185 protein-coding genes, 3 tRNA genes, 1 other RNA gene and 1 pseudogene (1 of these 190 running past the window's edge) are annotated in these 219,019 nt (G+C 58.5%); 90 read left to right on the forward strand and 100 right to left on the reverse strand.

Annotated elements, in window-relative coordinates; genetic code table 11:
- The 3 genes in view from CKW16_RS17220 to CKW16_RS17230 are tightly spaced (at most 60 nt apart) and all read left to right on the forward strand, a layout consistent with a single transcriptional unit that may run on beyond the window.
- Positions 1 to 126 carry the 3' portion of a DUF3565 domain-containing protein gene (locus CKW16_RS17220; protein ID WP_095129562.1) on the forward strand. Its footprint begins 213 nt before the window's first position, so 126 of the gene's 339 nt are visible here — the last part of the coding sequence; its start codon lies beyond the left edge, outside the window; the stop codon is at positions 124 to 126.
- A 60-nt stretch (positions 127 to 186) separates the two neighbouring features.
- Positions 187 to 2,286, forward strand: a complete 2,100-nt coding sequence (gene pta, locus CKW16_RS17225) for a phosphate acetyltransferase (RefSeq protein ID WP_095129433.1) — start codon at positions 187 to 189, stop codon at positions 2,284 to 2,286.
- Complete coding sequence (locus CKW16_RS17230) at positions 2,287 to 3,195, forward strand: acyltransferase (RefSeq protein ID WP_095129434.1); 909 nt, start codon at positions 2,287 to 2,289, stop codon at positions 3,193 to 3,195.
- 168 nt (positions 3,196 to 3,363) lie between these two features.
- On the opposite strand, the gene cysN is transcribed toward CKW16_RS17230, so the two are convergent.
- The 3 genes from cysN to CKW16_RS17250 all read right to left on the reverse strand — a co-directional run bounded on the left by cysN (position 3,364) and on the right by CKW16_RS17250 (position 7,083).
- Positions 3,364 to 5,262, reverse strand: a complete 1,899-nt coding sequence (gene cysN, locus CKW16_RS17240) for a sulfate adenylyltransferase subunit CysN (protein ID WP_095129436.1) — start codon at positions 5,260 to 5,262, stop codon at positions 3,364 to 3,366.
- A 9-nt stretch (positions 5,263 to 5,271) separates the two neighbouring features.
- Positions 5,272 to 6,189: a sulfate adenylyltransferase subunit CysD gene (cysD, locus tag CKW16_RS17245; RefSeq protein WP_008008639.1), complete on the reverse strand. Its 918-nt coding sequence runs from the start codon at positions 6,187 to 6,189 to the stop codon at positions 5,272 to 5,274.
- 135 nt (positions 6,190 to 6,324) lie between these two features.
- Positions 6,325 to 7,083 carry a Nif3-like dinuclear metal center hexameric protein gene (locus tag CKW16_RS17250; protein WP_095129437.1) on the reverse strand — a complete coding sequence of 253 codons (759 nt, stop codon included), beginning with the start codon at positions 7,081 to 7,083 and terminating at the stop codon, positions 6,325 to 6,327.
- A 102-nt stretch (positions 7,084 to 7,185) separates the two neighbouring features.
- Here CKW16_RS17250 and algW point away from each other — a divergent pair, with 102 nt between their 5' ends.
- The 3 genes from algW to CKW16_RS17265 all read left to right on the forward strand — a co-directional run bounded on the left by algW (position 7,186) and on the right by CKW16_RS17265 (position 11,295).
- On the forward strand, positions 7,186 to 8,346 hold the full coding sequence (algW, locus tag CKW16_RS17255; RefSeq protein WP_095129438.1) for a Do family serine endopeptidase AlgW: 1,161 nt from the start codon (positions 7,186 to 7,188) through the stop codon (positions 8,344 to 8,346).
- A gap of 110 nt (positions 8,347 to 8,456) precedes the next feature.
- Positions 8,457 to 10,562: a TonB-dependent siderophore receptor gene (locus CKW16_RS17260; RefSeq protein WP_095129439.1), complete on the forward strand. Its 2,106-nt coding sequence runs from the start codon at positions 8,457 to 8,459 to the stop codon at positions 10,560 to 10,562.
- Between the two features lie 13 nt (positions 10,563 to 10,575).
- Positions 10,576 to 11,295, forward strand: coding sequence for a DUF4198 domain-containing protein (locus CKW16_RS17265; protein WP_095129440.1), 720 nt, complete (start codon positions 10,576 to 10,578; stop codon positions 11,293 to 11,295).
- A 115-nt stretch (positions 11,296 to 11,410) separates the two neighbouring features.
- On the opposite strand, the gene hisC is transcribed toward CKW16_RS17265, so the two are convergent.
- The 10 genes from hisC to CKW16_RS17315 form a co-directional block, all read right to left on the reverse strand.
- Positions 11,411 to 12,463, reverse strand: a complete 1,053-nt coding sequence (hisC, locus tag CKW16_RS17270; RefSeq protein WP_095129441.1) for a histidinol-phosphate transaminase — start codon at positions 12,461 to 12,463, stop codon at positions 11,411 to 11,413.
- A gap of 2 nt (positions 12,464 to 12,465) precedes the next feature.
- Positions 12,466 to 13,791: a histidinol dehydrogenase gene (gene hisD, locus CKW16_RS17275; RefSeq protein ID WP_056742965.1), complete on the reverse strand. Its 1,326-nt coding sequence runs from the start codon at positions 13,789 to 13,791 to the stop codon at positions 12,466 to 12,468.
- A 124-nt stretch (positions 13,792 to 13,915) separates the two neighbouring features.
- The gene (hisG, locus tag CKW16_RS17280; protein ID WP_007901570.1) at positions 13,916 to 14,551 is read right to left on the reverse strand and encodes an ATP phosphoribosyltransferase; all 636 of its coding nucleotides are present in this window, start codon (positions 14,549 to 14,551) and stop codon (positions 13,916 to 13,918) included.
- 128 nt (positions 14,552 to 14,679) lie between these two features.
- Complete coding sequence (gene murA, locus CKW16_RS17285; protein WP_046052892.1) at positions 14,680 to 15,945, reverse strand: UDP-N-acetylglucosamine 1-carboxyvinyltransferase; 1,266 nt, start codon at positions 15,943 to 15,945, stop codon at positions 14,680 to 14,682.
- A 22-nt stretch (positions 15,946 to 15,967) separates the two neighbouring features.
- On the reverse strand, positions 15,968 to 16,207 hold the full coding sequence (locus tag CKW16_RS17290) for a BolA family protein (RefSeq protein WP_007912386.1): 240 nt from the start codon (positions 16,205 to 16,207) through the stop codon (positions 15,968 to 15,970).
- Positions 16,208 to 16,320: 113 nt separating this feature from the next.
- Positions 16,321 to 16,626 carry a lipid asymmetry maintenance protein MlaB gene (locus tag CKW16_RS17295; protein WP_095129442.1) on the reverse strand — a complete coding sequence of 102 codons (306 nt, stop codon included), beginning with the start codon at positions 16,624 to 16,626 and terminating at the stop codon, positions 16,321 to 16,323.
- Positions 16,623 to 17,279, reverse strand: a complete 657-nt coding sequence (locus tag CKW16_RS17300; protein WP_095129443.1) for a phospholipid-binding protein MlaC — start codon at positions 17,277 to 17,279, stop codon at positions 16,623 to 16,625. The genes CKW16_RS17295 and CKW16_RS17300 overlap by 4 nt, the downstream gene beginning before the upstream one ends.
- Positions 17,280 to 17,290: 11 nt before the next feature.
- The gene (mlaD, locus tag CKW16_RS17305; protein WP_046045861.1) at positions 17,291 to 17,758 is read right to left on the reverse strand and encodes an outer membrane lipid asymmetry maintenance protein MlaD; all 468 of its coding nucleotides are present in this window, start codon (positions 17,756 to 17,758) and stop codon (positions 17,291 to 17,293) included.
- A complete protein-coding gene (mlaE, locus tag CKW16_RS17310; protein WP_008150745.1) occupies positions 17,758 to 18,555 on the reverse strand; it encodes a lipid asymmetry maintenance ABC transporter permease subunit MlaE in 798 nt (265 codons plus the stop codon). Before mlaE ends, mlaD begins: the two co-directional genes overlap by 1 nt.
- Entirely contained in the window at positions 18,555 to 19,364 is an 810-nt protein-coding gene (locus tag CKW16_RS17315) for an ATP-binding cassette domain-containing protein (RefSeq protein ID WP_046045860.1), read from the reverse strand. The genes mlaE and CKW16_RS17315 overlap by 1 nt, the downstream gene beginning before the upstream one ends.
- Before the next feature lie 276 nt (positions 19,365 to 19,640).
- On the opposite strand from CKW16_RS17315, the gene CKW16_RS17320 reads away from it, so the two are divergent.
- The 10 genes from CKW16_RS17320 to CKW16_RS17365 all read left to right on the forward strand — a co-directional run bounded on the left by CKW16_RS17320 (position 19,641) and on the right by CKW16_RS17365 (position 26,668).
- Positions 19,641 to 20,615: a KpsF/GutQ family sugar-phosphate isomerase gene (locus CKW16_RS17320; RefSeq protein WP_008150750.1), complete on the forward strand. Its 975-nt coding sequence runs from the start codon at positions 19,641 to 19,643 to the stop codon at positions 20,613 to 20,615.
- Entirely contained in the window at positions 20,615 to 21,139 is a 525-nt protein-coding gene (locus tag CKW16_RS17325; RefSeq protein ID WP_033057989.1) for an HAD family hydrolase, read from the forward strand. Before CKW16_RS17320 ends, CKW16_RS17325 begins: the two co-directional genes overlap by 1 nt.
- 7 nt (positions 21,140 to 21,146) lie before the next feature.
- The gene (gene lptC / locus CKW16_RS17330) at positions 21,147 to 21,719 is read left to right on the forward strand and encodes an LPS export ABC transporter periplasmic protein LptC (protein WP_095129444.1); all 573 of its coding nucleotides are present in this window, start codon (positions 21,147 to 21,149) and stop codon (positions 21,717 to 21,719) included.
- Positions 21,706 to 22,254, forward strand: a complete 549-nt coding sequence (gene lptA, locus CKW16_RS17335; protein ID WP_095129445.1) for a lipopolysaccharide transport periplasmic protein LptA — start codon at positions 21,706 to 21,708, stop codon at positions 22,252 to 22,254. Before lptC ends, lptA begins: the two co-directional genes overlap by 14 nt.
- Complete coding sequence (gene lptB, locus CKW16_RS17340) at positions 22,254 to 22,979, forward strand: LPS export ABC transporter ATP-binding protein (RefSeq protein WP_017336541.1); 726 nt, start codon at positions 22,254 to 22,256, stop codon at positions 22,977 to 22,979. Before lptA ends, lptB begins: the two co-directional genes overlap by 1 nt.
- Before the next feature lie 184 nt (positions 22,980 to 23,163).
- Complete coding sequence (locus CKW16_RS17345; protein ID WP_095129446.1) at positions 23,164 to 24,657, forward strand: RNA polymerase factor sigma-54; 1,494 nt, start codon at positions 23,164 to 23,166, stop codon at positions 24,655 to 24,657.
- Between the two features lie 74 nt (positions 24,658 to 24,731).
- Positions 24,732 to 25,040 carry a ribosome hibernation-promoting factor, HPF/YfiA family gene (gene hpf, locus CKW16_RS17350; protein ID WP_007941242.1) on the forward strand — a complete coding sequence of 103 codons (309 nt, stop codon included), beginning with the start codon at positions 24,732 to 24,734 and terminating at the stop codon, positions 25,038 to 25,040.
- A 12-nt stretch (positions 25,041 to 25,052) separates the two neighbouring features.
- Entirely contained in the window at positions 25,053 to 25,517 is a 465-nt protein-coding gene (gene ptsN / locus CKW16_RS17355) for a PTS IIA-like nitrogen regulatory protein PtsN (RefSeq protein ID WP_056742951.1), read from the forward strand.
- 2 nt (positions 25,518 to 25,519) lie between these two features.
- Positions 25,520 to 26,377, forward strand: coding sequence for an RNase adapter RapZ (rapZ, locus tag CKW16_RS17360; RefSeq protein ID WP_033058000.1), 858 nt, complete (start codon positions 25,520 to 25,522; stop codon positions 26,375 to 26,377).
- 15 nt (positions 26,378 to 26,392) lie between these two features.
- The gene (locus tag CKW16_RS17365) at positions 26,393 to 26,668 is read left to right on the forward strand and encodes an HPr family phosphocarrier protein (RefSeq protein WP_033058002.1); all 276 of its coding nucleotides are present in this window, start codon (positions 26,393 to 26,395) and stop codon (positions 26,666 to 26,668) included.
- Positions 26,669 to 26,842: 174 nt separating this feature from the next.
- Here CKW16_RS17365 and CKW16_RS17370 read toward each other — a convergent pair whose 3' ends face one another.
- The 6 genes from CKW16_RS17370 to pmbA all read right to left on the reverse strand — a co-directional run bounded on the left by CKW16_RS17370 (position 26,843) and on the right by pmbA (position 32,082).
- The gene (locus tag CKW16_RS17370; protein ID WP_095129447.1) at positions 26,843 to 27,736 is read right to left on the reverse strand and encodes a ZIP family metal transporter; all 894 of its coding nucleotides are present in this window, start codon (positions 27,734 to 27,736) and stop codon (positions 26,843 to 26,845) included.
- Positions 27,737 to 27,766: 30 nt separating this feature from the next.
- Positions 27,767 to 28,378 carry a superoxide dismutase gene (locus tag CKW16_RS17375; protein ID WP_095129448.1) on the reverse strand — a complete coding sequence of 204 codons (612 nt, stop codon included), beginning with the start codon at positions 28,376 to 28,378 and terminating at the stop codon, positions 27,767 to 27,769.
- A gap of 1 nt (position 28,379) precedes the next feature.
- Positions 28,380 to 28,808: a hypothetical protein gene (locus tag CKW16_RS17380; protein WP_056742946.1), complete on the reverse strand. Its 429-nt coding sequence runs from the start codon at positions 28,806 to 28,808 to the stop codon at positions 28,380 to 28,382.
- Between the two features lie 27 nt (positions 28,809 to 28,835).
- Positions 28,836 to 30,212 (reverse strand): aspartate ammonia-lyase, encoded by a 1,377-nt coding sequence (locus CKW16_RS17385; protein ID WP_095129449.1) that lies wholly within the window; start codon positions 30,210 to 30,212, stop codon positions 28,836 to 28,838.
- Complete coding sequence (locus CKW16_RS17390; protein ID WP_095129450.1) at positions 30,193 to 30,600, reverse strand: FagA protein; 408 nt, start codon at positions 30,598 to 30,600, stop codon at positions 30,193 to 30,195. Before CKW16_RS17390 ends, CKW16_RS17385 begins: the two co-directional genes overlap by 20 nt.
- 135 nt (positions 30,601 to 30,735) lie before the next feature.
- Positions 30,736 to 32,082 carry a metalloprotease PmbA gene (gene pmbA / locus CKW16_RS17395; RefSeq protein ID WP_008148871.1) on the reverse strand — a complete coding sequence of 449 codons (1,347 nt, stop codon included), beginning with the start codon at positions 32,080 to 32,082 and terminating at the stop codon, positions 30,736 to 30,738.
- A gap of 108 nt (positions 32,083 to 32,190) precedes the next feature.
- Between pmbA and yjgA the strand changes: the two genes are divergently transcribed.
- The gene (yjgA, locus tag CKW16_RS17400; RefSeq protein ID WP_074873785.1) at positions 32,191 to 32,715 is read left to right on the forward strand and encodes a ribosome biogenesis factor YjgA; all 525 of its coding nucleotides are present in this window, start codon (positions 32,191 to 32,193) and stop codon (positions 32,713 to 32,715) included.
- Positions 32,716 to 32,775: 60 nt separating this feature from the next.
- Here yjgA and tldD read toward each other — a convergent pair whose 3' ends face one another.
- The 8 genes from tldD to mreB all read right to left on the reverse strand — a co-directional run bounded on the left by tldD (position 32,776) and on the right by mreB (position 44,005).
- Positions 32,776 to 34,218 carry a metalloprotease TldD gene (gene tldD / locus CKW16_RS17405; RefSeq protein WP_095129451.1) on the reverse strand — a complete coding sequence of 481 codons (1,443 nt, stop codon included), beginning with the start codon at positions 34,216 to 34,218 and terminating at the stop codon, positions 32,776 to 32,778.
- Between the two features lie 18 nt (positions 34,219 to 34,236).
- Positions 34,237 to 35,085 (reverse strand): carbon-nitrogen hydrolase family protein, encoded by an 849-nt coding sequence (locus CKW16_RS17410; RefSeq protein ID WP_095129452.1) that lies wholly within the window; start codon positions 35,083 to 35,085, stop codon positions 34,237 to 34,239.
- A gap of 89 nt (positions 35,086 to 35,174) precedes the next feature.
- The gene (locus tag CKW16_RS17415; RefSeq protein ID WP_095129453.1) at positions 35,175 to 38,978 is read right to left on the reverse strand and encodes a YhdP family protein; all 3,804 of its coding nucleotides are present in this window, start codon (positions 38,976 to 38,978) and stop codon (positions 35,175 to 35,177) included.
- A 75-nt stretch (positions 38,979 to 39,053) separates the two neighbouring features.
- Positions 39,054 to 40,511, reverse strand: coding sequence for a ribonuclease G (gene rng, locus CKW16_RS17420; protein WP_033058026.1), 1,458 nt, complete (start codon positions 40,509 to 40,511; stop codon positions 39,054 to 39,056).
- 57 nt (positions 40,512 to 40,568) lie between these two features.
- Positions 40,569 to 41,165, reverse strand: a complete 597-nt coding sequence (locus CKW16_RS17425; RefSeq protein WP_095129454.1) for a nucleoside triphosphate pyrophosphatase — start codon at positions 41,163 to 41,165, stop codon at positions 40,569 to 40,571.
- Positions 41,166 to 41,209: 44 nt separating this feature from the next.
- Complete coding sequence (mreD, locus tag CKW16_RS17430; protein ID WP_008148886.1) at positions 41,210 to 41,701, reverse strand: rod shape-determining protein MreD; 492 nt, start codon at positions 41,699 to 41,701, stop codon at positions 41,210 to 41,212.
- Complete coding sequence (mreC, locus tag CKW16_RS17435; protein WP_095129455.1) at positions 41,701 to 42,825, reverse strand: rod shape-determining protein MreC; 1,125 nt, start codon at positions 42,823 to 42,825, stop codon at positions 41,701 to 41,703. The genes mreD and mreC overlap by 1 nt, the downstream gene beginning before the upstream one ends.
- 142 nt (positions 42,826 to 42,967) lie before the next feature.
- Positions 42,968 to 44,005, reverse strand: a complete 1,038-nt coding sequence (gene mreB, locus CKW16_RS17440; RefSeq protein WP_002555108.1) for a rod shape-determining protein MreB — start codon at positions 44,003 to 44,005, stop codon at positions 42,968 to 42,970.
- Positions 44,006 to 44,219: 214 nt separating this feature from the next.
- Between mreB and gatC the strand changes: the two genes are divergently transcribed.
- The 6 genes from gatC to CKW16_RS17470 all read left to right on the forward strand — a co-directional run bounded on the left by gatC (position 44,220) and on the right by CKW16_RS17470 (position 49,444).
- The gene (gatC, locus tag CKW16_RS17445; protein ID WP_095129456.1) at positions 44,220 to 44,507 is read left to right on the forward strand and encodes an Asp-tRNA(Asn)/Glu-tRNA(Gln) amidotransferase subunit GatC; all 288 of its coding nucleotides are present in this window, start codon (positions 44,220 to 44,222) and stop codon (positions 44,505 to 44,507) included.
- 16 nt (positions 44,508 to 44,523) lie between these two features.
- Positions 44,524 to 45,975 carry an Asp-tRNA(Asn)/Glu-tRNA(Gln) amidotransferase subunit GatA gene (gene gatA / locus CKW16_RS17450; protein WP_095129457.1) on the forward strand — a complete coding sequence of 484 codons (1,452 nt, stop codon included), beginning with the start codon at positions 44,524 to 44,526 and terminating at the stop codon, positions 45,973 to 45,975.
- Between the two features lie 10 nt (positions 45,976 to 45,985).
- The gene (gatB, locus tag CKW16_RS17455; RefSeq protein ID WP_095129458.1) at positions 45,986 to 47,431 is read left to right on the forward strand and encodes an Asp-tRNA(Asn)/Glu-tRNA(Gln) amidotransferase subunit GatB; all 1,446 of its coding nucleotides are present in this window, start codon (positions 45,986 to 45,988) and stop codon (positions 47,429 to 47,431) included.
- Positions 47,432 to 47,580: 149 nt separating this feature from the next.
- Positions 47,581 to 47,955, forward strand: a complete 375-nt coding sequence (locus tag CKW16_RS17460) for a septal ring lytic transglycosylase RlpA family protein (protein ID WP_095129459.1) — start codon at positions 47,581 to 47,583, stop codon at positions 47,953 to 47,955.
- Positions 47,956 to 48,005: 50 nt separating this feature from the next.
- Positions 48,006 to 49,067 carry a calcium/sodium antiporter gene (locus CKW16_RS17465; RefSeq protein WP_095129460.1) on the forward strand — a complete coding sequence of 354 codons (1,062 nt, stop codon included), beginning with the start codon at positions 48,006 to 48,008 and terminating at the stop codon, positions 49,065 to 49,067.
- Positions 49,064 to 49,444: a carboxymuconolactone decarboxylase family protein gene (locus CKW16_RS17470; RefSeq protein WP_095129461.1), complete on the forward strand. Its 381-nt coding sequence runs from the start codon at positions 49,064 to 49,066 to the stop codon at positions 49,442 to 49,444. The genes CKW16_RS17465 and CKW16_RS17470 overlap by 4 nt, the downstream gene beginning before the upstream one ends.
- 147 nt (positions 49,445 to 49,591) lie before the next feature.
- Here CKW16_RS17470 and CKW16_RS17475 read toward each other — a convergent pair whose 3' ends face one another.
- The 5 genes from CKW16_RS17475 to kdgD all read right to left on the reverse strand — a co-directional run bounded on the left by CKW16_RS17475 (position 49,592) and on the right by kdgD (position 56,144).
- Positions 49,592 to 50,533, reverse strand: coding sequence for an AEC family transporter (locus tag CKW16_RS17475; protein WP_095129462.1), 942 nt, complete (start codon positions 50,531 to 50,533; stop codon positions 49,592 to 49,594).
- A gap of 167 nt (positions 50,534 to 50,700) precedes the next feature.
- Entirely contained in the window at positions 50,701 to 52,254 is a 1,554-nt protein-coding gene (gene garD / locus CKW16_RS17480; protein WP_046045834.1) for a galactarate dehydratase, read from the reverse strand.
- 11 nt (positions 52,255 to 52,265) lie between these two features.
- Positions 52,266 to 53,633 carry an MFS transporter gene (locus CKW16_RS17485; RefSeq protein ID WP_010463380.1) on the reverse strand — a complete coding sequence of 456 codons (1,368 nt, stop codon included), beginning with the start codon at positions 53,631 to 53,633 and terminating at the stop codon, positions 52,266 to 52,268.
- 79 nt (positions 53,634 to 53,712) lie between these two features.
- Entirely contained in the window at positions 53,713 to 55,158 is a 1,446-nt protein-coding gene (locus tag CKW16_RS17490) for an aldehyde dehydrogenase family protein (RefSeq protein ID WP_095129463.1), read from the reverse strand.
- 74 nt (positions 55,159 to 55,232) lie between these two features.
- Entirely contained in the window at positions 55,233 to 56,144 is a 912-nt protein-coding gene (gene kdgD / locus CKW16_RS17495; RefSeq protein ID WP_008148911.1) for a 5-dehydro-4-deoxyglucarate dehydratase, read from the reverse strand.
- A 238-nt stretch (positions 56,145 to 56,382) separates the two neighbouring features.
- On the opposite strand from kdgD, the gene CKW16_RS17500 reads away from it, so the two are divergent.
- Positions 56,383 to 57,699, forward strand: coding sequence for a phospholipase (locus CKW16_RS17500; RefSeq protein WP_095129464.1), 1,317 nt, complete (start codon positions 56,383 to 56,385; stop codon positions 57,697 to 57,699).
- Between the two features lie 14 nt (positions 57,700 to 57,713).
- Entirely contained in the window at positions 57,714 to 57,905 is a 192-nt protein-coding gene (locus CKW16_RS17505; RefSeq protein WP_095129465.1) for a hypothetical protein, read from the forward strand.
- Positions 57,906 to 58,033: 128 nt separating this feature from the next.
- Here the strand turns inward: CKW16_RS17505 and CKW16_RS17510 are convergent, their stop codons facing one another.
- From CKW16_RS17510 to CKW16_RS17525, 4 genes are all read right to left on the reverse strand, one after another.
- Positions 58,034 to 58,783 carry a FadR/GntR family transcriptional regulator gene (locus tag CKW16_RS17510; protein WP_046045828.1) on the reverse strand — a complete coding sequence of 250 codons (750 nt, stop codon included), beginning with the start codon at positions 58,781 to 58,783 and terminating at the stop codon, positions 58,034 to 58,036.
- A gap of 97 nt (positions 58,784 to 58,880) precedes the next feature.
- Positions 58,881 to 60,608 (reverse strand): ABC transporter ATP-binding protein/permease, encoded by a 1,728-nt coding sequence (locus CKW16_RS17515; RefSeq protein ID WP_095129466.1) that lies wholly within the window; start codon positions 60,606 to 60,608, stop codon positions 58,881 to 58,883.
- A gap of 97 nt (positions 60,609 to 60,705) precedes the next feature.
- Positions 60,706 to 61,272: a response regulator transcription factor gene (locus CKW16_RS17520; RefSeq protein ID WP_008148925.1), complete on the reverse strand. Its 567-nt coding sequence runs from the start codon at positions 61,270 to 61,272 to the stop codon at positions 60,706 to 60,708.
- Positions 61,265 to 62,527, reverse strand: coding sequence for an ATP-binding protein (locus CKW16_RS17525; protein WP_095129467.1), 1,263 nt, complete (start codon positions 62,525 to 62,527; stop codon positions 61,265 to 61,267). Before CKW16_RS17525 ends, CKW16_RS17520 begins: the two co-directional genes overlap by 8 nt.
- Positions 62,528 to 62,871: 344 nt before the next feature.
- Between CKW16_RS17525 and CKW16_RS17530 the strand changes: the two genes are divergently transcribed.
- The 9 genes from CKW16_RS17530 (at position 62,872) to CKW16_RS17570 (ending at position 75,074) form a co-directional block, all read left to right on the forward strand.
- Positions 62,872 to 63,588, forward strand: a complete 717-nt coding sequence (locus tag CKW16_RS17530) for an SIMPL domain-containing protein (RefSeq protein ID WP_095129468.1) — start codon at positions 62,872 to 62,874, stop codon at positions 63,586 to 63,588.
- Positions 63,589 to 64,284: 696 nt separating this feature from the next.
- On the forward strand, positions 64,285 to 65,910 hold the full coding sequence (locus tag CKW16_RS17535) for an ABC transporter substrate-binding protein (RefSeq protein WP_095129469.1): 1,626 nt from the start codon (positions 64,285 to 64,287) through the stop codon (positions 65,908 to 65,910).
- 308 nt (positions 65,911 to 66,218) lie between these two features.
- The gene (locus CKW16_RS17540; RefSeq protein ID WP_095129470.1) at positions 66,219 to 67,820 is read left to right on the forward strand and encodes an ABC transporter substrate-binding protein; all 1,602 of its coding nucleotides are present in this window, start codon (positions 66,219 to 66,221) and stop codon (positions 67,818 to 67,820) included.
- A gap of 175 nt (positions 67,821 to 67,995) precedes the next feature.
- A complete protein-coding gene (locus tag CKW16_RS17545; RefSeq protein WP_095129471.1) occupies positions 67,996 to 69,432 on the forward strand; it encodes an OprD family porin in 1,437 nt (478 codons plus the stop codon).
- Between the two features lie 79 nt (positions 69,433 to 69,511).
- Positions 69,512 to 71,107, forward strand: a complete 1,596-nt coding sequence (locus CKW16_RS17550) for an ABC transporter substrate-binding protein (RefSeq protein WP_095129472.1) — start codon at positions 69,512 to 69,514, stop codon at positions 71,105 to 71,107.
- Between the two features lie 72 nt (positions 71,108 to 71,179).
- On the forward strand, positions 71,180 to 72,190 hold the full coding sequence (locus tag CKW16_RS17555; RefSeq protein WP_095129473.1) for an ABC transporter permease subunit: 1,011 nt from the start codon (positions 71,180 to 71,182) through the stop codon (positions 72,188 to 72,190).
- A gap of 13 nt (positions 72,191 to 72,203) precedes the next feature.
- Positions 72,204 to 73,115 (forward strand): ABC transporter permease subunit, encoded by a 912-nt coding sequence (locus CKW16_RS17560; RefSeq protein WP_095129563.1) that lies wholly within the window; start codon positions 72,204 to 72,206, stop codon positions 73,113 to 73,115.
- 10 nt (positions 73,116 to 73,125) lie between these two features.
- A complete protein-coding gene (locus CKW16_RS17565) occupies positions 73,126 to 74,094 on the forward strand; it encodes an ABC transporter ATP-binding protein (protein WP_095129474.1) in 969 nt (322 codons plus the stop codon).
- On the forward strand, positions 74,094 to 75,074 hold the full coding sequence (locus tag CKW16_RS17570; RefSeq protein ID WP_095129475.1) for a peptide ABC transporter ATP-binding protein: 981 nt from the start codon (positions 74,094 to 74,096) through the stop codon (positions 75,072 to 75,074). The genes CKW16_RS17565 and CKW16_RS17570 overlap by 1 nt, the downstream gene beginning before the upstream one ends.
- Positions 75,075 to 75,180: 106 nt before the next feature.
- Here the strand turns inward: CKW16_RS17570 and CKW16_RS17575 are convergent, their stop codons facing one another.
- The 3 genes from CKW16_RS17575 to CKW16_RS17585 all read right to left on the reverse strand — a co-directional run bounded on the left by CKW16_RS17575 (position 75,181) and on the right by CKW16_RS17585 (position 78,651).
- Positions 75,181 to 75,426 (reverse strand): hypothetical protein, encoded by a 246-nt coding sequence (locus CKW16_RS17575; RefSeq protein ID WP_095129476.1) that lies wholly within the window; start codon positions 75,424 to 75,426, stop codon positions 75,181 to 75,183.
- A 155-nt stretch (positions 75,427 to 75,581) separates the two neighbouring features.
- Positions 75,582 to 76,820: an MFS transporter gene (locus CKW16_RS17580; protein ID WP_095129477.1), complete on the reverse strand. Its 1,239-nt coding sequence runs from the start codon at positions 76,818 to 76,820 to the stop codon at positions 75,582 to 75,584.
- 247 nt (positions 76,821 to 77,067) lie between these two features.
- Complete coding sequence (locus tag CKW16_RS17585; protein ID WP_095129478.1) at positions 77,068 to 78,651, reverse strand: peptide chain release factor 3; 1,584 nt, start codon at positions 78,649 to 78,651, stop codon at positions 77,068 to 77,070.
- Between the two features lie 488 nt (positions 78,652 to 79,139).
- Between CKW16_RS17585 and CKW16_RS17590 the strand changes: the two genes are divergently transcribed.
- The 5 genes from CKW16_RS17590 (at position 79,140) to CKW16_RS17610 (ending at position 84,213) form a co-directional block, all read left to right on the forward strand.
- Entirely contained in the window at positions 79,140 to 79,856 is a 717-nt protein-coding gene (locus CKW16_RS17590) for an ABC transporter permease (protein WP_095129479.1), read from the forward strand.
- 20 nt (positions 79,857 to 79,876) lie between these two features.
- Entirely contained in the window at positions 79,877 to 80,770 is an 894-nt protein-coding gene (locus CKW16_RS17595) for a glycine betaine ABC transporter substrate-binding protein (RefSeq protein ID WP_095129480.1), read from the forward strand.
- 12 nt (positions 80,771 to 80,782) lie between these two features.
- A complete protein-coding gene (locus CKW16_RS17600; RefSeq protein WP_008148960.1) occupies positions 80,783 to 81,436 on the forward strand; it encodes an ABC transporter permease in 654 nt (217 codons plus the stop codon).
- Positions 81,433 to 82,590 (forward strand): betaine/proline/choline family ABC transporter ATP-binding protein, encoded by a 1,158-nt coding sequence (locus CKW16_RS17605; protein ID WP_095129481.1) that lies wholly within the window; start codon positions 81,433 to 81,435, stop codon positions 82,588 to 82,590. The genes CKW16_RS17600 and CKW16_RS17605 overlap by 4 nt, the downstream gene beginning before the upstream one ends.
- A 459-nt stretch (positions 82,591 to 83,049) precedes the next feature.
- The gene (locus tag CKW16_RS17610; RefSeq protein ID WP_076028674.1) at positions 83,050 to 84,213 is read left to right on the forward strand and encodes a type III PLP-dependent enzyme; all 1,164 of its coding nucleotides are present in this window, start codon (positions 83,050 to 83,052) and stop codon (positions 84,211 to 84,213) included.
- Positions 84,214 to 84,350: 137 nt separating this feature from the next.
- On the opposite strand, the gene CKW16_RS17615 is transcribed toward CKW16_RS17610, so the two are convergent.
- The gene (locus CKW16_RS17615) at positions 84,351 to 85,229 is read right to left on the reverse strand and encodes a tetratricopeptide repeat protein (RefSeq protein ID WP_095129482.1); all 879 of its coding nucleotides are present in this window, start codon (positions 85,227 to 85,229) and stop codon (positions 84,351 to 84,353) included.
- On the reverse strand, positions 85,226 to 85,906 hold the full coding sequence (locus CKW16_RS17620) for a Fe2+-dependent dioxygenase (RefSeq protein WP_095129483.1): 681 nt from the start codon (positions 85,904 to 85,906) through the stop codon (positions 85,226 to 85,228). The genes CKW16_RS17615 and CKW16_RS17620 overlap by 4 nt, the downstream gene beginning before the upstream one ends.
- 207 nt (positions 85,907 to 86,113) lie before the next feature.
- On the opposite strand from CKW16_RS17620, the gene CKW16_RS17625 reads away from it, so the two are divergent.
- Both CKW16_RS17625 and CKW16_RS17630 read left to right on the forward strand, forming a co-directional pair.
- A complete protein-coding gene (locus CKW16_RS17625) occupies positions 86,114 to 88,375 on the forward strand; it encodes a TonB-dependent siderophore receptor (RefSeq protein ID WP_095129484.1) in 2,262 nt (753 codons plus the stop codon).
- 232 nt (positions 88,376 to 88,607) lie between these two features.
- Positions 88,608 to 91,136: a sulfite reductase flavoprotein subunit alpha gene (locus CKW16_RS17630; RefSeq protein WP_095129564.1), complete on the forward strand. Its 2,529-nt coding sequence runs from the start codon at positions 88,608 to 88,610 to the stop codon at positions 91,134 to 91,136.
- A 136-nt stretch (positions 91,137 to 91,272) separates the two neighbouring features.
- On the opposite strand, the gene CKW16_RS17635 is transcribed toward CKW16_RS17630, so the two are convergent.
- From CKW16_RS17635 to ptsP, 4 genes are all read right to left on the reverse strand, one after another.
- Positions 91,273 to 92,814, reverse strand: coding sequence for an alkaline phosphatase (locus CKW16_RS17635; protein ID WP_095129485.1), 1,542 nt, complete (start codon positions 92,812 to 92,814; stop codon positions 91,273 to 91,275).
- A 165-nt stretch (positions 92,815 to 92,979) separates the two neighbouring features.
- Positions 92,980 to 94,719: a PTS fructose-like transporter subunit IIB gene (locus CKW16_RS17640; RefSeq protein ID WP_095129486.1), complete on the reverse strand. Its 1,740-nt coding sequence runs from the start codon at positions 94,717 to 94,719 to the stop codon at positions 92,980 to 92,982.
- An 11-nt stretch (positions 94,720 to 94,730) separates the two neighbouring features.
- Positions 94,731 to 95,672, reverse strand: coding sequence for a 1-phosphofructokinase (pfkB, locus tag CKW16_RS17645; RefSeq protein WP_095129487.1), 942 nt, complete (start codon positions 95,670 to 95,672; stop codon positions 94,731 to 94,733).
- Positions 95,672 to 98,533: a phosphoenolpyruvate--protein phosphotransferase gene (gene ptsP, locus CKW16_RS17650; RefSeq protein ID WP_095129488.1), complete on the reverse strand. Its 2,862-nt coding sequence runs from the start codon at positions 98,531 to 98,533 to the stop codon at positions 95,672 to 95,674. Before ptsP ends, pfkB begins: the two co-directional genes overlap by 1 nt.
- Before the next feature lie 301 nt (positions 98,534 to 98,834).
- Here ptsP and cra point away from each other — a divergent pair, with 301 nt between their 5' ends.
- Both cra and CKW16_RS17660 read left to right on the forward strand, forming a co-directional pair.
- Complete coding sequence (cra, locus tag CKW16_RS17655; RefSeq protein WP_095129489.1) at positions 98,835 to 99,830, forward strand: catabolite repressor/activator; 996 nt, start codon at positions 98,835 to 98,837, stop codon at positions 99,828 to 99,830.
- A 3-nt stretch (positions 99,831 to 99,833) separates the two neighbouring features.
- Positions 99,834 to 100,610, forward strand: a complete 777-nt coding sequence (locus tag CKW16_RS17660; protein ID WP_095129490.1) for a TatD family hydrolase — start codon at positions 99,834 to 99,836, stop codon at positions 100,608 to 100,610.
- A 125-nt stretch (positions 100,611 to 100,735) separates the two neighbouring features.
- Here the strand turns inward: CKW16_RS17660 and CKW16_RS17665 are convergent, their stop codons facing one another.
- The 4 genes from CKW16_RS17665 to CKW16_RS17680 form a co-directional block, all read right to left on the reverse strand.
- Complete coding sequence (locus CKW16_RS17665; RefSeq protein ID WP_095129491.1) at positions 100,736 to 102,766, reverse strand: methyl-accepting chemotaxis protein; 2,031 nt, start codon at positions 102,764 to 102,766, stop codon at positions 100,736 to 100,738.
- Between the two features lie 286 nt (positions 102,767 to 103,052).
- Positions 103,053 to 103,889, reverse strand: a complete 837-nt coding sequence (ampE, locus tag CKW16_RS17670; RefSeq protein ID WP_095129492.1) for a regulatory signaling modulator protein AmpE — start codon at positions 103,887 to 103,889, stop codon at positions 103,053 to 103,055.
- A 2-nt stretch (positions 103,890 to 103,891) separates the two neighbouring features.
- Positions 103,892 to 104,461, reverse strand: a complete 570-nt coding sequence (ampD, locus tag CKW16_RS17675; protein WP_095129493.1) for a 1,6-anhydro-N-acetylmuramyl-L-alanine amidase AmpD — start codon at positions 104,459 to 104,461, stop codon at positions 103,892 to 103,894.
- Positions 104,462 to 104,525: 64 nt separating this feature from the next.
- A complete protein-coding gene (locus CKW16_RS17680) occupies positions 104,526 to 106,736 on the reverse strand; it encodes a DUF1631 domain-containing protein (RefSeq protein WP_095129494.1) in 2,211 nt (736 codons plus the stop codon).
- Positions 106,737 to 107,018: 282 nt separating this feature from the next.
- Here CKW16_RS17680 and nadC point away from each other — a divergent pair, with 282 nt between their 5' ends.
- Positions 107,019 to 107,867: a carboxylating nicotinate-nucleotide diphosphorylase gene (nadC, locus tag CKW16_RS17685; RefSeq protein ID WP_095129495.1), complete on the forward strand. Its 849-nt coding sequence runs from the start codon at positions 107,019 to 107,021 to the stop codon at positions 107,865 to 107,867.
- 49 nt (positions 107,868 to 107,916) lie between these two features.
- Here nadC and CKW16_RS17690 read toward each other — a convergent pair whose 3' ends face one another.
- Positions 107,917 to 108,222: a DUF6388 family protein gene (locus tag CKW16_RS17690; RefSeq protein WP_046046051.1), complete on the reverse strand. Its 306-nt coding sequence runs from the start codon at positions 108,220 to 108,222 to the stop codon at positions 107,917 to 107,919.
- Positions 108,223 to 108,539: 317 nt separating this feature from the next.
- Here CKW16_RS17690 and CKW16_RS17695 point away from each other — a divergent pair, with 317 nt between their 5' ends.
- A complete protein-coding gene (locus CKW16_RS17695) occupies positions 108,540 to 109,091 on the forward strand; it encodes a hypothetical protein (protein ID WP_095129496.1) in 552 nt (183 codons plus the stop codon).
- A gap of 8 nt (positions 109,092 to 109,099) precedes the next feature.
- Here the strand turns inward: CKW16_RS17695 and CKW16_RS17700 are convergent.
- The 16 genes from CKW16_RS17700 to rlmE form a co-directional block, all read right to left on the reverse strand.
- Positions 109,100 to 109,172: transfer RNA gene (locus tag CKW16_RS17700), tRNA-Thr, on the reverse strand.
- A gap of 136 nt (positions 109,173 to 109,308) precedes the next feature.
- Positions 109,309 to 111,414 (reverse strand): polyribonucleotide nucleotidyltransferase, encoded by a 2,106-nt coding sequence (gene pnp, locus CKW16_RS17705; RefSeq protein WP_095129497.1) that lies wholly within the window; start codon positions 111,412 to 111,414, stop codon positions 109,309 to 109,311.
- Between the two features lie 197 nt (positions 111,415 to 111,611).
- Complete coding sequence (gene rpsO, locus CKW16_RS17710; RefSeq protein ID WP_003177875.1) at positions 111,612 to 111,881, reverse strand: 30S ribosomal protein S15; 270 nt, start codon at positions 111,879 to 111,881, stop codon at positions 111,612 to 111,614.
- Positions 111,882 to 111,998: 117 nt separating this feature from the next.
- Positions 111,999 to 112,916 carry a tRNA pseudouridine(55) synthase TruB gene (gene truB / locus CKW16_RS17715; protein ID WP_008149014.1) on the reverse strand — a complete coding sequence of 306 codons (918 nt, stop codon included), beginning with the start codon at positions 112,914 to 112,916 and terminating at the stop codon, positions 111,999 to 112,001.
- A 3-nt stretch (positions 112,917 to 112,919) separates the two neighbouring features.
- The gene (rbfA, locus tag CKW16_RS17720; RefSeq protein ID WP_008149016.1) at positions 112,920 to 113,321 is read right to left on the reverse strand and encodes a 30S ribosome-binding factor RbfA; all 402 of its coding nucleotides are present in this window, start codon (positions 113,319 to 113,321) and stop codon (positions 112,920 to 112,922) included.
- A gap of 159 nt (positions 113,322 to 113,480) precedes the next feature.
- Entirely contained in the window at positions 113,481 to 116,009 is a 2,529-nt protein-coding gene (gene infB / locus CKW16_RS17725) for a translation initiation factor IF-2 (protein ID WP_095129498.1), read from the reverse strand.
- 27 nt (positions 116,010 to 116,036) lie between these two features.
- Positions 116,037 to 117,518 (reverse strand): transcription termination factor NusA, encoded by a 1,482-nt coding sequence (nusA, locus tag CKW16_RS17730; protein WP_095129499.1) that lies wholly within the window; start codon positions 117,516 to 117,518, stop codon positions 116,037 to 116,039.
- Positions 117,519 to 117,565: 47 nt separating this feature from the next.
- The gene (gene rimP, locus CKW16_RS17735) at positions 117,566 to 118,024 is read right to left on the reverse strand and encodes a ribosome maturation factor RimP (RefSeq protein ID WP_010463487.1); all 459 of its coding nucleotides are present in this window, start codon (positions 118,022 to 118,024) and stop codon (positions 117,566 to 117,568) included.
- A 138-nt stretch (positions 118,025 to 118,162) separates the two neighbouring features.
- A tRNA-Met gene (locus CKW16_RS17740) sits at positions 118,163 to 118,239 on the reverse strand.
- A 96-nt stretch (positions 118,240 to 118,335) separates the two neighbouring features.
- Positions 118,336 to 118,421, reverse strand: a tRNA-Leu gene (locus CKW16_RS17745).
- 22 nt (positions 118,422 to 118,443) lie between these two features.
- Positions 118,444 to 118,827 carry a preprotein translocase subunit SecG gene (secG, locus tag CKW16_RS17750; RefSeq protein ID WP_060541200.1) on the reverse strand — a complete coding sequence of 128 codons (384 nt, stop codon included), beginning with the start codon at positions 118,825 to 118,827 and terminating at the stop codon, positions 118,444 to 118,446.
- Between the two features lie 4 nt (positions 118,828 to 118,831).
- Positions 118,832 to 119,587, reverse strand: a complete 756-nt coding sequence (tpiA, locus tag CKW16_RS17755) for a triose-phosphate isomerase (RefSeq protein ID WP_095129500.1) — start codon at positions 119,585 to 119,587, stop codon at positions 118,832 to 118,834.
- Between the two features lie 66 nt (positions 119,588 to 119,653).
- Positions 119,654 to 120,991 carry a phosphoglucosamine mutase gene (gene glmM, locus CKW16_RS17760; protein WP_095129501.1) on the reverse strand — a complete coding sequence of 446 codons (1,338 nt, stop codon included), beginning with the start codon at positions 120,989 to 120,991 and terminating at the stop codon, positions 119,654 to 119,656.
- Positions 120,992 to 121,007: 16 nt separating this feature from the next.
- Entirely contained in the window at positions 121,008 to 121,859 is an 852-nt protein-coding gene (folP, locus tag CKW16_RS17765; protein ID WP_008149024.1) for a dihydropteroate synthase, read from the reverse strand.
- 8 nt (positions 121,860 to 121,867) lie between these two features.
- Positions 121,868 to 123,778: an ATP-dependent zinc metalloprotease FtsH gene (gene ftsH / locus CKW16_RS17770; protein ID WP_033053619.1), complete on the reverse strand. Its 1,911-nt coding sequence runs from the start codon at positions 123,776 to 123,778 to the stop codon at positions 121,868 to 121,870.
- Between the two features lie 202 nt (positions 123,779 to 123,980).
- Entirely contained in the window at positions 123,981 to 124,610 is a 630-nt protein-coding gene (rlmE, locus tag CKW16_RS17775; RefSeq protein WP_007900501.1) for a 23S rRNA (uridine(2552)-2'-O)-methyltransferase RlmE, read from the reverse strand.
- Positions 124,611 to 124,711: 101 nt separating this feature from the next.
- Here rlmE and CKW16_RS17780 point away from each other — a divergent pair, with 101 nt between their 5' ends.
- Positions 124,712 to 125,020: a YhbY family RNA-binding protein gene (locus CKW16_RS17780; protein ID WP_008005472.1), complete on the forward strand. Its 309-nt coding sequence runs from the start codon at positions 124,712 to 124,714 to the stop codon at positions 125,018 to 125,020.
- Between the two features lie 9 nt (positions 125,021 to 125,029).
- Here CKW16_RS17780 and CKW16_RS17785 read toward each other — a convergent pair whose 3' ends face one another.
- From CKW16_RS17785 to grpE, 8 genes are all read right to left on the reverse strand, one after another.
- Positions 125,030 to 125,434, reverse strand: coding sequence for an MFS transporter (locus CKW16_RS17785; protein WP_095129502.1), 405 nt, complete (start codon positions 125,432 to 125,434; stop codon positions 125,030 to 125,032).
- Between the two features lie 28 nt (positions 125,435 to 125,462).
- Complete coding sequence (gene greA, locus CKW16_RS17790; RefSeq protein WP_046045786.1) at positions 125,463 to 125,939, reverse strand: transcription elongation factor GreA; 477 nt, start codon at positions 125,937 to 125,939, stop codon at positions 125,463 to 125,465.
- The gene (carB, locus tag CKW16_RS17795; RefSeq protein WP_095129503.1) at positions 125,936 to 129,157 is read right to left on the reverse strand and encodes a carbamoyl-phosphate synthase large subunit; all 3,222 of its coding nucleotides are present in this window, start codon (positions 129,155 to 129,157) and stop codon (positions 125,936 to 125,938) included. The genes greA and carB overlap by 4 nt, the downstream gene beginning before the upstream one ends.
- 118 nt (positions 129,158 to 129,275) lie before the next feature.
- Positions 129,276 to 130,412, reverse strand: coding sequence for a glutamine-hydrolyzing carbamoyl-phosphate synthase small subunit (carA, locus tag CKW16_RS17800; RefSeq protein ID WP_095129504.1), 1,137 nt, complete (start codon positions 130,410 to 130,412; stop codon positions 129,276 to 129,278).
- A 259-nt stretch (positions 130,413 to 130,671) separates the two neighbouring features.
- Entirely contained in the window at positions 130,672 to 131,478 is an 807-nt protein-coding gene (gene dapB, locus CKW16_RS17805; protein ID WP_095129505.1) for a 4-hydroxy-tetrahydrodipicolinate reductase, read from the reverse strand.
- A gap of 9 nt (positions 131,479 to 131,487) precedes the next feature.
- Positions 131,488 to 132,612: a molecular chaperone DnaJ gene (dnaJ, locus tag CKW16_RS17810; RefSeq protein WP_008149037.1), complete on the reverse strand. Its 1,125-nt coding sequence runs from the start codon at positions 132,610 to 132,612 to the stop codon at positions 131,488 to 131,490.
- A gap of 297 nt (positions 132,613 to 132,909) precedes the next feature.
- Positions 132,910 to 134,826 (reverse strand): molecular chaperone DnaK, encoded by a 1,917-nt coding sequence (gene dnaK / locus CKW16_RS17815; RefSeq protein WP_008149038.1) that lies wholly within the window; start codon positions 134,824 to 134,826, stop codon positions 132,910 to 132,912.
- Positions 134,827 to 134,928: 102 nt separating this feature from the next.
- Complete coding sequence (grpE, locus tag CKW16_RS17820) at positions 134,929 to 135,495, reverse strand: nucleotide exchange factor GrpE (protein WP_033058135.1); 567 nt, start codon at positions 135,493 to 135,495, stop codon at positions 134,929 to 134,931.
- Between the two features lie 241 nt (positions 135,496 to 135,736).
- Between grpE and recN the strand changes: the two genes are divergently transcribed.
- Positions 135,737 to 137,410, forward strand: coding sequence for a DNA repair protein RecN (gene recN / locus CKW16_RS17825; protein WP_095129506.1), 1,674 nt, complete (start codon positions 135,737 to 135,739; stop codon positions 137,408 to 137,410).
- Between the two features lie 75 nt (positions 137,411 to 137,485).
- On the opposite strand, the gene fur is transcribed toward recN, so the two are convergent.
- On the reverse strand, positions 137,486 to 137,890 hold the full coding sequence (gene fur / locus CKW16_RS17830; RefSeq protein ID WP_003197684.1) for a ferric iron uptake transcriptional regulator: 405 nt from the start codon (positions 137,888 to 137,890) through the stop codon (positions 137,486 to 137,488).
- Positions 137,891 to 137,987: 97 nt separating this feature from the next.
- Between fur and CKW16_RS17835 the strand changes: the two genes are divergently transcribed.
- Positions 137,988 to 138,515, forward strand: coding sequence for an outer membrane protein assembly factor BamE (locus tag CKW16_RS17835; protein ID WP_095129507.1), 528 nt, complete (start codon positions 137,988 to 137,990; stop codon positions 138,513 to 138,515).
- Between the two features lie 61 nt (positions 138,516 to 138,576).
- Here the strand turns inward: CKW16_RS17835 and CKW16_RS17840 are convergent, their stop codons facing one another.
- From CKW16_RS17840 to CKW16_RS17850, 3 genes are read right to left on the reverse strand one after another with little or no spacing between them, the layout of a single operon-like run.
- Complete coding sequence (locus tag CKW16_RS17840; RefSeq protein WP_095129508.1) at positions 138,577 to 138,891, reverse strand: RnfH family protein; 315 nt, start codon at positions 138,889 to 138,891, stop codon at positions 138,577 to 138,579.
- Positions 138,884 to 139,318 carry a type II toxin-antitoxin system RatA family toxin gene (locus CKW16_RS17845; protein WP_095129509.1) on the reverse strand — a complete coding sequence of 145 codons (435 nt, stop codon included), beginning with the start codon at positions 139,316 to 139,318 and terminating at the stop codon, positions 138,884 to 138,886. Before CKW16_RS17845 ends, CKW16_RS17840 begins: the two co-directional genes overlap by 8 nt.
- A gap of 7 nt (positions 139,319 to 139,325) precedes the next feature.
- On the reverse strand, positions 139,326 to 140,729 hold the full coding sequence (locus tag CKW16_RS17850; RefSeq protein WP_095129510.1) for a sodium-dependent transporter: 1,404 nt from the start codon (positions 140,727 to 140,729) through the stop codon (positions 139,326 to 139,328).
- A gap of 118 nt (positions 140,730 to 140,847) precedes the next feature.
- On the opposite strand from CKW16_RS17850, the gene smpB reads away from it, so the two are divergent.
- Positions 140,848 to 141,330 (forward strand): SsrA-binding protein SmpB, encoded by a 483-nt coding sequence (gene smpB / locus CKW16_RS17855; RefSeq protein ID WP_008149046.1) that lies wholly within the window; start codon positions 140,848 to 140,850, stop codon positions 141,328 to 141,330.
- Positions 141,331 to 141,473: 143 nt separating this feature from the next.
- Here smpB and CKW16_RS17860 read toward each other — a convergent pair whose 3' ends face one another.
- Positions 141,474 to 142,241, reverse strand: coding sequence for a GntR family transcriptional regulator (locus tag CKW16_RS17860; RefSeq protein ID WP_008149047.1), 768 nt, complete (start codon positions 142,239 to 142,241; stop codon positions 141,474 to 141,476).
- Between the two features lie 262 nt (positions 142,242 to 142,503).
- Here CKW16_RS17860 and CKW16_RS17865 point away from each other — a divergent pair, with 262 nt between their 5' ends.
- From CKW16_RS17865 to CKW16_RS17980, 24 genes are all read left to right on the forward strand, one after another.
- Complete coding sequence (locus CKW16_RS17865; RefSeq protein WP_095129511.1) at positions 142,504 to 144,198, forward strand: lactate permease LctP family transporter; 1,695 nt, start codon at positions 142,504 to 142,506, stop codon at positions 144,196 to 144,198.
- Positions 144,199 to 144,349: 151 nt separating this feature from the next.
- A complete protein-coding gene (locus tag CKW16_RS17870) occupies positions 144,350 to 145,174 on the forward strand; it encodes a (Fe-S)-binding protein (protein WP_095129512.1) in 825 nt (274 codons plus the stop codon).
- Complete coding sequence (locus CKW16_RS17875) at positions 145,171 to 146,625, forward strand: LutB/LldF family L-lactate oxidation iron-sulfur protein (protein ID WP_056741052.1); 1,455 nt, start codon at positions 145,171 to 145,173, stop codon at positions 146,623 to 146,625. The genes CKW16_RS17870 and CKW16_RS17875 overlap by 4 nt, the downstream gene beginning before the upstream one ends.
- The gene (locus CKW16_RS17880; protein ID WP_095129513.1) at positions 146,625 to 147,296 is read left to right on the forward strand and encodes a lactate utilization protein C; all 672 of its coding nucleotides are present in this window, start codon (positions 146,625 to 146,627) and stop codon (positions 147,294 to 147,296) included. The genes CKW16_RS17875 and CKW16_RS17880 overlap by 1 nt, the downstream gene beginning before the upstream one ends.
- On the forward strand, positions 147,293 to 150,133 hold the full coding sequence (locus CKW16_RS17885; RefSeq protein ID WP_095129514.1) for an FAD-binding and (Fe-S)-binding domain-containing protein: 2,841 nt from the start codon (positions 147,293 to 147,295) through the stop codon (positions 150,131 to 150,133). The genes CKW16_RS17880 and CKW16_RS17885 overlap by 4 nt, the downstream gene beginning before the upstream one ends.
- A gap of 98 nt (positions 150,134 to 150,231) precedes the next feature.
- Positions 150,232 to 150,504, forward strand: a complete 273-nt coding sequence (locus CKW16_RS17890) for a hypothetical protein (protein ID WP_095129515.1) — start codon at positions 150,232 to 150,234, stop codon at positions 150,502 to 150,504.
- A gap of 327 nt (positions 150,505 to 150,831) precedes the next feature.
- Positions 150,832 to 151,110 (forward strand): hypothetical protein, encoded by a 279-nt coding sequence (locus CKW16_RS17895; RefSeq protein WP_095129516.1) that lies wholly within the window; start codon positions 150,832 to 150,834, stop codon positions 151,108 to 151,110.
- Between the two features lie 95 nt (positions 151,111 to 151,205).
- Positions 151,206 to 151,599, forward strand: a transfer-messenger RNA (tmRNA) gene (gene ssrA / locus CKW16_RS17900).
- A 167-nt stretch (positions 151,600 to 151,766) separates the two neighbouring features.
- The gene (locus CKW16_RS17905; protein ID WP_095129517.1) at positions 151,767 to 153,002 is read left to right on the forward strand and encodes a tyrosine-type recombinase/integrase; all 1,236 of its coding nucleotides are present in this window, start codon (positions 151,767 to 151,769) and stop codon (positions 153,000 to 153,002) included.
- Positions 153,003 to 153,282: 280 nt separating this feature from the next.
- On the forward strand, positions 153,283 to 154,122 hold the full coding sequence (locus CKW16_RS32615; RefSeq protein WP_256580516.1) for a hypothetical protein: 840 nt from the start codon (positions 153,283 to 153,285) through the stop codon (positions 154,120 to 154,122).
- Positions 154,123 to 154,214: 92 nt separating this feature from the next.
- On the forward strand, positions 154,215 to 154,535 hold the full coding sequence (locus CKW16_RS17915) for an AlpA family transcriptional regulator (protein WP_095129518.1): 321 nt from the start codon (positions 154,215 to 154,217) through the stop codon (positions 154,533 to 154,535).
- Positions 154,532 to 155,140 (forward strand): hypothetical protein, encoded by a 609-nt coding sequence (locus tag CKW16_RS17920; protein WP_095129519.1) that lies wholly within the window; start codon positions 154,532 to 154,534, stop codon positions 155,138 to 155,140. Before CKW16_RS17915 ends, CKW16_RS17920 begins: the two co-directional genes overlap by 4 nt.
- Entirely contained in the window at positions 155,137 to 155,442 is a 306-nt protein-coding gene (locus CKW16_RS17925) for a hypothetical protein (protein WP_095129520.1), read from the forward strand. The genes CKW16_RS17920 and CKW16_RS17925 overlap by 4 nt, the downstream gene beginning before the upstream one ends.
- Before the next feature lie 376 nt (positions 155,443 to 155,818).
- A complete protein-coding gene (locus CKW16_RS32330; RefSeq protein WP_164486047.1) occupies positions 155,819 to 155,977 on the forward strand; it encodes a hypothetical protein in 159 nt (52 codons plus the stop codon).
- The gene (locus CKW16_RS17930; RefSeq protein WP_095129521.1) at positions 155,974 to 156,258 is read left to right on the forward strand and encodes a hypothetical protein; all 285 of its coding nucleotides are present in this window, start codon (positions 155,974 to 155,976) and stop codon (positions 156,256 to 156,258) included. The genes CKW16_RS32330 and CKW16_RS17930 overlap by 4 nt, the downstream gene beginning before the upstream one ends.
- On the forward strand, positions 156,255 to 156,527 hold the full coding sequence (locus CKW16_RS17935; protein ID WP_095129522.1) for a DUF3077 domain-containing protein: 273 nt from the start codon (positions 156,255 to 156,257) through the stop codon (positions 156,525 to 156,527). The genes CKW16_RS17930 and CKW16_RS17935 overlap by 4 nt, the downstream gene beginning before the upstream one ends.
- Positions 156,524 to 159,430, forward strand: coding sequence for a DUF927 domain-containing protein (locus CKW16_RS17940; RefSeq protein WP_095129523.1), 2,907 nt, complete (start codon positions 156,524 to 156,526; stop codon positions 159,428 to 159,430). Before CKW16_RS17935 ends, CKW16_RS17940 begins: the two co-directional genes overlap by 4 nt.
- A 92-nt stretch (positions 159,431 to 159,522) precedes the next feature.
- Positions 159,523 to 160,467, forward strand: a complete 945-nt coding sequence (locus tag CKW16_RS17945; protein ID WP_095129524.1) for a chromosome segregation protein SMC — start codon at positions 159,523 to 159,525, stop codon at positions 160,465 to 160,467.
- Between the two features lie 219 nt (positions 160,468 to 160,686).
- Entirely contained in the window at positions 160,687 to 161,052 is a 366-nt protein-coding gene (locus CKW16_RS17955) for a histone-like nucleoid-structuring protein, MvaT/MvaU family (RefSeq protein WP_095129526.1), read from the forward strand.
- 321 nt (positions 161,053 to 161,373) lie between these two features.
- A complete protein-coding gene (locus CKW16_RS17960) occupies positions 161,374 to 162,009 on the forward strand; it encodes a hypothetical protein (RefSeq protein ID WP_095129527.1) in 636 nt (211 codons plus the stop codon).
- A gap of 268 nt (positions 162,010 to 162,277) precedes the next feature.
- Positions 162,278 to 163,030: a trypsin-like peptidase domain-containing protein gene (locus tag CKW16_RS17965; RefSeq protein WP_141232747.1), complete on the forward strand. Its 753-nt coding sequence runs from the start codon at positions 162,278 to 162,280 to the stop codon at positions 163,028 to 163,030.
- Positions 163,031 to 163,289: 259 nt separating this feature from the next.
- Positions 163,290 to 163,826 carry a hypothetical protein gene (locus CKW16_RS17970; protein ID WP_176471568.1) on the forward strand — a complete coding sequence of 179 codons (537 nt, stop codon included), beginning with the start codon at positions 163,290 to 163,292 and terminating at the stop codon, positions 163,824 to 163,826.
- Between the two features lie 23 nt (positions 163,827 to 163,849).
- Positions 163,850 to 164,722, forward strand: coding sequence for a hypothetical protein (locus tag CKW16_RS17975; RefSeq protein WP_095129529.1), 873 nt, complete (start codon positions 163,850 to 163,852; stop codon positions 164,720 to 164,722).
- A gap of 84 nt (positions 164,723 to 164,806) precedes the next feature.
- The gene (locus CKW16_RS17980) at positions 164,807 to 165,217 is read left to right on the forward strand and encodes an N-acetyltransferase (protein ID WP_176471569.1); all 411 of its coding nucleotides are present in this window, start codon (positions 164,807 to 164,809) and stop codon (positions 165,215 to 165,217) included.
- Between the two features lie 148 nt (positions 165,218 to 165,365).
- On the opposite strand, the gene CKW16_RS17985 is transcribed toward CKW16_RS17980, so the two are convergent.
- Together CKW16_RS17985 and CKW16_RS17990 are read right to left on the reverse strand one after the other, a co-directional pair.
- Complete coding sequence (locus CKW16_RS17985) at positions 165,366 to 165,758, reverse strand: hypothetical protein (RefSeq protein WP_095129566.1); 393 nt, start codon at positions 165,756 to 165,758, stop codon at positions 165,366 to 165,368.
- Positions 165,739 to 166,872, reverse strand: a complete 1,134-nt coding sequence (locus tag CKW16_RS17990; protein WP_095129531.1) for a polymorphic toxin type 44 domain-containing protein — start codon at positions 166,870 to 166,872, stop codon at positions 165,739 to 165,741. The genes CKW16_RS17985 and CKW16_RS17990 overlap by 20 nt, the downstream gene beginning before the upstream one ends.
- An 818-nt stretch (positions 166,873 to 167,690) precedes the next feature.
- Between CKW16_RS17990 and CKW16_RS17995 the strand changes: the two genes are divergently transcribed.
- The 5 genes and pseudogenes from CKW16_RS17995 to rimJ all read left to right on the forward strand — a co-directional run bounded on the left by CKW16_RS17995 (position 167,691) and on the right by rimJ (position 172,407).
- Positions 167,691 to 168,716, forward strand: coding sequence for a restriction endonuclease (locus CKW16_RS17995; RefSeq protein ID WP_141232748.1), 1,026 nt, complete (start codon positions 167,691 to 167,693; stop codon positions 168,714 to 168,716).
- Positions 168,717 to 168,967: 251 nt separating this feature from the next.
- Positions 168,968 to 169,069: pseudogene (locus CKW16_RS18000) on the forward strand (hydrolase); the annotation flags it as partial.
- Positions 169,070 to 169,151: 82 nt separating this feature from the next.
- Positions 169,152 to 170,075 (forward strand): hypothetical protein, encoded by a 924-nt coding sequence (locus tag CKW16_RS18005; RefSeq protein ID WP_095129533.1) that lies wholly within the window; start codon positions 169,152 to 169,154, stop codon positions 170,073 to 170,075.
- A gap of 127 nt (positions 170,076 to 170,202) precedes the next feature.
- Positions 170,203 to 171,609, forward strand: coding sequence for a DUF2252 domain-containing protein (locus tag CKW16_RS18010; RefSeq protein WP_095129534.1), 1,407 nt, complete (start codon positions 170,203 to 170,205; stop codon positions 171,607 to 171,609).
- Positions 171,610 to 171,819: 210 nt separating this feature from the next.
- Positions 171,820 to 172,407, forward strand: coding sequence for a ribosomal protein S5-alanine N-acetyltransferase (rimJ, locus tag CKW16_RS18015; RefSeq protein ID WP_095129535.1), 588 nt, complete (start codon positions 171,820 to 171,822; stop codon positions 172,405 to 172,407).
- Between the two features lie 40 nt (positions 172,408 to 172,447).
- Here the strand turns inward: rimJ and CKW16_RS18020 are convergent, their stop codons facing one another.
- A complete protein-coding gene (locus CKW16_RS18020) occupies positions 172,448 to 173,305 on the reverse strand; it encodes a phosphatase PAP2 family protein (protein WP_095129536.1) in 858 nt (285 codons plus the stop codon).
- Between the two features lie 26 nt (positions 173,306 to 173,331).
- Positions 173,332 to 174,003 (reverse strand): histidine phosphatase family protein, encoded by a 672-nt coding sequence (locus CKW16_RS18025; protein ID WP_095129537.1) that lies wholly within the window; start codon positions 174,001 to 174,003, stop codon positions 173,332 to 173,334.
- Between the two features lie 260 nt (positions 174,004 to 174,263).
- Between CKW16_RS18025 and CKW16_RS18030 the strand changes: the two genes are divergently transcribed.
- The 6 genes from CKW16_RS18030 to CKW16_RS18050 all read left to right on the forward strand — a co-directional run bounded on the left by CKW16_RS18030 (position 174,264) and on the right by CKW16_RS18050 (position 190,928).
- The gene (locus CKW16_RS18030) at positions 174,264 to 176,183 is read left to right on the forward strand and encodes a methyl-accepting chemotaxis protein (protein ID WP_095129538.1); all 1,920 of its coding nucleotides are present in this window, start codon (positions 174,264 to 174,266) and stop codon (positions 176,181 to 176,183) included.
- A gap of 192 nt (positions 176,184 to 176,375) precedes the next feature.
- Positions 176,376 to 179,696, forward strand: coding sequence for a Tc toxin subunit A (locus CKW16_RS18035; RefSeq protein ID WP_176471570.1), 3,321 nt, complete (start codon positions 176,376 to 176,378; stop codon positions 179,694 to 179,696).
- A 26-nt stretch (positions 179,697 to 179,722) separates the two neighbouring features.
- Positions 179,723 to 183,613 carry a neuraminidase-like domain-containing protein gene (locus CKW16_RS18040; protein WP_095129540.1) on the forward strand — a complete coding sequence of 1,297 codons (3,891 nt, stop codon included), beginning with the start codon at positions 179,723 to 179,725 and terminating at the stop codon, positions 183,611 to 183,613.
- On the forward strand, positions 183,610 to 187,704 hold the full coding sequence (locus tag CKW16_RS18045) for a SpvB/TcaC N-terminal domain-containing protein (protein ID WP_371918036.1): 4,095 nt from the start codon (positions 183,610 to 183,612) through the stop codon (positions 187,702 to 187,704). The genes CKW16_RS18040 and CKW16_RS18045 overlap by 4 nt, the downstream gene beginning before the upstream one ends.
- A 78-nt stretch (positions 187,705 to 187,782) precedes the next feature.
- Entirely contained in the window at positions 187,783 to 188,151 is a 369-nt protein-coding gene (locus CKW16_RS32885; protein WP_371918037.1) for a hypothetical protein, read from the forward strand.
- Positions 188,148 to 190,928: an RHS repeat-associated core domain-containing protein gene (locus CKW16_RS18050; protein ID WP_095129541.1), complete on the forward strand. Its 2,781-nt coding sequence runs from the start codon at positions 188,148 to 188,150 to the stop codon at positions 190,926 to 190,928. The genes CKW16_RS32885 and CKW16_RS18050 overlap by 4 nt, the downstream gene beginning before the upstream one ends.
- 12 nt (positions 190,929 to 190,940) lie before the next feature.
- On the opposite strand, the gene CKW16_RS18055 is transcribed toward CKW16_RS18050, so the two are convergent.
- The 8 genes from CKW16_RS18055 to CKW16_RS18090 all read right to left on the reverse strand — a co-directional run bounded on the left by CKW16_RS18055 (position 190,941) and on the right by CKW16_RS18090 (position 199,635).
- Positions 190,941 to 191,309 (reverse strand): glyoxalase superfamily protein, encoded by a 369-nt coding sequence (locus CKW16_RS18055; RefSeq protein WP_046045762.1) that lies wholly within the window; start codon positions 191,307 to 191,309, stop codon positions 190,941 to 190,943.
- Positions 191,310 to 191,429: 120 nt separating this feature from the next.
- Positions 191,430 to 192,887 (reverse strand): amidohydrolase family protein, encoded by a 1,458-nt coding sequence (locus CKW16_RS18060; protein WP_095129542.1) that lies wholly within the window; start codon positions 192,885 to 192,887, stop codon positions 191,430 to 191,432.
- A gap of 1 nt (position 192,888) precedes the next feature.
- The gene (locus tag CKW16_RS18065) at positions 192,889 to 193,749 is read right to left on the reverse strand and encodes a MurR/RpiR family transcriptional regulator (RefSeq protein ID WP_095129543.1); all 861 of its coding nucleotides are present in this window, start codon (positions 193,747 to 193,749) and stop codon (positions 192,889 to 192,891) included.
- 15 nt (positions 193,750 to 193,764) lie between these two features.
- Positions 193,765 to 195,114, reverse strand: a complete 1,350-nt coding sequence (locus CKW16_RS18070; RefSeq protein WP_095129544.1) for a gluconate:H+ symporter — start codon at positions 195,112 to 195,114, stop codon at positions 193,765 to 193,767.
- A 311-nt stretch (positions 195,115 to 195,425) separates the two neighbouring features.
- A complete protein-coding gene (locus CKW16_RS18075; protein WP_095129545.1) occupies positions 195,426 to 196,871 on the reverse strand; it encodes a SulP family inorganic anion transporter in 1,446 nt (481 codons plus the stop codon).
- A gap of 207 nt (positions 196,872 to 197,078) precedes the next feature.
- A complete protein-coding gene (locus CKW16_RS18080) occupies positions 197,079 to 197,972 on the reverse strand; it encodes an NAD-dependent epimerase/dehydratase family protein (protein WP_095129546.1) in 894 nt (297 codons plus the stop codon).
- A 103-nt stretch (positions 197,973 to 198,075) separates the two neighbouring features.
- Positions 198,076 to 198,987 carry a LysR family transcriptional regulator gene (locus CKW16_RS18085; RefSeq protein ID WP_095129547.1) on the reverse strand — a complete coding sequence of 304 codons (912 nt, stop codon included), beginning with the start codon at positions 198,985 to 198,987 and terminating at the stop codon, positions 198,076 to 198,078.
- A 57-nt stretch (positions 198,988 to 199,044) separates the two neighbouring features.
- Positions 199,045 to 199,635 (reverse strand): NAD(P)H-dependent oxidoreductase, encoded by a 591-nt coding sequence (locus CKW16_RS18090; protein WP_095129548.1) that lies wholly within the window; start codon positions 199,633 to 199,635, stop codon positions 199,045 to 199,047.
- 160 nt (positions 199,636 to 199,795) lie between these two features.
- Between CKW16_RS18090 and CKW16_RS18095 the strand changes: the two genes are divergently transcribed.
- Positions 199,796 to 200,110 (forward strand): putative quinol monooxygenase, encoded by a 315-nt coding sequence (locus tag CKW16_RS18095; protein WP_095129549.1) that lies wholly within the window; start codon positions 199,796 to 199,798, stop codon positions 200,108 to 200,110.
- Here CKW16_RS18095 and CKW16_RS18100 read toward each other — a convergent pair.
- Complete coding sequence (locus CKW16_RS18100) at positions 200,100 to 200,864, reverse strand: sulfite exporter TauE/SafE family protein (RefSeq protein ID WP_095129550.1); 765 nt, start codon at positions 200,862 to 200,864, stop codon at positions 200,100 to 200,102. The genes CKW16_RS18095 and CKW16_RS18100 overlap by 11 nt on opposite strands.
- A 202-nt stretch (positions 200,865 to 201,066) precedes the next feature.
- Here CKW16_RS18100 and CKW16_RS18105 point away from each other — a divergent pair, with 202 nt between their 5' ends.
- The 4 genes from CKW16_RS18105 (at position 201,067) to CKW16_RS18120 (ending at position 203,444) form a co-directional block, all read left to right on the forward strand.
- Positions 201,067 to 201,951 carry a LysR substrate-binding domain-containing protein gene (locus tag CKW16_RS18105; RefSeq protein ID WP_095129551.1) on the forward strand — a complete coding sequence of 295 codons (885 nt, stop codon included), beginning with the start codon at positions 201,067 to 201,069 and terminating at the stop codon, positions 201,949 to 201,951.
- A gap of 45 nt (positions 201,952 to 201,996) precedes the next feature.
- Positions 201,997 to 202,572, forward strand: a complete 576-nt coding sequence (locus CKW16_RS18110; protein ID WP_095129552.1) for an NAD(P)H-dependent oxidoreductase — start codon at positions 201,997 to 201,999, stop codon at positions 202,570 to 202,572.
- Positions 202,573 to 202,618: 46 nt separating this feature from the next.
- Positions 202,619 to 202,990, forward strand: coding sequence for a MerR family transcriptional regulator (locus CKW16_RS18115; protein ID WP_095129553.1), 372 nt, complete (start codon positions 202,619 to 202,621; stop codon positions 202,988 to 202,990).
- A gap of 109 nt (positions 202,991 to 203,099) precedes the next feature.
- The gene (locus CKW16_RS18120; protein ID WP_007946320.1) at positions 203,100 to 203,444 is read left to right on the forward strand and encodes a cupin domain-containing protein; all 345 of its coding nucleotides are present in this window, start codon (positions 203,100 to 203,102) and stop codon (positions 203,442 to 203,444) included.
- Between the two features lie 98 nt (positions 203,445 to 203,542).
- On the opposite strand, the gene mmsB is transcribed toward CKW16_RS18120, so the two are convergent.
- Both mmsB and CKW16_RS18130 read right to left on the reverse strand, forming a co-directional pair.
- Entirely contained in the window at positions 203,543 to 204,430 is an 888-nt protein-coding gene (gene mmsB, locus CKW16_RS18125; protein ID WP_033058213.1) for a 3-hydroxyisobutyrate dehydrogenase, read from the reverse strand.
- A gap of 10 nt (positions 204,431 to 204,440) precedes the next feature.
- Positions 204,441 to 205,967: a CoA-acylating methylmalonate-semialdehyde dehydrogenase gene (locus CKW16_RS18130; RefSeq protein ID WP_046055588.1), complete on the reverse strand. Its 1,527-nt coding sequence runs from the start codon at positions 205,965 to 205,967 to the stop codon at positions 204,441 to 204,443.
- 163 nt (positions 205,968 to 206,130) lie between these two features.
- Between CKW16_RS18130 and CKW16_RS18135 the strand changes: the two genes are divergently transcribed.
- Positions 206,131 to 207,078: a LysR family transcriptional regulator gene (locus tag CKW16_RS18135; RefSeq protein ID WP_095129554.1), complete on the forward strand. Its 948-nt coding sequence runs from the start codon at positions 206,131 to 206,133 to the stop codon at positions 207,076 to 207,078.
- On the opposite strand, the gene CKW16_RS18140 is transcribed toward CKW16_RS18135, so the two are convergent.
- The 6 genes from CKW16_RS18140 to recC all read right to left on the reverse strand — a co-directional run bounded on the left by CKW16_RS18140 (position 207,075) and on the right by recC (position 218,784).
- Complete coding sequence (locus CKW16_RS18140; RefSeq protein WP_095129555.1) at positions 207,075 to 207,578, reverse strand: OmpA family protein; 504 nt, start codon at positions 207,576 to 207,578, stop codon at positions 207,075 to 207,077. The genes CKW16_RS18135 and CKW16_RS18140 overlap by 4 nt on opposite strands.
- 5 nt (positions 207,579 to 207,583) lie before the next feature.
- The gene (locus tag CKW16_RS18145; protein WP_095129556.1) at positions 207,584 to 208,852 is read right to left on the reverse strand and encodes a diguanylate cyclase domain-containing protein; all 1,269 of its coding nucleotides are present in this window, start codon (positions 208,850 to 208,852) and stop codon (positions 207,584 to 207,586) included.
- Positions 208,849 to 209,424, reverse strand: coding sequence for a YfiR family protein (locus CKW16_RS18150; protein WP_095129557.1), 576 nt, complete (start codon positions 209,422 to 209,424; stop codon positions 208,849 to 208,851). Before CKW16_RS18150 ends, CKW16_RS18145 begins: the two co-directional genes overlap by 4 nt.
- A 119-nt stretch (positions 209,425 to 209,543) precedes the next feature.
- The gene (gene recD, locus CKW16_RS18155) at positions 209,544 to 211,652 is read right to left on the reverse strand and encodes an exodeoxyribonuclease V subunit alpha (protein ID WP_095129558.1); all 2,109 of its coding nucleotides are present in this window, start codon (positions 211,650 to 211,652) and stop codon (positions 209,544 to 209,546) included.
- Positions 211,649 to 215,335 carry an exodeoxyribonuclease V subunit beta gene (gene recB / locus CKW16_RS18160; RefSeq protein ID WP_095129559.1) on the reverse strand — a complete coding sequence of 1,229 codons (3,687 nt, stop codon included), beginning with the start codon at positions 215,333 to 215,335 and terminating at the stop codon, positions 211,649 to 211,651. Before recB ends, recD begins: the two co-directional genes overlap by 4 nt.
- Positions 215,335 to 218,784, reverse strand: coding sequence for an exodeoxyribonuclease V subunit gamma (gene recC / locus CKW16_RS18165; protein ID WP_095129560.1), 3,450 nt, complete (start codon positions 218,782 to 218,784; stop codon positions 215,335 to 215,337). The genes recB and recC overlap by 1 nt, the downstream gene beginning before the upstream one ends.
- Between the last annotated feature and the right edge of the window lie 235 nt (positions 218,785 to 219,019).

Raw genomic sequence — 219,019 nt, forward strand, 5'->3', positions numbered from 1 at the left:
CACCAGCCACCGTGGCAATCACGCGCCTGGGTCCTGGACCCCGCGCAACGTATTGAAAAAATAGGCCAGCCCTTTGATTGCGGTTGGTGCGCACAAGGCTCGGTTAGCGCTAACCTTGGCGACTGAATTTCGGTAGAAGGCCAGTCATAGGCGTTCACCATTGCCATGCACCTTTAGAGAATTCGCATGCAAACTTTTTTTATCGCGCCCACCGATTTTGGTGTGGGTCTGACCTCCATCAGCCTCGGGCTGGTGCGTACTCTTGAGCGGGCCGGCCTCAAGGTCGGTTTTTTCAAACCGATTGCCCAGCCGCACCCAGGCGACACCGGGCCTGAACGGTCCACCGAACTGGTGGCGCGCACTCACGGCTTGAAACCGCCTCAGCCGCTCGGTCTGGCCCATGTCGAGCGCATGCTCGGCGATGGTCAGCTGGACGAGTTGCTCGAAGAAATCATCACCCTCTATCAACAGGCTGCTGTCGGCAAAGACGTGCTGATCGTAGAAGGCATGGTCCCGACCCGCAGCGCCAGCTACGCCGCGCGGGTCAATCTGCATTTGGCGAAAAGCCTCGACGCCGAAGTGATCCTGGTCTCGGCACCGGAAAACGAAGTGTTGACCGAACTGTCCGGCCGAGTGGAATTGCAGGCGCAATTGTTCGGCGGCCCGAAAGACCCGAAAGTCCTCGGCGTGATCCTCAACAAGGTCAAAACCGAGGAGAGCATGGAGGCCTTCGCCTCACGCTTGAAAGAGCATTCGCCATTGCTGCGCAGTGGCGATTTCCGTCTGCTGGGTTGCATCCCGTTCCAGCCGGAATTGAACGCCCCGCGCACCCGCGACGTCGCCGATCTGATGGGCGCGCAAATTCTCAATGCCGGTGACTACGAAACCCGGCGCATGACCAAAATCATCATCTGCGCCCGCACCATGCGCAACACCGTGGAGCTGCTCAAGCCCGGCGTGTTGGTGGTAACGCCCGGTGATCGCGACGACATCATCCTCGCCGTCAGCCTCGCCGCCATGAACGGCGTGCCGCTGGCCGGCCTGTTGCTGACCAGCGACACCCTGCCCGACCCGCGCATCATGGACCTCTGTCGTGGCGCGTTGCAGGCTGGCCTGCCGGTGTTGTCTGTGAGCACCGGTTCCTACGACACCGCTAACCAGTTGAACGGTTTGAACAAGGAAATCCCGATCGACGACCGCGAGCGTGCGGAGATCATCACCGACTTCGTCGCCAGCCACCTCGACGCCAAGTGGCTGCACCAACGCTGCGGCACGCCTCGGGAAATGCGCCTGTCGCCCGCGGTGTTCCGTTATCAATTGATCCAGCGTGCCCAGGCTGCCAACAAACGCATCGTCCTGCCTGAAGGCAGCGAGCCGTTGACGGTGCAAGCCGCGGCGATCTGTCAGGCACGCGGCATTGCACGCTGCGTGTTGCTGGCGAAACCGGCGGATGTTGAAGCCGTCGCTCGCGCCCAAGGCATCGAGTTGCCGCCGGGGCTGGAGATTCTTGACCCGGACCTGATTCGCGAGCGCTACGTCGAGCCGATGGTTGCCCTGCGCAAAACCAAAAGCCTCAACGCGCCGATGGCCGAGCAGCAACTGGAAGACACCGTGGTGATCGGCACCATGATGCTGGCGCTGGATGAAGTGGACGGCCTCGTGTCCGGCGTCATTCACTCCACCGCCAACACCATCCGCCCGGCCCTGCAGCTGATTAAAACGGCGCCGGGCTGCACGCTGGTGTCGTCGGTGTTCTTCATGCTGTTTCCCGAAGAGGTTCTGGTCTACGGCGACTGCGTGATGAACCCGCACCCGAGCGCCAGCGAACTGGCCGAGATCGCGCTGCAAAGCGCCGACTCGGCAGCTGCCTTCGGCATCACCCCGCGCGTGGCAATGATCAGCTACTCCAGCGGTGAATCGGCCAGCGGCGAAGAAGTCGAGAAGGTGCGCGAAGCGACGTTGCTCGCCCATGAACAACAGAACTCGCTGCTGATCGACGGTCCGTTGCAATACGACGCCGCCGCCAACGAAACCGTCGCCCGACAACTGGCACCGAACAGCCAGGTCGCCGGTCGCGCCACAGTGTTCGTGTTCCCCGACCTGAACACCGGCAACACCACCCACAAAGCGGTGCAGCGCAGCGCCGACTGCGTCAGCCTCGGGCCGATGCTGCAAGGCCTGCGCAAACCGGTGAACGACCTGCCGCGCGGCGCGCAAGTCGACGACATCGTCTACACCATCGCGTTGACCGCGATTCAAGCTGCCAACCGACCTTTGGATCTTTAAATGCTGGATTCCCTACCTGCACCGCTGCGAGGCGTGATTGCCTCGCTGCTGTTGGCGCTGAACACGATTGCCTGCTGCACACCGCTGTTCATCGTGGCGATCTTCAAACTGCTATTGCCCTTCCCCGCCGCCCAGCGTTTTACCGATTGGCTGATGAGCCACATCCACGAAGCCTGGATCAGCAACAACAAAGCGTGGATGGATTTGCTCGGCCACACACGCTGGAAACTCAGCGGCCTGGAAGGCCTGGACTATCAGCACTCGTATTTGATTACCAGCAACCACCAGAGCTGGGTCGACATCATGGTGTTGCAATACGTGCTGAACCGGAAGATTCGCCCGCTGAAGTTCTTCCTCAAACAGGAACTGATCTGGGTCCCGGTGATTGGTCTGGCGTGGTGGGCGCTCGGCTTTCCGTTCATGAAGCGCTATTCCAAGGCCTACCTGGAGAAGCACCCGGAGAAGAAAGGCAAAGACCTGGAAACCACCCGCAAGACCTGCGACAAGTTCCGCCATAACCCGGTGGGGATTTTCAACTTCGTCGAAGGCACGCGCTTCACCGAAGGCAAGCATGCCCAGCAGAAATCGCCGTTCAAGCATCTGCTCAAACCGAAGGCTGGCGGCATTGCGTTTGTGCTGGATGCCATGGGTGAGCAACTGGAAGCCATCGTCAACGTGACCATTCACTACCCGGCCGGGCGTCCCGGTTACTGGGATTTGCTCTGTGGGAACGTGAAGGACGTGGTGGTGCACTTTCAGGAACTGAAGATTCCGCCGCAGTTCATCGGCAAGAACTACGACCAAGACGGCGAGTATCGATTGCAGTTTCAGGGCTGGATCAACCAGTTGTGGCAGGACAAGGATGCGTTGCTGGGGCAGATGCATCGCGAGTATCCAGCCAAACACTGATCTCCTGTGGGAGCGGGCTTGCTCGCGAAAGCGGTGTGTCAGACGACATCAATGTTGAATGTCAGTCAGCTTTCGCGAGCAAGCCCGCTCCCACATTTGGAAAACACCAGACACAAAAAAACCCGCCGATGATCACTCATCGGCGGGTTTTTTATTAACGGCTAACGCTTAGATCGCGCCACGCTTGCGCAGCAGTTCCAGCACTTGCTTGACGCTTTCTTCCAGCGACAGCGACTGGGTATCGACCACGAGGTCGGCGTCCAGCGGCACATCGTACGGGAAGGAGTCGCCCGGGATGTTATCCCCGGCCGCCGCGTACAGGCCTTGTGGGTCACGCTCGGCACAGACCGTCGGAGATGCCTGGACGTAGACCGTCAGCAGACGCTCCTTGCCGATCAGCTCCCTGGCTTGCTCACGACCTTCGGCACTCGGCGCAACGAAGGCTGCCAGTGTCAGCAGACCCGCCTCGTTGAACTGACGCGCAACGTGCGCCGCACGACGCCAGTTCTCGGTACGCCCGGCGCGATCCTGTGGCAGACCTTTGTTCAGGTCGTGACGCAGGTTCTGGCCATCGAGTACAAACACCGCGCGGCCCATGTCGAACAGCTTGCGTTCAACCGCGTAAGCCAGGGTGCTTTTGCCGGCGCCCGACAAGCCGCTGAACAACACGGTGGCCGGTTGCTGGCCAAAGCGCTGAGCGCGTTCTTCGGTGGCGACGTGCGCCAGTTTGCCGTGATGCGTGCTGGTGCCATGGCTCAACGGCTGGGCGATGATCATGCCGGCCGCCACGGTGCCATTGGTCAAACGATCGATGACGATGAACGAACCGGTGGTGCGGTTACTCGCGTAACCGTCCAGCGCGATGGCCGCGTCGAGACTGATCTTGACCCGACCGATTTCGTTCAAGTGCAACGAACTGGCCGGACCTTCTTCCAGGGTGTTCACGTCAACGCGGTTGACGATGCTGGTGATCGAACCCGGCACGTAGGTGGTCGCGCGCTTGATGTCGTATTTCTTGCCCGGCAGCATCGGTTCTTCGGCCATCCACACCAGCATGGCGTCGAACGCGTCAGTCACTTGCGGCTGGTTGTCGGCGTGCACCAGCAAGTCGCCGCGAGAGATGTCGATCTCGTCTTCCATGGTCAGCGTCACCGCCTGACCAGGACCGGCGTGCTCCAGCTCACCTTCGAAGGTGACGATGGATTTCACGCGGCTGCTCTTGCCCGATGGCAGCACTACGACTTCGTCGCCCTTGTGCACGACACCGCTGGCCAGCGTACCGGCGAAACCACGGAAGTTCAGGTTCGGACGGTTGACGTACTGCACCGGGAAACGCAAGTCGGTGTAGTTGCGGTCGCTGGCGATCTCGACGGTTTCAAGAATTTCCATCAGCGACTGGCCGGTGTACCACGGCGAGCGCTCGGACTTGTTCACCACGTTGTCGCCTTTCAGCGCCGACATCGGCACGAAGGCCATGGTGGTCGGCTTGAACGCGATGCCTTCGGCGAACTTCAGGTAATCGGCCTTGATCGACTCGAAGACTGTTTCGTCGAAGCCGTTGAGGTCCATCTTGTTGATGGCGACAACGATGTGTTTGATGCCCAGCAACGAGGCGATGAAGCTGTGGCGACGGGTCTGGGTCTGCACGCCGTAACGGGCATCGACCAGGATGATCGCCAGGTCACAGGTGGATGCACCGGTGGCCATGTTGCGGGTGTACTGCTCATGGCCAGGTGTGTCGGCGATGATGAATTTGCGCTTGGCGGTAGAGAAGTAGCGGTAAGCGACATCGATGGTGATGCCCTGCTCACGCTCGGCCTGCAGGCCGTCGACCAGCAATGCCAGGTCAATGTCATCGCCGGTGGTGCCGACTTTTTTCGAGTCGCGGGTAATGGCTTCCAGGTGATCTTCGTAGATCATTTTGGAGTCGTGCAGCAGGCGCCCGATCAGGGTGCTCTTGCCGTCGTCGACGTTGCCACAGGTAAGAAAGCGCAGCATTTCCTTGCGTTCGTGCTGGCCCAGATAGGCGAGGATGTCCTCGCTGATCAAATCAGATGCGTGCGACATGACAACCCCTTAGAAATAACCCTGACGTTTCTTTTCTTCCATCGAGCCTGCGCCATCGTGATCGATGACCCGGCCCTGGCGTTCGGAAGTTCGCGTCAGGAGCATTTCCTGAATGATGTCGGTCAGGCTGGTAGCCTCGGACTCGACCGCACCGGTCAACGGGTAGTCACCCAGTGTGCGGAAACGGACCTTCTTCTTGACGATGCGCGCCTTGTCTTCATCGCTCAGGTGATTGAGCAGGCGTTCGTCGTCGATCATGATCCAGGTGCCATTCATCTCGATAACGTCGCGCTCGGCGGCGAAATACAGCGGCACAATCGGAATGCCTTCGAGGTAGATGTACTGCCAGATGTCCAGTTCGGTCCAGTTCGACAATGGGAAAACACGGATCGATTCGCCCTTGTTAACCTTGCCGTTGTAGACGTTCCACAACTCGGGACGCTGGTTTTTCGGGTCCCAGCGGTGCTTGGTATCGCGGAAGGAATACACGCGCTCTTTGGCACGGGACTTCTCTTCGTCACGACGGGCACCACCAAAAGCGGCATCGAAACCGTACTTGTCGAGGGCCTGCTTGAGGCCTTCGGTTTTCATGATATCGGTGTGCTTGGCGCTGCCGTGGGTGAGCGGGTTAATACCCTGCGCAACACCCTCGGGATTCACGTGCACCAGCAGGTCAAGGCCGAGTTCTTCGACCATGCGGTCGCGGAACGCGTACATTTCCTTGAACTTCCACTGGGTGTCGACGTGCATCACCGGGAACGGCAGTTTGCCCGGGAAGAATGCCTTGCGCGCAAGGTGCAGCATCACGGCGGAGTCTTTACCGACGGAGTACAGCATCACCGGGTTATCGAACTCGGCGGCGACCTCGCGGATGATGTGGATGCTTTCGGCCTCCAGCTGTTTCAGATGCGTCAGTTTGTCGACCATGGCTACTCACGAAAACGATCTTATGGACGGCCAGCGGGCCGTGTTCGAGCGGGGAATCCTAGCACAGCGACCTCTTCTAATCAGGACGCCGACTAGATCGAAAGGGTATATGAATATACCCCCGCGTTTGGGCAGTCAGATGGGGTTCGGGCAATCAATGAAGATGTGTTCAAGGGCAAAACGCCGCGCCAGATAATCCCCGAGTGCCTGCACGCCATAGCGTTCGGTGGCGTGATGGCCGGCGGCGATGAAGCTGATGTTGTTTTCCCGGGCGCTGTGGAAGGTCTGCTCGGACGCCTCACCGCTGAGGTACAAGTCGACGCCAGCCAATACGGCCTGATCGATGTAACCCTGACCGCCACCGGTGCACCAGCCAACGCGCCGGATCATCTCGCTGCCTTCAATCAGTAACGGCTCGCGCCCCATGACTTCTTGTACGCGACGGGCAAAATCGCGGGGCGTCACTGGCTCGTTCAATGAACCAACCAGGCCGACAACTTTGAGATTGTCCGGGTCCAACGGGCCCTCCACGGTGATATCGAGCTGACGTGCCAGCTGCACGTTATTGCCGACTTCGGGGTGCAGATCCAGCGGCAGATGGTAGGACAACAGGCTGATATCGTGCTTGAGCAGGGTTTTCAACCGACGCTGCTTCATGCCGGTGATGCACGGATTCTCGCCTTTCCAGAAATAGCCGTGATGCACCAGTACCAGATCGGCGCTGGCTTCCACAGCGGCGTCGAGCAACGCCTGGCTGGCGGTGACGCCACTGACGATGCGCATGACCTGTGGCCGGCCTTCGACCTGCAACCCGTTGGGGCAGTAATCGGCAATCTTGGCACTGTTAAGGTAACGGTCGGCTTCTTCGACCAGGGTGCTCAGGGCGACGGCCATAAAAGACTCCTAAATATCCCGTTCAGAGGCACGCTTCGCCTCGTATAATGCGCGACATTATGGGCGGTCTCATACCGCCTGCAACCTCTCAGGACGTGCTTAATGCTCAAGGCGCTGCGTTTTTCTGGCTGGCCGCTGTTGGCCGGCGTGCTTATCGCTCTATTGATTATGCAGCGTTACCCGGAATGGGTCGGGCTACCGAACCTGGACGTCAATCTGCAACAAGCCCCGCAAACCCTCGGTCTGCAGCAGGGCCCGGTGTCCTATGCCGACGCGGTGACCACGGCCGCGCCGTCGGTGGTCAACCTGTACACCACCAAAGTGGTCAATAAACCCAGCCATCCGCTGTTCGAAGATCCGCAGTTCCGCCGCTTCTTCGGCGACAACTCGCCCAAGCAGAAGCGCATGGAGTCGAGCCTCGGTTCAGGCGTGATCATGAGCCCGGAAGGTTACCTGCTGACCAACAACCATGTGACCAGCGGTGCCGACCAGATCGTGGTGGCGCTCAAGGACGGTCGTGAAACCCTGGCCCGAGTGATCGGTAGCGACCCGGAAACCGACCTCGCGGTCCTGAAGATCGACTTGAAGAATCTTCCATCGATCACTGTCGGGCGTTCCGACAACATCCGCATCGGCGACGTAGCTCTGGCCATCGGCAACCCGTTCGGTGTCGGCCAGACCGTGACCATGGGCATCATCAGCGCCACCGGGCGCAATCAGCTGGGCTTGAACAACTACGAAGACTTCATTCAGACCGACGCTGCGATCAACCCCGGCAACTCCGGCGGTGCGCTGGTGGATGCCAACGGCAACCTGACCGGCATTAACACGGCGATCTTCTCCAAGTCCGGCGGTTCGCAGGGCATCGGTTTCGCAATCCCGGTGAAACTGGCCATGGAAGTGATGAAGTCGATTATCGAACACGGCCAGGTGATTCGCGGCTGGCTCGGTATCGAAGTGCAACCGTTGAGCCAGGAACTGGCGGAATCGTTTGGTCTGTCGGGACGCCCGGGCATTGTGGTCGCGGGGATTTTCCGTGACGGTCCGGCGCAGAAGGCCGGCCTGCAACTGGGTGACGTGATCCTCAGCATCGACGGCGAACCGGCCGGCGATGGTCGTCGTTCGATGAACCAGGTCGCGCGGATCAAACCGACCGACAAGGTCACCATTCAGGTGATGCGCAACGGTAAAGAACTCAAGCTCACGGCAGAAATCGGTCTGCGTCCGCCACCCGCGCCGATCAAGGAAAAAGAAGGAGAGTAAGCCGGTAGGAGCTGCGCCCTCAGCCGCTCCATAACTCCGAAGCCGTTAACAGCAGACATTCTCATTGGTCATGTTATATTGTTTCAATATCACTATTGGAACAACATAACATGTCGTCTCGAACAATGGCTTCCCTCGCAGGCCTGGCCCTCGGTTTGCTGGGGGATCCGGTCTTCGCCGAAGAATCGCAAACCGTTGAACTGGACGCCATCAGCGTCACCTCCGAGTACGAATCCCCCACCGGCCCGGTCAAGGGTTACCGCGCCACGCGCTCTTCCAGCGCAACCAAGACCGACACGGCCATTCGCGATATCCCGCAATCGATCAGTGTGATTCCCGTCAGTGTGCTCAAGGATCTGGGCAGCACCAGCGTCGAACGCGCGCTGGATTTTGCCGGTGGCGTGTCGAAGCAGAACAACTTCGGCGGCCTGACGCTTTACGAATACAGCGTGCGCGGCTTCACCACTTCGGAGTTCTACAAGGACGGTTTCAGCGCCAACCGTGGCTATCCAAGCACGCCGGACGTGGCCAACATCGAACGCATCGAAGTGCTCAAAGGACCGGCCGCCAGCCTCTATGGTCGTGGCGATCCGGGCGGAACGGTGAACATCGTTACCAAGAAACCCCAGCCCGAAGCCTTCACCACACTGCAAACCAGCGCCGGCAGCTGGGATCGCTATCGTACCGCCGTGGACGTCAACACGCCGCTGGATGATGACGGCAACGTTCTGTCCCGGGTGAACCTGGCCGTCGAGGACAACCACAGCTTCCGCGATCATGTCGACAGCCAGCGTGTGTTCGTTGCGCCTTCCTTCAGCTGGCAACTGAACCCGGACACCCTCCTGTTGGTGGAGAGCGAATTCGTTCGCCACAGCTCGACATTCGATCGAGGTATCGTCGCGCCGAACAATAAATGGAGCGGCGTCTCCCGTTCGACCTTCCTTGGCGAACCCAACGACGGCAACATCGACAACCACAACAATCTGCTGCAAGCCGCCCTCGAACATCAGCTCAACGACCGCTGGAAACTGCGCCTCGCCAGTCATTACAAGGAAGGCAAACTCTGGGGCTTCGCGTCCGAAAATCGTCCATTGAACGCCGATGGCCATACCGTCAACCGTCGCTATCGCGAGCGCGATACCAACTGGCATGACAGCATCACCCAACTCGAACTGCGCGGTTTGTTCGACATCGGCAGTTGGCAACACGAACTGCTGATCGGCAGCGAATACGAGAATTTCCGCAAGAACGAACGGGTCACGACCATTGCCGGCGGCCCGTATGCCATCGATATCTATCGGCCGATTTACGGCCAGCCGAAACCCAATGGCGCACGCTCCGGGACCGACTTCTTCGAGCACGTCGAAAGCCAGGCACTGAACCTTCAAGACCAGATCGTTTTCACCGACAAACTGCGCGGCATGATCGGTGCGCGCTTCGAACACTTTGAACAAAGCATCGACGATCACAGCCGCAACGCGACCAGCCGCCAGCGCCACGATGCCCTGACCCAGCGAGCTGGCCTGCTCTACCAACTGACGCCCGAAGTGGGGTTATTCGCCAACGCCTCCACCTCGTTCAAGCCGAACAACGGGCTGGACGCCGCCGGCAAATCCTTCGATCCGGAAGAAGGTGTCGGTTATGAAGTCGGGATCAAGAGCGAGCTGTTCGACGACCGCTTGAGCACCACCCTCGCCGCCTTCCATATCGAAAAGAAAAACGTCCTGGCGCTCGATCCGAGCACCGATTCCAGCCGCGCCATGGGCAAGGCCCGCAGCCAGGGTGTCGACCTGCAAGTCACTGGGCAAGTGACCGACGCCGTGCGAGTGATCGGCGCTTTCGCTTACATCGACGCCGAAGTCACCCAAGGCGACAAGGTCATTCCCACCGGCAGCCGAATTCTCGGCGTGGCCAAACGCAGCGGCAGTGTGTTGGGTGTTTATGAATTTCAGGATGGCCATTTGCGTGGTTCTGACCTTGGTGCAGCGTTCACCTATGTCGGCGATCGCTCGGGTGAAGCCGGCAGCGATTTCGAACTGCCGGCCTACCACACCGTCGACCTGCTGGCCCATTACAAGGCCAGCGAAAACGTCACCGTAGGCCTGAACCTGAACAACCTTTTCGACGAGAAATACTTCGAGCGCTCCTACAGCAACTACTGGGTCAACCCCGGCGAGCCGCGCAATTTCACCGTCAGCCTGACACTCAACCTGTAAAAGGACGTCCACCATGCAACACCTGAAATCCCTGGCTCTACTCAGTCTGCTGTGTGCCAGCCAAGTTTCGGCCCACGGTCTCTGGACCGAAGAGCGTCGCGGCAACATCGAAGTCATCTACGGCCACGGCGCCGAAGACAACGCCTTCAAGGCGCAGAAGATCAGTGGCGCATGGGCTTATGACGTCGGCGGCAAAATGATCCCGGTGAATGTGCAACGGCTGGCCGACCACGCCCGCCTGCAGCCGTTGAAACCGCCGGCGGTGATGGCCGTGGCGCTGAACAACGGCATGTGGTCACAGACCGCGGATAAAAAATGGATCAACGAAGGACGCAGCAAAGTACCGGGGGCCATTGAGTCGACCCAGACCTTCAAGTACAGCCTGGCGATATACCAGCCGGGGGCGAAACTGCCGAAGCTCGATCAGATGAAATTGCTGATTCTGCCGGAGGTTGATCCGCTCACCGTTGGGCCGGGCAAATCGTTGCCGATTCGAGTGCTATTGGACGGTAAGCCGGCGGCGGGTGTGAAGCTGATGGGCGACTATCGCAGCGCGCCGAATACGTTAAGCACCGAGACAGATGCAGAGGGTCGGGCGCAAGTATTGGTGCGTAATGAAGGATTGAATGTGATTGCGGCGCAGATGGAGATTCCGCTGAAGGACAACCCGGATGTGGCGACACGCGGGCTGTTCACGTCGCTGACCTTCCTGGGCGAACCACATCACGAGTAACCCACAAAACCTTGTGGGAGTGAGCCTGCTCGCGATTGGCCGTAACATTCAGCATCTATGTTGAATGTCAGACCGCTATCGCGAGCAGGCTCGCTCCCACAGGTTCAGTGTTGGATCAGAGGTCGCCGAGGCCGTCGATCAGCGCCTGATTCTGCTCCGGCGTGCCAATCGAGATCCGCAGGAATTGGGCAATCCGTTCCTGCTTGAAGTGCCGAACGATCACGCCTTGCTCACGCAACTTCGCCGCCAGCCCTGCCGCATCGTGTTTCGGATGACGGGCGAAGATGAAGTTCGCCGCCGACGGCAACACTTCAAAGCCCTTCGCTTCCAATTGCGTAACGACCCATTCACGATTCTCGATGACCAACCGGCAGGTCTTGTCGAAGTACTCACGATCTTCGAACGCTGCGGCTGCACCGACATTCGCCAGACGATCCAGCGGATAGGAGTTGAAGCTGTTCTTGATCCGCTCCAGCGCCTCGATCAAATCCGGATGCCCCACCGCCAGACCCACCCGCAGGCCAGCCAGTGAACGGGACTTGGACAAGGTCTGAGTCACCAGCAGGTTCGGATAACGGTCCACCAGGCTGATCGCCGTCTCGCCGCCGAAGTCGATGTAAGCCTCATCCACCACGACCACCGAATCCGGGCTGGCCTTGAGGATTTGCTCCACGGCATCCAGCGCCAACAGGCAGCCCGTCGGTGCGTTCGGGTTAGGGAAGATGATCCCGCCGTTCGGCTTGGCGTAGTCCGCCGGGTTGATCTGGAACTGCTCGTCCAGCGGCACCGCGTCGAAGGCAATGCCGTACAAACCGCAGTAAACCGGGTAGAAGCTGTAGCTGATGTCCGGGAACAGGACCGGATTATCATGTTGCAGCAAACCGTGAAAGATGTGCGCCAGGACTTCATCGGAACCGTTGCCGAGGAACACTTGGTTGCTTTGCACGCCGTAATACGAGGCCACGGCGTTCTTCAGCAGATCGCTGTTGGGGTCCGGGTACAGACGTAAATTGTCATTCAGTTCGGTCTGCATCGCCGCCAAGGCTTTTGGCGAGGGACCGTATGGGTTTTCGTTGGTGTTGAGCTTCACCAGTTTCGCCAGTTTCGGCTGCTCGCCCGGTACGTAAGGCACCAGATTCTTGACGAAGGGACTCCAGAATTTACTCATGCTCAGTTGCCCTTCTTGTCGTCAACGATGCGATATTCGGCGCTGCGGGCGTGAGCGGTCAGCGACTCGCCACGGGCCAGCACGGAAGCGGTTTTGCCCAGTTCCGACGCACCCTGCTCGGAGCAGAAGATGATCGACGAACGCTTCTGGAAGTCGTACACACCCAGCGGCGAGGAGAAGCGTGCGGTGCCGGAGGTTGGCAACACGTGGTTCGGACCGGCGCAGTAGTCGCCCAAGGCTTCGGAGGTGTGACGGCCCATGAAGATCGCGCCAGCGTGGCGAATCTTCGGCAGCCAGGCCTGCGGATCAGCAACGGACAACTCAAGGTGTTCCGGCGCAATGCGGTTGGCCACTTCGATGGCTTGGTCCATGTCGCGGACCTTGATCAGCGCACCACGGCCATTGATCGACGTTTCGATGATCTCGGCTCGTTCCATGGTCGGCAGCAGTTTGGCGATGCTGGCGGCGACCTTGTCGAGGAACTCGGCGTCCGGGCTGACCAGAATCGCCTGGGCGTCTTCGTCGTGCTCGGCCTGGGAGAACAGGTCCATGGCGATCCAGTCCGGATCAGTCTGGCCGTCGCAGACCACGAGGATTTCGGATGGGCCGGCGATCATGTCGATGCCGACCTGGCCGAACACGTGGCGCTTGGCGGTGGCGACATAGATGTTGCCCGGACCGACCACCTTGTCGACCTTCGGCACGCTTTCGGTGCCATAGGCCAGTGCGGCGACCGCTTGAGCGCCGCCGATGGTGAACACGCGGTCGACGCCGGCGATGCACGCTGCGGCCAACACCAGCTCGTTGATTTCACCACGAGGTGTCGGCACCACCATGACCACTTCGGTCACGCCGGCCACCTTGGCCGGAATCGCATTCATCAGCACCGAGGACGGGTACGACGCCTTGCCACCCGGTACGTACAGACCGGCGCGATCCAGCGGCGTGACCTTCTGGCCCAGCACGGTGCCGTCGGCTTCGGTGTAGCTCCAGGAATCCTGCTTCTGTTTCTCGTGGTAGCTGCGTACTCGGGACGCAGCTTTTTCCAGCGCTTCACGCTGAGGAACGGTGATTCGGGTCAGGGCCAGTTCCAGGCGCTCACGAGGCAGGATCAGGTCCGCCATGGACGCAACCTGCAGGCCGTCGAACTTCTGGGTGAATTCCACCAGCGCCGCATCGCCACGCTCGCGCACGGCCTTGATGATGTCCAGCACCCGCTGATTGACCGAGTCGTCAGACACACTTTCCCAGCTCAGCAGATGATCCAGATGATGTGCGAAATCCGGGTCAGCAGCGTTGAGTCGGCGAATTGCAGTCGGTGCGGTCATAGCGAGAGCCTCATAGGAATGGCAAAAACTCAGGTACCCGAAGCTACCATCGATCCGCTTGGGCACCTGAGAATTCTGGCTATGAGGCGGATAGACGGGCGCGACTTAACGTCGCGCAGGTGAATCAGCCGCGGTGTCGAGACTCCACTGCCTTGCGCAGGGTGTCGATCAACGCCTGGATACGGGCGTGCTGCATTTTCATTGAAGCTTTGTTCACGATCAGCCGGGAGCTGATGTCGGCAATGAAATCCTGGGGTTCCAGACCATTGGCGCGCAGGGTGTTGCCGGTGTCGACCACGTCGATGATCTTGTCTGCCAGACCGATCAGCGGCGCCAGTTCCATCGAGCCATAGAGCTTGATGATGTCGACCTGACGGCCCTGCTCGGCGTAGTAGCGCTTGGCGACGTTGACGAACTTGGTCGCCACACGCAGGCGGCCCTTGGGCTCGACATCGCCGACACGGCCAGCGGTCATCAGCTTGCAGAGGGCAATTCGCAGGTCCAATGGCTCGTACAAACCCTGGCCGCCATATTCCATCAGCACATCTTTACCGGCGACGCCCAGGTCAGCGGCACCATGCTCGACGTAAGTCGGCACATCGGTGGCGCGCACGATCAGCAGACGTACATCGGCCTGAGTCGTGGGGATGATCAGCTTGCGGCTCTTGTCCGGATTCTCGGTCGGCACGATGCCCGCTTCAGCCAGAAGCGGCAGGGTGTCGTCAAGGATGCGGCCCTTGGACAGTGCGATGGTCAACATGGGAAACGTCAGTCCTTATCAAGGTACTCATGCCCGGTCGCAAATGGCGCCGGACACACATCGAGCCGGTAACCGGCTCGACTTGAAACGAAATCAACGGGCGCGTCCCTGCGCCCATGCAGCAGAAACTAGCCCGGTACGCGGCGGATCTTCGCGCCGAGCATCTGCAGTTTCTCTTCGATGCACTCGTAACCACGGTCGATGTGGTAGATGCGGTCGATCAAGGTGTCACCTTCAGCGATCAACGCCGAGATCACCAGGCTGGCCGAAGCACGCAGGTCGGTGGCCATGACTGGCGCGCCCTTGAGTTTTTCGATGCCGGTAACGATGGCAGTGTTGCCTTCGACCTGGATGTGAGCGCCCATGCGGTGCAGTTCGTAAACGTGCATGAAGCGGTTTTCGAAGATCGTCTCGATCACGGCACCGGTGCCTTCGGCAATGGCGTTGAGCGAGATGAACTGCGCTTGCATGTCGGTCGGGAACGCCGGGTACGGAGCGGTGCGCACGTTAACGGCTTTTGGCCGCTTGCCGTGCATGTTCAGCTCGATCCAGTCTTCACCGCAGGTGATTTCGGCACCCGATTCCTTGAGTTTCTCAAGAACGGCTTCGAGGATGGTCGGATCGGTGTCCTTGACCTTCACACGACCGCCGGTCACGGCAGCAGCGACCAGGTAGGTGCCGGTTTCGATACGGTCAGGCATCACTTTGTAAGTGGTCGGGTGCAGACGCTCAACGCCATCGATGGTGATGGTGTCGGTGCCGGCGCCAGTGATCTTGGCACCCATGGCGATCAGGAAGTTCGCCAGGTCGATGACTTCAGGTTCGCGAGCGGCGTTTGCCAGAACGCTGCGACCCTTGGCCAGAGCGGCCGCCATCATGATGTTTTCGGTACCGGTCACACTGACGGTGTCGAAGAAGAAGTGCGCACCGCGCAGGCCACCTTCAGGCGCCTTGGCCTTGATGTAGCCGCCTTCGACGTCAATGACCGCGCCCATGGCTTCAAGGCCACGGATGTGCAGATCAACCGGACGCGAACCGATGGCGCAACCGCCAGGCAGTGCGACTTCAGCCTCACCGAAACGGGCAACCATCGGGCCCAGCACCAGGATCGACGCACGCATGGTTTTCACCAGTTCGTACGGAGCGATCAGGGTCTTGATGGTGCGCGGGTCGATTTCGACGCTGAGTTTCTCGTCGATCACTGGCTCGATGCCCATACGACCGAACAGCTCGATCATGGTGGTGATGTCGTGCAGGTGCGGCAGATTGGCCACGGTCACCGGGCCATCACACAGCAAGGTTGCAGCCAGGATCGGCAGGGCAGAGTTCTTTGCCCCGGAGATGCGGATTTCGCCATCAAGACGAACGCCACCGGTAATTATCAATTTATCCATAAGAATCTCGACGCCCTTGGGCTCAGGTGCGCTCGGCCCAGGCCGCGCTGCTGAAAAATTTCATAGTGACCGCATGGATGCTGCCATCGGTGATCCATGGGTTCAAATGGGCATAGATCTGCTGCTGACGCTTCACCGGGCTCAACGCCGCCAGTTCATCGCTAATCACGTTCAGCTGAAAGTTGCAGCCTTCGCCCTCGACTTCTACTAGGGTTCCGGGCAGCTTTCCTTCAAGGAAGCTCTTCACTTCTACGGCCTGCATGCTCAACCTCAATCGGCGCCCTGTGCGCGCGGGTCGGACATCATACAAAAAAGCCCCGCGCCTGCGAACCCCGCGAAGCAGGACTCTGACGGGGGGCTTCTTCATAGATGCGGTTAGGGATGCGCCAACAGCTCGGTCATTTCGCTGACCTGAGCGATTTCGCGCATGTCTTCTGGCATCCCGCGGATGCTCAGCGCCTTGCCGGCCGCCTCTGCATCGCGCATGAAGCACAGCAGCAGCGACAAGCCGACACTGCTGGACTTCAACACTGCCGAGCAATCGACCACCAGTGCAGCGGCCTTGCTGGAGTTGATCAGCGCCTGCCCCTGCTTGCGCAAACCGGGGCCCGTGCGGTAATCCAGCATGCCACTAAGCGTCAGCTCGCCGGATTCGCTCATGCGAATGGCCGAAACACTCATTGAGCTTGCGTCTCGGGGGTTTGCTTCTGACTGGCTTCCTTGGCTTTGGCGACTTCCCCGGCCCAACCATTGATGGTCTTGTCCAGATCGTTGCCATTGCGCTGCATCGCATCAGCGAACTGATCACGGAACAGCTTGCCGATGTTAATGCCGTTGATGATCACGTTGCGCAGTTTCCACTCGCCATTGATCTTTTCGAGTGTGTAAGACACAGGATAGATCGCGCCGTTGCTGCCCTTGACCGTCATGGCGACGCTTGTACGGTCTCCCGACTCATCCTTGGCAGGGTCGACGACGATCCCCTGATTGTTGTACTCGAGCAAAGCGTTGCCATAGAACTGGAACAGACCTTTTTTGAAGTTTTCTTCAAAGGTCTTCATTTGCGCAGGTGTGGCTTTGCGCGAGTATTTGACCGTCATGATGCTCTTGGAAATGCCCTCGGCATCCACAACAGGTCCGACGATGGTGTTCAGCGCCGTATAAAAGTCTTGCGGGTCTTGCTTGTACTTCTCTTTATTGGCCGACAGATCGGCAAGTAACCGATTGGTGGTGTCTTGCACGATATCGTGCGCTGAGGGCGCTGCCACGGCGTTAGCCATCAACGGCAGGGCCGCGAGTAATACCAACAGGCCACGTCGCAAGTTAGAGATCATTCAAAAGCTCCTCATTTGGCGTCTTTACTAACGGTATTGAGCAGAAATTTACCGATCAGGTCTTCGAGTACCAGCGACGACTGCGTGTCGTGGATGGTTCCACCATCCTTGAGCAAGCCTTCTTCGCCGCCCACGCTGAGACCGATGTACTTCTCGCCCAACAGGCCAGCGGTCAGGATAGATGCAGTGGAGTCAGTCGGCAGGTTATCTACGCGTTTTTCCAGCTGCATGGTCACTCGACCGGTGAAACTGTCGCGATCCAGATCGATCGCCGTGACCTTGCCGATGGTCACACCGGCCATGGTCACTTTAGCTCTGACAGTCAAACCGGCGATATTGTCGAAATACGCATAAAGTTTATAAGTGTCGGTGGTTGCGCTCGGGGACAGGCCACTCACCCGCAACGCCAGCAACAGCAAAGCCAGGATGCCAGCCAGCAAGAAAAGGCCGACACCGATTTCCAGGGTGCGGTTTTGCATCAGAAATCTCCAAACATCAAGGCGGTCAGAATAAAGTCCAGGCCGAGTACAGCCAAAGAGGCATACACCACGGTCTTGGTAGTGGCACGACTGATCCCCTCGGAAGTGGGCTCGCAGTCATAGCCTTGGAATACGGCGATCCAGGTCACGACAAAAGCGAAAACAATGCTTTTGATGATGCCGTTGAGCACATCGTCTGCAAAGGTCACGCTGTTCTGCATGTTGGACCAGTAGGAACCTTCATAGACACCCAGCCAGTCGACAGCCACCCACGAACCACCCCAGATGCCCACCACGCTGAAAATCATCGCCAGCACCGGCAGGGAAATGAAGCCGGCCCACAGGCGCGGGGCAATGATGTACTTGAGCGGGTCGACACCAATCATTTCCAGACTGGACAACTGCTCGGTGGACTTCATGTTGCCGATTTCGGCAGTCAATGCCGAACCGGCGCGCCCGGCGAACAGCAATGCCGTGACCACGGGCCCCAGTTCGCGCAACAGCGTTAGCGCAACCATCTGGCCGACCGCCTGCTCCGAACCATAGCTGGATAGAATATTGAAACCTTGCAGCGCCAGCACCATGCCGATGAATACCCCGGAGACCACGATGATCACCAGGGACATTACGCCCACCGAATGCAGCTGCTTGATCAGCAAGCCAAAACCGCCACCAATGCCGCCACGGCCAAGCAAGGCATGAAACAGGAATATTGCCGAACGACCGAACACCCCCAGCACGTCAATGCCAGAGTGGCCGAACCGGCGAACCCGTTCTATCAGTGAAATCTTGCGCATCAACGCTTCCCCAGAAGATCTGCGCGGTAATCCGTCGCTGGAAAGTGATAGGCGACCGGACCGTCAGGCTCGCCTGTCATGAATTGACGGATGCGTGGTTCCTGCGAGTTCATCAGTTCCTCGGGAGTGCCCTGCCCCAACACCTGGCCTTCGCCGACGACATAGATGTAATCGGCGATGCTCGCGGTCTCGGCCAGGTCGTGGGAGACCACGATACTGGTGATGCCCAGCGCATCGTTGAGCAGGCGGATCAGGCGCACCAGCACACCCATGGCGATGGGGTCCTGGCCGACAAAGGGCTCGTCATACATGAGGATTTGCGGATCGAGGGCAATCGCCCGGGCCAGAGCGACACGACGTTTCATGCCGCCGGACAACTCGTCAGGCATCAGGTCGATGGCGCCACGCAAGCCCACTGCCTGCAATTTGAGCAGGACAATGTCCCGGATCATTTCTTCCGGCAGTTCGGTATGAACGCGTAGCGGAAAGGCGACGTTCTCGAACACATCGAGATCGGTGAACAGTGCACCACTCTGAAACAGCACGCCCATGTGCTTTCGCGCATCGAACAGATCACTGCGCGACAGTTTCGGCAGGTTCTGTCCATTGACCCAGACTTCGCCTTTGGTGGGCCGCAACTGTGCGCCCATCAACCGCAACAGCGTAGTCTTGCCACACCCGGAAGGCCCCATGATGCCGGTGACCTTGCCGCGCGGGATACGTATATCGACGTTATTGAAAATGCTGCGCGTTCCGCGCTTGAAGGTCAGTCCCTTCAGCTCGACCGCGTAGGCTTTATCGGCACTCATCTAAACTCCTTGCGATGCAGCCTCTCACTCGGACGCCTGACTTTCTGGCGAAAGTACATACCTCCCGGGCAGGCCGAACTGGCGGCGAACTATATCACTGCAAAGGCCTAGCGCCCAAGGCCCAAGCCGGGCCATGTTCAGTAACATGACAGGGTAAAAGCTTCTATTTAGGGGTATTCGGTAACAGGGAATGACAAAGCGCGACGAACTTGCGTGAGGGTTTCGATCATTACCGTTATAATCGCCGCCTTTTCATCAGGCTATACGATTTCTGACATGAGCCAATCCAGCGACCTGATTCAATCAGCACAACGCACCATCCGCCTCGAACTGGAAGCCGTACAAGGCTTGTTGCCCCGTATCGACGCAGATTTCGTACGCGCTTGCGAGATGATTCTGGCCAGCAAAGGGCGCGTGGTCGTGGTCGGCATGGGCAAATCGGGGCACATCGGCAACAAGATCGCCGCCACCCTGGCCAGCACCGGCACCACGGCTTTTTTCGTGCACCCGGCCGAAGCCAGCCACGGCGACATGGGCATGATCACCCGCGACGACATCATCCTGGCGCTGTCGAACTCCGGCTCCACCAATGAAATCGTCACCCTGCTGCCGCTGATCAAACGCCTGGGCATTCAATTGATCAGCATGACCGGCAACCCTGATTCACCGCTGGCGAAGGCTGCCGAGGTCAACCTTAACGTGCACGTCGAGCACGAAGCCTGTCCGCTCAACCTGGCACCGACCTCGTCGACCACTGCCGCGCTGGTCATGGGCGACGCCCTGGCCGTTGCGCTGCTGGAAGCCCGCGGTTTTACCGCTGAAGATTTCGCCTTTTCCCACCCCGGCGGCGCGCTTGGCCGACGCCTGCTGCTGAAAGTGGAAACCGTCATGCACGCCGGCGCAGAACTGCCCCAGGTGCAACGTGGCACGCTACTCAAGGACGCCTTGATGGAAATGACCCGCAAGGGTCTGGGCATGACCGCTATAGTGGAGGCCGACGGCAAACTGGCCGGGATCTTCACCGACGGCGACTTGCGCCGCACCCTTGACCGGACCATCGACATCCACCATACGACCATCGACGAGGTCATGACCGTCCACGGCAAGACCGCCCGGGCCGATATGCTGGCAGCCGAAGCCCTGAAAATCATGGAAGACCATCGAATCAACGCACTGGTAGTGGTGGACAAGGAGGACCGTCCGATCGGCGCCTTCAACCTGTCCGACCTGCTGCGTGCAGGAGTAATGTAATGAGCACCGACCTGCTGCAACGCGGCAAGAACATCAAACTGGCGGTTTTTGACGTCGATGGCGTACTGACCGACGGACGCCTGTACTTCCTCGAAGACGGCAGCGAATTCAAGACGTTCAACACCCTCGACGGCCAAGGCATCAAGATGTTGATGGCAGCCGGCGTGCAGACCGCTATCATCAGCGGCCGCAAGACCCCGGTGGTCGAACGACGAGCGAAGAACCTCGGTATTCCACACGTGTACCAGGGGCGCGAAGACAAACTGGTGGTGCTCGACGAGCTTCTTGCCCAACTCAACCTAAGCTATGAGCAAGTCGCCTATCTCGGCGACGACCTGCCGGACCTGCCGGTGATTCGCCGCGTCGGCCTGGGCATGGCGGTGGCAAACGCTGCCAGTTTCGTCCGTGAACACGCCCACGGCATCACCCAGGCCCGCGGTGGCGAGGGTGCCGCCCGCGAATTCTGCGAATTGATCCTGCGCGCCCAGGGCCGCCTCGATGCGGCTAACGCCGCGTACCTGTGAGCCAACTATGCTGAGCAAAAAGATTCGCAAATTCCTGGTGTTCGGTTGCATCGCAGCGATATTCGCGGCGGTCGGTTACTGGAACATCAGCCCGGAACGCTTCCTCGATCAGCCGGTGGCAAAGATCGATGAAACCGCGATCGACTATTACGCGATCAACGCCCACAGCGTGCAATACCTGCCGGACGGCAAACTGCAATACGAAATGACGTCCGACAAGGTTGAACACCTGAAAGCCACCGAAGTGACGCTGTTGACCAATCCCGACCTGAACCTGTTTCGCGGCACCGAGTTTCCGTGGCATGTCCAGAGCGAGCACGGCGAAGTGAATCCCGACGGCACTCAGGTCGAACTGATTGACTCGGTGCGCATCACGCGCTTCGACGAGAAAAACCGCAAGACCCTGATTACCACCACCCGCATGACAGTGTTCCCGCAGCAGCAATATGCGCAGACCGAGCAACCCGTTAGAATCGACGGCGCTGGTGGTGTGTCGACTGGCAAGGGAATGAAAGCGTATTTGAAAGAAAGCAGGATACACCTGCTATCTAACGTAAGAGGACAGTATGAGGCTCGTTAAAACCCTCCCTATTTTGCTCGGTCTGAGCGCAGCACTGGGAAGCGTGAGCGCCTGGGCTCTGCCGAACGATCAAGAGCAGCCTATCCGTATCCAGGCCGACGACGCCCAACTGGACGACAAGAATGGTGTTGCCACCTATAAAGGTGACGTGATCATTACCCAGGGCTCGATGATTGTTAAAGGCAATACTGTGACCATCACCCGCACCCCGGCCGGCGACATCGACGTGGTGACTTCGGTGGGCAATCTGGCCTACTTCGAGCAGATGCAGACGGCTGGCGACACCAAGCCTGTTCAGGGCTACGGAGTGACCATCCAGTACCACGCCTCGCAAAACCGCGTCGTATTGATCGATCGCGCCAAAGTCATCGACAAGGACAACAACGTCACCCAAGGCGAGAAAATCGTCTACGACACGGTCAAAAAGCTTGCGAGCGCCGGTCGCGCTACGGGCAACAAGGTCACCGAGTCGCGTCCGCGCATCGACATGGTGATCCAGCCGAAGCCGAAAACCGACGAGAAAAAGGCCCAGTAATGGCAACTCTGAAAGCTCAGCATCTGGCCAAGAGCTACAAGAGCCGCCAGGTCGTGCGTGACGTCAGCCTGTCGATCGACAGCGGTCAGATCGTCGGCCTGCTGGGTCCCAACGGCGCCGGCAAGACCACCTGCTTTTACATGATTGTCGGTCTGGTACAAGCCGATCAGGGCCGCGTACTGATTGACGACCTGGATGTCAGCCACCAGCCTATGCACGGTCGTGCGAAGGCCGGTATCGGCTATCTTCCGCAGGAAGCATCGATCTTCCGTAAACTCTCGGTGGCCGACAACATCATGGCGATCCTCGAGACCCGCAAGGAACTCGACAAGGCCGATCGTCGCAAAGAGCTGGAAAGCCTGCTGCAGGAATTCCACATCAGCCACATCCGCGACAACCTCGGGATGAGCCTGTCCGGTGGTGAACGCCGCCGTGTGGAAATCGCCCGGGCACTGGCTACCAACCCGAAATTCATCCTGCTCGACGAACCGTTCGCCGGCGTGGACCCGATTTCGGTGGGCGATATCAAACAGATCATCTATCACCTCAAGGCCAAGGGCATTGGCGTGCTGATCACTGACCACAACGTCCGTGAAACCCTGGATATCTGCGAAACCGCCTACATCGTCAACGATGGCCAGCTGATCGCCGAAGGTGACTCTGCCACCATCCTGGCCAACGACCTGGTCAAGGAAGTGTATCTGGGCCATGAGTTCCGCCTGTAAGCACTGAGGTGTCTGGCTGGTTGCCCGGGCGCTTGTCTCGATAAAAAATCAACATTTTTTTATTGTTACAGCGCTCTAGGCAAACGCTGCAGTTTCGGGCATATAATTTGCTTATGTTTGGCGCTCCGGCGCCCTGTAGTGGATGGCGCATGTGCGCCGGCGAATAAGGTGTTAAGCCCCTGCCATGAAACCATCGCTAGTCTTGAGAATGGGCCAGCAGCTGACGATGACACCGCAGCTGCAACAGGCCATCCGCCTGCTCCAATTGTCGACCCTGGACCTGCAACAGGAAATCCAGGAGGCCCTGGAGTCCAATCCGATGCTCGAACGCCAGGAAGAAGGCGACGACTTCGATAACGCCGACCCCTTGGCCGACAAAGCCGAACAGCAACCTAACGTCGACATTCAGGAACCCTCCTACCAGGAAACCGCCCCGACGGTTGATAACCTTGAGGAAGGTGACTGGAACGAGCGCATCCCCAACGAACTGCCCGTCGATACCGCGTGGGAAGACGTCTACCAGACCAGCGCCAGCAGCCTGCCGAGCAACGATGATGACGAGTGGGACTTCACCACCCGGACATCGGCCGGCGAAAGCCTGCAAAGCCACCTGCTGTGGCAACTGAATCTGGCACCGATGTCCGACACTGATCGCCTGATCGCCGTGACCCTGATCGACTGCATCAACAATCAGGGCTACCTGGACGAAACCCTCGAGGAGATTCTCGAAGCCTTCGACCCGGAACTGGACATCGAACTGGACGAAATCGAAGCCGTCCTGCACCGCATCCAGCAATTCGAACCCGCTGGCATCGGCGCCCGCAACCTGGGCGAATGCCTGCTGCTGCAATTGCGCCAGTTGACCGCCAAGACGCCTTGGCTGGTCGAGGCCAAACGCCTGGTCACCGATTACATCGACCTGCTCGGCAGCCGCGATTACAACCAGCTGATGCGTCGCATGAAGCTCAAGGAAGACGAACTGCGCCAAGTGATTGAACTGGTGCAGAGCCTCAACCCGCGCCCAGGCTCGCAAATCGAGTCCAGCGAAGCCGAATACGTCGTTCCCGACGTGATCGTACGCAAGGACAACGAGCGCTGGCTGGTGGAGCTGAACCAGGAATCCGTGCCACGACTGCGGGTCAACGCTCAATACGCCGGTTTCGTGCGCCGCGCCGACACCAGCGCCGACAACACCTTCATGCGCAATCAGTTGCAAGAGGCCCGCTGGTTCATCAAGAGCCTGCAAAGCCGCAACGAAACCCTGATGAAAGTAGCCACTCAGATCGTCGAGCATCAGCGCGGTTTTCTTGAATACGGCGACGAAGCCATGAAACCGCTGGTCCTGCATGACATCGCCGAAGCGGTGGGCATGCACGAGTCGACGATTTCACGGGTGACCACGCAGAAATTCATGCATACCCCCCGGGGCATATATGAACTGAAATACTTTTTCTCCAGCCACGTCAGCACCTCCGAGGGCGGTGAATGCTCGTCCACGGCGATCCGCGCGATCATCAAAAAACTGGTTGCCGCGGAAAATCAGAAAAAGCCGTTGAGTGACAGCAAGATCGCTGGTTTACTGGAGGCACAAGGCATTCAGGTGGCTCGCCGCACCGTCGCCAAGTACCGCGAATCCCTCGGGATCGCGCCTTCGAGCGAACGTAAGCGGTTGATGTAGAGCCACGCCACAGCGTTCCAGTGGCAGGCATTTCTGCCTGCCGCTTTATGCACTGGCAACGAAGGAGAAGCTGTATGCAAGTCAACATCAGTGGACACCAACTGGAAGTGACCGAACCTCTTCGCACCTACATCGGCGAAAAACTCGAACGATTAGAGAGGCATTTCGACAAGATCACCAATGTGCAAGTCACGATGACGGTCGAAAAGCTCAAGCAGAAAATCGAAGCCACGCTGCATATTCCCGGCAATGAAGTGGTCGCAAACGCGGAGCATACCGATATGTACGCGGCGATCGACGCACTGACCGACAAGCTGGATAAACAACTCAAAAAGCATAAGGAAAAGACCCAAAGCCTCCTCCAGGGCGCGACCGGTCGTTAACACTCCCAACCCATGATCCGACTTGAAAGCATCCTGACCCCCGGCCGTTCCCTCGTGAACGTGCCGGGCGGCAGTAAAAAGAAAGCCCTCGAGCAAATTGCCAACCTTATCCACAAAGAAGTGCCGGATCTGGAGATGCAAGATGTCTTCGAGGCTCTGATTGCCCGTGAAAAACTCGGTTCAACCGGTTTTGGCAACGGCATTGCCATTCCCCACTGCCGCCTGAAGGGCTGTACCTCGCCCATCAGCGCCCTGATGCACCTTGATGCACCCATTGATTTCGACGCCATCGACGGTGCCCCGGTTGACCTGCTGTTCGTTCTGCTGGTCCCGGAAGCCGCTACCGATGCGCACCTGGAGTTACTGCGCCAGATCGCCAGCATGCTCGACCGCAAGGAAGTGCGCGAAAAACTGCGCAGCGCCCCGAGCAATGAAGCCTTGTATCAGGTTGTCCTGGACGAGCAAAACGGTCATTAATCATGCGCTTGATCATCGTCAGTGGCCGCTCCGGCTCAGGTAAAAGTACCGCACTCGATGTTCTCGAGGACAACGGCTACTACTGCATCGACAACCTGCCCGCCGGCCTGCTGCCGGAACTGGCCGAACGCGCGTTGATTCACACTGAGCTGGCGCAACCGCTAGTTGCCGTATCCATCGATGCGCGTAACTTGCCGAGTCATTTGTCGCGGTTTCCCGAACTGCTGGAAGAAGTGCGCAGCCGGCATATCCAGTGTGATGTGCTTTATCTGGACGCCGACGAAGAAACCTTGCTCAAACGTTTCTCGGAAACCCGCCGTCGTCACCCGCTAAGCAATGCCAATCGCTCGCTGGCCGAGGCCATCAACGATGAGACCGCCCTGCTCGGCCCCATTGCCGACCTCGCCGATCTCAAAGTAAACACCACCAACCTGAACCTGTATCAGCTGCGAGATACCATCAAGCTGCGCCTGCTGAACCAGCCGGAACCCGGTACGGCGTTCCTGGTGGAGTCTTTCGGCTTCAAGCGTGGCATGCCGGTGGACGCTGATCTGGTGTTCGACGTGCGCTGCCTGCCGAACCCTTACTGGAAGCCGGAGTTGCGCGATCAATCCGGGCTCGACCAACCGGTTGCCGAGTACCTGGCGGCACAGCCGGACGTCGAAGAGATGTTCCAGGACATCTCCACCTACTTGCTCAAGTGGCTACCACGCTTTGCCGCCAGCAACCGCGCTTATGTCACCATTGCCATTGGCTGCACCGGCGGCCATCACCGCTCCGTCTACCTGACCGAACGTCTGGGCCAGGCCCTGCAAAAATCCCTGAAGAACGTCCAGGTTCGCCACCGCGACCTCAGCTAAAGGATTCACACCGCGATGCCTGCTCTGGAAATTGAAATCATCAACAAGCTGGGCCTGCATGCCCGCGCTTCTGCAAAATTCGTTGGCGTCGCCGGTGAGTTCAAGGATTGCACGATCAGAGTAGGACGCACGCCGGAATCCACGGTCGACGGAAAAAGCATCATGGCAATGATGATGCTCGCTGCGGGCAAGGGCACCAAAATCCACCTGAGTACCGAAGGTGAACAGGCTGATGAGGCGCTGCAGGCATTGGTGAATTTGATCAATGACTACTTCGGCGAAGGCGAATAACGCCTCGCCCTGTAGCAGCTGCCGAAGGCTTCGTTCGGTTCGGGCCGCGTTCGGACGTAGCAGTCGTAAAACCTGCTCACGCGGTCTACCTGACATACCGCGGAGCCCAATTTTACGACTGCTGCGCAGCCGAACGCAGGCTTCGCCAGCTGCTACAAAGTCCGTGCTCAGCCGTTAAGCCAACGCCGTATCCATCACCATCATCAAGCAAAACCCGATCAGCAACCCAAGGCTTGCAAGCTTGTCGTGACCATTGCGGCGCGACTCGGGGATGACTTCATGGGTGACCACCAGCAACATTGCCCCGGCCGCCAGTGCCAACCCCAAGGGCAACAACAATTCGGCCAAGCTCACTAGCCAGGCACACAACAACGCGAAGACCGGCTCGACCAGACCTGACGCAGCACCCATCAGGAACGCCTTGACCCGCGACATCCCTGCCCCGGCCAGTACCAACGCGATCACCAGACCTTCCGGTACATCCTGCAAGGCGATGCCCATGGCCAGGCTATCGGCGTCGGGCATGCCACCCCCCGCCGACACACCGACCGCCATGCCTTCAGGGATGTTGTGGGCAATAATCGCAAACACAAACAACCAGATTCGCGGCGGGATGACCGGTCGCTCCAGCGTGCCTACGAGCATTTCCGGCGACGCACCCGACACCTTGCGATCAACCAGGAACAATCCAAACGCACCCAGCATGATGCCGAAACTGATCAGTCCGCTGGCCGCCCAAGGCGTCAGCCCCAGGTTTTCAGCGGCAGAGATCCCCGGAACGATCAACGAAAACGCTGTCGCCGCGAGCATCACCCCGGCCCCGAAGCCGAGCAGCGTATCGCTGACCGTTTGGGGCATCCGTCGAATCACCAGCACGGGCACCGCGCCCAAGGCAGTGCCCAAAGCGCAGATCGCCCCGCCTTGCAGCGCGCGCAGCAGTTTCGGCTCGAGGTCCAGCCACGCCAAGCCTTGGGCAACCAATAACGTCATGCCTGCCAGCAGTAACAGCGATCCGAATGCGTAACGAAACATTCGTCCACTTCCGATCGCCAGTGTTTCAGTGCCCATAGCCAGCCTTGGATTGTTTTTGCAGAAGTCTTAAACCAGTGCAGCCTGATAGCGCGTAGCGACTTCAGGCCAATTGATCACGCTGTAGAACGCGTTGATGTATTCCGGGCGGCGGTTCTGGTATTGCAGGTAATACGCGTGCTCCCAGACATCCAGGCCGAGGATTGGCGTATTGCCGTTCATCAATGGACTGTCCTGATTACCGCTGCTTTCAACGACCAGCGTCTTTTGCGGCGTCACACTGAGCCACGCCCAGCCGCTGCCGAAACGAGTCAGCGCGGCTTTGGTGAAGGCTTCCTTGAAACTGCTCAGGCCGCCCAGCTGCTCATCGATCGCCTCAGCCAAAGAGCCTTCAGGATTGCCGCCGCCGTTGGGCGCCATCACTTCCCAGAACAGCGAATGGTTGGCATGCCCGCCGCCCTGATTGATCACCGCTGCGCGCAGCTTCTCCGGCAGTTGCTTGACAGCTGACACCAGTTTCTCCACCGGCCACTCGGCAAACTCGGTGCCCTCCACCGCAGCGTTGAGGTTGTTGATGTAAGTCTGGTGGTGCTTGGTGTAGTGGATTTCCATGGTCTGCGCATCGATGTGCGGTTCCAGGGCGTCGTAGGCGTAGGGCAAGGCAGGCAAGGTAAAAGCCATTTCAATGAACTCCATGATGTAGGGGCGCAGGCGAGGCGGCATCGATGTGCAGCAGACGATGGGTGCGCGGATATTCGCCGTGTTCGCTGATGAAATTCAGCAGCTCGACGTAGGTCTTGCTGCTCTGGCGCAACGCTGCTTCACGCAGGGCGGGCGCCAGTCGTGGGTCCTGCATGGTCTGCAACAACCGCTGATGGATGGCGCACAGGTACTCGGCGCTCTCCTCCGGCTGGTTCAGACGCAAATGCAGATCCGCCAGGTTGTGGTGGGAAATCACGCAGGCCGCCACCGCTTCGTCGGCATCCGCCCAGCGCTCGAACAACACCTGGGCCAGGGCCAATGCCTGCAAGTAAGCCTCGCGGGCATCAACGTATTCGCCCAGCATGAAACAACGATTTGCCCGTTCGATCGTGCGTTTCCAGTGTTCCATGGTGAGCCTCCAAAGCGGTTGCGGTGGTTACACGCCGCCTGCGGTGAGTTTTTCCGGGTCCAGCAAGACCTCAAGCTGGCTGCGTGTCAGGTCGGTATGTTCCAGAGCGACATCGATCACCGGACGACCCTGTTGATAGGCCTTCTTGGCGATCTCCGCGGCTTTTTGGTAACCAATGATCGGGTTGAGTGCGGTGACCAGGATCGGGTTACGCGACAGCGCTTCCTTCAGCCTGGCTTCGTTCACCTTGAAGCTGGCGATGGCCTTTTCACCCAGCAGATGGCTGGAGTTGGCCAGCAACTCGATGCTGCTCAGCAGGTTCTGGGCGATGATCGGCAGCATCACATTCAGCTCGAAATTGCCCGACTGACCGGCGATGGTGATGACCGTGTCATTGCCGATGACCTGAGCGGCGACCATGGCGGTCGCTTCCGGGATCACCGGGTTGACCTTGCCAGGCATGATCGAAGAACCCGGCTGCAAAGCTTCGAGCTCGATTTCACCAAGACCGGCCAGCGGGCCGGAGTTCATCCAGCGCAGGTCGTTGGCGATTTTCATCAGCGAAACGGCCGTGGCCTTGAGCTGGCCGGAAACACTGACCGCAGTGTCCTGAGAGCCGATCAGCGCAAACAGATCCTCGCCCGGCTTGAATTGCACTTGGGTCAGCTTGCTCAGTTGCTCACTGAAACGCGCTGCGAATTGCGGATGAGCGTTGATTCCGGTGCCCACTGCCGTGCCGCCCTGAGCCAGGGATTGCAGGCTCGGCAGCAGATCCTGCAGATGATCGATGTTGGCCTTGAGCTGCTGCGCCCAACCGTTGAGCACCTGGCTCATGCGTACCGGCATGGCGTCCATCAAGTGAGTGCGACCGGTTTTGACGTGGTGATGAACCTCTTCGGCCTTGCGCTCGATCACCTGAACCAGACGCACCAGCGCCGGCAACAATTGCTCGTGCAACGCCAACGCAGCACTGACGTGGAGGGTGGTCGGGATAATGTCGTTGCTGCTTTGGCCGCAATTGACGTGATCGTTGGGGTTCACCGGCTCTCCGAGCAGGCGGCTGGCCAGGGTGGCGATCACTTCGTTGGCGTTCATGTTCGAACTGGTACCGGAACCGGTCTGGAAGATATCCACCGGAAAATGCTGCATGAAGTCGCTTTGGAGCAGACCCAGCGCCGCATCGACAATGGCTGTGCCCTGGGATTCGCTGATTTGCTTGAGCTCGACGTTGGCTCGGGCAGCGGCGGCCTTGGCCAGGATCAGCGCGCGAATGAACTGCACGGGCATCGGCTTGCCGCTGATGGGGAAGTTATCCACCGCACGTTGGGTTTGCGCGCCATAGAGCGCATCCACTGGGACCTGAAGTTCGCCCATGCTGTCGCGTTCAATGCGTGTCTTGGTCATCTGTAAATCCTTGCACCAGTTCTATGAGAGGAATCGAGGGCTGCAACTCGCAGGTCGCCAGTTGCCAGGTGTAGCTTTGCCAGCGCTTGAGGCGGCATTTGCACAGAGAGAGGCGTTCCAGATCGCGCAACGGCCGCCAGGCCTGGTCCAGACAAAAGGTGCGCCAGTGCCAGGGCAGCGCGACATCGGCGGCGGTGTCGAGCAACAGACGGAAAGAAGTTTCGGCAATGGTCCAGGGAGAGGTTGCCGTGCAGCAGGCGAGATACCGACCTTCGGCCAGGTAATGTTCGATCAGGCGAGGCTCATCAGGGTCCATCGCGCAACGGATCTGGCGACTCATCCAGCGCCAGCTTTCGAGGTAAGGCTGCTCGTGCAAGGCAGAACTCATGATCCGGGCTCATTCGGTAATGAGATTTATTATTAGATGATAATGAGAACCAAAACAACCCCGAGAAAATCAGCACACAAAAAAGGCGCGTCACCCAACGATGGGTGACGCGCCTTTTTGCGTAACGGGTAAGCGTTAGCTGCCAGCTACCGTCATCCGCTCGATCAGCACCGAACCTGTACGAATGTTGCTGCGCAGTTCCAGGTCATTACCGACCGCAACGATCTGTTTGAACATGTCACGCATGTTGCCGGCGATGGTCACTTCCTGAACCGCAAACTGGATTTCGCCATTCTCGACCCAGTAACCCGCCGCGCCACGGGAGTAATCGCCCGTAACCATGTTCAGGCCCTGGCCCATCAATTCAGTCACCAGCAGGCCGCGGCCCATGCGGCGCAGCAAGGCTGCCTGGTCTTCATCGCCATGGGTGACGAACAGGTTGTGCACTCCACCAGCATTGGCGGTGCTCGGCATCCCGAGTTTACGGCCCGAGTACGTGCCGAGAATGTACGAGACCAACTCGCCTTTTTCGACGAACGGTTTGGCGTAAGTTGCCAGACCATCGCCATCGAACGCCGAACTGCCCAGCGCGCGCATCAGGTGCGGACGCTCATCGATGGTCAGCCATTCCGGGAACAGTTTCTGCCCCAGCGTGCCTTCAAGGAACGAGGATTTGCGATACAGACTGCCGCCGGAAATTGCCGAGAGGAAACTGCCGAACAAACCACCGGCCAGTTCCGCGGAAAACAGCACCGGCACTTCGCAGGTCGGCACCGGGCGCGCGCCCAGACGGCTCGCCGCCCGTTGCGCGGCACGTTGGCCGATGCTCTCCGGAGAGGCCAGCAAATTGCCCTGACGGTTCACGTCATACCAGTAATCGCGCTGCATCTGGCCGTCGGCCTCGGCGATCATCACGCAGCTCAGGCTGTGCCGGGTCGACGCGTAACCGCCGATAAAACCGTGGCTGTTGCCGTAAACACGGCAGCCCTGATGGGTGCTGAGGGTGGTGCCGTCGGCGTTCTTGATCCGGCTGTCGGTGGCAAACGCCGCCGCTTCACAGGCCAGGGCCTGCTCGATGGCTTGCTCCGGGGTGATGTCCCATTCGTGGAACAGGTCGAAGTCCTGCAGATCCTTGGCCATCAGCGCCGCATCCGCCAGGCCCGAAGCTTCGTCTTCGGAGGTGTGTTTGGCGATGGCCAGCGCCGCAGCGACGGTTTCGCGAATCGCCTCCGGACCGCTGGCGGACGTGCTGGCCGAGCCCTTGCGCTGGCCAACGTACAAGGTGATGCCGAAGCCCTGATCGCGGTTGAATTCGACGGTTTCGACTTCACGCTGACGCACCGAGGTCGACAGGCCCTGCTCCAGGGACACCGCCACTTCACAGGCACTGGCACCCTGGCGCTTGGCTTCAGCGATGATCTGCTCGACTTGTTCTTGCAGTGCCGGCAACGCTTGTGGGCCGACGCTTTCAACTGCACTCATGCTGTTCTCCACTCAAATTCTGCTTTCGGCTGGGGCCTTCGAGCGACCGGGCCGGACAAGCGGCCCCCGACTGGTTATCATGGCGGCGTTTCTTTGCGGACGGCCACCATGGTTGATTCTTACGACGACTCCCTCGATACGGGAGAAAAAAGCAAATCCCAGGTTAAACGCGAGCTTCATGCTCTGGTTGACCTTGGCGAGCGCCTTACAACGCTCAAGCCTGACTTGCTGGCAAAACTGCCGTTGACCGACGCCATGCGTCGGGCCCTGGCCGATGCGCCCAAGCACACCGCGAATATCGCGCGTAAACGGCACCTTATGTTCATCGGCAAACTGATGCGCGATCAGGACACTGACGCCATTCTGACTCTGCTCGATCAACTCGATGCCTCCACTCGGCAGTACAACGAACGTTTCCATGGCCTGGAACGCTGGCGCGATCGCTTGATCGCGGGCGACGATGCGGTCCTGGAGAAATTCGTGGTCGACTTCCCGGAGGCTGATCGTCAGCAATTGCGCTCCCTGATCCGTCAGGCCCAGCACGAACTGGCGACCAACAAGCCACCGGCATCGAGCCGTAAAATCTTCAAGTACATCCGTGAGCTGGACGAGACTCAACGCGGTTTGCGTTAAGTCCCTTCTCGGGTGAGCCGCTACGCGGTTCACCCAAAGCTTCACTTTTTCAAGAACCCCTCAAGATCCTGTGCCACCCACAGTGATCGCATCGATTTTCAGCGTTGGCTGGCCGACACCCACCGGCACCGACTGCCCATCCTTGCCACACGTCCCCACGCCGCTGTCCAGCGCCAGATCGTTACCGACCATCGACACCTTGCTCATGGCTTCCGGCCCGTTGCCGATCAACGTCGCGCCTTTGACCGGGGCAGTGATTTTGCCGTCTTCGATCAGGTACGCCTCGCTGGTGGAGAACACGAATTTGCCGCTGGTGATGTCCACCTGACCGCCGCCGAGGTTGGCGCAGTAGATGCCTCGCTTCACCGAGGCGATGATTTCTGCCGGGTCACTTTCGCCTGCCAGCATGTAGGTGTTGGTCATGCGCGGCATTGGCAGGTGCGCATAGGATTCGCGACGACCGTTACCGGTACGGGCCACGCCCATCAGACGGGCGTTGAGTTTGTCCTGCATGTAGCCTTTGAGTACGCCGTTTTCGATCAGCGTCGTGCACTCGGTCGGGGTGCCTTCATCATCGACGCTCAGGGAACCGCGACGCCCGGCCAGTGTGCCGTCATCGACGATGGTGCAGAGCTTGGACGCAACCATCTCGCCCATGCGCCCGCTATAGGCGGAACTGCCCTTGCGGTTGAAGTCGCCTTCCAGACCGTGGCCGACCGCTTCGTGCAGCAACACACCGGACCAGCCCGAGCCCAATACCACCGGCAACGTACCGGCCGGCGCAGGAATGGCTTCCAGATTCACCAACGCCTGACGCAGCGCTTCACGGGCGTAGCTCATGGCGCGGTCATCGCTGAGGAAATAACGGTAATCGGTACGACCGCCACCGCCATGACCGCCGCGCTCACGGCGACCGTTCTGCTCGACGATCACGCTGACGTTAAAGCGCACCAATGGCCGTACATCGGCGGCCAGGCCGCCGTCGGTGGAAGCCACGAGGATTCGCTCCCAGACGCCAGCCATGCTCACGGTGACTTGCTGGATACGCGTGTCGAGGGCGCGAGTCGCGACGTCGATGCGTTTGAGCAGTTCGACCTTCTCGGCACGGGTCATCACTTCGAGCGGGTTGTCCGGCCCGTACAACTGGGCGACATCCTGGGTCGTGAACGCTTGCACTGTGCCGTTCTGACCGGCGCGGGAGATCGAACGCGCCGCACGGGCTGCGGCGCCGAGGGCTTCGAGGGTAATGGCATTGCTGTAGGCAAAACCGGTTTTCTCACCCGATTGCGCGCGCACACCGACACCTTGGTCGAGATTGAAGCTGCCTTCCTTGACGATCCCGTCCTCCAGCGCCCAGGACTCGGAAATCTGCCCCTGGAAATACAGGTCGGCAGCATCGATACCGGGGCCGGCCAGATCGCCGAGCACACCTTGCAGGCTCTCGATTGTTACGCCGCCGGGCGCCAGGAGGTGTTCACTGACTGAGGACAACAACTCGCTCATATGCTTTACGCCTTAAATTCATCGTTCTGAGGCAGGTCGCCGGGCGCCCTGCGAGAAAAAGCGCCGGTGACTGGACACCGGCATCCGCGCCCTGATGGACGCCTGTTCGCTGCTATCGCGTTCGGCCAGCAGCACGGCCTCGCCTTGATCCTGTTGCGCCAGCACACGCCCCCATGGGTCGATAATCGCGGAATGGCCATAGGTCTCCCGCGGCCCCGGATGCGTCCCACCCTGGGCAGCCGCGAGCACATAACATTGAGTTTCGATGGCCCGCGCACGAATCAATACATCCCAATGCGCCGCGCCGGTCACCGCGGTAAAGGCCGACGGCGCGGTAATCAATTCGGCCCCGGCAGCGCGTAATTCACTGTACAGCTCCGGGAAGCGCAGGTCGTAACACACCGTCAGCCCGACTCGACCGACGGGCGTGTCCGCCACGACTACCCCACTGCCATAAGCATAGTCATCGGATTCGCGATAACGCCCGCGATTGTCCGCCACATCGACGTCGAAAAGGTGCAACTTGTCATACCGTGCAACGGTTTCGCCGCGGTCATCCACCAGCAGCGAGCAGGCATGCACTTTGGCCGTCGGTTGATCCACCGGCGGCAACGGCAACGTGCCGGCCACTATCCATAACTTGAGGTCGCGGGCGGTCTGTTTCAACCATGGCAGGATCGGGCCTTCGCCCATTGCCTCGGCGCGGCCGATGTCGGCAATGTCGCGACGGCCCATGGCGGCGAAGTTTTCCGGCAGTACGGCAAGCTGCGCACCACTGGCCGCCGCTTGCTCGAGCAGCCGACGGGCCTGGGCCAGATTGGCCAGCACATCGCTCTGGCTGACCATTTGAATCACCGCTACAGACATGGCCTTTCCCTAATCTGGAATCAACACATACAGGGGACTTACGGTCATGCTACTCCATCGGCCCGAGACGTGGCTTTTCAAAAAGAAAGTCAAAACGGCTTGTCGTAGGTGATTTTCGGCTCTTTCCACGGCCCCTTGACGGTGTATTGGACGCTGGCGAAACGCGACACACGGTCACCGATCAGCTTGTCGATCAGGAACAGCGCGCCGCCGATAGCCGGTGCACCGACGATCAGCGCGGCAATCGGCAGGTTGTTGGTCACTGGCAAAGTCACCAGCAACTTGGCGTCGATCTGGTCACCCACCAGGTTCAGAGTGCCGTTGAGCTCAACATTGCTCGACGGGCCGGTCATCCGGATCGGCTCCTTGGTCACGTAAACGCCGTTGGTCGCGACCAACAAACCCTTGACCCGGTCATAACTCAAGCCTTTGCCGAACAGGTCGGAGAAGTCCAGACGCAGCCGGCGGCCGATGGAGTTGAAGTTCAGCAAGCCAAACACTCGCAACGCTTGGGCGCTGCCCTCAACTTCAACAAACTGGCCTTTACTCAGCGAAGCATCGAGGGTTCCAGAGAAGCGCTTGCTGGCCAGCCAGGCCGGCGAACCGGGCCAGCTACCATCGACATCCATATGAAAATCTTCGCTGGTGACACTCGGCGCAAAGCCCCAGCCTTTCAGCACATCGGCGAGGTTCTTGCCACTGATCCGGCCCTTGTACCAACTGCTGCTGGAACCGGGCGTGCCTTCCCAACCGCCGCTGCCCTGCAGAAGAATGCCCTTGAGGCCCAGATCCAGCGTATTAAACGCAATGCCCTTGGCGATCGGACGGACTTTCAGATACCAGGCTCCGACGAGGTCTTTGCCCTGGAACAGCTGATTGATGGTGATATCCAGTGCCGGGATCTTTGTCGGATCCACCGAGGCCAGCGGATCTGGCGAGTTTTCGTCGGCCAGTACCGTCGGGTCTGGCGCCGGCAAACGCACGTATTGCAGATTGATCGCAATTGGCGCGGCTTTCGCATCGGGGATGCTGGCACCGCCCTTGACCTGCTGACTGTCGAGTTGCAGGGCCCACGCGGCAGGTTTTCGATTCAACTGTACGGAAGCCTGATCGAGCGTAGTGCCGACACCGCTGAGCTTGCCAATCTTGAAATCCGCACCGCTGAGCAACTGTTTGGCGTTGCCGCCCGGATCCTGGCCGGCGTACTTGTCTACCAGGTCTTTCCAGGGGCGGACATCCAGTTCCGACAGCACACCGCGCACCCGCAGGCCTTTGGCGCCGGGTAGCACGGCATTACCGCCCCCCAGGAACAACTCGCCACGACCGTCGGCAAAATTGCCGGGCGGTGCCGCAAACGTGAAGTTAGCCAGCTCACCGTAATTGACCCAGTAACGCCGCTCCGCCCCCTGCAGGGTCATGCGGAACGTGGTGTCACGGCCGACGTCGGCCGCCATGCCGAACGGCGCCGGTAAATCGATTGTTACGCCCTTGAGGTTAGAGCTGACCATCAATTGACTGTCGGCCCCATCAAGGTTCAGTTGCAGCTGATAAGGGATCACACCGGACACTGGCAACGGCTGAGTAACACTCAGCCAGTCAGTCAGTTTCTTGACCTCGACCTGGCCGGAGCCGACGACGCGAGTCTTGAGGTTGCCGGGGCTGCCATCGGCGAAAATCTGTGCGGTAACCGGTTTATCAAAGGCGCGCGCGGTGATGTTTTGCCCGCTCAAACCCTTGGTGCTGTCGAAACGAAAATCGCCCTTGAGCTGAGTCAGCTCCAGGGTTGGCTCGGCCATTTTCAAACGGGCCTTGGCGGTCTTGAAGTCGACGAGGATCTTCGGCTGCTCGCCTTTGACCAATGGAATGTCCAGCTTCAGTTTGCCCCGCAGATCGCCCTCGCCTTCCCAACCGGCAAAGGTGGCTGCGGTGCCGATCGGCGCTTCCTGGAGAATCTTCAGGCCATCGCCCAACCCGCCGGCGAATCCGCCGTCGAGGAACAGATGGACGTTTTGCCCCGCTGGCGCACGGGGAATATTGACGTAAATGTCGCTGACCTGGGTATTGAGCAACTGCCCCTTGCTGGCCAGGATCCGCACACCGCTGTCTTCAACAAACACGTCACCCGTGACTTTGCTGACATGTGGCCAGCCTGGCTGAAAGGCCAGTTCGGCATCGTGAACCTTGAAGAACAGGCTGATGCTGCGGGCAGTCTCGGCGGCACCGTGGTTCAGCGACCCCTGGTACTGGAAGAAGCCTTCGTCCACCGCACCTTTGAGAATTGCCGTACGCAGCCATTCATCCAGCCCCGGGCTGAGCAGTGTAGGCAAGTACTTGGCGGTGTAACGACCGTCGCCGTCCACCAGACCAACCCGCAGGTCCATGTAGTCTTCCTGGGTGTGGTCGAAATGCAGGCGGATCAGGAAGTCGCCGGCAATCTTGCCCTCCTCGCCCAGCACCTTCAGGTACGGCGCGATCAAGGTGAAGGCTTCTTTATCGAGTTTCCAGGTCAGTCGGGCATTGGCCTGAATGTACTGCCATGGCTTGGCGAAGATCGGGTCCAGGTGCAGGGAAAAATCCTTGCTGTCCATGCGCAGCTCGCCACCGCCTAGATCTCCGCTGATGCTGCCACTGACATTTCGAGCCGCCGGAGCACCGTGATAGGCATCGAAGCCGACCCGATCCAGATTGGCGGCAAAGCTGAACTTGCTGTCGTCGGTAGCATTGGGCCGGAAGTCGATCAGCACGTTGCGCAGGCCACCGGTCACTTTGAGTCGCTCGACGGCCGTAGCGACGCCTTCGGGCAGCGGCCCCAACGCATTCAGTATCGGAGTGATCGGGGTAAGATCGAGGCGGTCGGCTTGCAGATGCCAAAGCTCTTCAGTCTTGTCGGTCGCCGCGTTTTGTTTGAATTGCAGATGCGATTCCCAACGGGTCTCGCCAAGGCTCATGGCCAGTGAATCCAGAGTTACCAGTACGCCTTCGGAGCTGCGCTGGAAATAGCCATTGAGCGCAAGATTGTTGATCTGGATCGGCTTGCGCTCGGCGTACGCGCCCTTGAGTTGCGGCGCGTTCAAGCGAATCGCAGCACTTTGCAGGGCGCCCTTGTTCCAGTTCACCCAAAGCTCGCCGCCGGCCTTGAACTCGGAAAAATTCCATTGTTGGGTCACGCGCTCAGGCAACCATTTCGACCAGTCGCTTTGCGGCAGGCTCAAATACGCGTCGGCCTCGCCGTCTTTCCATTCGCTGGCGCGCAGACGGGTACGCAGACTGATGGCCACCGGTTGTCCGTCGGGCAGGGTCAAACGGGCGTCGAGTCGCTGGCGGGAGACGCCGGTTTTCAGATTCAGACCGACGTAAGTCAGGGTCAGCGGCTGCTCTTGCAGTGGCTGCAAAGTGACTTGGCTATCGAGTACCGACAGTTGCTGAACCATCTGCATGCGATTGAGCAATTGCTCAGGATCCAGCGGCTGATCCTGCTGCACCGGCAAACCTTCCAGCGCCCAATGGCCGTCCTCGCCTTCCTTGAGGCTGATCTTCAGGCCGCTGAGTTCCAGGTGAGCGATGCGCACTTCACGAGCCATCAAGCTGGCCCACAGATCCGGCACCGCGCGCACCTGATCCAGACGCAGGGCATTGGCGCCCTCGCCGACCATCACGTCGTGAGCCAGCATAATCGGAGCAAAGCCGCTCCAGTTACCTTCCAGTTCGCCGATGTTCAGCGGCATGCCCAAGGCAGCGCTGGCTTTGGCTTCGACTTCGGCACGGTACTCGGCCACCAGCGGCGTCAGCTCTCGGCCGAGGCTGACGTATAACGCCATCAACACCAATACCAACGCACATAGCCCCAGACCCCAGCGGGTCAGTGCGGCCAAAATGCGTGTCAGACGTTCCATGTCAGTTGGCTCCCATGGCAAAAATACTGCAAAAAGCTGAGGCCAGCCGTTCTAACAGGGTTGAAATACAGCGATTCAGAGCAGCACCACGTCGTATTGTTCCTGGGAATACATGGTTTCCACCTGGAACCGGATGGTGCGTCCGATAAAACCTTCGAGCTCGGCGACATTGCCCGATTCTTCATCGAGCAAACGGTCGACCACTTTCTGGTTTGCCAATACACGATAGCCTTCCGCCTGATAGGCGCGAGCTTCTCGGAGGATTTCGCGGAAAATCTCGTAGCAAACGGTTTCCGGCGTCTTGAGCTTGCCGCGGCCCTGGCAGCTGCTGCACGGCTCGCACAGCACTTGTTCGAGACTTTCACGGGTGCGCTTGCGAGTCATCTGCACCAGGCCCAACTCGGTGATGCCGATGATGTTGGTCTTGGCGTGATCGCGTTCCAGTTGCTTCTCGAGCGTGCGCAGCACCTGACGCTGGTGCTCTTCATCTTCCATGTCGATGAAGTCGATGATGATGATCCCGCCCAGGTTGCGCAGGCGCAGCTGACGAGCGATGGCGGTCGCGGCTTCGAGGTTGGTCTTGAAGATGGTTTCTTCGAGGTTGCGATGACCGACGAACGCCCCGGTGTTGACGTCGATGGTGCTCATGGCTTCCGCCGGATCGACCACCAGGTAACCGCCGGACTTCAGCGGGACTTTGCGCTCCAGCGCTTTCTGGATTTCGTCTTCGACGCCGTACAGGTCGAAGATCGGCCGTTCGCCAGGGTAATGCTCAAGACGATCGGCGATTTCCGGCATCAGTTCGGCGACGAACTGCGTGGTTTTCTGGAAGGTTTCCCGGGAGTCGATGCGGATCTTCTCGATCTTCGGACTCACCAGATCACGCAAGGTGCGCAGCGCCAGGCCGAGGTCTTCGTAGATCACACTCGGCGCGCTGATGGTTTTGATCTGCTCGTTGATCTGATCCCAGAGACGACGCAGGTAGCGGATGTCCATGAGGATTTCATCGGCACCGGCACCTTCGGCAGCGGTACGCAGGATGAAACCACCGGCCTCTTGGATGCCTTCTTTGGCCACGCAATCGGTGACCACTTGCTTGAGTCGTTCGCGCTCGGCTTCGTCTTCGATCTTCAACGAAATGCCGACGTGTGCCGTGCGCGGCATGTACACCAGATAACGCGATGGGATCGACAACTGAGTCGTCAGGCGTGCGCCTTTAGAGCCGATCGGGTCCTTGGTGACTTGCACCACCAGGCTCTGACCCTCGTGAACCAGAGCGCTGATGCTCTCGACCGCAGGGCCTTCGCGCAGGGAAATTTCCGAGGCATGAATGAATGCGGCGCGGTCCAGTCCGATGTCGACGAATGCCGCCTGCATGCCGGGCAATACCCGCACGACCTTGCCTTTATAGATGTTGCCGACGATCCCGCGCTTTTGCGTGCGCTCGACGTGGACCTCTTGCAGAACACCGTTTTCAACCACCGCCACGCGCGATTCCATCGGCGTGATGTTGATCAGGATCTCTTCACTCATGGCAGGGTCTCGTTCAGGCATGTTCACGATAATGGCCGCATCTTGTCAGTACGACGCTCAACGCGCGTTAAGGGTTTGCCAACAGGGTATGCCGAAATGGCCAAGCAGCTCAGCGGTTTCGCACAGAGGTAACCCGACCACCGCCGAGTAACTGCCATTGAGCCCGGCGACAAACACCGCGCCGAGCCCTTGAATGCCGTAGCCGCCGGCCTTGTCTTGCGGCTCGCCGCTGGCCCAGTAAGCCACCGCTTCATCACGACCGATGTTGCGAAAACGCACCAGACTGCGCACCACCCGAGACTCGCAACGCTCACCCTCTCGCACCGCGATCGCTGTCAGGACTTCATGTTCACACCCGGACAACATCATAAGCATGGCGCACGCCTCGGCTTCATCAACCGGCTTGCCGAGAATTTTTCCGTCCAGCACCACGGCGGTGTCGGCGCCCAGCACGCAAAAATCTGCGTCGGACACGACAGTCCCGCGCCCGGCCTCGGCTTTGCCGCGCGCCAGGCGCTCAACATAGGCCGATGGGGATTCATCTTCTAAAGGGGTTTCATCGATGTCCGCGCTGATGGCGGAGAACGGCACGCCGATCTGCGTGAGCAGTTCACGCCGACGCGGCGAGCCTGAGGCGAGGTACAGCTGTTTCATCAAGACATCTCCCTTGTCGAGGTGCGGGCAAATGCCTGACCGAATTAATTGATTTTGTAGCGTCGACGCAAACCGCGCAAACCGTAGCTGATCCATGGCCAGAGCAATGCGCTGACCAATGCCGGCAAGACCAGCGCCAGCGTCGGCTGACGATTGCCGGTCAGGGCGCTGAGCCATAGTTGAACAAGCTGCGCGAGGCCGAAGATCACCAGGATCACCAGGCTCTGTTGCCACATCGGGAACATGCGCAGGCGTTGTTGCAACGCCAGCACCAGGTATGTGATCAGCGTCAGGATCAACGCGTTCTGACCCAGCAGCGTGCCATAGAGCACGTCTTCGGCCAGGCCCAGGCACCAGGCGGTGACCATCCCGACTTTCTGCGGCATGGCTAACGCCCAGAATGCCAGCAGCAAGGCCAGCCACAGTGGACGGAGGATTTCCATGAATTGCGGCAGCGGCGAAACGCTGAGCAGCATGCCGATGGCGAACGTCAGCCAGACCATCCAGCCGTTTCGGGAGGCAGTAGCACCAACCATTATTCTCGTCCCCCAGTGGTAGCCGGCGCAGAGACAGGCGGTTTGGCAGCAGGCTTCACGGCAGCGGGCGGCTTGCTGGCGGCAGGTTTCACAGCAGCAGGATGAGTTGCCGCAGGTTTGGGCGGGGTTGTGGCAGCAGGGGCAGCTGGGGCAGTCGTCGGCGCAACCGGCGTCACTGGCGCAGCAACAGCAGCCGGGACGATGGCAGGTTTCGGCACGGTCGCTGGAATGATCGGTCCACCACCGTGCTGGTCCAAAGCCTCTTGAGCCTGGGCAGCTTCGTTGGCGCGCTCTTCGGCTGTGCGGCCGTCGGTGAACACCAGCAGCAGGTAACGGCTGCGGTTCAAGGCGGCGGTCGGTACGGCACGCACAATAGCGAACGGCTGACCGGAATCGTGAATCACTTCCTTGACCGTCGCCACCGGGTAACCCGCCGGGAACCGCTGACCCAGACCGGAGCTGACCAGCAGATCGCCTTCTTTAATGTCGGCGGTATCGGCCACGTGACGCAGCTCCAGGCGTTCCGGGTTACCGGTGCCGCTGGCAATCGCCCGCAGACCGTTGCGGTTCACCTGCACCGGAATGCTGTGAGTGGTGTCGGTCAGCAACAGCACACGAGAGGTGTACGGCATCAACTCGACCACCTGCCCCATCAGGCCGCGGGCATCGAGCACCGGCTGACCGAGGACCACACCGTCGCGCTCACCTTTATTGATGATGATGCGATGGGTGAAGGGATTGGGGTCCATGCCGATCAGCTCGGCCACTTCGACCTTCTCGTTGACCAGCGCGGAGGAGTTGAGCAACTCGCGCAGCCGAACGTTCTGCTCGGTGAGGGCGGCAAGCTTTTGCATGCGCCCCTGCAACAGCAGGTTTTCGGTTTTGAGTTTTTCGTTTTCGGCGACGAGCTCGGTACGGCTGCCAAATTGGCTGGCCACACCCTGCCATAGCCGCTGTGGCAGGTCGGTGATCCAGTAAGACTGCATCAGCACCAGCGACATTTGGCTACGCACTGGCTTGAGCAGTGTGAAGCGGGCATCGACCACCATCAGCGCGACCGATAGCACGACCAGCACCAACAAGCGCACGCCCAGTGAAGGCCCTTTGGTGAAAAGCGGTTTAATAAGCCGCTCCTCCCAGGCAAATGTTCTCTTTATTCATACGGCATCAAACCGGCCTGGATGCAGACTGACAGAAGATAAACGCCAACAGGCAGCACTGCAAAGTGCTGCCTGCGCGCCAACAGCATAGATGCGTCGGGCGAGATCACTCGCTCGACAGCAGGTCCATGGTGTGTTTATCCATCATTTCCAACGCACGGCCACCGCCGCGAGCAACGCAGGTCAGCGGGTCTTCGGCAACGATTACCGGCAGACCGGTTTCCTGGGCCAGCAACTTGTCGAGATCACGCAGCAAGGCGCCACCACCGGTCAGTACCAGACCACGCTCGGCGATATCGGAAGCCAGTTCCGGAGGCGATTGCTCCAGCGCACTTTTCACAGCTTGAACGATGGTTGCCAGGGACTCTTGCAGAGCTTCCAGCACTTCATTGGAGTTCAGGGTGAATGCGCGTGGAACGCCTTCGGCCAGGTTACGGCCGCGAACGTCGACTTCGCGAACTTCGCCGCCCGGGTAGGCAGTACCGATTTCCTGCTTGATGCGCTCGGCAGTGGATTCGCCGATCAGGCTGCCGTAGTTGCGACGCACGTAAGTGATGATCGCTTCGTCGAAGCGGTCGCCGCCAACCCGTACGGACTCGGCGTAAACCACACCGTTCAGGGAGATCAGCGCGATTTCAGTGGTACCGCCACCGATATCGACAACCATCGAGCCGCGAGCTTCTTCAACCGGCAAGCCGGCACCGATCGCAGCAGCCATTGGCTCTTCGATCAGGAACACTTCACGGGCACCGGCACCGAGAGCCGACTCACGGATGGCACGACGCTCAACCTGGGTGGATTTGCACGGAACGCAGATCAACACGCGAGGGCTAGGCTGCAGGAAGCTGTTTTCGTGAACCTTGTTGATAAAGTACTGCAGCATCTTTTCGCAAACGCTGAAGTCGGCGATCACACCGTCCTTCATCGGACGAATGGCAGCAATGTTGCCCGGCGTACGGCCGAGCATGCGCTTGGCCTCGGTGCCGACAGCAACGACACTTTTCTGGTTACCGTGTGTCCGAATAGCCACAACCGATGGCTCATTCAGGACGATACCGCGCTCGCGCACGTAAATAAGGGTGTTGGCAGTGCCCAGGTCAATGGAAAGATCGCTGGAAAACATGCCACGCAGTTTCTTGAACATGGGAAAGGGACCCTAGGCAACGCGTGGGTAAAAAAGTGCGGCAAACTCTAACAACGACAGGGATTTTGGGCAAGGCGCCAATATGTTAAATTGGCCGCTTTTCTGTGCACCAACCCCCACAATCGCGGCCTTATGACCGTAGAAATGCGGTAGTGTTCCGACAATCTAACACACGGATAGCATCCGTTCTGTTTTCCTTCCACTGGAGAATCCCATGACGCTTGAACGCTCCGACGTGGAAAAAATCGCTCATCTGGCCTGTCTTGGCCTTAATGAAGCCGATCTTCCACACATCACTTCGGCCCTGAACAGCATTCTGGGACTGGTCGACGAAATGCAGGCGGTCAATACCGACGGTATCGAGCCGCTCGCCCACCCACTGGAAGCCAGCCAGCGCCTGCGTGCAGACGTCGTGACCGAGACCAATCATCGCGAGGCCTATCAGTCCATCGCACCAGCGGTCGAAAACGGCCTGTACCTGGTTCCGAAAGTCATCGACTAAAGGGAAAGAGCCTGCAATGCATCAATTGACTCTGGCCGAGATCGCCCGCGGTCTCGCCGATAAAAAGTTTTCTTCCGAAGAGCTGACCAAAACCCTGCTGGCGCGTATCGCCCAGCTCGACCCTCAGCTCAACAGTTTCATTAGCCTCACCGAAGACCTGGCGCTCCAGCAGGCGAAAGCCGCTGACGCACGCCGGGCCAATGGTGAGAGCGGCGCCCTGCTCGGTGCGCCGATCGCCCACAAAGACCTGTTCTGCACCCAGGGCATTCGCACCAGCTGCGGCTCGAAGATGCTCGACAACTTTAAAGCACCGTACGACGCCACCGTGGTCGCCAAGCTGGCCGCCGCTGGTGCCGTGACGCTGGGCAAGACCAACATGGACGAATTCGCCATGGGGTCGGCCAACGAGTCGAGCTACTACGGCGCGGTGAAAAACCCGTGGAACCTGGAACACGTGCCCGGCGGTTCGTCCGGTGGTTCGGCTGCGGCCGTTGCCGCTCGTCTGTTGCCGGCCGCCACCGCGACCGACACCGGCGGCTCGATCCGCCAGCCGGCCGCGTTTACCAACCTGACCGGCCTGAAACCGACGTACGGTCGCGTTTCGCGCTGGGGCATGATCGCCTACGCCTCCAGCCTCGATCAGGGCGGCCCTCTGGCCCGCACCGCCGAAGACTGCGCGATCCTGCTGCAAGGCATGGCCGGTTTCGACCCGCAAGACTCCACCAGCATCGACGAGCCCGTGCCTGATTACAGCGCCGGCCTCAACGGTTCGCTGCAAGGCCTGCGCATCGGCGTCCCTAAAGAGTATTTCAGCGCCGGTCTCGACCCGCGCATTGCCGACCTGGTTATGGCCAGTGTCGAAGAGCTGAAAAAGCTCGGCGCCGTGATCAAGGAAATCAGCCTGCCGAACATGCAGCACGCGATTCCTGCGTACTACGTGATTGCCCCGGCGGAAGCCTCTTCCAACCTGTCGCGTTTCGACGGCGTGCGTTTCGGCTATCGCTGCGAAGCCCCGAAAAACCTGGAAGACCTGTACAAGCGTTCCCGTGGTGAAGGTTTCGGCGCGGAAGTGCAGCGCCGGATCATGGTCGGCGCCTACGCGCTGTCGGCCGGTTATTACGACGCTTACTACCTGAAGGCGCAGAAGATTCGCCGCCTGGTGAAGAACGACTTCATGGCTGCCTTCAATGAGGTCGACATCATCCTCGGCCCAACCACGCCGAACCCGGCCTGGAAGCTTGGCGCCAAGAGCAGCGACCCGGTCGCTGCGTACCTCGAAGACGTCTACACCATTACCGCCAACCTCGCCGGTCTGCCGGGCTTGTCCATGCCAGCCGGTTTTGTCGACGGCCTGCCGGTCGGCGTGCAATTGCTCGCCCCGTATTTCCAGGAAGGTCGCCTGTTGAACGTTGCCCACCAGTATCAGCTCAACACTGACTGGCACACCCGCACCCCAACCGGCTTCTGAGGAGAAACACATGCAATGGGAAGTCGTGATCGGGCTGGAGATTCACACCCAGCTCACCACCCGGTCGAAAATCTTTTCCGGTAGCTCCACCACTTTCGGTTCCGAGCCGAACACCCAGGCCAGCCTGGTTGACCTCGGTATGCCTGGCGTATTGCCGGTGCTGAACCAGGAAGCGGTGCGCATGGCAGTGATGTTCGGTCTGGCGATTGACGCCGAGATCGGCCAGCACAACGTGTTCGCCCGTAAAAACTATTTCTACCCGGACCTGCCCAAGGGCTACCAGATCAGCCAGATGGAATTGCCGATCGTTGGCAAAGGCCACCTGGACATCGCGCTAGAAGACGGCACGGTCAAACGCGTCGGCATCACCCGCGCGCACCTGGAAGAAGACGCCGGTAAAAGCCTGCACGAAGAATTCAGCGGCGCCACCGGCATCGACCTGAACCGTGCCGGCACGCCGCTGCTGGAAATCGTTTCCGAGCCGGACATGCGCAGCGCCAAGGAAGCCGTGGCTTACGTCAAGGCTGTCCACGCGATGGTGCGTTACCTTGGCATTTGCGACGGCAACATGGCTGAAGGTTCGCTGCGTTGCGACTGCAACGTGTCGATTCGTCCGAAAGGCCAGGTTGAATTCGGCACGCGCTGCGAGATCAAGAACGTCAACTCGTTCCGTTTCATCGAGAAGGCGATCAACACCGAAGTGCAACGTCAGATCGAACTGATCGAGGACGGCGGCAGGGTGATCCAGCAGACCCGTCTGTACGATCCGAACAAGGACGAAACCCGTCCGATGCGCAGCAAAGAGGAAGCCAACGACTACCGTTACTTCCCCGATCCGGACCTGCTGCCGGTGGTCATCGAAGACTCGTTCCTCGACGACGTGCGCGCCACCCTGCCGGAACTGCCACCGCAGAAACGCGAGCGCTTCCAGGCGCAGTTCGGTCTGTCGGTCTACGACGCCAGCGTCCTGGCTACCAGCCGCGAGCAAGCCGATTACTTCGAGAAAGTCGTGAGCATCGGCGGCGACGCCAAGCTGGCGGCCAACTGGGTGATGGTTGAATTGGGCAGTCTGTTGAACAAACAGGGCCTGGACATCGACCAGTCGCCGGTCTCGGCAGAGCAACTGGGCGGCATGCTGCTGCGCATCACCGACAACACCATCTCCGGCAAAATCGCCAAAGTGGTGTTTGAAGCCATGGCCAACGGCGAAGGCAGCGCGGACGAGATCATCGACAAGCGCGGCTTGAAGCAAGTGACCGACACCGGTGCGATCTCGGCTGTGTTGGACGAAATGCTCGCGGCCAATGCCGAACAAGTTGAACAGTACCGCGCGGCAGACGAAGCCAAACGCGGCAAGATGTTCGGCTTCTTCGTCGGCCAGGCCATGAAAGCCTCCAAAGGCAAGGCCAACCCGCAACAGGTTAACGAACTGCTCAAAAGCAAGCTCGAAGGCTGATGAGAATGGAGCCAGCACTCAAAACTGGCTCTGATCCTTGTGGGAGCGGGCTTGCTCGCGAATGCGGTGTATCAGTCAACATTGATGTTGGATGTGATGCCCTCTTCGCGAGCAAGCCCGCTCCCACATTTGTATGTGGAAACCTTCGAATGAAACGTCTGCTCAGTGCCTGCGCCCTGCTCTCTCTGCTGGCCGGTTGCGCCAGCACCGATGCCATCGATCCACACGGCTACGACAAGACCGGCGTAGCTTCGTATTACGGCGCCAAGCACCATGGCAAACGCACCGCCAGTGGCGAGCGTTTCAACAAGAATTCCCTGACCGCCGCCCATCGCCAGTTACCGTTCGGCACCCGGGTGAAGATTACCAACCTGAATAACGACAGGTCCTGCGTGGTGCGCATCAACGACCGCGGGCCATACTCTCGTGGACGCCTGATCGACGTGTCACGTGAAGCGGCCGAACAGTTGGGCATGCTGCGCAGTGGCACCGCGAAGGTTCGCGTGCAAGCCCTCGACGACTGATAGACGGAGCGCCAACCATTTTCGGACTTGCCGATATACCCCTGATCAGCGTGATTGAATTGCTCAGCGGTTTGCTGTTGCTGATCGCCGGCGCTGAGTTGATGGTGCGCGCCGCCGTGCGCCTCGCCGCGCGCCTGCATGTACGACCGCTGATTATCGGCCTGACCATCGTCGCCCTCGGCAGCAGCGCACCGCAGATGGCGGTCAGCCTGCAAGCGACCTTGGCGCAGAACGCCGACATCGCCGTCGGCAGCGTGATCGGCAGTAGCATCTTCAACATCCTCGTCACCCTCGGACTCTCGGCGCTGATCATCCCGCTGCGGGTTTCACGGCAACTGGTGCGCCTGGATATTCCGCTGATGATCGGCGCCAGCCTGCTGGTGTTCGTATTGGCGTGGAACGAAGAACTGACCCGCGTCGATGGCGTGCTGCTGCTGGCGGCACTGGTGCTGTATCTGGGCCTGCTGCTGCGCCAGTCACGACACTCGGTCCGTCCACAATCGACCACCCACGAAGTCCCGCAAGTGCCATGGATCAGCAGTCTGCTGATGATCGTCGTGGGTTTGGCGATGCTGGTCTACGCCGGGCACTTGCTGTTGGGCGCGGCGGTTTCGGTCGCGACCGATCTGGGATTGTCGGAGCGGATCATCGGCCTGACCATCGTCGCCGTCAGCACCTCCCTGCCGGAACTGGCCACGTCGTTGATCGCCGCCTTGCGCGGTCAGCGCGACATCGCCGTGGGCAACGTGATCGGCAGCAACCTGTTCAACCTCTTGGGCGTGCTGGGCTTCACCGCGTTGATCGCGCCATCGCCGCTGTCGGTGTCGCCCAACGCCCTGGATTTCGACTTGCCGGTGATGCTCGGCGTCGCGGTGTTGTGCCTGCCGGTGTTCTATTCCGGTTACCGGGTGACCCGCGCCGAAGGTCTGCTGTTTTTGGGTTTGTATCTGGCTTACGGTCTGCACGTGGTGTCGTTCACCACCGGCATGCCGCTGGCCGGCAAGCTTGAACACCTGATGCTGTTTTTTGTCCTGCCGGCGCTGATGGCGTTTTTGCTGTTCACGTCGCTGCGCGCCTGGCGTCGCCAACACCACAATAAGGAATTGCCATGACCGATAATAAAAAGCCTGGCGTTGAAGTCCGCCGCCAAGTGATGGGCGACGCCTTCGTCGACCGCGCGCTGGGCAATGCCACCGAGTTCACGCAACCGCTGCAGGATTTTGTCAACGAGCACGCCTGGGGCGGCGTCTGGAACCGCGAAGGTTTGCCATTGAAAACCCGCAGCCTGATCACCCTCGCCGCCCTGACCGCGTTGAAGTGCCCGCAGGAATTGAAAGGTCACGTGCGCGGTGCGCTGAACAATGGCTGCACCGTGGAAGAGATTCGTGAAGCGCTGCTGCATTGCGCGGTGTATGCCGGTGTACCGGCGGCCATCGATGCGTTTCGGGCGGCGCAGGAAGTGATCGATACCTACCAGAAGCCGGAATAAGTCGCCAAGAACTGCAGCGACTGTTCGGCCGTCTTCGCGAGCAAGCCCGCTCCCACATTAATCGCATTCTTTCTGGAGGAACTCGGTCAAATGTGGGAGCGGGCTTGCTCGCGAAGAGGCCCGACAAAACACAGCAAATCCTGAAGGCTAAATCCACCCGCCCCACTGCAACAGAAAGATCCCGATGTTGGTGGTGACCGCCGCCATCAACGTGGTGATCACGATGATCGCCGCCGCCAGTTCATGATTGCCATTGGCCTGACGGGCCATGACAAAACTGGCCGCGGCGGTCGGGCTGCCGAAGTACAGGAACAGAATCCCCAACTCCGCACCACGAAAGCCCCAGAGCCACGCCCCCAGCGTCGCCAGCACAGGCAGGCCGATCATCTTCACCAGGCTTGAGCTCAGCGCCATGTTGCCGCTTTTGCGCAGTGCCGCCAGCGACAGCGTGCCCCCGATACAGATCAACGCCAACGGCAAGGTGGTTTGCGCCAGGTATTGGCCGGACTTCTCAAGCCATCCCGGCAAGCCGATCTGGAAGTAGGCAAACGGCGCCGCCGCAAACACGCTGATAATCAGCGGATTGACCATCACGCTTTTGCAGATGCTCCAGGGGTCGGACTTGATCACCGGGCTGTACACCGCCAGCACAATGGTCGAGAGCGTGTTGTAGAACAGGATCACCAACGCCGCGAGAATCGCCCCGAGGGATATCCCGTAGTCGCCGTACATGCTCGCCGCCAGTGCGAGCCCGATGACCCCATTGTTGCCGCGAAATGCGCCTTGGGTGTAAATCCCCCGGTCTTCCCGCGGGCACTTCCAGATTGCCCAGCCCCAGGCGATGGCAAAACACACCAGCGTCGCCAGCGAGAAATAGATCAGCAGCGCCGGTTGCAACGCGGCGTGCAGGTCGGCATGCAGGATGCCCAGAAACAACAGCGCCGGCATGGTGACGTTGAACACCAGGGCCGATGCAGTGTGGATGAAATTGTCGTTGATCCAGTCGATGCGTTTGAGCAGCGCACCCAGAAACAGCATGGCAAACACCGGCGCGGTGATGTTCAGGGTTTCGAGGAAGATAGCCAGCATGCCGGGGATAACCTTGGGTGAGCGTCGTTAGGGGGCTAATGATAAGCCACTTTCACCCGGATCGTTCCCACGCTCTGCGTGGGAATGCCTCTTGTGACGCTCTGCGTCACGCTTTGGGACGCAGAGCGTCCCTGGCTGCGTTCCCACGCAGAGCGTGGGAACGATCATTACGTGATCGGCGCCGGGTTGAACAGGGTGATGTCGTTATGCAGCTTGTGCTTCTCTGCCCACGTCTGCTTCTTGCCGCTGGCCACATCCAGGTAGTAGTGGAACAACTCCCAGCCGAGGTCTTCAATCGAGGCCCGCCCGGTCGCAATCCGTCCGGCATCGATGTCGATCAGGTCTGGCCAGCGCTGCGCCAGCTCGGTCCGGGTCGACACCTTCACCACCGGTGCCATCGCCAAACCGTAAGGTGTGCCACGCCCGGTAGTGAACACATGCAGGTTCATCCCCGCCGCCAATTGCAACGTCCCACAGACAAAATCACTGGCCGGGGTTGCACAGAAGATCAGCCCTTTGCGCTTGAAGCGCTCGCCCGGGCCAAGCACGCCGTTGATCGCGCTGCTGCCGGATTTGACGATCGAGCCCAAGGACTTCTCGACAATGTTCGACAACCCGCCCTTCTTGTTGCCCGGTGTGGTGTTGGCACTGCGATCCGCTTCGCCCTTGGCCAGGTAACGGTCGTACCAGTCCATTTCCCGAACCAGTTCCTGAGCAACTTCCTCAGTCTCTGCACGGGAAGTCAGCAGGTAAATCGCATCGCGCACTTCGGTGACTTCGGAAAACATCACCGTCGCACCCGCGCGCAATAACAGGTCCGAGGCATAACCCAGCGCCGGGTTGGCAGTGATACCGGAAAACGCATCGCTACCGCCGCACTGCATGCCGAGAATCAGCTCGGACGCCGGCACGGTTTCCCGGCGACGTTGATCGAGCTTCTTCAAACGGGTTTCGGCCAGCGCCATGATCTGCTCGATCATCTCGGTGAAACCGTGACTCGAATCCTGCAAGCGGTACAACCACGGATCGCTCAAATCCACCGAGCTGTCGTTCTCGTGCATCACCTGCCCGGCCTGCAATTTCTCGCAGCCCAGGCTGATCACCAAGGCTTCGCCACCCAGGTTCGGGTTACGCGCCAGGTTGCGCACGGTACGGATCGGGATGTACGCGTCAGTCGCGGTAATCGCCACGCCGCAGCCGTAGCTGTGGGTCAGCGCGACCACGTCATCAACGTGCGGATACTTGGGCAGCAACTCGTCCTTGATGCGCTTGACCGCATGGTCCAGCACGCCGGTGACGCACTGAACCGTCGTGGTGATCCCGAGAATGTTGCGCGTACCAACGGTGCCGTCGGCGTTGCGATAACCCTCGAACGTGAAGCCTTCCAGCGGTGCCTGCGCCGCCGGCACTTCGGTGGACAGCGGCAAGCTGTCCAGCGGTGGCGCGGTGGGCATGCGCAGTTGATCTTCCTTGACCCAGCTGCCGCGCGGAATCGGCTGCAACGCGTAGCCAATGGTCTGGCCGTAACGAATCACCTGGCCACCCACGGGAATGTCTTCCAGGGTGACCTTGTGGCTCTGTGGCACGAAATCCACGGTGACCAGGCCGTCCGGAAACTCGGTACCGGCCGGCACGCCCTGGTCATTGACCACGATCACTACGTTGTCCCGCTCGTGCAGGCGGATGTAGCGCGGCGAGTCGGAATGTTCAATCAACTGCATGACGCCGCTCCTCAGGAATGCGCTTGAGACAATTTGTTATTGGTTTCAGGACCGCTGACTGGCGGCTCCTTGAGTACCACACGTTTGATCGGACCGACGATCACCAGGTAGCTGAACACCGCGACCAGGGCGTTGCAACCGACAAACACCAGCGCCCATTTGAACGAACCGGTGGAGCTGATGATGTAGCCGATGACAATCGGGGTGGTGATCGAAGCGATGTTGCCGAAGGTGTTGAACAAGCCACCGCTGAGACCGGCAATCTGTTTTGGCGAGGTGTCAGACACCACGGCCCAACCCAGCGCACCCACGCCTTTACCGAAGAATGCCAGGGCCATGAAGCCGACGACCATCCATTCAACGTCCACGTAGTTACAGGCCACGATGCTGCTGGAGACCAGCAAACCAGCAATGATCGGCGCCTTGCGGGCGAAGGTCAGGGAATGGCCCTTGCGCAGCAGGTAGTCGGAAATCACGCCGCCGAGCACGCCACCAATGAAGCCGCAGATCGCCGGCAACGAGGCGATGAAACCGGCCTTGAGGATGGTCATGCCGCGCTCTTGCACCAGGTACACCGGGAACCAGGTCAGGAAGAAGTAGGTGATGCCGTTGATGCAGTATTGGCCCAGATACACACCGAGCATCATGCGGTTGGTCAGCAACTGGCGGATGTAGTCCCACTTCGGACCGTCTCCCTTTTTGCCTTTGCCTTTGTCCTGGTCCATGTCGACCATGCCGCCGTTGTCGGCGATGTGCTTGAACTCGGCGTCATTGATCATCGGATGCTGACGCGGGCTGTAGATCACCTTCAGCCAGATCCCAGAGAAGATGATGCCGATCACGCCCATGACGATGAACACGTGCTGCCAGCCGAAGCTGTAAACGATCCAACCCATCAGCGGCGCAAACAGCACCGTGGCGAAGTATTGCGCCGAGTTGAAAATCGCAGACGCCGTACCGCGTTCAGCGGTCGGAAACCAGGCCGCCACAATGCGTGCGTTACCGGGGAAGGATGGCGCTTCGGCCAGACCCACCAGGAAGCGCAGCATGAACAGCGCAACCACCGCCGTGGACATGCCGAACTCACCGACATAGCCCTGCAGCACGGTGAACAACGACCAGGTAAAGATGCTGAGCGCGTAGATTTTTTTCGAGCCGAAACGGTCCAGCAACCAGCCACCGGGAATTTGCCCGGCCACGTAGGCCCAACCGAATGCAGAGAAGATATAACCGAGGGTGACCGCGTCGATGCCGAGGTCTTTTTGCAGGCTGGAGCCTGCGATGGCGATGGTAGCCCGGTCGGCATAGTTGATCGTGGTCACCAGAAAAAGCATGAGCAAAATCAAATAGCGGACGTGGGTCGGCTTGGTCGCTTGCATGTAGATGTACTCCCACTGATTATTTTTATGCGCGGGTGAAACTGTTGCGGTATCGATGCCGATACCGCGGTGTTTCCTGTCAGGAGCCGATGTAGCTAGTCTTCACGACCGTGTAAAACTCTTGCGCGTAGCGACCTTGCTCGCGGGACCCATAGGATGAACCTTTACGCCCACCGAATGGAACGTGGTAATCCACGCCCGCCGTCGGCAAGTTGACCATTACCATCCCGGCCTGGGAGTGGCGTTTGAAGTGGTTGGCGTACTTCAACGACGTGGTGGCGATGCCCGCCGACAGACCGAATTCGGTGTCGTTGGCCATGGCCAGCGCGGCCTCGTAATCCGCGACGCGAACCACGTTGGCCACCGGGCCGAAGATCTCTTCGCGGCTGATACGCATCGCGGCTTCGCTGTCGGCAAACAGGGTTGGCGCGAGGTAATAGCCTTCGGTATCGCAGGTCACCAGACCACCGCCGCTGACCAGACGTGCACCTTCGGACTGGCCGATGTCGATGTACTTCATGTCCTGTTCAAGCTGCGCTTGCGAGACGACCGGGCCGATGTCGGTGCCGGCTTTCAACGCGTGACCGACCTTGATCGACTTCATGCGCTCAGCCACGGCTTCAACGAACTTGTCGTGAATCCCGGCGGTAACGATGAAGCGGCTCGAGGCCGTGCAACGCTGGCCGGTGGAGTAGAACGCGCTCTGTACCGACAGCTCGACCGCTTGCTTGAGGTCGGCGTCGTCGAGAATGATCTGCGGGTTCTTGCCACCCATTTCCAACTGAACCTTGGCCTGGCGCGACACGCAGTTGACTGCGATCTGACGACCGACACCCACGGAACCGGTGAAGCTGATGCCGTCGACTTTCGGGCTCTGCACCAGCGCATCGCCAACCACACGACCGCTGCCCATCACCAGGTTGAACACGCCGGCGGGGAAGCCTGCGCGGGAGATGATTTCGGCCAGCGCCCAGGCGCAACCTGGCACCAGATCGGCCGGTTTCAGCACGACGCAGTTGCCGTAGGCCAGGGCCGGGGCGATTTTCCACGCAGGGATCGCGATCGGGAAGTTCCATGGTGTGATCAGACCGACCACGCCCAGCGCTTCGCGAGTCACTTCGACGTTCACACCCGGACGTACCGACGGCAGATAGTCGCCGGACAGACGCAGGCATTCACCGGCGAAGAACTTGAAGATGTTACCGGCGCGAGTCACTTCGCCGATGGCTTCGGGCAGGGTCTTGCCCTCTTCCCGAGCCAGCAAGGTGCCTAGCTCTTCGCGGCGGGCGAGGATTTCAGTGCCTACTTTATCCAGGGAATCGTGACGTGCCTGAATGCCCGACGTGGACCAGGCCGGGAACGCGGCGCGAGCGGCGTCGATGGCGGCGTGGACCTGAGCCAGATCGGCTTTGGCGTATTCGCCGATGGTATCGGTCAGTTCGGACGGGTTGATGTTATTGGAGTAATCGCTACCCGCAACCCATTCACCGTTGATGTAGTTATTAAAACGCTTTGCATTTGCCACGGGCTTTCCCCTAAAAAAGAAGTCCTCACACAAAAGGCCGCTGAATACTCAGCGGCCTTGTTTAATCGGATGTGTTACTGCGCACCTTGCTTGTCGATCAGCGCGGCCAGAGCTTCGTACTCTTCTGGCAGCAGATCGGTCAGCGGCGCACGCACAGGACCTGCGTCATAGCCGACAATTTTTGCCCCGGCCTTGACGATGCTCACCGCGTAGCCCGCTTTGCGGTTACGGATGTCCAGGTACGGCAGGAAGAAGTCGTCGATGATCTTGCCGACGGTGGCGTGATCTTCGCGGGCAATGGCGTGGTAGAAATCCATCGCGGTTTTCGGGATGAAGTTGAACACCGCCGAGGAATAAACCGGCACGCCCAGTGCCTTGTAGGCTGCGGCGTAGACTTCGGCGGTCGGCAAACCGCCCAGGTAGCTGAAGCGATCACCGAGGCGGCGACGGATCGACACCATCAACTCGATATCGCCCAGGCCATCCTTGTAGCCGATCAGGTTCGGGCAGCGCTCGGCCAGACGTTCCAGCAGCGGCGCGGTCAGGCGGCAGACGTTACGGTTGTAAACCACCACGCCGATTTTTACCGATTTGCACACGGCTTCAACGTGGGCGGCAACGCCGTCCTGGCTGGCTTCGGTCAGGTAGTGCGGCAGCAGCAACAGGCCTTTGGCGCCCAGACGCTCGGCTTCCTGTGCGTATTCGATGGCTTGACGAGTCGAACCGCCAACGCCGGCCAGAATCGGCACGCTGGTTTCGCAGGTGTCGACGGCAGTCTTGATGATTTCCGAATACTCGCTGGCCGCCAGAGAGAAGAACTCACCGGTGCCGCCCGCGGCGAACAATGCCGAGGCGCCGTATGGGGCCAGCCATTCGAGACGTTTGATGTAGCCCGCGCGATGGAAGTCGCCCTGAGCATTGAAATCGGTAACCGGGAAAGACAACAGACCGGAAGAGAGGATGGACTTCAGTTCTTGTGGATTCATTATTCGAACACCCTGGATAGCGACGTATGTGTGTGAGGAAACCGTTCAGCCTTCGCCGAAGTTGTAGGTCATCGTACAACTTAAATAATAACCGTCAACTGCATTTCATCGCCAACCGCAGAATTTGAGTCGGAAAAGTATTTTCTTGACGTAGGAAATTTCTCATCTATGATCCAGATAACTGTATATACATACAGTTATTTTTTGATCGTATCGACGACATATCAAGGAGATAGAAATGTCAGGTCTACACGCACAACCGAAGGAAAAACCGAAACAGGTCATCGCCGAACTGGATGATCTTTTTACCGAGCATGGCATCCCTCTCATCGGGGAAAACCGACACGTGGTCTTGCAGATTGCTGATCATCACAACCCTACGACTCCCCTTCCTGCACCTCTGCCCACAGCCTCCGACAAAGCCCTGAAAGGCAAGCCACAGCTGAGGTTCGAGGGTGGTGAACACACCGCCATCGGCGACAGCACCCTGCTGCGTTTCGTCAAGGATGCACCGGCTATCCCCGCTTCACAGGTGGAGCTGCATTTGCCCAATGGGCTGGCGCTGACCTATGGCCAGGTCATTGCGCTGGGGGGTGATTTCTATGGAATTCCCGATCAACCGATCAGCGAAGGCGCGACAGGCGCCGACCGAATCCAGCGGTTTACCAATGCCTTCAACTCGCTGGCCGTGCTGCCTGCTGCTAACGCTGAGGCCAAGCTGATCCTCGGCGTGATGCAAAAGGAAATCGCCGCAATCAAGCAGGCGATCAAGGACGGTAAACAACCTCACGAGGCTTATGACGCCCTCGGTGATACGTTGTCGGAAGAGTGGAACAAGATCACCGGCGGCGGCAGTGTCGTCTCGGCGCTGTTTCCATTTGGCCGCTACCTGAAACTGGCCGCCAACAATGCCGATCACTTCGCCGAATGGGCGCTGCTGGCCTATATCGCCGGGCACACCGCGGCGGTGCAACAAGCGGTGCTGGCCCACGCCAGTGGCGATGAAAAGCAGCTGGAGCTGGCCTATGCGATGAACGCTTTTGCCGATCACTACCTGACCGACCTGTTTTCCGCCGGCCACCTGCGAGTGCCGCGCAAGCAATTGGCAGCGGTGGTCACGCCGAGCGATCTGGGTTCGTTGATCACGCGTTTCATGCACGACGAAGACAGCAAGTTCGGTCTCAACGTGCGCAATGGCAACGGCGATCAATGGCGCGCGTATGGGGACAAACGCTACTTCGATGCCATCGACAGCGCCAATCGCACCCAGGTGAATCAAGCGGTTCAGGTGTCTGCGGATGAAGTGTTCGCGGCTTATCTCAGTGGAATCGCCCCGTCGGCCGGCAGCTTTGCTGCGTTGAAAAAACTGCCTGATCTTCAAGCAGTGCTGAACCCGACGGGTAATTTCTCGCCGCTGTTCAAGGTCGAGGGCAACAAGGTGCTGCGACGTAAGGATGTTAACAACCTGAACGACACCGCCACCGTGGATGACTGGTGGGGCTGGAGCACTTATTTGCTGCTCAAGGATTACAAACCCACTGGCAACGTTGCCTGATAAGGAGATCGATGATGACTATCAAATTGAAACTGGAACTGGCTTCTGGCCAATCGCTGAAAGGTGCGCCGTTGGAGTTGTTGGCCAAGGGGGTGGTGATTGCGCGGGCGGTGGTGGATGAGCATGGGTATGTGGCGTTTGATGCCAAACGGGGGGCTGCTGATTTTGCGGTGCGGGTGGATCGTTCGATTCTGACGACTGGCTGAACCACTCACCTGATCGTTCCCACGCTCCCGCGTGGGAATGCCTCTTGTGACGCTCTGCGTCACGCTTTGGGACGCCGAGCGTCCCGGGCTGCATTCCCACGCAGAGCGTGGGAACGATCTATACCTTCTTACCCGCGCTGCGCCTCAGCTTCTTCATGCGCATGACGCAGCCGCTCGCGGCTATTGGTCAAATGCAACCGCATCGCCGCCCGCGCCGCATCCGAATCCTGACGCGCAATCGCGTCGTAAATCTCTTCGTGCTCTCGGCTCAGGCGATTCATGTAGTGCTGTTGGTCGTCATGGGCAAGGCGCGCGGAATTGAGGCGCGTACGCGGAATGATGCTCGTGCCCAGGTGGGTCATGATGTCGGTGAAATAGCGGTTGCCCGTCGCCAGGGCGATTTGCAGGTGGAACTGGAAGTCGGACGCCACGGCATCGCTGGCATGGGAAACACTTTCATTCAACGCATCCAGCGCAGCTCGCATCAATGCCAACTGCTCGGGGCTGCGGCGTTGCGCGGCAAGACCGGCGGACTCCACTTCGAGGCTGATGCGCAATTCCAGAATCGCCAGCACATCACGCAACGTGACCACAGTCGCCGGGTCGATGCGGAAACCGCTCGGGCTCGGGGTGTCGAGCACGAAGGTGCCGATGCCGTGGCGGGTTTCAACCTGCCCCGCCGCCTGCAAACGGGAAATCGCTTCGCGCACCACGGTGCGGCTGACGCCATGGGCATCCATGATCGCCGACTCGGTGGGCAACTTGTCGCCACGTTTGAGGTGACCGTCGCGGATCTGCTCGGACAGCACCGTCACCAGTTCCTGAGCGAGGCTGCGGCGCTTGCGAGGGAGGCGTGGTGCGTCGATCGGGTTTTCCATGGTGAACGTCTTTCTCGAAAGTTGCGGCTGAAACCGCATCATAGCTCAACGCGGTTGTACGATCACCGTCGGCGAACGCCGGCCCCTGTTGTGGTGTTTATGCGGTCACGGTTTGATCCACCAAATGCCCATTCTCGATACGAACATGCCGTGGATGGAAGCGCTTCAGGCTGCTGCGATGCCCGACGCTGACGATGCTCAAGCCCGGAATCTCATCGATCAAGGTCTGATACAGCAACGCTTCGTCCTCCTCGTCCATCGCCGAGGTCGCTTCGTCCATGTACAGCCATTGCGGTGCGTAAAGCAGCGCACGAGCGAAGGCCAGACGTTGCTGCTCACCCGGCGACAACATGCGCTGCCAGTGATTGGCTTCGTCCAGACGGGCAACGAGGTGCGGCAAACGGCAGGCTTCCAGCACATGAACGTAGCGCTCGTGCGGATACGTATCGCCAGACTGTGGATAACTCAGCGCTTCACGCAGGCTGCCAATCGGCAGATAGGGTTTTTGCGGCAGGAACAGATAACGCCCCGTCGGCAGACGAATACTGCCGTGGCCAGCCGGCCAAAGGTGCCCCATCGCTCGAAACAACGTGGATTTACCGCTGCCGGAGCGACCGCTGAGCATGACGCGTTCACCCTCCTCCACGGTCATGTCGGCGTTGCTCAGCAGGTGACGACCGTCGGCCAGATCGAGGCCAAGGTTATGCACCTTCAACGCCGAGCCATGGTTTTGCACATCAATCGCCGGCGCACGCTCTTCGTTGTCGGTCATGGCCTGGCGGAAACTCAGCAGACGATCACAGGTGGCGCGCCATTCGGCAAGGTCCTGGTACGCCGTGATGAACCAACTGAAGTTGTCCTGGACGTTAGCGAACGCCGAGTTGATTTGCATCAGCTCACCCAGTTCGATCTTGCCAGTGAAGTAACGCGGCGCGGCGACCATGAACGGGAAGATCACGGCGATCTGCTCATAACCGGAAGTAAAGAAAGTCAGGCGCTTGGACACTTTCATGATGTCCCAGAAGTTGTGCCAGACCATCCCGAAACGGCTGCTCAAGCGGCGGTTCTCATTAGGCTCGCCGTTGTACAGCGCAATGCTTTCGGCATTCTCGCGAACCCGCACCATGGAGAAACGCAGATCGGCTTCGAAGCGTTGCTGGTTGTTGTTGAGGCCGATCAGGCGACGGCCAATCAAATGCGTCAGCCAACTGGCGACGGCGGCGTAAACCAGCGCGCACCAGAACATGTAACCGGGAATCGTGAAACCAAACACTTCGATACTGCCGGACACGCCCCACAAAATGATCGAGAACGATACGAGGCTGACGATGTTGCGAATCAACCCGAGCCCCAGGCCCAGCGTGCTGGTGGTGAATTTATTGAGGTCTTCGGAAATCCGCTGGTCCGGGTTATCGGTGTAGCCGCCCTGCTCCAGCTGGTAGTAATTCTTGTTGTCGAGCCAACGGGCAAAATGCTTCTCGGTGAGCCAGGCCCGCCAGCGGATGGTCAGCATCTGGGTCAGGTAGAGCCGATACACCGCGCCAAGAATGGCCACCGCCGCAATGCCGCAGAAATACAGGATCAACTGCCAGAAGGCCGCTTCGTCCTTTTTTTGCAGGGCGTTGTAGAAGTCCTTGTACCAACTGTTGACCCATACCGAAATCGCCACGCTGAACAACGACAGCGCGATCACGGCGATCAGCAACGTCCAGGCCTTGCTCTTCTCTTCGCTGCGCCAGTAAGGCGTGGTCATCGCCCAGACTTTGCGAAAAAACTGCCCGCGCACAGCATCATTGACCGCGGAATACTCAGCGTTCTGATTCATGGATAAGGCTCGATAAAGAAAAGAACACACTCGAACCGATCATAGATGATCGGTTCGGTTTGTCGCGAGGAGCGGCCCGCATTCGTTCAGCGCAAGTTCAGCGACGAACGGGACGCTTCTGCAGTTTGCGCTGCAGCGTGCGGCGGTGCATGCCCAGGGCGCGGGCAGTGGCGGAGATGTTGCCTTCGTGTTCGGTCAGCACGCGCTGGATGTGCTCCCACTGCAGGCGATCCACCGACATCGGGTTCTCCGGCACCAGTGTGTCGAGGTCGGCATGCTCGGAGAGCAGCGCGGCCAGCACGTCATCGGCGTCCGCCGGTTTGCACAGGTAATTGCAGGCGCCGCGCTTGATCGCCTCGACGGCGGTGGCAATGCTCGAGTAACCGGTGAGGATCACCACGCGCATTTCCGGGTCCAACTCAAGCAGTTTGGGCAACAGCACCAGGCCGGAATCGCCGTCCATTTTCAGGTCCAGCGCGGCGTAGTCCGGCAGGTCGGCCTGAGCGATGGTCAGGCCTTCTTCGGCGGAACCGGCGGTGCTGACGCGAAAGCCGCGGCGGGCCATGGCACGGGCCATCACCCGAGTAAATGTTGCGTCGTCGTCTACCAGCAGCAAATGCGGCAGTTCTTCGCCTTCGCCTTCGACTTGGATCTCGTCACTCATGTTCGTCTCCTCGGGCGACACGGGGCAGGCGCAGCTCGGTAAGCGTGCCACCTTCCTCATGACTGTAGAGTTTCACTGAGCCGCCGGCGCGTGTCACGCTGGCCTTGCTCAAAAACAGGCCCAGGCCGAAACCTTTGCCCTTGGTGGTAAAAAACGGTTTGCCGATCTGCTCGGCGATGGCCAGCGGCACACCGGCGCCGTGGTCGCGAATGCTGATGGTCAAGTCCTCGGCATTCCAGTCCAGCGTCACTTGCAGCCCTTCGGGGCAAGCGTCGGCGGCGTTGTTGAGCAAATTCAGCAGTGCCTGGGTCAGGTCTGGCGGCGGCGCCATGCGCGGCACGGTGCCTTGGCCCAAGCGCTGGAAGCGGTAACTGGCTTCCGGGCGCATCAGGTGCCAACGGTTCAGGGCTTCATCGAGCCAATCGGTGACGTCCTGCATTTCCACCGCCAATCGACGATTGGCCTCGGCGGCGCGCACCAATTGCTGCAAGGTTTCCTTGCAGAGTTTGACCTGATCCTGCAGCACGCTCAGGTCGTCCTGCAACATCGGGTCGTGATGGTCCTGACGCATTTCCTTGAGCAACACGCTCATGGTCGCCAGCGGCGTGCCCAGTTCATGGGCAGCACCAGCGGCCTGGGTGGCGACGGCCAGCAGTTGCTGATCGCGCAGGCCCTCTTCGCGACGGATGGCACGCAGTTCTTCCTGACGGCGCAGCTCTTCGGCCATGCGTGCGGCGAAGAAGGTGATGACCGCCGCGGCCAGGGCGAAACTCAGCCACATCCCGTAAACCTGCAGGTTTTCCCGAGCGATCGGGAAGGTTTGCAGCGGATAGAAGCGCGCCAGCAGCAGGGTGTACATCGTCAACGCGATACCGGACAGAATCACCGAATAACGCCACGGCAACGTCACCGCAGCGATGGTCAGCGGCACCAGGTAATAAGAGACGAAGGGGTTGGTCGACCCGCCGGAGAAATACAGCAAGGCACTGTGGATAAACAGGTCACAGGCCAGTTGCACGGCGTATTCGAGTTCGGTAACCGGCCATGAGGTGCGCAGGCGAATCGCCGTGAACGCGCACAGCAACATCGAGCAACCGAGGGTCGCGGCCAGTTGGAACCAAGGCAGCGGCAGCAAGTCGAGCCAGTAGGCCAGGCCCACGGAACCGGCCTGAGCGGCCAACACCAATGTACGGATGAACGTCAGCCGCCAGAGATTCTGGCGAGTAGCGGAAGTGATTTGAACGGGGGCGAGCATGAGCTCTCCTGATGAGCGCTCCAGGCGGATCGCACGGAGTATAACCAAGCACGGGGGCTGGCAGGCAAAAGTGCGGCAAACGGCCACAGGCGGGGACGTTACTCGGCGCCTGCCAGATCGCCATCGCGGGCAAGCCTTGCTCCTACAGGTTTGCGTCGTGCACACATCTTCTGCACATCCGTCACCTGTAGGAGCAAGGCTTGCCCGCGATTGGCTGGGAAGCAGCCACCTGCGATCGATCTGTATAGAAGTTGTAACTGTGCGAACCGGATCATAAAAGCTAGAGTCTGATGGTTTCACGCAGGCTCGGACCTTAACCCCTGCGCAACGTCCAAGGAGTTTTCATGCACAGTTTCAGCCGCAGCGCCGCCCTTCTTGCCCTTAGCGTTGGCACCGTCGCCAGCCTCCCGGCCCTGGCTGCCGACGAACTTCATTACAACCAGATCGCCCTGCGCGCCGAAGTCAGTCAAGAAGTCGCCCGCGACCTGATGATCGTGACCCTCTACACCGAAGAACAAAACACCGACCCGGCCAAACTCGCCGCCGACGTCAGCACCACCATGAACAAAGCGCTGGCCCAGGCCAAACAGGTCAAGGAAGTCACCCTGCGCCAGGGCAGCCGCAACAGCTACCCGATCTACGACACCAAGGGCCAGAAAATCACCGGCTGGCGCGAACGCGCCGAACTGCGCCTGGAAAGCTCCGACTTCGCGGCACTGTCGAAACTGACCGGCGAACTGCTCACCGACCTGAAAATGGGCGGCATGGACTTCGCCATCGCCACACCAACCCGCAAGGCCAGCGAAGATGCGCTGCTTAAAGAAGCCGTGACGGCTTTCAAGGCCCGTGCGCAATTGGCGACCGATGCATTGGGTGGCAAGGGTTACAAAATCGTTAACCTGAACTTGAACAGCAACGGTTATCCACAACCGTACATGCGTGGGCCGATGATGATGAAAGCGGCGAGTATGGACGGTGCGCCGGTTACGCCGGAAGTTGAAGCTGGTACGAGCCAGGTCAGCATGACGGCGGATGGTTCGATTGAAGTGTTGATGCCTTGATTCGATAACCCGTACACAAAAACGGCGATCACCGAAGTGAACGCCGTTTTTTATTGCCAGGCCAAAACCCACGTAGTTCCTCGTTAAACATTCAAAAGCGGAACGCGGAGCGTCCCTGGCTGCATTCCCACGCGGAGCGTGGGAACGATCAATTGGGGGGCAGCAGAAAGAGATTGGTCGGCTGTCAGGCCGCCACCGTGGGCAAGCAGCAAAGGTTGCACCCCCCGGTGCTACCAACACGCCCACGCAGCCGCCACCAAATCCCAAAGCCAAGCATCACCCACAGATGTCCACTGACAAACAGTAACGGAACAATCTGCCCCTCCAGACACAACAACCCTTTAAACAACAAACACCTACCTACCAAACCAGAACTCAATCTCATTCACGCCCGCCCTCCCCGTTCACCCCCCTCAATGACGGGTATAAATAAGTAACACCGCGCTCCAATCGGGTGCGCAAAACGTCCAGATCGCCCCGCGCAGGTGCGCCATATGCACTGAAAAAAACCTGCGCAAACGGTCAAATGCGCGTGAATTTATACAAATGCGACATTAAGGTACGTTCGTGCCACTGTTTAAGGCCCGTAGCCGCTCTGGATCTTGCATTGGGTATGGCCCCTGCATAAGTATCCGCAGGAACGACTCACGAGGTCGTCCTCTAATTCCAAAAATGACAACAAATCATGAGGCCACCATGCTTAAACACGCGGTCATTCCGTTTTTAGTCGGCGCAGGCTTGTTAGCTAGCGCACCTTTCGCCCAAGCGGCGACTAACCTGGTGTTTTGCTCCGAAGGGAGCCCGGCCGGTTTTGATCCTGGTCAGTACACCACCGGAACCGACTTCGACGCCTCTGCAGAAACCATGTTCAACCGTCTGACTCAGTTCGAGCGCGGCGGCACCGCCGTTATTCCTGGTCTGGCGACCAAGTGGGACATCTCCGATGATGGCCTGACTTACACCTTCCACCTGCGTGAAGGCGTCAAGTTCCACACCACCCCGTACTTCAAGCCGACTCGTGAGTTCAACGCCGACGACGTGCTGTTCACCTTTAATCGCATGATTAACAAGGATGATCCGTTCCGTAAGGCGTACCCAACCGAATTCCCGTACTTCACCGACATGGGGATGGACACCAACATCACCAAGATCGATAAAGTCGACGACAAAACTGTCAAGTTCACCCTGAAAGAAGTCGACGCCGCGTTCATCCAGAACATGGCCATGAGTTTCGCTTCCGTTCAGTCCGCCGAGTACGCCGCCCAGCTGCTGAAAGAAGGCAAAGCCGCCGACATCAACCAGAAGCCGGTCGGCACTGGCCCGTTCGTGTTCAAGAGCTACCAGAAAGACTCCAACATCCGCTACACAGGGAACAAGGACTACTGGAAGCCTGACGACGTCAAGATCGACAACCTGATCTTCGCCATCACCACCGACCCGTCGGTGCGTATCCAGAAGCTGAAGAAGAACGAGTGCCAGATCACTCTGTTCCCACGTCCAGCCGACCTGAAGGCGCTGCAAGCAGACAAGACTCTGAAAGTGCCTGACCAGGCTGGTTTCAACCTGGGTTACATCGCCTACAACGTGATGGACAAGATCAAGGGCAGCGATCAGCCGAACCCGATGGCCCAACTGAAAGTGCGTCAGGCACTGGACATGGCCGTCAACAAGCAGCAGATCATCGACTCGGTTTACCAGGGTGCAGGCCAACTGGCCGTCAACGCCATGCCGCCGACCCAGTGGTCTTACGACACCACCATCAAAGATGCGCCGTACAACCCTGAGAAAGCCAAAGAGCTGCTCAAGGAAGCCGGCGTCAAGGAAGGCACCGAGATCAACCTGTGGGCGATGCCGGTGCAGCGTCCGTACAACCCGAACGCCAAGCTGATGGCTGAAATGCTGCAGTCCGACTGGGCCAAGGTCGGTATCAAGGCCAAGATCGTGACCTACGAGTGGGGCGAGTACATCAAGCGCTCCAAAGGCGGCGAAAACGGCGCGATGCTGATTGGCTGGAGCGGCGACAACGGTGACCCGGACAACTGGCTGAACGTGCTGTTCGGCTGCGACTCCCTGCAAGGCAACAACTTCTCCAAGTGGTGCGACAAGAAGTTTGACGGCATCGTGAAAGAAGCCAAGCGCACGACCGATCAGTCCAAGCGCACCGAACTGTACAAACAGGCGCAACACGTCCTCAAAGATGCCGTTCCAATGACACCTATCGCTCACTCGACGGTGTTCCAACCCATGCGCGACAACGTGCAGGATTTCAAGATCAGCCCGTTTGGCTTGAACTCCTTCTACGGCGTCAGCGTCAGCAAATAAGGTTTTGTAGCGGCGACGCTTTTAACGTCGCCGCTGCTTTATCTGCCGAGAAAGTAGGAAACCACCTACATCCAATTCCGCTGAGTATTACAGCAGCGGCGTCGGACGCGTTGCCATTTCCTACGAGTCTTTAGGACTCTACGCATTTACTGCCAGACCCACGGCTCCTACCGTCGGGATCTGACCAGTTCGTGCGTGGGCTCTCGGTTTTTGCTGCCTGTCATGGCTTGAGATCAATGATGCCTCCACGTCCCCGGACGGGACGGCGATTCATTGAAAACACTTAGAGAAAGAGAAAAGGGAGCGTCATGCGCCATACCTTGGTTTTATCCGCATTGCTGGGCACCGGCCTGTTGGCCGCCACTTCCATCAGCCAGGCCGCCAACAACAGCCTGGTGTTCTGCTCCGAAGGCAGCCCGGCGGGCTTCGACACCGCGCAGTACACGACCGCGACCGACAATGACGCCGCCGAGCCGTTGTACAACCGACTGGCAGAGTTCGAAAAAGGCGCCACCAACGTCGTACCTGGCCTGGCCACTCGCTGGGATATTTCAGAAGACGGCCTCAAGTACACTTTTCACCTGCGCGAAGGGGTGAAATTTCACACAACCAAATACTTCACGCCGACTCGTGATTTCAACGCCGATGACGTGCTGTTCACGTTCAATCGCATGCTCGATCCGCAGCAACCATTCCGTAAGGCTTATCCGACCGAGTTCCCGTATTTCAATGGGATGAGCCTGAACAAGAACATCGCCAAGGTCGAGAAGACCGGGCCGCTGACCGTGGTCATGACGCTCAACAGCGTGGACGCCGCGTTCATCCAGAACATCGCCATGAGCTTCGCCGCCATCCTGTCCGCCGAATACGCCGACAAACTGCTGGCCGAAGGCAAGCCGAGCGACATCAACCAGAAGCCGATCGGCACCGGGCCGTTCGTGTTCAAGAGCTACCAGAAAGATTCCAACATCCGTTACACCGGCAACCAGCAGTACTGGGACCCGAGCCGGGTCAAGCTTGAAAACCTGATTTTCGCCATCAACACCGATGCCTCGGTGCGCGTGCAGAAGCTCAAGGCCAACGAGTGCCAGATCACCCTGCACCCACGCCCTGCCGACGTGACCGCACTGAAGAACGACCCGACACTCAAGCTCATCGAAAAGCCCGGTTTCAACCTTGGCTACATCGCCTACAACGTGCGCCACAAGCCTTTCGACCAGCTCGAAGTGCGCCAGGCGCTGGACATGGCGGTGAACAAGCAAGGCATTCTCAACGCGGTGTACCAAGGCGCCGGGCAACTTGCGCAAAACGCCATGCCACCGACCCAATGGTCCTACGACGAGACCATCAAAGACGCCGCCTACAACCCGGAAAAAGCCAAGGAATTGCTCAAGGCTGCCGGCGTGAAGGAAGGCACCGAAATTACGCTGTGGGCGATGCCCGTTCAGCGCCCTTACAACCCTAACGCCAAGTTGATGGCCGAGATGCTCCAGGCGGACTGGGCAAAAATCGGTCTCAACGTGAAGATCGTCAGCTACGAATGGGGCGAGTACATCAAGCGCACCAAGAATGGCGAGCACGACGTCAGCCTGATCGGCTGGACCGGTGACAACGGGGACCCGGACAACTGGCTCGGCACGCTTTACAGCTGCGACGCCATTGGCGGCAACAACTACTCCATGTGGTGTGATCCGGCTTACGACAAGCTGATCAAGCAGGCCAAAGTCGTTACCGACCGCGACCAGCGCACCGTGCTCTACAAACAGGCGCAGCAGTACCTCAAGCAGCAGGTGCCGATTACGCCAGTCGCCCACTCGACGGTTAACCAGCCGTTGAGCGCCAAAATCGAAGGATTCAAGGTGAGTCCTTTCGGTCGTAACGTGTTCTCGGGCGTCAGCATAGAAAAATAACCGATTAGCCAAAAACGCTGGGGGCGCATTGCGCCCTCACGCAAGCGTATTGCCGTAATTCGTCAATCCGGCCTACAGCAAACGTTTGCGATGCCTTGTATATGTTCGAAACCAAATAGCCGGATCACCAAAAAAGACCGGCATTAAAAAAAAAGAAAGAAAGGAGCTTCACCCCATGAAACTGAGTAGCACCGCGTTATTGGCCTTGGCCATCAGCAGCGTAACCGCCTCGGCGTACGCAGAAACCCAAAGCCAGGCGTACACCCCGGTTACCGTGAAACAGAAAAGTGCTCAGAGTGAAGCCACTGGCTTTGTCGAAGGCCAATCGATCACAGGGAGCACGCGTAACTGGTATGCCAACGAGCAACTGAAACGTGGCGCCAAGTTCAGCTACCAAAAAAACGGTTCACCGACCCCAACTGATCGTCGTATCAACTGGGTCCAGGGCACCATCATCAAGTACAACTCGGGTTTCACTGAAGGCACTGTTGGTTTCAGCACCGAAGTAGCTGCCTACAATGCTATTGCCCTGGACCGTGATCGCAAAGACCTGGCGTCCGCAAACGGCGGTGCTCCAGAGCCAGGTCGTGGTGGCCGCGGCAACAACCGTACGCTGACCGAAAATGGCGGCGACGCAGTAGACCAGTGGAGCAAACTGGGCCTGGCCAACGTCAAGGCCCGAGTCTCCAACACCACCCTGACCGCCGGCCGCCAGAACTTCAGCAGCCCACAGGTCGACGTCATCGGTAACCGTCCTCTGCCGTCGAGTTTCGAAGGTGTGAGCCTGCACAGCGAAGAGCTGGAAAACCTGTCCTTTGACATCGGTACCTTCGACCGCAACTCTCCTCGTACGGAACAAAGCCAGCGCAAGTTCCGCTCCGAATACGGTAACGGCGAGGCCGAAGCCGACCACATCTACACTGCGGGTCTCACTTACCAGCCATTCGCCAGCCTGACCACCAGCCTCTGGGGCACTCAGGCTGAAGACCTGTGGGACCAGTACTACTTCGGCGCCAGCCACGTGCTGGGTGACAGTTCGGTACTGAGCCTGACCACCGGCCTGAACTACTACAAAACAGTCGACTCGGGTTCGGCCAAACTGGGTGAAATCGATAACGACACTTACTCCCTGTCGCTTGGCCTGACCCACCAGGCCCACAGCCTGACCTTCTCGTACCAGGAAGTGAACGGTAACGAATACTTCGACTACCTGCACGAAACCAACGGCATCTACCTGGCCAACTCCCTGCTGTCGGACTTCAACGGCCCGAACGAGAAGTCCTTCCAGATCGCCTACGGTCTGAACATGGCCGAATACGGCGTGCCAGGCCTGAAATTCAACATCTACCAGGCTCGCGGCTGGGGTATCGACGGTACTCACTACAACGGCAACAAAGGCGTGGCCGACAAAGGTTACGACGGCATCCAGATTCAAGATGGCGAACACCATTACGAATACGGCATCGGTGCCTCGTACGCCGTGCAGAGCGGCCCACTCAAGGCCACCGCTATCCGCGCGACCTACACCGCTCACCGCGCCAGTGAAAACCAGGCTGATGGCAGCATCAACGAGTTCCGTCTCGTGACCACCATCCCGTTCAACATTCTGTAAAAACGCACGCCTGCGGCTGACTCATGACGAGTCGGCCGTTTGGTTTTCTTCAGTTCAACCGATTGCAGAGGGTTCTTTGATGAAAATGCTTCCCCTACGTGCGGCCATCGCGGCCGCGTTGCTGAGTGTCGCTGTTGGCGTCTCGGCCAAACCCCTGGTGGTCTGCACCGAAGCCAGTCCGGAAGGCTTCGATATGGTCCAGTACACAACTGCAGTCACAGCCGATGCGGTGGCCGAAACCATCTTCAATCGTCTGGCGGACTTCAAGCCCGGCACCACTGAAGTGATTCCGGCACTGGCCGATTCCTGGGACATCAGCGAAGACGGTCTGACCTACACGTTCCACCTGCGCAAAGGCGTCAAGTTCCACACCACTGAATACTTCAAGCCGACCCGCGACATGAACGCCGACGACGTGGTCTGGAGCTTCCAGCGTCAGCTGGACCCGAATCACCCGTGGCACAAACTGTCGAGCGTGGGCTTCCCGTACTTTGAAAGCATGGGCTTCAAGGAACTGCTCAAAAGTGTCAAGAAGATCGACGACAACACGGTCACCTTCACCCTGACCCGCCGCGAAGCGCCGTTCCTGGCCGACATCGCCATGGCCTTCTCCTCGATCTACTCCGCCGAGTATGCCGACCAGCTGCTCAAGGCCAACAAGACCGGCGACCTGAACAGCAAGCCTGTCGGTACCGGCCCGTTTGTTTTCCAGCGTTACAACAAAGACGCTCAAGTCCGCTTCAAGGCCAACCCGGATTACTTCCGTGGCAAGCCACCGGCTGATTCGCTGATCCTGGCCATCGCCACCGACAACAACGTGCGCCTGCAAAAACTGAAAGCCAACGAGTGCCAGATTGCGCTGTATCCCAAGCCAGATGACATCCCGAGCATCAAGAAAGACGCCAAACTGAGTGTCGATGAACTGAACGCGATGACCGTCTCGTACATCGCCATGAACACCTCGCACAAGTACATGAGCGATGTGCGCGTACGTAAAGCCATCGATATCGCCTTCGACAAGGCCGCATACGTCAACGCGCTGTTCGGCAAAGGCAATGCGACCGTGGCGGTCAATCCGTACCCGGACACCCTGCTGGGCTACAACCACGACCTGAAGAATCCGCCGCGTGATCTGGACAAGGCTCGCGCCTTGCTCAAGGAAGCCGGCGTACCGGAAGGCACTACGTTTACCCTGTTCACCCGTAACGGCGGCGGTCCAACCAACCCGAACCCGATGCTCGGCGCACAGATGATGCAGGCTGACCTGGCCAAGGTCGGGATCACGATCGATATTCGCGTCATGGAATGGGGCGAAATGCTCAAGCGCGCGAAAAACGGCGAGCACGACATGGTTTCTGCCGGATGGGCGGGCGATAACGGCGACCCGGATAACTTCCTGACGCCTATGCTCAGTTGCGAGGCCGCCAAAAACGGCGAAAACTACGCACGTTGGTGCAACGAGAAGTTCCAGACGCTGATCGATGAAGCCAGGGCTAAAGTTAACCCGGCGGAACGCGCAGCGCTCTATGAGCAAGCCCAGGAGATTTTCAATCAGGACCAGCCATGGATCAGCATGGCGCACACCCGTATGTTCACCGCGATGCGTAACAACGTAGAGGGCTATCACATTAGCCCGCTCACCACTAATAACTTCGCCACCACCCAGGTGAAGTAGATAAGAAACTACCGGCATTCCTGACCCAGGAATGCCGGGCACGCCTAACCGGCTGATGAGGTACACCACAAGATGTTTAGTTTTATTGCCCGCCGATTGGGGTTATTGATCCCCACGTTCTTCGGCATCACCTTGCTGACTTTCGCGTTGATTCGCATGATTCCAGGCGACCCCGTGGAAGTAATGATGGGCGAACGTCGAGTCGACCCCGAAATGCATGCTCAGGCAATGGAGCGCCTGGGGCTGAACAAACCTCTGTATGCCCAATACCTGGATTACGTTGGCAAACTGGCCCACGGCGACCTTGGTGAATCCCTGCGTACCCGTGAAAGCGTCTGGACCGAGTTCAGTTCTCTATTCCCCGCGACCCTGGAACTGTCCATGGCCGCCCTGCTGTTCGCCGGCATCCTGGGCCTGCTGGCCGGGGTGATCGCGGCACTCAAGCGAGGATCCCTGTTCGACCATGGGGTGATGGGCATCTCCCTGGCGGGATACTCGATGCCGATCTTCTGGTGGGGCCTGATCCTGATCATGTTCTTCTCGGTGTCCCTGGGCTGGACCCCGGTGTCCGGGCGGATCGATCTGCTCTATGACATCGAGCCGCGCACCGGTTTCATGCTCATCGACACGCTGCTGGCCGATGACGTCGGTGCGTTCTTCGATGCCCTGCATCACCTGATCCTGCCGGCCATTGTGCTCGGCACCATTCCGCTGGCGGTGATCGCGCGGATGACCCGTTCTTCGATGCTCGAAGTACTGCGTGAAGACTACATCCGTACCGCCCGCGCCAAAGGCCTGTCGCCGTCGCGCGTGGTATTCGTTCACGGCCTGCGTAACGCGCTGATTCCGGTACTGACCGTGGTTGGCCTGCAAGTCGGCACATTGCTGGCCGGTGCGGTCCTGACCGAAACCATCTTCTCCTGGCCCGGCATCGGCAAATGGCTGATCGAAGCCATTGGCGCACGGGACTATCCCGTGGTGCAAAACGGCATCCTGTTAATCGCCTGCCTGGTGATTCTGGTCAACTTCGTGGTGGACATCCTCTACGGCTTTGCCAACCCACGCATTCGTCACCAGCGCTGAGATCATTATGACCATGACCACTTCAATTCCAGCGGTAGCAGTCGATCAAAGCCTGCTGTATCCGTCTCCATACAAAGAATTCTGGCAAGCGTTCTCCAAGAACAAAGGCGCCGTCGCCGGCCTGATGTTCATGCTGCTGGTGATTTTCTGCGCCCTGTTCGCCCCTTGGGTGGCACCGCATAACCCGAGCGAGCAGTACCGCGACTTCCTGCTGACCCCACCGTCCTGGCTGGAAGGTGGGCAAATCCAGTTCCTGCTCGGCACCGATGAACTGGGTCGCGACCTGCTGTCGCGGCTGATCCACGGTTCGCGCCTGTCCCTGCTGATCGGCTTGTCGTCGGTGGTGATGTCGCTGATTCCGGGCATCCTTTTGGGTCTGTTCGCCGGGTTCTTCCCGCGCTTGCTCGGCCCGACCATCATGCGACTGATGGACATCATGCTGGCCCTGCCGTCCCTGCTGCTGGCAGTGGCGATTGTCGCCATCCTCGGCCCTGGCCTGATCAACACCATTATTGCCATCGCCGTGGTTTCGTTGCCGTCCTATGTTCGTCTGACCCGCGCCGCGGTGATGGGCGAACTGAACCGCGACTACGTGACCGCCGCGCGCCTGGCCGGTGCCAATCTGCCACGCCTGATGTTCGTCACCGTGCTGCCTAACTGCATGGCGCCGCTGATCGTTCAGGCCACCTTGAGTTTCTCCTCGGCGATCCTCGATGCCGCCGCACTGGGCTTCCTCGGCCTTGGCGTACAACCGCCAACTCCTGAGTGGGGCACCATGCTGGCTTCGGCTCGCGATTACATCGAACGCGCCTGGTGGGTCGTCAGTCTGCCTGGTTTGACCATTTTGCTCAGCGTGCTGGCAATCAACTTGATGGGCGACGGCCTGCGCGATGCGCTGGACCCGAAACTCAAGAACGCCGCCTGAGGAGATTCAAATGTCACTGTTAGAAATCAAGAATCTCAACGTTCGCTTCGGCGACAAGAACGCCGTTCCGGTGGTCGACGGTCTCGACATTACCGTGGACAAGGGCGAAGTGCTGGCCATCGTTGGCGAATCGGGTTCCGGCAAGTCCGTGACCATGATGGCGCTGATGGGTCTGATCGAACACCCGGGGATCGTCACCGCCGACGCCCTGAATTTCGACGGCAAGAACATGCTCAAGCTGAGCAACCGTCAGCGTCGGCAGATTGTCGGCAAAGACCTGGCCATGGTCTTCCAGGACCCGATGACCGCGCTGAACCCGAGCTACACCGTCGGTTTCCAGATCGAAGAAGTGCTGCGCCTGCACCTGAAAATGTCCGGCAAGCAAGCGCGCGCACGCGCCATCGAACTGCTGGAAAAAGTTGAAATCCCGGGCGCCGCCAGCCGTATGAATGCTTACCCGCATCAACTGTCCGGCGGCATGAGCCAGCGTGTTGCGATCGCCATGGCGATTGCCGGCGAACCGAAACTGCTGATCGCCGACGAACCGACCACGGCACTGGACGTAACGATTCAGGCGCAGATCATGGACCTGCTGTTGGCCCTGCAGAAAGAGCAGAACATGGGCCTGGTGCTGATCACTCACGACCTCGCGGTCGTGGCCGAAACCGCTCAGCGCGTGTGCGTGATGTACGCCGGCCAAGCGGTCGAAGTGGGTCAGGTGCCTCAGCTGTTCGACATTCCGGCGCACCCGTACAGCGAAGCGCTGCTCAAGGCGATTCCGGAACACAGCCTGGGCGCCACCCGCCTGGCCACGCTGCCGGGCATTGTTCCCGGTCGCTACGACCGTCCGCAAGGCTGCCTGTTGTCGCCGCGCTGCCCCTACGTGCAGGACAACTGCCGTACCCAGCGTCCAACCCTTGACCCGAAAAGCAACAGCCTCGCCCGCTGCTTCTACCCGCTGAATCAGGAGGTGGCGTAATGGCCGTCGTACTTACCGCCCGCGACCTGACCCGTCACTACGAAGTGTCCCGCGGCCTGTTCAAGGGCCATGCGACCGTACGTGCGCTTAACGGTGTGTCGTTCGAACTGGAAGCCGGCAAGACCCTCGCTGTCGTCGGCGAATCGGGCTGCGGCAAATCCACCCTGGCCCGTGCCCTGACGCTGATCGAAGAGCCATCCTCCGGCTCCTTGAAAATCGCCGGGCAGGAAGTCACCGGTGCCGACAAGGCTCAGCGCAAGCAACTGCGCAAAGACGTGCAGATGGTGTTCCAGAGCCCTTACGCGTCGTTGAACCCACGGCAAAAAGTCGGTGATCAGCTCGGCGAGCCGCTGCTGATCAACACCAACCTTTCCGCCGCCGAACGTCGCGAGAAAGTCCAGGCGATGATGAAGCAGGTGGGCTTGCGTCCCGAGCACTACCAGCGTTATCCGCACATGTTCTCCGGCGGTCAGCGCCAGCGGATCGCCCTGGCCCGCGCGATGATGTTGCAGCCTAAAGTGCTGGTCGCGGATGAACCGACCTCGGCGCTGGACGTGTCCATTCAGGCGCAGGTGCTGAACCTGTTCATGGATTTGCAGCAAGAGTTCAACACCGCTTACGTATTCATCTCCCACAACCTCGCGGTGGTGCAACACGTCGCCGATGACGTGATGGTGATGTACCTCGGTCGCCCGGTGGAAATGGGGCCGAAGAACGACATCTACGAGCGTCCTCTGCACCCGTACACCCAGGCGCTGCTGTCGGCCACCCCGACCATTCACCCGGACCCGAACAAGCCGAAAATCAAGATCGTCGGCGAATTGCCCAACCCGCTGAACCCGCCGTCCGGCTGCGCGTTCCACAAGCGCTGCCCGTACGCGACCGAGCGCTGCAGCACGGAAGAACCGCTCCTGCGCCTGGTCGACACCCGCCAAGTGGCTTGCCACTACGCCGAGCAGTTTCTCGACGGCGCGGCATAAAAAAACGCGCCTGTGTCACTGAGGCGCGCTTTTTCAGAGTTAACCGAACCTCTTCTTCCCGGGCTGCGCATCAGACCGGGAGGAGGGGTTTTCTTTTGTCAGTGATTTAAGCCCCTTCTGCCTCATCGCTGTCCGGTTCGTCGGTGGTCGAGTCGTCATCGTCCGCGCTGCCGCCCTGCCCCTGATCACCGGGCTCCGATTCGGATTTGGCGATCATCAACTCACCATGCCCGACCTGCCCGCTCGAAGCTTGGGTTTCGTGATCCTCGCACTCGGCCCAGACCGCTGAACTGCCGAGGGCCAGCATTACCAATACTTTCAACATCAATAAAACGCGTAGCAACCTGTTCATAGCCGATTCCATCCATTTGTAGGTGAAACTGCGGTGCCTCTCTGGCGCTGAATAGAATCTAGTTCCGATTGATTCGATTCTCCAGATAGGACGCTAACGAATGGACGGAATGCCCTTGGTGGGGAGATTGGTTTTGAATAACGTCTATAACCGGATCAACTAAGTGAAGCAGGCTCGCCGCGCGCTGAAGGAAGTACCCTTTGCTGCACTGGCAAACGAGTCGCTTGATAAATCAACGGTATAGCCAAGACCGCCAGAGCCGCGCTGGCGAGCCAGACGCTATGCCCACCGAAATGACCATAGAGCTGGCCTCCAAGCGCAGGCGAAAGCAGGGCACTTGCACTCCAGCACATGAAAAAAAGACCAAAGTAATGCCCACTTTTTCCTCCTTGCGCATGCTGCATGACCAGCACGTTCAGGGGCTGCATGAAAAGAGCTTCGCCAAGCGTCCAAATCACGGTCGACAGGCAGACATAAAGCACCCCGGAACCCAAGGGCAACATCCCGAGCCCGCAGGCCAAGAACAGGCTCCCTGCCAGCAGTTGCCGACGCGCGCCCCATTGCTCACTCCAATGAGATAACGGTATTTGCAGCACCACCACCAGCACCGCATTGAGTGCAAATTGCCACCCAATGACTTCAGTGCTCAACCGGTAGTACTCGAGCAAATAGTTGCCCAGCATGCTGTAGACCGGGTCAAAGGCCAGGCCGAGCACGACAGAAGCCGCTAACAACCACAGGAATGGTTTATCTCGATACGGTACGCATGAACCTGAAGCAATTTCAGGCACCACATCCGGTATCAGAACCGGCCGATGAAATGTCGTCCGGACAAACCACAACAACGCCAACAGCGTCATGGCCGCACTGACAAAAAACACCCAGCGAAAATCAGTCTGCGCCAGGACCCCACCCACCACCCCGGCGACCGCCATACCCAGGTTTCTGGCAACACGACTCAATGACTGCGCACGAGCACGCTGCGCAACCTGGCAATACTCCATGATCAATCGCTGATGAAGGGTACGAATCGCCCCATCCAGTACACCGCTGAACAGCAGCAACCCAGCCAGCAAAGGCACGTCAGTAACGAGCCCCAACAAAACCAATACCCATGCCGAGACAAAAAACAATGCGGCAGTGAGCCGTGCCGTGGAGAAATGATCACTGAGCAGTCCGCCGACCATTGACCCGATCAGCAAACCGGCCCCGTATCCGGATAACAACCAGCCAACGGTTTCAATCGCTAGCCCCAGTTCCTGGCGCAGGTACAACGCCATGAACAGCTTGACCATGGTGCTCAAGCGATTGATGAACAACAGCGCCGCCAGCACCCAGGCCATTACGCAGAAGTAGCCGTCCAGCCGCAGCAGGTGAGTGAGCCGACTGGTCATTCCATTGATCCCTTGTGCTCCTGCTCGTGGAAAGTGCTGCTTGTGAAGTGTCCCCTGAACGTTAGACGTCAATGATTTCGTTGTCGCGGGTAAAAGTCCCTAGAACAGAAAAACAGAGACAAGCTACGAAATCAGGAAAAAAGACCTACAGAAAAACCTTACTCAGCAATCGATGCGAGCTCGCTCAATGAGCAAAAAAAAGCCCACTGTTGTTCACAGTGGGCTTTTGGCTTTCGCAACTCAACGCTTAGTGATGCTCACGCGTAGCACGGAATTTCACGTCCGGCCAACGCTCTTCCATCAGCGCCAGGTTGACCCGCGTCGGGGCCAGGTAGGTCAGGTGACCGCCGCCGTCGATGGCGAGGTTTTCCACAGCCTTGATCTGGAATTCTTCGAGCTTCTTCTTATCGCTGCAATCGATCCAGCGCGCGGAATAAACGGTAATCGACTCATAGGAGCACTCGACCTTGTATTCCTCTTTCAAACGGCTGGCGACCACATCGAACTGCAGCACACCGACGGCGCCGAGAATGATGTCGTTGCTGCGCGTCGGGAAGAACACTTGGGTCGCGCCCTCTTCCGCCAATTGCTGCAAGCCCTGACGCAGTTGCTTGGATTTCAGCGGATCACGCAGGCGCACGCGACGGAACAGTTCCGGGGCAAAGTGCGGGATACCGGTGAAGCCCAGGACTTCGCCTTCGGTGAAAGTGTCGCCGATCTGGATGGTGCCGTGGTTGTGCAGGCCGATGATGTCGCCGGCAAACGCTTCTTCCAGTTGCTCACGCTCGGAGGAGAAGAAGGTCAGCGCATCGCCGATCCGCACGTCCTTGCCGGTGCGCACGTGGCGCATCTTCATGCCTTTTTCGTACTTGCCGGAGCAGATACGCATGAAGGCGATACGGTCGCGGTGTTTCGGGTCCATGTTCGCCTGGATCTTGAACACGAAGCCGGCGAATTTCTCTTCAACCGGCTCCACGGTGCGCTCGTTGGCGACACGGGCCAGCGGTTTCGGCGCCCAGTTGACCACGGCGTCGAGCACGTGATCGACACCGAAGTTGCCCAGTGCGGTACCGAAAAACACCGGCGTCAGTTGGCCGTCGAGGAATTCCTGTTGATTGAATTCGTGACAGGCGCCCTGCACCAGTTCCAGCTGATCGACGAAGCGATCGTACTCATCGCCCAAGTGCGCGCGGGCTTCATCGGAGTCGAGTTTCTCGATGATTTTCACATCGGTGCGCTCGTGGCCGTGGCCAGCTGTGTACACGATGATGTAGTCGTCGGCGAGGTGATAAACGCCCTTGAAATCGCGGTAGCAACCGATCGGCCAGGTGATCGGCGCTGCCTTGATCTTCAGGACCGCTTCGATTTCGTCGAGCAGTTCGATCGGGTCGCGGATGTCACGGTCGAGTTTGTTGATGAAGCTGACGATCGGCGTGTCACGCAGACGGCAGACGTCCATCAGCGCGATGGTGCGTGGCTCTACACCCTTACCGCCATCGAGGACCATCAAGGCCGAGTCCACCGCCGTCAGGGTGCGGTAGGTATCTTCGGAGAAGTCTTCGTGGCCCGGGGTGTCGAGCAGGTTGATCATGTGATCGCGATACGGGAATTGCATGACCGACGTGGTAATGGAAATACCCCGTTGTTTTTCCATTTCCATCCAGTCGGAGGTGGCATGGCGGTCGGACTTGCGAGATTTCACCGTGCCAGCAATCGCAATCGCCTTGCCCATCAGCAAGAGCTTCTCGGTGATGGTGGTTTTACCGGCATCGGGGTGGGAAATAATGGCGAAAGTGCGGCGTTTCGCGACTTCGGCGGCCTGTTTGGTCATGGGAAATCGCCTGGCAGGTGATTCAAAAAAGGGCGGCGAGTATAGCGCAAACCGAGCGTCACGGACCACCGTTCGCCCGTAGCAGCTGTCGAGCCTGCGAGGCTGCGTCCGGCGGCGCAGCCGTCGTAAAACCAGACTGTGCGGTGTATCTGGCAGACCGCGCGTCCCGACTCAACGACGACTTCGTCGCCGAACGCAGCCTCGCAGGCTCGGCAGCTGCTACATGGGCAAAACGAGATGCGGGGTGGCTAATTGCTGCTAATTATGGAACCTTTTAAAAGGTGCAGACGTCCACTCCCCTGTTACAGCACTCGTACCAGGGGCTGAAAAATCAGCAAGTTGGCCTGACGAGGCTGCGCTTATGGCTCGATCTCATGCGGTTTTATCAGCATGAAGAGCTGCTTCTCGCGAACGTTGATAATCCCGGCAGCCAGGAATGGCATTGCCACTCGGGACTGCGTTCGCCGACAAAGAAAAGGAGTCTGCCTGTGGCTATTCGCTATGGCAAAGGGCTGATAGGAGGTGCGGTTGTCGTCGCCCTTCTGGCCCTGCTGGTCCACTGGATTGGCATCAACACGATCGAACATTACCGCGACGATTTGTTGTTTTACCTGCAAGCCCATTTGATTCTCGTCCTCGCTTCCATGCTGGCCGCCCTCGTTGTGGGCATACCCGCCGGTATCTTTCTCAGCCGCCCGACCATGGTGGGCCGCGCTGAACGCTTCATGCAGATCTTCAACATCGGCAACACCGTGCCGCCTCTTGCCGTACTGGCCATCGCCCTGGGTATTCTCGGCATCGGCAGCGGCCCCGCGATTTTCGCCCTGTTCCTCGCCTCGCTGTTGCCGATCGTGCGCAACACCTATGAAGGCCTGAAAAACGTTCAGGGTTCGCTCAAGGAAGCGGCCGTCGGCATCGGCATGACACCGGCTCAGGTGCTGTGGCGGGTCGAACTGCCGAACGCCGTGCCGATCATCATCGGTGGCGTGCGCGTCGCGCTGGCGATCAACGTCGGTACCGCACCGCTGGCGTTCCTGATCGGCGCCAACAGTCTGGGCAGCCTGATTTTCCCCGGCATCGCCCTGAACAATCAGCCGCAACTGCTGCTCGGCGCGGCCTGCACCGCCCTGCTGGCCTTGCTGCTCGACGGTCTGGTGACACTCGCCAGCCGCCTCTGGCTCGAACGCGGCCTCCGCCCGTCTTAAGCCTCGGCAAAGGAATTTTTATGAAGACATTAAGCTTTTTAACAGGCTGCGTTCTGCTGTTCGCAGGATTTGCCCAAGCCGCTGAAAAACCGGTGATCCGCATCGGCGCCCGGGTGTTCACCGAACAAACCCTGTTGGCGGAAATCACCTCCCAATACCTGCGCACCAAGGGTTACGACACCCAAGTGACCGGCGGCCTGGGCAGCAACCTGGCCCGCAGCGCCCACGAAAGTGGTCAGCTGGATTTGATGTGGGAATACACCGGTGTGTCGCTGGTGGCTTACAACCATGTCACCGACAAGCTCGACAGCGCTCAGTCCTACGCCAAGGTGAAAGAACTCGACGCGAAAAAAGGCCTGATCTGGCTCACCCCGTCGAAATTCAGCAACACCTACGCCCTGGCCCTGCCGGAAAACACCGCGAAGGCGTATCCGCAGATCAACACCATCAGCGAGCTGAACACGGTGATGCAGGCTGAGGCGAAGACCAATCACCTCGTCGCCCTGGACACCGAGTTCGCCAACCGCTCCGACGGTCTGGACGGCATGGTCGACCTCTACGGCATGAACCTGACCCGCAAAAACATTCGCCAGATGGACGCCGGGCTGGTCTACACCGCCCTGCGCAATGGTCAGGTGTTTGCCGGTCTGGTCTACACCATGGACGGTCGCTTGAACGCCTTCAAGCTGAAACTGCTGGAAGACGACAAACATTACTTCCCGGACTACACCGCTGCGCCAGTGGTGCGTCAGGTTTACCTCGACGCCCATCCGAAACTCGCCGAAGAACTCAAGCCGCTGGCCGAACTGTTCGACGACGCGACCATGCGCCAGCTCAATGCGCGGGTCGATGTCGATCACGAAAGCCCTTCATCCGTTGCCGCCGATTTCCTGCGCCAGCACCCCATCAAATAAGGAGGAAAAGACATGGAATTTCTGAACGCCTTTTCCCATCTCGACTGGCCGCTGGTCCTGCAACTGACCGGACAGCACATCACCCTGGTCGGCATTGCTGTGACGCTGGCGATTCTGGTCGGCGTGCCGCTGGGCATCCTGATGACGCGCTTCCCGACCCTCGCCGGCCCGTTGCAAGCCAGCGCCACGGTGCTGCTGACCGTGCCGTCGATTGCCCTGTTCGGCCTGCTGCTGCCGTTCTACTCCAAATTCGGTCAGGGCCTGGGCCCGATGCCGGCGATCACGGCGGTGTTTTTGTACTCGCTGCTGCCGATCATGCGTAACACCTACCTCGCCCTGACCGGCGTCGATCCAGGCATTCGCGAAGCCGCCCGCGGCATCGGCATGACCTTCGGCCAGCGCCTGCGCATGGTCGAACTGCCGATCGCGGTGCCAGTGATCCTCGCCGGTGTGCGCACCGCCGTGGTCATGAACATTGGTGTCATGACCATCGCCGCCACCATCGGCGCCGGCGGCCTCGGTGTACTCATTCTCGCTTCAATCAGCCGCAGCGACATGTCGATGCTGATCGTCGGCGCCGTGCTGGTCAGTCTCCTGGCCATCTTCGCCGACCTGCTTCTGCAATGGCTGCAACGCACGCTGACTCCAAAAGGACTCCTGAAATGATCGAACTTCAAAACCTCAGCAAGACCTTCCAAAGCAACGGCAAAGATGTGAAAGCCGTGGACTCGGTAAGCCTGACCGTCAATGAAGGCGAGATCTGTGTGTTCCTCGGGCCATCGGGCTGCGGCAAAAGCACCACGCTGAAAATGATCAATCGCCTGATCAAGCCGACCTCCGGCAAGATCCTGATCAACGGCGAAGACACCACCGACCTCGACGCCGTGACCCTGCGCCGCAACATCGGTTATGTGATCCAGCAGATCGGTCTGTTCCCGAACATGACCATCGAGGAGAACATCACCATCGTTCCGCGCCTGCTGGGCTGGGACAAACAGAAATGCCACGATCGCGCCCGCGAATTGATGAGCATGATCAAGCTTGAGCCCAAGCAGTACCTGAATCGCTACCCGCGTGAATTGTCCGGTGGCCAGCAGCAGCGGATCGGCGTGATTCGTGCCTTGGCAGCGGATGCGCCGCTGTTGTTGATGGACGAACCGTTCGGCGCGGTCGACCCGATCAACCGCGAGATGATCCAGAACGAGTTCTTCGAAATGCAACGCGCGCTGAACAAGACCGTGATCATGGTCAGCCACGACATCGACGAAGCCATCAAGCTGGGCGACAAGATCGCAATCTTCCGCGCTGGCAAACTGCTGCAGATCGATCACCCGGACACGCTGCTGGCGCACCCGGCGGATGACTTTGTCAGCAACTTCGTCGGCCAGGACAGCACCCTCAAGCGCCTGTTGCTGGTGAAAGCCGAAGACGCGGCGGACAACGCGCCGTCGGTGAGCCCGGAAACGCCAGTGGCTGAAGCCCTGGAGTTGATGGACGAACTGGACCGTCGCTACGTGGTGGTCACTTGCGCCGACAATAAAGCACTGGGCTACGTACGACGTCGCGACCTGCACCGTCAGACCGGCACCTGCGCGCAATACCTGCGCGAGTTCAACGCCACTGCGGTGTACGACGAGCATTTGCGCATCCTGCTGTCGCGCATGTACGAGTTCAACCGCTCGTGGTTGCCGGTGATGGATGCGGAGCGAGTGTTCCTTGGGGAGGTAACACAGGAATCGATTGCCGAGTACCTGAGCTCCGGCAAGTCCCGTGGCGGCAAGACCAGCATTGTTTCTCCAGCTGAAACTGCGCTGGCCTGATCTGACGCCATCGCGAGCAAGCCCGCTCCCACATTTGATCGGCGTTGTCTGGATGAACGCGGATTAATGTGGGAGCGGGCTTGCTCGCGAAGGGGGGTACCACAATTCCCGCCTGACACACCTCAAATATCCCTGCTCAGGGAACATCACACTGTCATGCAGGTCGGTTACATCAGTAGCTGTCCGGGACCGCACGACGGATGTGTGTAAAAACGCGACATTTTTTGTTGATCTCAAGCCCCTCACGCCCTAAAGTTCGCGCCGAACGTCCATGCTGGAAACGATCCATCCGGCTCAAGTACTGACGACGAGACAGCAAGGCCAAGGGAAAGCACCGCTTCCCATGGCCTTTTTGCTTTCGGCGACATGCCTTGGGAAGTAGGCGAACCAAAGTGGGGATACGGAGGACGTTCATTTGCACCCATTGATTAATCTAGTTTGCCAGTAGGAGTTCCCAGCATGTCGATCAACGTCGAAGACTATTTCGCGCGCGATACCTTCAACAAAATGAAGGCCTTCGCCGACAAACAAGAAACCCCGTTCGTGGTGATCGACACCGCGATGATCAGCCAGGCCTATGACGACCTGCGCGCCGGTTTCGAATTCGCCAAGGTCTACTACGCGGTCAAGGCCAACCCGGCCGTCGAAATCATCGACCTGCTCAAAGAGAAAGGCTCGAACTTCGACATCGCTTCGATCTACGAGCTCGATAAAGTAATGAACCAGGGCGTCGGCCCGGATCGCATCAGCTACGGCAACACCATCAAGAAATCCAAGGACATTCGCTACTTCTACGAGAAGGGCGTGCGTCTGTATGCCACCGACTCCGAAGCCGACCTGCGCAACATCGCCAAGGCTGCACCGGGTTCGAAAGTCTACGTGCGCATCCTCACCGAAGGCTCGACCACTGCTGACTGGCCTCTGTCGCGCAAATTCGGCTGCCAGACCGACATGGCCATGGACCTGCTGATCCTCGCTCGCGACCTGGGCCTGGTGCCGTACGGCATCTCGTTCCACGTCGGCTCGCAACAGCGCGACATCAGCGTCTGGGACGCGGCGATCGCCAAGGTCAAAGTGATCTTCGAGCGTCTGAAAGAAGAAGACGGCATCGTCCTCAAGCTGATCAACATGGGCGGTGGCTTCCCGGCCAACTACATCACCCGCACCAACAGCCTGGAAACTTACGCCGAAGAAATCATCCGTTTCCTCAAGGAAGACTTCGGTGACGACCTGCCGGAAATCATCCTGGAACCAGGCCGCTCGTTGATTGCCAACGCCGGCATCCTGGTCAGTGAAGTGGTGCTGGTCGCCCGTAAATCCCGTACCGCGGTAGAGCGATGGGTGTACACGGATGTGGGCAAATTCTCCGGCCTGATCGAAACCATGGACGAAGCCATCAAGTTCCCGATCTGGACCGAGAAGAAAGGCGAGATGGAAGAAGTGGTCATCGCCGGCCCAACCTGCGATAGCGCCGACATCATGTACGAAAACTACAAGTACGGCCTGCCGCTGAACCTGGCGATTGGTGATCGTTTGTACTGGTTGTCGACCGGTGCGTACACCACCAGCTACAGCGCCGTTGAGTTCAATGGCTTCCCGCCGCTGAAATCGTTCTACGTGTAAGCGCTACGTGGAGAAATGAAAAAGCCCATGACGTGTCATGGGCTTTTTTTTGTCTGAACTTTCTACCGCGAAAAGCAGTTGATCGTTTCCACGCTCTGAGTCGTAACGATCACACTGACGGCTTATCCTATTCAACTCTAGTGGCGGGGCAACGGTAATGGATCATCAGTGCTCAAACTGTCTGCCCACGCCTGCACAATTTCATGGTCAATCACCCTTCCAGCATCAACGTCCGCCAAAGCCTCATGAGTAAGTCGACTTTGCTCTGCGCCCAGTTGCATTGTCTTTTGACGGTACTCAATCGCCAAGGCGCGAATTCGCAGATCGGTTGCGCTCATCAGCGCCTTGCTCGCCACCCGCAAGAAATTCAGGTTCCCCCCGGCCAGTGCTTTGTGCAGCCAACGTAGCGCTTCATCGATCTTGCCTTCATCCGCCAGCACGGCGGCGTAACTGAACTGCCCGCGAAAATCCCCGCCGAGCGCCGAGCGTCGATACCAGTCACGCGCAGCTTGCGGATCTGCCGGACACACTCGCCCGTCTTCCAGATAACGCCCCAGCAGGTTCATTGATTTCGCATGGCCCAGCTCAGCCGCCTGGCGATACAGGTTAAGTGCTTGCAACTGATCCTCAGTCACTCCGCGCCCGGTGGCCAACAGGTTGGCGTAGTTGTACATCGCCCAATCCAGACCACTTTCAGCTGCAACGCGATAATGCGCGGCGGCAACTGACACATCGGCAATACAACCCCAGCCATGCTCATGGCAACGACCGAGCATGTTGCGCGCCATCAAGTGCCCTCCCCCGGCGGCAATCTCAAACCAGCGCACGGCCAGCGGCTGATCCTGCTCGATGCCCTGCCCATCCAGCAGAATCTGCCCGAGCAAGGCCTGAGCATCCAGCACGCCTTCGCGGGCAGCGATCAGAATCGCCTGGGCGGCACGTGCCGGGCTTTCATCGAGCATGGCTTTGAGCTGATCACCGTCGAGGATTTCCTCGCGGCGCAGTTGATAACTCATACCTCGACCCAGCGACGCAACAGGTTGTGATAAGTGCCGGTGAGGCGAATCAGCGAAGGGTGGTCGGGCATGTCCTGGGTCAGCTGCTGGATCGCTCCGTCCATCTCGAACAACAAGGCGCGCTGGCTGTCTTCGCGCACGAGGCTTTGGGTCCAGAAGAACGAGGCGTAGCGAGTGCCGCGCGTCACGGCGTTGACCTTGTGCAGGCTGGTGCCGGGGTACAGAACCATGTCGCCGGCCGGCAACTTCACCCGTTGGGTGCCGTAGGTGTCCTGGATTTCCAGTTCGCCGCCGTCGTAATCCTCAGGTTCACTGAAGAACAGCGTTGCCGAGAGGTCGGTGCGCACCCGCTCGATGCTGCCCTTGGGCTGGCGCACGGCGTTGTCGATGTGAAAGTCGAAACTGCCGCCGGCCGTGTAGCAGTTCAGTAACGGAGGAAAGACCTTGTGTGGCAACGCGGCTGACATGAACAGCGGATTTTTCCACAGCCGTTCCAGCATCGCCGCGCCGACTTCCTTGGCCAGCGGATGACCTTCCGGCAGCTGCAGATTGTGCTTGGCTTTGGCCGACTGGTAGCCGGCGGTGATCTTGCCGTCCGCCCAATCTGCCTGCTCCAGGGCCTCGCGGATGCGCTGCACTTCTTCTTTCGCGAACACGCCGGGAATGTGCAGCAGCATGGGGATGACACCTGAAGACAAAGAGGCGGCAATGGTATTGATTCTTATTGCCTGTGTAAAACCCCCACGACGAACGAGACGCCAAAAACCGTAAGGGTAAATTGTAAAGAATGTAAATTTGTCGCGAATAGTAACGTTTCGCAATTGATACAAATACCTGTTTACCCTATATTCCGCGGCCTCAAATCCTTGGGGAGGGGAATTCTCATGTCACGCCAACAATTACAATTACCGGTCAGTTCACCGCGTTTGCTCGCGTCTGCAATTGGCGTGGCGATCACTGCCAGCTCTGCGGGCCATATGGCTTTCGCGGCTGAACAGACCGAGGAAAAAGCACCTAGCAATGTGATTTCGCTGGGCGCTACCGCTATCAACGGCGAAGCTCAGGATGAGACCTCCTACAAGACCGATACCTCGGCCAACAAGAAGTACACCGCGCCACTGCGTGAGACGCCGAAAAGCGTCACCGTGATTCCGCAACAAGTGATTCGCGACACGGGCGCCACCAGTCTGGTCGACGCGCTACGCACCACCCCGGGCATCACCTTCGGTGCCGGTGAAGGTGGCAACCCGGCCGGCGATCGTCCGATCATTCGCGGCTTCAACGCCGAAAGCGACACGTTCGTCGACGGCATGCGCGATCCGGCGTCCCAGAGCCGCGAGATCTTCAACGTAGAATCGATCGAAGTCAGCAAGGGCCCGGGCTCAGCCTTCACCGGCGCCGGTTCCACCGGGGGCAGCCTGAACCTGGTGAGCAAGACCGCCAAGCTCGGCAATGCCTACAACGGCGGCTTCACCTGGGGCTCGGACCAGACCAAGCGCACCACCCTCGACCTGAACCAGCAGATGACCGACACCTCGGCCTTCCGTCTGAACCTGATGAAGCACGAAGCCAACGTCGCCGGCCGTGATACCGTGGACGTCAGCCGCTGGGGCGTGGCGCCATCCTTCGCCTTCGGCCTGGGCACCGATACCCGCTTGACCGTCGGTTACTACCACGTCGAAACCGACGACATGCCCGACTACGGCATCCCGTTGACCTTGAGCCCCAACCGCAGCAAGTACAACGTCGATAAACCTGTGAATGTCGATCGCGACAACTTCTACGGCCTCACCGGTCGCGACTTTCGCGAGACCACCAATGACAGCGGCACCATCAAGATCGAACACGATCTGAATGATGACCTGACCGTCTCGAACAGCTTCCGCATGTCGCGCTCCACGCTCGATTACATCGTCACCAACCCGGACGACAGCAAGGGCAACGCGGCGCTTGGCAGCGTGTATCGCGGCGCGAAAAGCCGTAACTCGACGTCCAGCGGCTGGATCAACCAGACCGACCTGAGTGCCAAGTTCAACACCGGCGCCATCGAGCACAGCCTGGTCACCGGCCTTGAGTTTTCCTATCAAGACACCCACAACCGCCCGTACATCCTGACCTCGACCGCCAGCGGGACCCGGTGCAACCGCGCCCTGTTCAACTCCGGCGACTGCACCAGCCTGCAGAATCCGACGCCTGGGGATAACTGGAACGGCTCGATCACCGACAGCGCCGCGTTCACCGACACCGACACCAAAACCGCTGCGGCCTACGTGTTCGACACGCTGAAGTTCAATGAGCAATGGTCTCTGAACCTGGGCTTGCGTTATGACAACTACGAGGTCGAATCCAGCGGCTTCGCCAACGCTAGCAGCACAGCTCCAGCGGGCAGTTTCTCCCGTCAGAACACCAGCGACCTGGTGAACTACCAGATCGGCGTGGTCTACAACGTGTTGCCTAACGGCAGCATTTACGCGGCCTACTCCACCTCCAGCAACCCGTCCGGTGAAACCAGCGGCAACGGTGGCCTGGAACTGGCGGCGAACAACAGTGACCTGGACCCGGAAAAGAATCGCAACTACGAGATCGGTACCAAGTGGGACTTCTTCGGTGACGATCTGTCGCTGACCGCCGCGCTGTTCCGTACCGAGAAAACCAACGCGCGGATCAACGATCCTGACGGCGGCACCACTCAAGTGCTGGACGGCGAACAGCAGGTCAATGGCCTGGAACTGAGCTACGCCGGCAAACTGACCCGTAACTGGAGGGTCTTCGGCGGCTACACCTACATGGAAAGCGAAGTGGTCAAAACCACCCTCGCCGCCGATGAAGGCAACCACATGCCAAGTACTCCACGGAACAACTTCACGTTCTGGTCGACCTACGACCTGGTACCAGACAAGTTGACCGTCGGCGCCGGCGCCACCTTCGTCGACTCGCAGTTCGGCAACGTCGCCAACTCGGTGGAGATCCCGTCCTACTGGCGCTACGACGCCATGGCCAGCTACGCCCTGACCAAGAACGTCGACCTGCAACTCAACGTACAGAACCTGACCGACAAGCGTTACTTCGACCAGATACTGCAGAACCACTACGCCCACGTGGCGGCGGGTCGTACCGCCCTGCTGAGCGCCAACTTCCACTTCTGACTGTAGGAGCACAGCTTGCTCGCGATGACGGTGTGTCAGCCGACATCATTGGTGAATGTGCCGCTGTCATCGCGAGCAAGCTTTGCTCCTACAGGGATTGCGGTGGACATCAAGGCCTGGCCCCGTTCATTGAATTGAACGGGGCTTTTGTGCGTAAGAAAGAATGTTTCTCGACAACCCACGGCATAATGCGCGCCGTGATCATTATTTTCGAACGAACAAGGCGAGCAACGTGTTGAAGAAAACCCTGTTCCAGTTGCACTGGTTTTTCGGCATCAGCGCCGGACTGGTCCTGGCCCTGATGGGCATCACCGGGGCGACGGTATCGTTTCAGGATGAAATCCTGCGCGCGCTGAACCCTTCTGTGTTGCAGGTCGAGAAGCAGGTCGCCGGCGTCCTGCCTCCCGCCGAACTGGTGGAAAAAATCGAGGGCGCCTCGGGCAAGAAAGTCTCGATGCTCTGGGTCGAGACCGACAGCGGTAACGCCGCACGCGTGATCTTTACTCCGCCACCGGGCGAGCGCCGTGGGCAGATGCGCTACTTCGACCCGTACACCGCCGAGTTCATGGGCGACGCCACCGGCCAGGATTTCTTCGGCCTGATGCTGCAACTGCACCGCTTCCTCGCCATGGGCGATAGCGGTCGGCAGATCACCGGCGCGTGTACGCTGATTCTGGTGTTCTTCTGCCTGTCCGGTCTTTACCTGCGCTGGCCGCGTCAATGGAAAAGCTGGCGCGCCTGGCTGACCCTTGACTGGAAGAAAAAAGGCCGCAGCTTCAACTGGGATTTGCACTCCGTCGCCGGTACCTGGTGCCTGGTGTTTTACCTCCTGGCAGCGCTCACCGGGTTGTCCTGGTCCTATGAGTGGTACAACAAGGGCCTGACCCGATTGCTTTCCGACTCACCGCAGAACGAGCGCGTCCGCAGCGGTCGCGGCCCTGCGCCAAGCGGCCCGGCGCCCACCGCCGATTACGCCGCGATGTGGAGCAGCATCTACAGCGCCGCCGGCCCGGCACTGAGTGCCTACAACATCCGCATGCCGCCCGTGGCCGGGCAGCCGACCACCGTGTTCTACCTGTTGAACACCTCACCTCACGACCGCGCGCTGAACCGGATCACGCTGGACCCGGCGACCGGCATCGTCGCGCGGCATGATCGCTACAGCGACAAGAGCCTCAAGGCGCAGTTGCTGACCAGCATCTACGCGCTGCACGTCGGCAGCTATTTCGGCATTGTCGGGCGGATCATCCTGACGATCAGCGCGCTGACGATGCCGCTGTTTTTCGTCACTGGCTGGTTGTTGTACCTCGATCGTCGACGCAAGAAAAAGCAAATCAAGGATGCCCGCAAAGGCCTCGCACAACCGGGTAGCGACGCGCCTGCGTGGTTGATCGGCTTCGCCAGCCAGAGCGGCTTTGCCGAGCAATTGGCGTGGCAGACCGCCGGGCAATTGCAGGCTGCTGGCCTGCCGGTGAAGGTTCAGCCGCTGGCGGACGTCAGCGAACAAGACTTGCGTGATTCCAGCAATGCATTGTTCGTGGTCAGCACCTTCGGCGACGGTGAAGCACCGGACAGCGCCCGGGGGTTTGAGCGCAAAGTGCTGGCCCGGACGTTGAGCCTGGAAAGCCTGAACTACGCCGTGCTTGGGCTTGGCGATCGACAGTATCAGCACTTTTGCGGCTTCGCTCGACGCTTGCACACATGGCTGGGCGAGCGCGGCGGCAAGACCCTGTTCGCCCCGGTGGAGGTCGACAGCGGCGACCCTTACGCCTTGCGTCACTGGCAGCAGCAACTGGGTCTGCTGACCGGACAGGCGCCCGTGGACACCTGGCAAGCGCCAAGCTATGACAACTGGAACCTGACCCGCCGTGAGTTGCTCAACCCTGACAGCAGCGGTTCGGGCGTTTACCTGCTCGGCCTCACCGCCCCCACCACCAGCAGCTGGCTGGCCGGTGACCTGGTGGAAGTGTTGCCGCGCAATTGTCCGTGGGCGATCGAACATTTCCTCGATGGCCTGGGCATTGACGGTCGGGCCACGGTTGCGCTCGCTGGCCTGTCGCAACCGCTGGAGCAAGCCCTCGCCAGTCGACAACTGCCGGAAAACAGAGCTCACCTGGTCGGCCTGCATGCCCAGGCGCTGGTGGATGCGCTGGTGCCCCTGGCAATGCGCGAATACTCCATCGCCTCGATCGCCGCCGATGGCGTACTCGAACTGATCGTGCGTCAGGAACGGCATCCTGACGGCAGCCTGGGCGTCGGCTCCGGCTGGTTGACCGAGCATGCCCCTGTGGGCGGCACCATCAGCCTGCGCGTACGACGCAACAGCGGTTTCCACCTGCCGGTCGAACCGGCACCGATGATCCTGCTGGGCAACGGCACCGGCCTGGCCGGGCTGCGCAGCTTGCTCAAGGCGCGGATCGCCGATGGGCAGCAGCGTCATTGGTTGTTGTTCGGCGAACGCAATCGCGAGCATGACTATCTGTGTCGCGATGAGCTGGAAGAATGGTTGATTTCGGGGGATCTGGAGCGGCTGGACCTGGCGTTTTCCCGAGACCAGGCCGAGAAGATTTATGTGCAGGATCGACTGCGCGAGTCGGCGGACGAGCTGAAAAAATGGCTGGCCGAGGGTGCGGTCATTTACATCTGCGGCAGCTTGCAAGGGATGGCTTCAGGCGTGGATCACGTGCTCAACGAAATACTCGGAATTGCAGAGGTCGACCGCTTGATAGAGCAAGGCCGATATCGGCGTGACGTCTACTGAACCACCATGCCTGATCGTTCCCACGCTCTGCGTGGGAATGCCTCAACGGACGCTCCGCGTTCGGCTCTGGATGGGACGCGGAGCGTCCCGGGCTGCATTCCCACGCAGAGCGTGGGAACGATCATGTGCAGGTATCTCAGACCGGTTGTAACTGCTGCTCAAACACCCCCACCCCATCCAGATCCCGCAACACCACACTCATCTCCCCCGTCTGCCCATCAATATTCACCTCACCAAAAAACTGAAACCCGGCAAACGGTGAGGTGTTCTGTGCCGGTGGTGCTTTCTCGAACACCACTTCCGGACCAAAGGTCTTATCCAGCGAGTCAGGCCCGAAGCTCCCCGCATTCAAAGGCCCGGCGACAAACTCCCAGAACGGTTCGAAATCCTGAAACGCCGCACGGTCCGGGTGGTAATGGTGCGCGGCGCAGTAATGCACATCCGCCGTAAGCCAGACAAAATTGCGCACCTGTTGCTCCCGCAGAAAACCCAACAATTCGGCGATTTCCAGTTCACGTCCCTGGGCCGGTCCCGGATCGCCATTGGCCACGGCTTCCCAACGCATCACACCGGGACTGACTTCACCATCCGATACGCCGAGGCCGATCGGCATATCAGCAGCGATGACTTTCCACTGGGCCTTGGAGGCCTTCAACTCACGTTTGAGCCAGTCCAGTTGTTCACGGCCAAGGAACGGTTTAGCGGCACCCAGGTTGTCGTCGTTGGCCCCGCGATAGCTGCGCATATCGAGCACGAACACATCGAGCAATGGACCGTAACCGAGCTTGCGATAAATCCGCCCGCCGCCATCGGCGCTCTGCAATCGCATCGGTGCGTATTCGAGCCAGGCCTGACGCGCGCGGCCGACCAGGCTGTGGATATCTTTGCTCTTGTAGCGATCATCCAACGGCTTGCCCGGCGACCAGTTGTTCACCACTTCATGGTCGTCCCATTGCCAGATCTGCGGAACCTCGGCGTTGAAGCGGCGGATGTTTTCGTCCATCAGGTTGTAGCGGTAATTGCCGCGATAATCGTCGAGGGTTTCGGCCACTTTGCTCTTGGCTTCAGTGGTGATGTTGCGCCACACGCGGCCGCTCTCTGTGGTGAGCTGCGCAGGTACGGGGCCGTCAGCGTAGATGGTGTCGCCGCTGTTGATAAAAAAATCTGGCAGGCGCAATCGCATGGCTTCGTAGATGCGCATGCCGCCGATGTCCGGGTTGATGCCGAAGCCCTGGCCGGCGGTGTCGCCGCTCCAGACGAAACGGATGTCGCGACGGGTTTGCGGCACGCTGCGCAGATGGCCGAACCAGGGCTCGCTGGCGACGCCGCTCTGGGCGTCTTCGAAGTGCACGCGGTAGAAAATCGCCTGGTCGGCGGGCAGGCCAGTGAGTTCGACGCGGGCAGTGAAATCGGTATTGGAATCGGTCAATGGCGAGACAAAACGACGAGGGTTGCTGAACAGGCTGCGGGTGTCCCACTCCACAACCATTCGCGCAGGGCGATCGCACCGGCTCCAGATCATCGCCCGGTCGCCCAGCACGTCGCCGGACTGCACGCCATCGGTGAGTTGCGGACGATCCTTGACCGAAGCAATCACCGCCGGCGCCAGGCCTGGCAACAACAGCCCGGCGCCGACGGCTTGTATGACACGACGGCGGCCGAGGTCGAATTCGCTCATGGTGTTCTCCCTGAAAAGGAAAAACTAAAACATGGCCGTGTGAAACGGCTGTGACACGCCCCTTGTAGGAGCCGAGCTTGCTCGCGATGGCGGTTTACCATTCACCGAAATGGTGGTTGATACACCGCCATCGCGAGCAAGCTCGGCTCCTACAGAGGTTTGGTGTCAGGCGCTGACGGGTTCTATGGCCAACTCAACGACTTCCGGCCGCTTGAGCACCGCATACGCCACCGCCGTCAGCAGACTCCCGGCCACAATCGCCAGCAGATACAACAGCGCATGGTTGATCGCATTCGGGATCGCCAGCACGAACAACCCGCCGTGCGGCGCCATCAGTTTGCAGCCGAAATACATCGACAACGCACCGGTCAGCGCACCACCGGCAATGCTCGCCGGGATTACCCGCAGCGGGTCTTTCGCGGCAAACGGAATCGCGCCTTCGGAGATAAAGCACAGCCCCAATACCAATGCCGCTTTACCGGCCTCGCGTTCGGTCTGAGCAAACTTGCGCCGCGCGATAAACGTAGCGATGCCCAAACCAATCGGCGGCACCATGCCGGCCGCCATGGTCGCGGCCATCGGTGCATAACTTTGCGACGCCAGCAGCCCTACCGAGAACGCATACGCGGCTTTGTTGATCGGCCCGCCAAGGTCGACGCACATCATCCCGCCCAGCAATACACCGAGCAGAATCGCGTTGGTGGTGCCCATGCTGTCGAGGAAATGCGTGAGGGCTTCGAGCATCCCGGCCACCGGTTTGCCGACCACATAGATCATCACCAGACCGGTGAACAAACTCGCCAGCAACGGGATGATCAGAATCGGTTTCAGCGCCTCAAGACTTTGCGGCAAGCGCGCATAACGGTTGATCGCCTGCGCCGCGTAACCGGCGATGAAGCCGGCAATGATCCCGCCGATAAAACCGGCGCCCAGGGTGCTTGCCAGCAGACCACCAATCATCCCCGGCGCCAGGCCCGGACGGTCGGCGATCGAGTAGGCGATGTAACCCGCCAGCAGCGGCACCATCAGCTTGAACGCGGTCTCGCCGCCGATCTGCATCAGCGCCGCCGCGAGGGTGCCTTCCTCCTTGAATGCGGTGATACCAAAGACGAACGACAAGGCGATCATCAGACCGCCCGCCACCACCATCGGCAGCATGAACGACACGCCGGTCAGCAGGTGTTTGTAGACGCCACTTTTCTCTTGCTTGGCCGGGCCTTTGGCGCCGGTCGATGCGGTTTCCTGCGTGCCTTCGGCCAACGCTTTATTCAGCGTCGCCTCGGCTTGTTTGAGGGCGATGCCGGTGCCGCAACGGTAAATCTTCTTGCCGGCAAAACGATCGGTGGCGACTTCGATATCGCAGGCCAGCAGCACTACGTCCGCATCGGCAATGGCTGCTGCACTCAACGGGTTGCGCGCACCCACCGAGCCCTGGGTTTCCACTTGCAGGTCGTAGCCCAGACGTTTGGCCGCTTGCTGCAGGGCTTCAGCGGCCATGAAGGTGTGAGCGACGCCGGTCGGGCACGCGGTAATCGCGACCAGACGCGGCGCGTTTTTTACGAGGGCGGCAGGCTCGGCCGCGGCGTCGGGGGCGACGTAAATCTGAGCCTCTTCAGCACCGCGACGCAGCACCGCTTCAACATCTTGCAGGGCTTGCGCCGGGGTACTCTGGAACACCCGCTTGCCGACGAATCGCGACATATCCACTGGCGCGCTGGTCACCAGCAACACCCATTCGGCCGCCTCGATCGTGGCCGCCGATAGTTGACGTTCCGGGTGCGCCGCATCGTTGACTTCGACACTGGTGCTCCAGCCCTGACGCTGGGCCGCCGCATCAAGCAAACGGGCGCACAGCACACTGGTGACCATGCCGTTCGGGCAGGCCGTAACAATGGCTAACTTCATGACAAACCCTCTTATTGTTCTGTCAGGGGGCGCACGCGCACACCCTGTTCGAGCCGCGCCAACTGCGTGGCGTCGCCAATACCGAAACCGATCTGGGTGACCGCCATCGCGGCAATCGCCGTGGCGGTGCGCAAGGTCTGTTCAGGCGTGTCGGCGCTGAGCAGACCGTGGAGCATGCCGGCCAGTAACGAATCACCTGCGCCCACGGTGCTGACGACACTGACCTGGGGCGGCGTGGCATGCATCGCCGAGCCGACACTGAACCAGTTCACACCATCGGCGCCGTCGGAGATCACCACGTGCTCGATGCCTTGAGCGTGCAAGCGGCTCGCAGCTTGCGCTTGCGCAGCCACCGAAACCACTTCACAACCCAGCGCGTCGGCCAGCTCTTCGGTATTCGGCTTGATCAGCCACGGGCCAGCCTTGAGCGCCGCCCGCAAGGCTTCACCGCTGGTGTCCAGCGCCACGTTCAAACCGAGATTGTTCAAACGCACAATCAACGCCTGCAACCATTGCGGGCTGATGCCTTGGGGCAGGCTGCCGGCAACGACGACTGCGTCATGACCGGGTGCAATCTGATCAAGTCGATCAAGCAATGCCTGCTGCGCGGCTTCACTCACCAAGGGTCCGGGACCGTTGATGTCGGTGATGCGTCCATCGCTTTCCGCCAGTTTGATGTTGCTGCGCGTCTCACCCGGAACACGGATGAATGCGTCGACAAAACCGCGTTTGGCGAACAGGGTTTCGAACGCTTGAAGGTTGTCTTCCCCGAGGAAACCGCTGACCGTGAGCTGATGCCCGAGGTCCGCCAGCACTTGTGCCACGTTCACGCCTTTACCGGCGGCATGGGTGTGCATCTCGTCGCTACGGTTGACTTGGCCGGGGACAAGTAGCGGCAACTGGACGGTGAGGTCCAGCGCCGGGTTGAGAGTCAGTGTCAGGATCTTGGCCATTACAGGGCCTCCACTAATGCGCGCACTTCATTTGCGCTGCCCACGGCCAGGGCCTGTTGGGCAAGGATTTGGGTCTGGGCCAGGCTGAGTTCGCGAACCCGCGCCTTGACCTCGGCAATGCTGCGACCTGAGACACTGAGCTCATCCACACCCAGACCGACCAGCACCGGCACCGCCAGCGGATCGGCCGCCAACTCGCCGCACACGCCGACCCACTTGCCGTTGGCATGCGCCGCGCGCACGGTGATGTCGATCAGTTGCAGCACCGCCGGGTGCAAGCCGTCAGCCTGGGCCGACAAGGTCGGATGACCACGGTCGATGGCCAGGGTGTATTGGGTCAGGTCATTGGTGCCGACACTGAAGAAGTCGACCTCTTTGGCCAGCACCGGCGCCAGCAATGCAGCCGACGGCACTTCAATCATGATCCCCAGTTGCAGGTCGGCAACCGGAATTTCCAGACGCAGACGTTCGGTCATGTCCCGCGCCTGGCGCCATTCGTCGACGCTGCCGACCATGGGAAACATGATCCGCAATGGACGGTTGTCCGCCGCACGCAGCAACGCGCGCAATTGCGCTTCCATGATGTGCGGACGTTGCAGGGTCAGGCGAATACCGCGCACGCCGAGGAACGGGTTTTCTTCTTTGGCGATCGGCCAATACGGCAGCGGCTTGTCGCCACCGACATCGAGCGTACGTACCACCAGCGGCCGACCGGCCAGGCCATCGAGGACGCGACGGTATTCGACTTCCTGGGTCGCCTCGTCCGGCGCTTGCGAGTGGGCCATGAAAATCAGTTCGGTGCGCAGCAGGCCAATGCCTTCGGCGCCCTGCTCCACCGCGCTGGTCACGCCAGCGCTTTCGCCGATGTTGGCGAACACTTCGACCGCATGACCGTCGGTGGTCAGCGCCGGTTGATGGCGCTGTTCGGCGGCCGCTTTCAGACGTTGCTCGCGGGTGTCGCGTTCTTCGGTGGCGCGCTGCAAGGTCGCCGCGTCGGCGTCCACGTGCAGGCGGCCGCGCTGACCATCAATCAGCAACGGCGTGCCCGGCGCCAGCAGCAACACGGCCGGACCGGCGCCGACCAGCGCCGGAATCCCGAGGGCTCGGGCGACAATCGCACTGTGCGCGGTAGCACCGCCACGGGCGGTGAGGATGCCGGCGACGCGCGCCGGATCAAGGCGGGCGACATCGGATGGACCGACTTCATCCATCACCAGAATGTACGGTTGCTCAGGCTCGCTCGGCGTTTCGACGCCACTCATTTGCGCCAGCACTCGACGGCCGATATCACGCAAGTCGGCGGCGCGCTCGGCGAGCAAGGCGTCCTGCAGCGATTCCTGTTGTTTGGCTGCTGCTTCAATCACCGCCATCCACGCCGCTTCGGCGCTTTCGCCCTGCTTGAGACGGGTGTCGACTTCATCGGTCAATTCCGGATCGTCGAGCATTTCCTGGTGGGTGATGAAAATCTCGCGAATGGCCTTGGACTTGCTGCGTTCGATCAAACCTTCGATGTCGCGACGCACGTCCGCCAACGCCTGCTGGAGACGCTCGCGTTCGATGGCGGCAGACTCACCGCGCAGCGGGTATTCAATGGTTTGCAGCACTTGAATGTGCGCCGGGCCGATGGCGATGCCCGGTGCGGCGGCGATGGCCTGAACCAGGCTGCCGGAGGCTGGCGCGAGGATTACCTCGGCCACATCGGCGATCACTTCGCGCTGTTGGCTCACGGCTGGCAGCGGCTCGACTTCTTCACCGAGGCCTTCTTCGATGGCGGCCAGCAAGGCTGGCAAGGCATCGGCGGCGATGCTCGGTTCGGCGACAAATTCCAGCACCTGACCGCGACGGGCGCCGAGGCTGAGCAGTTTGCTCAAGCTCTTCACCGACACCGCGCTGTCCTGGCCATCGACGATGCGTACGCGGATTTCACCTTCAAAACTTTTCGCCAGTTGCGCGAGGATCTTCGCCGGACGCGCGTGCAAGCCGTGGGCATTCGCCAGGGCGATGCGAGCGCTGGGCCAATCGGCCGGCAGCTCACCGCCCAGGACTTCGAGGACTTTACGGCTGCTGGTGGCGCGGCCCAATTCGTGGCCGCGACCCTCGATCAGCAACGCACAAAGGCGTTCGAGCAAGGCCTGATGGGCTTCACCAAGGCTGGCCAGGCAGAACAGACCGCTGAGCGGCTGGCCGAGGTAGCGCATGGGTTTGTCCGGCGTGACGAACGCCAGGCCCGGCCGCTTGACCGTTTGCTCGCTGTGCAACCACCACAGACCATCGCCCAGCGGCAGCGCGTCGACTTGTTGCAACACGGCCGAGAAACCGTTGCTCACGCAGTCGGCCTGACGCAGCAAACGCGCACCGCGCCAGACCAGCTCTTCGAAGTCATCGGCGGACACACCGAGGCCGATCATCTGTGCATCCAGCGCCAGTTCTTGCGGTGCGCCTTGCAGCAGCTTCAACAAAGCTTCGGCGGAACTGGCGCGGCGCAGGGCCTGACCCAGGTCGGTTTCGCCGAGGGCGCGGGTCAGCAGTTGCAACAGGCGCAGGTGTTCGTCGGATTTGGCCGCAATACCAATCGCCAGATAGACCATCTGACCGTCGCCCCAGTCCACGCCTTCAGGGAACTGCATCAGCCGCACGCCGGTGGAAAACACCAGATCGCGGGTTTCCGGCGTACCGTGGGGGATGGCAATACCTTGACCGAGAAAGGTCGAGCCCTGGGCTTCACGCGCCTGCAACCCGGCGAGATAACCCTCGGCGACCAGGCCATCGGTGACCAGATGCTGGGCCAGCAAATGCAACGCTGCGGACTTATCCACAGCCGACTGGCCCATGGATATCTGCTCTATGGTGAGCTCGAGCATGCTTTCTCCTTTTTGGCGTCTTGTGACGCCAGGTATTGTTTTGAATGATTCAGCTTAGGCTCTTAGGCACACCTTTTCAGGGGCAGTTTTGGCGGTTTCGCGGCAGAACCGACAAAGGAGCCTGTAACGTAGAAAATACGCTTGCTGAAACGTTTAATCTAGAATGATTGGCACGTTACTCGATAATGTCTCATCCTTGAAGTCCAATTGTCGGATGCGTCGCGACGATGGTCGTCTGCCTTAATCGGGTAGGATTGGCGAAAATGTCGAGGCAAGCTCGAAAAAACAAGGAAAACCCGGGTTGAAACTCAGTGATATCGCCCAGTTGGCCGGTGTGTCCGTTACCACCGCCAGCTACGTCATCAATGGCAAGGCAGAACAACAACGTATCAGCAGTGCCACCGTCGAGCGCGTGCGCGCGGTCGTCGAACAACATGGCTTTACGCCCAATCCCCAGGCTGCCGGGCTGCGCAGTCGGCATACCCGCACCCTGGGTTTCATTCTGCCGGACCTGGAAAACCCCAGTTACGCGCGAATCGCCAAACTGCTGGAACAAGGCGCCCGTGCTCGCGGCTATCAGCTGCTGATCGCCAGTTCCGACGATGCGCCGGACAGCGAACGGCAATTGCTCAAACTGTTCCGGGCCCGGCGTTGCGATGCGTTGATCGTTGCCAGTTGCCTGCCGGCCGGCGATGACAGCTATCGCCAATTGCAGGCCAAGGGCATTCCGATCATCGCGATCGACCGGGTTATGGAGCCTGAGCATTTCTGTTCGGTGATCAGCGATGACCGCGAGGCCAGCCTGCAACTGACCCGCAGTCTACTGGAGCCGCTGCCCAAACAGATTGCACTGATCGGCGCACGCCCCGAACTGAGCATCAGCCAGGAGCGGGCGGGCGGTTTCAAAGATGCATTGGACGGGTTCAAAGGCGAAGTGCTGATCGAACACGGCGAGTCGTTCAGCCGTGAGTGCGGCAAACAGTTGATGGAAGAACTGCTACAGCGTCTGGGCCATTTGCCGGATGCGCTGGTCACCACGTCCTACGTGCTGCTTCAGGGCGTATTCGATGCCTTGCACGACTTCCCGCTCAAAACCCGCCCGCTGCGACTCGGCACGTTCGGCGACACGCAGCTGCTGGATTTCCTGCCGCTGCCGGTCAACGCCATGGCCCAGCAGCATCAGCTTATCGCCGACAAAGCGCTGGAACTGGCCCTGGCCGCCATCGAGCAATCGGATTACCAACCCGGCGTGCAGGCCATCGCGCGGACCTTCAAGCAGCGTATTCGCCAGGACTGAACCGTGGAGCTGATCGACAGCCACACTCATCTGGATTTTCCGGACTTCGACGAGGATCGCACGGCGTTGTTGGCCGAGAGCCGCGCCCTCGGGGTACGGCGGATGGTGGTGCTGGGGGTTTATCAGGGCAATTGGCAGCGCGTCTGGGATCTGGTGCATAGCGATCCCGACCTGTATGCGGCGCTCGGTTTGCATCCGGTGTATCTGGATGATCATCGCCCTGAAGATTTACACGAACTGGGTGATTGGCTGACCCGGTTGGCGGGTCATCGGCAGTTGTGCGCGGTGGGCGAGATCGGTCTGGATTACTTTATCGAAACCCTGGACCGTGAACGCCAACAGGCGTTGTTCGACGCGCAACTGCAACTGGCAGCGGACTTCAATCTTCCCGCGCTGATTCATGTGCGACGCAGCCACGCGGCGGTGATTGCCACGCTTAAACGGTTTCGCTTGAAACGCGCGGGGATCATTCATGCCTTCGCCGGCAGCAAAGAAGAAGCCCGCGAATACATCAAGCTCGGTTTCAAACTGGGCCTGGGCGGTGCCGCGACCTGGCCTCAGGCCCTGCGCATGCACCGTGTGCTTGCCGAATTACCGCTTGAATCGGTGGTACTGGAAACCGATTCGCCGGACATGGCGCCCGCCATGTTCCCCGGCCAACGCAACAGCCCGGCGCATCTGCCGGCGATCTGCTCGGCACTGGCGGGGATCATGGCGATCAGCCCCGAGCAATTGGCCGCCGCCAGCACGGCCAATGCTTGTGAGCTGTTTAACTGGTGATCTGCCCGCCCTTCAAACTGTAGGAGCCGAGCTTGCTCGCGATGGCGGTCTAACATTCGACATCTTTGTCGGATGACAGGCCGTCATCGCGAGCAAGCTCGGCTCCTACAGTTGATCGGGGGGGGTCAGACCCGGAACGCGCTGATCAGCTGCTTCAATTCCACCACCTGAGCCGACAACGCGCGACTGGCATCCTCGGTCTGGTGTGCACCTTCGGCGGTACGCTCACCGGCGCGGTTGATTTCGACAATATTCTGGTCGATGTCGTGAGCCACAGCGGTCTGCTGCTCTACCGCGGCGGCGATTTGCTGGTTCTGATCGACGATCATGCCGACGGCACCCAGGATGTTTTCCAACGCTTGCTGAACCTTTTCTGACTGCCCCACCGTGCCGCTGGCCATCTGATGACTGGTCCCCATCGCCTTCACCGCAGCGCCGACACCGCTGTGCAGCTTGGCGATCATCTGCTCGATTTCCTCGGTCGATTGCTGGGTGCGCTTGGCCAGTGTCCGGACCTCGTCCGCCACCACCGCAAAACCACGCCCCTGTTCACCGGCCCGAGCAGCTTCGATGGCCGCGTTGAGCGCCAAGAGGTTGGTCTGTTCGGCAATGCTCTTGATCACTTCCAGCACGCGGCTGATGGACTGGCTGTCGCTGGCCAGTTGATTGATCACCAGCACCGACTGATCGATCTCACTGGCCAGTGCAGCGATGCTGCCCTGCTGGGATTCCACCAGCCCGCGACCGCTGATGGTCTCGTCGTTGACGCTATGGGCGCTGCTGACCGCTGCCGCGGCACTGCGCGCCACCTCAAGTGAGGTAGCCGACATCTGGTTCATGGCCGTGGCAACCTGCTCGATCTGCGTGCGCTGCCCCGCCACCGCTTGGTTGCTCTGGGCGGAAACGTTCTCCACCTGCCCGGCTTGGCGCTCGACCTCACTGACGGTCTGGCCGACCCGCTCGATCAGGTCATGGATTTTCTTCACGGTGCCGTTGAACACCTCGCCCAACTCGCCCAGTTCATCGCGGCTGTTGGCGCTGAAGGTCACCGTCATGTCCCCGGCCGCGACTTTGTCCATCACCGCGCCAAGACGCTTGAGGGTGGTGCGGGTCGAGGCGTAGAAGCCGCCATAGAGGTAAAAAATCAACACAAACACCACCGACAGCGCCACGGCCTGCAAGACCATGTGGGTGCGGTTCTGCTCCAGTCGCTGTTGCAGCTGGGTGCCGAGAAACTTCAGGGTGGCTTCATTGAGTTGGTAGGTCTGGTCCATCAGGCCCGTGACCTGATCGTAAAAGCTCTGCCACGGCGCATCCAGCGTGTCGGCCATCACTACCTGCTCTTCGAACAGTTCGCTGGCCTTTTTCAACGACGCCTTGCTGCTATCGGCCTGAGCCGCCAGGGTTTCCCGTGCCGCTTTGCTGGAGCCCAGCGCGTCCTGCAACTTCAGGGCATATTCGGCCTGCAGTTTTTCGATCTGCGCCAGCAACTCATCAAAACGGGTACTCGATGCCGAGTTGAGAAAGCCCTGTCCCAGCGAAAAAGAACCCATCGCCCGACCTTCGCCCAGAAGCTGGGTCACGGGCGGGGTGACATTGGTAATGAGTTCGCTCAGCTGGCGCATGTCGCTCTGGGTGTCGCGGCTGAGGCCAGCCTGACTGGCGATGATCTGGCTGAAAATTTGCGCGTTGCCGAGTAACTTGCCGATCATCGCGCTTTTGCTTTGCAGGGAGTTTTCCGCTTGCTGGGCCTTGAATGCGGCGATCATTTCATCGCGCTTGCCATCGAAAACCATGATTTGCTCGGGGTCAGCGGTCATCGCCGTCAGCCCTTGCAAACGGGTCAGCACACTTTGCCCCAGGGTACTGATCTGCGACTCGACATTGCCGGCCTTGCCGGACTGACCGAGGGTGACATTGATCTGCACCAGGTTGTTCAGGGTTTCCAGATCGCGCCGTAACGTCAGGCTGCTACCCAGCAGGTCAAGGCTCTGCAGCTCGACCCGGGTGCCCTGGAATTCTCGATAAGAATCGCGCACCAGATAGAAGTTGGTCACCAGCATCGGCACAAGGAACAGCACGCTGATCAGGCTGAACTTCATGCCGAAGCTCAGGCGGTTCATCAGCGCGACGGCGGGATAGAGCAAGCTCTTCACTGGAAGTCTCCCTTCGATTTCTTATTTTTATTGGCAGGCGCGGGTCGAGAGCAGATAGCCACTATTCGGCGCTGTCTCTGTATAGCTTAAATCGGCGGGAGGTTTTGTAACTTAAGGTTAACGGCGGGGGGATGCGGACTGGTAGCAGCTGCCGAAGGCTGCGTTCGGCTGCGCAGCAGTCGTAAATCCTGATTACGCAGTGAGCCTGACAAACCACGGTGACTGAGTTGTCGACTGCTGCGCAGCCGGACGCAGGCTGCGCCAGCTGCTACAGGGTTCAGTGTGCTTACGGAAGGACGGTCCACAACGCAAAACCGGCGTACCAGAGCACCGCCGCGCGCAGCAGCAGTTCCCAGATCCGGTCGAGGCTGTTAATGCCGTCAGGCCCGACCACCGGCGCCGGGATTTCACCGGCCACCAGTCCGACCTTCTCGATCAATTGGGCGGCACTGATGTTCCAGTTCAGCAGTTCGTGCAGCATCACTCGGCTGACCGCGACAAAGTTGCCGACCAACGCAAAACTTGCCGCCAGCAAACGCACCGGCACCCAGTCGAACGCGTGACGCAGTTGTGCGGCGCGCTCGACCACAGCCAGGTTCTGCCCGTGTTCTTCGGCCAGGGCCAGCAGTCGATAGCTCAGGGCTGCGACCGGCCCCAGCAGGAAGTACCAGAAAATCACCGCGAAAAAGCTCTGGTAAGCCTCCCACAGCAGATGCCCTTCGACCCGTTCCAGCAGTTGTTCGCCGCTATCGGCGCAGATACCCAGGTCGCGGTTCGCCACATGAGCGGCCGCTTGCAGGTCTTCCCGGCGCCAGGCATCGCGAAACGGCCCGAGACCGGCCAGCAGATCACCGCGACCGAGACTGTAAATCACCACCAGCAGGTGCACCGGCAACGCCAGCAGACCGTAAGCCACCGGGTCCAGTACCAACAGCAGCAAACCCAGCAGTGCTACTGGCAGCAACACCAGTATGACCAAGATCAGCCACGGACTTTTCGCCAGACGCGGATTGACCTCAAGCTTGTTCAGCTCGCGAACCCATCCACCATCGCGCTGAATCCGATGACGCAGGGCCGAGAACTTCTCGATCCAGACCGCCAACAGCAACACCAGAAAACTCATTGTTACTCCTTATTTTCCAGAGCAGCTTTTGCCAGAGCCGCGCGATAGCGTGCCCAGTCAAACGCCGGTCCCGGATCAGTCTTGCGCCCGGGTGCGATGTCGCAATGCCCGCAGATGCGTTGTGCGGTGATACCCGTGAAGGCGCTTTGCAGCTGCCGGGTCAGGGTCGTTAACGCTTGATACTGAGCATCGCTGAACGGCAGATCATCCGTGCCTTCAAGTTCGATGCCCACGGAAAAATCGTTACAGGTTTCCCGCCCTTCGAAACTCGAGACGCCGGCATGCCAGGCACGCTCAAGACAAGAGACAAACTGAGTGACGGTGCCGTCACGTTCGATCAGAAAGTGCGCAGATACACGCAGGTCGGCAATCCCTTCAAAGTAGGGATGTTCCGTGACATCCAGACGATTCTGGAAAAATTCCTGCACCTTGCCGGTAGCGAATTGCGCAGGCGGCAGGCTGATGTTGTGGATCACCAGCAGGGAAATTTCGCCCTCGGGGCGCGCATTGAAGTTGGGTGAGGGGCAAATATCTACGCCCTGACACCAACCGCTCGCGGGGTCCAACTGCATACAGGTTCCTTCAACGACGACTGTGTTGGCGCCCAGTATGCCGTGATAGACCCTCGGGGCGCGATCACTTGCCGCGATTGAGGCGCCGCAGGTTGCCGATCACCGATTCCAGCGCCCGGTCGAACAGCAAGGTGTCGTCCAGCGCGCGCACCGCGCCACGACGAAATTCCAGCGCCAGACCGGTGCGGCTGCGCTCCAGCACTTTCATCCCGGTGCGATTGACGAAAATGTAATTGCCGGTGGCTTCAATGATCGCCGCCAGCTTGCAGCGAAGGGTGTTTTCCTCGTCTTCCTGAAACTCGACCCAGCACCCCAACCGCAGTTGATCGACCTGAAGCAGACCGGCATCGTCCTCCGGTAAACGCACTGACGCCGTTTCGACCGGCCCTTCGTCGGCGGTTCGCAGGACGATTCCCTGCAGCACTTCGACCATTACCGGTGTATCGACAGACTGCTCAGGCTTTTGCCCTGGACGTTCGAACAGCTGAACGTGCAAGGCTTCCAGCTCACTGAAAAATTCGCTGGTGGCGAACGGATCAAAGGCCGAACTGCTCAGCCCGTCGCGCAACGACTTGAGCAATCCAGGCACCAGCGCCAACAAGCGCAGGCTCGCATCGGATTCATCATGACGCTGCACACTCCAGATCAATTGCCCCATGGACTGCACATCGGCGTGCCACTCGGACGACTGATCGCCGTGCTTGAGACAGGTCAGCAGCAGCACCTGGCTCCACGCTTCCTGGACAAACATCACCACCCGCTGCGGCAATACTTTGCCCAACAAGGCCTGATTCAGCACCTGCTCGACGCGCTGGCGGGCCAGTTCAGTCCTGGCGCGGCCTTCTTCGGCGTCACGGGTACGTTGCTCCAGCAGCTCACTGCGACGGCGTTCGTCGCTGGTGAAGGCGAGAAAATCCGCGAGCAATTCGGAAAAGACCGCCGGATCATCGACAAAATCGTTCAGCAACCGTTGCACCACTTGCTCAATGCGCAGATACAGGCTGTCACGCTCATGGTCATCGCACTCGCCCCAGCCCATGGCAGCGGTGGCGATTTCATTGAGCAGGCGCCGGGCAGGGTGACTGCTGCGGCTGAAGAAGCTCTTGTCGAGCACCGCCACTTTCAGCATCGGGATCTGCAAACGGCCGATCAATGCCTTTAGCGAATCCGGCAGGTTGCGGTCATCGAGGATACATTCGAAGAGCATGGCGATCAGGTTGATCACGTCTTCGTCAGCCACCCCGACCACGCGTGACTTGCCACTTTTGACGCTGACCCGGGTCAGCAGTTGTTCGAGCTGGTTTCGCAGATCGAAGTCGTCCTGGGCTGCCGGCGCCGGTACGTATTGCTGCAAGTGCGAGAGCAGGCGCATTAGGTCACGGGTGGAAATCGGCTGTGTCTGGGCACTGGCTTCAAGGGTTGGCGCGACACTGCCACGCACGTGAAACAGCAACTCCTGCAACGCCGCGAAGACTTCCTGCACGCTGTCGTCGATCTGAGGATTGCCAGTTCGCACGCCTGTCTCGGCGAGGTCAGCACGAACACTCGCAGCCGCCCGATCGGTGGCACGCCGCGCCGGGGCGGGCTTGAGGTCCGGCAGCACGCCGGTGGCGATCAGCAGTTGATTGGCTTCGGTGTAAAGCTGATCAGCATTGCTGAGCACATAGCGTTCGAACAACTTGAGGATAATCAGCTTGACCTTGATTTCCATGCCCAGGTTGCGCCCGGCCTGCAAGAAATACTCGCAGAGCAGCGTTGGCCCCAAGGGGTTGTGCTGTTCGACCAGCGTCTTGCCCAGCAGTGTGCTGAGCCGAGCGGTGAGCTGGTCCAGGGCAAAACCGTCGCGGTTCAGCACTTTGCCGACCATGGCCTCCACCGCCACGTTGCGTTCCATGTCGTCATTGGGCATCGACGCCGAGGCATCGAAAGCCAATGCCCGGGGCAAGGCAGCTTGGGAAATGTCGTACTGCGCAAGGCTGACAAAGGCCTCGAAGAATTGTTCGAGAAAGCCGCGTTCGATGTTTTTGCGCTTGAGGCGCAAGTCGCGCATGGCTTCGAAGAAGAGATTCTGTTCGACGTCATTGCGGGCCCGGTCGGCCATTTCGAACAGCGTGTCATCGGCGTTATCGAACAGTTCCTGCAAACCATGCCTGAGCTGTTGAGCGGCCTTGTCGCGAACCTGAAGCAGAATCACAGGCAGGCGGGCGAGCGGCGAGTGAGTCGCCTGGTCGGTAGCAACCTTGTGCAAAGGCACTACATTCCCGTCGTTGTGCATTCAGGCCTCCTGAAAAGGTGAGTCTTCGAAGTCGTCAATCCAAATCCACGTCAAAGCCATGACGTCAAAAGCAAGGCGGATTATCTTGCAAAAGATGTCCCCTGTACCAGCAGACTCTGCGGTTCCCATTGAAATAGACGCTTATGGCAGACGCCAACTTAGAGCCGATTGCTCAGGCGAAACGACCAAATGTAGGTTTCAGAGCGATGGGAACGCGTCGATGCCTTGGGTTGCCCAGCGCCCTGGCCCTATAATTGGGCCACTTTGTTTGTGGAGTCCGTTATGCCGAATCTACGTCTCGCCGATTTGACCGCCGAAATCGAAGCCAACGTGCGCCGTGCGTTGCTCGAAGACATCGGCAGCGGCGACATCACCGCACAGCTGATCCCGGCCGAACGCCTGGCCAAAGCCACGATCATCACCCGCGACGCTGCCGTCATCTGCGGCACAGCCTGGGTTGACGCAGTGTTTCGGCAGCTGGATCCACGTGTTGCGGTGCACTGGGAGGTGCGCGATGGCGAGCAGGTGAAACCCAATCAGGTGCTGTTCCACCTCGAAGGCCCGGCGCGCTCGCTACTGACGGGCGAACGCAGTGCACTGAACTTCCTGCAGTTGCTTTCTGGCGTGGCCACGCGCGCGCAGTACCTGGCGGCTTACGTTGCCGAGACTCAGGTGAAGTTGCTCGACACCCGTAAAACCTTGCCGGGACTGCGTCTGGCGCAGAAGTACGCCGTGACCTGCGGCGGTTGCCACAACCACCGCATCGGCCTGTACGACGCCTTCCTGATCAAGGAAAACCATATTGCCGCCTGCGGTGGCATCCCGGAGGCGATCAAAGCCGCACACAAGATTGCCCCGGGCAAACCGGTGGAGATCGAAGTGGAAAGCCTGGACGAGCTGAAGGAAGCTCTGGCGGCCGGTGCCGACATCATCATGCTCGATGAGTTGAGTCTGGATGACATGCGCGAAGCCGTGCGCCTGAACGGCGGCAAGGCGAAACTGGAGGCCAGCGGCGGCATCAACGAAAGCACGCTGCTACCGATCGCCGAAACCGGGGTGGATTACATCTCGATTGGTGCGATGACCAAGGATGTGAAGGCTGTCGATCTGTCGATGCGTCTAAGCCTTTGATATCGCCGCATGAATGAAAAACGCCAGCCTCGTGAGGCTGGCGTTTTTGTCAGACCACCAGATTATTCATCTCGCAGTACTCTTCCCACTCGACGCCCAACACCTCGGCAGCCTCCTTGTGCAGAACAAGGCGCGCAGCCTCGAACTCTTCAGGGGTTGAGGTGTACTTGAGCGTCAGCTCCCACGGCTGCAAGCCCTGAGACTCTGCCTCGTCCTCGAATGCCCACTGGATCTGGTCTTTCTGATCGTCGGCGGGCAAGTCCTTGATCTCTTCGGCAAGCTGGGGCGATTCCAGCAAGTACTTCTTCAGCGCTTCTGCGTGTCTGGCTTCTTGGGTCAACTCTTTAACAGTCATGTCGTTCTCTCTGATCTGGGGAATGGAAGATGGATCTGGATCATCAAGGATCTCTCTGACGCAAAAAAACCGCTTGAAGCCCGGTTTGTCTGGCCTTCAGAACCATTCGGGGATCATTTGAAAACTGCAATGTGGAGCTCATGCAAGGTCCGAATATAGGACCTTTGGCTGACGATTTATACGGATCTTTACATCAAATCTACAAAAAACCGGATGCCATCACCGGCCGTGCCATTTTTGCGGCCCCTCAGGAACATGTTTCGAAAACTGAAGTCATAGCGATGTGCCATATAGGCACTTCACAAGGAACTCAGGTGATGCGCAATTTCCCAAAGCTTTCGTCTACCCTGTTTGCAACCGGCATGGCCGCCCTGCTGCTCGGCAACCTGGTACTGCCCAATACCGCTCAAGCCAGTTTGGAATACAGTTCCGACAGCTCCAATTCCGGCGATAAATTCCTCACCCTCCACAACTCGTACGGTAAAGAGGTGATGGCCAGGAGCAGCATCAGTGTCGAAGACGTAGAGAAATTAACGAACACCGTTAAAACCAACACGACTGAAATCGACACCCTGAAGAAAACCATCAGCGAACAAGCGCGCCTCATCGAAGAACTCAAACGCAACAACGGTACAAGCTCCAGCTCGAGCTCCAGTGAAATATCCAACCTCAAGCGCACCGTCAGCGATCAGGACAACGATCTGAAAAAGCTCGCCAGTCAGGTAGAAGACCTCAAGCGCAGCGCTGGATCGAGTTCCAACTCAAGCTCCAGCGACCTGTCCAACCTGAAGCGAGAAGTCAGCGATCAAGACAATCAACTGGATCAGCTCAAACGCGCGGTCGAAGACCTGAGCCGGAAGGTGAAATAACAAGTCTTTGCCCGAGACAGGAGTCGAACCTGCGACCTTCGCGTTACGAGTGCGCTGCTCTACCAACTGAGCTACACGGGCGGTGAGCTAAACCTAGCACAGCTTTGGCGAGTCGCAACCGCAAGCCCGTCTCGGTTTATGGCAGGCAAAAAAATGCCCCGCAGCTTTCACTGCGGGGCATTTTTATAACGTTGAAGCAGTCAGGCGTAGGGAGTGATTAAACGCCCGAAGCCTTGGCTGCTGCTACGTCTTTGATGGACAGCTTGATACGGCCGCGGTTGTCCACGTCCAGTACCAGTACTTCCACTTCCTGGCCTTCTTTGAGGATGTCGGTCACTTTCTCTACACGAGCGTCGCTCAGCATCGAGATGTGAACCAGACCGTCCTTGCCAGGCAGGATGTTGACGAATGCGCCGAAGTCGACGATGCGCTCAACCTTACCGACGTAGATCTTGCCGATTTCAGCTTCAGCGGTGATGCCCAGAACGCGCTGACGTGCCGCTTCAGCCGCTTCCTTGGTTTCGCCGAAGATCTTGATCGAGCCGTCGTCTTCGATGTCGATCGAAGCCTTGGTCTCTTCACAGATCGCACGAATGGTCGCGCCGCCTTTACCGATGACATCACGGATTTTGTCGGTGTCGATTTTCATCGCGATCATGGTCGGAGCGTTTTCCGACAGCTCGGTACGGGACTGAGCAATGATCTGGTTCATCTGACCGAGGATGTTCTGGCGCGCTTCCAGGGCTTGGCCCAGAGCGATTTCCATGATTTCTTCGGTGATGCCTTTGATCTTGATGTCCATCTGCAGCGCGGTCACACCTTTGGCGGTACCGGCTACTTTGAAGTCCATGTCGCCCAAGTGGTCTTCGTCACCCAGGATGTCGGTCAGGACGGCGAATTTCTCGCCTTCTTTAACCAGACCCATGGCGATACCGGCAACCGGTGCCTTCATCGGAACGCCGGCGTCCATCAGCGCCAGGGAAGCGCCGCAGACCGAAGCCATGGAGCTCGAACCGTTGGACTCGGTGATTTCCGACACAACACGAATGGTGTACGGGAACACGTCGGCAGCAGGCAGCATGGCCTGAATCGAACGACGGGCCAGACGGCCGTGACCGATTTCGCGACGACCAGCGCCACCCATGCGACCACACTCACCTACCGAGAACGGAGGGAAGTTGTAGTGCAGCATGAACGGGTCTTTTTTCTCGCCTTCCAGGGTGTCCAGCAGTTGTGCGTCACGGGCGGTGCCCAGAGTTGCAACAACCAGAGCCTGGGTTTCGCCACGGGTGAACAGTGCCGAACCGTGGGTCTTAGGCAGAACACCGACTTCGATGTTCAACGGACGTACAGTCTTGGTGTCGCGACCGTCGATACGTGGCTTGCCGTTTACGATGTTTTCGCGAACGGTGCGGTATTCGATTTCGCCGAAAGCTGCTTTGACTTCGCTGGAAGAAGGCTGGCCTTCTTCACCGGACAGTTTGGCAACAACCTGGTCCTTCAGCTCACCCAGGCGAGCGTAACGGTCGGCCTTGATGGTGATGGTGTAAGCCTGGGAGATCGCGTCGCCGAACTCGGCACGGATAGCGCCCAGCAGAGCGGTAGCTTCTGGTTGTGGAGCCCAGGCCCAGGTTGGCTTGGCAGCTTCGGCAGCCAGTTCTTTAACGGCGTTGATCACAACCTGGAATTCGTCTTGAGCAAACAGTACCGCGCCCAGCATCTGGTCTTCGGTCAGCTCTTTGGCTTCCGATTCAACCATCAGAACGGCATCCGAAGTACCGGCAACGACCATGTCCAGGCTCGAAGCTTTCAGTTGTTCGTAAGTCGGGTTCAGCAGGTAACCGGTGCTTTCGTGGAACGCAACGCGGGCAGCGCCGATCGGGCCATCGAAAGGAATGCCGGAGATGGCCAGCGCAGCCGAGGTACCGATCATCGCAGCGATGTCCGGATCGGTCTTCTTGCTGGTGGAAACGACGGTGCAGACAACCTGCACTTCGTTCATGAAGCCTTCTGGGAACAGCGGACGGATCGGACGGTCGATCAGTCGGGAAGTCAGGGTTTCTTTCTCGGAAGGACGGCCTTCACGCTTGAAGAAACCGCCAGGGATCTTACCGGCAGCGTAAGTTTTTTCCTGGTAGTGAACAGACAGAGGGAAGAAGCCCTTGCCTGGATCGGCTTGCTTGGCGCCGACCACAGTCACCAATACGCTGACGTCGTCGTCAACGGTGACCAATACTGCGCCGGAGGCCTGACGGGCGATACGGCCAGTCTCGAGGGTAACGGTCGACTGACCGAACTGGAATTTTTTGATTACCGGGTTCACGGTGTCCTACCTTCTTTTGTGGCTCTTGGGGAACTTGTCTTCTTGCGAAATTCTTGGGCAACGCCGGGAATCGGCCCGACTGTCATTGTCCAGGTAAAGCAGGTATCCAGATAAAACTTGAGGCTGGGAGCCTGCCATGCGCCAGCGGGAAACCCACTGACGTACGACAGACAACCAACCTCTAGCGCAATCGCTTATTAGCGACGCAGACCCAGGCGACCGATCAGAGTCTGGTAACGACCCAGATCCTTGCCTTTCAGGTAGTCCAGCAGCTTACGACGCTGGTTTACCATGCGGATCAGACCACGACGGGAGTGGTGATCTTTACCGTTGGCCTTGAAGTGACCTTGCAGCTTGTTGATGTTGTGGGTCAGCAGTGCAACTTGCACTTCTGGCGAACCAGTGTCACCAACAGCTTGCTGGTAGTCAGCTACGATTTGAGCTTTTTCTTGAACGTCGAGAGCCATGAGGCAATCCTTTTATCAGGAAACTGTTTCAGAAAAACAGTTTCAACAGGCCAGGGACAAATCCCTGTATCTAAAAATGAGTAGTGACCGTGCCTGTTAACAGCCACCCTCGTCCGGTCATTCTGACCGAATCAGTCGACGTGGCGCGATGCGCCCGTCTTCGCTCACTTCACCGATACCGATGAAGCGACCATTGTGATCCTGTACCCGTACCATGCCGAACTTCGGTGCATCCGGGGCTCGTACCGGTTGGCCGTTAAGCCAGTAGAACGAGCTGTGCTCCGAGAACTGCAACAGTGGCCAATCCAGCAAGCCGCTGTCCGATGGCATCAGGAAGCGGTCGACCGCTTCGTTGCCGCCTTCGGCATGTACCGCTTCCAACTCTTCAAGCGTGACCGTCTGGGCCAGCGTGAAAGGCCCGGCCTGGGTACGTCGCAGTTCAGCAACGTAAGCGCCACAACCGAGTTGCTCACCGATATCCTCCACCAGAGTACGGATATAGGTACCTTTGGTGCAATCCACTGCAAGCCGCGCAGTATCACCTTCAAAGGCCAGTAATTCCAAGCGCGTAATAGTAACAGAACGCGGTTCGCGCTCCACTACTTCACCTGCCCGGGCCAGCTTGTACAACGGCTGGCCATCACGTTTGAGCGCCGAGTACATGGGCGGTATCTGACTGATTTGCCCACGAAATTTCGGCAGTACCGCTTCGACATCGGCGCGACCAACGGTCACCGGGCGCTCCAGCAACACATCCCCCTCGGCATCGGCCGTGGTGGTGGTCTTGCCCAGTTGCGCCAGGGTTTCGTAACCCTTGTCGGAATCGAGCAGGTATTGCGAAAACTTGGTGGCCTCACCGAAGCACAACGGCAACACGCCGGTGGCCAGCGGATCGAGACTGCCGGTGTGCCCGGCCTTCTCGGCGTTCAGCAACCAGCGAACCTTCTGCAACGCCGCATTGGAGGTGAACCCCAGTGGCTTGTCGAGCAGGATGATGCCGCTGACATTACGACGGATACGTTTGACCTGAGCCACCGATTACTCCTTGGTGTCTTCGGCTTCTGCCGCAACCGGATGCTGATTGTCTTCAGCTACTGCACGTTCGATCAATGCCGACAGATGAGCACCACGCACGACGCTTTCGTCATAGTGGAAGTGCAACTGCGGAACGCTGCGCAACTTCATTTCGCGAGCCAACTGCATGCGCAGGAAACCGGCGGCGGAGTTGAGCACCTTGATGCTTTGCGCGATGTCTTCAGCGTTGTCCTGACCCATCACGGTGATGAAGATCTTGGCGTGACCGACGTCACGGCTGACTTCAACAGCGGTAATGGTGACCAGGCCGACGCGCGGGTCTTTGACTTCACGACGGATCAGCTGTGCCAGCTCACGCTGCATCTGATCGCCGATACGTTGGGTACGGCTGTATTCTTTTGCCATGTCTTGTTACCTGTTACTGCCCCACGGTGAAACCCGAAGGGTCTGAAAGCGGCAAACGCCCGGCCTGACAAAAGCCAGACCGGGCGTTGCGTTTAGAGTCCTGACGCCGTGCCGCGCACTTGCATGCGGCGGCTCGCCGTGGCCCTTGAAGTGCGCGAGTTAGAGGCTGCGAGCAACCTGGACCTTCTCGTAGACTTCGATCTTGTCGCCAGCTTTGACGTCGTTGTAGCTCTTGACGCCGATACCGCATTCCATGCCGGCACGTACTTCGGAAGCGTCATCCTTGAAGCGGCGCAGGGATTCCAGCTCGCCTTCGAAGATAACGATGTCTTCACGCAGTACACGGATTGGACGGTTACGGTGAACAACACCTTCGATAACCATGCAACCGGCGATCGCGCCAAACTTCGGCGAACGGAACACGTCACGCACTTCAGCGGTACCCAGGATGTTCTCGCGAACATCGCTGCCCAGCATACCGGTGAGGGCTTTCTTGACGTCTTCGATGATGTCGTAGATCACGTTGTAGTAACGCATATCCAGACCTTCCTGCTCGACGATCTTGCGAGCGCCAGCATCGGCACGCACGTTGAAGCCGAACAGTACAGCATTGGAGGCCAGCGCCAGGTTAGCGTCGGACTCGGTGATACCACCGACGCCGCCACCAACAACACGCACTTGCACTTCGTCGTTACCCAGGCCGTTCAAGGCACCGTTCAACGCTTCCAGCGAACCACGGACGTCGGATTTGAGGACGATGTTGAGCGTCTTCTTCTCTTCCTGACCCATGTTCTCGAAGATGTTTTCAAGCTTGCCAGCGTGAGCACGGGCCAGTTTGACTTCGCGGAACTTGCCTTGACGGAACAGAGCCACTTCACGGGCTTTCTTCTCGTCAGCAACTACGCTCATCTCGTCGCCAGCGTCCGGGGTACCGTCCAGGCCGAGAATCTCGACAGGGATGGAAGGACCAGCTTCTTTGATTGGCTTGCCGTTCTCGTCGAGCATGGCGCGAACGCGGCCATAGTTCGAACCGACCAGAACCATGTCGCCTTGGCGCAGGGTACCGTCTTGAACCAGAACGGTAGCAACCGGGCCACGACCTTTGTCGAGACGCGATTCAACCACAACGCCACGGCCAGGAGCCGAAGGAGTCGCTTTCAGTTCCAGAACTTCAGCTTGCAGCAGAACAGCTTCGAGCAACTCGTCCACGCCAGTACCGACTTTCGCCGAAACCGATACGAACGGGGTGTCGCCGCCCCACTCTTCCGACGTCACGCCGTGAACCGACAGTTCGCTACGGATGCGATCGAGATCAGCGCCCGGCTTGTCGATTTTGTTCACTGCAACAACCAGCGGAACACCAGCAGCCTTGGCGTGCTGAACGGCTTCAACGGTCTGCGGCATTACGCCGTCGTCCGCTGCAACCACCAGGATCACGATGTCGGTCGCCTTGGCACCACGAGCACGCATTGCGGTAAACGCAGCGTGACCCGGGGTATCGAGGAACGTGACCATGCCGCGATCAGTTTCAACGTGGTACGCACCGATGTGCTGGGTGATACCGCCGGCTTCGCCAGCAGCTACCTTGGCACGACGGATATAGTCGAGCAGCGAGGTCTTACCGTGGTCAACGTGGCCCATTACGGTCACGACTGGTGCACGGGAGAACGCTTCACCTTCAAACTTCAGGGACTCGGCCAGGGAATCTTCCAGGGCTGTGTCGCTGACCAGGGTCACTTTGTGGCCCAGCTCTTCAGCAACCAGTTGGGCAGTTTCCTGATCCAGTACCTGGTTGATGGTCGCTGGGGTACCCAGTTTGAACATGAACTTGATGATTTCAGCAGCCTTGACCGACATCTGCTGGGCGAGATCGCCAACAGTGATGGTCTCGCCGATCTTCACTTCGCGCACTACAGGGCCGGTTGGGCTCTGGAAACCGTGAGCGTTGCGTTTCTTCAGCTTGGCCTTGCCGCGACCACCACGACGGAAGCCATCGCTTTCTTCGTCGGTAGTACGTGGGGCAACGCGTGGAGCAGGCGCTTTCTCTTTGACCGAAGCACGATGCGGAGCGTTTTTGCGCTCACCATCACCACTGCCACGACGACTGTTATCGTCGGCACGTGGTTTGTCCGGACGGCGCTGTTCGTTCTGCTTGTTGCGAACATCGGCAGACGGCGCTGGTGCAACAGCCACAACCGGCGCGCTTTCACGTACTGGCTCGGCAACTGCAGCAGGTGCTGCAACGGCGTCGTTAGTAGCGGATTGCGCAGCAGCAGGCTGGCGACGCGCTTCTTCTTCGGCGCGACGCTTGGCTTCTTCTTCAGCCTTCTGACGTGCAGCATTTTCTACTGCGCGACGTTCGTCCAGTTCGCGTTTGCGCTCGGCTTCGATTTCTTCCGGGCTGCGCTGTACGAAAACTTTCTTCTTGCGCACTTCAACGCTGATGCTTTTGCTGCCAGCAACACGCAGGGTGCTGGTGGTTTTGCGCTGCAATGTAATCTTGCGCGGTTCTTCCACTTTCGCCTTGTGGCTGCTCTTCAAGTGAGTCAGCAAAGACTGCTTCTCACTATCGCTCACACCTTCATCGGCGGCGGTGTGCGGCAGACCTGCCTCACGCATCTGCTGCAACAGGCGCTCTACCGGTGTTTTGACCTCATCGGCCAGTTGTTTCACCGTGACTTGCGTCATGCACTTCTCTCCTCAGGCCGCGCCTAATTACTCGAACCAGTGGGCTCGGGCGGCCATGATCAACTTGCCGGCACGATCATCGTCAATGCCGTCGATGTCGAGCAGGTCGTCAATAGACTGCTCGGCCAGGTCTTCGCGGGTAATTACGCCGCGCACCGCCAGTTCCATCGCCAAATCCTTGTCCATACCCTCAAGCGAGAGCAGGTCTTCGGCCGGATGGGCGTCTGCCAGCTTTTCCTCAGTAGCGATGGCTTTGGTCAACAAACGATCCTTGGCGCGAGCGCGAAGCTCGTTGACGGTTTCTTCGTCAAAGCCGTCGATGTTGAGCATTTCTTCCAACGGTACGTAGGCAATCTCTTCCAGGCTGGTAAAGCCTTCATCTACCAGCACCTGTGCCAGGTCTTCGTCGACTTCCAGCTCGTCGATGAAGTTGCGCAGGATGTCGCCGGTTTCTGCTTGCTGCTTAGCCTGGATGTCCGATTCGGTCATCACGTTCAGGGTCCAGCCAGTCAACTGGCTAGCCAGACGCACGTTCTGACCACCCCGACCAATGGCCTGAGCCAGATTGTCTGCGCCAACGGCGATGTCCATTGCATGGGCATCTTCGTCAACGATAATTGCCGCCACTTCAGCCGGCGACATTGCATTGATCACGAACTGAGCCGGGTTATCGTCCCACAGGACGATGTCTACACGCTCACCGCCCAACTCACCCGACACTGCCTGGACGCGCGAACCGCGCATTCCGATGCAAGCGCCTTGCGGGTCGATGCGTTTGTCCTTGGAGCGGACCGCGATCTTGGCGCGCGAACCCGGGTCACGGGATGCTGCCATTACTTCGATCAGGCCTTCAGCGATTTCCGGCACTTCGATGCGGAACAACTCGATCAGCATTTCCGGCGCAGTACGCGACAGGATCAGCTGCGGGCCGCGGTTCTCGGTGCGGATTTCCTTGAGCAGCGCACGCAGACGCACGCCAACCCGGAAGGTTTCGCGAGAAATGATGTCTTCACGAGCCAGCAACGCTTCAGCATTGTTGCCCAGGTCGACGATCACGTTGTCGCGGGTCACTTTCTTCACGGTGCCGGAGATGATTTCCCCCAGGCGCTCGCGATAGGCATCAACGACTTGAGCGCGCTCGGCTTCGCGAACTTTCTGCACGATGACTTGCTTGGCAGTCTGTGCAGCGATGCGGCCGAACTCGATGGATTCGATCTTATCTTCGACTACATCGCCAACCTGAGCACCAGGATGCGTTTCTGCAACCTTGCTCGGCCAGGTTTCGATGGCCGGATCGTCCAGGTCTGCTTCTTCGACGACCGTCCAGCGACGGAATGTCTCGTAAGCACCGGTGTGGCGATTGATTTCCACACGCAGATCGACTTCGTCCTCGAAACGCTTTTTGGTAGCAGTGGCCAGAGCCAGCTCCAGCGCTTCAAAAATTACGTTTGCCGGTACGCCCTTTTCATTGGATACCGACTCAACAACCAGCAGTACTTCTTTGCTCATCGTACGCCTCGCCTTTCGCAAGCCATTGGATCCGCGGGATCCGCGTCTCAGTCAAAACTGGGAATAATGTTGGCCTTGTCGATCATATCGATCGGCAACAGGAACTCATGGTCTTCTACCTGCACCACGACGTCCTGCTCTTCTACACCGCGCAGAAGGCCCTGAAAGTTGCGTCGGCCTTCAAAAGGCGAGCGCAGCTTGATCTTCACTTGTTCACCGGCAAATTTTGCAAACTGCTCAATAGTGAACAGCGGGCGTTCCATGCCAGGCGAGGAAACTTCAAGGGTGTATTCAACGGCGATTGGATCTTCAACATCCAGGACACCGCTGATCTGACGGCTGACAATGGCACAATCGTCCACCAGCACGCCGCCCTCTTTATCAATATAAACGCGCAACATTGAGTGGCGACCTTGAGCCGAAAACTCAATACCCCAGCATTCATAGCCTAGGGCCACGACCACCGGGGCCAGCAAGGCCTGCAACTCTTCTAGCTTGCTCGACACCTGAACCCCCTCGTGCATGTATGTGCATGCTGTGCAAAATAAAAAAATGGGCGAAACGCCCATCCTTGAAACGCCGTCGAACAGCGGCGTTGAAAGTGTCCAGCTAACAAAAAGCCCCTTAAAAGGGGCTCCTTAAACTGGTTGCGGGGGCCGGATTTGAACCGACGACCTTCGGGTTATGAGCCCGACGAGCTACCAGACTGCTCCACCCCGCGACAAAGCTGGGGCGGAAGTATACGACCGATCCCTGACAGGGTCAATGTAACCTTCCACCTACAAGAAAGCCCGCAACAGCGGGCTCTCCTGATAATTGGTACCGAGAAGGGGACTCGAACCCCTACACCCTATGGGCACAACCACCTCAAGGTTGCGTGTCTACCAATTCCACCACCTCGGCAATACTACGTTTGAAACCCTTCTTACTTTTGCTCTTGAGCTGGAGGTACGTCAGTCGCTGGAGTAGCCGACTTTTGCTCTTGAAGCACCGGTACATCATCAGAAGCCGGTTGTTGCTTTGGAACTTCCAACACTGCCGGGTTTGGCAAACCTACTTGAGTCAGCTCTTGAGCCTTCTCTTTAGCAAAGTAACCTAACCCTAAGCTGGTTATGAAGAAACCGGCGGCAAGTATAGCAGTAAACTTACTAAGAAAGGTAGAGGAACCTTGGCTTCCGAACACAGTATTTGAAGCACCTGCTCCGAAAGACGCGCCAGCATCCGCACCTTTACCCTGCTGCAGCAATACCAGAGCAACTACGCCCAATGCACCCAGCAGATGAAAAACGACTACGACTGTTTCCAGCATTTTTTCAGTTTCCCGCGGCGCGACAAATCGCACCGAACTCATCTGCATTCAGGGAAGCCCCACCAATGAGCCCCCCATCGATATCCGGCATGCCGAACAGTTCGACCGCATTGGCCGCCTTCACGCTGCCGCCGTATAGAAGCCGCACACCTTGTGCGACCTCAGAATTCTCTGCCGCCAACTGAGCGCGAATGGCTGCATGCACATCCTGCGCCTGTTGCGGCGAAGCAGTCAGCCCGGTACCAATGGCCCAGACCGGCTCGTAAGCGATTACTGCCTTTGCAAAGGCACCAACACCCAGCTCCTCTATGATACTGCCTAGCTGACGCCCGACAACCTCAAGAGTTTTTCCAGCCTCGCGCTCTTCAAGGGTTTCCCCTACGCACAACACCGGAATCAAGCCACATGCCTGTGCCGCTGCGAACTTGCGAATCAGCATTCCGTCCTGCTCGCCCATTATCTGGCGGCGCTCGGAGTGCCCGACAAGCACCAAGGAACATCCTGCATCCACCAACTGACTCGGCGCAACTTCACCGGTCAACGCACCTTGCATGGATTCCACCGCAGAGTTCTGCGCGCCGACCGAAATCGACTTTTCCTTCAAGCCATCAATCACTTGATTGATATGCAAGCAAGACGGGAATACCGCTACATCAACATCGCTCGGCAAGGCCAGATGACGAAGGCCATTGATCAGCTCAGCGACGCTGGCGCGGGTACCGTGCATCTTCCAGTTACCAGCTACCATAGGGCGACGCATGCTGTACCTCGTCGGTCAAAGTGGGCGCAGATGTTACCCAACACAATCATGGCTGGCAAGCCGAAATCAGGCAGAAACTTCAGTAACCAGTTTTGCCAGCTCTTCGGCGTAGCCGCGAACCTGTGTTTCGTCCTCGCCTTCGACCATTACCCGCACCAGCGGCTCCGTCCCGGACTTGCGCAACAGCACGCGCCCACGACCAGCCATAGCCTTGGTAACGCGCTCGCTTGCCTCCTTGACGGATGGATGATCAAGAGGGCTCGCACCGCCGCCAAATCGTACATTGATCAGCACCTGAGGGCACTTGCGCAGCGCCTGACGCGATTGCGCCAGCCCCTCGGAGCGGGCCTTCAGCGCCATCAATACCTGCAATGCGGCAATGATCGCGTCACCGGTTGTGGTGTGGTTGAAGCAGACAATGTGGCCCGAATTTTCACCACCCACCAGCCAATCGCGCTCCAGCAACTCGGAGATTACGTATCGGTCGCCAACATTGGCCCGCACAAAAGGAATTGCCAGATCCGCCAGGGCCAATTCCAACCCCAGGTTACTCATCAGCGTACCGACCACACCGCCCTGCAACTTGCCGTGCTCATGCAGGTCGCGAGCAATGATGAACAGCAACTCATCACCGTCGACAACAGCACCGGTATGATCAACCATCTGAACGCGGTCACCATCACCATCAAAGGCGATACCCAAATCGGCATGCTCGGCCAATACAGCGGCTTGCAGCGGCCCCATATGGGTTGAACCGCAATTTTCATTGATGTTCAGGCCGTTAGGATGAGCAGAAAGCACAACGACATCGGCCCCCAGCTCACGGAATACACTCGGAGCCACCTTGTAGGTCGCACCGTGAGCGCAGTCGATCACGATCTTCAGGCCCGCGAAGCTGGTGCCCGTCGGGACGCTGCTTTTGCAGAATTCGATATAGCGGCCTGAAGCATCGTTGATGCGCGATACCTTGCCGATCTTGCTCGACTCAACCACAGTCATCGGGGTGTCGAGCAACTCTTCGATCATATGCTCGACTTCATCCGGAAGCTTGGTGCCCTTCCCGGAGAAAAACTTGATGCCATTGTCATCGTGAGGGTTGTGCGAGGCACTGATCACGATGCCCGCTTCGGCCTGGAAGGTACGAGTCAGGTAGGCGATGGCCGGTGTCGGCATCGGGCCCAGGAGCATGACATCGGCTCCTGCCGACGTAAGCCCGGCCTCGAGCGCAGATTCGAACATATAGCCGGAGATCCGAGTGTCCTTACCCACCAATACCTTGCAGGCGCCCATTTTGCGGAACGCCATACCAGCAGCCCAGCCGAGCTTGAGCATGAAGTCAGGAGTAATCGGATATTCGCCGACCCGACCACGAATGCCATCGGTGCCAAAGTATTTCTTAGTCATAAGTACTCCATCATTCTTATTCGGCTGATTCCACTGCAGCGATCATCCGCACCACATCGACGGTTTCGGCCACATCATGGACGCGCAATATACGCGCGCCCTTGACCGAAGCCAGCGCTGCAAGCGCCAGACCACCATACAGACGCTCACCAACCGGACGATTCAATGCCTGACCTATCATGCTCTTTCGCGAAACCCCGACCAACAGGGGCCGCCCCAAGGCATGCAGGGCCTCCATATGCTTGAACAAGCTTAGATTGTGCTGCAAGGTTTTTGCGAAGCCAAAGCCCGGATCAAGGATGATCCGGTCCGCTGTAATGCCTACCGACGCACACTGAGCCATGCGCTCGGCGAGAAACTCGCCCACCTCTTTCGTGACGTCCTGATACTGCGGATTGTCCTGCATGTCGCCCGGTTCACCGAGCATATGCATCAGACAGACCGGCAGGCCAGTGGCTGCGGCCGCATCCAGAGCACCATCGCGCCGCAACGAACGCACGTCATTGATCAACCCCGCACCAAGTCGTGCGGCTTCGCGCATGACAGCTGGTGTGGAAGTGTCGACCGAGATAATTACATCCAGCTCGCGGTGTATTCGTTCGACGACCGGAGCTACGCGCTCAAGCTCTTCCAGCGGTGAAACCACCCTGGCACCCGGCCGGGTCGATTCGCCACCGACATCAATCAACGTCGCGCCAGCCGCCACCATAGCCTCAGCGTGGCGCAAGGCCGCATCGAGCTGGCTATATTGGCCGCCATCAGAGAAGGAATCGGGAGTGACATTGAGAATACCCATGACGTGCGTCAGGGCTAAATCAAGAACCCGATTGCCGCAAGGCAACCGGGTCGAGGACTGAACAGAAGTCATTTCAAACCTTAAACGTCAGCAGCCGGACCGCCGATCGGTGTTTCCGGACGCGGATCCTGTGCCACCGGAGGAGTTCCGGAGGTACCGGTGCCGCCTGACCAGTCGCGAGGTTCACGAGGCGTACGACCCGCCATGATGTCGTCGATCTGATCAGCATCGATCGTTTCGTACTTCATCAAGGCATCAGCCATGGCGTCGAGTTTGTCACGGTTATCGGTGAGGATCTGCTTGGCGGTGCCGTAGCACTGGTCAATGATGCTGCGCACTTCGGAGTCGATCAACTTGGCTGTCTCGCCAGAGAAGCTTGCACCCTGACCACCGCCGCCGCGACCGAGGAACACTTCGCCCTCTTCTTCTGCGTACATCAACGGGCCGAGTTTTTCCGACAAGCCCCACTTGGTTACCATGTTCCGTGCGATCTGACTGGCACGCATGATGTCGTTTGACGCACCGGTGGTGACACCGTCGAAGCCCAAGGTCATTTCTTCAGCAATACGGCCGCCGTACAACGAGCAGATCTGACTGATCAACGCACGCTTGGACAGGCTGTAGCGATCTTCTTCCGGCAGGAACATGGTCACGCCCAGCGCACGACCGCGCGGAATGATCGACACCTTGTAGACCGGATCATGCTCAGGCACGACGCGCCCGACAATAGCGTGACCTGCCTCGTGGTAAGCGGTGTTCTGCTTCTCTTTCTCGGACATGACCATGGATTTGCGCTCGGCGCCCATCATGATCTTGTCTTTGGCCAACTCGAACTCTTTCATTTCGACGATGCGCTTGCCGGCACGAGCCGCAAACAACGACGCTTCGTTCACCAGGTTAGCCAGGTCGGCGCCGGAGAAACCAGGGGTACCACGAGCGATCACAGCCGGAGCGACGTCATCACCCATTGGCACTTTTCGCATGTGAACCTTGAGAATCTGCTCGCGACCACGGATATCCGGCAGACCGACGACAACCTGACGGTCGAAACGGCCCGGACGCAGCAACGCAGGGTCCAGTACGTCCGGACGGTTGGTTGCAGCGATGACGATGATGCCGTCGTTCATTTCGAAGCCGTCCATCTCTACCAGCAACTGGTTGAGAGTCTGCTCGCGCTCGTCATGACCGCCGCCCATACCGGCACCACGGTGGCGACCGACGGCGTCGATTTCATCGATGAAGATGATGCATGGCGCGTGTTTCTTGGCCTGCTCGAACATGTCACGAACACGGCTGGCACCGACACCGACGAACATTTCGACAAAATCGGAACCGGAAATGGTGAAGAACGGTACTTTTGCTTCGCCGGCAATCGCTTTGGCCAGCAATGTTTTACCGGTACCTGGAGGACCCACCATCAGCACACCGCGAGGAATGCGGCCGCCCAGACGCTGGAACTTGCCCGGATCACGCAGGAACTCGACCAACTCGCCGACTTCCTCCTTGGCTTCGTCACAACCGGCAACGTCACCCAAAGTGGTTTTCACCTGATCCTCGGAGAGCAGGCGCGCCTTGCTCTTGCCGAAGCTCATTGGCCCGCCCTTGCCACCGGCGCCGCCCTGCATCTGCCGCATGAAGAACATGAACACGGCGATGATCACCAGGATCGGGAAGCTTGCGACCAGGAGCTGAGTCCAGATGCTTTGCTGTTCAGGCTGTTTGCCTTCGACTACGACATGGTTGTCCACGAGGTCGCCGATCAGACCGTTGTCCTGGATTGCCGGACGAATGGTCTTGAAGCTGTCGCCATCGTTGCGTTTGCCGGTAATCACATAGCCGTCAACCGCTACGCGCTCTACCTTTCCATCCTTGACCTGCTGGATGAAGTCGGAATAGTTGAGGGTCTGCGGCTCGTTAGGGCTGGAGAAGTTGTTCATCACTGTCACCAGGACAGCCGCGATGATCAACCACAGGATCAGATTCTTTGCCATATCGTTCAATTAACTACCCTCTGAAGCAAGCTCCGCTAATGGCGCGCGCTTCGCATGATATTCACCGGCCTAACTTACTACATTACCTACGGCTCTGGCAGGCGCCGTCTGTAACCCTTTGTGAAACACTTTCTACACAATATTCGCTAATGCTCACGGGGCGAAATACGAAAAACCTATCACCCCGCAAAAAAACCTCGATTTACTCACTACGGCCGCGGTAGCCCCAAGCCAGCATGTATTGCTCGCGGGAACTGCCACGGGAAGAGTCCGGCTTGATCATCTGGACCTTGTCGAATTTCTGACGAGCGTCCTTCACGTAAGCATCAAACCCTTCGCCCTGAAACACCTTGATCACGAAATTACCACCCGGCTTGAGTATCCGAGCCGCCAGATCAAGAGCCAGCTCACATAGAAACATGGCTTTTGGCATGTCCACCTCAGGCGTACCACTCATATTGGGGGCCATATCGGAAATCACAAGGTCCACCTGCGAATTACCCACGGCTTCAAGGATCTGAGCGAGCACTTCGTCCTGGGTGAAGTCACCCTGGATGAAAGTCACGTCCGGAATGCTGTCCATTTCCAGGATGTCCGAGGCGATCAGACGCCCCTGACCACCGATCAGCCGACTAGTGACCTGCGACCAGCCGCCGGGCGCCGCACCCAGGTCGACAACGCTCATGCCCGGACGGATCAGCTTGTATTTCTCCTGGACCTCCAGAAGCTTGTAACTCGCACGCGAGCGGTAACCATCCTTCTGCGCCTGCTTCACATAGGGATCATTGACATGTCTTTTCAGCCAACCAAGGCTTGTCTTGGAACGCGCCATTGGGCACCTCGATGATAAGGGTCGTGATTAATTGGGCGGATCCACGAACCCTCGGGTAAAATGGCCGCCATTTTACAGAATCCAGACTAAAGGGTCAGATTATGCCGCTCACTCAAGAGCAGAAGAAACAGTACAAATCCATTGGCCACCATCTGAAACCAGTTTTGACTGTGGCTGACAACGGTTTGACTGAAGGTGTGTTAGCCGAACTTGAACGCGCTTTGGCGGATCACGAGCTGATTAAAATCAAGCTCAACATCCTCGATCGCGAGTCGCGTCTGGCGAACATTGCAGAACTGTGCAAGGTCGGCAAAGCGGACCTGGTTCAGGTCATCGGCAAGATGGCACTGATTTACCGCAAGAACTTCAGCGTCAACAAGCAGCTGTCGAACGTCCATCGCTTCAAGTGATGACAAGTGTCAAGGGTGTGCTTCGCGCACCCTGCCACTCCATCCAGGCACCGACTGCAACACCAGCACCAGCCCGGAAAAGCCCAGAACAAGATAGCTGAACACCTGCCAACGCACGGCATCCGGCCAGCCGATACGCACCGCGGCATACATCGCACACGCATACAGCGCCACCAGCAGCAGTTGCCCGCGAATATCGCGCCATAGACTGGCAAGGCCCTCGGCCTGAACCAGCACCAAAGCCTGAAAAATCACACACGCTGCGGCGAACCCCACCATCAGCGCATCAAGCATGCCTGCGATTTCGTCGATCAGCAGCGGTGCCAGGCCAATTTTGCCCAGCACCGGCAGCAGACCGATGTGCAACAGCCACAGACCACCAACCCACAACATCTGAGTCAGCTGCCAAAGCATGGCGCCCGCACGTAGCGGGCGCCTGCGCTTAGATGTGGCGAACTTCGACAATCTCGTACTCGATAACGCCGCCAGGCGTTTTCACGGCAACCACATCACCCTCTTCCTTGGCAATCAAGGCGCGGGCCAATGGCGAGCCGACCGAAATCTTGCCGAGCTTGAAGTCAGCCTCATCCTCACCAACGATGTGGTAAGTGACGCTTTCATCTGTCTCGACGTTGGCGATTTCAACGGTGGTGCCGAAAATCACTTTGCCGGTGTGAGGAATGGTCGTGACATCAATGATCACCGCGTTTTGCATGCGGCCTTCGATGTCGCGGATCCGCGCCTCGACCATACCTTGCTGCTCGCGAGCAGCGTGGTATTCGGCGTTTTCTTTCAAGTCACCCAACTCGCGGGCCGTACCGATGTCCTGGCTGAGCTTCGGACGGACGACCTTGGTCAAGTGAGCGTGTTCTTCTTCCAGGGCTTTAGCGCCCTTGACGGTCATTGGGTATTTGATCATGCCTTCAATCCTGCGTGTAGATCCTGCAAGCGGCGCACGGTCTTCTCGGGACCGAACTTCAGCGCTTCGCAGATAGCTTCGCCAGCAGCAATGGTAGTGGTGCAGTAAATCTTGTGCTGCAAGGCATTACGACGAATGGAGTACGAATCGGCGATCGATTGACGACCTTCGGTGGTGTTGATGATCAGGGTGACTTCGTCATTCTTGATCATGTCGACCACGTGCGGACGACCTTCAGTCACCTTGTTCACACGACGCACTTTCAGGCCTGCGGCTTCGATCAGCTTCGCAGTACCGGCAGTGGCGACCACTTCGAAGCCCAAGTTGATCAGATCACGGGCCACGCCTGCAACCAGTGGCTTGTCGTCATCACGCACGCTGATGAATGCGGTACCGCCGGTCGGCAGCACTTCGCTGGCGCCCATTTGGGCTTTGGCAAACGCTTCACCGAAGGTGTCGCCCACGCCCATCACTTCACCCGTGGACTTCATCTCTGGGCCCAGGATCGGGTCCACGCCAGGGAATTTGGCGAATGGGAACACCGCCTCTTTCACACTGTAGAAGTTCGGAATGATTTCTTTGGTGAAGCCGATTTCTTTCAGGGTTTTACCGGCCATCACGCGAGCCGCGATCATCGCCAGGGAAACACCGATGCACTTGGACACGAACGGTACGGTACGGGAAGCGCGTGGGTTGACTTCGATGACGTAGATGTCTTCGCCTTGCAGCGCCAACTGAACGTTCATCAGGCCGACAACGCCCAGTTCCAGGGCCATTTTCTTGACCTGTTCGCGCATCTCGTCCTGGATGTGTGCAGGCAGCGAGTACGGCGGCAGGGAGCACGCGGAGTCACCGGAGTGAACGCCGGCCTGCTCGATGTGCTGCATGATCGCGCCGATCACCACATCGGTGCCGTCGCAGACTGCATCCACGTCCATTTCGATGGCGCAGTTGAGGAAGTGGTCGAGCAGCACCGGGCTGTCGTTGGACACTTTCACTGCATCGCGCAGGTAGCGCTTGAGTTCTTCTTCTTCGTAAACGATTTCCATCGCGCGACCGCCCAGTACATAGGACGGACGAACCACCAGCGGGTAACCGATCTTGCTGGCAGCACGAATCGCTTCATCTTCGCTGCGCACGGTGGCGTTTGGCGGCTGACGCAGGTTCAGGCGCTCGACCATTTGCTGGAAGCGCTCACGGTCTTCGGCACGGTCGATGGCGTCAGGGCTGGTGCCGATGATCGGTACGCCAGCTTCTTCCAGGGCACGAGCCAGTTTCAGCGGGGTTTGGCCGCCGTACTGGACGATCACGCCTTTCGGCTTCTCGACGCGGACGATTTCCAGTACGTCTTCCAGGGTGACTGGTTCGAAGTACAGGCGATCAGAGGTGTCGTAGTCGGTGGAAACGGTTTCCGGGTTGCAGTTGACCATGATGGTCTCGTAACCGTCTTCGCGCAGGGCCAATGCCGCGTGTACGCAGCAGTAGTCGAACTCGATGCCCTGGCCGATACGGTTTGGACCGCCGCCGAGGATCATGATCTTGTCGCGGCCCGACGGCGCGGCTTCACACTCTTCCTCGTACGTCGAGTAGAGGTAAGCGGTGTCGGTGGCGAACTCGGCCGCGCAGGTGTCAACGCGCTTGTAGACCGGGAAAATTTCAAGTTTGTGACGGTGGCGACGCAGAGCCTTCTCGGTCACGCCCAGCAGCTTGGCCAGACGCATGTCGGAGAAGCCTTTGCGCTTGAGGCGGAACATCACGTCGCGGTCGATGCTGGCCAGACCCAGGGTCTTGACCTTCTCTTCTTCCTTGATCAGATCTTCGATCTGCACCAGGAACCACGGGTCGATCATGTTCATGCCGAAGATGTCTTCAACCGACAGGCCGGCACGGAAGGCGTCAGCCACGTACCAGATACGCTCAGCACCCGGCACGGTCAGTTCGCGCTTGAGGATGCTCATGCTTTCCGGATTGCTCAGGTCGAGCTTCTCGTCCAGGCCGCAAACGCCCACTTCCAGACCGCGCAGGGCTTTCTGCAGGGATTCCTGGAAAGTCCGGCCGATGGCCATGACTTCACCCACCGACTTCATTTGAGTGGTCAGGCGCGCGTCGGCTTTCGGGAATTTCTCGAAGGCGAAGCGTGGCAGCTTGGTCACGACGTAGTCGATGGACGGCTCGAAGGATGCAGGAGTAGCGCCGCCGGTGATTTCGTTCTGCAGTTCGTCCAGGGTGTAGCCGATCGCCAACTTGGCAGCGATACGCGCAATCGGGAAACCAGTGGCTTTCGAGGCCAGCGCCGAAGAGCGGGATACACGCGGGTTCATCTCGATCACGACCATACGGCCAGTGTCCGGGCAGATGCCAAACTGAACGTTGGAGCCGCCGGTTTCCACGCCGATCTCACGCAATACCGCCAACGAGGCGTTACGCATGATCTGGTATTCCTTGTCCGTCAGGGTTTGTGCCGGAGCAACGGTGATCGAGTCACCGGTGTGCACACCCATCGGGTCAAAGTTTTCGATGGAGCAGACGATGATGCAGTTGTCCTTCTTATCGCGGACAACCTCCATCTCATATTCTTTCCAGCCGATCAGGGATTCGTCGATCAGCAGCTCTTTTGTCGGCGACAGGTCGAGGCCACGGGCGCAGATTTCTTCGAACTCTTCACGGTTGTAAGCGATACCGCCACCGGTGCCGCCCATGGTGAAGGACGGACGGATGATGCACGGGAAGCCAAGCTTCTCGAGGACCACGTTGGCCTCTTCCATGCTGTGGGCGATACCCGAACGCGGGCAGTCCAGGCCGATGGATTTCATCGCCTTGTCGAAGCGCGAACGGTCTTCAGCCTTGTCGATGGTGTCAGCGTTGGCGCCGATCATCTCTACGCCGAACTTCTCCAGAACGCCTTCGCGCTCCAGATCCAGTGCGCAGTTCAGAGCGGTCTGACCACCCATGGTCGGCAGCAGCGCGTCCGGACGCTCTTTCTCGATGATCTTGGCAACGGTCTGCCACTTGATCGGCTCGATGTAGGTGGCGTCGGCCATGTCCGGGTCGGTCATGATGGTCGCTGGGTTGGAGTTCACCAGGATGACGCGGTAACCCTCCTCGCGCAGGGCTTTACAGGCCTGGGCGCCGGAGTAGTCGAATTCGCAGGCCTGGCCGATCACGATCGGGCCAGCGCCGAGAATCAGGATGCTTTTAATGTCTGTACGTTTTGGCATGGGTTTGTCACTCAAATCCGCAGGTCAGTCGGCAAGCCGTCTTGTTCAATCTTTGAAGTCTTGAGGGGGCCGCCGGTGTCGGGACCGCCCTCAAGCTTTGCTACATCAAGGCGAGCGATCAGCGTCGCTTGGCCATTTCATTGATGAAGCGATCAAACAGTGGTGCTACGTCGTTCGGGCCAGGGCTGGCTTCAGGGTGACCCTGGAAGCTGAAGGCGCTCTTGTCGGTTAGCTCGATACCTTGCAGGGTGCCGTCGAACAGCGATTTGTGGATCGCCCGGACGTTGGCTGGCAGGGTCGTTTCGTCTACCGCAAAACCGTGGTTCTGGCTGGTGATCATCACCACACCGGTATCCAGATCCTGGACCGGGTGGTTGGCACCGTGGTGGCCGTGACCCATTTTCAGGGTCTTGGCACCGGAGGCCAGGGCCAGCAGTTGGTGACCAAGGCAGATACCGAAGACCGGAATTTCGGTTTCCAGCACATCCTTGATCGCCTGGATCGCGTAGTCGCAAGGCTCCGGGTCACCAGGGCCGTTGGACAGGAACACGCCGTCCGGCTTCAATGCCAGCGCTTCAGCCGCTGGTGTCTGTGCCGGCACCACGGTCACGCGGCAACCGCGCTCGACCAGCATGCGCAGGATGTTCAGCTTGACGCCGTAGTCGTAGGCAACCACGTGGTACGGCAGCTCAGAGGCTTCGATGGTTGCGTGGCTGTCGGTTTTCAAATCCCAGACAGTCGAGCGCCACTCGTATTTCTCTTTGGTGCTGACGACTTTCGCCAGGTCCATGCCTTTGAGGCCAGGAAAACCCTGAGCGGCGGCGATGGCGGTTTCTTCGGAAATGTTGTCACCGGCCATGATGCAGCCGTTCTGCGCGCCTTTTTCACGCAGGATGCGCGTCAGGCGGCGAGTGTCGATACCAGCGATTGCCACAACGTTGTTGGCTTTCAGGTAGTCGGACAGAGACATCGTGTTACGCCAGTTGCTCGCAACCAGTGGCAGGTCACGGATAACCAGGCCCGCGGACCAGACGCGGTCGGACTCGGCGTCTTCCGGCGTGGTGCCGGTGTTACCGATGTGCGGGTAAGTCAGGGTAACAATCTGTTGGGCGTAGGAAGGATCGGTAAGGATTTCCTGATAGCCGGTCATGGCGGTGTTGAACACCACCTCTCCAACGGTCTGACCGTCGGCTCCAATGGCTTCGCCGCGAAAAATGCTGCCATCAGCAAGGGCGAGTATGGCTGGCTTAGTCAAGAAGACCTCCCGTAAATAAAGCCTGAAAGGGCGATCGCAGGTTGTAAAAAAGCGGAGTGACGTATGGACACGTCACCCCGCTTCTTCACCGAATAATTCTGCGCGCTTTTAGTGGACACACTAAAGCTGTAGCTTACAGAAAAAGGCATTTTTGGTCTACCGCCAATGAGCCTTAAAGGCCGGAGAATGCGACAGGACGTCGCTTGGCGTAATAAAATCGGGCCCAAACGCTGTGTTGGAACCCGATTTCGGGGGCATCTTAACGCAGATCGAGCACGTCTTGCATGTCGTAAAGACCCGGCTCACGACCGTCCAGCCACAACGCAGCACGCACCGCGCCCTTGGCGAAGGTCATGCGACTGGACGCTTTATGCGTGATCTCCAGTCGCTCACCCTCACAGGCGAACAGCACCGTATGATCGCCGACCACATCACCACCGCGAACAGTGGCAAAGCCGATCGTTTCACGCTCGCGAGCACCGGTATGGCCTTCACGACCATAGACCGCAACCTTCTGCAGATCACGATCCAACGCATTGGCGATGACTTCACCCATGCGCAGAGCCGTACCTGAAGGCGCATCGATCTTGTGCCGATGATGAGCCTCGATGATCTCGATATCCGCCTCATCACCCAGCACACGAGCAGCCATGTCGAGCAGCTTCAGCGACAGGTTTACACCGACACTGAAATTGGCCGCGAACACGATCGGAATATCCTTGCCGGCCTCGGCCAGCAACTGCTTTTGCGCGGCGTCCAACCCCGTCGTGCCGATCACCATGGCCTTACCCGCCTTACGGCAGAACGCCAGGTTTTTCAGCATGACTTCCGGAAGCGTGAAGTCGATCAGCACGTCGAACTCATCAGCCACCGCGTCCAGATTGCCGGACAGTGGAACGCCGATGCGCCCCAGCGAGGCCAGTTCACCAGCATCCACGCCAATCAGCGTGCTGCCGGGGCGTACGATGGCTGCCGTCAGCCCGGTCAGCGGCGCGCGTTGCTGCACCGCCTCGACCAGAATCTTGCCCATGCGCCCGGCAGCGCCCATCACAGCTATACGTCGCATGCCGACTCCTTACAAATCGCCGAAGAAGCGCTTCACGCCTTCGAACCAACCCGTGGTTTTAGGCGAATGACTGTTGTCATCTGCCAGCGAGCTACGGAACTCTTCCAGCAGTTCACGCTGACGACGCCCCAGATTGACAGGGGTTTCGACCGCCACTCGGCACATCAAGTCACCAGCACCGCCGCCGCGCACTGGCGCAACGCCCTTGCCGCGAACACGGAACTGCTTGCCGGTCTGAGTCCCTTCAGGGATTTTCAGTTTGACTCGACCATCAAGGGTCGGAATCTCCAGCTCGCCACCCAGCGCAGCATCGACAAAACTGATTGGCACTTCGCAGAACAGGTGCTTGCCGTCGCGCTGGAAGATCGCGTGCTCACGCACGTTGATCACCACATACAGGTCGCCAGTCGGACCACCCTGAGCCCCCGCCTCGCCTTCGCCGGACAGACGAATGCGGTCACCGGTATCGACACCGGCCGGCACTTTCACCGAGAGGGTCTTGTACTCTTCGACACGACCTTGACCGTCGCACGAGTCGCACGGATCGGAAATGATCTTGCCCTGGCCATGGCAGCGCGGGCACGTCTGCTGCACCGAGAAAAAGCCCTGCTGCATACGGACTTGACCGATACCGCCACACGTCGGGCAAGTGATCGGCGAGGAGCCTTTCTTGGCACCCGAACCGTCGCACGGCTTGCAGTTGACCAATGTCGGAACACGGATATTCACGGTTGTACCGCGCACCGCTTCTTCCAGATTCAGTTCCAGGGTGTAACGCAGGTCGCTGCCGCGCTGAGCGCCGCCACGAGAACCGCCGCGACCGCCGCCGAAGAAGTCACTGAAGACATCACCAAAGATGTCGGAGAAGTTCTGACCGCCAAACCCCGCACCGCCGCCACCCATGCTTGGGTCGACACCGGCATGACCGTACTGGTCGTACGCCGCGCGCTTGCTGGAATCGGACAGCACTTCGTAGGCCTCGTTGGCCTCCTTGAACATATCTTCCGACGCTTTGTCATCGGGATTACGGTCCGGGTGGTGCTTCATCGCCAGGCGACGGTAGGCCTTTTTCAGGTCTGCTTCGCTTGAGCCACGCTCAACACCCAATACTTCGTAATAGTCACGCTTTGCCATAAGTCTTTGCACTCTTAAGGACGTTCGGCAAACCTCTCCTGAGCCTTGCCAAACTCGTTGAGCCCCAATACAGGCCCGGACCCAACTCACGTCAATTCAACGATCCTGGTCTTTGATTCGATGCGGTACTTTCGGCTCGAAAAGCAGGAGCATTCCCGGCCATACCATCAGCACCCGAGCGTTGTCGCATGCTGTAAAAATTCGCTAACTCCAGACACGCCAACGCGGGAGCAAGCCCCCGCGCGGCGACATCCTACCAGTCACTGCCTAAAGGCAGTCAACCGGCCGACCAACAACTTACTTGTGGTCTTTGACTTCTTCGAACTCAGCGTCGACGACGTCGTCAGCCTTCTCAGCCGATTCGCCTTGCGGTGCAGCACCTTCAGCAGGTTGAGCCTGCTCGGCGTACATCTTCTGCGCTACTGGAGCGGAGACTTTCGACAGCTCTTCAACCTTGGCTTCGATTGCCGCTTTGTCGTCGCCTTTGACAGCGGCTTCCAGCGCAACAACAGCAGCTTCGATTGCAGTCTTCTCTTCAGCAGTCACTTTATCGCCAGCGTCTGCGACCATTTTGCGAGTCGAGTGAACCAGCGCATCGCCCTGGTTGCGAGCGGTTGCCAGCTCTTCGAACTGGCGATCTGCGTCGACGTTGGCTTCAGCATCGCGAATCATCTGCTGAATTTCTTCCTCGGACAGACCGGAGTTGGCCTTGATCACGATCGACTGAGTCTTGCCGGTAGCCTTGTCTTTGGCGCCTACGTGCAGAATGCCGTTGGCGTCGATGTCGAAGGTCACTTCAATTTGTGGCACGCCACGTGGTGCTGGTGGAATCTCGGCCAGATCGAACTTGCCCAAAGACTTGTTCTGAGCGGCTTGCTTACGCTCACCTTGCAGCACGTGAATGGTCACAGCGCCCTGGTTGTCGTCGGCAGTCGAGAACACTTGCGATTTCTTGGTAGGAATCGTGGTGTTTTTCTCGATCAGCGCGGTCATCACGCCACCCATGGTTTCGATACCCAGAGTCAGCGGGCTAACGTCCAGCAGCAGAACGTCTTTCACGTCACCGGCCAATACTGCGCCCTGGATAGCAGCACCCATGGCAACCGCTTCGTCCGGGTTCACATCTTTACGCGCTTCTTTACCGAAGAATTCGGTCACCAGCTTCTGAACCAGTGGCATACGGGTCTGGCCGCCGACCAGGATCACGTCGTTGATGGCGCCAATGTCGATGCCAGAGTCTTTCAGAGCGATGCGGCAAGGTTCGATGGTGCGTTGAACCAGGTCTTCTACCAGCGCTTCGAGCTTGGCGCGGGAGATTTTCACGTTCAAGTGCTTAGGACCGGTGGCGTCTGCAGTGATGTACGGCAGGTTCACGTCGGTCGAATTGCTCGAAGACAGTTCGATCTTGGCTTTTTCAGCGGCTTCTTTCAGGCGCTGCATGGCCAGCGGGTCACCTTTAAGGTTCATGCCGCTTTCTTTCTTGAATTCGTCGACGAGGTAGTCGATCAGACGAATGTCAAAGTCTTCACCGCCCAGGAACGTGTCACCGTTGGTGGCCAATACTTCGAACTGGTGCTCGCCATCGACTTCAGCGATTTCGATCACGGAAACGTCGAAAGTACCGCCGCCCAAGTCGTAAACGATCACGGTGTGATCGCCCTTCGCCTTGTCCATACCGTAAGCCAGAGCGGCTGCGGTTGGTTCGTTGATGATACGTTTTACGTCCAGGCCCGCGATGCGGCCGGCGTCTTTGGTGGCTTGACGCTGGCTGTCGTTGAAGTAGGCCGGAACGGTGATCACCGCTTCGGTCACTGGCTCGCCGAGGTAGTCTTCGGCGGTCTTCTTCATTTTCTTCAGAATTTCAGCCGAGATTTGTGGCGGCGACATTTTCTGGCCGTTCACTTCAACCCACGCGTCGCCGTTATCAGCCTTGGCGATTTTGTACGGGACCATCTTGATGTCTTTCTGTACGACTTCTTCGTCGAACTTACGACCGATCAGACGCTTCACCGCATACAGGGTGTTGTGCGGATTGGTCACAGCCTGACGCTTGGCCGATTGGCCAACGAGGATTTCACCATCGTTGGCGTAAGCGATGATCGACGGCGTGGTACGCGTGCCTTCAGCGTTTTCAATAACTTTGGCTACGCCGTTTTCAAGCACGGAGACGCAGGAGTTGGTAGTCCCCAGGTCGATACCGATAATTTTGCCCATGTTCACTCTCCCGAAACTTTGGATTTGGTTGCCGCAGCAGTGGTGGCTAACTGCGGTAGCACTTAAACGCTTGACTTCTAAATGGGGGCCTTGCGGCTAATTTCAAGCCTGCTCGTCAATCGAAGGCGAAACCGGCGCCGGAGCCTTGCTGACCACGACCATGGCCGGGCGCAGCAGGCGACCGTTGAGCTGGTAGCCCTTCTGGAACACCTTGAGCACGCTGTTCGGCTCGACGTCTGCGCTTTCCTGCATGGCCATTGCCTGATGCTGAACGGCGTTGAACGGTTCGCCATGCGGATCGATCGCTTCCAGCTGATAACGCTTCAGGGTGTCCTGGAACATTTTCAGGGTCAGCTCGATGCCTTCGCGCATTGGACGGATGCTTTCGTCATCCGGGCTGGACAACTCCAGACCACGCTCCAGGCTGTCGATGATCGGCAACAAGTCACCGGCGAATTTCTCCAGTGCGAACTTGTGAGCCTTTTCTACATCCTGCTCGGCGCGACGGCGGACGTTCTGCAGATCAGCCGCTACACGCAAAGCCTGATCATGAGCGCCAGCCAATTGCTCTTCGAGCACTTGAACACGAGCCGCCAGTTCATCACCCGAATCCTGGGCAGCCTGATCGGCGTCTAGATTTTGCGTATCCACTGTCTGTTCGTCAGCCATAGATTTCTCCTTTCAATATCGTCCGCGAGCTCAACTCGCGCTTCTGCCCAGCTATATGGGGCCGCAAAATTCAGCTTCAAGGGGCGCTGATTTATTAACCCTACAAAAAACAGCTGCATTGTCATTCCCGGGCGCACTAAGGATTTCGTCGGATCAAGCAAATAGAGCTAAGGGAGGGCATTGTCAGCCAGAAACAAAACACTGTATAAATAACCAGACCTAAAGCCTGGGAGCGGCCTTTATGCTGGTGCACCTGTCCGTACATAACTACGCCATCGTTGAACATCTCGATCTCGAACTCGATCGCGGGATGAGCGTGATCACTGGGGAAACCGGCGCCGGCAAGTCGATCATGCTCGACGCCCTCGGCCTGACCCTGGGTGATCGCGCCGACAGCGGCGTGGTCCGTCCCGGCGCCGACAAGGCCGATATCCTGGCAACCTTCGACCTGGTCGATATTCCGGAAGCCAGCGCCTGGCTGGCCGAGCGTGACCTGGAGAGCGATGGCCCGTGCATCCTGCGCCGGGTGATCACCGCTGAAGGACGCTCGCGTGGCTACATCAACGGCACGCCCTGCCCCCTCGGCGACCTCAAAGCCCTGGGTGAACTGCTGATCGATATCCACAGCCAGCATGAACATCAATCCCTGCTCAAGACCGACACGCACCGCCGCCTGCTCGACGAGTACGCAGGTGCAACAGACCTTGCCCGTCAGGTACACCTGGCCGCCCAACGCTGGCGCCAGACCCGCCAGGAACTTGAACGCCTTTCCAACTCCGGCGACGAGCAGCGCGCTCGCCATCAATTGCTCAGTTATCAACTCGAAGAGCTGGAAAACCTCGGCCTCGGCGAAAACGAGCTGGAGCAGCTGGAACAGGAACACAAGAACCTGACCAATGCCGAAACCCTGCTGGGCATTTGCCGGCAAGTGGTCGAGCAATGCAGCGAAAGTGATTCCGGGAATGTGCTGAACGCCCTCACCGCCAGCCTCAATCGCCTTTCGAGCGTCAACAATTCGATTGGGGCCCTGGGTGAAGCCAGCAGCCTGCTGACCAGTGCACAGATCCAGGTCGAAGAAGCCGTGGGAGAACTGAATCGCTTCCTTGATAATTTCGATGCTGATCCAGCGCGTCTTCAGTACCTGGAGGAACGCCTTGATGCGATCTATACCATGGCGCGCAAACACCGCATCCAGCCGACCGAAGTGGCTGAGATGCAGCAGCGCTTGCTGGATGAAATCGAAACCCTGAATGCCAACGACGAATCCATCGAGCGACTGAGCGATGAACTGGCCTCCTATGCCCGTCATTATCAAGAGAAGGCTCGCGAGCTGAGCGATTTGCGCCATCAGGCCTCGAACAGCCTAGCCAGCGCCGTGGAGCATGAAATCCAGCGACTGGGCATGCCCGGCGGGCGCTTCACTATCGAGCTGCGCCCCAACAGTAGCGATGAACTGCTACCCAATGGCCTTGAGCAGGTAGAGCTGCTGGTGAGTGCTAACCCGGGCCAACCTTTGAAAGCACTGGCAAAAGTGGCATCCGGCGGCGAATTGTCACGGATCAGCCTGGCGATTCAGGTGATCACCGCGCAGACCTCCCGCGTACCGACCCTGGTGTTCGACGAAGTGGACGTGGGCATCGGTGGTCCGACCGCCGAAATCGTAGGCCAATTGCTGCGTCGACTTGGAGAGCGCGGACAGGTATTGACGGTAACTCACTTGCCGCAAGTAGCAGCGCAGGGACATCAACATCTATTCGTACACAAAGTGCGCGGCGAAGATGCCACTCACACAGCCGTCTCCAAGCTGAGCAAGAACGATCGTGTCGAAGAAGTGGCGCGGATGCTGGGAGGCATCGACCTTACAAAGGAATCTCTGGCTCACGCCAGGAAAATGGTCGTCACCGCGAAAATTTAAGACCGGCAGAAAGCACGAAGGCGACCCTGGGGTCGCCTTCGCTCGTTTCGCGAACCTTAAGTTCGCGCGACATGCTTACTTTTTCTTGCGTACGTACAGCACAAGGTTGTGATCAACCATCTCGAAGCCATACTTGTCGACGATTGCCTTCTGCAGTCGCTCGATTTCTTCGTCGAAGAATTCGATCACTTCACTGGTCTCGACGTTGACCATATGGTCGTGATGCTTGCCGTCGTCCAGCTCGAAGACCGCATGGCCCCCGTCGAAGTTGTGCCGCACCACAAGGCCAGCTGCCTCGAACTGGGTCAGGACACGGTAAACCGTGGCCAGACCGACGTCCTCACCAGCTTCCATCAGCGCCTTGTAGACGTCCTCGGCACTCATGTGGCGTTGCTCGGCGGAATCGAGCATTTGCAGAATTTTGACCCGTGGAAGGGTCACTTTGAGGCCGGCTTTGCGTAGTTCGCTATTTTCAACCATGGTCAGCTTTCTCGCGATGCTGCTTCGCAGCTTCTCTTAATGCGGGTATGATCGGCGTTTACGTTGTCCCAGCCAAGATAGTGGAAGTCGCCCACCGATGCAAAACACCAAGCTCTTGCTAACCAGTTTCACCTTTGTGGGACTGCTCGCACTCGCCGGTTGTTCATTCCCCGGGGTTTACAAAATCGACATCCAGCAGGGCAATGTCGTCACGCAGGACATGATAGACCAGTTACGCCCGGGAATGACCCGCAAGCAAGTACGGTTTATCATGGGCAACCCTCTGTTGACTGACACGTTCCATGCCGATCGCTGGGATTATCTGTACAGCCTGCAACCGGGTGGCGGTGAACGCCAACAGGAACGCATTAGCGTTATCTTCAACCCAAATGACCAGCTTGTCAGCCTCTCTGGTGATTTCATGCCAGGCGTGAGCCGCGACGAAGCCATTCTCGGCAAGGACAGCGGCACTACAGTTGCTGCGCCAGCAGAAAACGTCGAGAAGCCGAAACCAGAAAAACCGGTCAAGCCAGGTTCGTTGCTGGACCAGATCCAGAAGGACGTCGACGGTGTAGAAACCGTTCCAGTCCCGACTCCAGAACCTCTGGAAACCTCGCCGCAATAATTTGCGACGCAATAAAAAACCCGGCATGTCCGGGTTTTTTATTGTCCAGCGCTTGAGCGAATCACTGATTCCGGGTTTTGGCCTCAGCGGCCTTGGCTGCGCGTAACCGACGAACCTCTTTCGGATCAGCCAGCAATGGCCGGTATATCTCGATGCGATCTCCAGCCTGGACAGGATGCTTGTCCGGATCAGCGATCACTTTGCCGAAGATTCCTACCGGGCAACCGGCCAGATCCAACTCCGCAAACGCCTCGCCGACACCTGACATCAGCAAAGCCGCCCGCACGGTTGTTCCTGCCGGTACCGACACCGACAGGAGCACCTGACGCTCAATGGCGGCATACACCACCTCAACGTCAATCACGGCCTCAACCATGCATCTGTTTGGCGCGCTGGCAGAAGGCATCCACCAGCGTATTGGCCGCCTGATTGAACAACGGCCCCAGGGTCGCGCGGATAATCGGACCGGCGTAATCGAACGACAGGTCCAGACTGATCTTGCAGGCTTTCTCGCCCAACGGTTTGAACACCCAGACACCATGCAGTTGATTGAACGGGCCTTCCTCGAGGTTCATCTCGATCGAATGCCCAGGCACCAGCGTGTTGCGCGTTACGAAATGCTGACTGAGACCGCCCTTGGCCACGCCGACGCTAGCGCGCATATGCTCAGGAGAACTCTCCAGGACTTCGGCCGATGAGCACCACGGCAGAAATTCCGGGTAACGCGCCACGTCGTTGACCAGGTCATACAGCGCTTGTGCCGGATACGGCAGCAGGGCCGAACGTTGAATGTGTGTCGTCATGTCAGCGTCACTTCCACAGCTGGGCGGCAAACACTACGAGAATGCCGATGGGCGCCACATAGCGCATCAAGAACAAGGACAGGGCAAACAATGCAGGGTTGCGGATCGACAACTCGTCGCGTACCGCTTCACGCCCCATCACCCAGCCTGCAAACACCACGAAACACAAACCACCGAGTGGCAACATGATTCGCGAGGTGAAGAAATCGATCACACCAAAGAAGTCCAGGCCACCGGCCGCACCCCATTGATAGAGGTGGAACATCCCGCCTTCGTTCACGAAAAATTTGGCTTCCTTCCAGATATTGAAGGAAAACACCGTGCCCAGACCGACAAACCAGCAGATAAATGCCAGCCAAAAGGTCACCCAGGCGCGACTGACTTTCGTGCGTTCAACCAGGTAAGCCACCATCGGCTCAAGCAAGGAAATCGCCGAGCTCCAGGCTGCAATCGCTACGAGCACGAAGAACACTACGCCCATCAACTGGCCAAACGCTACGTTACCAAAGGCAAATGGCAGGCTGACGAACATCAGGCCAGGGCCCTCGCTCGGGTTCAGGCCCGCGGCAAACACGATCGGAAACAATGCCAGACCAGCGACTAGGGAAACGAAGGTATCGAGCAATGCCACGCCGACGATGGTGCCGGAAATCGATGAGTTCTTCGGCATGTAGGCGCCGTAGATCATGATCGAACCGACGCCCACGCTCAGGGAAAAAAACGCGTGCCCCATGGCGGGCAGCAAGCCGTCGAGTACTTTTTCCGGGTGGAAGTCGAACATGAAATGCACGCCTTCCATGAAATGGCCGGTGGTCATGCTGTAGCCCAGCAGCACCAGAATCATCACAAATAGAAGCGGCATCATGATCCGCAGACTGCGCTCCAGGCCGGCGACCACGCCTTTGGCGATGACGACAGCAGACAGCAGCATGAAAATCGTGTGCCAAAGTGTCAGGCGCCATGGGTCAGCGATCACATTGCCAAAGTAGGCGCCGACCTGATCAGGTGTTGCACCCTGGAAGTCGCCACGGCCCATATCGATGATGTAATCCAGCGACCAGCCGCCAACCACACTATAGAAAGACAGGATCAGCAACGCCGTGATCATCCCGGCGAATGCGCCCCAGGACCATTTGCCCGAATGCCCGGCCTCCAGCGCCAATACCTTCAAGGCGTTGGCCGGACTCTGCCGTGCACGGCGACCGATCAGGGTTTCGGCCAGCATGACCGGCACACCGATCAGCGCGATACAGGCCAGGAACATCAGCACGAAGGCGCCGCCGCCGTAGACACCGACCATGTACGGGAATTTCCAGATACTACCCAGGCCCACGGCCGAACCGGTCGCGGCGAGTATGAAGACCCAGCGGCTAGCCCAACTGCCGTGGACAGAAACCTTGTCTGTCGACATCGTTATCACGCCCAAGCGTTCAAAAAAGAGGCCGCATTGTCCGGGATTCAATCAACCTGCTCAAGCACGTAGCGATACCGTAGCCGACTCGCGTGCAACTCCCTATAATGCCGCCCCTATGGCTAAACAGAAGAAACACCCAACAGGGACCATCGCGCAAAACAAAAAGGCGCGACACGATTACTTCATCGAGCACAAGTTCGAGGCTGGTCTGGTCCTGGCCGGCTGGGAAGTAAAAAGTCTGCGGGCAAGCAAGCTGCAACTGGTTGACAGTTACGTGCTGCTCAAGGATGGCGAAGCCTGGCTGCTCGGCAGCCACATTACGCCGCTGATGACCGCCAGCACCCACGTCATCGCTGATCCGACCCGCACCCGAAAATTGCTGCTCAACCGGCGCGAGCTGGAAAAGCTGGCCACGGCCGTGCAGCAAAAAGGTTACGCCTGCGTGTGCCTGTCCTGGTACTGGAGCAAGCACATGGTCAAGTGCGAGATCGCTCTGGGCAAGGGCAAGAAGGAATACGACAAGCGTGATACCGAACGCGAACGCGACGCCGGTCGCGAGTTGCAGCGTGCGGTGCGCAACAAGGGCAAGGAAGACTAACTCTTTGCCTTGAGTTCGCCTTACCTGATCGTTCCCACGCTCTGCGTGGGCATGCATCCCGTGACGCTCCGCGTCACAAAGCGGACGCAGAGCGTCCATTGCTGCATTCCCACGCAGAGCGTGGGAACGATCAAACCTACTGACTACATTCCCTTGCGCCGCTCCGCCCGAGCCATGCGCTGTACTTCCTGACGCACTTCTTCCAGCACTTCCTGCACATACAAAATGTGTCGGCTGGAGACTTCCCGCGCCTGCTCGGCCCTTCCTTCAATAATCGCCAGGTACAACTCCCGGTGCTGCGTGATCAGCATGTCGCGGGTTTCCGTACGCTGCTTGTACATCCCGCCGATGTTCGTCACCACGTTGCGTTTGAGCAGATCGAACAACCCGCGAATGGTGTGCAGCAACACCGCGTTGTGACTGGCTTCAGCAATTGCCAGGTGGAATTTCGCATCCGCCGCCCCCTCTTCCGCCCGACTTACCTCGTCGTGACGCGTATAGCAGTCCTGCAATTCGTTGAAGGCCGCGGTCAATCGCTCGCGATCAACGTCCGTAGCACGCATGGCTGCGTAATAGGCGCAGGAGGCCTCCAGGGTGTGACGAAATTCCAGCAGATCGCGCTGCGCTTCAGGGTTGCTTTCCAGCAGATGCAGCAGCGGATCGCTGAAGGTTGACCCCAGCGACTCCACCACATAATTGCCGCCACCCTGGCGACTGACCAGCAAGCCCTTGGCCGCCAGTTTCTGAATCGCTTCGCGCAACGAAGGGCGTGACACGCCGAACTGCTCGGCCAACGCACGTTCGGCCGGCAAGCGCTCACCCGCCTTCAGCGTGCCCTCGAGAATCATCCCCTCGAGCTGCTCGACAATATCGTCAGACAAACGGCGCTGACGAATCTGATCAAACCCCATAACTCATTTCTCCACGATCCCGACGGCTCGCCGGGGTCTCTATTCTGGCCTATCAGCGCTGCATCAGCACCTGTCAGACGGCATTTGATCGAGCGGACCAGATGACTTCTGCACCACGTATTCGACAAAAGTTTTAGGGCGACAAATTGACACGCCGCCTACAAGGCTTTTACCCTAGCCAACAGCGATTGTAAATTGGTATTACCAATTATCCAAGAACGCTGACCAGTGCCTGACCAACAACAATTAGGGGCCACCCCATATGCAAACCTGGCAACAGCTCTATTCTCCGCTCGGCAGTCTCGGCGTGTCCGCGCTCGCGGCCGTTATCCCCATCGTGTTTTTCTTCCTGGCATTGGCCGTGTTCCGACTCAAAGGACATGTGGCCGGCAGCATCACGCTGGCCTTGTCCATTGCCGTGGCGATCTTCGCCTTCCAGATGCCGGTCGACATGGCCTTCGCCGCCGCCGGATATGGCTTTGCCTACGGGCTGTGGCCGATTGCCTGGATCATCGTGGCGGCGGTATTCCTCTACAAACTGACGGTCAAGAGTGGTCAGTTCGAAGTGATCCGCAGCTCGGTACTGTCGATCACCGACGACCAGCGCCTGCAAGTGCTGCTGATCGGCTTCTGCTTCGGCGCCTTCCTGGAAGGTGCCGCCGGTTTCGGTGCGCCGGTCGCGATTACCGCCGCACTGTTGGTAGGCCTGGGCTTCAACCCGTTGTACGCCGCGGGCCTGTGCCTGATCGCCAACACCGCGCCAGTTGCGTTCGGTGCCCTGGGGATTCCGATCATCGTTGCCGGGCAAGTCACCGGTATCGACGCGTTCAAGATCGGCGCCATGACGGGTCGCCAACTGCCGCTGCTGTCGCTGTTCGTGCCGTTCTGGCTGGTGTTCATGATGGATGGCCTGCGCGGCGTTCGCGAAACCTGGCCGGCAGCACTGGTCGCCGGTTTGAGCTTTGCCATTACCCAATACTTCACGTCGAACTTCATCGGCCCGGAACTGCCGGACATCACCTCGGCCCTGGCCAGCCTGATTTCCCTGACGCTGTTCCTGAAAGTCTGGCAACCGAAACGCGCTGCAGGCCAACACATCGTCGGTGCCGTCTCGGCTTCCGTAGTGGGCGCCAGCGCTGGCGGTTTCGGCCTGCCGCGCAGCACCGTGGCTTCGCCTTACAGCTTTGGTGAAATTCTCAAAGCCTGGTCGCCATTCCTGATCCTCACCGTGCTGGTCACCATCTGGACATTGAAACCGTTCAAGGCAATGTTCGCCGCTGGCGGCTCGATGTACAGCTGGGTGTTCAACATCGCCATCCCGCACCTCGATCAATTGGTGATCAAGGTTGCACCGATCGTGACCGCCCCGACAGCCATCCCGGCGGTGTTCAAACTCGACCCGATTTCCGCGACCGGTACAGCGATTTTCTTCTCGGCGCTGATCTCGATGCTGGTGCTGAATATCAATGTCAGAACTGGTCTGACCACTTTGAAGGAGACCTTCTACGAACTGCGCTGGCCGATTTTGTCCATCGGCATGGTGCTGGCATTCGCCTTCGTTACTAACTATTCGGGCATGTCCTCGACTATGGCGCTGGTTCTGGCAGGCACCGGTGCAGCATTCCCGTTCTTCTCGCCGTTCCTGGGCTGGCTGGGTGTGTTCCTGACCGGTTCCGACACCTCGTCCAACGCACTGTTCAGCTCGCTGCAAGCGACCACCGCGCACCAGATCGGCGTCAGCGATGTGTTGCTGGTAGCGGCGAACACCAGCGGCGGCGTGACCGGCAAGATGATCTCGCCACAATCGATCGCCGTGGCCTGCGCCGCGACCGGCCTGGTAGGCAAGGAATCGGATCTGTTCCGCTTCACCCTCAAGCACAGCCTATTCTTCGCAACAATCGTCGGCCTGATTACCTACATCCAGGCCTATTGGCTCACCGGCATGCTGGTGCACTAAGTACTACACGAAAAAAAGCAAAAACCGACGCCGGACCACGATTCCGGCGTCAGCTATTCACAACCCGGTCTGTAAGGCTGCTGAAAGCTTGCCTCTCTATATTCAGCAGCCTCAACAGACGGATAACCGGGACCACCCGGAGACACGCCTGATGAGCGAGCTTTTTTACAACGCTGTGCCGAATGCGACCCGCGTCGCCCCGCCACTGCCCGAGCCTCGGCAATACCCCAGCCAAAAACCGTCACGGGTCTACCTGTTCGGAACCTGCGTGGTGGATTTGTTCTACCCCGAAGCCGGGATGGACGCGATTCACTTGCTGGAACGCGAGGGCATTCGTGTCGAGTATCCGCAGGGGCAAAGCTGCTGCGGGCAACCGGCCTACACCTCGGGTTACACCGAGCAGGCGAGGACCGTTGCACGCTCGCAACTGGCGCTGTTTGCCGGAGACTATCCGGTGGTGGTGCCGTCGGGATCGTGTGCCGGGATGTTGCGCGAACATTACGCCGACTTGTTCAAGGACGAGCCGGACACACTGAAACAGGTTCAGGCGCTGGCTGCCCGGACGTATGAACTGGCCGAGTTTTTGTTGTTTGTCTGCAAGGTGCAGCTCAAGGACAGTGGCGAGCCAGTCAAAGTAGCGTTGCACACGTCGTGCTCGGCACGCCGTGAGATGAACACCCACTTGCATGGCCGCGAGTTGTTGGCGCAGCTCCGTAACGTGGAGCGAGTCGAGCACAGCCATGAAAGTGAATGCTGTGGCTTCGGTGGGACTTTCAGCGTCCGTATGCCAGACATTTCCGGCGCGATGGTGGCTGACAAGACCCGGTCGTTGAAGGAATCCGGCGCGCACAAGGTACTGAGTGCCGACTGCGGTTGCCTGATGAACATCAATGGCTCGCTGGAGAAACAGAAGGAAGCATTGCGCGGCCAACACCTGGCCAGCTTCCTTTGGCAGCGAACCGGAGGTGTTCTATGAACGCTTCCGCGATTATTCCTACGGTTGCCGTAGAAGAAGATTTTCGCATCCGGGCTCACAAGGCGTTGGATGACAAGCAACTGCGAAACAACTTTCGCACTGCGATGGATTCACTGATGACAAAACGGGCAGCGTCCTTCAGCGATGCCCACGAAAGAGAACATTTGCGAGTGCTGGGCAATGCTGTCCGCGCCCGTGCGTTATCCAAGTTGCCCGACCTGCTCGAGCAGCTTGAACAGAACCTGACCCGTAACGGTGTGACAGTGCACTGGGCGGAAACGGTGGACGAGGCCAATGGCATCGTCTTATCGATCATCCGCGCTCACGAGGGGCGGCAAGTGATCAAGGGCAAATCGATGGTCAGCGAAGAGATGGAAATGAATCATTTCCTCGCTGAACAGGGCATTGAATGCCTGGAATCGGACATGGGCGAGTACATCGTCCAGCTCGACCACGAGAAGCCTTCACACATTATTATGCCGGCGATCCACAAGAATGCCGGTCAGGTCGCGTCCTTGTTCCACGACAAACTTGGCGTGGAATACACCAAGGACGTTGACCAACTCATTCAGATCGGTCGCAAGGTCTTGCGGCAGAAATTCTTCGAGGCGGACATCGGCGTCTCCGGCGTCAACTTCGCCGTGGCCGAAACCGGCACCCTGCTCCTGGTGGAAAACGAAGGCAACGGGCGCATGACCACCACGGTGCCACCGGTGCACATCGCCGTCACCGGCATCGAAAAAGTCGTGGAAAACCTGCGCGATGTGGTGCCACTGCTGTCACTGCTGACCCGTTCAGCCCTCGGCCAGCCGATCACCACCTACGTCAACATGATCTCCGGCCCGCGCAAGGAACATGAACTCGACGGCCCTCAGGAAGTGCACCTGGTATTGCTCGACAACGGTCGCAGCCAGGCCTTCGCCGACAGCGAATTGCGCCAGACCCTGAACTGCATCCGCTGCGGCGCCTGTATGAATCATTGCCCGGTCTACACTCGAATCGGCGGCCACGCCTATGGGGAGGTTTACCCTGGGCCTATCGGAAAAATCATCACCCCGCACATGGTCGGCCTGGCGAAAGTCCCGGATCACCCGAGCGCCTCGTCGCTGTGCGGCGCCTGCGGTGAAGTCTGTCCGGTAAAAATTCCGATTCCGGCACTGCTGCGTCGCCTGCGGGAAGAAAACGTCAAAGCCCCGGACAGCCCCCATCAAGTGATGCGCGGCCAGGGCAGCAAGTACTCGCGTAAAGAACGGTTTATCTGGAATGCCTGGGCGAAGCTCAACAGTTCACCCACGCTTTATCGACTGTTCGGCTTCTTCGCCACTCGCTTGCGCGCACTGGCGCCGAGCAACGTCGGCCCCTGGACGCAAAACCACAGCGCACCGAAACCCGCTGCCCGCTCACTGCATGATATGGCCCGCGAGCATCTGGCCAAACAGGGAGATCGCTGATGAGCGCCAAGCAAAATATCCTCGCCAAGTTACGGAAAAGTCTGACGGGCACCACGCCGGTGCCTGACGATTTTGACGTCGAACTGGTGACAGCGCCCTACACATACACCGACGAGCAACGCATCCCGCAGCTGCGCAAACTGATGGAAGCGGTGCACACCGAAATCCATCTGACGTCCGGCGAAGGTTGGCCTTCGTTGCTTGCTCAGTTGTTGCGGGACCGTCAGTTGCCGAGCTTGTTGATCGCACCGACTACACCCCACGGTCAACGTGTCACTCAGCACTGGGCGAAAAATCCTGGCCTGCCGACGCTCCAGGCTTACGACCGTCCAGTTGAAGAATGGAAAGCCGAGCTGTTCAACGACACGCCTGCCAGCCTGACCACCACCCTCGGTGCAATCGCTGCCACAGGTAGTCTGATTCTCTGGCCTACGAAGGAAGAACCGCGCTTGATGAGTCTGGTGCCGCCGGTGCACTTCGCCCTGCTCAAGGCCAGTGAAATCCGCGACAACTTCTACCAAGTGCAGCAGGAATTCGCATGGGCCCTAGGCATGCCGACCAATGCCCTGCTGGTGTCCGGCCCGTCGAAAACTGCCGATATTGAGCAGGTCCTGGCCTACGGCGCTCACGGTCCGAAAGACCTCGTGGTCTTGATCCTGGAGGACCAATGAATCTACCCGCGGCTTTCCTGCGAGATGCGCAGCAACTGATTCCCCAAGACCGACGTTTCGACGACCCACTGTCGACCTTGGCCTTCGGCACCGACGCCAGTTTCTACCGGCTGATTCCGAAACTGGTGATTCGTGTCGAGTCCGAAGATGAAGTCGTCGAGCTGCTCAAACTGGCGCAACGCGATCAGGTCCCGGTGACCTTCCGCGCCGCTGGCACCAGCCTGTCCGGCCAGGCCATCAGCGATTCGGTACTGATCGTGTTAGGGGATAACTGGAACGGTCGCGAGATCCGTGGCCAAGGCACGCAAATCCGTCTGCAACCGGGCGTGATCGGCGCGCAGGCCAACGCGTGGCTGGCGCCGTTCGGACGCAAGATCGGCCCGGACCCGGCTTCAATCAACGCCTGCAAAATCGGCGGCATCGTCGCCAACAATGCCAGTGGCATGTGCTGCGGCACGGCACAAAACACCTATCACACGTTGGCTGGCATTCGTCTGGTGCTGGCCGACGGCAGCCGTCTCGATACCGAAGATGCGGCGAGTGTTGCGGCGTTTCGTGAGAGCCACGCTACGCTGCTTGAACGCCTGGCAACGTTGGGCCGCGAAACCCGCGCCAATGCCGAACTGGCGGCGAGAATTCGCCACAAATACCGTCTGAAAAATACCACCGGCCTGTCACTCAACGCCCTGGTGGATTTCGACGAGCCTGTGGATATCTTGAGCCACTTGCTGGTGGGCTCCGAAGGCACCCTCGGTTTCATCAGCGCGGTGACTTACGACACGGTGATCGACCATCCGAACAAGGCCTCGGCGCTGATCGTGTTTCCGGACGTGGAGACCTGCTGCAACGCCGTGACCGTGCTGAAAAGCCAACCGGTATCAGCCGTCGAACTGCTGGACCGCCGCAGTCTGCGTTCGGTGCAGGACAAACCCGGCATGCCCGCTTTCGTACAACAGTTGTCGAACAATGCCTGCGCTCTGTTGATCGAATCCCGCGCCGCATCGTCCACCTTGCTGCAGGAACAACTGGCGCACATCATGGCGTCGTTGACTTCTTTCCCGGTGGAAAAACAAGTCGACTTCACCGAAGACCCGGTGGAAAACGCTCGGCTCTGGGCGATCCGCAAAGACACCTTCCCTGCCGTCGGCGCGGTGCGCAAAACCGGCACCACGGTGATCATCGAAGACGTGACCTTCCCGGTTGAACAACTGGCCATCGGCGTAAACCGCTTGATCGAGCTGTTCGACAAACATCACTACGACGAAGCGATCCTTTTCGGACACGCGCTGGAAGGCAATCTGCACTTCGTCTTCACCCAAGGTTTCAACAACCCGGAAGAAGTCGCACGCTATCAGGCGTTCATGGACGACGTGGCGCAGTTGGTGGCGGTGGAGTTCGGCGGTTCACTGAAAGCCGAACACGGCACCGGGCGCAACATGGCCCCCTTTGTCGAACTGGAATGGGGCAGCGATGCCTACCAGTTGATGTGGCAGCTTAAACGTCTGCTCGACCCTAATGGCATTCTCAACCCGGACGTGGTGCTCAGCGAGGATCCGCAGATCCACCTCAAGCACCTGAAGCCGTTGCCGGCCGCCGATGAGATTGTGGATAAGTGCATTGAGTGCGGTTTTTGCGAACCGGTCTGCCCGTCGAAAGGCCTGACCCTGAGCCCGCGCCAGCGCATCGTGATTTGGCGTGACATTCAGGCGAAGAAACGCGCTGGCGTGGACACCACCGAACTCGAAGCCGCTTACGAATACCAAGGCATCGACACCTGCGCCGCTACGGGACTCTGTGCGCAGCGTTGCCCTGTAGGAATCAACACCGGCGAGCTGGTGAAAAAGCTCCGCAGCAGGAAGGCAACTCATACGAAAACCGCCAATTGGCTGGAAGGTAATTTCGCCACTGCGCTGCAAGGTGCTCGTTTCACCCTGCACGTGGCCAACGGTGCGCGAATGCTGTTGGGGGCGCCACGACTGGCAAAGCTTTCGGCAACGTTGACGCGCCTATCCAAAGGTCAGGTCCCGCAGTGGACAAACGCCATGCCGCAACCGGAAAAAGCCATTCGCTTCAGCCCGACCGTGTCGGACGAACGCCCTCGGGTGGTGTACCTCGCGGCCTGCGTGTCGCGGGCAATGGGCCCGGCGGCGGGTGATAAAGAGCAAATGTCGCTGTACGACAAAACCCGTGGGCTGCTGGAAAAGGCCGGTTATCAAGTGGTCTTCCCGGACAACCTGGACAACCTCTGCTGCGGTCAGCCGTTCGCCTCCAAGGGCTACGCAGAACAGGCCGAACACAAACGCCAGGAACTGATCGGCGCCTTGCTGCACGCCAGTCGCGGCGGGCTCGACCCGATCTATTGCGACACCAGCCCCTGCACCTTGCGTCTGGCCCAGGACCTGGGCGATGTGCGTCTGGACCTGTACGACCCGGTGCGTTTCATTCGTACGCATCTGATGGATCGTCTGGAGTTCACGCCGCAGGAAGCGCCAATCGCAGTGCACGTCACCTGCAGCACCCAGCACCTTGGGGAAAGTCAGGCGTTGATCGATCTGGCGCGCAAGTGCAGCAAAAACGTGGTTATTCCTGAAGGCATTCATTGCTGCGGGTTTGCCGGCGACAAGGGCTTTACCACGCCTGAGTTGAATGCTCATTCGCTGCGCACGCTCAAGGATGCGGTTCAGCAGTGCAGCGAGGGGATTTCTACCAGCCGCACGTGTGAGATAGGTCTGACGCAACACGGCGGAATCGATTACCACGGGCTAGTCTATTTGGTGGATCGGGTAACGCAGGCGAGGGTTATGCAAGAAAAAAAGAACCCTGATGCGCTGCCATAGTCCACAGAACAAGCCCGGACGTTACCGGGCTTTACCCAAACTCGGCAGCCCGTCCTGATGGCCAGCGATGCCTGGACCCTCAGTTCAAGGAGATACTCATGAAACGTTCTGTACTGTTAGGTCTGTTCGTTACTGTCTCGCTGATGGCGTCCACCTCGTTTGCCGCCGAAGACCTCTGTGCGGTCAACTTGAAAACCATCGAAAATGCCAAGACACAGACGCCTCCGGAGATGACTGATCAGGTGATGGACAGCGTCAAGAAAGCCAAAGCCGATCAGGCAAAAGGCACCAAGGAAGGGACTGATGACTGCATCGCCGAGACCGAACAAACTATCAAGGAAATCAAGAACGCGAACAAAGGCGGGAAGTAATCCAGCACAAGGCCAACCTTCGGGTTGGGCTGGTGGCCCCCGGAGCCACCCAATATGAAGCAAACCAAAACCCGCCAATTGCGGGTTTTGTTGCATCTGGGGTTGCTCATGTGGAAGAGGTCACCAGCGAAAAGAAGCGATTGCGCCCGCTTTTAATGCCATTGCTTCTATCAAACAATTTTTTCATAGCCCTTCTGCTAAAACCGAATTCCTGCGTCGCGCCGTAGTCTTTTAAGTAGGCCCCATCAATCGTGGCTTATTTTCCGACCTCGGCCGAGCCGCCTGCTCATACGGCAGCACCGAGTCCATCAGCTCAAGGAGATATCCATGAAACGTACCGCACTCGCTGGTCTGTTCATTTCTGCTGCAATGTTGGCCTCTCCCGTATTTGCTGCGGACAACGACCTTTGTACGAGCAAGCTGCAAGAGCTCAAAAACAAAGTGACTTCACTGCCAGCGACCTCCACAAACACCACAATGGAGATCAAAAGGCTGCTGGCCAGCGCCGAAGCTTCAAAAGCCTCCGGGGACGACAAAAAATGCGTCACCGAGGCCACCCAGGCATTGGCACTCGCTAACAACCAGAGCAACCAGGCCAACCCATAATCTGCGGTGGCCAACCTTCGGGTTGGCCTTCTGAGCCACGTTGGCGTACACTGCGCAGGCTTGTTGCTCACTTTGATTCACAGAGCAACAGGCTCGGGGCCGTTTAGGATTCGACGCCGGTTGCGAAACTTTAGGTGCATGCCGAGTTGGTAACAGAACTCGTAAATCCACTGTTGCAACTTTCTATAGTTGCCAATGACGAAACCTACGGGGAATACGCTCTCGCTGCGTAAGCAGCCTTAGCCCTTCCCTCCTGGTACCTTCGGGTCCAGCAATCATCAGGGGATGTCTGTAAACCCAAAGTGATTGTCATATAGAACAGAATCGCCGTGCAGTACGTTGTGGACGAAGCGGCTAAAACTTACACAACTCGCCCAAAGCACCCTGCCCGTCGGGTCGCTGAGGGTTAACTTAATAGACACGGCTACGCATGTAGTACCGACAGCGGAGTACTGGCGGACGGGGGTTCAAATCCCCCCGGCTCCACCAAATAGCAGTCTAGACCTGTATCAGACAGTCTACGAAACACCCCAAGAAGCCCGCCCTGTGCGGGCTTTCTTGTTTCTGGCTATCCCTCTCTGTCTACCCCTATCCCAGCTTGCGCTGTATCCTCCCGTGTACCACGGATGTAAATTGAAACTGATGGGTACAAGGATATGAAGCGCAATGAAATCAAACGTCGTCCGCTAGCAGACACGGTCGTAGCCACTCTGGAACCCGATTCAAAGGAGTACCGGGAGCACGATGGGAACAACGTGTACCTTCGGGTGCGGACCGATGGCAAAAAGTCATGGCAGCTCCGCTACAAGAAGGCTGACGGTAAGTGGTCATGGATAGGGCTAGGCAGTTACCCGGCTGTCGCTGGATCTGCTGCACGACAGAAAGCAGCCGAGCTGCGGGCTAATACCGCTGAAGGGAGCAACCCGCTGGCAACAATGCGTGCCAAAAAAGCTGCGGAGTTGGAAAGCGCCAGTAATACCTTCGAGAAGCTAGCTAGGGAATGGTACGTCTCCAAGCGAAAAGGCTGGACCGCAGGTACCGCCGTTCGAACCATCGGCGCGTTGGAGCTTCACGTTTTCCCGGTTTTCGGAACCCGCTCCTATCGCGAGATTCTTCCGATGGAGTGGATGGACTTCCTTCGCTCAATGGAACGTAAAGGAATCATTGAGCAGACCAGTCGGGTACGCGGGATGTGTCGTGAGATCTACGACCTTGCCCGGGTAACCGGACGTGCGACACACAACCCGCTGGAAGGCCTGCATAAGTTTCTGCAAACAAAGCCCGCAGAAAACTACGCCCATGTATCCCAAGAGGAATTGCCTCCCCTTCTCCGAGCAATTCGCGCTTATCCAAGTGCTATGGATATTCGAATTGGTCTGCACCTGCTTTCCATGCTGGCTTGTCGTCCGTCCGAAATTCGCGAAGCTCGGTGGTCGGAGTTCGATCTGAAAAAAGCAATTTGGTCGATACCGGCGGAGCGAATGAAACGTCGCCGAGAGCATCTGGTGCCACTTCCTCACCAAGCGGTCACTCTGCTGAAAGAACTACACATCTTGACTGGTAGCTATCAGTTACTTTTTCCAGGCCGCAGCGATACGACTAAAGCACGTTCTAATACCGTCTTCTTGATGGCGCTACGTCGTCTGGGTTACGAAGGCCGACAGACCGGCCACGGATTCCGACACATCTCCAGCACGATCCTCAACGAGCATGGTTTTGATGAAAACCATATCGAGGCCCAGCTTTCGCATGTGAAGGATGGAATCGCGGGCGTGTACAACAAAGCTGTCTATCTCAAACAACGTACGACGATGATGCAGTGGTACGCGGATTACCTGGATCAGTTGGCTGCTGGGAATGTCACTCACCCCCCTCTTGATGAGGTGGTATGAGCGCGTATATCCGTACCCCCTCCAAAAGCCGTGTTACAGGTGTTACGCGTGTAACGACCAATGCGAAATGCCCGAGTTCATTGGCTTTCACGTCCGTTACACGATTGCGCGGCTGCTGCTCCACCCGGTGTAACGCTGCCCAAACGTGTAACGCCAGAACAAGCCCTCGCCCACTGCGGGCCGACCTCCGGCGCTCGTCTACAAAGGAGCTTTCGCTGGTTACGCTCCCAAAATATAGGGCGTGGGATCAAGCGTTACACGATGGGGGGGATGCTGAGAGATGACTCACGATCAGATCATTGCTCACTCAGCACTAACGTCTGGCCTGAGGGGGTACCTGTCAGACCAATCGCTTTACGCACTGTGCCGTGAACAGCTAACTGACGTGTGTTACTTGATCGATCAGTGTTGTCTGCGTATCCAGAATGGCGGCATCGATAACGATCTCAGCAGCATGTGCATCAAGACGACCGTGCATGAGGAGACCATTTACCAGTATGCATCCACCGACCACAGAGCGCGCCTTGCGCATTGGGTTCGCCAATACAGCACTTGTTACTCCGCTTCGGATCAAGAGGCTCACGCGGCCTACATCATGGCCTGCGCTGTGAAGGCGCTCAGCGTCTTGGGGGATTGGATGCGTGAAGCCGATCAGAAGGTCTGGGCTTATGCATCGAAGCATTCGACCGACTGGCCGTGGGATTTCTACTGCCATTTTGTGGAAACGCAGATTGATCTTGAAGAACGCATTGAGGCGCTCGATCTATATGCACTTTATCTGGAACCGATTATTTCGCTGCCCTGCCTGAACAATGATGAGCTAAAACCCATCGCTGATCGGGCTATCAAAAACGCCATTCGCACGAAAGGCGGCATCATCAGCGGGATAGAGCGTGCTCAAGACACGAGTGCACGTGACGCGGCAATCACTAAACAGGGCCGTCACTACTCGGCGTGCGGCATGTCACGGAGGGACATCACATCGAAGGTGCATTCCTGGCTCAAGCAGGAGGTCGCAAAACCACCCGCGCAGCGCCCTGAGTGGATCGCCCTTGAAACCGAAAAGGCGCTGACGCGTAAAAGCGTAGAGGCAATTCTCAAACGCAACTTCGTGGTGTAAACCTGAAATTTCAATTGGAAGTGAACTGCTCACCGCCGCTTAATCTCTAGACCATTGCTCTCGTCAGACCAAACCAATCGAGAGCAATGCCAATGACCAAGAACTTCGCCCACCTGTCCGCTCCAACCTTCTCAAATCTTGCCAGTCCCTTCGGCTCCACTTCGGCCGTACCAGACTTAGACACTCCATTTGACCCCGCCACCACCCTCATCCGCATGCCACGTCTCGAGATCGCAACGGGACTAAAGCGCTCGACGATCTACAAGCTTATGCAGTGCCCCGAAAGTGGTTTCCCACTGCCAGTCAAACTGAGCAACAGCACCGCGCGTGGTGCGCCGGTAGCTTGGGTTTTTTCTGAAGTGCAGAGCTGGGTCAAAAGCCGTATTGAAGCCCGTGACCAGGTGGCCGCATGAAGCGCAATTACTGCCCATTCAAGGGGCCATTTCTCGACTCGTACAGCATCGGATTCCGCCTCTATCAACCCGGTGCAATCAACTGGCGTCATCGCACCATCGCGGGCGTGAGCTGGAACGGCGAAGAGCAGGAAGCGTTCTTTTTTAGCCCGGACGGCCTCGTTCTCCCACTTAAAGCGAATCCTTGGGAATTGCCCGAACTGATCCGTAAAAACGCGGTGCGCAGAGAGTTTTCGAGCATCCACGGTACCGGTTATTTCGCAATGAGTGGCAGCCGCCTCGCCTCACTGAAAACGCGTGGTATGACCGACTGGGTCACCTACTGGCTGGTGGATCAATCGGCGGGGTACGCGAACGATCCGGCGGTATGGCAACGCATCACGGATGAGGATCTGGCCGTGGAGAAAACCGCAACCGAGCGCCTTCACCACGACATGCGCTTGACCTCGGATCTGACCGAGTATGTGGATGAATGCCTCGCACAACACCGCAATTTACTGGCTGTCGAACACCGCCGACGTTGCGCCGAAGACAGCAAGATCTTGGCTTGGCTCAAAGGCGAAACACCACCGCCGCTGTTTGCCTTTGCGCAGGAGGCAGCATGAATCGCCAGATCGCTGACAATGCTTTGATGCATCCGTTTTCGGTGTTGCGGCGAATTGGCTTTTCGCCCCGCCTCATGCAGCGCCTTGAGCGCTACCGCAGCCAACAGGACAAGCAAGGGCGCGTTGTCAGCGTACTCAGCTGGGCCGACGGCACCTGGTGCGCCCTCTCCCTCCACTGCGAAAAAATCGGAGCCGTGATCGCCGACGAAGGCGAGCAAACGCAAGCCTACGAAGACGCCCGCTCCATGCTCAGCGGTGGCTTCCTGCCCCTCCTTTCCCTGCGCTGGGAAGCCCATGCCTGAAACGAAAACGCCTCCGGGGGCGATCCGGAGGCGTTGAGGTATATCTACATGCACAAACAATTTATGCCGCATATGAAAAAACCGCAAGTCATCAACACAGTTGCACTTTCAAAAATCGGACGTTACTCTCTGGTCGTCGCTGCAAATTCAGCGACCGGGTTTAGCGGCCCGAGCACATACAGGCGCACAAGCGCTTCCGACTCGATTGCATGCGCTTTTTTTGTGCCTGCGACTCTCGTTTATGGTGGCTGTGCGTGGGAGACCTTCGGGTCTGCCGGGGTCCTGTATGCCCGGTCCGCTAACCCGCGCACAGCTGCCACCCTCATTCGTTTAGCGGCGAACCGTGGCAGCTCCTCACATACAGGAGCTTCACCAGATGCACGCCCTCAATCCGTCCAAAATTCGCGCCGCTGCACACCGTGCAATGGCTCTCGCCGCTTTACACGCCAACTCCAGCCTCGCTACACGTCTTGCCCGCTACAACGACCACATGGCCAAAGCCCGCGCCCTCGAAACCGCAGGCGGTGCCCAATGAACAACGCCCTGAGCTGTGCCCTGCCTGAAGACCTGCTCTGCGTTAATCCGAAAGCGGAAGCCGGTGTACCCATCGACGCCATCACCTGCGCCATTGACCGAGCCGACTCGGTGCTGATTCTGCTGGAGGATCACTTCGAAAACGAATCCTCGCGCCTTGCCAATCACATCATTGCCGCCGTTCTTTGGGATGTGCGCGGCACTCTCGGCCTGATCAAAACCCTCGCCTTGCACGGTGACTCCACCTCCATTCCGACTGCACAGAAAGGCGGTGCGCTATGACCACCTCCACCACCCGTGGTCACGCCACATTTACCCGCGTGAATGCTACCGATTTAAAGTTGCTCCGGGTCAATGCAGGAGTACCAGTCGAGGATGCACTGGAGATGGCTTCCCTGCTGCAACATCACGCCAACCAGCTGAACTTCGACGCGGCCATGAGCGACCACGGCGAGCGTTTCAGTTGGCCTGCTCTGTACCTTGGCGAGATGGCCAAAGCATTGATCGACGACATCAACGACGCGCTGTTCTTGGCGAGGGCTGACGCATGAGCCAACGCCCGAGCAGCTCCGCGAAACGTCCCAGCTTCGCCGACGTGAAAACCGCTGCACTGAAAGACATTCATCGTGTCCTGTCGCACTGGCTGCCCAGCGGCAAGCGAATCGACGGCGGCAAGGAATACACCGCACCGAATCCGACCCGCAGCGACAAGCGCGCCGGTTCGCTCAAAATCAGTTTGAGCAAGGGCACGTGGGCCGACTTCGCCACCGGCGACAAGGGCGGTGACCTGATCGATCTGGTGCGCTATTTGGACGGCGGCACCGACGTCGAGGCCTGTAACAAACTGGCAGACCTGCTCAACGTATCGCCCGGCGCCGCCCAGGCCAAGCCAGCGCCCGCCAAGACAAAAGCACCTGAGTGGAGTGCCATTCAGCCGATCCCGGCCGAGGCCATGAACAAGTGCCCGGCCAAGCATCGACAGCACGGCGCGCCGTCCAAGGTGTGGATCTACCGCGACGCGCAGGGCCAGCCGCTTATGGCGCTTTACCGCTTCGACCTCGCGCCGGATGAAGACGGCAGACCGAAGAAAGTCTTTGCTCCCCTGACATGGTGTCAGCGCGCCGATGGCCAGACCACGCAATGGCGCTGGCAGGGTCTACCCGATCCGCGTCCACTGCTGCGCCTTGACGAACTGACCCAGCGCGCTGACGTACCGGTTATTCTCTGCGAAGGCGAGAAAGCTGCCGACGCCGCCGCCGAACTGTTGCCCGGCTACGTGGCCACCTGCTGGCCGAACGGTTCCAATTCCTGGCACAAAGCCGACCTGACACCGCTCAAAGGTCGCGACGTTTTGTTGTGGCCGGACAACGATGTCAGCGGTAAAGCCTGCATGGAAGCCGTCGCCGACAAGCTGCGCGAGATCGGCGCCGCCTCGGTTCGTGTCATCGCGCTGGAGGTGTTCAACCGCAAGCCTACGCTGAAGAACGACGCCGCTACCTTCGCCAAAGGTGGTCAATGGGACGACGGCGACGATGCAGCCGATGCACTCGCCAAAGGCTGGACATCTGCCCATTTCGCCGAGCTGGAAAGCAGCGGTGAACTGTTCGGGTTGGCTGTCGAAAAGCCGGTATCTGATCACACCGAGACCAAGCCGGAACCAAAGGCAAAAGCAGCAGCCAAGCGTCCCTCGAAGCCAAAAAATGACCTGATGCCCGGTGGCTTTCGCCTCACGTCAGAAGGCGTGTTTTATGCCAGCGACGACGGCGAGGCGCGCCCCGTGTGTTCGCCTCTGGAGATACTGGCCCGCACTCGCGACGACAAAGGCCAGAACTGGGGCCTGCTGGTCGAGTTCGACGATCCCGATGGCGCCAAAAAACGCTGGAACATCCCGGCGCGCACCATGACCGGCGACTTCGGCAAGGACGTACTTGGCCCATTGGTAGACATGGGGCTGCGTCTGGCCGGTAGTCGCTCCGGGCGCAATGCACGCAACGACCTGCAAAGTTACCTCGGCGGCTTCGACAGCGCGCAACGGGCACGACTGGTCACTCGCTTGGGCTGGCACGACAGTGCCTTTCTGCTGCCAGAGCAACAGGTCGGCGCACACAGCGAACACCTGCACTTCTACGAGGCCGGTTCTCAGCTTCCGCCGATCAGCGAAGCGGGCACGCTCGAGCAATGGCAAGAGCAGATCGGCGCACTGTGCGTTGGCAATCATCGCTTGGCGTTCGTCGTCGGCGTGGCCTTTGCGGGGCCGCTGCTGCACATGCTTGGCCACGAATCAGGTGGCTTTCACTTGTACGGCGACAGCTCGGGCGGTAAGACCACGCACCTTCGAGTCGCTGCTTCGATTTACGGCGGGCCGCGTCTGGTGCGTTCTTGGCGCTCCACCGACAACGCGCTGGAATCCATCGCCGCCGCGCACTCTGACGGCCTTTTGGTGTTGGATGAGATCGGCATGTGCGATCCACGCATCATCGGCGAGACGGTGTACATGCTCGGCAACGGCACGGGCAAGGCACGCGCCAATGACCGAGGCCAAGCAGGCCGACAGGTACAGGAATGGCGTCTGCTGTTTCTCTCCACCGGCGAGAAGACGCTGGCTCAGCACATGGCTGAGGCCAACAAGGAGCTGAAAGCGGGCATGGAGGTTCGCATGCTCGCGGTTCCAGCCGATGCTAGCAAAGGCTTCGGCATGTTCGACGCGCTCAATGGCTTTGAGGATGCGGCAACACTGGCCGACACCCTCAAAGAACGGGTAGCGAAATATTACGGCACACCGCTTACCGCCTTCCTCACAGCGCTGTGCGAACCGGGTAAACGCCACGGTTGGTCCGCCATCCTGCGTCGCACGCTGGAAGGGTTTATCGCTCAGTCGCTACCGGCCTCGGCCAGCGGACAGGCGCACCGGGCAGCCGCTCGTTTCGGCCTCGCGGCCGCAGCGGGTGAGCTGGCCACCGCCATGGGTATCACCGGCTGGCCGGATGGAACCGCCACCACCGCCGCTCGCGTATGCCTCAACGCCTGGATGAACGAGCGTGGCGGCGCCGGGAACTTCGAAGGTGATGCGATCTTGGCGCGGCTGCGCCAGGTCATCGAGCGCTTCGGCGAAAGCCGTTTTACCCGCTGGGAATCGACGGCGGCAAAGATCGACGAACACGGCCCGCGCACCATCGACCGCCTCGGCTTTCGCAAGACGCTGGAGCACGGCTTGGGCGACTCCCTTCACACCACCAATACCTACTACGTGCTGCCCGAGTTATGGCGCTCGGAGATCTTCCGGGGCATGAACATCAACGCCGTGAACAAAGAGCTGCTACAGCGCGGCGTTCTGGAGCCGGGAGGTGATGGCAAGGCCTCGAGTTTGATCCGATTGCCCGGCCTCGGCACGCAACGCTGCTACGTCGTGAAGACGATTCCGGGAATGGCTGAGAGCGAGGCTCGGGCTGCCTGAGGGCATCTCTGCTGATCGAGGTAGCGCCGGCTTAATCCCGGCCTCGCCAGCCACTCAACCCACCCCAATCGAATTGAACAGAGACTAAACAGATGAACGAAATTCAAGACCTGAAAGACCGTCGCGACCAACTGCTGAGCGAGGCAGAACGACTGCACGCCGAACTGCTACCCCTTGAGGCCGTGCTGGAAAGTGAAGAACCCATCGAACCTGATCGGAAACGCGAACTACGGGACAAGTACAACGAGCTGAAAAGGAATTTCGATTCGCGCAACAACAATGCCGACCTTCTAAATCGGAAAATCAGTCGCCGTGAGAACCTCGCCAATTGCGACTCCTTGATGGCGGGTTACATCGAGGCGATGGATAACTGGACCGCTGATGAGCAGGAGCTAAACGAAAAGCGCCAGAGCCTCAGCACCCGCCTGGCACAGATCCAACAACAGGCGGTTGAGGACATGGCCAAAGCCCGTCAGGCTGAAACAGACGCCGCCACTGCGTACGCGCAGGCGGTCGCTTGGGGCGACACCGAAGGCGAGGAGACCGCCAACGCCGACGCTCAAAAGGCCGCGAAGAACCTTACAGCAGCCGCCGAACATAACCGTCGGCAAACACTGATGATGACTGCTCTGGAACAGGAGTTGGTCACCGTAGATAAATACATCGCCGAAGCACAGGAAAAGCATAAGGGGATAGAACGCACCGCCCTCTGGCTCTCGAAGACGGTACTGGAGGAGCAATGGAACGAGGCCGCAAAAGCGTTGTTCGAGGTGGGTGGAAGGCTGTGGGCCAATTACAACCTGCTGGGGCTTGATCAGGTAAACCTTATGAAACTGGCCGTTCCAGAGGAAGGCGAAAACTTCGGGAAGTGGACGTGGCACGAGCTTTCCGACCGCTCTCGTCAATACATCGCACGGGACTTAGTCCAGCTCAACAGTCTGCCAATACCGCAACAGCCCGAAGATCTGAGCAATCCAGAACAACGCAAGGATAAACGCAATGAACAAGCCACTACAGAACAGCGCGAGCTGGTCTGACACGCTCAGAACTCGGAAAGCCCATCTGAATGCTCTGCTGAAAACCATCGACGCGAGTCTGGGCAAAACCAGTCAGATACAAACGCTAACCATCAACGCAATTAAAGCGGAAATGGCGCATATTGAAAGCCAACTGAATCGCCGGAAATAGTGCTGAACTTGTAACCAGCGCTACCATCCTAATAAACAGGTACAGCCTCTCAGAACAAGGGAATCAACATGTCCAAACTTGCAGAATACCGTCAGCTGGAAAAACATCTCGCCGAGCAACTCCAGGCACTGGAAGCACTGAAAGGCGATGATGGACTGAAGAAAGAAATGGAGTTCGAATCGAAGCTGCGCAAGCTGCTCGATCAGTATGGTTTCAGCCTGAAGCACATCATTAATCTGCTCGACCCACAAACCACCGCCCGACGCCAATCTGCGGCTCCGGCCGCCAGCACACGCAAGCCACGCGAACTCAAGATCTACAAAAACCCGAATACCGGGGAAGTGATCGAAACCAAAGGTGGGAATCACAAAGCTTTGAAAGAGTGGAAAGCAGAGCACGGCGCTGACGTCGTCGAGGGATGGTTGAAGAAGTAAAACAATGCCACCTGAAAAAGGGCCCAGACGGGCCCTTTTTGGTAATGATGCTCGGCTGAACAGTAAATAAATCTCGTCGTAAGCTCACAGCTGACCGGCGAATCTTCTCCATATTGCGTTGCTTTCCACTACAGGAATCGAAGACCGCTTTCGGCCAAAAGCTGCCATCCACCAAAGGCCGCGTTCTTACCAGCTTCTCATCTGGACATGACTGAGCCTACATTCCTTGCCGTTAAAGAAGAATGACACTATGCCGATGCAATGGTCTGCCCCAACCGATGCTAGGTTGGGGTTAATACGTTGAGCAAGGAGCAGGCAGCAATGGAACTCGGGTACATCATAAAGATAATTGTCGCGCTAGGAACAATGGCCGGGGCTGCCAAAGTCGTCTATGAGCTTTCTGTCGGCGGCAAGCTTCGATTAAGGGAAGAGTATCGCTTCGCCAAAGAATTTCTGAAAGACCTCGAAACAACCCCTAAACTTCATCATCTTGCTGAGGAGCGAGGCTATTACGCGCTAGCAGGGACTTCTTCCATGAAGGCTTCCGAAATCAAATACTTGGTATCGTTGAGGGACGCGGACAGGCGCCTTAAAGACTATGTGCTAGCGCGGAGATACGTAGTGTTAAAAGAGGGGACAAATAAAATCGGTTTTCGCGACAAATACAGATCCGTATGGTCCAGAACCTGGAGAAAAGTCATCCACATCATTACCTATATGATAGGTTCCTTCTTAAGCTTTTCGCCCTTGTTAGTCATTCAGCCATTCGGGCTGCCGCCAAAGTATATGCTTCTAGTGTTTATCACACTTCCATGCTTTGGCTTCTTTGCGGTGGACTTCATGCGATCATTTGTCAAGATTTCTAGAGGAGAGGTGCTCGTCAAAGAACAGCAGGAGCACGCTCCGCGAATCTATGTCGAAAAGGAACACAGAAAAACTGCCGGTACGGTTACTTAAGCCGGGCACTGATTAGCATGCAGCTCCAGACCTAGTCGGACCTTAATAGTCTGCGCACGTAGGTTACGGGGCGGTGATGGTGTGACGCTCGATGTGGCGACTGACGGCCAATTGCGATAAGTCGCGAATAACTGTTACCCGGCAGTTCCGGTCTGTCATGATTCATCAGAATCTGGAGCAATTGAAGATCGGGAAGCTGATGATATATATGCGCACGTTCAGAAGCCCTGATGCACTCATAGCCCCGTCGAACCCAAGGAAGTGCAGCATGCAGCAACTGAAAGATTTCATTACTGTGGCCGAGTTTGGTGACATGTTGGAAGGGCAGGTTCATCCTGTAATTCTAAGCAGCGAAAGCCAGGACGAGCACTATTCTCACTTTGGCGTGGGTACAGCTTTCGTACTGGCACACGAGGGTGAGTTGTTCGTTGTTACAGCCCAGCATGTACTGAACAACCAAGGCGCGAGTCACGACGATTTGCGAATTCTGCTCCGCAACGCTCCCCTTTCGATCATTTTTGACCGAAGAGCTGTCTTTCGTGATGAATCAGACCCTGACCCTGATTCGGATCTCGTTATCTTGCGAATTAAGAATTCTCAACATGATGCGCTGTTCGCGGCAGGGCTTACTTGCGTTCATGCAACAGACCGTATCCAGACTGAACAGAATGAAGACGTCGACATTTTTCACGTCTACGGCTATCCGGATGAAGGGAGAGGTTATAAATACGACGAAAAATCACTTTCTGCTACGTTGTGGTGCGTAAGTGGAGTTCTTGCCGAGTCTTGGATTCCTGGGCTGAATACCATTCGAGTCGTGGGTAAACGCCCAGCTGATCTGAATGGCATGAGTGGCTCAATGGTTATTGCTGAAATTGACGGCGAGTGGAAATTTGCTGGTTTGGTCACGCTCGGAGGCAACAAGGAGGGGGTTCTGAGCTTCATTCCTGCTGAGAAAATCCTCTACTATCTGCACAAAATGATGTTCATGGAAATAATGGGTTTAGTAGAGTCTGAGTAGCCCCCCTAACTCCGTAGACACTTTCGAACATCCGCTTTTGGCCGTTTTTGCCCGTCGCGAGGGGCAGAAAACGGCCAAAGGCCGACGGTGGACACGACTCCTATGTTTCCGTAATGTACCTAAAGGGCATGACGCTTTTTTCTGATCGCCAATGTCGCGCTTCTAGCCCGACTTTCAGCCCGACCAAGGAGTTACGTATGAGCATGGAACGTTATCCGGCATCAATATTGTCTAATAATAGTTAGATTCCTTTAACATCATGAACCTGGCCGACCTATCAATATCTGAGTTGCTCAAGCTACAAGCTGCCGCAATTGATGAGCTTAAAAAGCGTGGCGTACTTAGAACAAAAAATAATCCTGTTGGGGATTACGCCGAATGGTTGGTCTCGTCGGCCTTTAAGCTAACCCTTGCAAACAATTCAGCCGCAGGCCACGACGCCGAATCCAGAGATGGGAAAAAGATTCAAATCAAATCACGTCGCATAACCGCAAACAACCGTTCAAAGCAGTTAGGCGTCATTCGAAACCTCGATAAAAATGACTTTGATGAACTCATAGCTGTTATTTTCAATGAGTCGTATGAAATCATTGAGGCGTATTCAATTCCACACTCTGCAATTTCAAAGTACAGTGCGCATAGACCACATGTTAACGGCCACATTTTGCACCTGTGCGGAGCCTTGCTGTTAGACAACAGCGTTCTGAACATTAGTGACAAGTTGAAGGCTTCTAACAATGCGCTCAATTCGCTCGTTTCACTCGCTGGGACCGGCGAAGCCGACCCCTTAGCTTAATCATTAGACATCAGAGCCATAAAATGGAATTCACTGACCCAAAAGTTCAATCGGCACTGATCGCGGCAGCCGTTACAATAGCCACACTTCTCTTACGCGCCATAACAAAACCAATATGGGAACGTAATTTTCATAAATTCAAACTAGAAAGTGATTATAAATATGACCAACGCAAAAAAGTTAGAGAAGCAATTTCAAAGTACAAGGTGCCACTGCTGAATTCAGCTGAGCTGCTTAATCATCGGCTATGGAATTTCTCTAAAAATGCACCAGAAGCATGGCACATTAAAATAGAAGGGGAAAATATTTCAGACAAATACTACCTGTTGTCATTTTGTTATAGGTTTTTGTTGTTTTTTTCACTTTGTCGCAAAATCGACCTAGAGCTTGTATATCTTGATAGTACAGTCAGCACAAAGAAAGACCTCGACTTTCTAAAATATCTGAAACTCTTCCCGCAAATATTTAGCGATACCGAAATCTTCAAAGGTACAGTCTACAACCAGTCAGTAGCCACTGATCATTTTTTTAGCGACGAGTTCCGAGAACTTATCAGAGAAATGAGTAGCGATGACAAAATGCTGAGTTATTCCGAATTTAAGAAAAAAGTCGAAGAAAAAGAATTCACACATTTAATCACTTATTTTTCAGGTATTTCAGTCGACCACAGCTGCCTTCGCTGGCAAGTACTAAATAGCTTTCATTTCATACTCATGGCATTTCTAAATGACTATGGCTATGATTTTCAAAAAACGTCAAAAGAAAAAATTTCAGGTTTAGCTAAAAGCCTACCCCCAAATAGACTCATTAAAAACGCTTATGCATTCATCGAACGAGCATGCCTCGACAGTAACAAAGAAGTCCGTAAGGCTATGTCCGCTTTGTCTGATGTCTAATAATCGATTCAAACCGTTCGCTTCGCTCACTGGGCCGGGCTAAAGCCTGCCCCTTGACCATAGGTTACGGCCACAGGAATAAATGTGCGCAAAGTACTAAAGATCGATTCCATTGACGCTCTGAAAAGCCCGGTTCTTTGCGAGCGAGCCAAACGAGCTCATGGAGGTAGGTCGCAAGAGTTTGTCATGATAGTAGATGGGCATGAAGCGGGCCTGCTGTCATACGACGATTGGAGCCACCAGGCTGTCGGCTTCATTTCTGAAATTTTTGTTCTTCCAGAATTTCGGCAGCAAAGCATTGGAGCAATACTACTCTCATACGCCGAGAACCACGCTCTTCAGCTTCGCTGTACACATATTCGGCTTGAGCCATATCCCTTAGACCAAGAAACAGACCCAAAGCGTTTGGTAGCTTGGTATACAAAAAACGGTTATTTTCAGAAACCTGATGAACCAGAAATAATGGAAAAAGCCCTAACTACGATGCCAGCCTAATGGTTAAAATTGTTCGCGTCGCTCAGTGGGGCGGAAGTAAAGCCCCTCTCTTAGCCAAACGTTAGCCAGCGTCCGCATTTGGCCCGAAGCAGCCTCCCCCTAGCCCTGAGTCATCACGTCACACAAAGGACCAGGTTCTCGGAGTTTTCTATTTTGGTAGTGGCCCACACGCTTCAATAAGTCTGCCATCAGTGCGGCTATCGATAGCACCATCTGCCCCGATGTACACATCAGTGTTTGGCCACTTCGGTTTAACCCGGATGCAGTGCGATTTCCCACCGTTGTTCCAATCGAACTCCATAAAAAATTGGTTGTTCGGGAAGATGTGCCCAGCCCCGCCAGTGGCTTCACCTGGATAGATCTCACCTTTTGAGATGTCGTGCTGAACATTCAAAATATAACCGAGACGACCCTGCCCCTTTTCAGAGAAATGGAAGCTCACTTGAGGTGTGGCGACATACCAAAAGACGATGGGGGCGAGTAAAAACGCCGCCGCCCAGCGCCAGGAATGCCGTTTCGGTTTATTTGCAGACGTGGTCACGTGTGCCATCTCCCCAACTTGAACGTGGTAGTGCTAAAACTTCGTCCATGAGCATTTTTGCCGTAATCCCGCCGTTTGGGTATTGCTTGTAAAGTTTGACGCCAATGCTGATTGAGACCCGGTCGCCTATGTCGTCCCAGGCCCGCATTCCTTCAATGTCTGCTGAGCGGTGAGGCCCTTTTCGCTCGTCCCACTTTTGAACTTTCCGAACGGAGTCTGAAGCAATTTGCTCAAGCCCAGCGCCGTCCAGAAGAACGCTTTCAGAAAGACCACCAGCGCGGCCAACATAGCCATAGTGGATGTTCGACCAGATGTCGTAGAAGTAGTCCACCTGACCTTGTTTCTGCCAAGGTCCGCCGAACTCTTGCCCAATCGGTACCTTGTGATCCCATTTCCGACCTTGAGCAACCCGCTCAGTCCAAAGGGCCATCGCAGCAGCAGTGTTACCAAGCTCCATCGCTTGGAAATTAGGCGGTGAAAGGCGTGCATACCAGGGAAGTTTTTGAAATTTTGCATTTTCCGCTGCCGTGTCAAAGCTGGTTAGCTTCTTCATTTTCAGTACGGATGGGTGTGTGATGTTGCGGTTCATTTCCCCTGCGATATAGCTGGCCACCTGTTCCATCATGTCAGGGTCTTTGCACGTGATGGGGGCTTTCGGCTCAGGCTTTGCCTCCGGTTTTTTCGGGGCGGCATCGGGGTCTATCAGAGCGTTTGCGGCAACCGCGTTCTCCTTCAACTTTGGGTCAGCGAGCAGTGTGGCCATTTTCTCATCATCCACAGTGCCATCTGGACGGAACGCTCCGAGTGCCATGAAATTGATGATGGTTGCACCACCAGCATCGCCCATGACAAAACCACCACCAACATCGCCTGATCCGGTAATGATCGTTCCGCCGTGGCTGGTTGGGCTGCCTAAGTGGGCCATAGGACGCCCGTTCACTTGAATAGATGGGAATCCTGTGGTGATTACAGCTCCACAGCCACAGGTATCGCCAACACGAGCAGATCCCATGAAGTTAATGTTTACGTCGCCACTGGCAGAGGCAATCGGGGTAGTGGCGTGACCGGGCATCGGGCAGACATGCTTGTCACCCAATCGAGCGGAGGGAGTCATTCGTCATCCTTGTCGTGTACAAAAAAACCTCCGTGTGGAGGCCAAAAGCGTTTTGTAAGCTCCGGGAGATTACCGCACCTGTTGGAACGGGTCTGTAGGAAAAGTCTGAGTTTAGACCCTCCACTGGCCTGTTTTGTCCAACAGTGGACCTAAAACTCTCGTTACACCGTTGTGCGGTGTTACACCAAACAAAAGGGAAGCCTCAAGCTGGTGTAACGTCATTTTTAGTCATTAAAATCAATGACTTATGTATATGCGCAACACCTGTAACACCTGTAACACGACATTTTAAAGGTATTTGTCCCCGCCCCCCATTAGCAATGAGTTCCACCAGCGAGGAGACCCCAGCCGGTGCCGGGGCCCCTGAGGCATTGAGACACACACGGGGTCGGAAACCCGCAGGATCTTGGTAGCGGAAGAATTCCCAGCTTAGTGAACCGGTGAACCCGGTGAACTGAGGTTCACCTGTGCATCTGCCCTATCAAATGGGTAATCCCAGTCCACCGTTACCAATGCGGTAACGATGGCCTTTTTTCTACAAGATCCTTTCAATTTCAAGGTTGAAATTTCAGTAAGCTGGGGCGACTGCCGCTAACAAGATCCCGCGGGTTTCCGACCCCGTGTGAGAGGAAGTATCCCAGGGTCCCCGGCGTTTTTTCATAAGCCACCAGATTCAGAAGCGTAAACGGAGGGGACACGATGCTAATCCCTCAGCCTCGAAAAGAACGAATGAGGCGTTAAGCCATTCAAGGGAGTGGTATGGCTTATCGACACCGTAGGCTATAAGTATTTACTCGCCCATCAACAGTAGGCACTCCATGTCCAAACACCCTTTGACTCCGATGTTGGTCCAGTACCTGGTGGGTTTGTGCTGCCTCAAAAACGACCCCGAGGCGGTGGATGTGACAGTGGGAGACATGGTTTTCGATCCCACCTCCGAGACATCCCGGGACGTTGACATAACTGTCACTATGAACGGGCCGGACGATACAACCTATGCGTTCAAGGCATTCGAGGTTAAGCGCGAAGGAACCCCACTGGACGTGTCCCAAGTCGAACAGCTTTGCTTGAAGTTTATGGATATGACTTCTATCACTCATCCCGCGATAGTTTCTTCGTCAGGATACACAGCACCTGCACGCAAAAAAGCAGAAAGGCATGGGATTAAGCTTTACGAGTTCAAGCCATGGACACGACCACTTGAAGAACAATTTCCAAAATTAACGATGAGGGGGCCTGCTAGTGAGTGTTTTTTGGTGCGAACGCCCCTTCTCTGCTGGCCTCAGCATCAGCTGAACATCGTTGCAGAACAAGCTCCTGGCCCATTCGCTATCCAACCGACTGATGAAATCTATAACTCCACAGGAAGTGCACATCTCAAATTCGCTAGCTTTGAGCAATACCAAAACGATCTTCTGCTTCGGTCGACCCAATTGCTCCTACCGATGGTACCGATCGCATCAACGGTGGAAGGCTTCCAGCTAACCGAATCGGGACTCGAGGTCGGCCCAGAATGGCCACACAGTCACACCCTTGAAGTGTCTAACGACGCAGTATTCATAAAAGTCGACTCTGTTCTGTGCCGAATAGATCGCGTAACCATATCCGGTTTTTTACAGTGGCAACGCAGTACAAGTCAGAACCTTTTTTACATAATTGAAGGTGTACCAGACGGCGAAGCTTTCGCTGGCGCGGTCATATCCAGTTCGGATAGCAGTAGCGAGCTGACTGCGTTGTTTCTTTCACCATCAACGAGGGATATCGATATACGGAAAATTCAGCTTGCGAAGAAGCATCAGAACAGCATCCGAAATTTAAAACTGGAGCTGTCTAAGCGCGGCTGATTCTTGTGCGCCTTCAACAGCAGGCTTCGTGTATCCCTACGTGTATCCCCAAAAGAAGAGCATCCTAGAAGCACCAATGTTCATTGGACCGTACCATGCTCGTTCAAATGACCCCGGCTCCACCAAATACGAAGCAAAGCAAAACCCGCCAAGTGCGGGTTTTGTTGCATCTGGGGTTGGGTCATTTCTGTAGGCAGCATCACCATCCCCGGCAAAAGCAGGCCTGCCCGCAACAAGGCCCGCAAGACCACCAGGCCGACCGCCTCTTCATCAAGCACGGCTACGCGCCTTCGCCGGAAACCATCGACTATTTGAAAAGCCTGAAGGTGGATCGCGTGCTCGTCTGCGGTCTAGTCGGCGATTCAACGTAACGGGACCTATGCTGCGGGCTTACCTGCAACCGCTTGAGCAACCAACGTACTCAGGAAGATCAACATGAACGTATGGATTGCAGCCGTTCTGGCCGCCATGGTTTCTGTGCCTGTACACGCCACCACCGAGATCGCTCCTCGTGTCGAGCAGGTCACCTTCAAAAAGGGCTCCGACACCGTCAGGTTCGCCCGAGCCATCAAAGGCCCGCTCACCGCGCAGTACCGTCTAAACGCGAAGGCCGGCCAAATGATGACCGTGGACTTCAAGTCTTCCAACGCCTCTGCCTACTTCAACATCACCGCGAAAGGCGCGGACTATGCGTTGTTTAACGGATCGATCATGGGCAATCACTTTCTGGGACCATTGCCCACCGATGGCGAATATACGGTTCAGGTATACCTGATGCGCAACGCTGCTCGGCGCAATGAAGTGGCCAACTACAGCCTTTCATTAAGCCTGGGCTCGGGTGATGCGACGGACAGCAACCAGCCGTTCGACCAGACACTTGAATTGCAGGGCATTGGCTTTCACGTGACGAGCGTGTCGGTCGATGGAAATCGTGCTCTACGCATTGCACCCCAAGGTCTGGAAATCGATAACTCAGAGATCGTACGCCCCCTCACCGGCACCATCGTTCGAGCAGAGGTCGCCGACCTTGATCGCAATGGCTCCCCAGAGATTTACGTCTTCATCAGGTCACCGGGGCGCGGGATGCCGGGCGAGCTCATTGCTTACGCTGCCAACCGCAACAGGTCGCTTAGCGAGATTTATCTGCCACCTGTCAGCGAGAACCCGAAAACAGCGGTGGGCTACCAGGGCGAGGATGAGTTTGCCGTGGTGGAAAACACGTTGGTGCAGCGGTTCCCGGTTTATGACAGCACGGATGCCGATGCGGGCAGGACGGGGAAAATTCGGCAGGTTCAGTACACGTTGATGCCTGGTGAGGCCGGGTGGATTTTGAGGGCTTTGGGGGTGACGGAATATTGAAGGATGCTCGTTGGCGAAGTGGCTCCCGTTCGTTCCCACGGTCAAAATCCAAACACTTCGGATGAGGACCCGAAGCCCTTCTACACTCCTCTCTCACACGTCTGAAACAATCACCAAACGAGCCCACATGCCCCCCCTCAAAGACCGCTTGAAGCAAGGCAAGGATGCTCGCAAGAACTGCTCCCGCAGTTCGCAGGCGGCCACGGGAAAAATAAATCGCGACCCTCTGCCGCTGATCAAAATGTCCAGTGAAGGCCGCATCAAGTCACTGGTCGAGTTGCGCTACGGCCGCATGCTGGTCTCGCCGTTCACCTTCTATCGCGGCAACGCGCTGCTGCAAGCCCACGACTTGGCCGCAACCGCCAACATGGGCCTGATATCGCCCATCTGCGGCGACAGTCACCTGATGAACTTCGGCGGTTTTGCAACGCCGGAACGCAATCTGCTGTTCAGCGTCAACGACTTCGACGAAGCCCATCCCGGCCCCTGGGAATGGGATTTGAAACGGCTGGTGGCAAGTTTCGTGGTGGCAGCGCGCGACCTGCGCCATGGCGACACGGTCGAAGAAACGGTCTGCCGCCAGGTGGTCGGCGCCTACCAGCAGACCATGCTCGAATGCGCCGAACAAAGCGCCATGGAAACCTGGTACGAGTCCATCAGTTACCGCGATCTGCGGCAGCAGGCGAGTAAAGCGACCCTGGAACATGTAGAGCGCGCCATCGAAAAAGCCGAGCGTCGCACCCACGCTGAACTGCTGCCGAAAATCAGTGACCGTGACGCACATGGCCGACTGATCATTCGCGATGACCTGCCGGAAATTTTCCATTTACACGAAAACACCACGCTGCTGGATGCCGACGACGACTGGCTGCGCCTGTCGAACTGGCGTGCGCTTTACGACGCATTCATGCGCGACTATCCCGGCACGCTGCAAGCCGACCGTCGCGAGCTGTTGTCGCGTTTTCATGCCCACGACATGGCGTTCAAAGTGGTCGGTGTGGGCAGCGTCGGGACTCGTTGCCTGGTGGCCCTGCTGACCGATGATCAGGAGTTCCCGCTGTTCCTGCAGTTCAAGGAGGCACGTCGTTCGGTGCTTGCCGATTATGTGAAGACTAAATCGCGGGTGCGGCATAACGGTCAGCGCGTGGTCGATGGCCAACGGTTGATGCAATCGGCCAGTGACCTGTTCCTCGGCTGGACCACCGGCCCCAGCGGGCGACACTTCTATGTGCGCCAGTTGCGCGACATGAAAGTCTCGGCTGAACTCGAGACGTTCGATGCGGACACCTTCGCCGCCTACGGACGCGTTTGTGGCCGCGCGTTAGCCCGCGCCCATGCCAAATCATCCGGGAACGCCGCACACATCAGCGGCTACATCGGCAAGAGCGATGCGCTGGCCGACGCGCTGTTCAAGTATGCGCAAAGCTACACCGGGCAGAATGAGCGCGACTTCGAACAATTCCAGCAGGCCTGCCGCAAGGGCCGTTTGCGGGCGCGCTCGGAAGCGGACTTTGCGGCGGATCATTTGCCGTAAGCGAGTCTCAGGGCGTGAAGCGGCGGGCGCTCATCGACATGAATTTTTCTTCACCCTGCGACCTTTCACCAACGGGTACATTGCGCTCGCTCTTCAAGAAACTACAGTTTGCCCGCCCTCCCGCGGGCTTTTTTTTGCCTGCTGTTTTGTTGTGTTTCCCCGCTGACCACGCAATGCTTGCGCGACGATCCCCGTGAACCGGAGCGCCCTATGCCGCTGCTATCCCTACCCTGCAAGCGCTTGACGCTGGCGGTGCTCGACCCTGAACAGGCGGCGCTGGAAAGCGACTTCTACCGGCGCAACCTGAGGCATCTCGCCCGGTGGTCGCCGATTCGCCCCGTCGATTACCACAGCCCTGAACGCATCCGCCCGCGCCTTGAGGTGCAAGCCAGCGCTTTCCAGGCCGGTCTGGCGGTGCATTTCGCGCTCCTGGATCCGGACAACGGTCAGATGATCGGCGCCTGCAACTTCAGCGGCATCACTCGCGGGGCGTTTCAGGCCTGCTATCTCGGTTACCACATCGACGAATCTCATCAGGGCCAGGGCTTGATGCAGGAAGCCCTGGAAGCGGGAATCGGCTACATGTTCGATGAGCAGAAGCTGCACCGGATCATGGCCAATTACATCCCTGGCAATGAACGCAGTGCGCGGCTGCTGGAGCGCCTGGGATTTGAACGTGAGGGCTATGCCAAGGCCTACCTGAGTATCGCCGGGCGTTGGCAGGATCATGTGTTGACGGCGCTGATCAATGATCGCTTTGAAGCACCGGAACAGCGCTGGTCCAGGCGCCTCGCGTAATACTTCGTCTGCTCGGGCCCGCCCTTGAAGGTACTGAAGGTTATGCGGGTCGGCCGTCAGGCTTACTATTTTGTACATCAATCAGCGGCTCGGCGATGGGGCGCGCAGCCTGTTGGAGCACCGGTTGCTCCAGCCGCGCTCGCCCATAGAACGCCAACGCTGTCAGCAAACACGCCAGCCATACGAAGATCCCGGCCCAGAAGGTGTGGGACATGTAGTGCCAGCCTTGCAGAACCCGCGTCGTGCCGTAGACGAAACCGAGCAGCAGCGAGCCATACATCACCGCTTTGGAATAGCGCCAGCGGTAACGACGCGCCACGAAGTACAACGCCAGCATGGTGAAGCCGCCCGAAGCATGTCCGCCCGGCCAGCAGCGACCGTCACCCGCGACTTTCAGCAGGTCGAAATTCTGATACCACTCCTTATGCTCGACTTTCCCCGCGTACTGGGTCGTTTCGATCGGGCAATACACGCTGGTGTGGCCCTTGAGGTAGTGGATCACGCCGGTGCTGATGGAGAACGCGAACACCACGTAGAGGAAGTCCCGACGGTGCTTGCTGGCAAACCTAAGCACTGGCGCGGCGTTGATCTTTTCCAGGAACGCGATGATTTTCGAATGCTTTGCGGCCTTCAGGCGCGGCCAGAGAAACGACAGCAAGGCGCCGACAATCGCTAACTCTCCGGTCCAGTTCGGGATGATCCGTGCCCATTTATGGGTGATCTTTTCGAACAGGTGGACATGATCCAGCGGAAACGTCTGCGTGACCGGGTCATAAAAAAGATCATTGAACGCGATGTCGATTTTGGTCAGGTCGAACAGCAGGAAAACCACGACCGCACAGGCCAGCGGAATACCAAAGTTCACCCAATAAAAGCGGTAACGGGAAGAAGTCGACATCGTGTGTCCTGATCCAGAAAGTGAATTCATTCGGTGGTCACCGTGCGCCAGTCCGAGGCTTCGATGAAACCGAGCATGCGCGGCGCCTGAGGCGTTTCGGTCGAGATAAACAAAGACGCGCCATAACCGAGGGTAGAAGCCGGCAACTTGAGGTCTTTCTCCAGTTGCGACATGCATTCGCTGTGGGTCACCAGAATCAGGTTTCGCCCGGCCACCTTGTGCGTGAGTGCGTCGCGCAGCATGGTGCCCTTGCAATTGATCAACCAGTCTTCACCGACTCCGACCTTGTTGAACATGTAGCCAGCGGTCTGCGCTGTACGGATGACGGGGCTGTTGTAGATGTCGGCCTTGTTCAGCCCCAGTTGTTCGAACTGCGCACCGACACCCACCGCGACGCTGCGAGAGCGATCGGTAATGCCATCATTACCGTTCAGGCAGGCGGCGTTGGAGTGATCGCAGCGTTCGACGTGACGCACCAGCACGATCACGTTGCCTTTGGCCCAATCGGCCGCCAACGCCCGGGCGCCGGCCACATTGCCATGGGCCAGATCCGGTACAGCGGCCGGCTGCAACAGCCAGACCGTCAGCGGAATCACCAACAGCGCCGAGGCGAGCACGACAGCCGCATTGCGATAGCGGGCAAAACGGCTCAGATCAATCGAGCGTTTTATCCCGAACAGACTCAGTCTCAATTCCACATCAAACCGCCTCGCCGGCACGCATCACTGTCATTCGATGCCGCGAGGTTAGAGAGACTGGCGTCGGCAGCCGGTGAAACTCATGTGAAAAAAAGCTTAAGACCGCACGAAGGTCTTGTTACACATCTGTCCTACAAAAACCATTCAGCTCTCGCAATTGCTGCCGATACAGTCCTGCTACACACCTTACTGGCTACCAAAAACAACAATCTTCCAGCCAACCGACGATCTAGAAGCACAACGTTCCTGGAGGACTTTTGATGAATAGCTGGTTCGGCAATATCAGCGTGAACATGAAGCTGGGCTTGGGGTTCGGCCTGGTCCTGGCCCTGACCTGCGTCCTCGCCCTGACCGGCTGGACGAGCCTGGGCGGATTGATTGACCGCAGCAACTGGATGAGCGACATCACCCAGCTCAATGCCGGCCTGACCAAGCTGCGTGTGGTTCGCCTGCAATACATGCTGACCAACGGCGACGAAACCGCCGCACAGAACGTCCAGACCACGCTCGACAGTTTTGCGGCGCAACAAACCGCTCTGCTGGGCAGTTTCAAAAATGTCGCCAACCTGAAAATACTTAAAGAGCAGGCCGGGGTCATCGCCGCTTATCAGGCATCGCTCAAAGAAATGCGTAGCGCTTACCGCACCGGTAACAGTGCCCGCGACGCGATGGCCGCGAATGCCGAATCCGCCAACACGCTGATCAATACAATCAGCACGCAGGTTCAGCAAATGCCCCTGAGCGACCAACGCTTCGAACAATTCCAGGCCATCACGGCGGCCAAGGAAGCGTTCTTGCTGGCCCGCTACGAAGTGCGCGGCTACACCGCGACCACCAACGCCGAGACCGAGCAAAAAGCCGTCGGCCAACTGGACGCGGCCATCGCCAGCCTGAAGCCACTGAACGTGCATTTCGCCGACACCCAGCAAGACGCCCTGCGTCAGCTGGACACCGCACTGACCAATTACCGCAGCGCCATGCTGGCGTTTAAAACCGCCACCGCCGACGCCGTGCGAGTGCGCAAGGACATGACCGACCAAGGAGCCGCCATCGTCGACTTGAGCGACAAACTCTATCAATTCCAGCTCGACCGCCGTGACGTCGAAAGCGCCCAGGCTCGCACGCTGCAGCTGATCAGCACCTTGCTGGCGTTGCTGGTGGGCATCATTGCTGCCGTGATCATCACCCGTCAGATTACCGGCCCGCTGCGCGACACCTTGGCCGTGGTGGAGCGCATCGCCAGCGGCGACCTGTCCCAGGACGTCAAAGTGACTCGCCGCGACGAACTCGGCGTGTTGCAACAAGGCATCGCTCGCATGGGCGTGACCCTGCGCGATTTGATCAGCGGCATCCGCGACGGCGTCACCCAGATCGCCAGTGCTGCCGAAGAGCTATCCGCCGTGACCGAGCAAACCAGCGCCGGGGTCAACAGCCAGAAGATCGAAACCGATCAGGTGGCCACCGCCATGCACGAGATGACTGCCACCGTGCAGGAAGTCGCGCGCAACGCCGAAGAAGCCTCCCAGGCAGCGGCCGCTGCTGACGGCGAAGCCCGTGAAGGCGATAAGGTTGTGAACGAAGCCATCGCCCAGATCGAACGTCTGGCCACCGAAGTGGCGCGCTCCACCGAAGCCATGAGCGTGCTGCAACAGGAAAGCGACAAGATCGGCAGCGTCATGGACGTGATCAAGGCCGTGGCCGAACAGACCAACCTGCTGGCGCTCAACGCCGCCATCGAAGCGGCTCGTGCCGGTGAAGCCGGTCGTGGTTTTGCCGTGGTTGCCGACGAAGTCCGTGGCCTGGCTCAGCGCACGCAGAAATCCACCGAAGAAATCGAAGGCCTGGTGGCCGGTCTGCAGAACGGCACTCAACAAGTGTCGGCGGTGATGAACAACAGCCGCGCCCTGACCGACAGCAGCGTCGCACTGACTCGCAAGGCTGGCGTGTCGCTGGAAAACATCACCCGCACAGTGTCCAACATCCAGTCGATGAACCAGCAGATCGCCGCCGCCGCCGAGCAGCAAAGCGCCGTGGCTGAAGAGATCAGCCGCAGCATCATCAACGTGCGCGACGTGTCCGAACAGACCGCCGCCGCCAGCGACGAAACCGCAGCCTCCAGTGTTGAACTGGCGCGGTTGGGCAATCAGTTGCAGATGATGGTGAGTCACTTCCGGGTTTAAGTCTCAGCTTGCTCCCCCCGCCAGCGCTCGTGCCGACCGGGGAGCAAGCAGTGTCGAACTCCTACAGGTCGATAGGAATCTCTCCCGTCCAAACGGCGACTTTTCCAGTTCTCCATGCAATGAACGGCTGACGGTTCTCAATCCTCCCGTGCAGTAATGTCGATAACTCCACCTCATAGGAGATTTATCGGCATGGACGGCTATCCAATACTCCAGGCACTTATCAAGGCCAACAGTCCCGAGAAACACCCGGAGCTGCAAAAACTCTTCAAAGACACACTGAAGCTCACTTCAGTGTTCGATATCACCCGGCTGACCGAAGCCAGCTTCAAAGATAAAGTCGGGGCTGCGATCGACGGTGACAGTATGCTCAAAGGGCACGCCTCCAGCATCGACATCGGGAAGCTCTACGACAACGCCAAGTGTCTTGCCGCCCAGGTCAGCCATTTGTATCGGGAACAACAACTCTCATCCGGACAAACGCAACACCATTGGCACCCCCCAGGTATTCGTGCCGTCGAAAAACAAGGCCCCACCTATACCAATCTGTTTCAGGAAAACTGGGACGAGTCCTGCAAAGTAGATTCGATCGCGGCAATCGACTCGCCAGTCGCTTACCTCAGAGCGCTGTACCTGTTTGCCAAGCAACTGGAAACCAGTGCCTCGCAATCAGCAACTGAGACCGTCAACCGAATCCTGCTGGAAAAACGACGCCCGGATCTCGCAGCTCTGTCGATCGACCAGCAAAACACCTTCACTGCACAGCCCATGCTCAAGATCGTCAATGACATCCTGAACACGAATATTCAGGAGACACTGAAGAGCACCGCCGACAAAAACAAATCAACGTATGACGTGTTGGCGCAACGACGTTATCCCTTCGCTCTTCCCTACAACATTTTTCATCATCAGTGCCTGCTGGGCCTCAGTGGAAAAACATCTTCGCTGGGAGAATTGAACTACCTCATCAGCACCCACCTTCCCATCACACAGACAGTCAACATTCAGTATGGCCAGGTACTGACATCCACCCCTTTCGAAGCCCAACAACTGTTGTCCGGGCTGAGTCCACAGCAGCAGGCATTACTGACAGAAGTCCCAAGAGAGGATGAGCGGTATTGGCAAAGCCTCTATGGCACCAATGCACCTGCCACCCGCCTGAGCAACATGAACAGCTTTATGGAGCGCACCGAACTGAATGCAGGGCAAATCGAAGCGCTGCTCTCGCAAGGTAAACATGCCCCACGCCAATCCAGCAACGACCCAACGGCCGTTTCACTTCCCGGCCCGTATGGCGCTCGTTACATAAACGGTCCTTTCCCGGTCGGCACCACCACGGCCAACAACATGACAATCATCAAAATTGAGGGGGTTAAACAGATAGCCGAGGCGACAGACCCGCGACTTGTACGTTTGCAACGGATGATCCGCTTGCAACGCTGGCTCGATATCCCTTTCGCCGAGCTGGATACCCTGATCATCGGCGCGTTTGAATCACAAGTGCCGCGTAACACGCTCATGCAACTCGACACTTACACAGTGCGTACTTTGGGTGTTTATCGCTACTTCAACCGTCGGTACTCGATCAACGCCGAAGAGTTTGCTGCCTTGCTTTATCGAGTATCCCCCTCTGCCACCGGTGATGCCCCCGCCTTATTCGACCGGGTATTCAATCCGGCCCGACTGTTCGATACGCCACTGGTACTCGATGGTCGAACCTTCAGCGCTGACAGCTCCGACCCGGCCTCGCATACCATCCTGCAACACCTGAGTGCCTGCCTTGGCCTGCCTCTGACCGAAGACTCGTTATTACTGATCGTCAGGAACACGAAGCAATACCTTGGCCCGCTGAAGTGTGATCTACGCACCCTGTCCTCGATCTATCGGCAGGCGCGGATTGCCCGAATGCTCGGCATTTCGATTGCCGACAGTGCGATGCTCGCAAACTTGCTGGGGGGTGAAAGCATCTCTAAATGCTTGGCAAACGGATACGCCCTAGACAGTCGAACAATCCAGATAAACATCAAAAATCCCAGTCAGTATTTCAATCTAGTCGCACGTTTTCGCGCACCCAAGCAAGTCGATCCAGAGAACCCTCCCCTGCTTCTGTCAGGATCAACACTTACAACCAATACTTCATTGTTCGCCGATAGAAATTTCATAGGAAAAATTCACATCCGTTTCCCCGGCGACTCAAGCAGTAATGATGACCCCGATGATGAACCCAGCATCAGTATCAACCAGATCCCGACCGTTGGCGGTGATACGGTGATCTCTCTTGAGGGGTGCCCAATAGAGTTGCCCAACGGCGATCTCAATGTATTAATACGCCGTGCAACCCAGTTAGCGACCGTGATACAGAGCCCACGCAGTCAAACTAGCAACGACCTCGATAACACTAGCAACTACACCGATGTCACGCTGACGCAGAATGAGCCCCAGGGGCTTGATGTACTCAACTTGCTTGAAGTGCTGATGCAAATGGACTGGATAACAAACTGGCTCAGTGAGTCCGCCTACGACATTCCCAAGCTGCGACGCCTCCTGGAGCCCATGGGCAGCGATGATCATTCGTTTCGAGATTTGCGGCAACATCTCACCAAGCTGAACGGCGATACCCTCCAGTGTGTGGTAACCACACGAGAAATAGCAGAGCTGTCGCTTCCAAAAGACGTCGGGTGGCGTGACCTACTGGCTAAAACATTGCTTGATGACAAAGGCCTGGTGAAAAACTTCGCGCCTGCAATCGAAGACGATGTGCCGCAGAAACTGGCCACCGCACTGGAGGCCGTTATCGACCCACTACCGCTGAGCAACGTGCTCAAAGACGACTGCAAGAAAAAACTCAAAGACTTGCTGCTGCTTGCCCACGATCGACAACAGCACCTGATAGAGAAGTTCTTGCAGGAAACCTCTCAGCTCCCCATGAACTGCGCAAAGGGGGTGCTGTTATGGGCAAACTCCTCGGCCCACGAGGTCCTGACTGCTGCGCTGAGTGATGCACACTCAACCAGGCTTCCCCAGGTGCTGCACCCGGTTCTGCGCCACGCCGAAGCGGCCGTTCAGCTGCATCTGAGCAACAGCGCCCTGCGCTTGTTCCTGAGCCATCCCGAGCGGCTGGAAACACCAAACACGCAGCTGAAACTGACACTCAGCAGCTTGTACCTGCTGGATCGTTTCAACCATTGCATGACCACCCATCAGCACCCGGAGGAAAGCCTTCTGAGCTATCTGGGGCTTGCCAATTCGACTGCCGATACCACGACAACGAACAGTTTCCTGGCCAAATTGCTGGGCTGGACGCCGACTGAAGTCAGTGTGGTGACCGCAACGCTGGCGTCCCGCAAAGCCCAAACAATGAAGGATGTGGATTGGGTAATGCGTTGCCATGCAACCTGCAAGACCACGGGGCTGAGCGCCACCTCACTCCTCGGCGCAACCGCCCTGAACAACGCAAGCGCGTCAGACGCCTGGAAGAAAGTCGGTGAAGCCGTCATGGCCGCCAGTCATTGATCCTGTTACATGCTCAAGGAATGAACATGTCGATCACCATTGAAAAGCAACTTAATGAAAGTTTGCGTGATGCTCAGCTCGCACTCTATCTGTCAGCGATCGTACCTGAAGACGAGATGTTGAAGTCGCTGAAGATCGCCGAACATCTCAAGACGCCTAACGACCTCTATCACTACTGGCTTCTCGATGTGCTGGTCAGCCAGGACGTACCCAGCAGCCCGGTGGCTTGCGCCATTGCCAGCCTGCAGCAATACATCAACAGCATTCTGGCCAACATGGAGCCCGGGTATCACACCGCGAACATCCCGGCCGACCAGATCGAGACCTGGCGTACCGTGATGCATCACTATCCGACCTGGGTAGCCAACCAGCAGTTGCATTATTTCCCTGCGGTCTATCTGGACCCAACACTTCGCAGGACCAGGACCGACAGTTTTCAGCAACTGGAAAACGACATCAACCAGAACCAACTCACCTCCGAGTCCGTTCAGACGGCCGTCCTGGCCTACCTGACAAGACTCGAAGAAGTTGCCAACCTGACAATACTCAATGGTTACATCGACGGAAACGATTTCGCCAACAGCACCTATTACTTCATTGCCAAATCCCGCGCCGCGAATACCTACTATTGGCGCTCGCTGGACATGGCCAAGCGCCCCCATATGGGAAACTCTGTAGCGTCCGCCAAGTACGATGCCCCCGAGCCAGAGGCTTGGTCGGACTGGAAACGCGCCAACCTGCCGATTTCCGAAAGCGCCATCGAACATACCATTCGCCCGGTCATGTTCAACAATCGTCTGTACGTGATCTGGGCCGAGTGCATCTGTCAGGAGGATAGGCCGGTAACCAAGACAGCAGAAGACAGCACAACCAAAACGGCAGAAAGACCTGAAACCAATCCGCTGTTTCGTTTGAACCTGTGCTACAAAAAATATGATGAGAGCTGGAGCACCCCGCAGACCTGTCTACAGGGTTACGCTTCACGTGCATTGTTTCACGGTAAGAACCTGGCTGATCTCAAGCTGGACACACACACCATCGCCCTCAATGACGAGCGTCACTCAACGCATTCATTGCACATTGGCCTTTATGTGAACGACCAGTTCCCCACGTCAGACTTTGCGCCGCAGTTCCATCTGTCGGCGGATATCGATAAAGACTCGAATATCACAACGAGTCCTACACGATCCAACACTGAAGAACTTGCCATAGCAATAACACATAAACTTCTTCATTCGGGCATTCCAGCCACGACTGCCAAGGCGTGGAATAATGAAAATAAAAGAACGCTCCAGTTCAGCCGAGTAGACGCGAACAACAACAAACTTAAAGCCCCTCGATTTGGCTTCCGCCTGGCCGATAATTCAGGCACGACAGAATTTATTGATTTTAAAGACTCTGCAATAGAAAAAAGTGACGACTCGGTAACCGAAGGTCGCAAAGATCGCACTCCCATCCGAATGAACATCACCTTCGCCAGGCATCTGATCGAGCGCGCCGAAACGGGCATGGACAAACTGCTGAGCTGGGAGACTCAGCACCTGCCGGAGCCTGCTTTTAAAGAAAACGGTGTGCCTGAGAACATGGACTTCTACGGCGCCTATGGTCGCTACTTTGTAGAGTTATTCCTTTATCTTCCATGGCTGATGGCACACCGCTTTAACCTGGAGCGCCAATACGGTGAGGCCGAGCGCTGGTTGCAATTCGTGTTCAACCCTGGCCGCAAAAAGGTCAATGATGGCAACCCCGACTATTGGAATGCTGTGCCATTAATCAGCGCCACTCCAGCCCCCGGCCAACCCAGCTACGCCATCCAGGGCCCACAAGACCCGCATCAGATTGCCCTTAGTTATCCCGTGCACTTTCGCAAAGCCTTGTACATGCTCTACATCGATATCCTGGCCAATCGCGGTGACACGGCATACCGCACGTTGACCCCCGATGGGCTGGCGGAAGCCAAGCTCTGGTACATCCGCGCACTGGACCTGCTGGGTCCTCGCCCGGATCTCAGACAAACCGACCTCTGGTCTACCGTCACACTGCAAACATTCAGTGACGAGACCAACAGCGCACTGCGCGCTTTTGAGAATGAGCTTGGCATAAAGAAAAAAAACCAACCGGCAGCAACGTCCCCCAACGTTGCGCCCGAGGTGTGCGTGCGTCCGTATGCACCGCCTCCCTCGGTACACGCGATTGACACGCCACACTTGCGCCTACCGTTCAACCCGGTGCTGATCTCGCGCTGGGAAAAACTGGAAAGTCGCTTGCACAACCTTAGACATAATCTCGACATTGTCGGCAAGCCACTGAGTCTCTCCCTCTTCACGGCGCCCGCTGCACCAGCCGACTTATTGCGCTCCAATCCTCAGCGTGCGGCAGAACCCGGCATTGACCGACGCCCGAGTCTGGATATCCCGCCCTACCGCTTCAGCACCCTGCATGCCCATGCCATAAGCGCGGTAGATACCGTGATTCAGTTCGGTACAACGCTGTTGTCATTCATCGAGCGTACCGAGCAAGCCATCTATCAGGAAATTCAGCAGCAACACCTCTGGAATCTGGCAAACATTACCGTAGACCTACAAACCCAGGCGTTGAAGATCGACCAAAAGAACAAGGAGGCCTTGCTTGCCAGTAAAGCCATTGTCGAAGGGCGTATGGATTATTACAGTCAACTGGTCAATGAGGTGGTCAACCCTGGAGAAGTCGCCGCCGCCACATTGCACCTCACAGGACGTATTGCTGAAGCCTCTGCCTACGCGGCCCAGGTGGTCGGCCAAGGCCTGAAAGTCATCCCCAACATTTTTGGCTTGGCAGACGGCGGTCATCGCGTCGAGGGGGTGCCCTTTGCGGTCATGGCCGGAGCTCAAGGCGTGGCAGCGGCTGCTCATGGCGCTGGCGAAGCCCTCGAACGTGCAGCGCAATACCGTCGCCGCCATCAGGAGTGGACGCTCGCTCGCGATCAGGCAAGGCTCGAAATCGCACAACTCGATGCACAACTGGCACTTGAGGCCGAACGGGAGACAGCCTCCCTGCTGCTGTTGCGACAGACTCAAACGGCACTCACCCAAGCCAGAACCACTTACGACTTCCTCAGCAAGCGCTTTACCAGCTCGCAGCTTTACCAGTGGTTCACTGGCCAGCTGTCCATCTTCTATTACCAGGCGTATGACGAAGCCTTGTCGCTGTGCCAACTCACCGAGTCGTGTTGGCGCTACGAGATGGCCGAGTATTCGACACAGCCGTTCTTCCAACCCCAGGGCTGGAACAGTACCTATCGCGGACTCGGCCCTGGGGAGTCGATGAAGCTGGGCTTGCTGAAGATGAAAAGCGCCTATCTTTTGAGTCATGAGCGCGAGCTGGAAATTCGCAAGACCGTGTCGTTACGCCTGCTCAAAGACAAGGACAAGGCCCCTGCATCCATCAATAAGCCCTGGAACGATACGCCTGCGGAGGGTGGGAAACCTCTGGTCACAGGCCTCAAGTCAGGTCTTGTAAATAATGGCTCATGTGAATTCGAACTGACCCAGCCCCTGTTTGACAATGACTACCCAGGGCACTGCCTGCGCCGGATCAAGAGCATCAGCATCTCCCTGCCGGCGATCCTGGGCCCTTATGAGGATATCCGCGCCACCCTGACCCAGACCAGCAGCGATGTTGTCATGCCCGACGGCAGCAAGATGAGTAGCCGGCGAGCCAGTCAGCAAATAGCCCTTTCGACCGGTATCGACGACAACGGTCTGTTCACGTTGAACTTTCAGGATGAACGCTATCTGCCCTTCGAGTACACCGGCGCAATTTCAAAATGGAAGCTGTCGTTCCCTAATCACACCGCTCAGAAAGCCATGCTCGAATCGCTCACCGATATCATCGTGCAGGTGCAGTACACCGCAAAGGCTGATGGGGGTGCCCGATGAGCGAACAAACCTCCATACCTGTCGATCTTCCGGCCTTGCCCAAGGGCGGCGGGGCGATTCAAAGCATTGGTAATGGCTTAGGCCCGATAGGGTCCAGCGGCGCGGCTTCCTGTGAGATTCCCCTGCCTGTTTCACCGGGTCGCGGATATGCCCCAGCCCTGGCCCTGAGCTACAGCAGTGCTCAAGGCAACGGTGTCTTCGGCCTCGGCTGGAAATTGTCCCTGCCTACCGTTACACGACACACCCGTCTGGGCGTCCCGGCCTACACCCACGATGATTTGTTCGTCGGCCCCAGTGGTGAGATCTGGATGCCTGAACGGGACAAAACAACAGGCGCAATCAAATCCAGCCACAAGATGTGCAGCGACGGCAAACAGCGGGTGCAACATGCTGTCGTGCGTTATCGACCTCGGGTCGAAGCCGCCTTCGATTTGATCGAGCACTGGTCCAGCGCCACGAACAAACCGGGCTTCTGGCTGATACACAGCGCCGACGGCAGCCAACACTTGTACGGAAAAACACCGTCGGCACATCGCGCAGATCCCGACGCATCAGTACGGGTAGGCGAGTGGTTGCTCGAAGAGAGCATGAATGCTCATGGCGAGCACATTCTTTATGAATACACCGCTGATGAGGCCGCTACTCAGGGCTCCGCCGATTACCGCGCCCAGCGCTACCTGAGTCGCGTGCGCTATGGCAACTTCCACGCTGACTCACAGTTGTACCTGTGCAAAGTCGATGGCCTCAACGATAAGAAATGGCATTTCGAGCTGTGTTTCGACTATGGCGAACGCAGCGTTAGCCTGGAAGACACGCCTGGTTACGAAGGGACGCTGCCGTGCTCTGTACGCAGTGATCCGTTCTCGGAGTTCGCCTACGGTTTTGAATTGGGCACTCAACGCTTGTGCCAACAGGTTCTGATGTTTCATTACTTCCCGGATGAAACATCGATGGGCCGCGAACCAATACTGGTGCACCGCCTCCTGCTCCAGTATCAGACCGGCGCTCTATCCTATAGCTGCCTGAGCGCAGCGTTGACCCAAGCCTTTGGCGCAAATACTGATAAATACCAACCTCCACTTGAATTCACCTACACCGGTTTCACGCTCAAGCCTGAGGCTCGCCACTTCAAACCCTTCGAGGCGCTGGCCAGGCTCAATCACCAGGAGCGGTTTCAGTTCGTCGATCTGCTGGGAGAAGGACTGCCGGGCATTCTTCATCGAACAGACAAAAGCTGGCGCTACAGCCAGCCTTTGCGGGACGACAACGCAGGAGATCACGTCATGTACGCACCATGGCGCGAGCTGCCACGAATCCCGCTGGCTGACAGCCAAAAATCTCCTCGACAATTTCTCGGTGACCTCAGCGGTGACGGCCGTCCGGACTGGATCGTGGCACACCCCGAGTTCAGCGGTTTCTTCACGCTGAGCCCGGATGGAGATTGGTCGAATTTCACCTCATTCACCGCTGTTCCGACCGAGTTTTTCCATCCTCAAGGACAATTGGCCAGTCTGATGGGGACCGGGCGCAGCGATCTGATCATGATCGGACCGCGCAGTGTGCGCCTGTACGCCAACCAGAAAAAAACCGGCTTCGCCCCTTCAACCGAAGTGTCACGTCACGCCGATGAAGATGATCTACCGCAGCCCGGCAACTCACCCGGTGAACTGGTGGCCTTCAGCGATTTTCTGGGCAGTGGCCAACAGCACCTGATCCGTATTCGTCACAACGAAGTGAAATGCTGGCCCAACCTGGGCCGTGGACGTTTCGGGAAGGGGCGGGTGATCGCCACCCTGGATTTCTCATACGAGCAATTCGATGCATCACGCGTCCTGCTGGCCGACCTGGACGGCTCGGGGGCCGCTGACCTTATTTATCTGCAACCTGATTGCGCGCGCATTTTCATGAACCACGGCGGCAACAAACTGGGGCCTGCGGTCGACTTACCCTGGCCCGAAGGCCTGCGCCATGACCGGTTTTGCAAGGTCAGCGCCGCAGACCTGCAGGGGGTTGGCTGCTCCAGTCTGGTTTTCAGCGTACCTGGAGAGGAAAGCCGGCATTGGCGCTACGACTTCATTGACACCAAACCCTACTTGCTCAAGTCGACCAACAACAACATGGGCGCTAGTGGCAGCGTCAGCTATCGCAGTTCTGCACAAGAGTGGCTGGACGAAAAAAAGCAGTCACTCAAGAACAACAAACCAGCGATCTCACGTTTGCCATTTCCTCTGTTCCTGGTCAAGCAACAGACCCAGTACGACGAAATCACCGGCAATCGGCTGACCCAGCGGTTCAAATATCGACGTGGCTTCTACGACAGCACCGAACGAGAGTTCCGGGGTTTCGGCCTGCTCCAGCAAACTGATAGCCCGACCAGCCGTGGCAGCACAGCGAACAGCCCTCACACCTCAGCGACACTGACCAAGACCTGGTTCCACACCGGTGAAGAGGTAGACCCGTCCAACCTTGGTTACAACCGTAGCGATACGACAGCCGCAGCCCTGAAGGCAACAGTTCTCGAGATGGGAGAAAGCTGGGGGCCAGCTGAACACACGTCGGTCGTTGACGCCGTCCGTCACAGGCAGGCCCGAATGCGCGAGTTCGCTCGAGCGTTGAGCGGCCACACTTTGCGGGTAGAAACGTACGGTCAGGACCAGGACCCGAAAGCAAAGCACCCTTATTCGGTGCAACAACATCGGTACCTGATACGCGAGCTCAGGGGCCTGGGTAAACACAGCCCCTATTCAATCGTGCATCCCGCGGTCGTGGAATCCATTAACTATCAGTACGAGCGCATTCCTGATGATCCTCGCTGCACCCACACGATCAATCTGGAATGGGACTCATATGGTCACCTCACCCACAGCCTGGAGACCAGTTACGCACGGCGTAAAACAGCTACCGATTCCCCCCCTTTCACGGATACCTGGCAAAACAAATGGTGGAGCGATGCCCATGACGAGGACCAGCAGTACTACTACCTGAACGAAATAAAAGCTCAATTCATCAACGTTAACACCCAGGGCAGGCGCCTGGGCCTGCGTTACCTGCAACGCACCAACGCGTTGAAGTTGCCTAAGGCACCCTCGGCCGGAGGCCTGGAACCCAAAACCATCAACCATGAAAACATGCTTGAACTGAGCAATTCAGCCGCCTGGAAAACCAGGCGGGTCATGACCGGCCTGTCTTTACAGCGTTACAGAAAACCAGACGCAAGCGACACCTTCGCTGATGGTCAGGCCAGCGTCGAAGCCTTGTTTGATCACCTGGAAGCAGCCGAACTCAATGAGCTGGCGTTGAAGGCCTACGACGTGCTCAAACTTAAACCGGGCAACGCGTCTTTTGATATGACGAAGAAACTCCAGGGCAGTGGCTACAAAAAAATGCCCATCGCTTTAGCGGCCGACAAGGAGTGGGATAAACAGGGCAAACTCTGGTCAGTACGACGCGGTTTCACCACTTACGCAAAACTGGACGGTTTTTTCAGGGCGCTGACATTCAAGGAAAGCCAACAGCATGGCTCAACGGCAATCACCTACGACGCTTATTACTGCCTGACCACCACTGTCAAACTACCGGACAACTGCACCACCACAGCGTCAAATATTGACTACCGAACACTCCAGCCAAAACAGATCACCGACCCCAACGGTAATGTCCAGGAAGCGTTGTACGATGTAGCCGGACAAGTTCAAGCCGCCACCTACCACAAAAGCAGCTCTGGTGAGGATATCGGCTTCAAACCCATAGCCACCTATACCCGCTATTACGATGACCGGCCCGACATCGCCATCGGAAATCCCGGCAGGGCACTCCAGGATGTCGCCAGCGCCTACTTTTACTCTCCGCTCAGTTGGATGGGACATATTGCGGCCACCACCACGCAAGAGCAGGAGTGGCGCAAGCAAGCCGTTGCGCAAGGCGATCTGTTGCCCAGCGGGCATGTCCGCGCCAGCGCCCGTACTCGCCTGGCCGACCTCAGTACCAAAACACCTTACGAGCAAACACTCCAGACGCTGATAGAAAGCGTCGCGCGCGAACCGGTGCACTGCGCCACGATGCAGGCAGACCGATTCCACAGCGACTCTTAACGACAAACCCGCATCGCCGTCGTTTGCTGGGATGGTTTTGGCCGGCAGTTACAAAGCAAACAAAAAGTCGAGCCGGGAATGGCCTGGATCGTTAATGAAGGCGGCACACTGACGCCGTTGAATGACAAACCGCAAGAGCGCGAAGTCAATCTTCGCTGGCGTGTCAGCGAGCGTATCGAATACGACAATAAAGGCCTGGTAATTCGTACCTATCGACCCTACTTCAGTGACCGGCATCGGTATATCAACGATGAGTCGCTACGTCAGTCAGGACTTTGCGATCAGCATTTCCATGACCCACTGGGCCGACTCATTCGCGTCATCAATGCCAACGGCGACGAGCGTCGGTACACCTACCACCCCTGGTATTCCATCACCGAGGACGAGAACGACACCCGGCCCGACACGCCGTCCGATGATTCAACTACGCATGGAGGCGAAGTATGAGTACCAACATTCATCATCACACCCCGACACTGAACGTCGTCGACGGCCGTGGCTTTCAGGTTCGCGAAGTCACCTACCTGTGCAATGAATCCATCGCACAACCTCAGGCCCGTATTGCTCGTTACGTACATGAAATCAATGGTCAGGTCGTTGAGCAACGCAGCAGCGCCAGCGTAATAACCGCTGATTCAAAGCAGCTCAGCAGTCTGTCGGGGGCTTTGTTACTGACCCAAAGCATAGATGCAGGCTGGCGCCTGACCTTCTTCGGCGAAGCCGGTCAGGCGGCGGAAAAATGGGACTCTCGCGGTAACCATTGGCAAATGCACCATGACAATCAGTTGCGCCCGACGGTGATTTACGAAGAGCCCGACGGAAAAAACCGCCAGGCCATCGAACGTTTTACTTATGCAGACAACTCAACCGACTATGCAAAAACGAACCAGTGCGGTCGGTTGATTCGCCATGATGATCCGGCAGGCAAACTGCTTTTATCCGAGTATGACCTGACGGGAAAGTTGCTCAGCGAAACGCGACACTTTCTGAAAGATCAACAAACACCGGACTGGCCGGAAGAACTCGGCAAACGTGATGGGTTGCTAGAAAACGATACCGAGTACACCACCGACTGGCAGTACGCACCCACTGGCGAGATCCTCGAACAAGAAGATGCCAAAGGGCATACGCAACGTTTCTGGTTCGATGTCGCCGGACAGCTCAAAAAAGTGACCCTGCAACTCGATGATGCCACCGAACACAGGCTGATTCTCGATCAGGTCAGGTACAACGCCCAGGGTCAGATCGAATCGCAGACCCTGGGAGGAAAGATCACCAGTGCAGCGGTTTACACGCCTGAAAATGGCCGCATGAACCAACTGAAAACATCGCGAGAAGGAAGGGCTCTCCAAGAGCGGCACTACGCCTATGACGCTGTCGGCAATGTGTTGAACGTCAAGGACCACACCAAATCCGAACAGCACTACGCCAACCAACGCATAGAGCCGATCAGCACTTATGTCTACGACAGCCTCTATCAGTTGACCCAGGCTTCGGGTCGTGAAGAGCAGGGAGCCCGCATTCACGCACCGCTCCCCGATTGGTTGTCGAGTCCGGGTGACCGGAGCCGGCTACTCAACTTCACTCAGCGTTACACCTATGATGAGCGCGCAAATCTGATCAAGCTGCAACATCAGCGCGCGGGAAATAATTACACCCGTGAGATGAGCATCGCCCCTGACAGCAATCGCGGGCTGTTATGGACAACGGGCGATCCGATACCCGACTTTGCACAGAGCTTCGACACCAACGGCAATCTACAACTGCTGCACGCCGGGCAACCTATGGAGTGGAACGCACGCAACCAATTACAACGCGTGACACTGGTCGAACGCACAGAGCAAGCAGCGGATACGGAAAGCTACCTCTACGACGGCAACGGTCAGCGCGTTCGCAAACGACAAACCCAAAAGGCACACGCGCTCCTCCGCAGCAATGACGTCACCTATTTGCCGGGCCTGGAAATCCGTGAAAGCACTGCGCAGACACTCGATGTCATCACTGTGCAAGCAGGGCGCTGCAGTGTGCGTTGTCTGCATTGGAGCCTGGGAGCTCCCTCGGCTATCACGAATGACGCTTTGCGTTACAGCTTCGATGACCACCTGGGCTCCAATACAATGGAGCTGGACGCTGAAGGCAGCCTGATCAGCGAGGAAGGTTATTACCCCTATGGCGGCACGGCCTGGAGGGCTGCCCGTACAGTACTGGAAGCGAAGTACAAAACCATTCGCTACTCAGGCAAGGAGCGCGATGCCAGTGGGTTGTATTACTACGGCCAACGGTATTACGCGCCATGGTTACAGCGTTGGGTCAGCCCGGACCCAATGGGGACGGCTGACGGGTTGAATCTGTATTGCATGGTGGGGAACAACCCGGTGAGATTTGTCGATACTCAAGGGCTGGTGCGCGCTGATTTGGCAGATGTGCCAGTGGTTCAGAGCTACTACAACCAGTTTTCGGTGAAAACCGTTTCGATGACCGATGCCCCAAGACAATTTGCAGAAGCAAAAACAGCGGAACTGACCGCGCGGCAAACTCAATTTCCCAATCGAACGAACCCTCTGACACCCAGAGAAATCGCCGGGATCGAAGTCGCTAATCCAACGTTCAAAACTTACTCAAAAAACAAACTGAATGAGTACACCGCACACGCAGCGGTCACTACGGTGGATGGTCGCTTTTCGTCCTGGGAGCATTTCAACTTCCCTGAACATCTGGGCGGCAGCCCCTATCCTGGGGTTGTCATGTATCGAAACCCCTTCCCTTCATCTACCGGCCCAGCCGATTTGGGTATCTTTGAAGTCACCCAACCAGAGACTTACATGGCTCAGGTTGAACGAGATTATGCCAATCAGCATGACGTAGCCCTCCACCCGACACTGGCTCGGGAGATTCGCGACCATCTGGGAAACTCCGGACATTTGTTCCCCATCAAGTCGGGTACTCCCGGACGTCATGCCGAAGTCCGGAGCAGGAACGCTTTGCTCAATAGTCCATCGAGCGCCAGCGTTCTGCCTGAAAACATATTTGTGATGACACAACGTCTGAAGGGTGTTGCCGATACTCAGCAAGCGACCGATTTCCCCACATGCATGAACTGTAATGTCTTGATCCCTAGGGACATCAACATTCCCACCGGGCGACTCGATCCCATCGATTACTCAGCACATTTACAATCGATGCATTCATTCAGAGCCCAATACTCACGGAGCCCCAACCCGTAGCGGGTATGTACTTCACACACAGATCGCATTGGTAAACACCAACCGATTGCCGAACGGATCGCTGATGGTCATGTCCTGGCTACCCCAGGGCATTGCCTGTATCTGTGGGTGCGAAAACTTATATTCCTTCGCCAACAATTGTTGCTGAAAGGCCTCAAGCTCATCGGTCTCGATCCGCAACGCCGAGCCTGGTGTGCTGTCGCCGTGATGTTCGGACAGATGCAGCACGCACTCACCACGGGAAACTTGCAGGTACAACGGAAAGTTAGGCTCGAAACGATGCTGCCAGTCGATCTTGAAACCCAGGAAGTCGACGTAGAACTCCACGGCCTTGATTTCATCGAAAATCCGCAGGATCGGGGTGGTTTTGCCGAAGCTCATGGAGTTGCTCCCAGACTGATAAGGCCCAGAGTGTAGCTGGGCGAGATGTCAGCGCTTCGGCTTGGCGATGGCTTTCTTTAGTCTCAATGTGCCATCACTGCGACGCAGCACTCGGAATGTTTACTGGAATCCGTCACGCAAGTCCCCTTGCCGCGCCAGAAACCGCCCTTCCCTTCTTCCATTTGCCTGGCCTTCGCTGTAACTCAAGACACCGTTGACCCAAACCCCATCGATACCTTCCGCCGCTCGTTGCGGATCATTGAAATCCGCCACGTCGCGAATCGTCACAGGATTGAACAACACCAGATCCGCCCAATGCCCTTCACGGATTTCGCCACGTTCCTTCAAGCCAAATCGCGCCGCCGACAATCCGGTCATCTTGTGCACGGCGGTGTGCAGCGGAAACAGTCCCACGTCGCGACTGAAATGTCCGAGCACGCGTGGGAATGCGCCCCACAAGCGGGGATGCGGAAACGGGTCTTCCGGCAAGCCGTCAGAGCCAACCATCGACAGCGGATGGGCGAGGATTCTTCGTACATCCGACTCATCCATCCCGTAATACACCGCGCCGGCCGGTTGCAGGCGTTGGGCAGCATCAAGTAGCGGCACGCCCCACTCGGCGGCGATGTCCATCAGGTCACGGCCACCCACCTCAGGGTGCGGTGTCGACCAGGTGATGGTGATGCGATGAGCGTCGGTGACTTGCTTGAGGTCCAGCGTCGATGAACTCGCCGCGTAGGGATAACAATCGCAGCCCACCGGGTGGGTTTTCGCCGCGTGTTCGAGGGACGCCAACAGTTGCGGACTGCGCCCCCAGTTACCGGCGCCTGCACATTTGAGGTGGGAAATAATCACCGGTGTTTTCGCATGACGGCCGATCTGGAATGCCTCGTCCATGGCCTCCAGCACCGGCTCGAATTCGCTGCGCAAATGGGTGGTGTAGACCGCGCCGAACGCGGTTAGCTCTTCGGTCAGTTGCATCACTTCATCGGTGGAAGCCGAGAACGCGTTGGCGTAGGCAAGTCCCGTGGATAAGCCCAAGGCACCGGCCTCAAGACTGTCGCGCAATTGCTCGCGCATCGCGGTGATTTCGTCCGGCGTGGCAGTACGAAACAGATCGTCGAGGTGATTGCTGCGCAGCGCCGTGTGACCGACCAGTGCGGCCACGTTCAGCGTGGTATTCGCCGCTTCGACGGCGGCGCGGTAGTCGCTGAACTTCGGATAAACGAACGCTGCGGCGGTGCCGAGCAGGTTCATCGGGTCGGGAGGATCGCCGCGCAAACTCACCGGCGAAGCGCTGATCCCGCAGTTGCCGACAATCACTGTGGTCACGCCCTGGCTGAGCTTGGGCAGCATTTGCGGCTGGCGGATCACCACGGTGTCGTCGTGGGTGTGCACGTCGATGAAACCTGGCGCCAACACGCGGCCGGCGGCGTCGATTTCTTCGGTGGCGCTGGCATCGTGCAAGTCGCCGATGCGCTCGATGCGGCCGTTCAGAATCGCCACGTCGGCGGGATAACCGGGTGCGTTGCTGCCGTCGATAATCAGGGCGTTGCGAATCAGCGTGTCGTACATCATGTCAGTCTCCCAGCGGCAAGTGATCGTCGCCGCCGCGGTAATCGTCGAGGGCGAGTTTGATCCGCCGCAGACGCTCTTGATTGTCTTCAGGATTGGCCAGCGCCAGCTCGGTAGCGAGTACGTCGATGGCCAGCAACATGCCGTAGCGCGCCGCCGTGGGTTTGTAGATAAAGGAGGTTTCGACGCCTTGCAGCGGCAGCAGCACATCAGCCAATTGCGCCAGCGGCGAGTCGGCCCGGGTGATGGCGAGAATTCGTGCGCCATAGCTGCGCGCCAACTCGACGGCCTCGAGCAGTTCTGGGGTGATGCCGGTCAGCGAGCAGGCAATGATTGCGCGCTCGGCATCGAGGCTGGCGGCGGTAACGCGCATCATCACCGGATCGTGGCACACCGCAATCGGGTAGCCGAACCGCACCAGCCGCACTTGCAGTTCATCGCTGCACAAGGTCGAGCAACCGCCCATGCCAAAGGCGTGAATCATCCGCGCCTTGCCCAGTAGTTTCACCGCGTCGGCGAAACGCGATTCGTCGAAGGCCGACAGATGCTGGCGCAAGGTCGACTCGATATCGCTAACGATCTGCCCGTAAAACGCCGACTGCTCGGGCGTGCCCGCCGGGTCGAGGAACCGACTGCCGACGCCGCTGGCCTGGGCCAGTTGCAGGCGCAGATCGCGCAAGTCGCGGCAGCCGACCGTACGAGCAAAACGCGAGAGCGTGGCGGTGCTGACTTCCGCTCTCAGCGCCAGTTCATCGAGGCTGGCTGCAGAGGCAAATCCTACGTCGTCGAGCATCAGCCGCGCGATGCGTCCTTCGCCGGCGCTGAAGGAATCCTGACGGGCGCGGATCTGGTAGAGGATGTCCATGGCGGGCGGCTCCGGCTAAAGCAGATAAGAAAGGCCAACGGTCAGACCGAAGGCGACCACCGAGATAATGGTCTCGAGCACCGTCCAGGTCTTGAACGTCTGGGCGACGGTCATGTTGAAGTATTCCTTGATCAACCAGAAGCCGCCGTCATTGACGTGGGAAAAGATAACCGACCCCGCGCCTGTCGCCAGCACCAACAGCTCCGGATGGGGATAACCCAGACCAATGGCCACCGGCGCGACGATGCCCGACGCGGTGGTCATGGCCACGGTGGCAGAACCGGTGGCGATGCGCATCAGCGCAGCGAACAGCCAACCCATCAACAGCGGCGAAAGGTGGAATACCTGGGCCAGGCTGACGATCTGGTCGGTGACGCCAGCGTCCACCAGAATCCGGTTCAAGCCGCCGCCCGCGCCCACCAGCAAGGTGATGCTGGCGGTCGGTGCCAGGCATTCGTTGGTGAATTTGAGGATCGATTCACGGTTGAAGCCTTGGGCCAGACCGAGGGTCCAGAAACTCAGTAAAGTCGCCAGCAGCAAGGCAATTACCGAATTGCCGATGAACAACAGAAACTGATTGAAACCGCTGCCCGGCGTGGAAATCAGATTGGCCCAGCCACCGACCAGCATCAGCACCACCGGCAGCAGAATGGTCGCCATGGTGATGCCGAAACCCGGCAGGCTGTCACGCGGTTCACGCTCGAGGAACTGACGCTCCAGCGGGTTATCTTCCGGCAGTTGAATGCGCGGCACGATGAACTTGGCGTACAGGGGACCGGCGATGATCGCGGTCGGAATGCCGATCAGGATCGCGTAGAGCAAGGTCTGCCCCACCGAGGCCTGATAAGCCTGTACTGCCAGCATCGCCGCCGGGTGTGGCGGCACCAGCGCGTGGACCACCGAAAGCCCGGCGACCATCGGCAAACCGACCATCAGAATCGAAACGCCCACGCGCCGCGCCACGGTGAAAGCGATCGGCACCAGCAGTACAAAACCGACCTCGAAGAACAGCGGCAGTCCTACAAGGAAAGCGATGCAAACCATCGCCCAGTGCGCATTTTTCTCACCGAAGCTGTCGATCAACGTTCGCGCCATCTGCTCGGCACCGCCGGACTCGGCCATCATTTTGCCGAGCATCGTGCCCAGTGCGACCACCAGCGCGATATGGCCCAGCGTCTTGCCGACACCCGCCTCGTACGCCCCTACTACGCCCGACGGCGGCATCCCGGCCAGCAGCGCCAGACCAATGGACACCAGGGTGATGACAATGAACGGATTGAGTCGGTAGCGGGCGATCAGAACGATCAGCGCGATGATGGCGATGGCGGCGTAAACCAGCAGCCAATAGCCGAAGGACGGTGTCATGCGGTACTCCTCGAAAGGGTCACGTCGAATGGGTTGTGAAACTCATAAAACATTTCGAGGTGTGATTTTCAAACGAGGTGAAAGTAATTTTCGTGGAGGGATAAGGGTTGTCGTGCAGAGGTATGCGGGGTCGTGAGTTATGAAAATCGGACAGGGGAATTTTCATCGCCCTCACGCTGATCGTTCCCACGCTCCGCGTGGGAATGCATCCTGTGACGCTCTGCGTCACGACTTGCGAAGGGACGCGGAGCGTCCCGGGCGGCATTCCCACGCGGAGCGTGGGAACGATCGAATGCAGCCAGGAATCAACTTCAGTCGTGACTCACGCGGGCGCGCTTGAGCAGTTTCTTGCAGCGTTCGGACAAGTGCAGCACCCGCAGGTGCTTGCCGGCCTTGGTGTAGCGCTCGCGTAAGGTCTTGAGCGCGGCGATGGCCGAGTAGTCGACGAAGCTCAAGTGGCGACAGTCGATCGTCACCACGGATGGGTCATTGGCAGGATCGAATTGGTTGAGAAAAGGCGCAGTCGAGGCGAAGAACAACGTGCCATGCAGAAGGTAAAGCTTACTGCCATCGGCTTCGAGGTGACTGTCGGCATAAAGCTCGCGGGCCTGCTGCCAGGCGAAGTTGAGCGCCGCAATGATGATCCCGCAGAGCACGGCGGTGGCCAGATCGGTGAACACCGTAATGACCGTTACCGCGATGATCACCAACACGTCGTTCAGCGGCACCTTGTTCACTACCCGCAACGAGGCCCAGGCGAAGGTCTGCTGCGACACCACAAACATCACCCCGACCAATGCGGCCAGCGGGATACGCTCGATCAGCGGCGAGAGGAAGAGGATGAACAGCAAGATCATCACCCCGGCCACCACTCCGGACAGCCGACCGCGACCACCGGAACTGAGGTTGATCACCGTTTGGCCGATCATGGCGCAGCCGCCCATGCCGCCAAACACACCAGAGACCATGTTGGCCGCGCCCAGCGCCACGCATTCGCGATCCGGGTAGCCACGGCTCTCGGTGATCTCATCGGTGAGGTTCAGGGTCAGCAGGGTTTCCAGCAGACCGACCAACGCCATCAATATCGCGTAGGGCGCGATGATGCGCAGGGTTTCCAGGCTCCAGGGGATGTCTGGCAGCGCAAACGTCGGCAAGCCGCCGGCGATGTGCGCCATGTCACCCAAGGTGCGGGTCGGCAAGCCGAGCAGATAAACCGCCAGCCCAACACCCAGAATCGCCACCAGCGCCGGCGGCACGGCGCGCGTCAGGCGCGGCAGCAGGTAGACGATGACCATCGTGACAGCAACCAGCCCCGACATCAGGTACAGCGGTGTGCCGCTGAGCCAAACGTCACCGCTCTTGAAGTGCTCCAGCTGAGCCAGGGCAATGATGATCGCCAGGCCGTTGACGAAGCCGAGCATCACCGGGTGCGGCACCATGCGCACCAGCTTGCCCAGTTTCAGCAACCCGAACGCCAGCATGATCAATCCACCCAGCAGCACGGTGGCCAGCAAGTACTGCACACCGTGCTGCACCACCAGCGCGACGATCACCACGGCCATCGACCCGGCGGCGCCGGACACCATGCCCGGCCGTCCGCCGAAAAGCGCTGTCAGGGTGCAAATGATGAAAGCACCGTAAAGCCCCATCAATGGATTGAGGTGAGCGACCAGTGCGAAGGCGATGCATTCGGGTAGAAGAGCGAAAGACGTGGTGAGCCCGGCCAGGGTATCGGCGCGCAGACGTTTGGGTTTCATGGCTTACCTAAAATACAGGCGGGAAAAGAGGGAGCGGATGTTACGGAATTGAGGGCGGCACGGCCAGTTGTTGGGCTGCTGAAAACGCCTTCGCGAGCAAGCCCGCTCCCACACTCGACCTGTGGCAACCCACAATGATGAGTTCGACACAGGGCTAATGTGGGAGCGGGCTTGCTCGCGAAGGCAGCGACTCGGTTTACAGCGAACTCACACCATCTCGTCACGAATCCATTCAATCACCGATGTCCGCTTCGGCGCCCAGCCCAACAACTCCCGCGCATGTTTACCGCGAACCCGGCTGTTGGAGCCCAGGCCATAGTTGGCCATTTCATAGCCCCACTCAGCTTCCGCATCCTTCAGCGGCCAGTCTAGTGGCTCACCCAGATTCAGCGCCTGGGCAATCGCAGTGGTCATGTCGATGAACGACGCTTCACCGCTTTCGACGAAGTAGAAGGTGCCCGGTACGTTTTTGGTCAGCGCCAGCAGGTACAGGGAAACCACGTCTTCGATGTGCACGTTGGACCAGATGTTCTGGCCGGTACCGACATGCCGGACCACGCCACTTTTACGCGCCTGTTTCAGCAAACGCGGGAGCTGCACGCTGTCACGATTGACGCCCAGGCTATGGCCGTAGATCAGGGTGTTGCAGATCACTGCCGAGTTCACCCCGTCCTTTGCTGCGCCGAGGATCAGGTTGTCGATGGCCACGCGCGCAGCCTTGTCGACGGTCGGTGCCGGCAGGTTGTCTTCGTAATAGATAACGTCGCTGGATTTACCGCCCGACGCATCGCCGACGATGCTCGAGCCGCTGGTGTGCAAGAACACTTTGTTGGAACCGCGAAGTGCATCGAGCAACGCTTCTACCGCGCCGCGATGGTCGCTGCTGGCGGCGTTGATCACGGCGTCGGCAGCGCGGGCCTGTTCGGCCAGTAGTGCGCTGTCGTCAAGCGTGCCGATTACCGGGGTGATGCCCAGTTCGCGCAATTCATTAGCTTGTTCGGTGCTGCGCACCAGACCGGTGACGTTGTGGCCGGCGCGGACCAGACCCGTAGCGATGGAGCCGCCGATAAAACCTGCAGCGCCGGTGACGAATACGTTCATGGAGAAACTCCCTGCGTTAATAAGTGATGCATCCAGTATCGAGGACCGATGCTTGTGGAAACAGACAGCGTTGCCCAATTCACTCTTGCGCAGGGGTCACGAATCAGCCTTTGAAATCCGCGTTCGCGTAAGCCGCCAATTTGCCCTGGATGAAATCCAGGAAGCATTGAATCCGTAGGGCGAGTTGCGAGTTTCGGTAGTACACCGCGTTGATCGGCTGGCGATAGCCGCTGTTGAAATCCGCCAGCAGCACCTGCAAACGTCCGGCGCGGATGTCATCAATCGTCATGAAGTGCGACAGACAGGCAATGCCTTGGCCTTCCAGCGCCAAGTGCCTGATTGTCTCGCCGCTGGAGGCGCTGATCGACGCCTGAATCGGCCAGCGATCACCGTGAACGTAACGCAGCGGCCATTGGTTGAGGCCTTCGTTCTGGGTAAAGCCCAGCAGCGTGTGCCCGGACAAATCCGCCACTTCAGCCGGTACACCGTGTTTTTCAAGGTAGGCCGGGCTGGCGACGATGTGCAGCGGACTGCAACCCAGAGATCGAGCGTGCAAGGTCGAGTCGGCGAGCGTGCCGATACGGATGGCGATGTCGGTGCTTTGCTCCAGCAAATCGATGATCAAATCATTGCTGTTGAGTTCCAGCTGAATGTCCGGGTAGAGGCGGCGGAATTCGTCGATGTACGGCACGATCGCGTGCAGCATGAACGGCGATGCGGCATTGATCCGCAGACGCCCGGACGGGGTTTGCTGGCGAGAGGTCAGGCGTTCTTCGAGCTCGTCCATCTGATCGAGAATCAGCTTGGCGTGCTCGAAGAAGTACTTGCCCTCTTCGGTCAGGTCCATGCGCCGCGTGGTGCGGTTGATCAGCGTGGTATCGAGTTTCGCCTCCAGCCGCGACAGCGTACGGCTGACCGCAGAAGGCGTTTGCCCGACCTGTTCGGCCGCAGCGGAAATCGATCCGCACTCAATCACGCAGACGAAAATCTGCAACTCATCGGATCTGGCTTTCACGGGTGCCCCTCATTCAAAACTGGCTTGATAGTAGCTGGATGCGGGGCAAAAGGAACCTTACGCCGGCAGGCCGAACACCTCGGTCAAATGCTGCTCATAGCGCGCCACATCGGCTTCGACATTCGGGCGTTTCATCACATCGACGGCCAGGAACGTCGGCAAACCGGTCATGCCGAGGAACTCGTTGGCCTTGTGGAACGGGAAGTACACCGCGTCAACGCCCTTGGCTTCGAAGAAGTCGGTCGGGTCGTCGAAGGCTTGCTGCGGCGCGTTCCAGGTCAGCGACAGCATGTATTGCTTGCCCTGCAACAGACCACCGCTGCCGTACTTTTGCGACGAGTCGGAACGCGTGCGGCCGTCGCTGGCGTAAAGGCTGCCATGGCCTTCGGTGAAGACTTCGTCGATGTACTTCTTGACGGTCCAGGGCGCGCCCATCCACCAGCCGGGCATCTGATAAATGATCACGTCGGCCCAGAGGAATTTGGCGACTTCTTCAGCGACGTCGTAACCCTTGTCGATGAAGGTGGCTTTCACGTCGACACCGCCGCGATCCAGAACGCTCAGCGCAGCTTCATGCAGGGTGGCGTTGTAGCGGCCATCGGAGTGGGCAAACTTTTTGCCGCCATTGAGCAACAGGACTTTTTTCATGGGAAGTCTCGGAAGGTTGGAATTCGATGGCGGCAGAGTAGCGATCTGCCTCGCGCGGAATAAGCGCTGAATTCACAAAATTCATTTGACCAATACGCACGAATCGACAGGCGATTGTTGCCATAAACTTGCGCCGATTCTGAACTTGAGGAGATTTCTGATGAGTGAAATGCAAGGCTTCATCCTGCACGCCAAGACCCGCCCGGAAAAATCTGACGCCTTTGAAGCGTTTTTCAGCGCTTATGTAGAAGCGAGCCGCACCGAGCCGGGTTGCATCGAGTACCACATGCTGCGCGACAAACAGGACCCGACGCTGTTTATCTTCTACGAGATCTGGCAGTCCCAGGCTCACCTCGACGTGCACTCGAACCTGCCGCACATGAAGCAGTTCCTCGAGCAACGCGATGAGTACCTGGAACGGGATTTCGATATCCGCGCCATCGACATGCTCAGCCCGTCGTCCGCTACCCGCTAATCAGCAAGTGGCCGCCGAGCACGCCGAGGCCAATGAAGAACATACGTTTGAACAGCACGGCGCTGATCCGCTGGCGCAGCCATTGCCCCAGCAACATGCCGAGCACCGCCGGGATCAGCGCCAGCAACGACGCAATTAACTCGCCACCGCCCAGTGCGTCGCGCCATAACAGGCCGGCGGCCAAGGCCAGGGTCGAGACGGTGAACGACAGACCCAGCGCCTGCACCAGCTCATCCTTGCTCAAGCCCAAGGCTTGCAGATAAGGCACGGCGGGAATCACGAAGACGCCGGTGGCCGAGGTGATGACGCCCGTCAACAGGCCGCAAAGTGGACCGAGCCAGCGCTCGGTGTGACTGCCGACACGTAAGGTCGGTAGTAACAATCCGCTCAACGCATAGAGCAACAGCGCCGCGCCCAATCCCCGCACGACCCAATGACCACCCGCCATGCGGATCCACAACGTGCCGGCTCCGGTGCCGATGAAGATCGCCAGCAACATCGGCCACAACCGTTTGATCAACCCCCGCAGATGCCCGCCAAATGCCAGTTGCCAGACATTGGTGAGCGTTGCGGGGATGATCAGCAGCGCGGCAGCCTGCGTCGGTGCCATAGCCAGACCGAGCAAGCCCATCGCGATGGTCGGCAGACCAAGGCCGATCACACCCTTGATCATGCCGGCCAGTAGAAAGGTCGAGATGACCATCAATGAAAGGGCCAGACCGAGGTTTTGATAGAACGCGGCGAGAGTATTCATGACGCTATCGTGAGCCCGGATTGGCTGCTTGAAAATCTGCCATATACTGAGGCAGCCTCTTGCTTGGCAAGAGGCATGATCGTTCCCACGCTCTGCGTGGGAATGCAGCCCGTGACGCTCCGCGTCACATGCCGAAGCTGACGCAGAGCGTCCAGTGAGGCATTCCCACGCAGGAGCGTGGGAACGATCTTCGGGACACACCATGCACTTCGACCTGACCGACCTGCGCCTCTACCTGAACATCCTCGACAGCGGCAACATCACCGCCGGCGCCGCTCGCAGTCATCTGTCCCTGGCGGCGGCGAGTGCGCGCATCCGCGCCATGGAGTCTTCGTTGGGGATCGAGTTTCTGCAACGCGGTCGCCGCGGTGTCAGCCCGACCCCGGCCGGCAAGGCCCTGGCGCAACACGCCCGCGTCCTGCTGCAACAGGCCGAACTCATGCAGCAGGATCTGGCCGAATACGCCAAGGGCGTCAAAGGTCAGGTGCGACTGTTGTGCAATACCACGGCGATCACTGAGTACCTGCCGGAGTTGCTCGCGGACTTTCTTCGCGACCACCCCAACCTCGACATCGATCTGCAAGAACTGCCCAGTGCGCGCATCACCCACGCCTTGCGCCAAGGTGCGGCAGACCTGGGCATCGTCTCTGACGCCGTGGACACCGATGACCTGCAGACCCGCCCGTTTCGCGACGATCCGCTGGTGCTGATAATGCCCCGCGATCATCCCTTGGCGCACGCAGGTGTCGTAAGTTTCAGCGACACCTTGCACCACGACTACATTGGCCTGAACGCCAACAGCGCCTTGTCGGTGTACCTGGAAGAACAGGCGCTGCACACCGGCTCACGCCTGCAGATCCGCATCCGCGCCGACGGTTTTGATGGTGTGATGCGCATGGTCGTCCGGGGGGCCGGGCTGGCGATTGTGCCCCTCGCGGCAGTTGAGCGCTGGCGTGGTGAACAATCCTTCAAGAGTCTCGCCCTGCAAGAACCTTGGGCCACACGCAAACTGCTGCTCTGCGCTCGGGATTTCAGCGCATTGCCCGGTTATGCCAAGGCCTTGCTGCATGCCTTGACTCTCCCCTGAGGGGCAGACTTTACCCTTGAGTTTTCATCTTCAAGGACAGAGACGATGGGCAAACGAATTCTGGTGATTCTGGGTCATCCGGCGAGCAACAGTTTTTGCGGCGCACTCGCCGAACGTTACGCCCAGTCGGCGGTGCGCGCCGGGCATGAGGTGCGCCAGTTGTTTCTGGGCGCAATGGACTTTGATCCGGTGCTGCGTGAAGGTTATCAACAGGTCCAGCCACTGGAAGCCGACTTGCGCCGCGCCCAGGCGGACATTGTGTGGGCCGAGCACCTGACGCTGGTTTATCCGATCTGGTGGGGCGGAGTTCCGGCGTTGCTCAAGGGCTTTTTCGATCGAGTGTTCCTGCCGGGTTTCGCGTTCAAATACCGCGAAGGCAAGGCCTTTCCCGACAAACTCCTGCACGGCCGCAGCGCCCATTTGCTGGTGACTATGGACACGCCACCCTGGTATTACCGCTGGGTCTATCGCATGCCTGGACTGCATCAGATCCGCAAAACCACCTTGGCTTTTTGCGGTATCGAACCTCAGCGAACGCTCACGTTCGGCCCGATTCTCGGTTCCAGCGCTGACCAGCGCGAAATCTGGTTACGGCAGACCCAAGCTATCGCCAGCCGCTGAGTCTGCCGATAATGCACCGGGCTACCACGGCGAAAAGGGACTTTCCATGTATATCGGCCAAGCCGCGCAACGCTCCGGAACCACGATCAAGAGCATCCGCCATTACGAGTCGATTGGCCTGCTGCCTGCCGCTCAGCGGTTGGGCAAATACCGCGTCTACGACCAGCAAAGCGTTGACCTGCTGATCTTCATCAAGTGCGCCCAGCAGCTGGGTTTCAGGCTCAAGGAATTGCAGTCGATCTTCGCCGGACATCAAGGGCCGCAAATGCCGTGGGAACTGGCCCATCAGGTCATCGCCGCCAAGAAACAGGAAATCAGCGAACGGATCGCTGCGCTGTCGCAGCAGCATTCGCAATTGGTCGAGTTCGAAGCCAGCCTCGAACAGAGCCGGTTCTATTGCCCGCTGAACAGTCTTTGAGGGCAATGCGCGTTTCTGGACAGCTCAATGTCGAGCACAGACAACTGACCGGTGGACGGGCGCTATAGGGTGCGACTTCAGTTCTCTAGTCGATTGCCCCGGAGTCCACATGACCGCACCTATTACCGTACTTCGCGATACCCACCCACTGCCGGTGCTCGACGCCTGCAAATGGGAAAAACTCGAAGGCGACCCGCACACCGTCAACCTCAACGCCTACACCAGCGAAGACGGCAGCAAGATCATGGGCACCTGGATCTGCACGCCGGGCAAGTGGTATGTGGAATACGTGAAGTGGGAATACTGCGATTTCCGCGAGGGGTACTGCATCATCACCCCAGAAGGAAAGGAGCCGATCCATCTGCGCGCCGGTGATATTTTCGTCATTGAGCCGGGCATGAAAGGCACGTGGGAAGTGGTTGAAACCGTGCGCAAGTATTTCGTGTTTGCCTGATGCAAAAAAACCGGGAGATCACCCGACGTGATTTCCCGGTAAATGTCGATAGGAACATGCAGTACTTGTGGGAGCGAGCAAGCTCGCTCCCACAGGTTTTATTGCGGTTTGCGATAGCTGTTGATGATCGCCGAGAAGTCCTTGCCACCTTCCCCACGCTGGCTCATCGCCTGATACAACTGCTGGGCCACCGCGCCGAGCACCACCGGTTGGTGCGCCTGACGTGCCGCTTCCGTGGCCAGCCCCAGATCCTTGAGCATCAGTTCGGCACCGAAACCGCCGGTGTAGCCGCGCGAGGCCGGCGCCGTTTCGACGATGCCCGGCCACGGGTTGTACATCTCCGAACTCCAGCAACGGCCAGTGGAACTGTTGATGATCCCGGCCAGCACCGTCGTGTCGATCCCGAGCGCATCGCCCAGCGCCATGGCTTCGCTGACACCGACCATGGAGATCGCCAGCAGCAGGTTGTTGCAGATCTTGGCAATTTGCCCGGTGCCGACTTCACCGCAATGGACGATGTTGCGGCCCATCTGCGCCAGCACTGGTTGCAGGGTGGCGAACAGCTCAGGGGTAGCGCCGACCATAAAGGTCAGCGTCCCGGCCGCAGCACCGCCAGTACCACCGGAGACCGGCGCATCCGCCATAGCCACGCCTTGCTTGGCCGCCGCCGCGGCGACATCACGCGCCGTTTGCGGATCGATGGTGCTGCAATCAACGGCCGGCACACCCTTGGCGATGCCCGCCAACACGCCGTCTTCACCCAGCCACACGCTGCGCACATGCACAGCGGCGGGCAGCATGGTGATCACCAGCTCTGCGCCTTGAGCCGCTTCACGTGCCGAAGCACTGATGCTGCCGCCCAGTTGCTCCAGCTCTGCCAGAACGGTTTTGTTCAGATCGACCAGTCGCAGTGCATGGCCAGCCTTGATCAGGTTGCGCGCCATCGGCGCGCCCATGTTGCCGAGACCGATAAAAGCGATTTTCATGTCCGGCTCCTTAACGCAAGTTAATGGTGGTGTTCACACCGTCGTTGACGCTGTTGTCATCGAACCAGCGACTGGTGACAGTCTTGGTCTGAGTGTAGAACTGCACCACTTGCTTGCCATATGGACCGAGGTCGCCGAGTTTGGACCCGCGCGAACCGGTGAAGCTGAAGAACGGAACCGGCACCGGAATCGGGATGTTGATGCCGACCTGGCCGACGTCGATTTCAGTCTGGAATTTACGCGCCGCCGCACCGCTCTGGGTGAACAGGCCCGTGCCGTTGCCGAACGGGTTGGCGTTAACCAGTGCGATGGCCTCATCGAGGGTATCGACTTCCAGCACCACCAGCACCGGACCGAAGATTTCCTGGGTGTAGATCTGCATCTCTGGGGTTACGCCGGAGAACAGGGTCGGGCCGACAAAGTTGCCTTTCTCGAAGCCGGGAACTGTAATCTCACGACCGTCCAGTTCCAGCTTCGCGCCTTCCTTGATGCCGCTCTCGATCAGATCCAGAATCCGCGCCTTGGCCTTCTTGGAAATCACTGGACCCACATCAGTGCCCGGCTCGCTGCCGGCATTCACTTTGAGTTTCTGCGCCAGCGCCTTCAGGTCAGGCAGCCATTGTTTGGCCGCGCCCACCAGCACCACGACGGAGGTGGCCATGCAGCGTTGCCCGGCTGCACCGAAACCGGCACCGACCAGCGCATTGAGCGCTTGTTCGCGGTTGGCATCCGGCAGCACAACGGCGTGGTTCTTCGCGCCCATCATCGATTGCACGCGCTTGCCGTGTTTACCGGCCAGGTCGTAGACGTGAGTACCGACGGCGGTCGAACCGACGAAGGAAACAGCTTTGATGTCCTTGTGGGTGCAGAGCGCATCCACCACGTCTTTACCGCCATGCACGACGTTGAGCACGCCGGCCGGAACGCCGGCCTCGATCGCCAGTTCCACCAGCAGCATGGTCGACATCGGGTCCTGTTCGGACGGCTTGAGCACGAAGGTGTTGCCGCAGGCGATGGCCATCGGGAACATCCACAGCGGAATCATCGCCGGGAAGTTGAACGGGGTGATGCCGGCGCAAACGCCGATTGGCTGACGCAGGGTGTAGGTATCGACGCCGCCAGCAACGTTCTCGGCGAACTCGCCCATTTGCAGGCTGCCGATGGAGCAGGCGTGCTCGACCACTTCCAGGCCGCGGAAGATATCGCCTTCAGCGTCGGCGATGGTTTTGCCTTGTTCGTTGCTGAGCACCACGGCGATGCGCTTGGAGTGTTCGCGAATCAACGCCTGGAGCTTGAGCATGATGCGCATCCGCGCGCCGATCGGCGTCAGCTTCCAGGTCTGGAAGGCGCGATGGGCGGCGCTGATCGCGGCGTCGACTTCCTGCGCGGTCGCGAACGGCACTTTCGCCAGCACTTGCTGGGTCGCCGGGTTGACGATGTCGTGCCATTCGGTGGTCTGGGACTCGACCCACTCGCCGTCGATCAACAGCTTTACCGTTTGGACAGTGGTTTCGTTTGGCGTGAGCGATGCGTTCATGTTGGGTCTCCGGGACGTTGTTCTTATTTAGAGAGCTATCTGTGGAGCCAAGGCGAGAAAGCCACCTTGAGATGAGACGTGTGTCGCGAATTGGTTGTCGGACTGTTTTTGGAGTATAGATGTGCAAACTTCTAATAAGAACGCACATAAAAGCCGGTCCATCATGCAAAAAAACATCACGTCTCTAGGCTCGTTGAACTGGGATGACCTCAAGTTTTTCCTTGAAGTCGCCCGCACCCGCAAGGCCAGCACCGCGGCCAAGCGCCTGGCCGTCGACTACACCACTGTGTCGCGGCGCATCAGCTCGCTGGAAGCGGCGTTGGGCACTTTGCTGTTCGAGAAATCCCGGACCAGCGGTTTTGTCCTGACCGCCGAAGGCCAGCGGTTGCTGGGTTACGCTGAGTCGATTGAAAGCACGCTGCACATGGCCTGCGAGCAGGTTTCGGGGTCCGGGGTCGCGTTATCCGGGCATGTGCGGATGGGCTGCACCGAAGGCTTCGGCAGCTTTTTCATCACCCCGCAGCTGAGCCATTTCGTCGATGCCTACCCGGCGATCTCCGTAGACATCCTGCCACTGCCGCACTTCATCAGTTTGTCCAAGCGCGAGGCGGACATCGTCATCGCCCTGGAGCGCCCGGAGCATGGCCCGTACGTCTGCTGCAAACTCTGCGACTACAAATTACAGCTCTACGCGACTCAGGATTATCTCGACAAGCACCCACCGATCCGCCGCCCGGCTGACTTGGGTAAACATTCATTCATTAGTTATGTCGACGATCTGGCGTTCAGCTCGGAGCTGTTGTACCTGGCGAATGTGTTGCCCGGCGCCAGTGCCAACCTGCGCAGCACCAGCGTGATCGCGCAATTCGTGGCCGCGCAGCAAGGGCGGTCGCTGGCGATTCTGCCGTGCTTCCTGGCGGCCCAGGATCCGCGATTGCTGCCGGTGTTGCCGGAGGAAATCAACATCACTCGACAGTTCTGGATGTACTGCCGCGAGGACCTGCGCAAGCTCAAGCGGATCACCCTGTTGTGGGATTACATCCGCGCGGTCACCGAGCAGAATCAAGCGCTGTTGATGGGGGAAAGTCGGGAGATGCTGTTCGCCGATTAGTCGGCGCTCACCACGATCGACACCCGGCGGTTCTCGGTACGACCGGCCGGCGTGTCGTTCGAGGCAACCGGCTCACTGCTGCCGAGGCCGCGCAACTGAATGTTTTGCTCTTTCATCCCGATGGCGCTCAGCACCTTGCCGACGCTTTTTGCGCGGCGCAGTGAGAGCTGTTCGTTGTAAGACTCTTTGCCCGACGCATCGGTGTGACCGTCGACCCGCACGCGCTCTATTCCAACGCCCAGCAACGCCTTGCCGATACGCTCGACGATGTCGGTGCTGGCAGGGTTGAGGCTGTCGTCGTCACTGCCAAACAGCACTTTGCCGGACAGGCCAAAGGCCCAGCCCTCATCGGTCAATTCGAAACCTTGCTGTTTAAGCACAGCGATCTGCGCCGGAGTCAGGCCTTTTTGCGGTGCTGTCTGGCAACCGGTCAATGCCAGCAAGGCCATCAATACGGTGAACGTGAAAAATCGCAGGGAACGCCGGGTCAGTGAGAACACAAAAATTAGCTCCTGGTCTGAACATGGGCGACAGGGTGCTCCGACCCGGCCGTGTGCTGTGCGCCTCGGGAAAGGCGCTTGGCTTGGTACATGGCCGCGTCGGCGGCATTAAGCAAAGCGCCCGGTGTGACCCCATGATCGGGGTACACGGCGACGCCGATGCTGAGTGAAGTCAATACTTGGGTATTGCCCGGCAACGGGATCGGTACTTCCATGCTGGCGATGATTTTGTCGGCAATCCGCTCGGCGTCCTCGATCTTATGCAGCGGCGTCAGCAGTACGGCAAATTCGTCACCCCCCAAACGCGCCACAAGATCATCCTCACGCAACTGCGCACGAACCCGTTTGGCCACGGCCACCAACACCGCATCGCCAGCCGCATGACCGAAGCCATCATTGATTTCCTTGAACCGGTCACTGTCGAGAAACAGCACCGCCACTTGCTCGTCGAGCTTGTTGGCGTTACGCAGCGCTCGAATCAGCCGACCTTCGAAAAACGCCCGATTCGGCAACCCGGTGAGGCTGTCATGGCTGGCCTGGTGGGCCAGGGTTTCGTTTTCGCTTTGCAGGTGGGTCTGCCAGGATTCGAGCTCATCGAGCAAGGCATTGAAGTCATTGCCCAGGTTGTCGAGTTCGGCGATGGCGGCGGGTGGCACACGCTGATCGAAGGCTCGCTCACTGCGTGCGGCGTGGGCCACGAACGCCAGGCTGCGCAATGGGCCGGTGATTGCGCGGAGTTGTCGGCGCGCCAGATAAAGCGCCACCCAGGCACTGACAGCTGTACACAAGACGATGCCGACCAGACCGCTGAGCAAAAACCGCAACAGGCTGCCCCCGTGACCGGTGAGCTGGATGCTGCCGATTTCCTGACCTTGATGAACGATTGGCATGCTGATCGGTTTTTCCAGAAAGGCCTTGGCAATCTGCATTTCGAGATCAGAGAACAAGCCCGTTTCCGGCCGCTCCCAGCGAGCCAGCAACGTGCCTTGCTCGTCCAGCACTTGGGCATCGGCCACTTCTTCAGTGGACGCAATCAACGCCAGCGCTTCGGTAGCGGCGGACTTGTCGTTGAACACCACCGCCGCTTCCACGGTGTAATTGATCGAGCGCGCAATCAGGTGCAGGTTGTGGTCGGCATAGACCCGCAAGGCCAGTACGCCGAGCAACGTCAGCGAGATGCTGGCCATGGCCACGCCCACGAGTGCGACGATCAAATGTCCGCGTCCGAGGACCGAGCGCAAGGTTGGGCGGCTACCCGGCTTGAATAGATTCATGACGCCGCCGGCTTGCGGCGGGACAGTTGCAGCACACTGGGGTGAATACGCACGCCGCTTCGGGCGACGGAATCCAGGTTGACTTCAAAGGACACTTGCTCATCGCTGACCCGCAGGCAAAACAGACTGCCGACGGTGCATGGGTCGTCGCCTTCGCTGATACTCAGCACCGGACGCCCCGTCAGCGAGGCGAAGAGCTGGCTGCGTTCATCACTGGTCAGTTTGCCGATGTACACCGCGTCGCACTCACCAACAATGGACGGGTTGTCAGCCAGCAATCTGCGCACGGTAACAGGCCGACCGGTGGCCTGAGTCGTGCCTTTGACCAGATCGTCGGTGTATTCGGTGGGGCCCACTATGCACAAGCGCAGTTGTGCTGGCTCAACAGGCCAACGGGCATAACTGAGAATTCCGAGTACCACCTGAGTGACCGATTTTGCGCGTTGGTCGGCCATGCTCACAGGCGTTTCCGGCTGAGCGAAAACGACGCCGGTGAACAAACAGAGAAGGCCGGCGAGCAGCACTTGTTTGCACCCAATAACGCGCTGTGTCGTCCAGACAGCGACCTTCATGCAGGGATTCTCTTCGATCGTAGCGAAATGATGCCGCAACGATAGCACAGCGTTCAAACACCAGCGAGGCTGCGCCCTACGGCACTTCGGACAGTTTCCGTCGTCTGGCACCGTCCCTTTCAACCACTTGATTCAACACCCTCATCCAATTCCAGCATCAACCCGCTCAAGCGCTTGACCTTGCGCCTCACCGCCTCTTCGAATACGCCTGAACGAGGCTCGATCAGGGTGAACCAGTTTTTGGCCCGGGTAATTCCGGTATAGATCAGTTCCTTGGTGAGTACTGGGTTCAGGGCATCCGGCAGAATCAACGCCGTATGGGCAAATTCCGAGCCCTGGGATTTGTGCACTGTCATCGCGTACACGGTTTCGACATCGTTGAGCCGGCTCGGCAGAACAAAACGTACGCCGCCCTGACCATCATTTCTCGGGAACGCTACACGCAGCACTTGCTTCCCAACCTCTGGCCCCTCACGTTCCGGTAGTTTGAGGGCAATGCCGATGTCGCCGTTCATCAAACCCAGACCATAGTCATTGCGGGTCATCAGTACTGGCCGACCTTCGTACCACTGCTGGTCGCTGTCGATCAGCCGAGCCTTGAGCAGCGCGGCGGTCACGCGTTGATTCAACCCCTCCACGCCCCACGGCCCTTTGCGTACAGCGCACAACAACTGGAAGGCGTCGAAGGCCTGCAACACCTGCCGGGCCCAATCGGTCCAGCAGGGATCATCAAGCGTGCTGTCGAGCGGTGGTCGCAGGCTGCGCAGGAGACTCAGGTAATGCCGATAACCCTGCGGTCCATCGCCATGCCCCTCAAGCAGCAAGCGTTCCAGCGCCCGGTCCTGCTCTCCCTTGAGGGACAGGGAAAACACGTCGTCATGGCTTCGAGCCGCCAACAATTTGCGGGCTTCCTCGGGTTGCTGCTGGTTGACCCAACGAGCCAGTTGGCCAATGCCGCTGCCCTCGCCGAACCGGCGTGAATGACGCAGCATCACAACTTGCTGGGCCAGCGGATGAGTCCCTTGGGTGTCTTCCTGCAAACCGCTGGCATCCAGGCTTTCTCCACTGACAGCTTCCAGCCACAGGCGAGTCTGTGGGCTGTACCAACCGGCCTCGGCGTCACGGCACAGGTCGCCCAGCACGGCGCCGGCCTCCACCGATGCCAGTTGATCCTTGTCACCGAGCAGCACCAGACGGGCATGGGCCGGCAACGCATCGAGCAGGTTGGCCATCATTTCCAGATCGATCATCGAGGCTTCGTCCACCACCAATACATCCAGCGGCAAGCGATTACCGGCGTGGTGACGGAAGTGTCGAGTACCGGGGCGACTGCCGAGCAGACGGTGCACGGTGGTGACGTCTGAGGGGATCTTCACTCGTACGGCTTCATCGACTTCCAGGGTTCTGACCTGCTGACTGATGGACTCTGTCAGTCGGGCTGCAGCCTTGCCGGTGGGTGCCGCGAGACGAATGCGCAACGGTTTGCCGGCCTCCACCGCCGGCGCCTGGAGCAACGCCAGCAAACGCACGACCGTCGTCGTCTTGCCGGTCCCCGGGCCACCGGTAACGATGCTGAATGCGCTGCGGGTGGCGAGGGCACAGGCGAGCTTTTGCCAGTCAATCACTTCGCCGGGCCTGGCTGGGCCGAACAAGCTGGTGAGGCGTTGGGACAAATCATCCGGCGTGGTTTCGTGTTCCACCAGGCGTTGGCGCAGCGAGGTGTCGATACGCCGTTCGTAAGCCCAGTAGCGACGCAAGTACAGGCGTTTGCCCGATAACACCAATGGCCGATGCTGCGCCGCCTCGCGACCGTCGACCGCCAAAGCGACCAGACTGCTGGAGGCCAGGACCTTGCACCAATGGGCACCGTCCAGCGCCTCAAGCAGTTGCGACGGCAACAACATCGCACCACTTTGCAGATCACCTTCCGGTGGCAGCGACAGGGCGAAGTCTGGTTCCTTGAGCGTCTCGAACACATCCAGGCACACATGACCGTGGCCCAGTTGATGGCTGGCCAACGCGGCGGCGAGCAGCACCAGTGGATCATCGCCGGGAGCGAGCTCATGAAGAAAAGCGACGAAGGCTTTGTCCAGCGCTCGCAGCCAGCCGCGCTCAACCCAGCGCGTCAACAGCAGCAGCAAGTCATCGGCGCGACTCAACGGCGCCAGATCCGCCAGGCTTTCAGCTGTCAACGAAGTGGGCAGCAAATCAGCGAAGGTGCGACTCATAGCAAAACTCCCTGTTCCCAGGCGGGTTCGGCCTTGGGTTCTGGCTTGCCCTGGAACAGCCGGTCCAGACGTTCGATCAGCTCTCTTGGAGGACGGGTGAAATACACGCCCTGGCTGGACGCGCGTGTACCGCGCAGGAACAGGTACAGCGCACCACCGACATGCCGGTCGTAATCGTAATCGGCAAGTCGCGCCTTGAGCTGGCGGTGCAGGGCCAACAGGTACAGCACGTATTGCAGGTCGTAACGGTTGTCGAGAATCGACTGCTCCATGGCCTGCTCGGTATAGGCCGCATCATCGACGCCCAGCCAGTTGGATTTGTAGTCGGCGACGTAGTAGCGGCCGTCGTGCTCGAACGTCAGGTCGATGAAGCCTTTGAACATGCCATTGAGCAACACCGGCTCGGCAGCCACCCGGGCCACGCCGTTGTGGGTGTATTGGCGCACCAGCTCATCGAGCTTGAGTACATCGACTTTATGGCTGGCGAACCAGAACTCCATCTCGACCCGGTATTGGGTGAGCTGCTCGAATACCACGGGAGTCTGCCCGCCGCCGATATGCAGCGGGGACGTAAGCAGATGCTGCAACCAGTCGCTCAGGGCGGTGATCCAGCCCTCCCAACCACGGCGGTTGCAACGACGGGCAATGGCGTCTTCCACCGCTTGCGGCGTGGCGGCAAAACCTTCGTCACCGGCCCATTCGAGCAAACCATGGAGAAAGGTGCCGGGGTTCGGGCCACGAGGGAATCGATGGATATCGGCGCCGCCGGCCACCACTTCTCGTGGTGCTTGCGGATCGAGGCGTTCGTCGTCGAAGAGCTTTTGCGCCTGCGGGCTCTCCGGCGCTTCATCAGTACCCACGCTCATGCTGTCACCAATGCGCAGGGCACTGTAGGAAGCAATCCACCAGTTTTCGCTGGCCTTGCGTTTGGGTATCAGCGGAGCAAGCAACGTCGCATCGTTGTGCGGTGGATGGTAGTGCTCGACGGTCGCTTCAGGCATTTCACCGTAGCTCAGCGCAGCACAATCCTGCTGCAGGTCTTCCAGCCAACGCTTCAAACCTGCCGACTCGGCCAATGATGCTCCGCCGCCCAGCAGATAGCCCAATGCTGACAGGTGCAGCACTGAGCTGTTGTTATTGCCGCGCTTGAGATCAGTCACTCCGAGCCAGCAGGCGTGTTGCGCCCGGGTCAGGGCCACGTAAAGCAAGCGCAAATCTTCGGCAAGTCGCTCATCATCCGCCTGAACAATCAACTCGGCCGTCGGCCTCAAGGTCACTTGGGCCTTGCCCGTAGCGTCGTGGTAATGCAATGGCAGACGGCTCCCATCCACCGGTTTCGCCGAGCAAATAAATGGCAGGAACACCAAGGGATACTCAAGTCCCTTGGACTTGTGAATGGTCACGACTTTGACCAGTTGTTCGTCACTCTCCAGACGCAGGATCTGCTCTTCGCCGGCCTGACCGGACAACGCCAGATGCTCGGACAAATGACGGATCAGCGCTTGCTCACCATCGAGTTCGGCGGCCGCTTGTTGCAGCAATTCGGACAGGTGCAGCAAATTGGTCAGCACCCGCTCGCCGTCACTGCGCGTGATCAATGTCTGAGGCAACTGGAAGTCATGCAGCAAGCGCCGCAGCATGGGCAACACGCCCTGCTTGCGCCAGAGCTCGCGATAATGGCGGAACTGCATGACCCGCGCTTCCCACGCCAGTTCATCCTGATTCAGCCGTTCCAGTTCAGCCAGTGACAGGTTCAACGTGATGCAGGCCAACGCGGCCCGCAGTGGACGCTCGACATCCGGCTCGGCGCAGGCCTTGAGCCAGGTCAGTAGATCGTGGGCTTCCTGGGCGGCGAACACCGAGTCCTTGTCCGACAGATAGACACTGCGCACGCCACGTGCGGAGAGTTCGCCGCGCACAGCCTGGGCTTCTTTACCGTCGCGGACCAGGATCGCGATATCCGCTGGCAGCAGCCCTCTGAAGTCCTTGCCGTCCTGTTTGAAACCCGCGCAACCTTGTTGGCCGCCATTGAGCAAAGCGGTGATTTCACTGGCGCAGGCGGTGGCGAGTTGTTGTCGGTACACCGCGCCGGACAGCGGCTGATCGGCGGACAGGTGCCAGATGTTCAGGGCGGGCACGACCTGGCCGTCGATGTGCAGAACTTCTTTGCGCCCTTGGGATTCAACGGGCAGGAACGGTACCGGGTTCTCACCGTTCTTTTCACGAAACAGGAACGCGCCTCGCCCGGTCTCGCGAGACTCGGCACGCTCGAATACATGGTTCACGGCATTGACCATGCCATGACTGGAACGGAAATTCGTCCCCAGGGTATGCAATCGGCCAGCGGTGGCCTGACGGGCGCGCAAGTAGGTGTAGATGTCGGCACCGCGGAATGCGTAGATCGCTTGTTTGGGGTCACCGATCAGAAACAGACCGCATTCGGGATTGTTGTCTTCGATGCGATAGATGCTCTCGAAGATCCGGTATTGCACTGGGTCGGTGTCCTGGAACTCGTCGATCAACGCCACCGGAAACTGCTCGCGAATCAGGGTCGCCAGCCGCTCACCGCCATCGGATTGCAACGCGGCATCCAGGCGCAACAGCATGTCATCGAAGCCCATCTCCGCGCGTCGACGCTTTTCTTCCTCGAACCGTGTACCGACCCACTGGGCGGCGTGTTGCAGCACGGCGGCATCAGGTGTCGGCAATCCTTCGAGACTGGCCTTGAGGCCGGGCATCGCGTCCAGCCCGGGATGACTGGGTACTTCGCCCTTCCAGGCTTCAGCCATACCCTCGGGAGTCAGGCGCGTGAATCCGGTGCCGATATCCAGTTGCTCAAGGGATTCGTCTTCAGCCCAGGCCCTGATCTTTTCAAACCAGGGTTCGAAATAACGCGCCTGCATCTTGCGACCGTCGACGCTCTTGCTCGCAACACCCTGGTGACAGATGGCAAGCAATTCATCCGCCCACTGGCGCCAGGGCATCTTGAGTTCGAGCAAGGCTGCCCGTCGCTCTTGCAGACACTCCGTGATCAGCTCGGCAGGCTCTTTACCTTCAACGCTGTCTCGCTCACTGGCGAACAAACCACGCACTCGCGGCAGCAAAGCCGCCGGACCGCCCCAATTACCGCGCACCCAGTTAAGAGCATCGCCTTGCATCGGGTAGCAAAACAGGCGCCAGTAATCGCGCAGGACTTCGCCCAGCAAATCGCTGTGATCGGTTTCCAGGGTTTGTGTAAACAGGCTGCCACTGTCGAACGCGTGTTCGCGCAACATGCGCTGGCACCAACTGTGGATAGTCGAAACTGCCGCCTCGTCCATCCACTGCGCGGCGATGTCCAGGCGGTTCGCGCACCCGGACCACTGCTCGGGAAGGTACTCCTCACGAAGCTCCGCGATAAGGCTATCGGGCGCCGGTGTTTCATCGCGAAAAAACCGTGCAGCTTCAGCAAGACGTGTGCGGATGCGTTCGCGCAATTCTTTGGTCGCGGCATCGGTGAACGTCACGACGAGGATTTGCGGCGGCAACAGTTCACGTCCGAAGCCGCTCGACTCTGCGCCGTGGCCAAGGACCAGGCGCAGATACAGCGCGGAAATGGTGAAGGTCTTGCCGGTCCCGGCGCTCGCTTCGATCAGTTGGCTGCCGCGCAGGGGAAATGCCAAGGCCAGAGGTTTCGTGCTCATCAGCGCGCCTCCTCGCTGTTCAATGAACGCCAAGGCGCTTCAAGCAACGGCCGGTACAACGCGTTGCACCAATCCGGGAACGTTTCGTCTGCGACAAGCGTATCGAAGTCGGCGAACTGCCGGGCGAGTGCCGGGCTTTCGCGACGCTCGCCGTCGGTTGTCAGGCCATCGCCTTCATAGGCCTTGCGGGCTGCGGCCTGGGCTTTGACCGGATCAGTTTGACCAAGCCAAGCGAAGCCGGTCTTCACCGCAATCGGCAGTGGTTGACGCATGCCGGTTTGCCAAGCCATTAACAGGTCGCCCAGAATCCGCAAGGCTGCACCCTCCTCCATCGGACCGAGTAGCAGACTGTCGTCACTGGCCACCAATGCGGTGGTCATCGCCATACCACTGGCGCAGGCAACCAGATGATTGACCCATGGCCGTGTCAGCCGATGCCATTTGCGCGACTTGATTGAGCCGATGCTGTTGGGGATTGTAGTGACTGATAGCAAACCACCGTCCGCACGCTGATGCAGGCCGCTGAGCCAACCTTCCAGGCGCAGCCCCTGCAACTCCAGATTCACTGGCAGAGCGTTGGTGAGCGGCGTTGGCCATAACGCCAAAAGCTGTTGGTAACGCTGCAACAGATCCGGTAACGGTTCGATCAACTCTCGCTGAAGGCATTCGCCGAACCCGGCCATAGGCAGAAGCCCACTGTTTTGCAGACGTTTTGCCTGTGCTTCCAGTACCTGGTCGGTGCTATCCAGATGACCCAGCGCCGCTTCGAGCAAGCTGTCGCTGAGGCTGTAACGTTGCAACGCATCGAGTACAAATGGCTCTTCATCAGCCAAGGGCACTTCAGCCGATTCGAAGTACACCTTCAGTCGCTGACTGAAGAAATGTCGCACAGGATTACGCAGGAAGTCCTGCAGTTGACCGAGACTCAGCGGCTCCTCCTGAACGTAGGGATCAAGGACTTCGATATCAGTCGACGGCTCACTGGTTTGATGCAGCAACTGCCATTCATTCGCGTAGCTGAACAAATCATCGCCTTCATGGAAATAGCGGGCGCTGAACGGTTGCAGTGGATGCTCCTGAGTGATGGCCTCAAGCAGATCTTCGTCGACATCATGCAGTCGCCAACCGCTGGCCAGATGATCTCGCAATTGGCCAATCAGTACCGACGCAGGGCGTTCACTGTTATCGCGAATGCTGCGACCGACCCAGCTGATATAGAGTTGGTCACGTGCCGACAACAGGGCTTCCAACAGCAGATAGCGGTCATCTTCGCGTCGGGAGCGATCGCCAGGGCGGTAGTCACTGCCCATGAGGTCGAAGTCCAGTGGCGGCTGTGCCCGCGGGTAGTCCCCGTCATTCATGCCCAGCAGGCAGACCAGTTTGAACGGGATCGCTCGCATGGGCATCAAGGTGCAGAAGTTAACCGCACCGGCCAGAAAACGCTGGGACAGGCGGCCTTGGTCAAGGCCGGCGAGCCAGGCTTCACGGACCACGGTCAACGGCAGTTCATCATGCAAGCCAACTGACTCGCACGTCTCAAGCCAGGTTTCACGCAGCTCTTCGAGTTGGGCCAACACGTAGTCGTCATGCTCGTTACTGGCCAGGAAAAACAACTGAACCAGTGCGTGCAATCGAAAGCCCCATTGTTTGGGAGCAGCAGGTTGAGAGAGTTCCTGGTGGGCAATTTCCAATGCATCCAGCAGCGCGACCAAAGGACCAATGAGCGCGGCATCCAGACCACCGATCTCGTCGTAGGGCTCGATACCCTCGCAAGCACTGGCACTGCCCACGGCATAACCGAGCAACATCCGTCGCAGGCCGAAACGCCAACTGTTTTGTTCCAGCTCCTGCGGCAGACCGAGACCCGCGCGCTGCTCGGCATTCATGCCCCAGCGGATGCCTGCGCCTTCGATCCAACGGTGCAGCGTCGGCAGATCACGTTCCTCTACACCGAAGCGAGCGCGTAGTGCAGGAACATCCAGCAGATCGAGGATCTCGCTCACGGGGAAACGGCTGTCGGGCAGTTTGAGCAGATGCTCGATAGCAATCAGTAACGGGTCACGACCACGCTGGCCTTGATCGGCGAGCGTGAAGGGAATGAAACGCGGATCGTGGCGTTCAAGCTGAGCAAATACCGCACGAATATGCGGTGCGTAGCTGTCGATGTCCGGGACCATCACGATCACATCGCGAGGCCTTAAATCCGGATCAGCACTGAAGCGTGCGAGCAATTGATCGTGGAGGATCTCCACTTCACGCTGGGCACTATGAGCAATGTGAAAACGGATCGATTCGTCGTTTGCCGGATCGACAGCCGGCCAGCGCTCGCGAGTCTCGCTCAAGGGACGCAACTCAAGAATGTCGTCCTGCAATTGATTGAGCATGTTCTGTGGCTGGCTATCGCTGAACAGGTCGATACGGCCATCGCGGAATGCCGAGCGGTAGCTGTTGGGATCGTCGTAGCTGTCGAGCAGATTGATATAGTCCCGCCCCTGTTTGCCCCATGCCGCCAGCAGTGGATGGGCATGCTGGTGAAGGGTTTGCGGGTCGAGTACAACCGGCATTCCGCTCTTGCGAGCCTGACGCTTGTACTGGTGCCGCAACAGGTCTTTATCGGCGACGATGTCCGCCCAATGGTGACGACACGGGTTGTGCACGCAGAGCAGAACCTGGCTGAAGCGGGCCAGCCCCGCCAGTGCTTCCAGGGCTTGAGCGGGCAGTGAGGAAATCCCGAAAACGATCACCCGCGAAGGCAATCCGCTGGGAGCTACGTCGAGGCTGTTGATGCGTTCGATAAACCGTTGATGGACGCCGGCTCGGCTTTGCGCCATGCCTTGTTCACCCACATCCAGCAGCAGCGCACGCCACAACTCTGCCTGCCAGCAGTTAGCCGGGGTCAGAGGTTTGGTTTCACCTCTGCCATTTCGTAATTGATGGCGACCTTCTGCCCAGTCTTCAAGCCAGTCGGCCCTGTACACCTGATATTGGTCGAACAGATCCGCCAGCCGCTCCGCCAATTGATAGCGTTTACGTAAGTCTGTGTCATTCGTGAGGAAGCGCTGCAGGGGTTCGAAGTGCGGCTGATTGATCAACTGCGGAAGCAGACGCATCAGACGCCAGGTCAAGGGCGCTTTATCGAGCAGGGATTTAATCGGGATTTCGTCACGTCCAAGCACCATGCGATAGAGCTGCCACATGAAGCTACCCGGTAACTGCACGTCAATGGCTGCTGCGATTCCGCAGCCGCCCATGTCATCGTCTTCAGGGTCTTCTGCCAGTGCCAGCTTCAGCCATTGGGCGATGCCGTTGCTCTGTACCAGGGCAATTTCATTTTCCAAGGGAGCCAACGGGTAACGCCGCATCCAGCTGACCACCAGGCTGCGCAACTCGTCCAGGCGGTTGCCGTGAACCACCATAAAACCAGCACTGAGGGACGTCGCGTCCGGCATAAAGGCTTCCTTGGGAAAATACAAAAGCTAGGGTCGAACCTTAGCATTGTCGGGAGACTGTGACAGCCGGGAGCCGTCCGGTATTGCTGTGAGAACTTTCCCGCGGGCAAAACAAAACCCCTACCTGCATACGCAGATAGGGGTTTCGGAATTTAATCTTGACGATGACCTACTCTCACATGGGGAAACCCCACACTACCATCGGCGATGCATCGTTTCACTGCTGAGTTCGGGA

Source organism: Pseudomonas sp. Irchel s3h14 (assembly GCF_900187425.1).
Classification (GTDB): Bacteria; Pseudomonadota; Gammaproteobacteria; order Pseudomonadales; family Pseudomonadaceae; genus Aquipseudomonas.

What these genes read in the sequence shown, in the direction of transcription:
- pta (WP_095129433.1), top strand. Translation starts at nt 187, where the DNA reads ATGCAAACTTTTTTTATCGCGCCCACCGATTTTGGTGTGGGTCTGACC.
- CKW16_RS17230 (WP_095129434.1), top strand. Translation starts at nt 2,287, where the DNA reads ATGCTGGATTCCCTACCTGCACCGCTGCGAGGCGTGATTGCCTCGCTG.
- cysN (WP_095129436.1), bottom strand. Translation starts at nt 5,262, where the DNA reads ATGTCGCACGCATCTGATTTGATCAGCGAGGACATCCTCGCCTATCTG.
- cysD (WP_008008639.1), bottom strand. Translation starts at nt 6,189, where the DNA reads ATGGTCGACAAACTGACGCATCTGAAACAGCTGGAGGCCGAAAGCATC.
- CKW16_RS17250 (WP_095129437.1), bottom strand. Translation starts at nt 7,083, where the DNA reads ATGGCCGTCGCCCTGAGCACCCTGGTCGAAGAAGCCGACCGTTACCTT.
- algW (WP_095129438.1), top strand. Translation starts at nt 7,186, where the DNA reads ATGCTCAAGGCGCTGCGTTTTTCTGGCTGGCCGCTGTTGGCCGGCGTG.
- CKW16_RS17260 (WP_095129439.1), top strand. Translation starts at nt 8,457, where the DNA reads ATGTCGTCTCGAACAATGGCTTCCCTCGCAGGCCTGGCCCTCGGTTTG.
- CKW16_RS17265 (WP_095129440.1), top strand. Translation starts at nt 10,576, where the DNA reads ATGCAACACCTGAAATCCCTGGCTCTACTCAGTCTGCTGTGTGCCAGC.
- hisC (WP_095129441.1), bottom strand. Translation starts at nt 12,463, where the DNA reads ATGAGTAAATTCTGGAGTCCCTTCGTCAAGAATCTGGTGCCTTACGTA.
- hisD (WP_056742965.1), bottom strand. Translation starts at nt 13,791, where the DNA reads ATGACCGCACCGACTGCAATTCGCCGACTCAACGCTGCTGACCCGGAT.
- hisG (WP_007901570.1), bottom strand. Translation starts at nt 14,551, where the DNA reads ATGTTGACCATCGCACTGTCCAAGGGCCGCATCCTTGACGACACCCTG.
- murA (WP_046052892.1), bottom strand. Translation starts at nt 15,945, where the DNA reads ATGGATAAATTGATAATTACCGGTGGCGTTCGTCTTGATGGCGAAATC.
- CKW16_RS17290 (WP_007912386.1), bottom strand. Translation starts at nt 16,207, where the DNA reads ATGCAGGCCGTAGAAGTGAAGAGCTTCCTTGAAGGAAAGCTGCCCGGA.
- CKW16_RS17295 (WP_095129442.1), bottom strand. Translation starts at nt 16,626, where the DNA reads ATGAGTGTTTCGGCCATTCGCATGAGCGAATCCGGCGAGCTGACGCTT.
- CKW16_RS17300 (WP_095129443.1), bottom strand. Translation starts at nt 17,279, where the DNA reads ATGATCTCTAACTTGCGACGTGGCCTGTTGGTATTACTCGCGGCCCTG.
- mlaD (WP_046045861.1), bottom strand. Translation starts at nt 17,758, where the DNA reads ATGCAAAACCGCACCCTGGAAATCGGTGTCGGCCTTTTCTTGCTGGCT.
- mlaE (WP_008150745.1), bottom strand. Translation starts at nt 18,555, where the DNA reads ATGCGCAAGATTTCACTGATAGAACGGGTTCGCCGGTTCGGCCACTCT.
- CKW16_RS17315 (WP_046045860.1), bottom strand. Translation starts at nt 19,364, where the DNA reads ATGAGTGCCGATAAAGCCTACGCGGTCGAGCTGAAGGGACTGACCTTC.
- CKW16_RS17320 (WP_008150750.1), top strand. Translation starts at nt 19,641, where the DNA reads ATGAGCCAATCCAGCGACCTGATTCAATCAGCACAACGCACCATCCGC.
- CKW16_RS17325 (WP_033057989.1), top strand. Translation starts at nt 20,615, where the DNA reads ATGAGCACCGACCTGCTGCAACGCGGCAAGAACATCAAACTGGCGGTT.
- lptC (WP_095129444.1), top strand. Translation starts at nt 21,147, where the DNA reads ATGCTGAGCAAAAAGATTCGCAAATTCCTGGTGTTCGGTTGCATCGCA.
- lptA (WP_095129445.1), top strand. Translation starts at nt 21,706, where the DNA reads ATGAGGCTCGTTAAAACCCTCCCTATTTTGCTCGGTCTGAGCGCAGCA.
- lptB (WP_017336541.1), top strand. Translation starts at nt 22,254, where the DNA reads ATGGCAACTCTGAAAGCTCAGCATCTGGCCAAGAGCTACAAGAGCCGC.
- CKW16_RS17345 (WP_095129446.1), top strand. Translation starts at nt 23,164, where the DNA reads ATGAAACCATCGCTAGTCTTGAGAATGGGCCAGCAGCTGACGATGACA.
- hpf (WP_007941242.1), top strand. Translation starts at nt 24,732, where the DNA reads ATGCAAGTCAACATCAGTGGACACCAACTGGAAGTGACCGAACCTCTT.
- ptsN (WP_056742951.1), top strand. Translation starts at nt 25,053, where the DNA reads ATGATCCGACTTGAAAGCATCCTGACCCCCGGCCGTTCCCTCGTGAAC.
- rapZ (WP_033058000.1), top strand. Translation starts at nt 25,520, where the DNA reads ATGCGCTTGATCATCGTCAGTGGCCGCTCCGGCTCAGGTAAAAGTACC.
- CKW16_RS17365 (WP_033058002.1), top strand. Translation starts at nt 26,393, where the DNA reads ATGCCTGCTCTGGAAATTGAAATCATCAACAAGCTGGGCCTGCATGCC.
- CKW16_RS17370 (WP_095129447.1), bottom strand. Translation starts at nt 27,736, where the DNA reads ATGGGCACTGAAACACTGGCGATCGGAAGTGGACGAATGTTTCGTTAC.
- CKW16_RS17375 (WP_095129448.1), bottom strand. Translation starts at nt 28,378, where the DNA reads ATGGCTTTTACCTTGCCTGCCTTGCCCTACGCCTACGACGCCCTGGAA.
- CKW16_RS17380 (WP_056742946.1), bottom strand. Translation starts at nt 28,808, where the DNA reads ATGGAACACTGGAAACGCACGATCGAACGGGCAAATCGTTGTTTCATG.
- CKW16_RS17385 (WP_095129449.1), bottom strand. Translation starts at nt 30,212, where the DNA reads ATGACCAAGACACGCATTGAACGCGACAGCATGGGCGAACTTCAGGTC.
- CKW16_RS17390 (WP_095129450.1), bottom strand. Translation starts at nt 30,600, where the DNA reads ATGAGTTCTGCCTTGCACGAGCAGCCTTACCTCGAAAGCTGGCGCTGG.
- pmbA (WP_008148871.1), bottom strand. Translation starts at nt 32,082, where the DNA reads ATGAGTGCAGTTGAAAGCGTCGGCCCACAAGCGTTGCCGGCACTGCAA.
- yjgA (WP_074873785.1), top strand. Translation starts at nt 32,191, where the DNA reads ATGGTTGATTCTTACGACGACTCCCTCGATACGGGAGAAAAAAGCAAA.
- tldD (WP_095129451.1), bottom strand. Translation starts at nt 34,218, where the DNA reads ATGAGCGAGTTGTTGTCCTCAGTCAGTGAACACCTCCTGGCGCCCGGC.
- CKW16_RS17410 (WP_095129452.1), bottom strand. Translation starts at nt 35,085, where the DNA reads ATGTCTGTAGCGGTGATTCAAATGGTCAGCCAGAGCGATGTGCTGGCC.
- CKW16_RS17415 (WP_095129453.1), bottom strand. Translation starts at nt 38,978, where the DNA reads ATGGAACGTCTGACACGCATTTTGGCCGCACTGACCCGCTGGGGTCTG.
- rng (WP_033058026.1), bottom strand. Translation starts at nt 40,511, where the DNA reads ATGAGTGAAGAGATCCTGATCAACATCACGCCGATGGAATCGCGCGTG.
- CKW16_RS17425 (WP_095129454.1), bottom strand. Translation starts at nt 41,165, where the DNA reads ATGAAACAGCTGTACCTCGCCTCAGGCTCGCCGCGTCGGCGTGAACTG.
- mreD (WP_008148886.1), bottom strand. Translation starts at nt 41,701, where the DNA reads ATGGTTGGTGCTACTGCCTCCCGAAACGGCTGGATGGTCTGGCTGACG.
- mreB (WP_002555108.1), bottom strand. Translation starts at nt 44,005, where the DNA reads ATGTTCAAGAAACTGCGTGGCATGTTTTCCAGCGATCTTTCCATTGAC.
- gatC (WP_095129456.1), top strand. Translation starts at nt 44,220, where the DNA reads ATGACGCTTGAACGCTCCGACGTGGAAAAAATCGCTCATCTGGCCTGT.
- gatA (WP_095129457.1), top strand. Translation starts at nt 44,524, where the DNA reads ATGCATCAATTGACTCTGGCCGAGATCGCCCGCGGTCTCGCCGATAAA.
- gatB (WP_095129458.1), top strand. Translation starts at nt 45,986, where the DNA reads ATGCAATGGGAAGTCGTGATCGGGCTGGAGATTCACACCCAGCTCACC.
- CKW16_RS17460 (WP_095129459.1), top strand. Translation starts at nt 47,581, where the DNA reads ATGAAACGTCTGCTCAGTGCCTGCGCCCTGCTCTCTCTGCTGGCCGGT.
- CKW16_RS17470 (WP_095129461.1), top strand. Translation starts at nt 49,064, where the DNA reads ATGACCGATAATAAAAAGCCTGGCGTTGAAGTCCGCCGCCAAGTGATG.
- CKW16_RS17475 (WP_095129462.1), bottom strand. Translation starts at nt 50,533, where the DNA reads ATGCTGGCTATCTTCCTCGAAACCCTGAACATCACCGCGCCGGTGTTT.
- garD (WP_046045834.1), bottom strand. Translation starts at nt 52,254, where the DNA reads ATGCAGTTGATTGAACATTCCGACTCGCCGCGCTACATCCGCCTGCAC.
- CKW16_RS17485 (WP_010463380.1), bottom strand. Translation starts at nt 53,633, where the DNA reads ATGCAAGCGACCAAGCCGACCCACGTCCGCTATTTGATTTTGCTCATG.
- kdgD (WP_008148911.1), bottom strand. Translation starts at nt 56,144, where the DNA reads ATGAATCCACAAGAACTGAAGTCCATCCTCTCTTCCGGTCTGTTGTCT.
- CKW16_RS17500 (WP_095129464.1), top strand. Translation starts at nt 56,383, where the DNA reads ATGTCAGGTCTACACGCACAACCGAAGGAAAAACCGAAACAGGTCATC.
- CKW16_RS17505 (WP_095129465.1), top strand. Translation starts at nt 57,714, where the DNA reads ATGACTATCAAATTGAAACTGGAACTGGCTTCTGGCCAATCGCTGAAA.
- CKW16_RS17510 (WP_046045828.1), bottom strand. Translation starts at nt 58,783, where the DNA reads ATGGAAAACCCGATCGACGCACCACGCCTCCCTCGCAAGCGCCGCAGC.
- CKW16_RS17515 (WP_095129466.1), bottom strand. Translation starts at nt 60,608, where the DNA reads ATGAATCAGAACGCTGAGTATTCCGCGGTCAATGATGCTGTGCGCGGG.
- CKW16_RS17520 (WP_008148925.1), bottom strand. Translation starts at nt 61,272, where the DNA reads ATGAGTGACGAGATCCAAGTCGAAGGCGAAGGCGAAGAACTGCCGCAT.
- CKW16_RS17525 (WP_095129467.1), bottom strand. Translation starts at nt 62,527, where the DNA reads ATGCTCGCCCCCGTTCAAATCACTTCCGCTACTCGCCAGAATCTCTGG.
- CKW16_RS17530 (WP_095129468.1), top strand. Translation starts at nt 62,872, where the DNA reads ATGCACAGTTTCAGCCGCAGCGCCGCCCTTCTTGCCCTTAGCGTTGGC.
- CKW16_RS17535 (WP_095129469.1), top strand. Translation starts at nt 64,285, where the DNA reads ATGCTTAAACACGCGGTCATTCCGTTTTTAGTCGGCGCAGGCTTGTTA.
- CKW16_RS17540 (WP_095129470.1), top strand. Translation starts at nt 66,219, where the DNA reads ATGCGCCATACCTTGGTTTTATCCGCATTGCTGGGCACCGGCCTGTTG.
- CKW16_RS17545 (WP_095129471.1), top strand. Translation starts at nt 67,996, where the DNA reads ATGAAACTGAGTAGCACCGCGTTATTGGCCTTGGCCATCAGCAGCGTA.
- CKW16_RS17550 (WP_095129472.1), top strand. Translation starts at nt 69,512, where the DNA reads ATGAAAATGCTTCCCCTACGTGCGGCCATCGCGGCCGCGTTGCTGAGT.
- CKW16_RS17555 (WP_095129473.1), top strand. Translation starts at nt 71,180, where the DNA reads ATGTTTAGTTTTATTGCCCGCCGATTGGGGTTATTGATCCCCACGTTC.
- CKW16_RS17560 (WP_095129563.1), top strand. Translation starts at nt 72,204, where the DNA reads ATGACCACTTCAATTCCAGCGGTAGCAGTCGATCAAAGCCTGCTGTAT.
- CKW16_RS17565 (WP_095129474.1), top strand. Translation starts at nt 73,126, where the DNA reads ATGTCACTGTTAGAAATCAAGAATCTCAACGTTCGCTTCGGCGACAAG.
- CKW16_RS17570 (WP_095129475.1), top strand. Translation starts at nt 74,094, where the DNA reads ATGGCCGTCGTACTTACCGCCCGCGACCTGACCCGTCACTACGAAGTG.
- CKW16_RS17575 (WP_095129476.1), bottom strand. Translation starts at nt 75,426, where the DNA reads ATGAACAGGTTGCTACGCGTTTTATTGATGTTGAAAGTATTGGTAATG.
- CKW16_RS17580 (WP_095129477.1), bottom strand. Translation starts at nt 76,820, where the DNA reads ATGACCAGTCGGCTCACTCACCTGCTGCGGCTGGACGGCTACTTCTGC.
- CKW16_RS17585 (WP_095129478.1), bottom strand. Translation starts at nt 78,651, where the DNA reads ATGACCAAACAGGCCGCCGAAGTCGCGAAACGCCGCACTTTCGCCATT.
- CKW16_RS17595 (WP_095129480.1), top strand. Translation starts at nt 79,877, where the DNA reads ATGAAGACATTAAGCTTTTTAACAGGCTGCGTTCTGCTGTTCGCAGGA.
- CKW16_RS17600 (WP_008148960.1), top strand. Translation starts at nt 80,783, where the DNA reads ATGGAATTTCTGAACGCCTTTTCCCATCTCGACTGGCCGCTGGTCCTG.
- CKW16_RS17605 (WP_095129481.1), top strand. Translation starts at nt 81,433, where the DNA reads ATGATCGAACTTCAAAACCTCAGCAAGACCTTCCAAAGCAACGGCAAA.
- CKW16_RS17610 (WP_076028674.1), top strand. Translation starts at nt 83,050, where the DNA reads ATGTCGATCAACGTCGAAGACTATTTCGCGCGCGATACCTTCAACAAA.
- CKW16_RS17615 (WP_095129482.1), bottom strand. Translation starts at nt 85,229, where the DNA reads ATGAGTTATCAACTGCGCCGCGAGGAAATCCTCGACGGTGATCAGCTC.
- CKW16_RS17620 (WP_095129483.1), bottom strand. Translation starts at nt 85,906, where the DNA reads ATGCTGCTGCACATTCCCGGCGTGTTCGCGAAAGAAGAAGTGCAGCGC.
- CKW16_RS17625 (WP_095129484.1), top strand. Translation starts at nt 86,114, where the DNA reads ATGTCACGCCAACAATTACAATTACCGGTCAGTTCACCGCGTTTGCTC.
- CKW16_RS17635 (WP_095129485.1), bottom strand. Translation starts at nt 92,814, where the DNA reads ATGAGCGAATTCGACCTCGGCCGCCGTCGTGTCATACAAGCCGTCGGC.
- CKW16_RS17640 (WP_095129486.1), bottom strand. Translation starts at nt 94,719, where the DNA reads ATGAAGTTAGCCATTGTTACGGCCTGCCCGAACGGCATGGTCACCAGT.
- pfkB (WP_095129487.1), bottom strand. Translation starts at nt 95,672, where the DNA reads ATGGCCAAGATCCTGACACTGACTCTCAACCCGGCGCTGGACCTCACC.
- ptsP (WP_095129488.1), bottom strand. Translation starts at nt 98,533, where the DNA reads ATGCTCGAGCTCACCATAGAGCAGATATCCATGGGCCAGTCGGCTGTG.
- ampE (WP_095129492.1), bottom strand. Translation starts at nt 103,889, where the DNA reads ATGAGTTTTCTGGTGTTGCTGTTGGCGGTCTGGATCGAGAAGTTCTCG.
- ampD (WP_095129493.1), bottom strand. Translation starts at nt 104,461, where the DNA reads ATGCAGTTGGACCCCGCGAGCGGTTGGTGTCAGGGCGTAGATATTTGC.
- CKW16_RS17680 (WP_095129494.1), bottom strand. Translation starts at nt 106,736, where the DNA reads ATGCACAACGACGGGAATGTAGTGCCTTTGCACAAGGTTGCTACCGAC.
- nadC (WP_095129495.1), top strand. Translation starts at nt 107,019, where the DNA reads ATGCCGAATCTACGTCTCGCCGATTTGACCGCCGAAATCGAAGCCAAC.
- CKW16_RS17690 (WP_046046051.1), bottom strand. Translation starts at nt 108,222, where the DNA reads ATGACTGTTAAAGAGTTGACCCAAGAAGCCAGACACGCAGAAGCGCTG.
- CKW16_RS17695 (WP_095129496.1), top strand. Translation starts at nt 108,540, where the DNA reads ATGCGCAATTTCCCAAAGCTTTCGTCTACCCTGTTTGCAACCGGCATG.
- rpsO (WP_003177875.1), bottom strand. Translation starts at nt 111,881, where the DNA reads ATGGCTCTCGACGTTCAAGAAAAAGCTCAAATCGTAGCTGACTACCAG.
- rbfA (WP_008149016.1), bottom strand. Translation starts at nt 113,321, where the DNA reads ATGGCAAAAGAATACAGCCGTACCCAACGTATCGGCGATCAGATGCAG.
- infB (WP_095129498.1), bottom strand. Translation starts at nt 116,009, where the DNA reads ATGACGCAAGTCACGGTGAAACAACTGGCCGATGAGGTCAAAACACCG.
- nusA (WP_095129499.1), bottom strand. Translation starts at nt 117,518, where the DNA reads ATGAGCAAAGAAGTACTGCTGGTTGTTGAGTCGGTATCCAATGAAAAG.
- secG (WP_060541200.1), bottom strand. Translation starts at nt 118,827, where the DNA reads ATGCTGGAAACAGTCGTAGTCGTTTTTCATCTGCTGGGTGCATTGGGC.
- tpiA (WP_095129500.1), bottom strand. Translation starts at nt 119,587, where the DNA reads ATGCGTCGCCCTATGGTAGCTGGTAACTGGAAGATGCACGGTACCCGC.
- glmM (WP_095129501.1), bottom strand. Translation starts at nt 120,991, where the DNA reads ATGACTAAGAAATACTTTGGCACCGATGGCATTCGTGGTCGGGTCGGC.
- folP (WP_008149024.1), bottom strand. Translation starts at nt 121,859, where the DNA reads ATGACTTCTGTTCAGTCCTCGACCCGGTTGCCTTGCGGCAATCGGGTT.
- ftsH (WP_033053619.1), bottom strand. Translation starts at nt 123,778, where the DNA reads ATGGCAAAGAATCTGATCCTGTGGTTGATCATCGCGGCTGTCCTGGTG.
- rlmE (WP_007900501.1), bottom strand. Translation starts at nt 124,610, where the DNA reads ATGGCGCGTTCCAAGACAAGCCTTGGTTGGCTGAAAAGACATGTCAAT.
- CKW16_RS17780 (WP_008005472.1), top strand. Translation starts at nt 124,712, where the DNA reads ATGCCGCTCACTCAAGAGCAGAAGAAACAGTACAAATCCATTGGCCAC.
- CKW16_RS17785 (WP_095129502.1), bottom strand. Translation starts at nt 125,434, where the DNA reads ATGCTTTGGCAGCTGACTCAGATGTTGTGGGTTGGTGGTCTGTGGCTG.
- greA (WP_046045786.1), bottom strand. Translation starts at nt 125,939, where the DNA reads ATGATCAAATACCCAATGACCGTCAAGGGCGCTAAAGCCCTGGAAGAA.
- carB (WP_095129503.1), bottom strand. Translation starts at nt 129,157, where the DNA reads ATGCCAAAACGTACAGACATTAAAAGCATCCTGATTCTCGGCGCTGGC.
- dapB (WP_095129505.1), bottom strand. Translation starts at nt 131,478, where the DNA reads ATGCGACGTATAGCTGTGATGGGCGCTGCCGGGCGCATGGGCAAGATT.
- dnaJ (WP_008149037.1), bottom strand. Translation starts at nt 132,612, where the DNA reads ATGGCAAAGCGTGACTATTACGAAGTATTGGGTGTTGAGCGTGGCTCA.
- dnaK (WP_008149038.1), bottom strand. Translation starts at nt 134,826, where the DNA reads ATGGGCAAAATTATCGGTATCGACCTGGGGACTACCAACTCCTGCGTC.
- grpE (WP_033058135.1), bottom strand. Translation starts at nt 135,495, where the DNA reads ATGGCTGACGAACAGACAGTGGATACGCAAAATCTAGACGCCGATCAG.
- recN (WP_095129506.1), top strand. Translation starts at nt 135,737, where the DNA reads ATGCTGGTGCACCTGTCCGTACATAACTACGCCATCGTTGAACATCTC.
- fur (WP_003197684.1), bottom strand. Translation starts at nt 137,890, where the DNA reads ATGGTTGAAAATAGCGAACTACGCAAAGCCGGCCTCAAAGTGACCCTT.
- CKW16_RS17835 (WP_095129507.1), top strand. Translation starts at nt 137,988, where the DNA reads ATGCAAAACACCAAGCTCTTGCTAACCAGTTTCACCTTTGTGGGACTG.
- CKW16_RS17840 (WP_095129508.1), bottom strand. Translation starts at nt 138,891, where the DNA reads ATGGTTGAGGCCGTGATTGACGTTGAGGTGGTGTATGCCGCCATTGAG.
- CKW16_RS17845 (WP_095129509.1), bottom strand. Translation starts at nt 139,318, where the DNA reads ATGACGACACACATTCAACGTTCGGCCCTGCTGCCGTATCCGGCACAA.
- CKW16_RS17850 (WP_095129510.1), bottom strand. Translation starts at nt 140,729, where the DNA reads ATGTCGACAGACAAGGTTTCTGTCCACGGCAGTTGGGCTAGCCGCTGG.
- smpB (WP_008149046.1), top strand. Translation starts at nt 140,848, where the DNA reads ATGGCTAAACAGAAGAAACACCCAACAGGGACCATCGCGCAAAACAAA.
- CKW16_RS17860 (WP_008149047.1), bottom strand. Translation starts at nt 142,241, where the DNA reads ATGGGGTTTGATCAGATTCGTCAGCGCCGTTTGTCTGACGATATTGTC.
- CKW16_RS17865 (WP_095129511.1), top strand. Translation starts at nt 142,504, where the DNA reads ATGCAAACCTGGCAACAGCTCTATTCTCCGCTCGGCAGTCTCGGCGTG.
- CKW16_RS17870 (WP_095129512.1), top strand. Translation starts at nt 144,350, where the DNA reads ATGAGCGAGCTTTTTTACAACGCTGTGCCGAATGCGACCCGCGTCGCC.
- CKW16_RS17875 (WP_056741052.1), top strand. Translation starts at nt 145,171, where the DNA reads ATGAACGCTTCCGCGATTATTCCTACGGTTGCCGTAGAAGAAGATTTT.
- CKW16_RS17880 (WP_095129513.1), top strand. Translation starts at nt 146,625, where the DNA reads ATGAGCGCCAAGCAAAATATCCTCGCCAAGTTACGGAAAAGTCTGACG.
- CKW16_RS17885 (WP_095129514.1), top strand. Translation starts at nt 147,293, where the DNA reads ATGAATCTACCCGCGGCTTTCCTGCGAGATGCGCAGCAACTGATTCCC.
- CKW16_RS17890 (WP_095129515.1), top strand. Translation starts at nt 150,232, where the DNA reads ATGAAACGTTCTGTACTGTTAGGTCTGTTCGTTACTGTCTCGCTGATG.
- CKW16_RS17895 (WP_095129516.1), top strand. Translation starts at nt 150,832, where the DNA reads ATGAAACGTACCGCACTCGCTGGTCTGTTCATTTCTGCTGCAATGTTG.
- CKW16_RS17905 (WP_095129517.1), top strand. Translation starts at nt 151,767, where the DNA reads ATGAAGCGCAATGAAATCAAACGTCGTCCGCTAGCAGACACGGTCGTA.
- CKW16_RS32615 (WP_256580516.1), top strand. Translation starts at nt 153,283, where the DNA reads ATGACTCACGATCAGATCATTGCTCACTCAGCACTAACGTCTGGCCTG.
- CKW16_RS17915 (WP_095129518.1), top strand. Translation starts at nt 154,215, where the DNA reads ATGACCAAGAACTTCGCCCACCTGTCCGCTCCAACCTTCTCAAATCTT.
- CKW16_RS17920 (WP_095129519.1), top strand. Translation starts at nt 154,532, where the DNA reads ATGAAGCGCAATTACTGCCCATTCAAGGGGCCATTTCTCGACTCGTAC.
- CKW16_RS17925 (WP_095129520.1), top strand. Translation starts at nt 155,137, where the DNA reads ATGAATCGCCAGATCGCTGACAATGCTTTGATGCATCCGTTTTCGGTG.
- CKW16_RS32330 (WP_164486047.1), top strand. Translation starts at nt 155,819, where the DNA reads ATGCACGCCCTCAATCCGTCCAAAATTCGCGCCGCTGCACACCGTGCA.
- CKW16_RS17930 (WP_095129521.1), top strand. Translation starts at nt 155,974, where the DNA reads ATGAACAACGCCCTGAGCTGTGCCCTGCCTGAAGACCTGCTCTGCGTT.
- CKW16_RS17935 (WP_095129522.1), top strand. Translation starts at nt 156,255, where the DNA reads ATGACCACCTCCACCACCCGTGGTCACGCCACATTTACCCGCGTGAAT.
- CKW16_RS17940 (WP_095129523.1), top strand. Translation starts at nt 156,524, where the DNA reads ATGAGCCAACGCCCGAGCAGCTCCGCGAAACGTCCCAGCTTCGCCGAC.
- CKW16_RS17945 (WP_095129524.1), top strand. Translation starts at nt 159,523, where the DNA reads ATGAACGAAATTCAAGACCTGAAAGACCGTCGCGACCAACTGCTGAGC.
- CKW16_RS17955 (WP_095129526.1), top strand. Translation starts at nt 160,687, where the DNA reads ATGTCCAAACTTGCAGAATACCGTCAGCTGGAAAAACATCTCGCCGAG.
- CKW16_RS17960 (WP_095129527.1), top strand. Translation starts at nt 161,374, where the DNA reads ATGGAACTCGGGTACATCATAAAGATAATTGTCGCGCTAGGAACAATG.
- CKW16_RS17965 (WP_141232747.1), top strand. Translation starts at nt 162,278, where the DNA reads ATGCAGCAACTGAAAGATTTCATTACTGTGGCCGAGTTTGGTGACATG.
- CKW16_RS17970 (WP_176471568.1), top strand. Translation starts at nt 163,290, where the DNA reads ATGAACCTGGCCGACCTATCAATATCTGAGTTGCTCAAGCTACAAGCT.
- CKW16_RS17975 (WP_095129529.1), top strand. Translation starts at nt 163,850, where the DNA reads ATGGAATTCACTGACCCAAAAGTTCAATCGGCACTGATCGCGGCAGCC.
- CKW16_RS17990 (WP_095129531.1), bottom strand. Translation starts at nt 166,872, where the DNA reads ATGACTCCCTCCGCTCGATTGGGTGACAAGCATGTCTGCCCGATGCCC.
- CKW16_RS17995 (WP_141232748.1), top strand. Translation starts at nt 167,691, where the DNA reads ATGTCCAAACACCCTTTGACTCCGATGTTGGTCCAGTACCTGGTGGGT.
- CKW16_RS18005 (WP_095129533.1), top strand. Translation starts at nt 169,152, where the DNA reads ATGAACGTATGGATTGCAGCCGTTCTGGCCGCCATGGTTTCTGTGCCT.
- CKW16_RS18010 (WP_095129534.1), top strand. Translation starts at nt 170,203, where the DNA reads ATGCCCCCCCTCAAAGACCGCTTGAAGCAAGGCAAGGATGCTCGCAAG.
- rimJ (WP_095129535.1), top strand. Translation starts at nt 171,820, where the DNA reads ATGCCGCTGCTATCCCTACCCTGCAAGCGCTTGACGCTGGCGGTGCTC.
- CKW16_RS18020 (WP_095129536.1), bottom strand. Translation starts at nt 173,305, where the DNA reads ATGTCGACTTCTTCCCGTTACCGCTTTTATTGGGTGAACTTTGGTATT.
- CKW16_RS18030 (WP_095129538.1), top strand. Translation starts at nt 174,264, where the DNA reads ATGAATAGCTGGTTCGGCAATATCAGCGTGAACATGAAGCTGGGCTTG.
- CKW16_RS18035 (WP_176471570.1), top strand. Translation starts at nt 176,376, where the DNA reads ATGGACGGCTATCCAATACTCCAGGCACTTATCAAGGCCAACAGTCCC.
- CKW16_RS18040 (WP_095129540.1), top strand. Translation starts at nt 179,723, where the DNA reads ATGTCGATCACCATTGAAAAGCAACTTAATGAAAGTTTGCGTGATGCT.
- CKW16_RS18045 (WP_371918036.1), top strand. Translation starts at nt 183,610, where the DNA reads ATGAGCGAACAAACCTCCATACCTGTCGATCTTCCGGCCTTGCCCAAG.
- CKW16_RS32885 (WP_371918037.1), top strand. Translation starts at nt 187,783, where the DNA reads ATGGCCTGGATCGTTAATGAAGGCGGCACACTGACGCCGTTGAATGAC.
- CKW16_RS18050 (WP_095129541.1), top strand. Translation starts at nt 188,148, where the DNA reads ATGAGTACCAACATTCATCATCACACCCCGACACTGAACGTCGTCGAC.
- CKW16_RS18055 (WP_046045762.1), bottom strand. Translation starts at nt 191,309, where the DNA reads ATGAGCTTCGGCAAAACCACCCCGATCCTGCGGATTTTCGATGAAATC.
- CKW16_RS18060 (WP_095129542.1), bottom strand. Translation starts at nt 192,887, where the DNA reads ATGATGTACGACACGCTGATTCGCAACGCCCTGATTATCGACGGCAGC.
- CKW16_RS18065 (WP_095129543.1), bottom strand. Translation starts at nt 193,749, where the DNA reads ATGGACATCCTCTACCAGATCCGCGCCCGTCAGGATTCCTTCAGCGCC.
- CKW16_RS18070 (WP_095129544.1), bottom strand. Translation starts at nt 195,114, where the DNA reads ATGACACCGTCCTTCGGCTATTGGCTGCTGGTTTACGCCGCCATCGCC.
- CKW16_RS18075 (WP_095129545.1), bottom strand. Translation starts at nt 196,871, where the DNA reads ATGAAACCCAAACGTCTGCGCGCCGATACCCTGGCCGGGCTCACCACG.
- CKW16_RS18080 (WP_095129546.1), bottom strand. Translation starts at nt 197,972, where the DNA reads ATGAACGTATTCGTCACCGGCGCTGCAGGTTTTATCGGCGGCTCCATC.
- CKW16_RS18090 (WP_095129548.1), bottom strand. Translation starts at nt 199,635, where the DNA reads ATGAAAAAAGTCCTGTTGCTCAATGGCGGCAAAAAGTTTGCCCACTCC.
- CKW16_RS18095 (WP_095129549.1), top strand. Translation starts at nt 199,796, where the DNA reads ATGAGTGAAATGCAAGGCTTCATCCTGCACGCCAAGACCCGCCCGGAA.
- CKW16_RS18100 (WP_095129550.1), bottom strand. Translation starts at nt 200,864, where the DNA reads ATGAATACTCTCGCCGCGTTCTATCAAAACCTCGGTCTGGCCCTTTCA.
- CKW16_RS18105 (WP_095129551.1), top strand. Translation starts at nt 201,067, where the DNA reads ATGCACTTCGACCTGACCGACCTGCGCCTCTACCTGAACATCCTCGAC.
- CKW16_RS18110 (WP_095129552.1), top strand. Translation starts at nt 201,997, where the DNA reads ATGGGCAAACGAATTCTGGTGATTCTGGGTCATCCGGCGAGCAACAGT.
- CKW16_RS18115 (WP_095129553.1), top strand. Translation starts at nt 202,619, where the DNA reads ATGTATATCGGCCAAGCCGCGCAACGCTCCGGAACCACGATCAAGAGC.
- CKW16_RS18120 (WP_007946320.1), top strand. Translation starts at nt 203,100, where the DNA reads ATGACCGCACCTATTACCGTACTTCGCGATACCCACCCACTGCCGGTG.
- mmsB (WP_033058213.1), bottom strand. Translation starts at nt 204,430, where the DNA reads ATGAAAATCGCTTTTATCGGTCTCGGCAACATGGGCGCGCCGATGGCG.
- CKW16_RS18130 (WP_046055588.1), bottom strand. Translation starts at nt 205,967, where the DNA reads ATGAACGCATCGCTCACGCCAAACGAAACCACTGTCCAAACGGTAAAG.
- CKW16_RS18135 (WP_095129554.1), top strand. Translation starts at nt 206,131, where the DNA reads ATGCAAAAAAACATCACGTCTCTAGGCTCGTTGAACTGGGATGACCTC.
- CKW16_RS18145 (WP_095129556.1), bottom strand. Translation starts at nt 208,852, where the DNA reads ATGAATCTATTCAAGCCGGGTAGCCGCCCAACCTTGCGCTCGGTCCTC.
- CKW16_RS18150 (WP_095129557.1), bottom strand. Translation starts at nt 209,424, where the DNA reads ATGAAGGTCGCTGTCTGGACGACACAGCGCGTTATTGGGTGCAAACAA.
- recD (WP_095129558.1), bottom strand. Translation starts at nt 211,652, where the DNA reads ATGAGTCGCACCTTCGCTGATTTGCTGCCCACTTCGTTGACAGCTGAA.
- recB (WP_095129559.1), bottom strand. Translation starts at nt 215,335, where the DNA reads ATGAGCACGAAACCTCTGGCCTTGGCATTTCCCCTGCGCGGCAGCCAA.
- recC (WP_095129560.1), bottom strand. Translation starts at nt 218,784, where the DNA reads ATGCCGGACGCGACGTCCCTCAGTGCTGGTTTTATGGTGGTTCACGGC.